The 227,471-nt window shown below is 71.2% G+C and carries 203 protein-coding genes, 1 tRNA gene and 5 pseudogenes (2 of these 209 running past the window's edge); 115 read left to right on the forward strand and 94 right to left on the reverse strand.

Going from position 1 to position 227,471, the window contains the following annotated elements; genetic code table 11:
- The 3 genes from GTY58_RS22760 to GTY58_RS22770 all read left to right on the forward strand — a co-directional run.
- Positions 1-957: the 3' portion of a DUF2252 domain-containing protein gene (locus GTY58_RS22760; RefSeq protein ID WP_010985771.1), read on the forward strand. Its footprint begins 510 nt before the window's first position; only the last 957 of its 1,467 coding nucleotides appear in the window; its start codon lies off the left edge, out of view; the stop codon is at positions 955-957.
- 295 nt (positions 958-1,252) lie between these two features.
- The gene (locus GTY58_RS22765; RefSeq protein WP_010985772.1) at positions 1,253-2,092 is read left to right on the forward strand and encodes a hypothetical protein; all 840 of its coding nucleotides are present in this window, start codon (positions 1,253-1,255) and stop codon (positions 2,090-2,092) included.
- 62 nt (positions 2,093-2,154) lie between these two features.
- On the forward strand, positions 2,155-2,484 hold the full coding sequence (locus GTY58_RS22770; protein ID WP_010985773.1) for a rhodanese-like domain-containing protein: 330 nt from the start codon (positions 2,155-2,157) through the stop codon (positions 2,482-2,484).
- Positions 2,485-2,662: 178 nt separating this feature from the next.
- On the opposite strand, the gene GTY58_RS22775 is transcribed toward GTY58_RS22770, so the two are convergent.
- From GTY58_RS22775 to paaA, 6 genes are all read right to left on the reverse strand, one after another.
- A complete protein-coding gene (locus tag GTY58_RS22775; RefSeq protein WP_010985774.1) occupies positions 2,663-3,802 on the reverse strand; it encodes an acyl-CoA dehydrogenase family protein in 1,140 nt (379 codons plus the stop codon).
- A gap of 175 nt (positions 3,803-3,977) precedes the next feature.
- Entirely contained in the window at positions 3,978-5,042 is a 1,065-nt protein-coding gene (locus GTY58_RS22780; RefSeq protein ID WP_010985775.1) for a 2Fe-2S iron-sulfur cluster-binding protein, read from the reverse strand.
- The gene (paaD, locus tag GTY58_RS22785) at positions 5,042-5,605 is read right to left on the reverse strand and encodes a 1,2-phenylacetyl-CoA epoxidase subunit PaaD (protein ID WP_037647747.1); all 564 of its coding nucleotides are present in this window, start codon (positions 5,603-5,605) and stop codon (positions 5,042-5,044) included. The genes GTY58_RS22780 and paaD overlap by 1 nt, the downstream gene beginning before the upstream one ends.
- Positions 5,599-6,318 (reverse strand): 1,2-phenylacetyl-CoA epoxidase subunit PaaC, encoded by a 720-nt coding sequence (paaC, locus tag GTY58_RS22790; RefSeq protein ID WP_010985777.1) that lies wholly within the window; start codon positions 6,316-6,318, stop codon positions 5,599-5,601. Before paaC ends, paaD begins: the two co-directional genes overlap by 7 nt.
- Positions 6,315-6,602, reverse strand: coding sequence for a 1,2-phenylacetyl-CoA epoxidase subunit PaaB (gene paaB / locus GTY58_RS22795; RefSeq protein ID WP_010985778.1), 288 nt, complete (start codon positions 6,600-6,602; stop codon positions 6,315-6,317). Before paaB ends, paaC begins: the two co-directional genes overlap by 4 nt.
- 1 nt (position 6,603) lies before the next feature.
- Positions 6,604-7,623, reverse strand: a complete 1,020-nt coding sequence (gene paaA / locus GTY58_RS22800) for a 1,2-phenylacetyl-CoA epoxidase subunit PaaA (protein ID WP_010985779.1) — start codon at positions 7,621-7,623, stop codon at positions 6,604-6,606.
- A 310-nt stretch (positions 7,624-7,933) separates the two neighbouring features.
- Here paaA and GTY58_RS22805 point away from each other — a divergent pair, with 310 nt between their 5' ends.
- The 3 genes from GTY58_RS22805 to GTY58_RS22815 are packed head-to-tail and all read left to right on the forward strand — an operon-like array spanning position 7,934 to position 10,820.
- Positions 7,934-8,845, forward strand: coding sequence for a DUF5819 family protein (locus tag GTY58_RS22805; RefSeq protein WP_037647748.1), 912 nt, complete (start codon positions 7,934-7,936; stop codon positions 8,843-8,845).
- Complete coding sequence (locus GTY58_RS22810; protein WP_010985781.1) at positions 8,845-10,074, forward strand: HTTM domain-containing protein; 1,230 nt, start codon at positions 8,845-8,847, stop codon at positions 10,072-10,074. The genes GTY58_RS22805 and GTY58_RS22810 overlap by 1 nt, the downstream gene beginning before the upstream one ends.
- Complete coding sequence (locus tag GTY58_RS22815) at positions 10,071-10,820, forward strand: TrmH family RNA methyltransferase (RefSeq protein ID WP_010985782.1); 750 nt, start codon at positions 10,071-10,073, stop codon at positions 10,818-10,820. The genes GTY58_RS22810 and GTY58_RS22815 overlap by 4 nt, the downstream gene beginning before the upstream one ends.
- 15 nt (positions 10,821-10,835) lie before the next feature.
- Here GTY58_RS22815 and paaN read toward each other — a convergent pair whose 3' ends face one another.
- Positions 10,836-12,527: a phenylacetic acid degradation protein PaaN gene (paaN, locus tag GTY58_RS22820; RefSeq protein WP_010985783.1), complete on the reverse strand. Its 1,692-nt coding sequence runs from the start codon at positions 12,525-12,527 to the stop codon at positions 10,836-10,838.
- Between the two features lie 148 nt (positions 12,528-12,675).
- Here paaN and GTY58_RS22825 point away from each other — a divergent pair, with 148 nt between their 5' ends.
- Positions 12,676-14,190, forward strand: coding sequence for a 3-hydroxyacyl-CoA dehydrogenase (locus GTY58_RS22825; protein WP_010985784.1), 1,515 nt, complete (start codon positions 12,676-12,678; stop codon positions 14,188-14,190).
- Complete coding sequence (locus GTY58_RS22830) at positions 14,187-14,777, forward strand: TetR/AcrR family transcriptional regulator (RefSeq protein ID WP_010985785.1); 591 nt, start codon at positions 14,187-14,189, stop codon at positions 14,775-14,777. The genes GTY58_RS22825 and GTY58_RS22830 overlap by 4 nt, the downstream gene beginning before the upstream one ends.
- Positions 14,778-14,779: 2 nt before the next feature.
- Here the strand turns inward: GTY58_RS22830 and GTY58_RS22835 are convergent, their stop codons facing one another.
- Positions 14,780-15,280, reverse strand: coding sequence for an Lrp/AsnC family transcriptional regulator (locus GTY58_RS22835; protein WP_237528869.1), 501 nt, complete (start codon positions 15,278-15,280; stop codon positions 14,780-14,782).
- 174 nt (positions 15,281-15,454) lie between these two features.
- Here GTY58_RS22835 and pdhA (GTY58_RS22840) point away from each other — a divergent pair, with 174 nt between their 5' ends.
- The 7 genes from pdhA (GTY58_RS22840) (at position 15,455) to GTY58_RS22870 (ending at position 23,624) form a co-directional block, all read left to right on the forward strand.
- On the forward strand, positions 15,455-16,600 hold the full coding sequence (gene pdhA, locus GTY58_RS22840; RefSeq protein WP_010985787.1) for a pyruvate dehydrogenase (acetyl-transferring) E1 component subunit alpha: 1,146 nt from the start codon (positions 15,455-15,457) through the stop codon (positions 16,598-16,600).
- 73 nt (positions 16,601-16,673) lie between these two features.
- Positions 16,674-17,678 carry an alpha-ketoacid dehydrogenase subunit beta gene (locus GTY58_RS22845; protein ID WP_010985788.1) on the forward strand — a complete coding sequence of 335 codons (1,005 nt, stop codon included), beginning with the start codon at positions 16,674-16,676 and terminating at the stop codon, positions 17,676-17,678.
- A complete protein-coding gene (locus tag GTY58_RS22850) occupies positions 17,678-19,045 on the forward strand; it encodes a dihydrolipoamide acetyltransferase family protein (protein WP_010985789.1) in 1,368 nt (455 codons plus the stop codon). Before GTY58_RS22845 ends, GTY58_RS22850 begins: the two co-directional genes overlap by 1 nt.
- 75 nt (positions 19,046-19,120) lie before the next feature.
- Complete coding sequence (locus GTY58_RS22855) at positions 19,121-20,008, forward strand: NTP transferase domain-containing protein (protein ID WP_010985790.1); 888 nt, start codon at positions 19,121-19,123, stop codon at positions 20,006-20,008.
- Complete coding sequence (locus GTY58_RS22860; protein WP_037647753.1) at positions 20,005-21,465, forward strand: molybdopterin molybdotransferase MoeA; 1,461 nt, start codon at positions 20,005-20,007, stop codon at positions 21,463-21,465. Before GTY58_RS22855 ends, GTY58_RS22860 begins: the two co-directional genes overlap by 4 nt.
- Positions 21,462-22,559, forward strand: coding sequence for a potassium channel family protein (locus GTY58_RS22865; protein ID WP_037647755.1), 1,098 nt, complete (start codon positions 21,462-21,464; stop codon positions 22,557-22,559). Before GTY58_RS22860 ends, GTY58_RS22865 begins: the two co-directional genes overlap by 4 nt.
- Before the next feature lie 84 nt (positions 22,560-22,643).
- Positions 22,644-23,624: an NAD(P)H-quinone oxidoreductase gene (locus GTY58_RS22870; RefSeq protein WP_010985793.1), complete on the forward strand. Its 981-nt coding sequence runs from the start codon at positions 22,644-22,646 to the stop codon at positions 23,622-23,624.
- 28 nt (positions 23,625-23,652) lie between these two features.
- On the opposite strand, the gene GTY58_RS39755 is transcribed toward GTY58_RS22870, so the two are convergent.
- Positions 23,653-24,468 (reverse strand): hypothetical protein, encoded by an 816-nt coding sequence (locus GTY58_RS39755; RefSeq protein ID WP_137951695.1) that lies wholly within the window; start codon positions 24,466-24,468, stop codon positions 23,653-23,655.
- Between the two features lie 210 nt (positions 24,469-24,678).
- On the opposite strand from GTY58_RS39755, the gene GTY58_RS22875 reads away from it, so the two are divergent.
- On the forward strand, positions 24,679-25,224 hold the full coding sequence (locus GTY58_RS22875; RefSeq protein WP_010985795.1) for a bacterial proteasome activator family protein: 546 nt from the start codon (positions 24,679-24,681) through the stop codon (positions 25,222-25,224).
- Between the two features lie 171 nt (positions 25,225-25,395).
- On the opposite strand, the gene GTY58_RS22880 is transcribed toward GTY58_RS22875, so the two are convergent.
- Complete coding sequence (locus tag GTY58_RS22880; protein WP_010985796.1) at positions 25,396-27,048, reverse strand: protein kinase; 1,653 nt, start codon at positions 27,046-27,048, stop codon at positions 25,396-25,398.
- A gap of 318 nt (positions 27,049-27,366) precedes the next feature.
- On the opposite strand from GTY58_RS22880, the gene GTY58_RS22885 reads away from it, so the two are divergent.
- Positions 27,367-28,923, forward strand: a complete 1,557-nt coding sequence (locus GTY58_RS22885) for a protein kinase (protein WP_037647758.1) — start codon at positions 27,367-27,369, stop codon at positions 28,921-28,923.
- Positions 28,924-29,127: 204 nt separating this feature from the next.
- Here GTY58_RS22885 and GTY58_RS22890 read toward each other — a convergent pair whose 3' ends face one another.
- The 3 genes from GTY58_RS22890 to GTY58_RS22900 form a co-directional block, all read right to left on the reverse strand.
- Positions 29,128-30,132 (reverse strand): phosphotransferase, encoded by a 1,005-nt coding sequence (locus GTY58_RS22890; protein ID WP_171033167.1) that lies wholly within the window; start codon positions 30,130-30,132, stop codon positions 29,128-29,130.
- 133 nt (positions 30,133-30,265) lie between these two features.
- Positions 30,266-30,760: a pyridoxamine 5'-phosphate oxidase family protein gene (locus GTY58_RS22895; RefSeq protein ID WP_010985799.1), complete on the reverse strand. Its 495-nt coding sequence runs from the start codon at positions 30,758-30,760 to the stop codon at positions 30,266-30,268.
- A 162-nt stretch (positions 30,761-30,922) separates the two neighbouring features.
- A complete protein-coding gene (locus GTY58_RS22900; RefSeq protein WP_010985800.1) occupies positions 30,923-31,582 on the reverse strand; it encodes a response regulator in 660 nt (219 codons plus the stop codon).
- Between the two features lie 414 nt (positions 31,583-31,996).
- On the opposite strand from GTY58_RS22900, the gene pdhA (GTY58_RS22905) reads away from it, so the two are divergent.
- Genes pdhA (GTY58_RS22905) through GTY58_RS22915 form a run of 3 tightly spaced genes read left to right on the forward strand, consistent with a single transcriptional unit; the run spans position 31,997 to position 35,604 of the window.
- Complete coding sequence (pdhA, locus tag GTY58_RS22905) at positions 31,997-33,217, forward strand: pyruvate dehydrogenase (acetyl-transferring) E1 component subunit alpha (RefSeq protein ID WP_010985801.1); 1,221 nt, start codon at positions 31,997-31,999, stop codon at positions 33,215-33,217.
- A gap of 1 nt (position 33,218) precedes the next feature.
- Positions 33,219-34,196: an alpha-ketoacid dehydrogenase subunit beta gene (locus GTY58_RS22910; protein WP_010985802.1), complete on the forward strand. Its 978-nt coding sequence runs from the start codon at positions 33,219-33,221 to the stop codon at positions 34,194-34,196.
- A gap of 10 nt (positions 34,197-34,206) precedes the next feature.
- Positions 34,207-35,604, forward strand: a complete 1,398-nt coding sequence (locus tag GTY58_RS22915; RefSeq protein ID WP_037647761.1) for a dihydrolipoamide acetyltransferase family protein — start codon at positions 34,207-34,209, stop codon at positions 35,602-35,604.
- Positions 35,605-35,680: 76 nt separating this feature from the next.
- Here GTY58_RS22915 and GTY58_RS22920 read toward each other — a convergent pair whose 3' ends face one another.
- A complete protein-coding gene (locus GTY58_RS22920) occupies positions 35,681-36,577 on the reverse strand; it encodes a D-alanyl-D-alanine carboxypeptidase (RefSeq protein ID WP_042493425.1) in 897 nt (298 codons plus the stop codon).
- Between the two features lie 197 nt (positions 36,578-36,774).
- Here GTY58_RS22920 and GTY58_RS22925 point away from each other — a divergent pair, with 197 nt between their 5' ends.
- Positions 36,775-37,458 (forward strand): GntR family transcriptional regulator, encoded by a 684-nt coding sequence (locus GTY58_RS22925; protein WP_010985805.1) that lies wholly within the window; start codon positions 36,775-36,777, stop codon positions 37,456-37,458.
- A 38-nt stretch (positions 37,459-37,496) separates the two neighbouring features.
- Positions 37,497-38,801 carry an MFS transporter gene (locus GTY58_RS22930; protein WP_037647763.1) on the forward strand — a complete coding sequence of 435 codons (1,305 nt, stop codon included), beginning with the start codon at positions 37,497-37,499 and terminating at the stop codon, positions 38,799-38,801.
- 155 nt (positions 38,802-38,956) lie between these two features.
- Here GTY58_RS22930 and GTY58_RS22935 read toward each other — a convergent pair whose 3' ends face one another.
- Positions 38,957-39,781 (reverse strand): maleylpyruvate isomerase family mycothiol-dependent enzyme, encoded by an 825-nt coding sequence (locus GTY58_RS22935; protein ID WP_010985807.1) that lies wholly within the window; start codon positions 39,779-39,781, stop codon positions 38,957-38,959.
- Between the two features lie 155 nt (positions 39,782-39,936).
- Here GTY58_RS22935 and GTY58_RS22940 point away from each other — a divergent pair, with 155 nt between their 5' ends.
- Entirely contained in the window at positions 39,937-40,743 is an 807-nt protein-coding gene (locus tag GTY58_RS22940; protein ID WP_010985808.1) for a carbon-nitrogen family hydrolase, read from the forward strand.
- Between the two features lie 67 nt (positions 40,744-40,810).
- Here the strand turns inward: GTY58_RS22940 and GTY58_RS22945 are convergent, their stop codons facing one another.
- Both GTY58_RS22945 and GTY58_RS22950 read right to left on the reverse strand, forming a co-directional pair.
- Positions 40,811-41,305, reverse strand: a complete 495-nt coding sequence (locus GTY58_RS22945) for an LURP-one-related family protein (protein WP_010985809.1) — start codon at positions 41,303-41,305, stop codon at positions 40,811-40,813.
- Positions 41,306-41,508: 203 nt separating this feature from the next.
- Positions 41,509-41,742, reverse strand: coding sequence for a hypothetical protein (locus tag GTY58_RS22950; RefSeq protein ID WP_010985810.1), 234 nt, complete (start codon positions 41,740-41,742; stop codon positions 41,509-41,511).
- A gap of 151 nt (positions 41,743-41,893) precedes the next feature.
- Between GTY58_RS22950 and GTY58_RS22955 the strand changes: the two are divergent.
- Positions 41,894-43,712: pseudogene (locus GTY58_RS22955) on the forward strand (thioredoxin-like domain-containing protein).
- 48 nt (positions 43,713-43,760) lie between these two features.
- Here GTY58_RS22955 and GTY58_RS22960 read toward each other — a convergent pair.
- The 3 genes from GTY58_RS22960 to GTY58_RS22970 form a co-directional block, all read right to left on the reverse strand.
- Positions 43,761-44,009, reverse strand: coding sequence for a hypothetical protein (locus GTY58_RS22960; protein WP_010985813.1), 249 nt, complete (start codon positions 44,007-44,009; stop codon positions 43,761-43,763).
- A 123-nt stretch (positions 44,010-44,132) separates the two neighbouring features.
- The gene (locus GTY58_RS22965; protein ID WP_010985814.1) at positions 44,133-45,431 is read right to left on the reverse strand and encodes a M18 family aminopeptidase; all 1,299 of its coding nucleotides are present in this window, start codon (positions 45,429-45,431) and stop codon (positions 44,133-44,135) included.
- A gap of 155 nt (positions 45,432-45,586) precedes the next feature.
- Positions 45,587-47,413: an acyl-CoA dehydrogenase gene (locus tag GTY58_RS22970; RefSeq protein ID WP_010985815.1), complete on the reverse strand. Its 1,827-nt coding sequence runs from the start codon at positions 47,411-47,413 to the stop codon at positions 45,587-45,589.
- 142 nt (positions 47,414-47,555) lie between these two features.
- Between GTY58_RS22970 and GTY58_RS22975 the strand changes: the two genes are divergently transcribed.
- From GTY58_RS22975 to GTY58_RS22985, 3 genes are all read left to right on the forward strand, one after another.
- On the forward strand, positions 47,556-48,020 hold the full coding sequence (locus GTY58_RS22975) for an SseB family protein (protein ID WP_010985816.1): 465 nt from the start codon (positions 47,556-47,558) through the stop codon (positions 48,018-48,020).
- Positions 48,021-48,195: 175 nt separating this feature from the next.
- Positions 48,196-49,167: a pirin family protein gene (locus tag GTY58_RS22980; protein WP_010985817.1), complete on the forward strand. Its 972-nt coding sequence runs from the start codon at positions 48,196-48,198 to the stop codon at positions 49,165-49,167.
- Between the two features lie 189 nt (positions 49,168-49,356).
- Positions 49,357-50,400, forward strand: a complete 1,044-nt coding sequence (locus GTY58_RS22985) for an AI-2E family transporter (RefSeq protein WP_010985818.1) — start codon at positions 49,357-49,359, stop codon at positions 50,398-50,400.
- A 16-nt stretch (positions 50,401-50,416) separates the two neighbouring features.
- Here GTY58_RS22985 and GTY58_RS22990 read toward each other — a convergent pair whose 3' ends face one another.
- Entirely contained in the window at positions 50,417-52,561 is a 2,145-nt protein-coding gene (locus GTY58_RS22990; RefSeq protein WP_010985819.1) for a SpoIIE family protein phosphatase, read from the reverse strand.
- Between the two features lie 154 nt (positions 52,562-52,715).
- Here GTY58_RS22990 and aspS point away from each other — a divergent pair, with 154 nt between their 5' ends.
- Both aspS and GTY58_RS23000 read left to right on the forward strand, forming a co-directional pair.
- Positions 52,716-54,479: an aspartate--tRNA ligase gene (gene aspS / locus GTY58_RS22995; protein ID WP_010985820.1), complete on the forward strand. Its 1,764-nt coding sequence runs from the start codon at positions 52,716-52,718 to the stop codon at positions 54,477-54,479.
- A 126-nt stretch (positions 54,480-54,605) separates the two neighbouring features.
- On the forward strand, positions 54,606-55,541 hold the full coding sequence (locus GTY58_RS23000) for an intradiol ring-cleavage dioxygenase (protein WP_042493429.1): 936 nt from the start codon (positions 54,606-54,608) through the stop codon (positions 55,539-55,541).
- Between the two features lie 167 nt (positions 55,542-55,708).
- Here GTY58_RS23000 and GTY58_RS23005 read toward each other — a convergent pair whose 3' ends face one another.
- A complete protein-coding gene (locus tag GTY58_RS23005) occupies positions 55,709-56,035 on the reverse strand; it encodes a hypothetical protein (protein ID WP_062804697.1) in 327 nt (108 codons plus the stop codon).
- Between the two features lie 80 nt (positions 56,036-56,115).
- On the reverse strand, positions 56,116-56,559 hold the full coding sequence (locus GTY58_RS23010) for an ATP-binding protein (RefSeq protein WP_010985823.1): 444 nt from the start codon (positions 56,557-56,559) through the stop codon (positions 56,116-56,118).
- Between the two features lie 243 nt (positions 56,560-56,802).
- Here GTY58_RS23010 and GTY58_RS23015 point away from each other — a divergent pair, with 243 nt between their 5' ends.
- From GTY58_RS23015 to GTY58_RS23025, 3 genes are read left to right on the forward strand one after another with little or no spacing between them, the layout of a single operon-like run.
- Complete coding sequence (locus GTY58_RS23015) at positions 56,803-57,651, forward strand: helix-turn-helix transcriptional regulator (protein ID WP_010985824.1); 849 nt, start codon at positions 56,803-56,805, stop codon at positions 57,649-57,651.
- A 3-nt stretch (positions 57,652-57,654) separates the two neighbouring features.
- On the forward strand, positions 57,655-57,834 hold the full coding sequence (locus tag GTY58_RS23020) for a DUF397 domain-containing protein (protein WP_037647769.1): 180 nt from the start codon (positions 57,655-57,657) through the stop codon (positions 57,832-57,834).
- Positions 57,831-58,256 (forward strand): hypothetical protein, encoded by a 426-nt coding sequence (locus GTY58_RS23025; protein WP_010985825.1) that lies wholly within the window; start codon positions 57,831-57,833, stop codon positions 58,254-58,256. Before GTY58_RS23020 ends, GTY58_RS23025 begins: the two co-directional genes overlap by 4 nt.
- Here the strand turns inward: GTY58_RS23025 and GTY58_RS23030 are convergent.
- From GTY58_RS23030 to GTY58_RS23045, 4 genes are all read right to left on the reverse strand, one after another.
- On the reverse strand, positions 58,237-58,770 hold the full coding sequence (locus GTY58_RS23030; protein WP_010985826.1) for a GNAT family N-acetyltransferase: 534 nt from the start codon (positions 58,768-58,770) through the stop codon (positions 58,237-58,239). The genes GTY58_RS23025 and GTY58_RS23030 overlap by 20 nt on opposite strands.
- A gap of 70 nt (positions 58,771-58,840) precedes the next feature.
- Entirely contained in the window at positions 58,841-59,326 is a 486-nt protein-coding gene (locus tag GTY58_RS23035; protein WP_010985827.1) for a hypothetical protein, read from the reverse strand.
- Positions 59,327-59,490: 164 nt separating this feature from the next.
- Positions 59,491-61,215, reverse strand: coding sequence for a methionine--tRNA ligase (metG, locus tag GTY58_RS23040; RefSeq protein WP_010985828.1), 1,725 nt, complete (start codon positions 61,213-61,215; stop codon positions 59,491-59,493).
- A gap of 206 nt (positions 61,216-61,421) precedes the next feature.
- Positions 61,422-63,170, reverse strand: a complete 1,749-nt coding sequence (locus GTY58_RS23045; protein WP_010985829.1) for a VWA domain-containing protein — start codon at positions 63,168-63,170, stop codon at positions 61,422-61,424.
- Between the two features lie 300 nt (positions 63,171-63,470).
- Between GTY58_RS23045 and GTY58_RS23050 the strand changes: the two genes are divergently transcribed.
- On the forward strand, positions 63,471-65,573 hold the full coding sequence (locus GTY58_RS23050) for a PhoX family protein (protein ID WP_010985830.1): 2,103 nt from the start codon (positions 63,471-63,473) through the stop codon (positions 65,571-65,573).
- A gap of 57 nt (positions 65,574-65,630) precedes the next feature.
- On the opposite strand, the gene GTY58_RS23055 is transcribed toward GTY58_RS23050, so the two are convergent.
- On the reverse strand, positions 65,631-66,581 hold the full coding sequence (locus GTY58_RS23055; RefSeq protein ID WP_010985831.1) for a LysR family transcriptional regulator: 951 nt from the start codon (positions 66,579-66,581) through the stop codon (positions 65,631-65,633).
- Positions 66,582-66,788: 207 nt separating this feature from the next.
- On the opposite strand from GTY58_RS23055, the gene snpA reads away from it, so the two are divergent.
- Positions 66,789-67,472, forward strand: a complete 684-nt coding sequence (snpA, locus tag GTY58_RS23060; protein WP_010985832.1) for a snapalysin — start codon at positions 66,789-66,791, stop codon at positions 67,470-67,472.
- 137 nt (positions 67,473-67,609) lie between these two features.
- Here snpA and GTY58_RS23065 read toward each other — a convergent pair whose 3' ends face one another.
- From GTY58_RS23065 to GTY58_RS23075, 3 genes are all read right to left on the reverse strand, one after another.
- Positions 67,610-69,550 (reverse strand): FUSC family protein, encoded by a 1,941-nt coding sequence (locus GTY58_RS23065; RefSeq protein ID WP_010985833.1) that lies wholly within the window; start codon positions 69,548-69,550, stop codon positions 67,610-67,612.
- A gap of 62 nt (positions 69,551-69,612) precedes the next feature.
- A complete protein-coding gene (locus tag GTY58_RS23070) occupies positions 69,613-70,626 on the reverse strand; it encodes an endonuclease/exonuclease/phosphatase family protein (protein ID WP_010985834.1) in 1,014 nt (337 codons plus the stop codon).
- 208 nt (positions 70,627-70,834) lie between these two features.
- Positions 70,835-71,620: an alpha/beta hydrolase gene (locus GTY58_RS23075; RefSeq protein WP_010985835.1), complete on the reverse strand. Its 786-nt coding sequence runs from the start codon at positions 71,618-71,620 to the stop codon at positions 70,835-70,837.
- Positions 71,621-71,701: 81 nt separating this feature from the next.
- On the opposite strand from GTY58_RS23075, the pseudogene GTY58_RS23080 reads away from it, so the two are divergent.
- A pseudogene (locus tag GTY58_RS23080) lies at positions 71,702-73,055 on the forward strand (PLP-dependent aminotransferase family protein).
- Here the strand turns inward: GTY58_RS23080 and GTY58_RS23085 are convergent.
- A complete protein-coding gene (locus GTY58_RS23085) occupies positions 72,970-73,869 on the reverse strand; it encodes a hypothetical protein (protein WP_010985838.1) in 900 nt (299 codons plus the stop codon). The pseudogene GTY58_RS23080 and the gene GTY58_RS23085 overlap by 86 nt on opposite strands.
- A gap of 391 nt (positions 73,870-74,260) precedes the next feature.
- Positions 74,261-74,791, reverse strand: a complete 531-nt coding sequence (locus GTY58_RS23090; RefSeq protein WP_237528872.1) for a hypothetical protein — start codon at positions 74,789-74,791, stop codon at positions 74,261-74,263.
- 104 nt (positions 74,792-74,895) lie between these two features.
- On the opposite strand from GTY58_RS23090, the gene GTY58_RS23095 reads away from it, so the two are divergent.
- The 4 genes from GTY58_RS23095 (at position 74,896) to GTY58_RS23110 (ending at position 79,332) form a co-directional block, all read left to right on the forward strand.
- A complete protein-coding gene (locus GTY58_RS23095; protein ID WP_010985840.1) occupies positions 74,896-76,155 on the forward strand; it encodes a PP2C family protein-serine/threonine phosphatase in 1,260 nt (419 codons plus the stop codon).
- Positions 76,156-76,230: 75 nt separating this feature from the next.
- Entirely contained in the window at positions 76,231-76,980 is a 750-nt protein-coding gene (locus tag GTY58_RS23100) for a response regulator transcription factor (protein ID WP_010985841.1), read from the forward strand.
- A 2-nt stretch (positions 76,981-76,982) separates the two neighbouring features.
- Positions 76,983-78,107: a HAMP domain-containing sensor histidine kinase gene (locus tag GTY58_RS23105; RefSeq protein WP_010985842.1), complete on the forward strand. Its 1,125-nt coding sequence runs from the start codon at positions 76,983-76,985 to the stop codon at positions 78,105-78,107.
- 82 nt (positions 78,108-78,189) lie between these two features.
- Positions 78,190-79,332 carry a hypothetical protein gene (locus tag GTY58_RS23110; RefSeq protein ID WP_010985843.1) on the forward strand — a complete coding sequence of 381 codons (1,143 nt, stop codon included), beginning with the start codon at positions 78,190-78,192 and terminating at the stop codon, positions 79,330-79,332.
- A 39-nt stretch (positions 79,333-79,371) separates the two neighbouring features.
- Here the strand turns inward: GTY58_RS23110 and GTY58_RS23115 are convergent, their stop codons facing one another.
- Both GTY58_RS23115 and GTY58_RS39760 read right to left on the reverse strand, forming a co-directional pair.
- A complete protein-coding gene (locus tag GTY58_RS23115; RefSeq protein ID WP_037647840.1) occupies positions 79,372-81,372 on the reverse strand; it encodes an Ig-like domain-containing protein in 2,001 nt (666 codons plus the stop codon).
- Positions 81,373-81,545: 173 nt separating this feature from the next.
- Complete coding sequence (locus GTY58_RS39760) at positions 81,546-81,701, reverse strand: hypothetical protein (RefSeq protein WP_010985845.1); 156 nt, start codon at positions 81,699-81,701, stop codon at positions 81,546-81,548.
- A 154-nt stretch (positions 81,702-81,855) separates the two neighbouring features.
- Between GTY58_RS39760 and GTY58_RS23120 the strand changes: the two genes are divergently transcribed.
- Positions 81,856-83,199 carry a helix-turn-helix transcriptional regulator gene (locus GTY58_RS23120; protein WP_010985846.1) on the forward strand — a complete coding sequence of 448 codons (1,344 nt, stop codon included), beginning with the start codon at positions 81,856-81,858 and terminating at the stop codon, positions 83,197-83,199.
- Between the two features lie 314 nt (positions 83,200-83,513).
- Here GTY58_RS23120 and GTY58_RS23125 read toward each other — a convergent pair whose 3' ends face one another.
- From GTY58_RS23125 to GTY58_RS23145, 5 genes are all read right to left on the reverse strand, one after another.
- Positions 83,514-83,735, reverse strand: coding sequence for a hypothetical protein (locus tag GTY58_RS23125; protein WP_010985847.1), 222 nt, complete (start codon positions 83,733-83,735; stop codon positions 83,514-83,516).
- A 70-nt stretch (positions 83,736-83,805) separates the two neighbouring features.
- Positions 83,806-85,428: a transglycosylase domain-containing protein gene (locus GTY58_RS23130; protein ID WP_010985848.1), complete on the reverse strand. Its 1,623-nt coding sequence runs from the start codon at positions 85,426-85,428 to the stop codon at positions 83,806-83,808.
- Entirely contained in the window at positions 85,425-86,099 is a 675-nt protein-coding gene (locus GTY58_RS23135; protein WP_010985849.1) for a hypothetical protein, read from the reverse strand. The genes GTY58_RS23130 and GTY58_RS23135 overlap by 4 nt, the downstream gene beginning before the upstream one ends.
- Positions 86,096-86,533 carry a sigma factor-like helix-turn-helix DNA-binding protein gene (locus GTY58_RS23140; protein ID WP_010985850.1) on the reverse strand — a complete coding sequence of 146 codons (438 nt, stop codon included), beginning with the start codon at positions 86,531-86,533 and terminating at the stop codon, positions 86,096-86,098. Before GTY58_RS23140 ends, GTY58_RS23135 begins: the two co-directional genes overlap by 4 nt.
- Entirely contained in the window at positions 86,530-87,354 is an 825-nt protein-coding gene (locus tag GTY58_RS23145; RefSeq protein WP_063774016.1) for a L,D-transpeptidase, read from the reverse strand. Before GTY58_RS23145 ends, GTY58_RS23140 begins: the two co-directional genes overlap by 4 nt.
- A 151-nt stretch (positions 87,355-87,505) precedes the next feature.
- Between GTY58_RS23145 and GTY58_RS23150 the strand changes: the two genes are divergently transcribed.
- From GTY58_RS23150 to GTY58_RS23160, 3 genes are read left to right on the forward strand one after another with little or no spacing between them, the layout of a single operon-like run.
- Positions 87,506-88,009, forward strand: coding sequence for a SigE family RNA polymerase sigma factor (locus GTY58_RS23150; RefSeq protein ID WP_037647843.1), 504 nt, complete (start codon positions 87,506-87,508; stop codon positions 88,007-88,009).
- Entirely contained in the window at positions 87,999-88,784 is a 786-nt protein-coding gene (locus GTY58_RS23155; RefSeq protein ID WP_048894374.1) for a L,D-transpeptidase, read from the forward strand. The genes GTY58_RS23150 and GTY58_RS23155 overlap by 11 nt, the downstream gene beginning before the upstream one ends.
- Positions 88,785-88,820: 36 nt before the next feature.
- Positions 88,821-89,099 carry a ribosomal protein L7/L12 gene (locus GTY58_RS23160; protein WP_037647783.1) on the forward strand — a complete coding sequence of 93 codons (279 nt, stop codon included), beginning with the start codon at positions 88,821-88,823 and terminating at the stop codon, positions 89,097-89,099.
- 249 nt (positions 89,100-89,348) lie between these two features.
- Here GTY58_RS23160 and GTY58_RS23165 read toward each other — a convergent pair whose 3' ends face one another.
- The 4 genes from GTY58_RS23165 to GTY58_RS23180 form a co-directional block, all read right to left on the reverse strand.
- The gene (locus tag GTY58_RS23165) at positions 89,349-89,732 is read right to left on the reverse strand and encodes a hypothetical protein (protein WP_010985855.1); all 384 of its coding nucleotides are present in this window, start codon (positions 89,730-89,732) and stop codon (positions 89,349-89,351) included.
- 700 nt (positions 89,733-90,432) lie between these two features.
- Positions 90,433-91,125 carry an RES domain-containing protein gene (locus GTY58_RS23170; protein WP_010985856.1) on the reverse strand — a complete coding sequence of 231 codons (693 nt, stop codon included), beginning with the start codon at positions 91,123-91,125 and terminating at the stop codon, positions 90,433-90,435.
- A 300-nt stretch (positions 91,126-91,425) separates the two neighbouring features.
- Complete coding sequence (locus GTY58_RS23175) at positions 91,426-93,744, reverse strand: benzoate transporter (protein WP_010985857.1); 2,319 nt, start codon at positions 93,742-93,744, stop codon at positions 91,426-91,428.
- Positions 93,741-96,011: an ATP-binding protein gene (locus GTY58_RS23180; protein ID WP_010985858.1), complete on the reverse strand. Its 2,271-nt coding sequence runs from the start codon at positions 96,009-96,011 to the stop codon at positions 93,741-93,743. The genes GTY58_RS23175 and GTY58_RS23180 overlap by 4 nt, the downstream gene beginning before the upstream one ends.
- A 19-nt stretch (positions 96,012-96,030) precedes the next feature.
- On the opposite strand from GTY58_RS23180, the gene GTY58_RS23185 reads away from it, so the two are divergent.
- Both GTY58_RS23185 and GTY58_RS23190 read left to right on the forward strand, forming a co-directional pair.
- Positions 96,031-97,521: a hypothetical protein gene (locus GTY58_RS23185; protein ID WP_107083099.1), complete on the forward strand. Its 1,491-nt coding sequence runs from the start codon at positions 96,031-96,033 to the stop codon at positions 97,519-97,521.
- A 271-nt stretch (positions 97,522-97,792) separates the two neighbouring features.
- Positions 97,793-98,710, forward strand: a complete 918-nt coding sequence (locus GTY58_RS23190; protein WP_037647785.1) for an LAETG motif-containing sortase-dependent surface protein — start codon at positions 97,793-97,795, stop codon at positions 98,708-98,710.
- A gap of 131 nt (positions 98,711-98,841) precedes the next feature.
- Here GTY58_RS23190 and GTY58_RS23195 read toward each other — a convergent pair whose 3' ends face one another.
- Positions 98,842-99,579, reverse strand: coding sequence for a DUF4142 domain-containing protein (locus tag GTY58_RS23195; RefSeq protein WP_010985861.1), 738 nt, complete (start codon positions 99,577-99,579; stop codon positions 98,842-98,844).
- Between the two features lie 319 nt (positions 99,580-99,898).
- Here GTY58_RS23195 and GTY58_RS23200 point away from each other — a divergent pair, with 319 nt between their 5' ends.
- From GTY58_RS23200 to GTY58_RS23215, 4 genes are all read left to right on the forward strand, one after another.
- The gene (locus GTY58_RS23200) at positions 99,899-100,384 is read left to right on the forward strand and encodes a universal stress protein (RefSeq protein ID WP_037647788.1); all 486 of its coding nucleotides are present in this window, start codon (positions 99,899-99,901) and stop codon (positions 100,382-100,384) included.
- A gap of 242 nt (positions 100,385-100,626) precedes the next feature.
- Positions 100,627-101,364 carry a DUF4232 domain-containing protein gene (locus GTY58_RS23205; protein ID WP_037647791.1) on the forward strand — a complete coding sequence of 246 codons (738 nt, stop codon included), beginning with the start codon at positions 100,627-100,629 and terminating at the stop codon, positions 101,362-101,364.
- 134 nt (positions 101,365-101,498) lie between these two features.
- Positions 101,499-102,572 (forward strand): permease, encoded by a 1,074-nt coding sequence (locus GTY58_RS23210; protein WP_037647794.1) that lies wholly within the window; start codon positions 101,499-101,501, stop codon positions 102,570-102,572.
- Positions 102,569-103,363, forward strand: a complete 795-nt coding sequence (locus GTY58_RS23215; protein WP_037647797.1) for a TIGR03943 family protein — start codon at positions 102,569-102,571, stop codon at positions 103,361-103,363. The genes GTY58_RS23210 and GTY58_RS23215 overlap by 4 nt, the downstream gene beginning before the upstream one ends.
- A 67-nt stretch (positions 103,364-103,430) precedes the next feature.
- Here GTY58_RS23215 and GTY58_RS23220 read toward each other — a convergent pair whose 3' ends face one another.
- The gene (locus GTY58_RS23220; protein ID WP_037647800.1) at positions 103,431-104,102 is read right to left on the reverse strand and encodes a DUF6445 family protein; all 672 of its coding nucleotides are present in this window, start codon (positions 104,100-104,102) and stop codon (positions 103,431-103,433) included.
- Positions 104,103-104,282: 180 nt separating this feature from the next.
- Between GTY58_RS23220 and GTY58_RS23225 the strand changes: the two genes are divergently transcribed.
- Positions 104,283-104,855 carry a hypothetical protein gene (locus tag GTY58_RS23225; RefSeq protein ID WP_063774017.1) on the forward strand — a complete coding sequence of 191 codons (573 nt, stop codon included), beginning with the start codon at positions 104,283-104,285 and terminating at the stop codon, positions 104,853-104,855.
- Between the two features lie 16 nt (positions 104,856-104,871).
- Here GTY58_RS23225 and GTY58_RS23230 read toward each other — a convergent pair.
- Positions 104,872-105,958, reverse strand: a pseudogene (locus GTY58_RS23230) (IS630 family transposase).
- 244 nt (positions 105,959-106,202) lie between these two features.
- Here GTY58_RS23230 and GTY58_RS23235 point away from each other — a divergent pair.
- Positions 106,203-107,072 carry a Cof-type HAD-IIB family hydrolase gene (locus GTY58_RS23235; protein ID WP_037649074.1) on the forward strand — a complete coding sequence of 290 codons (870 nt, stop codon included), beginning with the start codon at positions 106,203-106,205 and terminating at the stop codon, positions 107,070-107,072.
- 81 nt (positions 107,073-107,153) lie between these two features.
- Here GTY58_RS23235 and GTY58_RS23240 read toward each other — a convergent pair whose 3' ends face one another.
- The 5 genes from GTY58_RS23240 to GTY58_RS23260 form a co-directional block, all read right to left on the reverse strand.
- Positions 107,154-107,531: a hypothetical protein gene (locus GTY58_RS23240; protein WP_010985870.1), complete on the reverse strand. Its 378-nt coding sequence runs from the start codon at positions 107,529-107,531 to the stop codon at positions 107,154-107,156.
- Between the two features lie 76 nt (positions 107,532-107,607).
- Positions 107,608-109,140: a DEAD/DEAH box helicase gene (locus tag GTY58_RS23245; protein WP_010985871.1), complete on the reverse strand. Its 1,533-nt coding sequence runs from the start codon at positions 109,138-109,140 to the stop codon at positions 107,608-107,610.
- A gap of 391 nt (positions 109,141-109,531) precedes the next feature.
- A complete protein-coding gene (locus tag GTY58_RS23250) occupies positions 109,532-109,735 on the reverse strand; it encodes a cold-shock protein (RefSeq protein ID WP_010985872.1) in 204 nt (67 codons plus the stop codon).
- 360 nt (positions 109,736-110,095) lie between these two features.
- Positions 110,096-110,440, reverse strand: a complete 345-nt coding sequence (locus GTY58_RS23255; RefSeq protein ID WP_010985873.1) for a MerR family transcriptional regulator — start codon at positions 110,438-110,440, stop codon at positions 110,096-110,098.
- 451 nt (positions 110,441-110,891) lie between these two features.
- Complete coding sequence (locus GTY58_RS23260) at positions 110,892-111,074, reverse strand: hypothetical protein (protein WP_010985874.1); 183 nt, start codon at positions 111,072-111,074, stop codon at positions 110,892-110,894.
- 177 nt (positions 111,075-111,251) lie between these two features.
- Here GTY58_RS23260 and GTY58_RS41700 point away from each other — a divergent pair, with 177 nt between their 5' ends.
- The 7 genes from GTY58_RS41700 (at position 111,252) to GTY58_RS23295 (ending at position 116,651) form a co-directional block, all read left to right on the forward strand.
- The gene (locus GTY58_RS41700; RefSeq protein ID WP_306292864.1) at positions 111,252-111,647 is read left to right on the forward strand and encodes a hypothetical protein; all 396 of its coding nucleotides are present in this window, start codon (positions 111,252-111,254) and stop codon (positions 111,645-111,647) included.
- A gap of 80 nt (positions 111,648-111,727) precedes the next feature.
- A complete protein-coding gene (locus tag GTY58_RS23270) occupies positions 111,728-112,153 on the forward strand; it encodes a DUF5994 family protein (protein ID WP_010985876.1) in 426 nt (141 codons plus the stop codon).
- A 63-nt stretch (positions 112,154-112,216) separates the two neighbouring features.
- Positions 112,217-113,182: a class A beta-lactamase gene (bla, locus tag GTY58_RS23275; protein WP_010985877.1), complete on the forward strand. Its 966-nt coding sequence runs from the start codon at positions 112,217-112,219 to the stop codon at positions 113,180-113,182.
- Between the two features lie 56 nt (positions 113,183-113,238).
- Positions 113,239-114,366, forward strand: a complete 1,128-nt coding sequence (locus tag GTY58_RS23280; RefSeq protein ID WP_037649076.1) for a histidine kinase — start codon at positions 113,239-113,241, stop codon at positions 114,364-114,366.
- Positions 114,363-115,013, forward strand: a complete 651-nt coding sequence (locus tag GTY58_RS23285) for a response regulator transcription factor (RefSeq protein WP_010985879.1) — start codon at positions 114,363-114,365, stop codon at positions 115,011-115,013. Before GTY58_RS23280 ends, GTY58_RS23285 begins: the two co-directional genes overlap by 4 nt.
- Positions 115,014-115,126: 113 nt before the next feature.
- Positions 115,127-116,293: a serine hydrolase domain-containing protein gene (locus GTY58_RS23290; protein WP_010985880.1), complete on the forward strand. Its 1,167-nt coding sequence runs from the start codon at positions 115,127-115,129 to the stop codon at positions 116,291-116,293.
- A gap of 55 nt (positions 116,294-116,348) precedes the next feature.
- Positions 116,349-116,651, forward strand: coding sequence for a hypothetical protein (locus GTY58_RS23295; RefSeq protein ID WP_037649170.1), 303 nt, complete (start codon positions 116,349-116,351; stop codon positions 116,649-116,651).
- Positions 116,652-116,662: 11 nt separating this feature from the next.
- Here GTY58_RS23295 and GTY58_RS23300 read toward each other — a convergent pair whose 3' ends face one another.
- On the reverse strand, positions 116,663-117,772 hold the full coding sequence (locus tag GTY58_RS23300; RefSeq protein WP_010985882.1) for a DUF1152 domain-containing protein: 1,110 nt from the start codon (positions 117,770-117,772) through the stop codon (positions 116,663-116,665).
- A gap of 538 nt (positions 117,773-118,310) precedes the next feature.
- Here GTY58_RS23300 and GTY58_RS23305 point away from each other — a divergent pair.
- The 4 genes from GTY58_RS23305 to GTY58_RS23320 all read left to right on the forward strand — a co-directional run bounded on the left by GTY58_RS23305 (position 118,311) and on the right by GTY58_RS23320 (position 122,387).
- Positions 118,311-118,640: a hypothetical protein gene (locus tag GTY58_RS23305; protein ID WP_010985883.1), complete on the forward strand. Its 330-nt coding sequence runs from the start codon at positions 118,311-118,313 to the stop codon at positions 118,638-118,640.
- Positions 118,641-118,945: 305 nt separating this feature from the next.
- The gene (locus tag GTY58_RS23310) at positions 118,946-120,613 is read left to right on the forward strand and encodes a lysyl oxidase family protein (RefSeq protein ID WP_237528878.1); all 1,668 of its coding nucleotides are present in this window, start codon (positions 118,946-118,948) and stop codon (positions 120,611-120,613) included.
- A 261-nt stretch (positions 120,614-120,874) separates the two neighbouring features.
- The gene (locus GTY58_RS23315) at positions 120,875-121,072 is read left to right on the forward strand and encodes a hypothetical protein (RefSeq protein ID WP_037649079.1); all 198 of its coding nucleotides are present in this window, start codon (positions 120,875-120,877) and stop codon (positions 121,070-121,072) included.
- Between the two features lie 127 nt (positions 121,073-121,199).
- Positions 121,200-122,387: a tachylectin-related carbohydrate-binding protein gene (locus tag GTY58_RS23320; protein WP_010985885.1), complete on the forward strand. Its 1,188-nt coding sequence runs from the start codon at positions 121,200-121,202 to the stop codon at positions 122,385-122,387.
- 364 nt (positions 122,388-122,751) lie between these two features.
- Here the strand turns inward: GTY58_RS23320 and GTY58_RS23325 are convergent, their stop codons facing one another.
- On the reverse strand, positions 122,752-124,017 hold the full coding sequence (locus tag GTY58_RS23325; protein WP_042493444.1) for a CHAP domain-containing protein: 1,266 nt from the start codon (positions 124,015-124,017) through the stop codon (positions 122,752-122,754).
- Between the two features lie 1,148 nt (positions 124,018-125,165).
- On the opposite strand from GTY58_RS23325, the gene GTY58_RS23330 reads away from it, so the two are divergent.
- Genes GTY58_RS23330 through GTY58_RS23345 form a run of 4 tightly spaced genes read left to right on the forward strand, consistent with a single transcriptional unit; the run spans position 125,166 to position 128,120 of the window.
- Positions 125,166-126,425, forward strand: a complete 1,260-nt coding sequence (locus GTY58_RS23330; RefSeq protein WP_010985887.1) for a nucleotide sugar dehydrogenase — start codon at positions 125,166-125,168, stop codon at positions 126,423-126,425.
- 26 nt (positions 126,426-126,451) lie between these two features.
- A complete protein-coding gene (locus GTY58_RS23335) occupies positions 126,452-126,610 on the forward strand; it encodes a hypothetical protein (RefSeq protein WP_154696731.1) in 159 nt (52 codons plus the stop codon).
- A 20-nt stretch (positions 126,611-126,630) separates the two neighbouring features.
- A complete protein-coding gene (locus GTY58_RS23340; RefSeq protein ID WP_107082983.1) occupies positions 126,631-126,804 on the forward strand; it encodes a peptidase in 174 nt (57 codons plus the stop codon).
- Positions 126,805-126,833: 29 nt separating this feature from the next.
- A complete protein-coding gene (locus tag GTY58_RS23345) occupies positions 126,834-128,120 on the forward strand; it encodes a glycosyltransferase (protein ID WP_249374390.1) in 1,287 nt (428 codons plus the stop codon).
- 340 nt (positions 128,121-128,460) lie between these two features.
- Here the strand turns inward: GTY58_RS23345 and GTY58_RS23350 are convergent.
- Positions 128,461-128,534: transfer RNA gene (locus GTY58_RS23350), tRNA-Gly, on the reverse strand.
- Between the two features lie 269 nt (positions 128,535-128,803).
- On the opposite strand from GTY58_RS23350, the gene GTY58_RS39765 reads away from it, so the two are divergent.
- From GTY58_RS39765 to GTY58_RS41380, 4 genes are all read left to right on the forward strand, one after another.
- Positions 128,804-128,971: a hypothetical protein gene (locus GTY58_RS39765; protein WP_154696732.1), complete on the forward strand. Its 168-nt coding sequence runs from the start codon at positions 128,804-128,806 to the stop codon at positions 128,969-128,971.
- Between the two features lie 74 nt (positions 128,972-129,045).
- A complete protein-coding gene (dcd, locus tag GTY58_RS23355; protein WP_010985889.1) occupies positions 129,046-129,621 on the forward strand; it encodes a dCTP deaminase in 576 nt (191 codons plus the stop codon).
- A gap of 20 nt (positions 129,622-129,641) precedes the next feature.
- Entirely contained in the window at positions 129,642-130,151 is a 510-nt protein-coding gene (locus tag GTY58_RS23360) for a phosphoribosyltransferase (RefSeq protein WP_010985890.1), read from the forward strand.
- A 158-nt stretch (positions 130,152-130,309) separates the two neighbouring features.
- Positions 130,310-130,441 (forward strand): hypothetical protein, encoded by a 132-nt coding sequence (locus GTY58_RS41380; RefSeq protein ID WP_255253744.1) that lies wholly within the window; start codon positions 130,310-130,312, stop codon positions 130,439-130,441.
- Positions 130,442-131,194: 753 nt separating this feature from the next.
- Here the strand turns inward: GTY58_RS41380 and GTY58_RS23365 are convergent.
- From GTY58_RS23365 to GTY58_RS23385, 5 genes and pseudogenes are all read right to left on the reverse strand, one after another.
- Positions 131,195-132,093, reverse strand: a pseudogene (locus GTY58_RS23365) (IS5 family transposase).
- 14 nt (positions 132,094-132,107) lie between these two features.
- Positions 132,108-132,959, reverse strand: coding sequence for a methyltransferase domain-containing protein (locus GTY58_RS23370; RefSeq protein ID WP_010985892.1), 852 nt, complete (start codon positions 132,957-132,959; stop codon positions 132,108-132,110).
- 400 nt (positions 132,960-133,359) lie between these two features.
- Positions 133,360-134,793, reverse strand: coding sequence for a recombinase family protein (locus tag GTY58_RS23375; protein WP_010985893.1), 1,434 nt, complete (start codon positions 134,791-134,793; stop codon positions 133,360-133,362).
- Between the two features lie 204 nt (positions 134,794-134,997).
- On the reverse strand, positions 134,998-136,011 hold the full coding sequence (locus tag GTY58_RS23380) for a Yip1 family protein (RefSeq protein WP_010985894.1): 1,014 nt from the start codon (positions 136,009-136,011) through the stop codon (positions 134,998-135,000).
- A 73-nt stretch (positions 136,012-136,084) separates the two neighbouring features.
- On the reverse strand, positions 136,085-136,471 hold the full coding sequence (locus GTY58_RS23385; RefSeq protein ID WP_037649085.1) for an ATP-binding protein: 387 nt from the start codon (positions 136,469-136,471) through the stop codon (positions 136,085-136,087).
- Between the two features lie 143 nt (positions 136,472-136,614).
- On the opposite strand from GTY58_RS23385, the gene GTY58_RS23390 reads away from it, so the two are divergent.
- Positions 136,615-137,523, forward strand: coding sequence for a helix-turn-helix transcriptional regulator (locus tag GTY58_RS23390; RefSeq protein WP_306292863.1), 909 nt, complete (start codon positions 136,615-136,617; stop codon positions 137,521-137,523).
- Positions 137,524-137,534: 11 nt separating this feature from the next.
- Positions 137,535-137,720: a DUF397 domain-containing protein gene (locus tag GTY58_RS23395; protein WP_010985897.1), complete on the forward strand. Its 186-nt coding sequence runs from the start codon at positions 137,535-137,537 to the stop codon at positions 137,718-137,720.
- Between the two features lie 40 nt (positions 137,721-137,760).
- Here the strand turns inward: GTY58_RS23395 and GTY58_RS23400 are convergent, their stop codons facing one another.
- The 7 genes from GTY58_RS23400 to GTY58_RS23430 all read right to left on the reverse strand — a co-directional run bounded on the left by GTY58_RS23400 (position 137,761) and on the right by GTY58_RS23430 (position 148,646).
- Positions 137,761-139,197 carry an FG-GAP and VCBS repeat-containing protein gene (locus GTY58_RS23400; protein ID WP_010985898.1) on the reverse strand — a complete coding sequence of 479 codons (1,437 nt, stop codon included), beginning with the start codon at positions 139,195-139,197 and terminating at the stop codon, positions 137,761-137,763.
- A 19-nt stretch (positions 139,198-139,216) separates the two neighbouring features.
- Complete coding sequence (locus tag GTY58_RS23405; protein WP_010985899.1) at positions 139,217-140,662, reverse strand: FG-GAP and VCBS repeat-containing protein; 1,446 nt, start codon at positions 140,660-140,662, stop codon at positions 139,217-139,219.
- Between the two features lie 78 nt (positions 140,663-140,740).
- Entirely contained in the window at positions 140,741-142,114 is a 1,374-nt protein-coding gene (locus tag GTY58_RS23410; protein ID WP_010985900.1) for an FG-GAP-like repeat-containing protein, read from the reverse strand.
- A gap of 48 nt (positions 142,115-142,162) precedes the next feature.
- Entirely contained in the window at positions 142,163-143,608 is a 1,446-nt protein-coding gene (locus tag GTY58_RS23415; RefSeq protein ID WP_010985901.1) for an FG-GAP-like repeat-containing protein, read from the reverse strand.
- 225 nt (positions 143,609-143,833) lie between these two features.
- Complete coding sequence (locus GTY58_RS23420; RefSeq protein WP_010985902.1) at positions 143,834-145,315, reverse strand: FG-GAP and VCBS repeat-containing protein; 1,482 nt, start codon at positions 145,313-145,315, stop codon at positions 143,834-143,836.
- 325 nt (positions 145,316-145,640) lie between these two features.
- A complete protein-coding gene (locus GTY58_RS23425) occupies positions 145,641-147,086 on the reverse strand; it encodes an FG-GAP-like repeat-containing protein (RefSeq protein ID WP_010985903.1) in 1,446 nt (481 codons plus the stop codon).
- A gap of 93 nt (positions 147,087-147,179) precedes the next feature.
- On the reverse strand, positions 147,180-148,646 hold the full coding sequence (locus GTY58_RS23430) for an FG-GAP and VCBS repeat-containing protein (RefSeq protein WP_010985904.1): 1,467 nt from the start codon (positions 148,644-148,646) through the stop codon (positions 147,180-147,182).
- Positions 148,647-148,907: 261 nt separating this feature from the next.
- Here GTY58_RS23430 and GTY58_RS23435 point away from each other — a divergent pair, with 261 nt between their 5' ends.
- A complete protein-coding gene (locus GTY58_RS23435; RefSeq protein ID WP_052082356.1) occupies positions 148,908-149,309 on the forward strand; it encodes a DUF6281 family protein in 402 nt (133 codons plus the stop codon).
- Positions 149,310-149,408: 99 nt separating this feature from the next.
- Here the strand turns inward: GTY58_RS23435 and GTY58_RS23440 are convergent, their stop codons facing one another.
- Positions 149,409-150,830, reverse strand: a complete 1,422-nt coding sequence (locus tag GTY58_RS23440) for a hypothetical protein (RefSeq protein WP_052082358.1) — start codon at positions 150,828-150,830, stop codon at positions 149,409-149,411.
- A gap of 254 nt (positions 150,831-151,084) precedes the next feature.
- Positions 151,085-153,352, reverse strand: coding sequence for a (Fe-S)-binding protein (locus GTY58_RS23445; RefSeq protein ID WP_010985907.1), 2,268 nt, complete (start codon positions 153,350-153,352; stop codon positions 151,085-151,087).
- A 245-nt stretch (positions 153,353-153,597) separates the two neighbouring features.
- Here GTY58_RS23445 and GTY58_RS23450 point away from each other — a divergent pair, with 245 nt between their 5' ends.
- The 6 genes from GTY58_RS23450 to GTY58_RS23475 all read left to right on the forward strand — a co-directional run bounded on the left by GTY58_RS23450 (position 153,598) and on the right by GTY58_RS23475 (position 160,574).
- A complete protein-coding gene (locus GTY58_RS23450) occupies positions 153,598-154,650 on the forward strand; it encodes a glycosyl transferase (RefSeq protein WP_010985908.1) in 1,053 nt (350 codons plus the stop codon).
- Positions 154,651-154,745: 95 nt separating this feature from the next.
- Complete coding sequence (dnaK, locus tag GTY58_RS23455) at positions 154,746-156,614, forward strand: molecular chaperone DnaK (protein ID WP_010985909.1); 1,869 nt, start codon at positions 154,746-154,748, stop codon at positions 156,612-156,614.
- Complete coding sequence (grpE, locus tag GTY58_RS23460; RefSeq protein WP_010985910.1) at positions 156,611-157,276, forward strand: nucleotide exchange factor GrpE; 666 nt, start codon at positions 156,611-156,613, stop codon at positions 157,274-157,276. The genes dnaK and grpE overlap by 4 nt, the downstream gene beginning before the upstream one ends.
- Positions 157,277-157,312: 36 nt before the next feature.
- Positions 157,313-158,503, forward strand: coding sequence for a molecular chaperone DnaJ (gene dnaJ / locus GTY58_RS23465; protein WP_010985911.1), 1,191 nt, complete (start codon positions 157,313-157,315; stop codon positions 158,501-158,503).
- A 4-nt stretch (positions 158,504-158,507) separates the two neighbouring features.
- Complete coding sequence (locus GTY58_RS23470; RefSeq protein WP_010985912.1) at positions 158,508-158,957, forward strand: helix-turn-helix domain-containing protein; 450 nt, start codon at positions 158,508-158,510, stop codon at positions 158,955-158,957.
- A 501-nt stretch (positions 158,958-159,458) separates the two neighbouring features.
- Positions 159,459-160,574 carry a substrate-binding domain-containing protein gene (locus GTY58_RS23475; protein WP_037649088.1) on the forward strand — a complete coding sequence of 372 codons (1,116 nt, stop codon included), beginning with the start codon at positions 159,459-159,461 and terminating at the stop codon, positions 160,572-160,574.
- 203 nt (positions 160,575-160,777) lie between these two features.
- Here GTY58_RS23475 and GTY58_RS23480 read toward each other — a convergent pair whose 3' ends face one another.
- From GTY58_RS23480 to GTY58_RS23540, 13 genes are all read right to left on the reverse strand, one after another.
- Positions 160,778-161,056, reverse strand: a complete 279-nt coding sequence (locus tag GTY58_RS23480; RefSeq protein ID WP_037649090.1) for a hypothetical protein — start codon at positions 161,054-161,056, stop codon at positions 160,778-160,780.
- A gap of 95 nt (positions 161,057-161,151) precedes the next feature.
- Positions 161,152-162,693, reverse strand: a complete 1,542-nt coding sequence (locus tag GTY58_RS23485) for a WhiB family transcriptional regulator (protein ID WP_237528880.1) — start codon at positions 162,691-162,693, stop codon at positions 161,152-161,154.
- A gap of 160 nt (positions 162,694-162,853) precedes the next feature.
- Positions 162,854-163,474 (reverse strand): hypothetical protein, encoded by a 621-nt coding sequence (locus GTY58_RS23490; RefSeq protein ID WP_042493454.1) that lies wholly within the window; start codon positions 163,472-163,474, stop codon positions 162,854-162,856.
- A gap of 11 nt (positions 163,475-163,485) precedes the next feature.
- Entirely contained in the window at positions 163,486-164,718 is a 1,233-nt protein-coding gene (locus GTY58_RS23495) for a hypothetical protein (protein WP_010985917.1), read from the reverse strand.
- Complete coding sequence (locus GTY58_RS23500) at positions 164,715-165,323, reverse strand: hypothetical protein (protein WP_037649092.1); 609 nt, start codon at positions 165,321-165,323, stop codon at positions 164,715-164,717. Before GTY58_RS23500 ends, GTY58_RS23495 begins: the two co-directional genes overlap by 4 nt.
- A gap of 37 nt (positions 165,324-165,360) precedes the next feature.
- Complete coding sequence (locus tag GTY58_RS23505; protein WP_010985919.1) at positions 165,361-165,990, reverse strand: hypothetical protein; 630 nt, start codon at positions 165,988-165,990, stop codon at positions 165,361-165,363.
- Positions 165,991-166,203: 213 nt separating this feature from the next.
- Entirely contained in the window at positions 166,204-168,474 is a 2,271-nt protein-coding gene (locus GTY58_RS23510) for a hypothetical protein (RefSeq protein ID WP_010985920.1), read from the reverse strand.
- Between the two features lie 40 nt (positions 168,475-168,514).
- Positions 168,515-169,033 (reverse strand): hypothetical protein, encoded by a 519-nt coding sequence (locus GTY58_RS23515; RefSeq protein ID WP_010985921.1) that lies wholly within the window; start codon positions 169,031-169,033, stop codon positions 168,515-168,517.
- 10 nt (positions 169,034-169,043) lie between these two features.
- Positions 169,044-169,655 (reverse strand): hypothetical protein, encoded by a 612-nt coding sequence (locus GTY58_RS23520; RefSeq protein WP_010985922.1) that lies wholly within the window; start codon positions 169,653-169,655, stop codon positions 169,044-169,046.
- 35 nt (positions 169,656-169,690) lie between these two features.
- Positions 169,691-172,675 (reverse strand): ATP-binding protein, encoded by a 2,985-nt coding sequence (locus tag GTY58_RS23525; protein WP_010985923.1) that lies wholly within the window; start codon positions 172,673-172,675, stop codon positions 169,691-169,693.
- A gap of 52 nt (positions 172,676-172,727) precedes the next feature.
- Positions 172,728-173,225: a hypothetical protein gene (locus GTY58_RS23530; RefSeq protein WP_010985924.1), complete on the reverse strand. Its 498-nt coding sequence runs from the start codon at positions 173,223-173,225 to the stop codon at positions 172,728-172,730.
- A 41-nt stretch (positions 173,226-173,266) separates the two neighbouring features.
- Entirely contained in the window at positions 173,267-173,533 is a 267-nt protein-coding gene (locus tag GTY58_RS23535) for a hypothetical protein (RefSeq protein ID WP_010985925.1), read from the reverse strand.
- A 75-nt stretch (positions 173,534-173,608) separates the two neighbouring features.
- Positions 173,609-174,664 carry a conjugal transfer protein gene (locus GTY58_RS23540; RefSeq protein WP_010985926.1) on the reverse strand — a complete coding sequence of 352 codons (1,056 nt, stop codon included), beginning with the start codon at positions 174,662-174,664 and terminating at the stop codon, positions 173,609-173,611.
- A gap of 1,078 nt (positions 174,665-175,742) precedes the next feature.
- Between GTY58_RS23540 and GTY58_RS23545 the strand changes: the two genes are divergently transcribed.
- The 9 genes from GTY58_RS23545 (at position 175,743) to GTY58_RS23585 (ending at position 186,879) form a co-directional block, all read left to right on the forward strand.
- Positions 175,743-176,237 carry a hypothetical protein gene (locus GTY58_RS23545; protein WP_037649094.1) on the forward strand — a complete coding sequence of 165 codons (495 nt, stop codon included), beginning with the start codon at positions 175,743-175,745 and terminating at the stop codon, positions 176,235-176,237.
- Positions 176,238-176,267: 30 nt separating this feature from the next.
- Positions 176,268-176,897 carry a hypothetical protein gene (locus GTY58_RS23550; RefSeq protein ID WP_010985928.1) on the forward strand — a complete coding sequence of 210 codons (630 nt, stop codon included), beginning with the start codon at positions 176,268-176,270 and terminating at the stop codon, positions 176,895-176,897.
- On the forward strand, positions 176,894-177,919 hold the full coding sequence (locus tag GTY58_RS23555) for a hypothetical protein (protein WP_010985929.1): 1,026 nt from the start codon (positions 176,894-176,896) through the stop codon (positions 177,917-177,919). The genes GTY58_RS23550 and GTY58_RS23555 overlap by 4 nt, the downstream gene beginning before the upstream one ends.
- Complete coding sequence (locus GTY58_RS23560) at positions 177,916-178,296, forward strand: DUF4913 domain-containing protein (RefSeq protein WP_010985930.1); 381 nt, start codon at positions 177,916-177,918, stop codon at positions 178,294-178,296. Before GTY58_RS23555 ends, GTY58_RS23560 begins: the two co-directional genes overlap by 4 nt.
- Positions 178,297-178,513: 217 nt before the next feature.
- Positions 178,514-179,197 (forward strand): hypothetical protein, encoded by a 684-nt coding sequence (locus GTY58_RS23565; protein WP_010985931.1) that lies wholly within the window; start codon positions 178,514-178,516, stop codon positions 179,195-179,197.
- Between the two features lie 7 nt (positions 179,198-179,204).
- Positions 179,205-181,310, forward strand: coding sequence for a peptidoglycan DD-metalloendopeptidase family protein (locus GTY58_RS23570; protein ID WP_010985932.1), 2,106 nt, complete (start codon positions 179,205-179,207; stop codon positions 181,308-181,310).
- A 1-nt stretch (position 181,311) separates the two neighbouring features.
- Positions 181,312-182,757, forward strand: coding sequence for a PQQ-binding-like beta-propeller repeat protein (locus GTY58_RS23575; protein WP_010985933.1), 1,446 nt, complete (start codon positions 181,312-181,314; stop codon positions 182,755-182,757).
- A 36-nt stretch (positions 182,758-182,793) separates the two neighbouring features.
- Positions 182,794-184,524, forward strand: coding sequence for a TraM recognition domain-containing protein (locus GTY58_RS23580; RefSeq protein WP_010985934.1), 1,731 nt, complete (start codon positions 182,794-182,796; stop codon positions 184,522-184,524).
- A 1,248-nt stretch (positions 184,525-185,772) separates the two neighbouring features.
- Positions 185,773-186,879: a helix-turn-helix transcriptional regulator gene (locus GTY58_RS23585; protein WP_037649099.1), complete on the forward strand. Its 1,107-nt coding sequence runs from the start codon at positions 185,773-185,775 to the stop codon at positions 186,877-186,879.
- Between the two features lie 44 nt (positions 186,880-186,923).
- Here the strand turns inward: GTY58_RS23585 and GTY58_RS23590 are convergent, their stop codons facing one another.
- Positions 186,924-187,772 carry a hypothetical protein gene (locus GTY58_RS23590; protein WP_037649101.1) on the reverse strand — a complete coding sequence of 283 codons (849 nt, stop codon included), beginning with the start codon at positions 187,770-187,772 and terminating at the stop codon, positions 186,924-186,926.
- A 449-nt stretch (positions 187,773-188,221) separates the two neighbouring features.
- Here GTY58_RS23590 and GTY58_RS23595 point away from each other — a divergent pair, with 449 nt between their 5' ends.
- Positions 188,222-188,557 carry a hypothetical protein gene (locus GTY58_RS23595; RefSeq protein WP_010985937.1) on the forward strand — a complete coding sequence of 112 codons (336 nt, stop codon included), beginning with the start codon at positions 188,222-188,224 and terminating at the stop codon, positions 188,555-188,557.
- 182 nt (positions 188,558-188,739) lie between these two features.
- Here GTY58_RS23595 and GTY58_RS23600 read toward each other — a convergent pair whose 3' ends face one another.
- Entirely contained in the window at positions 188,740-189,156 is a 417-nt protein-coding gene (locus GTY58_RS23600) for a TIGR03618 family F420-dependent PPOX class oxidoreductase (protein ID WP_010985938.1), read from the reverse strand.
- Positions 189,157-189,325: 169 nt separating this feature from the next.
- Here GTY58_RS23600 and clpB point away from each other — a divergent pair, with 169 nt between their 5' ends.
- Together clpB and GTY58_RS23610 are read left to right on the forward strand one after the other, a co-directional pair.
- Positions 189,326-191,938 (forward strand): ATP-dependent chaperone ClpB, encoded by a 2,613-nt coding sequence (clpB, locus tag GTY58_RS23605; RefSeq protein ID WP_010985939.1) that lies wholly within the window; start codon positions 189,326-189,328, stop codon positions 191,936-191,938.
- A 272-nt stretch (positions 191,939-192,210) separates the two neighbouring features.
- Positions 192,211-192,738, forward strand: coding sequence for a YbjN domain-containing protein (locus tag GTY58_RS23610; RefSeq protein ID WP_010985940.1), 528 nt, complete (start codon positions 192,211-192,213; stop codon positions 192,736-192,738).
- A gap of 21 nt (positions 192,739-192,759) precedes the next feature.
- Here GTY58_RS23610 and GTY58_RS23615 read toward each other — a convergent pair whose 3' ends face one another.
- Positions 192,760-193,878: a mannosyltransferase family protein gene (locus GTY58_RS23615; protein WP_037649188.1), complete on the reverse strand. Its 1,119-nt coding sequence runs from the start codon at positions 193,876-193,878 to the stop codon at positions 192,760-192,762.
- A 279-nt stretch (positions 193,879-194,157) separates the two neighbouring features.
- Positions 194,158-195,354 (reverse strand): pyridoxal phosphate-dependent aminotransferase, encoded by a 1,197-nt coding sequence (locus GTY58_RS23620; RefSeq protein ID WP_010985942.1) that lies wholly within the window; start codon positions 195,352-195,354, stop codon positions 194,158-194,160.
- A gap of 224 nt (positions 195,355-195,578) precedes the next feature.
- Here GTY58_RS23620 and GTY58_RS23625 point away from each other — a divergent pair, with 224 nt between their 5' ends.
- The 11 genes from GTY58_RS23625 to kynU all read left to right on the forward strand — a co-directional run bounded on the left by GTY58_RS23625 (position 195,579) and on the right by kynU (position 206,766).
- Entirely contained in the window at positions 195,579-195,884 is a 306-nt protein-coding gene (locus tag GTY58_RS23625; RefSeq protein WP_037649104.1) for a hypothetical protein, read from the forward strand.
- A gap of 414 nt (positions 195,885-196,298) precedes the next feature.
- Positions 196,299-196,817: a DUF2617 family protein gene (locus GTY58_RS23630; protein ID WP_010985943.1), complete on the forward strand. Its 519-nt coding sequence runs from the start codon at positions 196,299-196,301 to the stop codon at positions 196,815-196,817.
- A gap of 109 nt (positions 196,818-196,926) precedes the next feature.
- A complete protein-coding gene (locus tag GTY58_RS23635) occupies positions 196,927-198,573 on the forward strand; it encodes a polyamine aminopropyltransferase (protein WP_010985944.1) in 1,647 nt (548 codons plus the stop codon).
- A gap of 151 nt (positions 198,574-198,724) precedes the next feature.
- The gene (locus GTY58_RS23640; RefSeq protein WP_078234378.1) at positions 198,725-199,621 is read left to right on the forward strand and encodes an SRPBCC domain-containing protein; all 897 of its coding nucleotides are present in this window, start codon (positions 198,725-198,727) and stop codon (positions 199,619-199,621) included.
- 123 nt (positions 199,622-199,744) lie between these two features.
- The gene (locus GTY58_RS23645; RefSeq protein ID WP_010985946.1) at positions 199,745-200,533 is read left to right on the forward strand and encodes an aldose 1-epimerase; all 789 of its coding nucleotides are present in this window, start codon (positions 199,745-199,747) and stop codon (positions 200,531-200,533) included.
- A gap of 33 nt (positions 200,534-200,566) precedes the next feature.
- Positions 200,567-201,115, forward strand: a complete 549-nt coding sequence (pyrE, locus tag GTY58_RS23650) for an orotate phosphoribosyltransferase (protein ID WP_010985947.1) — start codon at positions 200,567-200,569, stop codon at positions 201,113-201,115.
- Between the two features lie 166 nt (positions 201,116-201,281).
- Positions 201,282-202,304: a class II fructose-bisphosphate aldolase gene (fbaA, locus tag GTY58_RS23655; RefSeq protein WP_010985948.1), complete on the forward strand. Its 1,023-nt coding sequence runs from the start codon at positions 201,282-201,284 to the stop codon at positions 202,302-202,304.
- An 89-nt stretch (positions 202,305-202,393) separates the two neighbouring features.
- Complete coding sequence (locus tag GTY58_RS23660) at positions 202,394-203,983, forward strand: MFS transporter (protein WP_010985949.1); 1,590 nt, start codon at positions 202,394-202,396, stop codon at positions 203,981-203,983.
- A 141-nt stretch (positions 203,984-204,124) separates the two neighbouring features.
- Positions 204,125-204,538 (forward strand): DUF3151 domain-containing protein, encoded by a 414-nt coding sequence (locus GTY58_RS23665; RefSeq protein ID WP_010985950.1) that lies wholly within the window; start codon positions 204,125-204,127, stop codon positions 204,536-204,538.
- Between the two features lie 205 nt (positions 204,539-204,743).
- Positions 204,744-205,589 carry a tryptophan 2,3-dioxygenase family protein gene (locus GTY58_RS23670; RefSeq protein ID WP_010985951.1) on the forward strand — a complete coding sequence of 282 codons (846 nt, stop codon included), beginning with the start codon at positions 204,744-204,746 and terminating at the stop codon, positions 205,587-205,589.
- Entirely contained in the window at positions 205,582-206,766 is a 1,185-nt protein-coding gene (gene kynU / locus GTY58_RS23675; RefSeq protein ID WP_010985952.1) for a kynureninase, read from the forward strand. Before GTY58_RS23670 ends, kynU begins: the two co-directional genes overlap by 8 nt.
- Positions 206,767-206,781: 15 nt before the next feature.
- On the opposite strand, the gene GTY58_RS23680 is transcribed toward kynU, so the two are convergent.
- The 3 genes from GTY58_RS23680 to GTY58_RS23690 form a co-directional block, all read right to left on the reverse strand.
- Positions 206,782-207,135 (reverse strand): hypothetical protein, encoded by a 354-nt coding sequence (locus GTY58_RS23680; RefSeq protein ID WP_010985953.1) that lies wholly within the window; start codon positions 207,133-207,135, stop codon positions 206,782-206,784.
- A gap of 129 nt (positions 207,136-207,264) precedes the next feature.
- Positions 207,265-209,226: an FHA domain-containing protein gene (locus GTY58_RS23685; protein ID WP_010985954.1), complete on the reverse strand. Its 1,962-nt coding sequence runs from the start codon at positions 209,224-209,226 to the stop codon at positions 207,265-207,267.
- Positions 209,227-209,373: 147 nt separating this feature from the next.
- Positions 209,374-209,979 (reverse strand): TetR/AcrR family transcriptional regulator, encoded by a 606-nt coding sequence (locus tag GTY58_RS23690; RefSeq protein WP_010985955.1) that lies wholly within the window; start codon positions 209,977-209,979, stop codon positions 209,374-209,376.
- 186 nt (positions 209,980-210,165) lie between these two features.
- Between GTY58_RS23690 and GTY58_RS23695 the strand changes: the two genes are divergently transcribed.
- The 7 genes from GTY58_RS23695 (at position 210,166) to GTY58_RS23725 (ending at position 218,324) form a co-directional block, all read left to right on the forward strand.
- Positions 210,166-211,185, forward strand: a complete 1,020-nt coding sequence (locus tag GTY58_RS23695; RefSeq protein WP_010985956.1) for an alpha/beta hydrolase-fold protein — start codon at positions 210,166-210,168, stop codon at positions 211,183-211,185.
- Positions 211,186-211,537: 352 nt separating this feature from the next.
- Complete coding sequence (locus GTY58_RS23700) at positions 211,538-212,551, forward strand: alpha/beta hydrolase (RefSeq protein ID WP_042493462.1); 1,014 nt, start codon at positions 211,538-211,540, stop codon at positions 212,549-212,551.
- A gap of 55 nt (positions 212,552-212,606) precedes the next feature.
- A complete protein-coding gene (locus GTY58_RS23705) occupies positions 212,607-213,839 on the forward strand; it encodes an acyltransferase (RefSeq protein ID WP_042493463.1) in 1,233 nt (410 codons plus the stop codon).
- Between the two features lie 130 nt (positions 213,840-213,969).
- Positions 213,970-215,304, forward strand: coding sequence for a sensor histidine kinase (locus GTY58_RS23710; RefSeq protein ID WP_042494490.1), 1,335 nt, complete (start codon positions 213,970-213,972; stop codon positions 215,302-215,304).
- Positions 215,305-215,418: 114 nt separating this feature from the next.
- Entirely contained in the window at positions 215,419-216,093 is a 675-nt protein-coding gene (locus GTY58_RS23715) for a response regulator transcription factor (protein ID WP_010985960.1), read from the forward strand.
- 219 nt (positions 216,094-216,312) lie between these two features.
- Positions 216,313-217,653, forward strand: coding sequence for a histidine kinase (locus GTY58_RS23720; RefSeq protein WP_242432118.1), 1,341 nt, complete (start codon positions 216,313-216,315; stop codon positions 217,651-217,653).
- Positions 217,650-218,324, forward strand: coding sequence for a response regulator transcription factor (locus GTY58_RS23725; RefSeq protein WP_010985962.1), 675 nt, complete (start codon positions 217,650-217,652; stop codon positions 218,322-218,324). Before GTY58_RS23720 ends, GTY58_RS23725 begins: the two co-directional genes overlap by 4 nt.
- A 30-nt stretch (positions 218,325-218,354) precedes the next feature.
- Here GTY58_RS23725 and GTY58_RS23730 read toward each other — a convergent pair whose 3' ends face one another.
- The gene (locus GTY58_RS23730; RefSeq protein WP_306292876.1) at positions 218,355-218,492 is read right to left on the reverse strand and encodes a hypothetical protein; all 138 of its coding nucleotides are present in this window, start codon (positions 218,490-218,492) and stop codon (positions 218,355-218,357) included.
- Positions 218,493-218,546: 54 nt separating this feature from the next.
- Between GTY58_RS23730 and GTY58_RS23735 the strand changes: the two are divergent.
- The 3 genes and pseudogenes from GTY58_RS23735 to GTY58_RS23745 all read left to right on the forward strand — a co-directional run.
- Positions 218,547-218,759 (forward strand): annotated as a pseudogene (locus GTY58_RS23735) (transcriptional regulator); the annotation flags it as partial.
- The gene (locus tag GTY58_RS23740) at positions 218,759-218,944 is read left to right on the forward strand and encodes a DUF397 domain-containing protein (protein WP_010985963.1); all 186 of its coding nucleotides are present in this window, start codon (positions 218,759-218,761) and stop codon (positions 218,942-218,944) included. The pseudogene GTY58_RS23735 and the gene GTY58_RS23740, both read left to right, overlap by 1 nt.
- Positions 218,945-219,067: 123 nt before the next feature.
- A complete protein-coding gene (locus GTY58_RS23745) occupies positions 219,068-220,285 on the forward strand; it encodes a cytochrome P450 (protein ID WP_010985964.1) in 1,218 nt (405 codons plus the stop codon).
- On the opposite strand, the gene GTY58_RS23750 is transcribed toward GTY58_RS23745, so the two are convergent.
- The 3 genes from GTY58_RS23750 to GTY58_RS23760 are packed head-to-tail and all read right to left on the reverse strand — an operon-like array spanning position 220,269 to position 223,055.
- On the reverse strand, positions 220,269-220,493 hold the full coding sequence (locus GTY58_RS23750; protein WP_037649204.1) for a hypothetical protein: 225 nt from the start codon (positions 220,491-220,493) through the stop codon (positions 220,269-220,271). The genes GTY58_RS23745 and GTY58_RS23750 overlap by 17 nt on opposite strands.
- Before the next feature lie 46 nt (positions 220,494-220,539).
- Positions 220,540-222,144, reverse strand: coding sequence for an ABC transporter permease (locus tag GTY58_RS23755; RefSeq protein ID WP_010985965.1), 1,605 nt, complete (start codon positions 222,142-222,144; stop codon positions 220,540-220,542).
- On the reverse strand, positions 222,141-223,055 hold the full coding sequence (locus GTY58_RS23760; RefSeq protein ID WP_010985966.1) for an ABC transporter ATP-binding protein: 915 nt from the start codon (positions 223,053-223,055) through the stop codon (positions 222,141-222,143). The genes GTY58_RS23755 and GTY58_RS23760 overlap by 4 nt, the downstream gene beginning before the upstream one ends.
- Positions 223,056-223,156: 101 nt before the next feature.
- Here GTY58_RS23760 and GTY58_RS23765 point away from each other — a divergent pair, with 101 nt between their 5' ends.
- The gene (locus tag GTY58_RS23765; RefSeq protein ID WP_037649112.1) at positions 223,157-223,654 is read left to right on the forward strand and encodes a MarR family transcriptional regulator; all 498 of its coding nucleotides are present in this window, start codon (positions 223,157-223,159) and stop codon (positions 223,652-223,654) included.
- Positions 223,655-223,779: 125 nt separating this feature from the next.
- On the opposite strand, the gene GTY58_RS23770 is transcribed toward GTY58_RS23765, so the two are convergent.
- Positions 223,780-225,300 carry an APC family permease gene (locus GTY58_RS23770; RefSeq protein ID WP_037649114.1) on the reverse strand — a complete coding sequence of 507 codons (1,521 nt, stop codon included), beginning with the start codon at positions 225,298-225,300 and terminating at the stop codon, positions 223,780-223,782.
- A 236-nt stretch (positions 225,301-225,536) separates the two neighbouring features.
- Here GTY58_RS23770 and GTY58_RS23775 point away from each other — a divergent pair, with 236 nt between their 5' ends.
- Positions 225,537-226,931 carry an ethanolamine ammonia-lyase subunit EutB gene (locus GTY58_RS23775; protein WP_010985969.1) on the forward strand — a complete coding sequence of 465 codons (1,395 nt, stop codon included), beginning with the start codon at positions 225,537-225,539 and terminating at the stop codon, positions 226,929-226,931.
- Positions 226,928-227,471, forward strand: partial view of an ethanolamine ammonia-lyase subunit EutC gene (gene eutC, locus GTY58_RS23780; RefSeq protein WP_010985970.1) — the 5' portion only. 245 nt of this gene lie beyond the right edge of the window; the window shows 544 of its 789 coding nt (coding positions 1-544); its start codon is at positions 226,928-226,930; its stop codon lies off the right edge, out of view. The genes GTY58_RS23775 and eutC overlap by 4 nt, the downstream gene beginning before the upstream one ends.

Consider the following 227,471-nt stretch of genomic DNA (forward strand, 5'->3'; position numbering starts at 1 on the left):
ACCTCGCTGGTGCTCGCCGGGCGCGCGGCGGGGGCGGACGAGGACAGCTGCCGGAAGGCGGCGCACGACACGGCGGGCGCGTACCGCCGCACCATGCGCCTGCTCGCCAAGCTGCCGGTCCTGGAGGCGTGGAACGCCATCGCGGACGAGGAGCTCGTCTCGCACGCGGACGCGCACGATCTGCTCGGCACGCTGGAGCGGGTCTCGGAGAAGGCGCGGGCGAACACCAGCGGACGGTTCGCGGCGAAGTCGACCGAGCCGGTCGAGGGCGGCGGCCGCCGCTTCGTGGACGCGTCACCGGTGCTGCGTCGCGTTCCGGACGCCGAGGCGGCGGCGGTGGCGACCGCGCTGGAGGAGTACCTGACGACGGTGTCGGAGGACCGCCTGCCGCTCCTCGCGCGCTACGCGGTGCACGACGTCGCGTTCCGCGTGGTGGGCACGGGCAGCGTGGGGACCCGCTCGTACGTGGTGCTGTTGCTGGACCACCGCGGCGAACCCCTCGTCCTCCAGGTCAAGGAGGCCCGCCCCTCCGCCCTGGTCCCCCACCTGTCGACGGCGGGCCACGCCGTGGCCGATGTCGCCCACGAGGGCCGACGCGTGGTCCTCGGCCAGAAGCGCATGCAGGTGGTCAGCGACATCCTGCTGGGCTGGACGACGGTCGACGGCCGCCACTTCCAGGTACGGCAGTTCCGCAACCGAAAGGGGAGCGTCGACCCCGGCGCCCTCGCCGCCGACCAGATCGACGACTACGGCCGCATGACCGGCGCCCTCCTGGCCCGCGCCCACGCCCACAGCGCCGACCCCCGCCTCATCGCCGGCTACTGCGGCAAGAACGAGGAACTGGACGAGGCGATGGCGGCATTCGCCGTGGCGTACGCGGACTGCACGGAGAAGGACCACGCGAAGCTGGTGGAGGCCGTGCGGGGTGGCCGGATCGCGGCGGAGATGGGGGTCTGAGGGGGAGGCGCGGGCAGATGTTGGTGCGGCTGGTGCTGGCGATGGCAGATGCGGGCGCGGCTGGTGCGGGCGGAAGCGGCAGGCGCACCGTACGGGCGCGCTCGGCGGGGTCCGGCGGGTCGTGTCTTAGGCTGGGCGGGTGACGACGCCCGAAGCCGAGCAGACCGAGTCCGATGCCGCCGCCGAGGAGCCGCAGGAGCGGTCCGGCGAGAGGGACGGCCAGGCGCAGGAACCGTCGGGCGGTGACGCCGTGACCGGGGATGCTGTGACCGGTGACGCCGTGGCTGGTGATGCCGTGGCCGGTGACGGGGCGGGCGAAGGTGCCCCGGGCGGGGCGGCCCAGGGTGAGCCGAGGCCCGAGGAGCGGCTCGAGCGGGCCGTGCGGGTGGCCGAGCAGGCACTGATCGAGTTCGAGATCGCGGTGGAGACCTTCCGCGTCGAGGTCGAGAACTTCTCGCGGCTGCACCACCAGAAGCTCGGCCCGATGTACGCGCGCCTCGACGAACTGGACGCGCAGATCGCCGAGGCGCGGGCTGCCCGCACCGGCGATCCCGAAGACATACGCAAGGCCGACGAGGCCCGTGCCCGGGTGATGCCGATGCCGGGCGTCGAGGAGCTGTTCCACGGCTGGATGGACTCCGACGGGCTGTTCCCCGAGGCGGCGGCGATGCTCACCGAGCAGCCCGTACGGCCGCCGCAGCGCGTCCGCCCCAGCGAGGAGGCCCGCAAGCTCTACCGCGAACTCGTCCGCAAGGCCCACCCCGACCTCGCACAGGACGACGCCGAGCGCGAGCGGCGCGACGAGTTCATCTCCCGGGTCAACGCCGCGTACGGCCGGGGCGACGAGGCACTGCTGCGTGAACTGTCCGACGAGTGGGCCGCGGGCCCCGTCCCCGCGGAGTGGAAGCCGAGTCGCAGCGAGGAGCTCTACGCCCGCCTCGAATGGCTCGCCCAGCGCAAGGAAATGCTCACCTTCGTCGCCCGGGAGCTCGAGGAGAGCGCGATCGGCGCGATGCTCAAGATCGCCCCTGACGACCCCGACCGCCTCCTCGAGGAAATCGCCGAGCAGCTCCTGGCACAGGTCGCCGCACGGGAGACCGAGCTGGCGGAGCTGGCTGAGCTGGAGGAGGGCTGACGGGCTCGGGCCGTCCAGGTGCCGCCGTCAGGTAGCGTCGGGGTATGAGTTTCGGAGCTGCTGTGCCCACGGTCGGGGTCGCGGACCTCGCGGACGGAGACTTTCTGCTGGACGTCCGGGAGGACGACGAGTGGGAGGCCGGTCATGCCGAGGGGGCGCTGCACATCCCCATCAGCGATTTCGTGGCGCGCTACGGCGAGCTGACCGAGGCCGCGCCGCAGGACGGCCGGGTCCACGTGATCTGCCGCTCCGGCGGACGTTCGGCCCAGGTCACGATGTACCTGGCCCAGCAGGGCATCGACGCGGTGAACGTCGACGGCGGCATGCAGGTCTGGGCAGCAGCGGGCCGCCCGGTCGTGGACGACAAGGGACAGCCGGGCTTCGTGCTCTAGCCGGAGCCGAGGCCCGAGCCGGGTCTTGAGCCGAGGCCCGAGCCGGGGAGCCGGGCAGCGCGGAGTTTCCCAAGTCCGAGCTGCTCGCGCGCGTCCATGCCGTGCCCTTCTGTCCTGCCTCGCCGTGCGTCCGTCGTGCGCCAGACCTCACCCAGGCTTCCGCCCCGGCTCCCGGCCCTCACCCCAGTGGATGCGCCGCCAGCAGATCACCGAGCGCCTCCTCGTGCGCGGGCGCAGGGCCGAGCGACAGTTCGAGATGTTTGGCCCAGGCGTGATACCGGTGCAGCGGATAGTCCGTGTCGGCGCCGAAGCCCCCGTGCAGATGCTGCGCGGTCTGTACGACCCGCCGTACCCCTTCCGACGCCCAGATCTTGGCCACGGCCACATCCCCGGCCGCCGGCAGCGCACCCCCGGCTCCCGTGCTGATCCGCCATGCCGCCTGCCACAGTGTGGCCTCCATCGCGCGCAGGTCGATGTACCGGTCGGCGGCCTGCACGGCGACGGCCTGGAACGTGGCGACCGGGAACCCGAACTGCTCCCGCTTGCTCGTATACGCGCTGGTCATCCCGAGCACCCCCTCCCCGAGCCCGAGCGCCAGCGCACATGTGCCGGTGGCGAGCAGCTCGCGCAACCACTCCCACGCCCCGTCGGCGCCGAGAACGTACCGCTCGGAGACCCTTACCGACTCCAGCCGCAGCTCACCCAGCCGCTCCCCGGTGGTGGAGATCTGCTCGGCCAGGACGACCCCCTCGTGCACGCGGGGTACGAGCGCGAGTACGGCACGGCCCGTGTCGTGGGTGTGCGCCGGTACGACGACGAAGTCGGCGTTGTGCGCCCAGGGCACCGCGGTCTGTACCCCGTCCAGGACCCACGACGCGGCACCGTCCTGCCGTGCGGTCACGGCGAGTTCGGCCGGGTCGTGCCCGGTGCGGCCGTTCGCGGCGACCGTCAGCACCAGCTCTCCCCGGCCCGCCTGCGCCAGCAGCTGCCCCTTCAACTCCGGGCTCCCGTAGCTCTGTACGGCCATCGCCGCAGCGGTGCTCTCCAACAACGGAACCCGGGCCAGCACCTTCGCCGACTCCCGCAGCACGAGGCAGAGGGCAATGGCGTCGAGGCCGACGCCGCCGTACTCCGCGTCGAGCGGCAGGCTCAGCAGATCCGCGTCTGCCAGCCGCGCCCACAGCGCCCGGTCGAAGTCGTCGGCGACGGAGCCCGCGGTCAGTGACGGACTCGGCACTCCGTCCGGCGCGACCCCGGCGAACACGGCCTTCGCCGCCTCGACCGCCGCCTGCTGCTCCTCGCTGAAGGTGAAGTCCACGGTCCCGCCCCTCTCCACGCCCACCGGTCACTGGTCGCCGTCACTGGTCACCGGTCCACCGGTCCATCGGGCCGGCGACCAGGCCGCAGGCCCGATCGGACGACCTGATCTGACGGAGCGTCAAGATAGAACAGGTTCTACAAGAAGGGAACGGCAGGGAGGCACCGAGCGGACCTCACCGGTCGAAGTCCAACTCCACCTTCTCCGTGGCCGGATGCGACTGGCAGGCCAGTACGTACCCCGCCTCCGTCTCCTCCGGCTCCAGCGCGAAGTTGCGGTCCATCCGGATCTCGCCCGAGACCAGGAAGGCCCGGCAGGTCCCGCACACTCCGCCCTTGCAGGCGTAGGGCGCGTCCGGCCGGTTGCGCAGCACCGCCTCCAGGAGCGACTCGCCGTCCTGGACGGGCCACGTCCCGCCTCGTCCGTCGAGCCGCGCGGTCACCGTGCTGTGCGTGGGGGCCGGCCCCGCGGGCACCGTCGCCGCCCCGCCGTCCACGTGGAATATCTCCTCGTGGACACGGGAGCGCGCCACACCCAGTCCGCGCAGCGCCCGCTCCGCCCCCTGCACCAGTCCGAACGGCCCGCACAGGAACCATCCCGCCACCCGGTTTACGGGCAACAGCGCCGGAAGCAGCTCGGTGAGCCGCTCCTGGTCGAGCCGCCCCGACGGCAGCCCCGCCTGCTGCTCCTCCCGGGAGAGCACCGTCACCAGCTGGAACCGCTCGGGGAAACGGTCCTTGAGGTCGGCGACCTCCTCGAGGAACATCGTGGAGGCGGACGTCCGGTCGCTGCGTATGAGACAGAACCGCGCGCCCGGCTCCCGGGCGAGCAGTGTCGTCACGATCGACAGCACCGGTGTGATCCCGCTGCCGCCCACCACCGCGGCGTACAGCCCGGGCGCGGGCTCCAGCGTGAAGCGTCCGGCCGGCGTCATCACCTCGACCTCGTCGCCCGCGGCGATCTCCTTGAGCGCGTACGTCGAGAAGGACCCGCCCTCGACCAGGCGCACCCCGACCCGCAGCGTCCGGGGTCCCTCGTCGGCGGCCGCCGGTGCCGGGGAGCAGATCGAGTAGGTGCGCCGTATCTCCGTGCCATCGGCCGTGCGGCGCAGCGCCAGGTGCTGGCCGGCCGCGTGCCGGTATTCCTCGCGCAGCGCCGGCGGCACGGCGAAGGTCAGGGCCACGGAGTCGTCGGTGAGCCGGTCGACCGCGGCCACCGGGAGCGGGTGGAAGCGGGCCATCACAACTCCTTGAAGTGGTCGAACGGTTCGCGGCAGGCCAGACAGCGGCGCAGCGCCTTGCACGCGGTGGACGAGAAGCGGCTGAGCAGCTCGGTGTCGGCCGATCCGCAGTGCGGGCAGCACACGGGGTCGGGCACCGGCGCGAGCTCGGGGGGGCCGGCGACCGGACGGGACGTACGCGTCGGGCCCAGCTCCACCGCCACCGGCTCCTTCGGCCCGGACGCCTGCCGTACGCGCGGCGGCGCTATCCCGAACTCCCGCAGCTTGCGACGGCCTTCGGCGGAGATGTCGTCCGTCGACCAGGCCGGGCTGAGCACCGTGTGCACGGACACCTTCCGCATGCCGTGCTCGCGCAGCACGCGCTCGATGTCCGTGGACATCGCCTCTATGGCCGGGCAGCCGGTGTACGTCGGGGTCAGCTCGACCTCGACCGAGTCCGTGCCGCGTACGTGGACCGCCCGCAGTACGCCCAGCTCCTCCAGGGTGATCACGGGCAGCTCGGGGTCGGGCACGGACCCCGCGAGCCTGCGCAGTTCCTGTTCGAGGGCGGTGTCCGTCACCATGACGCCCCCGGGTGGCTGCGGTGCAGATGCTGCATCTCGGCGAGCATCCGCCCGAAGGGTTCGGTGTGCAGTCCTTGGCGTCCCGCGCCCGCCGTCCACGCCCCGTACTGCGGCCCCTCGGGGAGCTCCAGGGTGGCGCGGCGCAGCACGTCGCCGACGGACTCCAGCCAGGCGGACTTCATCCCGTCCCAGTCGACGTCCACCCCCTCGACGGGCTGGAGCATCTCACCCGTGAACCGCCACAGCGCCCCGCACGCCTGCCGCATCCGCTCATGACTGACCTCGGTGCCGTCGCCGAGCCGCAGCGTCCACTGCTCGGCGTGGTCCTGGTGGTAGGCGACCTCCTTGACCGCCTTGGCCGCGAGACCGGCGAACTCGCCGCTTCCGGCCGCCAGTTGTCCGTACAGCAGCCGCTGGTACGTGGAGAAGTACAGCTGGCGGGCGATCGTGTGCGCGAAGTCGCCGTTCGGCTGCTCCACCAGCTGGAGGTTGCGGAAGGCGCGCTCCTCACGGAGGTAGGCCAGCTCGTCCTCGTCGCCGGCCATCGACAGCAGCACGCGGGCCTGGCCCAGCAGGTCCAGCGCGATGTTGGCGAGGGCGACCTCCTCTTCGAGCACGGGTGCGTGCCCCGCCCACTCCCCCAGTCGGTGGGAGAGCACCAGGGCGTCGTCGCCGAGGGCCAGGGCGGCCGCGGTGTGCACGGTGACGGTCACAGGTGCTTCACCCCTTCCGGGATCTCGTAGAACGTCGGGTGCCGGTACGGCTTGTCCGCGGAGGGCTCGAAGAACGGGTCCTTCTCGTCCGGCGAGGACGCGGTGACCGCGGTGGACGGCACAACCCAGATCGACACGCCCTCGCCGCGCCGGGTGTACAGATCGCGCGCGTTGCGCAGGGCCAGCTCGGCGTCCGGTGCGTGCAGGCTGCCGGCGTGGGTGTGTGACAGGCCCCGGCGCGAGCGCACGAAGACCTCCCACAGGGGCCATTCGTTGGTCGTCATCTCACGCCTTCCCTGCCGTGGTGTGCTTGCCGGCGTATGCGGCCGCCGCGTCCCGTACCCAGGCGCCCTCGTCGTGCGCCCGCTTGCGCTGGGTTATCCGCTGCTCGTTGCACGGGCCGTTGCCCTTGAGGACCTCGCGGAACTCCGTCCAGTCGATCGGGCCGAAGTCGTGGTGCTCCCGCTCCTCGTTCCACCTCGGCTCCGGGTCGGGGAGCGTCAGGCCGAGCGACTGGGCCTGGGGCACGCAGATGTCCACGAAGCGCTGGCGCAGCTCGTCGTTCGAATGGCGCTTGATCTTCCAGGCCATCGACTGCGCGGAGTGCGCGGACTCGTCGTCGGGCGGGCCGAACATCATCAGGGACGGCCACCACCAGCGGTCCACCGCGTCCTGCGCCATCGCGTGCTGCTCGGCCGTCCCCCGGCTGAGGGCCAGCAGCAGCTCGTACCCCTGGCGCTGGTGGAAGGACTCCTCCTTGCAGACGCGGACCATCGCGCGTGCGTACGGCCCGTACGAGCAGCGGCACAGGGGGACCTGGTTGGTGATCGCGGCGCCGTCCACCAGCCAGCCGATCGCGCCGACGTCCGCCCAGGTGAGCGTCGGGTAGTTGAAGATCGAGGAGTACTTCTGGCGGCCCGAGTGCAGCTTGTCGAGCAGCTCGTCCCGGCCGGTGCCGAGGGTCTCCGCCGCGCTGTACAGATACAGCCCGTGACCCGCCTCGTCCTGGACCTTCGCCATCAGGATCGCTTTGCGGCGCAGGGAGGGCGCGCGCGTGATCCAGTTCGCCTCCGGCTGCATGCCGATGATCTCGGAGTGCGCGTGCTGCGCGATCTGCCGGACCAGCGTGGAGCGGTAGGCGTCGGGCATCCAGTCGCGTGGCTCGATGCGCTCGTCGGCCGCCACGGCGGCGTCGAAGGCGGCCTCGTACGCCGTCGCGCGCGCGGACTCCTCCAAAGGCGCGCCCGCGCCTGCCGTCCCGTCCGCCTGTGCGCGGGCCGTCTGGTGCGCTGCTGCTGTCGCCATGCGGTCCCCCTCGACCTCTCATCCCGACCGACCGACCGATCGTTCGGTTCGCTCGATTCAATGGTGGGACGAGGCGCCGTAAGGTGTCAACCGCTGTGGATAACCTCGTGGCCGCTGTTGTGGCCGCTGTGTCCATGGGGCTGTGCCGGGCGGGCGGGGCTGAGTAGCGTTCCGGTGCGAACGCCGCGGTGTGCTCCGTGTGGGTGATGTGCCGCCGCGCGGCCGACGGCGGAAACGGGAAGCGGGCCGGGGTCCGAGGCCATCGGCATCGGACGTCACCGGGATCGGGAAGTTGGGGAGACGGGGCGGAATGGACGTGTACGACGAGGGCTCGGACCCTCGGCAGGAGTCGGGAGGCCCCGACGGACCGGTGCCCGACCGGCCCGACGGCTCCGCACAGAACGCACCCGACGACCCGTCCCCGAGCGGACCGAGCGGACCGGGCGGCCGGGAACCCGCATCCGCAGACCGCGGAGCGCCAGTCATGCCGGCCACGTCGGTCGCGCCAGTCACGCCGGCCGGCGAGCCCGGCCCCCACCAGGTCACCGCCCTTCCGGACGCGTACGCCGTGCCCCGCACCGGCATCGCCGCGCTCTCTCTCCGCTACCAGATCGCCGCCGCCCTCGCCCTCGCGGTCGTCGCGGTCGCGGGCTGTGTGCACGTCGCCATGGTGTTCCTGCACGTCGCGCCCTCGAACACCGTCACCAAGCAGCACGGGCGGGCGATCGACGACTGGATATATCCCGAGTTCGAGCAGAACTGGAAGCTCTTCGCCCCCAACCCGCTGCAACAGAACATCGCCGTCCAGGTCCGCGCGGAGGTGCGCACCGAGGACGGAAGCCACCGCACCACCGGCTGGTACGACCTGTCCGCGCTCGACGGCGCGGCCATCGACGGCAATCTGCTGCCGAGTCACACCCAGCAGAACGAACTGCGCCGCGCCTGGGACTTCTACCTGGCCACGCACGACAACGAGAACCGCCCCGCGGGCATGCGCGGCGACCTCTCCCAGCGCTATCTGCGCAGCATCGTGGGGCTGCGCCTCGAACGCGAGCACGCGGCAGGCCGGGGCGAAGCCGTCGAGCGTGTCCAGGTCCGGTCCAGCACCACGAACGTGCAGCCTCCCCGGTGGAGCAACGAGAAGGTCTCCGACAAGCCCATGTACCGCGTGCTCCCCTGGTGGCCGGTCCCGACGGATTCCGGGACGGGGGCGAACGCCTGATGAACCGCTTCGCCCTGTTGATCTCGCGCGGCATCACCCGCGTCACCGAAGCCGCCCTCGGCCCCTATCAGAGCGCGGTCATCCGGATCGGCTTCGCCGCCACCTGGCTGTTGTTCCTGCTGCGCGAGTTCCCGCACCGCCAGGAGATGTACGGGCCCGACGCCCCGTGGGCCTGGGGCCTCGCCCAGCAGCTCATCGCGAACAACCACGCCTTCACGGCCCTGATGTGGTCCGACAGCCAGGTGTGGTTCGAGATCGTCTACGCGCTGGCCGTCGTGTCGAGCGCCCTGCTGCTGCTGGGCTGGCGCACCCGCGCGATGTCCGTGCTCTTCATGATCGGCGTGCTGTCGCTGCAGAACCGCAGCATCTTCATGGGGGACGGCGGCGACAACGTCATCCACCTGATGTCGATCTACCTGGTGTTCACGCGCTGCGGCCAGGTGTGGTCCCTGGACGCGCGGCGGGCCCGGCGTACGGATGACGCACGCGCGCGTGGCGAGCTTCCCAGGGCGACCGGCGCGGACCGGGTCGGTCCCGTGCTGTGGGCCGTGCTCGGCCTCGCCCTGGCCGTGGCGACGGGCGCGGGCCGGCTCAGCGGCGGCTGGCTGGCGGTCTTCTGGGGGCTGTGGGCGGTTCAGGGCCTGTGGTGGCTCGTGGGCCGCCGCGCGCGCAGCGCCGAGCCGCGGATCCTGCTGGACATCGTCGCCAACACCGTCCACAACGCGGCCATGTTCGTGATCATGGCCGAGGCGTGTCTGATCTACTCGACGGCCGGCTGGTACAAGATCCAGGGCTCGCGCTGGCAGGACGGCACCGCCGTCTACTACCCGCTCCACCTGGACTACTTCTCGCCCTGGCCCGCGCTGTCCGACCTGCTGGCCTCGCACGGCATCATGGTGATGCTCGTGACGTACGGGACGGTCATGGCGCAGGTCGCCTTCCCCTTCACCCTCTTCAACCGGCGCGTGAAGAACGTTCTGCTCGGGGTCATGATGGTCGAGCACGCCGCCATCGCCGTGATCCTCGGACTGCCGTTCTTCTCGCTGGCGATGATCGCCGCCGACGCGGTGTTCCTGCCCACGCCCTTCCTGCGTCGTCTGGGCGGCTGGGCGGCACGGGCGCGTAGGGAGCTGTCGTCGCGCCGCGGCGGTACGCTGCCGGGCCCGCGCAAGCAGGAGCCGCGCACCGAGGAGACGACCGAGCACACGCACGTAGGCTTCACGGCATGAACGATCCGGTACGCGCCTGGCATCGGCTCGCCGACGGCTCCGTGCTGCTCGACGGCTTCCACGCACTCAAGCACGCGGTGCGCTTCCAGGCGCGTGTCCCGGTGGCCGTCACCACCGACCGGCGGGCCGCGCTCGCCCTCGCCGACGAACTCGCCCCCGACGTACGCGAGACGCTCGACGCCCTCCTGGCCGAGGTGCCGGAGGAGACCCTGAAGGCCCTCGTGCCGCGCCCGCACCCCACGGCGGTGGCCGCCCTGGCCGTACGCCCGTCCCGTGCGGCCAATCTGGAGGCTCTCGCGCGCACCCCCCGCAGCGCGCCGGTCGTCGTCCTCGACAACCCGCGCAATCTTGGCAACGCCGGGGCGGTGATCCGGCTCGCGGCCGGTTTCGGCGCGACCGGCGTGGTCACGACGGGCACGCTCGACCCCTGGCATCCCACGGTCGTACGCGGCGGCGCGGGTCTGCATTTCGCGACCGCCGTGGAGCGGCTCACGGTGGACGAACTGCCGCCGGGCCCCGTGTTCGCCCTCGACCCGGAGGGTGACGACATCCGGGGCCTGAAGCTCCCTGACGACGCCGTGCTCGCCTTCGGCTCCGAGCGGACCGGTCTGTCGGCCGAACTCCGTGCGCGCACCGACCACCTGGTGGCCCTGCCGATGCGTCCCCAGGTCTCCAGCTACAACCTCGCGACCAGTGTGGCCATGACGCTGTTCCACTGGAGTGCCACCGGGGGCGCACCGGCCTGAGCCGCTGCCCGGGGGCTACGCCTCCCGGCGCACCTCCACCACCCGGAACCGGTTCGCCACGAACGCCCCGTCGCACAGCGCCGCGTTCGCCGCCGGGTTGCCGCCCGACCCGTGGAAGTCGGAGAAGGCCGCCGTCTGGTTGACGTACACCCCGCCGGTCAGGTTGAGCGACAGCTGGGCGCACTCCTCCAGACAGGTCTCCTGGACGGCCTCCGTCACCTCGTCCGAGGTGGTGTACGCGCCGACGGTCATCGCGCCCTTGTCCCTGATGGTGCGCCGCAGCAGCTCCACCGCGTCCGCCGCCGAGTCGACCGCGACCGCGAAGGAGACGGGGCCGAAGCACTCGCTCATGTAGGCGGCCTCGTCGTCGGGCTTGGCGCCGTCCAGCTTCACGATCACGGGCGTCCGGACGGTCGCGTCCGGGAATTCCGGGTTGACGATCTCCCGTGAGGCAAGGGCGACCTCCCCGAGCCCCGCCGCCGCTTCCAGACGCGCCTTCACGTCCGGGTTCACCACGGCGCCGAGCAGCGCGTTGGCCCTGGCGTCGTCCCCGAGGAGTCCGCCGACCGACCTGGCGAGGTCCGCGACCACCTCGTCGTACGACTTGGGGCCCTCCTCCGTGCGGATGCCGTCGCGCGGGATCAGCAGGTTCTGCGGGGTGGTGCACATCTGGCCGCTGTAGAGGGACAGCGAGAAGGCCAGGTTGGAAAGCATCCCCTTGTAGTTGTCGGTCGACTCCACGATCACCGTGTTGACGCCGGCCTTCTCCGTGTAGACCTGTGCCTGGCGGGCGTTGGTCTCCAGCCAGTCGCCGAACGCCGTCGAGCCCGTGTAGTCGATGATCCGGATCTCCGGGCGCACGGCCAGCGCCTTGGCGATGCCCTCGTCAGGCCGCTCGGCGGCCAGTGCCACCAGGTTCGGGTCGAAGCCCGCCTCGGCGAGCACCTCGCGCGCGACCCGCACGGTCAGCGCGAGCGGCAGTACCGCGCGCGGGTGGGGCTTCACCAGCACCGCGTTGCCGGTGGCCAGGGAGGCGAACAGGCCCGGGTAGCCGTTCCACGTCGGGAACGTGTTGCAGCCGATGACCAGCGCGATGCCTCGCGGCACCGGCGTGAACTGCTTGGTCAGCGCGAGCGGGTCGCGCTTGCCCTGGGGCTTGGTCCACTCCGCGGCGTCAGGGGTGCGGACCTGCTCCACGTACGCGTACGCCACCGCCTCCAGACCTCGGTCCTGCGCATGCGGGCCGCCCGCCTGGAACGCCATCATGAAGGCCTGGCCGCTGGTGTGCATGACCGCGTGCGCGAACTCGTGCGTACGGTCGCTGATCCGCTTCAGGATCTCCAGACAGACCATCGCGCGGATCTCCGCGCCCGCGTCCCGCCACGCACGCTGTCCCGCGCGCATGGCGGGCAGCAGCACGTCGATGTCCGCATGCGGGTAGGTGACACCCAAATCGATCCCGTACGGCGACACCTCGGCGCCCACCCAGTCGTCCGTGCCGGGCTGTCCGAGGTCGAGGCGGGTGCCCAGGAGGGCGTCGAAGGCGGCCTTGCCCTCCGCCGCGCCCAGGCTGCCGCTCTCGCCGTACGCCTTGGGGTGTTCGGGGTGCGGGGACCAGTACGCGCGTGTGCGGATCGCTTCCAGCGCCTGGTCGAGGGTGGGCCGGTGCTGGGCGATCAGCTCGTGCGCGGTCAGTTCGGCGGCCATGAGGGACCAACTCCTCCTCGGACCGACTCTTCTTCGAGTCGGTGAGCTGGGCAGGAACAGGCGGACAGAGTTAGAGTAACCGAACGATCGGTCGGGACAAGGGGGTCCGCCGCATCTGTGGAAAACCCCGTGCGGGAGGATCGCGCACATGACAGCACTCGACCTCAGCAGCCCGGTGGCCGTCGTCGGCACCGGCACCATGGGCCAGGGCATTGCCCAGGTCGCGCTGGTCGCGGGCCACCCCGTGCGGCTGTACGACGCCGTTCCCGGCCGCGCTCAGGAAGCGGCCGACGCGATCGGTGCCCGCCTCGACCGGCTCGTCGAGAAGGACCGCCTAGCCGCGGCCGACCGGGACGCGGCACGGGCCCGCCTGCGGCCCGCCGCCGACCTCGCCGACCTCGCGGACTGCTTCCTCGTCGTCGAGGCCGTCCTGGAGCGGCTCGACGTGAAACAGCAGCTGCTGCGCGAGCTGGAGGACGTCGTCGAGGACGACTGCCTGCTCGCCACCAACACCTCGTCCCTGTCCGTCACGGCCATCGGCGGCGCCCTGCGCAACCCCGGCCGCTTCGTGGGCCTGCACTTCTTCAACCCCGCGCCGCTGCTGCCCCTCGTCGAGGTCGTCTCCGGGTTCGCCACCGACGTCACCTCGGCCACGCGCGCGTACGAGACGGCACGGGCCTGGGGCAAGACCCCGGTCGCCTGCGCCGACACCCCCGGCTTCATCGTCAACCGCATCGCGCGGCCCTTCTACGCCGAGGCCTTCGCGGTGTACGAGGCCCAGGCCGCCGACCCCGCCACCATCGACGCGATCCTGCGCGAGTCGGGCGGCTTCCGGATGGGCGCCTTCGAACTGACCGACCTCATCGGCCAGGACGTCAACGAGTCCGTCACGCACTCCGTGTGGCAGGCCTTCTTCCAGGACGTCCGCTTCACGCCCTCGCTCGCGCAACGGCGGCTCGTCGAGTCGGGCCGGCACGGCCGCAAGACGGGGCAGGGCTGGTACGACTACGGGGAGGCCGCCGAGCGCCCCGAACCGCACACCGCGGAGAAGGCGCAGGCGCCCGCGTACGTCGTCGTCGAGGGCGACCTGGGCCCGGCTTCCGAACTGCTCGCGCTGATCCGCGAGGCGGGTATCCAGATCCGCGAGGACGAGGAGGACCACGGCACGCGGCTGGTACTGCCGAGCGGCGGCCAGCTGGTCCTCGCCGACGGCCAGACCTCCGTCGAGTTCCGGGACGTCGTCTACTTCGACCTGGCGCTCGACTACCGCAGGGCGACCCGCATCGCCCTGTCCGCCTCCCAGGACACCGCCCCGGCGACCGTCGCCGAGGCGACCGGGCTGTTCCAGGCGCTCGGCAAGGACGTCAGCGTCATCGGGGACGTGCCCGGCATGATCGTCGCCCGCACCGTGGCCCGCATCGTCGACCTGGCGCACGACGCCGTCGCCAAGGGAGTGGCCACCGAGGAGGACATCGACACGGCGATGCGCCTGGGCGTCAACTACCCCCTGGGGCCCTTCGAATGGTGCCGCAGGCTGGGCAGGGTCTGGGCGCACGACCTCCTGGAGGAGCTGAGCCTGCGCGAACCCTCCGGTCGCTATGCGCCCTCTCTCGCGCTGTACCGCCACGGGCATGCCGCCGACAAGCGGGAGGGCACCTCATGACCACCGCCAAGCGCGACACGTACACCCCGGAGACGCTGCTCTCCGTCGCCGTCCAGGTCTTCATCGAGCGGGGCTACGACGGCACCTCCATGGAGCACCTCTCCAAGGCGGCGGGCATCTCCAAGTCGTCGATATACCACCACGTCGCGGGCAAGGAGGAGCTGTTGAGCCGCGCCGTCAGCCGGGCGCTCGACGGCCTCTTCGGGATTCTCGGCGAGGAGCACGCGCGCGTGGGGCGTGCCGTGGAGCGCCTGGAGTACGTCGTACGGCGCATGGTCGAGGTGCTCACCGCCGAACTGCCGTACGTGACGCTGCTGCTGCGGGTGCGCGGCAACACGGACACCGAGCGCTGGGCCCTGGAGCGGCGACGCGACTTCGACCACCGGGTCGCCGAGCTGCTGAAGGCCGCCGCCGACGACGGGGACGTACGCGGCGATGTGGAGGTCCGGCTCGCGACCAGGCTCGTCTTCGGCATGATCAACTCGATCGTCGAGTGGTACCGGCCGGACGGCCGGGGCATGGGCGAGCGGGAAGTGGCCGACGCGGTCGTGCGGTTGGTCTTCTCAGGGCTCCGCAGCGAGGCCTGAGGTCACCCCTCCGGCTCCAGGTCCTCCTCCTCGAACACCAGCAGCGTGCGCGTGCTGAGCACCTCCGGGATGGCCTGCAACCGGGTCAGGACCAGCTCGCGCAGCGCCTTGTTGTCCGGCGTGTGCACGAGGAGCAGGACATCGAAATCGCCCCCCACGAGGGCGATGTGGGAGGCGCCGGGGAGCAGCCTCAGCTGCTCGCGGACCGTGCGCCAGGAGTTCTGCACGATCTTGAGGGTGATGTACGCGGAGGTGCCCTGGCCCGCGCGTTCGTGGTCGACGCGGGCTCCGAAACCGCGGATCACGCCGTCGTCGATGAGCCGGTTGATTCGCGCGTAGGCATTGGCACGCGACACGTGGGCGCGCTCGGCCACGGACCGTATCGAGGCGCGGCCGTCCGCCTGGAGCATCTGGAGGATGTCCTGATCGATGGCGTCCAGCGGGCGGGCGGGCGGCAGGGGTACCCCGGGCTCCGCTCCCTCGGCCATTTGTTCAGGTGCCATGTCCTCCGGCCTCCTTACCATGGACGTAGTGCGTTCATTCCAGGCTGTGGAGAACCGTTTGTCCACAGCCTGACGGTGCCTGTAGCCAAAATGTGCCGACGACCGAACAATCGGTAGGTGAGGCGCCTCACACCCGTGGCGCGCCCAAAGCCGCTCCCACGAGGAGGTGCCGTCATGACGGTCATGGAGCAGCGGGGCGCTTACCGGCCCACACCGCCGCCCGCCTGGCAGCCCCGCACCGACCCCGCGCCACTGCTGCCCGACGCGCTGCCCCACCGCGTCCTGGGCACCGAGGCGGCCGCGGAGGCCGACCCGCTACTGCTGCGCCGCCTGTACGCGGAGCTGGTGCGCGGCCGCCGCTACAACACGCAGGCCACGGCTCTCACCAAGCAGGGCCGGCTCGCCGTCTACCCGTCGAGCACGGGCCAGGAGGCCTGCGAGGTCGCCGCCGCGCTCGTGCTGGAGGAGCGCGACTGGCTCTTCCCCAGCTACCGGGACACCCTCGCCGCCGTCGCCCGCGGCCTCGATCCCGTCCAGGCGCTCACCCTCCTGCGCGGCGACTGGCACACCGGGTACGACCCCCGTGAGCACCGCATCGCGCCCCTGTGCACCCCTCTCGCGACCCAGCTCCCGCACGCCGTCGGCCTCGCGCACGCCGCCCGCCTCAAGGGCGACGACGTGGTCGCGCTCGCCCTGGTCGGCGACGGCGGCACCAGCGAGGGCGACTTCCACGAGGCACTGAACTTCGCCGCCGTCTGGCAGGCGCCGGTCGTCTTCCTCGTGCAGAACAACGGCTTCGCCATCTCCGTCCCGCTCGCCAAGCAGACCGCCGCCCCGTCGCTGGCCCACAAGGCCGTCGGCTACGGGATGCCGGGCCGCCTGGTCGACGGCAACGACGCGGCGGCCGTGCACGAGGTCCTCAGCGACGCCGTGGCCCACGCGCGCGCGGGAGGGGGGCCGACGCTCGTGGAGGCGGTGACCTACCGCATCGACGCCCACACCAACGCCGACGACGCGACGCGCTACCGGGGGGACTCCGAGGTGGAGGCCTGGCGCGCGCACGACCCGATCGCGCTCCTGGAGCACGAGTTGACCGAACGCGGGCTGCTCGACGAGGACGGCATCCGGGCCGCCCGCGAGGACGCCGAGGCGATGGCCGCGGACCTGCGCGCACGCATGAACCAGGATCCGGCCCTGGACCCCATGGACCTGTTCGCCCATGTGTATGCCGAGCCCACCCCCCAGCTGCGGGAGCAGGAAGCCCAGTTGCGGGCCGAGCTGGCAGCGGAGGCCGACGGGCCCCAAGGAGTCGGCCGATGAAGAGAGTTGACCATCGGGCCCCGAGAAGCGGGCCGATGACCTCCGTTGGCCTTTGGCCGGAAGGAGCCGGGCGATGACCACCGTTGCCCTCAAGCCGGCCACCATGGCGCAGGCACTCACACGCGCGTTGCGTGACGCCATGGCCGCCGACCCCGCCGTCCACGTGATGGGCGAGGACGTCGGCACGCTCGGCGGGGTCTTCCGGGTCACCGACGGGCTCGCCAAGGAGTTCGGCGAGGACCGCTGCACGGACACGCCGCTCGCCGAGGCAGGCATCCTCGGCACGGCCGTCGGCATGGCGATGTACGGGCTGCGGCCGGTCGTCGAGATGCAGTTCGACGCGTTCGCGTACCCGGCGTTCGAGCAGCTCATCAGCCATGTCGCGCGGATGCGCAACCGCACCCGCGGGGCGATGCCGCTGCCGATCACCATCCGTGTCCCCTACGGCGGCGGAATCGGCGGAGTCGAACACCACAGCGACTCCTCCGAGGCGTACTACATGGCGACTCCGGGGCTCCATGTCGTCACGCCCGCCACGGTCGCCGACGCGTACGGGCTGCTGCGCGCCGCCATCGCCTCCGACGACCCGGTCGTCTTCCTGGAGCCCAAGCGGCTGTACTGGTCGAAGGACTCCTGGAACCCGGACGAGCCGGGGACCGTTGAACCGATAGGCCGCGCGGTGGTGCGGCGCTCGGGCCGGAGCGCCACGCTCATCACGTACGGGCCTTCCCTGCCCGTCTGCCTGGAGGCGGCCGAGGCGGCCCGGGCCGAGGGCTGGGACCTCGAAGTCGTCGATCTGCGCTCCCTGGTGCCCTTCGACGACGAGACGGTGTGCGCGTCGGTGCGCCGGACCGGACGCGCCGTCGTCGTGCACGAGTCGGGTGGTTACGGCGGCCCGGGCGGGGAGATCGCCGCGCGGATCACCGAGCGCTGCTTCCACCATCTGGAGGCGCCGGTGCTGCGCGTCGCCGGGTTCGACATCCCGTATCCGCCGCCGATGCTGGAGCGCCATCATCTGCCCGGTGTCGACCGGATCCTGGACGCGGTGGGGCGGCTTCAGTGGGAGGCGGGGAGCTGATGGCCCAGGTGCTCGAGTTCAAGCTCCCCGACCTCGGGGAGGGCCTGACCGAGGCCGAGATCGTCCGCTGGCTGGTGCAGGTCGGCGACGTCGTGGCGATCGACCAGCCGGTCGTCGAGGTGGAGACGGCCAAGGCGATGGTCGAGGTGCCGTGCCCCTACGGGGGCGTGGTCACCGCCCGCTTCGGCGAGGAGGGCACGGAACTGCCCGTGGGCTCACCGCTGTTGACGGTGGCTGTCGGAGCTCCGTCCTCGGTGCCCGCGGCGTCCTCGCTGTCCGGGGCGACATCGGCGTCCTCCGCGTCCTCGGTGTCATCGGACGACGGCGAGTCGTCCGGCAACGTCCTGGTCGGATACGGCACGTCGGCCGCGCCCGCGCGCCGGCGGAGGGTGCGGCCGGGCCAGGCGGCACCCGTGGTGACGGCAACTGCCGCCGCGGCCGCCACGCGCGTGGCGGCTCCCGAGCGGAGCGACGGCCCCGTGCCCGTGATCTCCCCGCTGGTCCGCAGGCTCGCCCGGGAGAACGGCCTGGATCTGCGGGCGCTGGCGGGCTCCGGGCCCGACGGGCTGATCCTGAGGTCGGACGTCGAGCAGGCGCTGCGCGCCGCGCCCACTCCTGCCCCCACCCCGACCATGCCTCCGGCTCCCACTCCTGCCCCCACCCCCGCCGCGGCACCCCGCGGCACCCGCATCCCCCTCCGAGGGGTCCGCGGTGCCGTCGCCGACAAACTCTCCCGCAGCCGGCGTGAGATCCCCGACGCGACCTGCTGGGTGGACGCCGACGCCACGGCACTCATGCACGCGCGCGTGGCGATGAACGCGACCGGCGGCCCGAAGATCTCCCTCATCGCGCTGCTCGCCAGGATCTGCACCGCCGCACTGGCCCGCTTCCCCGAGCTCAACTCCACCGTCGACATGGACGCCCGCGAGGTCGTACGGCTCGACCAGGTGCACCTGGGCTTCGCCGCGCAGACCGAACGGGGGCTCGTCGTCCCGGTCGTGCGGGACGCGCACGCGCGGGACGCCGAGTCGCTCAGCGCCGAGTTCGCGCGGCTGACCGAGGCCGCCCGGACCGGCACCCTCACACCCGGGGAACTGACCGGCGGCACCTTCACGTTGAACAACTACGGGGTGTTCGGCGTCGACGGTTCCACGCCGATCATCAACCACCCCGAGGCGGCCATGCTGGGCGTCGGCCGCATCATCCCCAAGCCGTGGGTGCACGAGGGCGAGCTGGCGGTGCGGCAGGTCGTCCAGCTCTCGCTCACCTTCGACCACCGGGTGTGCGACGGCGGCACGGCAGGCGGTTTCCTGCGCTACGTGGCGGACTGCGTGGAACAGCCGGCGGTGCTGCTGCGCACCCTGTAGCCGCCGAGTGGCCATCCCCGTCCACATGCTGTGCGCGGGGGTGGCAATGATCCTTCGGGCGCCCATACTCGGGGGATGACCGAGTACGAGCGGCCGCAGACGCCCGGCGTCGTCACCCACGACGCCGTCGTACTCGCCGGCGGCGCCGCCCGACGGCTCGGCGGGGCCGACAAACCCGGCGTACGCGTCGGCGGCCGGGCGCTGCTCGACCGGGTGCTGGCGGCCTGCGCCGGTGCGGCCACCACGGTGGTGGTGGCCGACCCCAGAGCGACCGCACGGCCCGTGGTGTGGGCGCGCGAGGAGCCGCCCGGCGCCGGACCGGTCGCCGCACTCGACGCCGGACTGCGGCGGACCACGGCGGCGTACGTCGTGGTGCTCTCCGCCGATCTGCCGTTCCTGGACGAGGAGACGGTTCGGCGGCTGCTGAGCACACTTCAGGCGAGCGGCACCGAAGGCGTGTTGCTCACCGACCCCGGCGGGCGGGACCAGCCGCTCGTCGCCGCCTACCGCAGTGCGGCGCTGCGCCGGGAGCTCGCGGAACTCGCAGCCGGGCACGGCACGCTCGCCGGACTGCCGCTGCGGGTGCTGGTCGCCGCGCTCGACCTCACCCGCGTCTCCGACCCCGTCGCGTCCTTCGACTGCGACACCTGGGACGACATCGCCGCCGCTCGGTCACGGATCAGGGAGCATGGGAACGTGTTGGATGAATGGATTTCCGCAGTCAAGGACGAACTCGGCATCGACCTCGCCGTCGACACCGGCATCCTGCTCGACCTCGCCCGGGACGCCGCACACGGTGTGGCCCGGCCCGCCGCGCCGCTGACCACGTTCCTCGTCGGATATGCGGCCGCGCAGGCCGGGGGAGGTCCGGAGGCCGTGGCCGAGGCCGCCCGCAAGGCGGCGGCGCTGGCCCTGCGCTGGGCGGACGAGGCCGCCGCCGAGGCCGGGCCGGACGCCGGATGAGCGCGCGTGGCATGCCCGGTCCCACGGACACCGAGGAACTCGACGTGGAGGAGGCCCTGGCCGTGGTCAACGACAGCGGCGACCGGGGCCGTCCGCGCGAGGCCCGCCCGGCCGGACGGCATCAGGAGGAGCACGACCTCGACGTCGAAGAGGCCCTCGCGCTGGTGCGGGAACCCGGCTCCCGCGAGCCGGAGCCCGCCCGGGACACCCCGTCCGCCCCCGCGCCCTCCCCCCGGACCACGTCCCACGCCCAGCACCAGGCCACCCCCTGGCCGGAGGCCCGCGTCACCGCCGAGCGGGCCGCCCGCTCCGTGCCCCGGCGCGCACCCGTCTCCGTACCCCTCGACGCCGCCCTCGGCCTTGTTCTCGCCGCGCCCCTCACCGCACTCACGGACCTCCCCTCCTTCGACACGTCGGCCATGGACGGCTGGGCCGTCGCGGGGCCCGGCCCCTGGGACGTACGCGACGAAGGGGTGCTCGCGGGCCACGCGGGGCCCAGGTCCCTCGGCGACGGCGAGGCGGTCCGCATCGCGACCGGCGCGCGCGTCCCGCAGGACACGACGGCCGTACTGCGCAGCGAGCACGGCACCACGGACGACAAGGAACGGCTGCACGCCACCCGCGAGGTCGTCCACGGACAGGACATCAGGCCGCGCGGCCAGGAGTGCCGCAGTGGTGACCAGCTGCTCCCGGCCGGCGCACTGGCGACCCCCGCCGTGCTCGGGCTCGCCGCCGCCGCCGGTTACGACACCCTCTCCGCGATGCCCCGCCCGCGTGTCGAAATCCTCGTCCTGGGCGATGAGTTGCTGACCGCCGGCCTGCCCGAGGACGGCCTGATCCGGGACGCGCTCGGCCCGATGCTGCCGCCGTGGCTGCGCGCGCTCGGCACCGAGGTCGTGGCCGTGCGCAGGCTGGGCGACGACGCCGAGGCCCTGTACCAGGCCGTGAAGGGCTCGGACGCCGAGCTGATCGTCACGACCGGCGGTACGGCCGCGGGCCCCGTCGACCATGTGCATCCCGTCCTCCGCCGCCTCGGCGCCGAACTCCTCGTCGACGGCGTCAAGGTGCGCCCGGGCCACCCCATGCTGCTGGCCCGCACCAGGGAGAACCAGCACCTCGTCGGCCTGCCCGGCAACCCCCTCGCGGCCGTGTCCGGCCTGCTCACCCTCGCCGAGCCGCTGCTGCGCGTCCTCGCGGGCCGTGCGGCCCCGGAGCCGTACACGCTGCCCCTCAGGGACACGGTCCACGGCCATCCGTACGACACCCGGCTCGTTCCCGTCGTCGTACGAGCCGACCGTGCCGTGCCGCTGCACTACAACGGTCCCGCCATGCTGCGCGGTATCGCGGCGGCCGACGCGCTCGTGGTCGTCCCGCCCGGCGGTGCCCACCCCGGACAGGAGCTGGAACTCCTCGACCTGCCGTGGGCCTGGGCGGGAATCGGGGAGTGTTTCACGTGAAACTTCCGGGCCGTGACGCGATCGCCCGCCAGCCGGACGAACATCTCGTCATCCATCAGGTGAACCTCCCGAGGAAGGTCGTCGACCGCCCGATCCGCCAGGTCGGCAAACGGCTGGCGATGGCCCTGCTGGTGCTTGCGGCGACCGCGTTCATCGTCTGGATCGACCGCGACGGCTACAACGACAACGCGGGCGACGGGGTCGATCTGCTCGACTCCTTCTACTACGCGACCGTCACTCTCTCCACCACCGGCTACGGCGACATCACACCGGTCAGCGACGGCGCCCGGCTCACCAACATCTTCGTCATCACGCCCCTGCGCGTGCTGTTCCTGATCATCCTGGTCGGCACCACGCTGGAAGTCCTCACGGAACGCACCCGGGAGGAATGGCGCCTGAACCGCTGGAGGGCGGCCTTGCGAGACCACACTGTCGTCGTCGGCTTCGGGACCAAGGGGCGTTCGGCGATTCAGACCGTCTGCGCGACGGGGCTGAAGAAGGAGCAGGTCGTGGTCGTCGACCCCAGCTCCAGGGTAGTCGACGCGGCCACGGCCGAGGGGTACGCCGGAGTCGTCGGGGACGCCACGCGCAGCGATGTGCTGCTACGGGCCGAGGTGCAGCGGGCGCGCCAGATCATCATCGCGACGCAGCGGGACGACACGGCCGTCCTCGTCACCCTGACCGCCCGTCAGCTCAACCGCGGGGCGAAGATCGTGGCCGCCGTGCGCGAGGAGGAGAACGCGCCGCTGCTGCGGCAGTCCGGCGCCGACGCCGTCATCACCAGCGCCAGCGCGGCCGGGCGACTGCTCGGGCTCTCCGTGCTCAGCCCCAGCGCCGGCATGGTCATGGAGGACCTCATCCAGCAGGGCAGCGGGCTCGACATGGTCGAAAGGCCCGTCATAAAGGCCGAGGTGGGCAAGGGCGTGCGCGAGACGGGCGACCTGGTGGTGAGCGTCGTACGCGGTCACCGGGTGCTCGGATACGACGATCCGGCGATCGGCACCTTGCAGTTGACGGACCGGCTGATCACGATCGTGCGGGCCTCGCCCGCCACAAAGGCCACGCCCGACACCCGACCGCTGCCGCGGGACTAGCGGACGGGAAGGGGCACGGCGGGCCGGCCGTGCGTGTGTCCACCCGAGCAGTGCCGAGAAGCACCGAGGAGTAGCGTCCCCCTCATGTACGCGATCACGATTCCCGAACCCGGTGGGCCAGAGGCGCTGGTGTGGACCGAGGTCCCCGATCCCGAGCCCGGCGAGGGTGAAGTCCTGGTCGAGGTGGTGGCCAGCGCCGTCAACCGCGCCGATCTGCTGCAACGGCAGGGCTTCTACGCCCCGCCGCCCGGTGCGTCCCCCTATCCCGGACTCGAGTGCTCGGGGCGCATCGCCGCGCTCGGGCCGGGTGTCTCGGGGTGGGCCGTCGGCGACGAGGTGTGCGCGCTGCTCGCGGGCGGCGGCTACGCCGAGAAGGTCGCCGTTCCGGCCGGACAACTGCTGCCCGTGCCCGAAGGCATCGGCCTGCGGCAGGCGGCCGCGCTGCCCGAGGTGACCTGCACCGTCTGGTCGAACGTCTTCATGGTGGCCCATCTGCGCCCCGGCGAGACGCTGCTCGTACACGGTGGCTCCAGCGGTATCGGCACGATGGCGATCCAGCTGGCGAAGGCGGTCGGCGCGAAGGTCGCGGTGACGGCGGGCACCAAGGAGAAGCTGGACTTCTGTGCCGAGCTGGGCGCGGACGTCCTCGTCAACTACCGCGAGCAGGACTTCGTCGAGGAGGTCCGCCGGGCCACCGACGGGGCGGGTGCGGACGTCATCCTCGACAACATGGGTGCCAAGTATCTCGGCCGGAACGTGGACGCCCTCGCCGTCAACGGACGGCTGGCGATCATCGGCATGCAGGGCGGGGCGAAGGGCGAGCTGAACATCGGCGCCCTGCTCCACAAGCGGGGCGCGGTCACCGCCACATCGCTGCGGGCCCGCCCGTTGGGCGAGAAGGCGGCGATCGTGGCGGCCGCCCGGGAACACGTCTGGCCGCTGATCGCCTCCGGCCGGGTCCGCCCGATCGTCGACCGCGAACTTCCGATGAGCGACGCGGCGACGGCCCACCGGGTGCTGGAGGAGAGCGGGCACATCGGGAAGGTGCTGCTGGTGGTCCCGTAACCCCGGGGCACCGCTCGAGCGACTGGTCTCAGCCGCGTCGTACGCGCAGGGCCAGGAAGGCGAGTCCCAGGCCGAGGCCCATGAGGATCAGACCGCTGCCGAGGGGCAGAACCTCGAGCACGGGCTTCGGGGTGCGCTCGCCCGGGCGTACGACGCTCTGGGGCGGGGTGGCCGCGGCGTGCTGTGAGGGTTGCGGGGCGTCGGTGACCTCCGGCCGCACGGACGCGCCGGGGTCGACGCCCGATTCCTCGGCGTCGCCGTCGGCGGGGTCCCGGTCCGTGTACGTGGGCTCCGCGTCCTCGCTCTCCGACCCGTCGTCCGCCCGCCCGGGCCGCATCCGCCCCTCCCCGGCCTGGCTCCCTGCACGAGAGGGGTCGGGGGTGGGGCGACCGGGGGCACCGACGGCCCCCCGGGAGGGCGTGGCGGCGTCCCGGGAGGGAACAGGCCGTGTTGCGGCCGCGGCGGGATCGGCCGGCTCGGCGGGATCGGCTTGGTCTGCCTGCTCGGCGGGCGCGAGACGAGAGGGCGCCGCGGCGGTGGGGGCCGCGGGGGGTGAGGAAGCCGTGGCGACCGCGAGGGAGGACGGCGGCAGGGGGGACGGAGCGGCCGCGGTCGACGGCTGCGCCGGAGCGTACGGGACCGCCGCGGCTGACGGGTGCGCCGGGGCGTACCGGACCGCCGCGGGGGACGCGGGAGTGAGCGCGTACCGGACCGCCGCGGCGTAGGCTGGCGGAGTGACGTACGCGGTGGTGGTGGCGTACACGGCGAGGGCCGCGCCCGTCGACAGAAGCAGCGGGCGTACGGCCGTGCGGAGTGTGCGCGTCGTGCGCGTCCTCGGAGTCACGTGCGTGACCCCCTCCCGTACTCGGGCACCAAGATCAACGCCCCCAGGGTCACACGGGCCGCCGCCTCCGGCATCTCGGCGATCCGGCCGCCGCCCCGGATGACCGGGCCGTGTCCGGCGTCTGACGCGCGCCGCCTCTCCGTGCACGGGGATCCCCCATTACCGGGGGCACCAGGGTGAGGAGGTGCATGGATGGGAGAGAATGGCGGCATGGAGATGCCGAGGAACGAAAGGTCGCCGGAGAACCCCCAGATCCTGGTCGTGGGCCAGGACGGAATGGCTCTCGGTGGCGCCGGGGACGAGGGCTCCCGCGAGGTCCCGGTGACAGAGATGGTCGAACAACCTGCCAAGGTCATGCGCATCGGAAGCATGATCAAGCAACTGTTGGAGGAAGTGCGCGCGGCTCCTCTGGACGAGGCCAGCCGGCAGCGCCTCAAGGAGATCCACTCCAGCTCGGTCAAGGAGCTGGAGGACGGGCTCGCCCCCGAGCTCGTCGAGGAGCTGGAGCGGCTTTCCCTGCCCTTCACGGACGAAGCGACCCCCAGCGACGCGGAACTCCGCATCGCGCAGGCGCAGTTGGTGGGCTGGCTGGAGGGACTGTTCCACGGGATCCAGACGACCCTGTTCGCCCAGCAGATGGCGGCCCGGGCTCAGTTGGAGCAGATGCGACGCGCCCTTCCGCCGGGCGTCGGTGGCCCCGAGGGCGACGGCGACGACCTGAGGGCGGGCGGCCGTTCGGGCGGGCCCTACCTGTAACCCGCGGGCCCGCACGACGGGCCCGCACCCGACGGGACATGCGAAAGGGCCCGGCACACCAGTGCCGGGCCCTTTCGCATGACCAGGGACACGCTGCTCACGAGCGCTGCTCAGGAACGGCGTTCCGAGCGGCGTTCCGAGCGGAGTTCGGAGGGGCTGCTTAGCAACGGCTCACGCCGGGTCGCCCGTCGAGATCTTCAGGACGATGTCGGGCATGTCCTTGGGGTCGACATCGTCGCCGGCCGCGGGGTACTGCTCCATGACCGTCCCCTCGCCGAAGGTGTTCTCGTCGACCTTCTTGGGGTCGTAGGGCCAGCCGGCCGCCTGGAGGCACTTCTTCACCGAGTCGATGTTCTTGAACGTGAAGTCCGGGATCTTGATCTTGTCCGGGTCGTTGTACGACTCGTCCGGCTCCGTGCACTCGGTCGTTTCCATCGTCTTGGTCGTGTCCGGGTCCTTGTGCCCCTCGACCACGGTCGGTGACGCCGATGAGCCGGCGTCACCGCCGCCCTTGTCGTCGTCGCCGTTCAGCGTCAGCGCCGTGGTCAGGCCGCCGATCGCGAGCAGCGCGACCACGATCGAGCCGATGATCACCGCCTTGTTGCTCTTTCCGCCGCCCGAACCGCCCGAGGCGGATGCCGTCGAGTGCGGCGAGAGGTTGTACGGCGGCGGAGTCGACGTGCCCTGCTGCGCCGAGTAGGCCGTGGACTGCTGGGGCGCGTACGCCGAGGTCTGCGGAGGTGTCTGGTAGCCGCCCTGCTGCGGGTAGCCGTAGGACGGTGCGGGGGCGGGCGTCGCCGGACCGTACGGACCCGGCTGGTACGGCGTCTGCACCGGGCCCGTCGGGGCGGGCGTCGACTGGTCGATCGGCGGGAACACCGCGGAGCCGACACCGGCGCCGCTCGGCGTCTGCGCGCCGGGGACGATGCTGGGCGCGGCGGCCTGGAACGACTGGGCCACGCGCAGGCACTCGTCGCGCATGATCTCGGCGCTGGGGAAACGCTCGTTCGGGTTCTTCTTCAGCGCGCGGGCGACCAGGGCGTCGACGGCCGGCGGCAGTGAGCGGTTGACCGACGAAGGAGCCACGGGCTCCTCCTGCACATGCGCGTACGCGATGGCCAGCGGCGAGTCCGCCTCGAACGGCAGCCGCCCGGTGACCAGCTGGAACAGCATGATGCCCACGGAGTACAGGTCGCTGCGGGCGTCCACACCCCGGCCCAGCGCCTGCTCCGGCGACAGGTACTGCGGGGTGCCGACCACCATGCCGGTCTGCGTCATCGATGTGACACCGGACTGCATGGCGCGGGCGATGCCGAAGTCCATCACCTTGACGACGTTCCGCTTCGTCATCATCACGTTGCCCGGCTTGATGTCCCGGTGGACCAGGCCCATCTCGTGGCTGATCTCCAGGGCGGCCAGCACGTCCGCGGTGATCTTCAGCGCCTTGTCGGCCGGCATCGCGCCGTGCTGCTGGATGTCCGCGTCGAGGACCGAGCCGAGCGGCTTGCCCTCGATGTACTCCATGACGATGTACGGGGTCGTCAGTCCGTCGAGGCTGTCCTCGCCGGTGTCGAAGACCGAGACGATGTTCGTGTGCGTGAGCTTCGCCACCGACTGGGCCTCGCGCCGGAATCGCTCCCGGAAGGCCTGCTCGCGTCCCAGCTCGGTGTGCAGTGTCTTGATCGCGACCTGGCGGTCGAGCACCGAGTCGTATGCGAGATGCACCGAGGCCATGCCGCCCTCGCCGAGCAAGTCGCGCAGCTGGTAGCGGCCGCCGGCGACCGCTCGGCCCGCGTACCGGCCCTGTGCGCCGTCCTGGCTCATGTTCTGCGTCCCCCATCGGCGCGACGATCAGCATTCGGTGATCGATTGGCTTATTCCCGCCAAGTCTGCCCGAGGCCACTGACACGTCAAGCTCGGTGCCCGTTCCGTGACCGTACGCGAAAGAAGCGTCGCGGAAGAGTTACAGGGGCTGTACGGGCGGTACACAGGATTTGCACCCCGGGACCCGCGAAGGGTTTGATGACCGGTCCATCTCGATTCCATCTCGGGCCGGAGCCTTGCGCGGAGCCTGTAGCGTGGCCCGACGGAGACCGTAACAACCACCGCGCAGACCGCGGGCAGAAACGACGGCGAGGACTGATGGCACAGACGCAGCGCGCCCAGGGCCCGTCCGACCCCGAGGCGACTGGCGGCGGTATGTCAGATGCGCCGGAGATGTGGGGCAACGGCGGACTGGTCGGGGACGGCCGGTACCGGCTGACGGGCAGACTCGGCCGGGGCGGCATGGCCGAGGTGTTCGCGGCTGAGGACGTGCGCCTCGGGCGCACCGTCGCGGTCAAGCTCCTGCGCTCCGACCTGGCCGAGGACCCGGTCTCCAAGGCCCGCTTCACGCGCGAGGCCCAGTCGGTGGCCGGGCTCAACCACCATGCGGTCGTCGCCGTGTACGACTCCGGCGAGGACGTCGTCGGGCACTCCACCGTCCCGTACATCGTGATGGAGCTGGTCGAGGGCCGCACCATCCGCGACCTGCTGCTCAACGCCGAGGCCCCGGGGCCCGAGCAGGCGTTGATCATCGTCTCCGGGGTGCTGGAGGCGCTGGCCTACTCGCACCAGCACGGCATCGTGCACCGCGACATCAAGCCGGCCAACGTCATCATCACGCACAACGGTGCCGTGAAGGTCATGGACTTCGGCATCGCGCGCGCCCTGCACGGCGCGCAGTCGACGATGACGCAGACCGGCATGGTCATGGGCACGCCGCAGTACCTGTCGCCCGAGCAGGCGCTCGGAAAGGCGGTCGACCACCGCAGCGACCTGTACGCGACCGGTTGCCTGCTCTACGAACTCCTCGCGCTGCGGCCCCCGTTCACCGGTGAGACCCCGCTGTCCGTGGTCTACCAGCACGTGCAGGACATCCCGGTGCCCCCGTCCGAGGTCGCGGAAGGGGCGCCGCCGGAGCTCGACGGACTCGTGATGCGCTCGCTCGCGAAGGATCCCGACGACCGGTTCCAGACCGCCGAGGAGATGCGCGGGCTGGTCCAGTACGGCCTGCAGATGCTGTACGACCAGGGCGGCCACACCGGGACCTGGAACACCGGCCCGGTGGCCGTGCACGAGGGGCGGCACACTCCGGCGGCCGGCTTCGCCAACACGACCGTGCTGCCGCACCCCAGCGACTCCGGCACCTCGCAGATCCCGCAGCCGATCCTGCCCGCGTACGGCGGCGGGGACGACGGCGGCTTCGAGGGGCACGGCAACAGGGGCACCGGCCGTGGCAAGTTGTGGATCCTCGCGGTGCTCGCGGTGATCGCTGTCGCGGCGGGCGTCGCGCTGGCACTGAACAACACCGGCGGCAGCGGCACCGGGACCGATACGACGAAGTCGCCGACCGCCTCGCATTCCAGCAAGGACAAGGAGTCCAGCAAGGCGCCCAGCGACGAGGCGAGCGACGACTCCACGGACGACAACACCGGCACGGGATCCGACCCGGACTACCCAACGCCGTCGTACGAGCAGTCGCATAGCTACAGCAGCCAGCCGTCCGACGAGCCGACGGAGCCGTCCAACGAGCCGACGGACACGACGCCGACGAAGCCGACGCCGTCGACCGATCCGGTGACGCCGTCCGGCGACGCGTCCGACCCGGCCGAGACGGACGGCGGGGGCGACGGCGAGGGCGACACGGCGGGCCCCTGACGGTTCGTCAGACCGGTCTGCCCGGTCGGGACCTTCGACCGGCCTGCCCGGATGGGACCTTCGACCGGCCTGCCCGGACGGGCCGCCGACAGCGGCCCTCCCGACAAGAACACCCTTCACGCGCGCGTGCGCCCCGAAAACGGGCGCCACGCGCGCGTGGCGTTTCCGCCCCTCTCACCGCCCCGGCCCGGTACCGCGCGCCGTTCAGCCGCTGAAGGCCTCGCACACCGCGTCGTACTCCCGCGTCCACCACACCGCCAGCGCCGAGGCGGCCGGGAACTGGGAGTCGGCCCGGGTGTCGCCGCGTTCGTAGTGCCAGCGCAGCATCCAGAAGTCGTTGAGGCGCTCCCACCACACGCGGTGCACGGCGGCCGCGAGCTCGGAGGGCTTGGCGTCCGCGGTACGGCGGTACGCGCGCGCGTAGGCCCGTGCCTTGGGGAGGTCGAGCGTGCCGACGGGACGTACGAAGAAGATCACCGCGGCCCGTACCGCCTCCTCCGCGCGGGGCTGTACGCCGAGCCGGTCCCAGTCCACGATGGCGGCCGGCGCGTCCCCCTTGTAGAGCAGGTTGAACGGGTGGAAGTCGCCGTGCACCCACCCCACCGAGCCGCCCCGCGGCGGCCGTCGGTCCGCGTGCTGCTCCAGCAGCGCGCGCCGTTCGAGAAGCCGGTGCCGGGCCAGTTCGTCGAAGGCGTCCGAGGGCCGGTGGCGGCGTACGCGGCCGAGGAGATCGTCGATGAGTGTGAAGGTGTCGGCGGGGTCGGCGCTCTCGGCCGGCTCGGCGGGTGCCCGGCCCTGCGCCGGCATCACCCGTTCCAGGCTCGCGTGCACCACGCCCAGCAGCGCCCCCAGCCGCCCGCACTGCTCGGCCGTGAGCTGGCCGCCGTGCCGGTGCCGTCCGTCGATCCACGGGTGCAGGGCGTACGCGTGGCCGCCGACGACCGCGACCGTGCGCCCGTCGTTGCCGGCCAGTGGCGGTGCCACTGGTACGCCGAGGTCCGCCAGGCGCTGGGTGGCCCGGTGCTGACGGGCGATCGCGGCCGGGTCGGCGGTCTCGGGGTCGAAGTGGTGCTTGAGGAAGTAGCGGCCACGGGTCGTGGCGACCCGGTAGCCGCGGTTGAGCAGCCCCTGATCCACGGGGACGCAGGTGAGCGCGGACCCGGCGGCGTACTGGCGGAGGAGGGTGCCCAGAGGGGGTGCGTGGGACACAGGGGGCGCGTGAAGCACAGGCAGTGGTACAGATGGGCGCGGCACGCGCCAGATGCTAGGGCACCGGACAGGCCCTTGAGCTGGGCCTTGTCACAGGCAGTCATTTTCGATCACCGGAAGTGCGTGGACTCGATCACGGTCGGCTCCGAAGCGGCGTTCCGGCCACCGGCACGGGGCGATCGTCCATGGAGAGTCCCTCCACGGAGTGATCGTTCATGGAGCGATCGTCCATGGTGTGATCGTCCATGAAGTGCACCGTGCCGAGCTGCGGCTCGATGCGCAGATACACGGGGTCGAAGGGCTCGCCGTCCACGCGGCCCGGCGCCGGGCCGAAGAGCGCGATCTGTGCGGCGGTCGGCTCGATCGCCTCACACCGGCCCACGATCTGCGCGGACCACAGGTTCCCGCCCGGCCCGGGGCGCCCGAGGTTGTCGGAGCCGTAGGCCACCACACTGCCCACGCAGGCCCGGTGGTACCCCCAGCCCCTGTGCAGGCGCAGCAGTACGCGTCCGGCCAGCACGATGTGGCGGACGCACACGAGGAAGGGCAGCGCGCGCATGCTCGTGGCCACCCGGCCGTGGTCGGCGCGGCCGATCAGTTCGACGGCGAGGTGTTCGTTGGTGGGCATGCCTCAAATCTGTGGCACCGAGGGGCCGTGGAAAAGGGGAACCCGCCCCCATTGGCCGGGACGTAAGTCCCGAATCGCCTGACTGATCCGCCGGCCGAGCCCTGACTGGTCTTCCCCGCCGGACAAGCCCTGACCGGCTCTTTTCCGCCGGACAAGCCCTGATCAGCTCTTTTCCGCCTGTATGCGCGCCACATAGGCGGCCGCCTGCGAACGTCTCTGCATCCCCAGTTTGGAAAGCAGACTCGATACATAATTCTTGATCGTCTTCTCGGCGAGGTGCAGCCGCTCACCGATCTCGCGGTTGGTGAGCCCCTCGCCGATGAGGTCGAGGATCCTGCGCTCCTGATCGGTCAGGTGCGCGAGCCGGTCGTCCTCCTTGGGGCCGCCACCCTCGCGCAGCCGCTCCAGGACGCGGGCGGTGGCCACGGGGTCGAGCAGGGACTTCCCGGCCGCGACGTCGCGTACCGCGGCCAGCAGTTCACTGCCGCGGATGTCCTTCAGGACGTACCCGGAGGCGCCCGCCATGATGGCGTCGAAGAGGGCCTCGTCGTCGGCGTAGGAGGTCAGCATCAGGCACTTGACGGCGTCGTTCTGCGAGCGGATCTCACGGCACACCTCCACACCGCTGCCGTCCGGGAGCCGTACGTCCAGCACGGCCACGTCCGGGTGGGTGGCCGGAATCCGTGCCAAGGCGTCGGCGGCCGTCCCCGCCTCGCCGACGACCTCGATGTCGTCCTCCCCCGAGAGCAGGTCGTGCACTCCTCGGCGGACCACCTCGTGGTCGTCCAAGAGGAATACAGTTATTTTTCCGGATTCGCTCACTGGGTAAGTCTCACACAGGACCCCTATGTCCGCCCGGAGTGGACTCTTCCCGCGCCCGGGGTCTCCGGGATAACGTGCCGGTGTTCCGGCCCCCTGCAAGGCTGTAACCAATGGCGTGACCAGCGGCTGTTTCCCGATTGACGCGATTTACTCGGACGTCCTACCGAAAAGTACTTGGAAATCCAAGCAAAATCGCAGGTCAGTAGGGGTTTCACAGAAATGTGGGGCACTGGGTAACGTGCATGGTGCAGGGCGCTCGCCGGGGCACCTGTCACGCCTGTTCCTGGCCGAGTGGCACCCACCCCGTGCACGGGTACTGGAGCAGGCGAGTCGCTTCCCCAAGCTCAAAAAGCGAGCAGGGGGAACCCCCAGCCACCCGGCAACCCCGGGGGCCGGACCGACGGAGGAGCACACGTGACCGTGGAGAGCACTGCCGCGCGAAAGCCGCGACGCAGCGCCGGTACGAAGAGCGCCGCAGCCAAGCGCACCAGCCCCGGCGCCAAGAAGTCACCGAGCACGACCGGCGCCGAGCACGAGCTGATTCAGCTGCTCACGCCCGACGGCCGGCGGGTGAAGAACCCCGAGTACGACGCGTACGTCGCGGACATCACCCCCGAAGAGCTGCGCGGTCTGTACCGGGACATGGTGCTGAGCCGCCGCTTCGACGCAGAGGCCACCTCCCTGCAACGCCAGGGCGAGCTGGGCCTGTGGGCCTCGATGCTCGGGCAGGAGGCCGCCCAGATCGGCTCGGGCCGGGCCACCCGTGACGACGACTACGTCTTCCCGACCTACCGCGAGCACGGCGTCGCCTGGTGCCGCGGGGTCGACCCCACCAACCTGCTCGGCATGTTCCGCGGCGTGAACAACGGCGGCTGGGATCCCAACAGCAACAACTTCCACCTCTACACGATCGTCATCGGCTCGCAGACGCTGCACGCCACCGGCTACGCCATGGGTATCGCCAAGGACGGCGCCGACTCGGCCGTGATCGCGTACTTCGGTGACGGCGCCTCCAGCCAGGGTGACGTCGCCGAATCGTTCACCTTCTCCGCGGTCTACAACGCCCCTGTCGTCTTCTTCTGCCAGAACAACCAGTGGGCGATCTCCGAGCCCACCGAGAAGCAGACCCGCGTCCCGCTCTACCAGCGCGCGCAGGGCTACGGCTTCCCGGGCGTCCGCGTCGACGGCAACGACGTACTGGCCTGCCTCGCCGTCACCAAGTGGGCCCTCGAGCGGGCCCGCCGGGGCGAGGGGCCCACGTTGGTCGAGGCGTTCACGTACCGCATGGGCGCGCACACCACCTCCGACGACCCGACCAAGTACCGGGCCGACGAGGAGCGCGAGGCGTGGGAGGCGAAGGACCCGATCCTGCGTCTGCGCACGTATCTCGAGGCCTCAAACCACGCGGACGAGGGATTCTTCGCGGAACTCGAGGTGGAGAGCGAGGCGTTGGGAAGGCGAGTGCGCGAAGTGGTGCGTGCCATGCCGGACCCGGACCACTTCGCCATCTTCGAGAACGTGTACGCGGACGGGCATGCGCTCGTCGACGAGGAGCGGGCGCAGTTCGCCGCCTACCAGGCGTCGTTCACGACGGAGCCTGACGGCGGCTCCGCCGCGGGACAGGGGGGTAACTGACATGGCCGAGAAGATGGCGATCGCCAAGGCGATCAACGAGTCGCTGCGCAAGGCCCTGGAGTCCGACCCCAAGGTTCTGATCATGGGTGAGGACGTCGGCAAGCTCGGTGGCGTCTTCCGCGTCACCGACGGCCTGCAGAAGGACTTCGGCGAGGAGCGGGTCATCGACACCCCGCTCGCCGAGTCGGGCATCGTCGGCACGGCGATCGGTCTCGCCCTGCGCGGCTACCGCCCGGTGGTGGAGATCCAGTTCGACGGCTTCGTCTTCCCGGCGTACGACCAGATCGTCACGCAGCTCGCGAAGATGCACGCGCGGGCGCTCGGCAAGATCAAGCTCCCCGTTGTCGTCCGCATCCCGTACGGCGGCGGCATCGGCGCCGTCGAGCACCACTCCGAGTCCCCCGAGGCGCTCTTCGCGCACGTGGCGGGCCTCAAGGTGGTCTCCCCGTCCAACGCGTCGGACGCGTACTGGATGATGCAGCAGGCCATCCAGAGCGACGACCCGGTGATCTTCTTCGAGCCGAAGCGGCGCTACTGGGACAAGGGCGAGGTCAACGTCGAGGCGATCCCCGACCCGCTGCACAAGGCCCGTGTGGTGCGTGAGGGCACCGACCTGACGCTCGCCGCGTACGGCCCGATGGTGAAGGTCTGCCAGGAGGCCGCGGCCGCCGCCGAGGAGGAGGGCAAGTCCCTGGAGGTCGTCGACCTGCGCTCCATGTCGCCGATCGACTTCGACGCCGTCCAGGCCTCCGTCGAGAAGACCCGCCGTCTGGTCGTGGTGCACGAGGCGCCGGTGTTCCTGGGCACGGGCGCGGAGATCGCCGCCCGCATCACGGAGCGCTGCTTCTACCACCTGGAGGCACCCGTGCTGAGGGTCGGCGGCTACCACGCCCCGTATCCGCCGGCGCGTCTGGAAGAGGAGTACCTTCCGGGCCTTGACCGGGTGCTCGATGCCGTCGACCGCTCGCTGGCGTACTGAGGAGAGGGTCGTGACGACGATGACTGAGGCGTCCGTGCGTGAGTTCAAGATGCCCGATGTGGGTGAGGGACTCACCGAGGCCGAGATCCTCAAGTGGTACGTCCAGCCCGGCGACACCGTCACCGACGGCCAGGTCGTCTGCGAGGTCGAGACCGCGAAGGCGGCCGTGGAACTCCCCATTCCGTACGACGGTGTCGTACGCGAACTCCGTTTCCCCGAGGGGACGACGGTGGACGTGGGACAGGTGATCATCGCGGTGGACGTGGCCGGCGACGCACCGGTGGCGGAGATCCCCGTGCCCGCGCAGGAGGCTCCGGTCCAGGAGGAGCCCAAGCCCGAGGGCCGCAAGCCCGTCCTCGTGGGCTACGGGGTGGCCGAGTCCTCCACCAAGCGCCGTCCGCGCAAGAGCGCGCCGGCGAGCGAGCCCGCTGCGGAGGGCACGTACTTCGCAGCGACCGTTCTCCAGGGCATCCAGGGCGAGCTGAACGGACACGGCGCGGTGAAGCAGCGTCCGCTGGCGAAGCCGCCGGTGCGCAAGCTGGCCAAGGACCTGGGCGTCGACCTCGCGACGATCACGCCGTCGGGCCCCGACGGCGTCATCACGCGCGAGGACGTGCACGCGGCGGTGGCGCCACCGCCGCCGGCACCCCAGCCCGTGCAGACGCCCGCTGCCCCGGCCCCGGCGCCGGTGGCCGCGTACGACACGGCTCGTGAGACCCGTGTCCCCGTCAAGGGCGTCCGCAAGGCGACGGCGGCGGCGATGGTCGGCTCGGCGTTCACGGCGCCGCACGTCACGGAGTTCGTGACGGTGGACGTGACGCGCACGATGAAGCTGGTCGAGGAGCTGAAGCAGGACAAGGAGTTCACCGGCCTGCGGGTGAACCCGCTGCTCCTCATCGCCAAGGCGCTCCTGGTCGCGATCAAGCGGAACCCGGACATCAACGCGTCCTGGGACGAGGCGAACCAGGAGATCGTCCTCAAGCACTATGTGAACCTGGGCATCGCGGCGGCCACCCCGCGCGGTCTGATCGTCCCGAACATCAAGGACGCCCACGCCAAGACGCTGCCGCAACTGGCCGAGTCACTGGGTGAGTTGGTGTCGACGGCCCGCGAGGGCAAGACGTCCCCGACGGCCATGCAGGGCGGCACGGTCACGATCACGAACGTCGGCGTCTTCGGCGTCGACACGGGCACGCCGATCCTCAACCCCGGCGAGTCCGCGATCCTCGCGGTCGGCGCGATCAAGCTCCAGCCGTGGGTCCACAAGGGCAAGGTCAAGCCCCGACAGGTCACCACGCTGGCGCTCAGCTTCGACCATCGCCTGGTCGACGGCGAGCTGGGCTCCAAGGTGCTGGCCGACGTGGCGGCGATCCTGGAGCAGCCGAAGCGGCTGATCACCTGGGCCTAGCGCCCACCGGCCACGACAAAGGGGACCGACCGCGGACGAGCGGCCGGTCCCCTTCGTCGTGGTGAGTGGGTGCGGATCAGACCGCGAAGCCGTAGTTCAGCAGCTTCTTCGCGTCCGCCGTGCGGTTGGCGACCGACGTCGAGGCGAGGACCGTCCCGATGACCGTCTTGCCGTTGCGGGTGGCGGCGAAGACCAGGCAGAACTTGGCCTCGGGGCCCGAGCCCGTCTTCACACCGATCGTGCCGGTGTAGGTGCCGAGCAGCGGGTTGGTGTTGTCCCAGTTGTAGTAGCGGTAGCCGCCGCTCTTGGTCGTCGCCTTCTGCTTCGTCGACTTCGTCTTCACGACCGTGCGGAAGGTGGAGCTCTTCATCGCGCTGCTGGCGAGCTTCGTCAGGTCGCGCGGCGTCGAGTAGTTGCTGCCGTGACCGATGCCGTCGAACGAGTCGAAGTGGGTGTTCGTCATGCCCAGGCTCTTGGCCGTGGAGTTCATCTTGGAGAGGAACGACTTCACCCGCGCGGCCCGGGTCGAGCCGCTGCCGAACTTGTCGGCGAGCGCGTACGCGGCGTCGCAGCCCGACGGCAGCATCAGCCCGTACAGCAGCTGACGGACGGTGACCTTGTCGCCGACGATCAGGTGCGCCGAGGAGGCGTAGTTGTTGTCGACGATGTAGTCGCTGTACGCCTTCTGGACCGTGACCTTGGCGTCCAGGTTCAGGTTCGACTGCGACAGCACCACCTTGGCAGTCATGATCTTGGTGGTGGAGCCGGTGGAGAGCTTGGTGTCGGCCGCCTTGGTGTACAGGCTCTTTCCGGTGCCGTTGTTCATCACGTAACCGCCCTTGGCGGTGATCGTGGGCTTGGTGACGGCCTGCGCGGGTGCCGCGGTGAGGGCGCCGGTGGAGAGCACGGCGCCGGCAGTGATCACTGCGGCGGCAGCCCTGCGGATCCGCCCGCCCTTAATGCCGGTAATCAAGTTGAACGCTCCGATTGCGTCTCTAAAGCACTGAAATGCCCCTGAAAAGCGGCCAGATGAAGGTGCCGCTTTCTCGTGAGACTCGTGAGTAGCACAAAAGGATGTGCACTTGCTGGAGAGTTTGTTGTGACGGATGCGTTCGGTCCACATCGTGGAACGGCCCCTTCATGCGTACGTGTTGTATCTAAGATGTGTGCATGTCTTCAGCCCCGTCCGCGGCCCCCGCGCCCGAGCAGCCGACCCTCAAGCGGCCGCCCGCCGCCGACCGGGTGTACGCGCACGTCAAGCAGGGCGTTCTGGAACGCCGTTACGAAGGCGGGACGCTGCTCACCGAGGGCGAACTGGCCGAGGAGGTCGGGGTCTCACGGACTCCCGTGCGGGAGGCGCTGCTGAGGCTGGAGGTCGAAGGGCTGATCAGGCTCTACCCGAAAAAGGGAGCTCTCGTCCTGCCGGTCTCCGCCCAGGAGATCGCGGACGTGGTCGAGACCCGTCAGCTCGTCGAGGAGCACTCCGCGCGGAAGGCGGTCCCCGCCTCGCCGCAGCTGATCGCCCGTCTCGAAGAGCTGCTCGCCAAGCAGAAGGAGCAGGCCGCGGCCGGGGACCTGGCCGGCGCCGCCGTCACCGACCGCTGCTTCCACGCCGAGATCGTGCGCAGCGGGGGCAACGAGATCCTCTCCCGGCTCTACGACCAGCTCCGCGACCGGCAGTTGAGGATGGGCGTCGCCGTGATGCACGCCCACCCCGACCGGATCACCAAGACGCTCACCGAGCACGAGGCGATTCTCGAAGCGCTGCGCTCCGGTGACGCGGAGGCCGTCGTCGGCATCATCCACCAGCACGTCAGCTGGTTCTCCAACCTGGCCCGGGGCGAGGTCCGATGAGCGCGGGGCGCGGACCGACGGGCGGGGGGCGCGGACCGATGAGCTCCGGCGGCGCCGTCTCGCTCCCCGGGGACCCGCCCGGCGGGCGCCGCGCCGTTGCCGTCTGGGGCATCGGTGTCTCCGTCTACTTCGTCGCGGTCATCTTCCGTACGTCGCTGGGGGTGGCCGGGCTCGACGCCGCGGACCGCTTCCACGTCAACGCCTCGGCCCTGTCCACCTTCTCGATCCTCCAGCTCCTCGTGTACGCGGGCATGCAGATACCGGTCGGGCTGCTGGTCGACCGGCTCGGCACCAAGAAGGTGCTGGCCATCGGTGTGGTGCTGTTCACGGCGGGGCAGTTGGGCTTCGCGTTCTCCTCCTCGTACGGCATGGCGCTCGCCTCACGCGCGCTGCTGGGCTGTGGTGACGCGATGACCTTCATCAGCGTGCTGCGGCTCGGCACACGCTGGTTCCCGGCCCGCCGCAGTCCGCTGGTCGCCCAGCTCGCGGGTCTGGTCGGCATGGCGGGCAACCTGGTCTCGACGCTCGTCCTCGCCCGGCTGCTGCACGGGGTGGGCTGGACGGCGGCGTTCGCGGGCAGCGCGGCCGCGGGGGTCGTGGTCCTCGTACTCCTGCTGCTGTTCCTGAAGGACCACCCCGAGGGGCACGAGCCGGAGCCGTTCCCGCACCACGGATCGGCGTACGTACGACGGCAGATCGCGGCGTCCTGGCGCGAGCCCGGCACGCGCCTGGGGATGTGGGTGCACTTCACGACGCAGTTCCCGGCGATGGTGTTCCTGCTGCTGTGGGGGCTGCCGTTCCTGGTGCAGGCGCAGGGGCTGTCCCGGGCGACGGCGGGGGAGCTGCTCACCCTGGTGGTGCTCTCCAACATGGTGGTGGGACTGGTGTACGGCCAGGTCGTCGCCCGGCATCACGCGGCGCGGCTGCCGCTGGCGCTCGGCACGGTGGCGTCGACGGCGGTGGTGTGGGCACTCACGCTGGCCTACCCGGCCGACCGGGCCCCGATGTGGATGCTGATCGTGCTGTGCACGGTGCTGGGAGCCTGTGGGCCGGCGTCGATGATCGGCTTCGACTTCGCGCGCCCCGCGAATCCGCCGGAGCGGCAGGGGACGGCGTCCGGGATCACCAACATGGGTGGTTTCGTCGCCTCGATGACGACGCTGTTCGCGATCGGGGTCCTGCTCGACGCGACCGGTGACGACTACGGCGTGGCGTTCTCCGCGGTGTTCGTCCTCCAGGCCGTCGGCATCAGCCAGATCCTGCGACTGCGGAAGCAGGCCGCCCGGCGGGAGCGGGAGCGGCTGGTGGCCAGCCGGGTGGAGACGGTGCACGTGCCTGCCTAGGCACGCGGTCGGCGGGCCGGAGCGGAGGCAGGGGACGAGGCCGGCGGGGACGCCAGCCGACGCCGAGGTTCGCCCGGGCCGGCCCCCGCACCAGCTGAAACCGCGCGCGTGAAGGGTGAGGCGTGAGGTGGGGGACCCGAGCCCCCGCCCCCCGGTTACGGCGTGACCGCGAACGACAGCAGGATCGCCGCGGTCAGCTCCGGGTCGCCCTCCGCCTTGATGCGGTCCTTCACGACGTCCGCCGTCACCCGGCCGCAGGCCAGGCGGTAGTACGTCTCCCAGTCGAGCGTCAGGGTCACCGCCGGGCCGAGCGAGGGGGTGCCGTCTATCGAACCGCGGCCCTCCGCGTCGACGCGTACCGTCCGCAGGAACTCGACCGGACCGTGGACGTCGAAGACGACCGCCGAGCCCGCGGGGGCACCCGCGTTCTTGGCGACGACCTTCGGGAGGGCGGCGAGCAGTTCGTCGCGGGTGATGTACGCACCCGGCGAGTCCAGGTTCCCCGGCCGGCCAAGGGCGGCGCGGAGGTCCTGCTCGTGCACCCACACGTCGAACGCCCGGTTGCGCATGGCCTCTTCGAGGGTCGGCTCGGAGCCCAGCGGCCCGCGCACCTTCGTCTCTGGGGCCCGCGACTCGTTCCGCAGCTGCCGGTTGCGCCGGATCACCGTGTACTCCAGCTCGGACGTCATCTCCGGCGCCGTGTGATGACGGCGGACGTCGACCTGCATCTCCATGTACCGCTGGTGCTCGTTCGTGACGTGGAACAGGTCGCGGGGGAGGGTGTGGATCGGACGGGGGTCGCCGAGCATCTCGCAGTCGAGGCCGATGACATGCGAGACGAGGTCCCTCACCGACCAGCCGGGGCAGGGCGTACGCCGGTTCCACTCACCCTCCACGAGCGGCGTCACCAGCTCGGATATCGCTTCGATCGAGTGGGTCCAGGCGTCGGCGTAGGGCTGAAGAGTGGGATGCAGACTCACGGAACGGGACCCCTCGGGCGGTTGGAACGCGGGCAGTGCGCGGGCGGTGGGTGCCTCGGAACGCTAAGTTACGCTGCTGTGAGGCACCCCGGCAGTGCTTTCGTGTGACGATCGTAGGCCCGTATGGACGGCTCGAATGCCAGGACGGTGGTAGTGTGCGCGCCTCTCTCCTCCAGATCCGTGTAGACGAGGGCGAATCGGTTGATTCGCGTCGGCGGCGTGTGACGTCTCTCGTACGAGAACAAGCCGGTGTCGATCTCGTGGTGCTGCCCGAGCTGTGGACGACGGGTGCGTTCGCCTACGAGTCGTTCGACGCGGAGGCCGAGTCGCTCGAGGGACCGACGTCCGACGCCATGGCGAACGCGGCGAGCGAGGCGGGCGTGTGGCTGCACGCCGGCTCGATCCCCGAGCGCGCGCCGGACGGCACCCTGTACAACACCTCCCTCGTCTTCACCCCCGGGGGTGAACTCGCCGCCACGTACCGCAAGATCCACCGCTTCGGTTTCGACAAGGGCGAGGCCGTGCTGATGGGGGCGGGGAGCGAGCTGGTGACGGTGCGGCTGCCGGAGACGACCGTGGGCGTGGCCACCTGCTACGACCTTCGCTTTCCCGAGCTCTTCCGCGGGCTCGTCGACGCGGGCGCCGAGACGCTCGTGATCCCGGCGGGCTGGCCGGAGCGCCGACGCTCCCACTGGACGCTGCTGGCTCAGGCGCGGGCCGTCGAGAACCAGGCGTTCGTGCTCGCGTGTGGAACGGCCGGTACGCATGCGGGAGTTCCCCAGGCGGGTCACTCGATCGTGGTCGATCCGTGGGGTGAGGTGCTGGCCGAGGCCGGGACGGACGAGGAGATCCTGACGGTCGAGTTCGACCCGGCGAAGGTGGCCGTGACGCGGGAACAGTTCCCGGCGCTGAAGGACCGGGTGCTGGGGTCGACGTCCACCGCCCGCAGGCAAGCGCCGTAGCCCTCCGGCCCTCCAGCGGTCCTCCGGTCCAGTCCTCCGGCCCTCCAGTCCCCCAGCCCTCCAGCCCTCAGTCCTCTCCGCGTTCCTTCTCCGCCAGGTGGATCACACACACCGCCACCGCGATCAGCAGCGCCGGGTCCGCGTCGTCCCTGACGACGTCGACGCCGTACGTCTCCCGGACGTGCAGCCAGCGCCGGGAGATCTGGGCCAGGAGTTCGTCCTCGTAGTCGATGGCGAACTCGCGGTCCAGGATCTTGCCGCTGACGTCGAGTTCCGTGCCGTCGACCAGGGTGACGCGATAGTGGTTGCGCAGCAGGGACAGGCGTTTGCGCTTGATCGTCGCCAGCGGTTCGCCGTCCCGCTCGATCACCATCGTGTCCCGCAGGGCGAACATCTTCTGGTGGATGTCGATCAGCACACGTCCCTGCGTGTCCTTCAGCTCGAAGGTGTCCCGCAGCCGCATCGCCTTGCCGTCGACCAGGAACACCTTGTTGCCGTGCTGGTCCTCGATCCAGTAGTCGTCACCGAAGCCGAGGAGCCGGTCGCGTACGAGGAATCTCATACGGTGAGGGCTTCCCCCGTGGCGGGTCCGAAACGCCGCCGATAGGCCGACGGGCCGAGTCCCGTCCGCCGACCACCCGACTACTTGACCACCCGACTGCTTGACCACCCGACCGTCCGAACCGGACGCGCAGGAACCGGACCCGCCAAAGTCCCCCGCGGCAACCCGCCCGCGGGGGACTCGTCGTGGACCGTGGCTTCCGACTACCGGTAGCCCTCGCCCCGCTTGTTCTCCTCGCCGAGGAGCTCCTCCTCGTCCCGCATCCGCTCCCGCCCCTGCTCGCGGTCGCGCATGTCGTCCTCGCGCCGGGAGCCGCGCGACGGAGGCATCCCCTCGCGGTCGACTATCTCGCCCTCGCCCCGCATCCGGTCGCGCTGCGGGCCGCGGTTGCGGGTGTCGTCGTCGCGCATGTTCGAGTCCTTGGTGTTCCGTGGCATGGAACTGCTCCTTTACAGTGACCCCCCTCCGTGTGCGTCGAGCATCTCTCCGTTACGACCCGAACGCATCCCGGACGGAATCGAGCACGCTGAGTGACCGAGTTATCCACAGGCTCAGTGGCCCCGTTCACCCGGATGGCACCCTTGACGCATGAACGACTCCGCACCCCGCCGCGTCCGTGTGCGCGCCCCCGAGCTGATCGGCAAGGGCGGCTGGCTGAACACGGGAGACAAGCAGTACACCCTCGCTGACCTGCGAGGACGCATCGTCGTCCTGGATTTCTGGACATTTTGCTGCATCAACTGTCTGCATGTCCTGGACGAGCTGCGGGAGCTGGAGGAGAAGCACCGGGACACGGTGGTGATCATCGGTGTGCACTCGCCGAAGTTCGTTCACGAGGCGGAACATCAGGCGGTGGTGGACGCGGTCGAGCGGTACGGCGTGGAGCACCCGGTCCTCGACGACCCCGAGCTGGCGACCTGGAAGCAGTACGCCGTCCGCGCCTGGCCGACGCTCGTCGTGATCGACCCCGAGGGGTACGTCGTCGCCCAGCACGCGGGCGAGGGGCACGCCCACGCCATCGCCGCGCTCGTCGCGGAGTTGGAGGCGGAGCACGAGGCCAAGGGCACCCTGCGCCGCGGCGACGGGCCGTACGTGGCGCCGGAGCCCGAGCCCACGGTGCTGCGCTTCCCCGGCAAGGCCCTCCTGCTGCCCTCGGGGAACTTCCTGGTCAGCGACACCACCCGGCATCAGCTGGTGGAGCTGGCGGCGGACGGCGAGTCGGTGGTTCGGCGGATCGGGTCGGGCATCCGGGGATTCGCCGACGGCCCGGCCGACGCGGCGAGCTTCAGTGAGCCCCAGGGCATGACGCTGCTCGACGAGGACGTAGTGGTCGTCGCCGACACGGTGAACCACGCGCTGCGCCGCCTGGACCTCGCGACCGGCGAGGTCACGACGCTCGCGGGCACCGGCCGGCAGTGGTGGCAGGGCTCGCCGGCCTCCGGTCCGGCCCGCGAGGTCGACCTGTCGTCGCCGTGGGACGTGGCGGTCTTCGGCGGCCGGGTGTGGATCGCGATGGCGGGGGGTGCACCAGCTGTGGACGTACGACCCGGCGGCGGGGACGGTCGAGGTCGGGGCGGGCACGACGAACGAGGGGCTGGTCGACGGACCGGGTGAGGAGGCGTGGTTCGCCCAGCCGTCGGGACTCGCGGCGACCGCGGACCGCCTGTGGCTGGCGGACTCCGAGACGTCCGCCCTGCGCTGGGTGGACCTGGACGGAGCGGTCCACACGGCCGTCGGCACCGGCCTGTTCGACTTCGGGCATCGGGACGGGGACGCCGAACAGGCGCTGCTCCAGCACCCGTTGGGGGTGACGGCGCTGCCCGACGGCTCGGTCGCGGTGAGCGACACGTACAACCACGCGCTGCGGCGCTACGACCCGGCGACGGGCGAAGTGACCACGCTGGCCACGGACTTGCGGGAGCCCAGCGACGCGGTGCTCGTGGGCGACGACATCGTGGTCGTCGAGTCGGCCCGGCATCGGCTGACCCGGCTGCGGCTGCCGGAGGAGGCGGTACGAGTGGCCTCGGTCGCCCATCGCACCCAGCGCGCGGCGACCGAAGTGGCGCCCGGCAGGCTCCAGTTGGATGTGATCTTCCAGGCGCCCGCGGGGCAGAAGCTCGACACCCGTTACGGCCCGTCGACCCGCCTGCTGGTCTCCTCCACCCCGCCCGAGCTGCTGCTGAACGGGGAGGGGGCGGACCCGGACCTGTCCCGCACGCTGGAGCTGAACCCCGCGATACCGGAGGGTGTGCTGCACGTCTCCGCGATGGCGGCGTCCTGCGACGACGACCCCGCGAACGAGTACCCGGCCTGCCATGTCCACCAGCAGGACTGGGGCGTGCCGGTCCGCCTCACGGAAGGCGGCGCGGACCGGCTCCCGCTGGTGCTGGCGGGCATGGACGCCTGACGGACGGGGCCCGGCAGCGTCCGCTGCCGGGCGGGGGGCAACCAGCTGCTACACGCCGTACCCGTCGCTGTAGCCGTCACGGTGGTGGTGCCGCTCCTCCTCGATCACCGGGGCGCTGGGCGGCATCACCACCCGCCTCCGGCGGGCGATGCTGCTGAAGGTCGCGACCCCGATCAGGCCGACGATCATGAAGATGACACCGACCAGAGGGAGGTTGATCCCCTCCATGTGCCAGTCGGTGGCGAACGTGAGGATGGCCCCCACGGCGATCAGAATGATGCATCCACCCAGGCCCATGAGTCCTGCCCTCCCTGTCCCAGCCGGTAGTTCCGGCTGGGACCCGGGTACCCGGGACTCGTACACCCATGCGGAGCCGGTCGCTCCCGACGGCGGGGACCGGCCTGATCCGCCGGACAGGCCCTAGCCCTCCAGGAACGCCACCAGCGAGTTCGCCAGCAGGAACGGGTCGTCGGTGGCGCACAGTTCGCGGGCGCTGTGCATCGACAGGATCGCCGCGCCGATGTCGACGGTGCGGATGCCGTGGCGGGCCGCGGTGATCGGGCCGATGGTGGTGCCGCAGGGCATGGAGTTGTTGGAGACGAAGGTCTGGAAGGGGACGTTCGCCTTCTCGCAGGCGGCGGCGAAGATCGCGCGACCCGAACCGTCCGTGGCGTAGCGGTTGTTGACGTTCACCTTCAGGATCGGGCCGCCGCCCGCGCGCGGGTGGTGCGTCGGGTCGTGCCGCTCCGCGTAGTTGGGGTGGACGGCGTGGCCCGTGTCGGAGGAGAGACAGACCGAGCCGGCGAAGGCGCGTGCCCGGTCCTCGTACGAGCCCGACCGCGCGAACACCGAGCGCTCCAGCACCGATCCGAGCAGCGGTCCGTCGGCGCCCGTGTCCGACTGCGAGCCGTTCTCCTCGTGGTCGAACGCCGCGAGCACCGGGATGTACGCGAGCGAGGCGTCGGCGGCGGCCACCGCGGTCAGCGCCGCCGTGCCCGCGTGCACCGACAGCAGGTTGTCCATGCGCGGGCCGGCCAGCAGCTCGTTGTCGCGGCCGAGGTAGGAGGGGGCCTCGACGGAATGGGTCATGAGGTCCCAACCGGTCACCTCGCCCGCGGACAGCCCCAGCTCCGCTTCCAGGAACGCGATCAGGTCGCCGTCCCGGACGTCGCCGCCCAGACCCCAGATGGGCTGAAGATGACGCTGCTTGTCGAGCTTCAGGCCGTCGGTGGAGACGGAACGGTCGAGGTGAATGGCGAGCTGGGGCACGCGCAGCAGCGGGCGGTCGATGTTCACCAGGCGCGTGGAGCCGTCGCGCAGCGACAGCCGGCCCGCCAGGCCCAGATCGCGGTCGAGCCAGGAATTGAGCAGCGGTCCGCCGTAGATCTCCACGGCGATCTGCCGCCAGCCGTGCGCCCCGCTGTCCGGCCGGGGCTTCACCCGGAGATTGGGGGAGTCGGTGTGAGCGCCCACGATCCGGAACGGCGTGTGGGGGTCGGCGCCCTCGGGGACGTACCAGGCGATGAGCGCGCCGCCACGCACCACGTACTTCCCGCCACTGGTCGAGTCCCACGCGTCCGTCTCGGCGACCTGCCGGAAGCCGGCCTTCTCCAGCCGCTCCGCGGCGTTCGTCACGGCGTGGTACGGCGACGGGCTCGCCGCCAGGAAGGACATGAGGTCGTCGGTGTGGCCGCGGTCGAAGCGGACTGGGTTGCTCATACGTTCACCTTAACGACGAGCGAGGGCCCGCTCCCCGGGATGGGGAGCGGGCCCTCGTAAGGGGGATGTGAAGGGCGGACACCCGATCGGAAGGACGGGTGCGGCTTCGTCGCCCGCCCCGGTGGGGGGAGGGTGGCGCTTTGCCCCTGGTCGGGCTAGAACGCGGCCTCGTCCAGCTCCATCAGGTCCAGGTCGACGCCCTCGGCCAGCTTGCGGGCGCCGGTGACGCCGGGCAGGACGTTGGCCGCGAAGAACTTCGCCGCCGCTATCTTGCCCGTGTAGAACGGCTTGTCCTTCGCCGAGGCCGTCTCCAGCTTCTCGGCGGCCACCGCGGCACCGCGCAGCAGCAGGTAGCCGACGACCACGTCGCCCGAGGCCAGCAGCAGGCGGGTGGTGTTCAGGCCCACCTTGTAGATGTTCTTGACGTCCTGCTCGGTCGCCGCGAGGTCCGTGAGCATCAGGCCGACGATGGCCTCCAGCTCGACGGCCGCCTTGGCGAGCTGCTCGCGGGCCGGGGCCAGCTCCTCGCCGCCGGTGCCGATCGCCAGGAACTTCTTGATGTCCTCGGCCAGCGAGTTCAGCGCCGTGCCCTGGTTGCGGACGATCTTCCGGAAGAAGAAGTCCTGGCCCTGGATCGCGGTCGTGCCCTCGTACAGGGTGTCGATCTTGGCGTCGCGGATGTACTGCTCGATCGGGTATTCCTGGAGGAAGCCGGAGCCGCCGAAGGTCTGCAGGGACTGGGCGAGCTGCTCGTAGCCTTTCTCGGAGCCGTAGCCCTTGACGATCGGCAGGAGCAGGTCGTTGAGGGCCTCGAGGGCGGTGGTGTCCTCGCCGGCGGACTCCTTGACCTGGATGTCGTCCTGGATCGCGGCGGTGTGCAGCACCAGGGCGCGCATGCCCTCCGCGTACGCCTTCTGCGTCATCAGCGAGCGGCGCACGTCCGGGTGGTGCGTGATGGTGACCTTGGGCGCGGTCTTGTCCATGAAGTTCGCGAGGTCCGGACCCTGGACGCGCTCCGTGGCGTACTCCAGGGCGTTCAGGTAGCCGGTCGACAGGGTCGAGATCGCCTTCGTGCCGACCATCATGCGGGCGAACTCGATGATGCGGAACATCTGGCGGATGCCGTCGTGCTTGTCGCCGATCAGCCAGCCCTTGGCGGGGTGGCGGTCGCCGAAGGTCATCTCGCAGGTGTTGGACGCCTTGAGGCCCATCTTGTGCTCGACGTTCGTCGCGTACGCGCCGTTGCGCTCGCCCAGCTCGCCGGTCTCGAAGTCGAACTCGTACTTCGGTACGAGGAAGAGGGACAGGCCCTTGGTGCCGGGGCCCGCGCCCTCGGGACGGGCGAGCACGTAGTGGAGGATGTTCTCCGACATGTCGTGCTCACCGGACGTGATGAACCGCTTCACGCCCTCGATGTGCCAGGAGCCGTCCTCCTGCTGGACCGCCTTGGTGCGGCCCGCGCCCACGTCCGAGCCGGCGTCCGGCTCGGTGAGCACCATGGTGGAGCCCCACTGCTTCTCGACCGCGATCTTCGCGATGTGCTTCTGGACCTCGTTGCCCTCTTCGAAGAGGATGCCCGCGAAGGCCGGGCCGGAGGAGTACATCCAGACCGCCGGGTTGGCGCCGAGCACCAGCTCCGCGTACGCCCAGATCAGGGAGCGGGGGGAGGTGGTGCCGCCGATCTCCTCGGGCAGGCCGAGGCGCCAGTACTCGGAGTCCATGAAGGCCTGGTAGCTCTTCTTGAAGGACGCCGGGACGGGCGCGGTGTTCGTCTCGGGGTCGAAGACCGGCGGGTTGCGGTCGGCGTCCGCGAAGGACTCCGCCAGCTCGTTCTCCGAAAGGCGGGTCAGCTCCTCGAGGATGCTCTTGGCGGTGTCGGTGTCCATTTCCGCGAACGGGCCGGTGCCGTACAGCTTGTCGCGCCCGAGCACCTCGAAGAGGTTGAACTCGATGTCGCGGAGATTCGACTTGTAGTGCCCCATGGCGACGGCTCCGTAAGGGATCGGGGAGGCCGGCGATCTAGCAGCCTCGTACACGTACCAGCAAGTAGCTAAGATGATGCTACCCGTCGGTAATAAGAAGCAAGCCCTCACGGCTCATATGTGGCCCACTAGTCTTTGACGCATGTACGGCTACGAGCAGAGCGCGGGTGCCCAGCAGGGCTACATCCCGCCGCAGCAGCAGATGCCCGGCGGTTACGGGCAGCAGGCGCCGCTGTACCCCGAGCCGTCGCCGCCGTCGCTCGCGGACGCGGTCCGCGCCTTCACCACGGGCTCCATGTCCGCCGAGGACTTCCAGCAGGTCTTCTCGGCCTCGAAGGTGTACTGCCCGCGCGGCGACAACCCCGGCTTCCTCGCGCTGCACAACACCCAGCAGCCCGTGATCCCGATGTTCACCTCGCTCAAGGAGCTGCGCCGGTACGCGGGCAAGGAGTCCAAGTACTTCGTGATCACCGGTGCCGAGGTGATCGACCTGCTGCCGACCGGGTACGGGTTCGTGCTCGACATGGAGGGCGAGCACCGGATGGTGTTCGACGCCAAGGCGGTCGAGCAGATGGTCGACTTCGCCATGCGCCGTATGTACGGCTAGATGTACGGCTAGATCTACGGCTAGGGCTTGCTTCAGCCACCTTCAGCCACCTTCAGTTATCTTCAGACACCTTCAGTCACCGGACGCCCGGAGGGAATTCCCTCCGGGCGTCCGTCGTTGTGGGTGGCAGAAAGTTCAACAGTCAACTAAACTCGAAGCACAAGGAGGTACCGACATGCCTGCAGTGACCGTCGAGAACCCGCTGACCCTGCCCCGCGTGGTCGCGTCGGCCGACGCCGTGGCTCGTCCCGTACTCGCCGTGACGACCGCGCCGAGCGGCTTCGAGGGCGAGGGGTTCCCGGTTCGCCGTGCGTTCGCCGGGATCAACTACCGCCACCTCGACCCGTTCATCATGATGGACCAGATGGGCGAGGTGGAGTACGCGCCGGGCGAGCCCAAGGGCACCCCCTGGCACCCGCACCGCGGCTTCGAGACCGTGACCTACATCCTCGACGGCATCTTCGACCACCAGGACTCCAACGGTGGCGGTGGCACCATCACCAACGGTGACACCCAGTGGATGACCGCCGGCTCGGGCCTTTTGCACATCGAGGCGCCGCCGGAGTCCCTCGTCATGTCGGGCGGCCTCTTCCACGGCATCCAGCTCTGGGTCAACCTGCCCGCCAAGGACAAGATGATGGCCCCGCGCTACCAGGACATCCGTGGTGGTCAGGTCCAGCTGCTGAGCACCCCCGACGGCGGCGCGCTGCTGCGCGTCATCGCCGGTGAGCTCGACGGTCACCAGGGCCCCGGCATCACGCACACGCCGATCTCCCTGGTGCACGCCACGGTGGCGCCCGGCGCGGAGGTCACCCTCCCGTGGCGCGAGGACTTCAACGGTCTGGCGTACGTCCTCGCCGGGCGCGGCAGCGTCGGTACGGACCGCCGTCCGGTGCACACCGGTCAGACGGCCGTCTTCGGCGCGGGCTCGTCGATCACGGTCCGCGCGGACGAGAAGCAGGACGCGAACACGCCGGACCTCGAGGTCGTCCTCCTGGGCGGTCAGCCGATCCGCGAGCCGATGGCGCACTACGGGCCGTTCGTCATGAACACCCGCGAGGAGCTCCAGCAGGCCGTGGAGGACTTCCAGAAGGGCCGCCTCGGCACGATCCCGGCGGTGCACGGGATGGCCGAGGGCGGGCTGTAAGGGCTGTAAGGGCGATAAGAGCTTGTAAGAGCTTGTAGAACCCTGAGGGCCTTGAGGGCCGTAAGGGCCTTGAGAGGGGAGCCGGGGCGGCCAGTGCCCCGGCTCCCCTCTCGGCTGTGGCTGACGCCTCGTCACCCGGGTGGGCCGTTCCGGCAGGACGGCGCGCCCCGGGGGTGATGGGGTGCAGGTGTGCAGCTACTCCCCGAAGGCGCCCGGCGGCTGGCGGCCTGGTGTGCCGTCATCCTGCTCGTCGCCGGGGTCGGGTGGGTCGGGGTCCAGCTGTGCGGGGAGTTGCGCACCGCCGTCGTACCCGTGCTGCTCGCGCTGCTGGGGACCGCGCTCCTCGGGCCCCTCCACCGCAGGCTCGTCAGGGTCGGCGTGAACCGGTCGCTGGCCGCCGGCATCACCTGTGTCGCGGTCGTGGCCGTCGTCGGCGGCGCCGTGTACATCGTCGTCGCCGCGCTCCTCGACACCGGCGACGAGATCGTCGCCTCGCTCAAGCGGGCGGCGCAGTCCGTCGCCGCCCACTTCGGGGCCGCCGGGACCTCGCTGGACGACCTGGCCTCCAACGCGAAGGAACTTCTCACCAAGTTCGGCGGGACGGCCGCCTCCAACGTCATCAGCGGCGTCAGTGTCGTCGGCGAGAGCATCGCCATGGCCGTACTGGCCCTGCTGCTCGTGTTCTTCTTCCTGCGCGACTCCCACCGGGCCGCCGGGCTGCTGCGGTCGCTCGCCCCGGGCGGCACCGCCGACACCGTCGAGGCGATGGCCCGGCGGGCCTTCGAGGCCGTCGAGGGCTTTATGCGCGGCACGACGCTCATCGCGTTCATCGACGCCGTGTGCATCACCGTCGGGCTGCTGATCCTCGGCGTGCCGGGCGCGGTCGGCCTCGGCGCGCTGGTCTTCGTCGGCGCGTACATCCCCTACCTCGGCGCCTTCATCTCCGGCGCGCTGGCGGTGCTGGTGGCCCTCGCCGACCGGGGGTTCGTCATCGCGCTGTGGGCGCTCGGGGTGGTCGCCGCGGTGCAGGTTCTGGAAGGGCATGTGCTCCAGCCGGCGATCCAGAGCCGGACCGTGCAGATGCATCCGGCGGTGGTGATGCTCACCATCACGGGAGGGGCCTCGGTCGCCGGGATCCTCGGCATGCTGCTCGCCGTACCCCTGACGGCGGCCGCGTTCGCGGTCGTGCACGAACTTCGTGCGCGGTACGCGGCGGACACCCCCCAGCCATAGATCCGGGCGTCCAGCCCTAGGTCGCGTAGGTCTCGTAGGACTCGGCGGGCGGTTCGTGCAGTTCGAACCAGATGCTCTTGCCTTCGCCCCGCGGGTCCACGCCCCAGGTGTCCGCGAGCAGTTCCACGAGCATCAGCCCCCGCCCGGAGGAGGCCAGCTCGCCGGGCTGCCGTCGGTGCGGGAGGTCGTCGCTCGCGTCGGTGACCTCCACGCGTATCCGCCGTTCCTTCTTCTCGCCGGTCACCTCGGCCGTCAGGAGCGCTTCGGCGTCCGTGTGCACGAGCACGTTCGTGAGCATCTCGGAGACCAGCAGCACCGCCGAGTCGACCTGGTCCTCGGAGGCCCAGTCGTGCAGGAGCTCGCGCAGCTGCTGCCGGGCGCTCGCGACCCGCTCGGGCTCGGCCTGGGCGACGGTCAGCATGGTGCGGCGCACGCTCGGCAGCAGGGTGTCCGGCTGGCCGAGGCCGAGCCGGTCCCCCGCCCGGCACAGCAGCAGTACGGCGATGTCGTCCTCGCGCCGGTCCGTCAGCGGCCCGGTGGCGTGGTGCGAGGAGGGCCCGTGCACGGCCTGGACCAGCGCGTCGGCCAGCTCCTCCATGTCGCCGTCGTGCTCCTCGAGGATCCGCCGGATCCGCCGCCAGCCGGTCTCCAGGTCGTGCCCGCCGGTCTCGATCAGCCCGTCCGTGCAGATCAGCATCGTCTCGCCGGGCTCCAGGACGAGCCGCGTCGTCGGATAGTCCGCGTCCGGGTCGATGCCCAGCGGCAGCCCGCCCGCGGTGGAGCGGGTGAGCACCGTCCCGTCGGACATGCGGATCGCGGGGTCCGGGTGCCCGGCGCGGGCGATCTCGAGGGCGCCGGTCGCCGGGTCCACCTCGACGTACAGACAGGTCGCGAAGCGCATGTCGGCGCCCGCGTCGCCGTCATCGGCATACGTCATCCCGTACAGGAACCGCGAGGCGCGCGAGAGGACCGCGTCCGGGCGGTGGCCCTCGGAGGCGTACGCGCGCAGGGCTATGCGGAGCTGGCCCATGAGGCCCGCCGCGCGTACGTCGTGTCCCTGGACGTCGCCGATGACCAGCGCGAAGCGGCTGCCGCCGGGCAGCGGGATCATGTCGTACCAGTCGCCGCCGACCTGGAGTCCGCCGCCGGTCGGTACATAGCGCGCGGCGACCGCCATCCCGGGTATCTCCGGGCCCAGCGTCGGCAGCATCGACCGCTGGAGCCCGTCCGTAAGCTCCCGCTCCGACTCGGCGGCGCCCGCCCGCGACAGGGCCTGCGCGAGCATCCGGGCCACGGTGGTGAGGACGGAACGCTCGTCCGGTGTGAAGGTGACGGGGTAGGCGAACGCCGCCATCCACGCGCCCAGCGTGCGCCCCGCGACCGTGAGGGGCAGGAACGCCCACGACTGCCGGTCGAAGTGCTGGGCGAGCGGCCAGGACGCCGGGTAGCGGGCCTTGTAGTCGGCCTGGGAGGAGAGGTAGACGGCGCGTCCGGTGCGCACGACCTCCGCGGCCGGGTAGTCCGTGTCCAGCGGCATGTTCAGAAACGGGTTCTCGTCACCCGGCGCCTGCCCGTGGTGGCCTATGACGGTGAGCCGGTCGCCCTCCGCGCCGAAGACCGCGAGCCCGTCCGGTGAGAACCCCGGCATCGACAGGCCCGCCGCGACCCGCAGCACCTCCGCCGTGGACCGCGCCTCGGCCAGCGCCCGCCCCGCATCCAGCAGGAACGCCTCGCGCGAGCGCCGCCAGTCGCCGGTGACCGGGGTGCGCGCGGCGGTGCCCGGCGGGGGCTCGGTGACCTCCTGAAGGGTGCCGACCAGCTCGTACGCCCCGGTCGTGGGGTCGGTCGACGGCTTGGAGCGGCTGCGTACGGTACGGATCACCCGGCCGTGCTCGTCCATGATCCGCATCCGCACCTCGGCGAGGGTGCCCTCGGCGACGGCGAGCTGGACGACGCCGTCGACCTCGTTCCAGTCGACGGGGTGGAAACGGGCGCGGACGCCGGCCTGGGTGAGCGTCGTCGGCTCGGGGGGCAGACCGAGGAGCCGAGCGGCCTCGGCGTCCACGGTGACCAGTCCGGCGGCGTCGTCCCAACGCCACAGTCCGGTCGCGAGGGCGGTCAGCACGTCCCCCACGGCGGGCAGGGGCTCACCAGTGCGCATGGCCCCACTGTATGGAGAGGGGATCGGGAGCTGCCACCGAAGCGGACAGGCCCGCACGGCACAAATGGCGGGGAGGCGATCCTGCGTGGCCGGTACCCTGGGGTGAAGTTTCACGTGAAACAGCCCCCGATCCGCGAAGACTGGATGAACGACGATGCATCGGTACAGGTCCCACACCTGCGGCGAGCTCCGCGCCTCTGACGTCGGCAGCGACGTCCGGCTGAGCGGCTGGCTGCACAATCGCCGAGACCTGGGTGGCATCCTCTTCATCGATCTGCGCGACCACTACGGCATCACGCAGCTCGTCGCCCGCCCCGGCACCCCCGCCTACGAGGCCCTCGACAAGGTCTCCAAGGAGTCGACGGTCCGCGTCGACGGCAAGGTCGTCTCGCGCGGCACGGAGAACGTGAACCCGGACCTGCCGACCGGCGAGATCGAGGTCGAGGTGAGCGAGGTCGAGCTGCTCGGCGCGGCCGCCCCGCTCCCGTTCACGATCAACGCCGAGGACGGGGTCAACGAGGAGCGGCGCCTGGAGTACCGCTTCCTCGACCTGCGCCGCGAGCGTATGCACCGCAACATCCTGCTGCGTACGGCCGTGATCTCCGCGATCCGTCACAAGATGACGGCGCTGGGCTTCAACGAGATGGCGACCCCGATCCTCAGCGCCACCTCCCCCGAGGGCGCGCGCGACTTCGTGGTGCCCTCCCGGCTGCACCCGGGCAAGTTCTACGCCCTGCCGCAGGCCCCGCAGCAGTTCAAGCAGCTGCTGATGATCTCCGGCTTCGACCGCTACTTCCAGATCGCGCCCTGTTTCCGCGACGAGGACGCGCGCGCGGACCGGTCGCCGGGCGAGTTCTACCAGCTCGACGTGGAGATGTCCTTCGTCGAGCAGGAGGACGTCTTCCAGCCGATCGAGAAGCTGATGACGGAGCTGTTCGAGGAGTTCGGTGGTGGCCGTCACGTCACCTCTCCCTTCCCGCGCATCCCGTTCCGCGAGGCGATGCTGAAGTACGGCTCGGACAAGCCGGACCTGCGGGCCCAGCTGGAGCTCGTCGACATCACCGACATCTTCGAGGGCTCGGAGTTCAAGGCGTTCGCCGGCAAGCACGTACGCGCGCTGCCGGTGCCGGACGTGTCCGGTCAGACGCGGAAGTTCTTCGACGGTCTCGGTGACTACGCGGTCGAGCAGGGCGCGAAGGGCCTGGCCTGGGTGCGCGTCGGCGAGGACGGTTCGCTGACCGGCCCGATCGCCAAGTTCCTCACCGAGGAGAACGTCGCCGAGCTGACCAAGCGCCTCTCCCTGGCCCCCGGCCACGCCGTCTTCTTCGGCGCGGGCGAGTTCGACGAGGTCTCGAAGATCATGGGCGCGGTGCGGGTCGAGGCCGCGAAGCGCTCGGGCAACTTCGAGGAGAACGTCTTCCGGTTCTGCTGGATCGTCGACTTCCCGATGTACGAGAAGGACGAGGACACCGGGAAGATCGACTTCTCGCACAACCCGTTCTCGATGCCGCAGGGCGGTCTGGAGGCCCTGGAGACCCAGGACCCGCTGGACATCCTCGGCTGGCAGTACGACATCGTCTGCAACGGTGTCGAGCTGTCCTCCGGCGCGATCCGGAACCACGAGCCCGAGATCATGCTCAAGGCCTTCGAGATCGCGGGCTACGACCGGGACACCGTCGAGGAGCAGTTCGCGGGCATGCTCCGCGCGTTCCGCTTCGGCGCCCCGCCGCACGGCGGCATCGCCCCGGGCGTGGACCGCATCGTCATGCTGCTGGCCGACGAGCCGAACATCCGCGAGACGATCGCCTTCCCGCTCAACGGCAACGCCCAGGACCTGATGATGGGCGCGCCGACGGAGCTGGACGAGACCCGCCTGCGCGAGCTGCACCTTTCGGTACGGAAGCCGCAGCCGAAGTAGTCCTGAAGTCCGTCCTGTGAGGGTGGCTCGGAACCGACGCCGGTTTCGAGCCACTTTTGCGTGTACATGTGAAATCACAGGTCTTACTTACGTCGCTGACAGGTGACCTTCGTAGCCTCCCCCCTCATGACTGAGACCCCCGAAGGACAGGTAAACAAACGGGATCTGACGCGACGTAAGGTCGTCGTGACCGGTGGCGCGGCCATCGCGGCCGTGGGCGTGGGCGGCGGACTGGCCGTCAACGCCTTCGCGGACGAGGCGACCTCCGACGTCTCCTCTTCGTCGGGCTCCGAGACGTGTTACACCCTCACCTCGGAGACCACCGAGGGCCCTTACTACATCGACGCCGACAAGATCCGCCAGGACGTCACCGAGGACGAGGAGGGCATTCCGCTGACCCTCACCCTCAAGGTGATCGACGCGGACACCTGCAAGCCGCTGCGGAACGCGGCCGTGGACATCTGGCACTGCAGCGCGTTGGGCGTCTACTCGGGCTACGAGTCGAGCGGCAACGGCGGTGGCGGCGGTGGAAACCCGCCGCCGACGGGAGCCCCCACCGGCACCCCGACCGGCGAGCCCCCGACCGGCGGCCCGGGCGGCGGCGGTGGCGGTCACGCCGAGCCGACGGACGACGAGCGCTACCTCCGGGGCACCTGGAAGACGGACAAGCATGGCTATGTCACGTTCAGGACGGTCTTCCCGGGCTGGTACCAGGGCCGTTGCGTGCACATCCACGTGAAGGTGCACGTCGACGGCACCTGGACGGACGCGGGTTACGAGGGCGGGCACACCTGCCACACGGGCCAGCTGTTCTTCGACGAGAAGTCGGTGCTGGCGTCGGCGGAAGTGGCTCCGTACTCCACGAACGCGGCCACCCGCACGACCCTCGACGAGGACACCATCTACCCGGACAACGGGCACGCGGGCGGCTTGCTGTACCTCAAGTACAACAAGAGGCACATCGCGAAGGGCGTCCGCGCCCACCTGACGCTGGGCGTGGCCCCGGACGAGACGCACGACAGCACGGACACGCCGCCGAGCGCGTCGGCGTCCGCCGGCTGAGGTACTTGGGTGGTGAAGGGCCCGGAACTCCAGGAGGCCGGAGTTCCGGGCCCTTCGGGCTGCCGTACCGGGTCAGGCAGGGGCGGCCGGCTCCGCCGCGAACAGGTCGTCTGCCGTGCCGGCGGTGACGGCTCGGCCGAGCCGGTGGCCGAGGGTGTCGAGGTCGGTCAGGCCTGGTCCGGGACGTCCTTCGGATCCTCGGCGAACAGGTCTTCCGCGTCGCTGACCGTGACGGCCTGGTCGAGCCAGCGGTCCAGCGTGTCGGGGTCGGCGCAGTCGGAAACACGCTGACGGACTTCGTCCGGGACCGGGATGCCGCGCCTCTTCAGCACACGCAGGACGCCTTCGGCCTTGCCTTCAGCTTTGCCGTCGGCCTTGCCCCCCAGGTACGTCTCCTCGATGGAAGTTCCCCGGCCCGGGAAGTTGGTGATGACCGCCATCAGCTCTCTCCACTTCTTCCTGGCCGGAGCGTTCTCCAGGCCGACTTCCAGCACTGTGGCGGAACCTAGGGGGATCTTGGACCGGAGGTCCGGGCGACGGGATGGGATCACCCTTTCGGGTGGGGAAGGAACGTTCACGCCGCGGTGGTCAGTTCGCACCAGATGAACTTGCCTGTGCCACCCGGGACGTGGGACCTGCCCAGGTGGTACCAGCCCCAGCCGTTCGCACATCCCTGTACGAGAGCCAGGCCGCGGCCGGACTCTGCGAGTGCTGTTGCCGGAGTCGGAGCCGGGGTCGGTGGGGTGGGGTCCGCGTCCCATACGCCGATGCGCAGGACGCGGTTCGCCCAGCGGAGCCGTATGGCCGCCGGCCCCTTGGTGTGCTGGACGGCGTTGGCGACGAGCTCGGTGGCCACGAGTTCGGCGGACTCCGTGAGATGGGGCAGACCGTGGAGGGCGAGGATCAGGCGGAGGGTGCGGCGGCAGATCGTGACGGCGCGAGGATCGTTGGGGATGGAGAGGGTGTACTCCCACGGTGCGTCGGCCGGGGCGTCGGCCGGTTCGCCGTTTTCGGGCATGCGGACTCCTGGTCAGGGAGGGGAGTGAAGGAGAGCGGCGGTTGGCGGGCGGTGGCAGTGTCGCGCCCGTCATGGCATGACGGTGCGGTGCGCTTCCGGGTCCCCGGGTTCCGCAGCGTGTGCGTCGCGTCACCGACGGTAGGGCTAAATGTTTCGCCCCTGCAAGTCGTTCGCGTAATCTGACACCCGATCGGGGTGACCAACCCTGTGTGGGGACAGTGTTGTTCGGGAAGGGGAGGCGGAGTGCCCGCGAGGATTCAACCGACTGCTCGCCAAGTCCGCCTAGGTGCTGAGCTGCGCAAATTGCGGGATGCTGCGGGTCTGACCTCCCGGCAGGCGGCAGCGCTGCTGGGGACGAACCCGGCGCAGATGAGCCAGATCGAAGCGGGCAACGCCGGAGTCAGCGGGGAACGCGTACGCAAGCTCGGGGTGCAGTACGCCTCTGCCGACATGGAGTTGGTCGACGCCCTGGTGGAGATGGCGACGGACCGTACGCGCGGGTGGTGGGAGGAGTACCGGGACGTGCTGCCACCCGTCTTCCAGGATCTGGCGGAGCTGGAGCACCATGCCACCTTCATGCGGGTGGTCGGCACTGTGCATGTGCCTGGCCTGCTTCAGACCCAGGAGTACGCACGCGCGGTCTTCGCCTATGTCGTCCCGGAACTCCCTGTGGACGAACTGGATTTGCGTGTGAGGCACCGTATGCGCCGCAAGCTGGTTCTCTCGGAGAGGACCGTCCCCTACGAGGCGGTGATACACGAGTCCGTACTACGTACGCGAGTCGCCGACCGCCGAGTGGCCGTCGCTCAACTCGATGAGCTGCTCAGCCAGTCGGAGCGCCCCAACGTCAGCTTGCGGGTGATCCCCTTCGGTGTCGACGGCTTCGCCGGGGCGGGCGCGATGATGCTCTACGCGGGCGGTCGGGTGCCGGCGCTGGACACCGTGCAGCGCGACGCCCCGTATGGCTCCGTGTTTCTGGACGCCTCCGCGCAACTGCTGGCCATGCGAACTCTCTTCCGTAGGGTGGAGTCGGCAGCCCTGCCGCCCGCCAAGTCGCGGGACTACATTCACCGATTGACGAAGGAACTGTGAGACGTGATTCAGTGGCAGAAGTCTTCGTTCTCCGGTGGCGGGGACGGCAACGAGTGTGTGGAACTCGCCCTGAGTAATGACACGGTGTTGCTGCGCGAGAGCGATGCCCCTGCTCGGCAGATAGCTGTCACCCGCGACAGCCTGGCCGCCCTGCTCCGTCGGATACAGGCGGAGCGGCCTTGATCGGTGAGGAGTTCGCCGGGGCTCTCTCCGTGGTGCTCCGGGATCTTCGGGCGCAGTGCTCCGTGCAGCCGGAGGTGCGTGAGGACGAGGAGTATCCCGGCGTCATCCTCTACGCCCCCGACGGCTCCGGACAGGGCGTGTACGGGGAGCCGGACGGCAGGCCCGCGGCCGCGCTGCTCGTCGCCGTCGCCGACCAGGTGCAGGACTGGGCCGTGGAGGCGCTGTGGGGCCAGGGCGAGCCGGCCGTGTGGCCGCACTGTCCGGCGCATCCGGGCGGTCACCCCCTCACGGCGACCGTCGTGGGCGGCGCGGCGGTGTGGGTCTGCCCGGCAAGCGGTAGGCCCGTGGGGCATATCGGCGGGCTGCCCCCCGCGGACGTCGCGGACGTCGCGGACCTCGCGCCTACGCCTCGTACTCGGTGAGGTCGATGGCGTGCACGGTCAGGGGGAAGCCGTGTTCGGGGTGCGTGATCTCGCGTTCCGCGGGCATGCCGAGCTTGCGCAGTACGTTCTCGGAGGCCTCGTCGCCCGGCCGGACGGCGGCGACGACGCGTTCGAGGCCACGGTCCTGGAGGGCGAACTCCAGCGTCGCCTGGGCGGCCTCGGAGGCGTACCCCTGACCCCAGAACTGCCGGCCGAGCCGCCAGCCGATCTGCACGTCGGGCAGCGCGTCGGGCAGGAACTCGGACCAGGACAGGCCGGTGAACCCGGCCAGCTCGCCGGAGGCCAGCAGTTCGACGGCGAAGAGGCCGAGACCTTCCTCGTCCCACTCCTCCTCCCACCGCTCGATGTCCTGGGCCGTGAGCTCCAGATCGCGCACCGAACCGTCCCCGACCCAGCGCATGACCTCCGGGTCCGCGTTGATCTCCGCCATGGGGGCGAGGTCGTCGTCGGTCCAGCGGCGGAGGAGGAGGCGAGGGGTGTGGATCTCGGTCATGACCCCATCTTGTCGAAGGCGGCGGCGCAGGGGTAATCGGGGGCGAGGCCGGTGTGACGTCGGCTGTGGGTCAGGTGTCGTAGCGGCCGTCCCACGGCTCGCCGAAGCCGAGGCGGTCCGGGTAGAGCTCCGCCCAGTGCTCCCCCTCGTCCTCCCCCGTCAGCAGGCCGAAGAGGACGCCGTCGACCGTGAGCCGGAAGGGGCGTATCGCGATGTCGGTGTAGGCGCGCCGGGGGAGGCTGCGCAGGAGTTTGGCCAGGTGGGCGCGGGCTCGGGCGAGGACCGGGTTCTCGCCGTTCTCACCGGCCGGGGTGCGCTGCTGCTCGGCCCAGGTGCCGGCACACCAGATCTCCGAGTCGCGGTAGCGGCCTTCGGCGTCGAAGGTGTGGAGCACCGTGTAGAGACGCTTGTGCTCCTCCCAGCCGTCGGCCGGCCGGAAGCCCTCGGGGAACGCGTACGTGACCGACGCCAGGAACTGGCCGTCCGCGTAGCGACCGATGCTGTCCGTGCGGTGCTTCGGCTGGTAGGCGATCGGGATGACGTGGGGTACTGCCATGGCGAAACCATACGGGCGGACGCGGGCATGTCAGCACGGGGGTCAGGTTCAGGCCAGTGGACGGTGAGGGACGGTGCGGGACAGTACAGAGGGAACCGGCATCATCCGACGCGGAAGGGCCCGGCACCCCACGGTGCCGGGCCCTTCCGCGGCTGCGCCGGGACTTACTCCGGTGCGCCGCCGAAGCGCTCCTTGTACGACTCCAGGTCCTCGTCAGTGATCTTGGCGAAGAGGACCGGGGGGACGGTGAACGGCGTGCCCGCCGGGACCGAGTCCAGGGACTTCGCCTCGTCCTGCGTCACCCACGTCGCCGTGTCCTCGCTCAGCGCGAACGCCGAGCGCATGGCCTTGGAGGAGGCGGGGATGAAGGGCTCCGAGACCACCGAGTAGAGGTGGATCAGGTTCATCGCCGTACGCAGGGTCAGCGCCGCGCCCTCGGGGTTGGTCTTGATCTCCAGCCAGGGAGCCTTCTCCTCCAGGTAGGAGTTGCCCGCCGACCACAGGGCGCGCAGGGCGGCGGCCGCCTTGCGGAACTGGAGCGTCTCCATGTGCGACTCGTACTCCGCGAGCAGGGCCGCGATCTCCTCGCCCAGCTTCGTCTCCGACTCGCCGGCCGGGGCACCCGCGGGGACCTCCTCGCCGAAGCGCTTCTTCGAGAAGGACAGGACGCGGTTCACGAAGTTGCCCAGCGTGTCCGCCAGGTCCTTGTTGACCGTCGCCGTGAAGTGCTCCCACGTGAACGACGAGTCGTCCGACTCCGGCGCGTTGGCGATCAGGAAGTAGCGCCAGTAGTCCGCGGGGAGGATCTCCAGCGCGTGGTCCGTGAAGACGCCGCGCTTCTGGGACGTGGAGAACTTTCCGCCGTAGTACGTCAGCCAGTTGAACGCCTTGACGTAGTCGACCTTCTTCCACGGCTCGCGCACGCCGAGTTCCGTGGCCGGGAACATGACGGTGTGGAAGGGGACGTTGTCCTTCGCCATGAACTCCGTGTAGCGGACCGGGTTCTCGCCGGAGTCGGCGTCGTACCACCACGACTTCCAGTCACGGTTCTCCGGGTCCAGGTCCGACCACTCCTTCGTCGCCCCGATGTACTCGATCGGTGCGTCGAACCAGACGTAGAAGACCTTGCCCTCGGCGGCCAGCTCCGGCCAGGTGTCGGCCGGGACCGGGACACCCCAGTCCAGGTCACGGGTGATCGCGCGGTCGTGCAGCCCCTCGTTCAGCCACTTGCGGGCGATGGAGGACGCCAGCTGCGGCCACTCCTCCTCGTGGCGGGCGACCCACTCCTCGACCTCGTGCTGGAGCTTCGACTGGAGGAGGAAGAGGTGCTTCGTCTCCCGGACCTCCAGGTCCGTCGAGCCGGAGATCGCCGAGCGGGGGTTGATGAGGTCGGTCGGGTCCAGGACGCGCGTGCAGTTCTCGCACTGGTCGCCGCGGGCCTTGTCGTAACCGCAGTGGGGGCAGGTGCCCTCCACGTAGCGGTCGGGCAGGAAGCGGCCGTCCGCCGGGGAGTACACCTGGCGGATCGCGCGCTCCTCGATGAAGCCGTTCTCGTTCAGGCGGCGGGCGAAGTGCTGGGTGATCTCGCGGTTCTGCTCGCTGGAGCTGCGGCCGAAGTAGTCGAAGGCCAGCTCGAAGCCGTCGTACACCGCCTTCTGCGCGTCGTGCGCCTGCGCGCAGAACTCGTCGACCGGGAGGCCCCGCTCCTTCGCCGCCAGCTCGGCCGGCGTGCCGTGCTCGTCCGTCGCGCAGATGTACAGGACGTCGTGGCCGCGCTGGCGGAGGTACCGGGAGTACACGTCCGCCGGGAGCATGGACCCCACCATGTTGCCCAGGTGCTTGATCCCGTTGATGTACGGAAGGGCGCTGGTGATGAGGTGTCGAGCCATCGCGGGCTGCTCCCAAGTCGCTACGCGGGGTGACGATCTCGTGGTTTTCGGGTCGTCTGGAACCTTGAAATCGTAGCCGACATGGGTACGCCGCCCGCTCCCCGTTTTACGGGGTGGGAAGCGGGCGGCGTTTCGGCCGCGTACGGCCGGGGGGTTGGGGGCGGGGCGTTGCGCGCTTACGCGCTTACGCGCTTACGCGCGGAGGGTTACGGGCGCCAGGCTGCCAGTACGCCCTCGTAGAGCTCGGCGTCCGTGAGTTCGCGCGGGGTCGGGCCCGCGTGGAAGAAGGCCGTGTTGCCGGTCTTCAGCTTGCGGAGGTAGTCGAAGGCCTTGTTGTCGTGCTCTCCGAAGGCGACGAAGGAGAAGAAGACGGTGGGGTGGTTCTTGGCCGCGTCCGTGAGGGCCTGGGTGGCCGGGGTCTTGGCGTCCGGGGCGCCGTCCGTCTGGAAGACGACCAGGGCGGGGGCCTTGGGGTCCGCCGACTTCTCGTGGTGGGCGAGCACGGCCTCGACGGCCGCGTGGTAGCTGGTACGGCCCATGCGGCCGAGGGCCGTGTGGAGCTCGTCGATCTTGTTCTCGTGCTCGGTGAGGGTGAGCTCGCCGGTGCCGTCCAGTTCCGTCGAGAAGAAGACGACGTGGACCGTGGCCTCGGGGTCGAGGTGGGCGGCGAGGGCGAGGGTCTGCTCGCCGAGGGCCTGGGCGGAGCCGTCCTTGTAGTACGGGCGCATGGAGGCGGAGCGGTCGAGGACGAGGTAGACCTTGGCCCGGGTGCCGGTGAGGTCGTTCTTCTCGAGGGTGGTGGCGGCGGCCTTGTAGGCGGTGAGCAGGCCGGGGGCGTCGGACTTCACGCGGGTGGCGGGGCCCTGTGGGGCCTGGTCGCCGTCGGCGGCTGACGGTTCCGGGGTGGGCTGCTCGGCCACCGGCTCCGGCTCTGGCTCCGCGGTCTTTTCGGCGACCGTCGGCTCGGGCTCGGGCTCGGGGGTGGTTTCGGCCACCGGTTCGGGCTCGGGGGTGGCTTCGACCGTCGGCTCGGGCTCGGGGGTCGCCTCAGCCACGGGCTCGGGCTGCGGTTCGGGGGTCACCTCGGCTACCGGCTCGGGGGCCGGCTCGACCGCCGGTTCGGGCTCGGAGGTCGCCTCTGCCGCAGGCTCGGGCTCGGGTGCCGCTTCGGCCACCGGCTCCGGTTCGACCGCCGGCTCCGGCTCGGGCTGCGGCTCGGGGGCCACCTCGGCTACCGGCTCGGGGGCCGCTTCGGCCACCGGTTCGGGGTCGGGCTCCGGCTCGACCGCCGGTTCGGGCTCAGGGGCCGTCTCGGCCACCGGCTCCGACTCCGGCTCGACGACCGGTTCGGGCTCCGCGGTCTTTTCGGCGACCGCCGGCTCCGGCTCGGGCTCGGGCTCAGGGGTGGTCTCGGCCACCGGCTCCGGCTCGGGTGCCACCTCGGCCTCCGGCTCGGGCTTCGGCTCGGGCTCGGGTGCCACCTCGGCCACCGGCTCAGGCTCGGGGGTGGTCTCGGCCACCGGCTCGGGCTCCGGCTCGGGCTCAGGGGTGGTCTCGGCCACCGGCTCCGGCTCGACCGTCGGCTCCGGTGCAACCTCCGGTGCCTCGGCCTCCGGTGCCTCGGCCTCTGTGACCTCCGGCTCCTCGGCCTCCTCGGCCTTCGTTTCCTTGGCCTCCGTGGCCTCCGTGGCCTTTTCGGTTGCCTCCGTAGCCCTCGGCTTCGGGACCGCCACGTTGTCGAACGCTGCCGACACCAGTTCGTCCACCACGGACGCCTGGGCCGGTACCTCCGCCGGGGCCTCGGTGGGCCGGTCCGGCTCCGCGGTAGCCTCCCGCTCGCCCGCCGGGGCCGGAACGGTCGGCTCCGACGTGGTCTCCCGCGAGGGCTCCCCGTCGGCGGCACGACCCTTGCGTGAGCGGCCGAACGCGTTCCTCAGGAGAGTAAGAATGCCCATGTGCGCAACCCTTCGCGTGAGTTGAAGCCCGTCAATCCCTGGCCAGGACGGACACGTAAGGTTAGCGGTCACAGCTGGTGATCTTGGGGTGGGTCCGACGGGCGAGAACCGGCCACGACGGGACCCACGTCGACCCGCACGGCAATCCCCTGCCGATCCGACGTCCATCCCGCGTCCACCCCGCGCCAACCCCCGTACGGATCCCGCGGGTTCACCCTCCGTTCAGCCGCACGCCCTCCTCCCGCACACGCGTCCCCATAGCGTCACGCCGAGATCAAGGGAACGTATGGGGAGAGTAAAGTGCGCAGACTGCTGCCGTTGATCGGAACGCCCGCCTCGCATCCCGGTGGCCGGTCCGCCCTGACCTGTCGCTTCCGGTGCGGTGACGCCTGCTTCCAAGAGGTGCCCAACACCAGCGCCAACCAATATGTCGGCGATGTCATCGCGGGCGCGCTCAGCCGGCGCTCGATGATGCGGGCCGCCGCCGTCGTCACGGTCGCCGCCGGCGCGGGTACCGCCGCGGTCGCCCGGGCCCCGCAGGCGCAGGCGCAGGCCGCGACCGGGACCCCGTACGCGGCGCAGCCCACCGCGCAGCCCACCGCGCAGTCCACCTCGTCCCGGCGCGGCGCGCGCGGGCTTCGGTTCACGCCCGTCGCCCCCAACACCACCGACGCCGTCGTGACCCCCGACGGCTACCGGCAGAACGTCGTCATCCGCTGGGGCGAGCCCATCCTGCGCGGTGCCCCGGCCTTCGACCCGGAGAACCAGACCGCCGAGGCCCAGGCCGGCCAGTTCGGGTACAACAACGACTTCCTCGCCCTCCTGCCCCTGCCCGGCGAGCGGGGGCGGCAGCTGCTCGTCGCCAACCACGAGTACACCGACGAGATCCTGATGTTCCGCGGGTACGACGCCGCCAGCCCGACCCGCCGGCAGGTCGAGGTCGCCTGGGCCGCCCACGGTCTGTCCGCCGTCGTGGTGGAGGAGGACCGCGGGACGGGGAGGCTCACCGCCGTCACCCGGCACCACCTCAACCGGCGCGTCACCGCCACCACCGAGTTCCGGCTCACCGGGCCCGCCGCCGGCTCCGCCCTCCTCAGGACGTCCGCCGACCCGACCGGCCGCAAGGTCCTCGGCACCCTCAACAACTGCTCCGGCGGTACGACCCCCTGGGGCACGACCCTCCACGGCGAGGAGAACTTCAACCAGTACTTCGCGAACGGCTCCCGCCCCACCGACACGCGGTACGGCATCGGCACCGGCGCCACCGAGCGCAAGTGGGAGCGGTTCGACCGGCGGTTCGACATCGCCCAGGAGCCCAACGAGGTGCACCGTTTCGGATACGTCGTCGAGTTCGACCCGTACGACCCCGCCTCCACGCCCCGCAAGCACACCGCGCTCGGCCGCTTCAAGCACGAGGCCGCGACCGTGCGGCTCACGGACGACGGGCGCCCGGTCGTCTACACCGGCGACGACGAGCGTTTCGACTACTTCTACAAGTTCGTCGGCAGCAAGCGGATGCGCCACGGCACCTCCCGCTCCGCGCGTGAGCACAACCTCTCGCTCCTCGACGAGGGCACGCTGTACGTCGCCAAGCTGACCGGTGACTCCCCGGCCACCGACATCGACGGCAGCGGGAAGCTGCCGGGCGACGGGGAGTTCGACGGCGGCGGCAGCTGGATCCCGCTCGCCACCGCCACCGCCGGCGGGGCCGTGTCCCACGTCGAGGGGATGACGGCCGAGGAGGTCTTCGTCTTCACCCGGCTCGCCGGCGACAAGGTGGGCGCCACCAAGATGGACCGCCCGGAGGACATCCAGCCCTCGCCGCACACCGGCAAGGTGTACGTCGCGCTGACCAACAACTCCAACCGCGGCAAGACCGGCTACGCGCCCGCCGACGAGGCCAACCCGCGCAACGCCAACAAGCACGGGCACATCCTGGAACTCACGGAACGCCACAGCCGGCCCGAAAGCCTCACCTTCGGCTGGTCGCTCTTCCTCGTCGCGGGCGACCCGGCCGACTCGTCCACCTACTTCGCGGGCTTCCCCAAGGACCGGGTCAGCCCGATCTCCTGCCCGGACAACGTGGCCTTCGACCCGCACGGCAACCTGTGGATCTCCACCGACGGCAACCAGCTCGGTTCCCACGACGGACTGTTCGGCGTCGCGACCAGGGGGGACCGGCGCGGTGAGCTGAAGCAGTTCCTGACCGTGCCGACCGGCGCCGAGACCTGTGGGCCGATCGTCCAGGACCGGCGCGTGCTGGTCGCCGTCCAGCACCCGGGCGAGGTCGACGGCGCGTCCGTCGAGAAGCCCGCGAGCACCTGGCCCGACGGCCCCGGGAAGATCGTCCGCCCGGCCGTGGTCGCGGTGTGGCGCGCGGACGGCTGCGACATCGGGATCTAGTGGACGGCCGCGGCATCGGGGTCTACGGGGTCTAGCGGACGGCCGCGACATCGGGGTCTAGCAGACGGCCACGGCATCGGGGCCCAGTGGCTGGGACGCGACGCGTTCCAGCCACTCGCGGTATGCCGGTGCCTGGCGCGCCGTCTCCCAGTACGCCTCCGCCAGTTCCGGGAAGACGCCGTCCAGTTCCGCCTCCGTGCGGGCCGCCACCAGCAGCCGTACGCCGAGGGGGTCGCCGTGCAGCCGGCGGACCGCCATCTCGGGGCGGGACGGGGAGGTCGGCTGGCAGACCGTGACGACCTCGCCGGTGGCCACCAGGGTCGCGGCCGTGTGGTAATCGCCGTGCAGGATGCGCGGGTTGAGCCCGGCCGCGCGCAGCATCCGGTGCACGGCGTCCCACTCGCCGTCGACGGTCGGGTCCACCATCCAGCGGTCCGCGGCCAGGTCGGAGAGGTGGACGACGGGGCGGCCGGCGGCCGGATGGTCGTGGGGGAGGGAGACGAACTGGGGCTCCCGCTCCACCAGGACGCGCAGCCGCAGCCCGTCCGGGACGCGCAGCGGGCAGCCCTCCACCTCGTGCACGAAGGCGACGTCGAGGCGGCCCTCGGCGACCAGGTTGAGCAGCGCGTTCGCGGAGACGTCCATCTGGAGAAGGGGTTCGCCGCGACGGACGCGCAGGCGGCGCAGCCAGCCCGCGAGGGCGCGGCTCGCGGTGGAGCCGATGCGCAGCTGGGGCTCGTCCGCGGCGGCGGCCCGCGCCTCGGCGACCAGGGTGCGCATTTCGGCCAGCAGCGGGCGGGCCCGGCCCAGGACGGTCCGGCCGAGCGGGGTGGGGCGGCAGCCGGTGCGCTCGCGGGTGAACAGCTCGCCGCCCAGCTCCTGTTCGATGCGGCGCAACTGCGTGCTCAACGAGGGCTGTGCCACGCCGAGTTGGCGGGCGGCACGGTGCAGGCTGCCGGTGTCCGCTATGGCGCACAGCGCGCGGAGGTGCCTGACCTCAAGCTCCATGCCTGCGGAGCCTAAGCCGGAACTTAAAGATTCACCAGACTCACAAACCCCATGCAACACAGGCGAGTCGGCGCACCTCAGGCCCCCACCTCGGACCCGGTGGCCGGGATACGTCCGTCCTATCACCACTTGCCATCATCACAGCCGCCGCACAGGCATCAACACTCACCGATGACGACTTCACCCCCCACCCACAAGGAGTCATCGATGCGCATGTCCACGTCCGCCCTCGCGGCGGCTGCGGTCGGTCTGAGTCTCGCGACCGCCTCGCTGAGCATGGCCGTACCGGCCACGGCCGCGCCCGTCGCACCGGCCGCCGCCACGGCGTACTCGGGCTACACCGGCTCGGCCGCGGAGGCCAAGGCCAACCAGGCGTTCTTCGAGGCCGTCATCAAGTCCGTCGCCGAGAAGCGCGCCGCCCAGCCGAGAAGCGCCGCGGCCGTCACCGTCGTGTACGACGCCTCCCGCGCGCCCTCGTTCAGCTCCGTGATAGCCCGCAGCACCCAGATATGGAACGGCTCGGTGTCGAACGTGAAGCTCCAGTCGGGCTCCGCGTCGAATGCCGACTTCAGCTACCGCGAGGGCAACGACTCCCGTGGCTCGTACGCCTCCACGGACGGTCACGGCAGCGGCTATGTCTTCCTCGACTACGCGCAGAACCGGCAGTACGACTCCACCCGCGTGACCGCCCACGAGACCGGGCACGTGCTCGGTCTTCCCGACCACTACACCGGGCCGTGCAGTGAGCTGATGTCGGGCGGCGGCCCCGGCACGTCCTGCACCAACGCCTACCCGAACTCGGCCGAGCGCTCCCGCGTGAACCAGCTGTGGGTCAACGGCTTCGCGAAGGCCCTCGACAAGGCCCTCCAGAAGGCCGGCCGCCAGGGCTGAGCCCCTCGCGCGGCCGCGCGGACCGCGGCCGCGCGACGCGTCACCGCGCACCTTCACTTGTCCCACCCCCCACGGGTGCGGGCCGTCTCCCTGCACGGGGCGGCCCGCATCGGCGTTGTGCGGGCCTGCTGTCCCCGTCAGCGGGGCGAGGTGATCGCCCGCGCCGCCGCCACCTCCTGCCGCAGCGGCTCCAGCACACTGTCCGCGGGCCCGGTGAGGTCCGTACGCACCCCCACGAGCACGTTCGTCTCGCGCAGCCCGTCCGACAACTCCCGCAGCTGCAGGGTCACCTGGGCGATCTCGGCGGCGGTCGGGGCCGGGGCGCCCTGTTTCACCCGCACCCGCGCCGCCGTCGTCGCGTCCACGATCCGTTCGGTGGCCACGACCAGCGGCCACCAGGCGGCCGCCCGCCGTCCCATGGGCGGCGGTTCGGTCAGCGCCCGCTGGAACTCCGTACGGATGGCGGACAGATCGCGGTAGAGGCGGCGCCGCATCCGGGGGCGGGCGGCGGGGTCGACGCCCGCGCCGAACGCGTTCTCCACGTAGGACGCGGTGTCGGCGACCGCGTTCGCGAGATGCTGCCCGACCCGCGTGTGCCAGCTCTCCGGCCACAGCAGATATCCGGCGACGAGCGCGATCGCGCAGCCCGCCAGTGAGTCGACCAGGCGCGGCACGAGCAGGCCCGTGCCCTGGTGGTTGAGGGTGTCGGAGAGGAGGAGGATCACCGGGGTGATGGCGGCGGTCTGGTAGCCGTAGCCGCGCGGGGTGAGCGCCGGGATGAGCGGGCCGAGGAGCATCATCACCAGCACGTCCCACCAGCCGCGCGGAACGAGGGTGAGCACCCCGGCCGCGACCGCGAGCCCCGCCACCGTCCCCAGCGCGCGCAGCAGCGCCCGGGAGAAGACCGAGCCGAAGTCGGGCTTCAGGACGAAGGTGACGGTGAGGGCCACCCAGTACGAGCGCGGGACCACGACGAGCGACACCAGGGCCTGGGCGATGCCGATGCACAGGGCGAGGCGCAGTCCGTAGCGCCAGGAGGCGGCGGACAGTACGACGTTGCGGGCGGCCCGCGCGGCTCGCACGGGCAGGGCGGCGGGCCGGCCCAGGTCGTCGACGGTGTGCGGGGTGCCCTTCTCGGTGGGCTGGTCGGTGACGACGTCGGCGGTGTGCCGCAGGGCGTGGTCGACGGCGCGGGCGGTCTCCCCCTCCGGCTCGGGCAGGCTGAGCCTGAGGGGGCCGGTGGAGTCGCTCTCCAGGGCGTCGGCGAGGTGGCGTACGGCGGTGGGGATCGCGTCCGGGAGCCGCTTTCCGGCCTGGTGGGCGGCCGGGGCGGCCTCGACGAGCGGGGTGGCGGCGTTCAACTGGGCGAGCAGCCGGACGAGGTCGGGGCTGCGGCCGTGGTGGTGGGCGCGCCGGGCGAGCACGAGGTCGTACGACTGGTTGAGGGAGGCGGTCATGGCGTACCGGGCGTCGTCGTACGCGTCCGTCGCGCAGGCGGCCAGCAGGTCGGCGACCCTTCGGTACGTTTCCGCGACCGCGGCCCGTTCCGGGACGCCCGAGCGCAGGGGCCAGGTGAGCAGGGCGAGAGCGAGGACGAGCAGTCCGCCGCCGGACATCAGCAGGGGTGCCAGCCACCAGGCGCCGGGCAACGTCAGCCCGGCGCCGATCACGCAGTTGAGGAGCAGCAGCAGACCGGAGACGGAGGCGACCGCGCCGATCGACGAGATCATCCCGGACACCAGCGCGACCGCGGTGACGGCGGCGACGGTGACCCAGCCCTGCCCGAACGCCAGTGCGCCGATCGTGACGCCGAGCGCGCCGAAGAGCTGCGGGATCGCGATGTTGAGTATCCGCATGCGGTACGCGTCCGCGGTGTCGCTGATGACCCCGGACAGGGCGCCCATGGAGGCCAGCGCGCCGTACGCGGGTCGGCCGGCAGCGAGCCCGAGCGCCAGCGGCAGGGCCAGGGCCACGGAGGCGCGCACGACGGCGGAGCGGTTGACGGGTGCCTGCTGCGGTTGGAGGTTCCTGACCAGCCAGTCGGGAGGGGTGAGGCTGACGGGGAACGCACGGGACATGGCCCCATTACACACCCGCGGGTACACACCCGCGGGTGGGGCTCATCCGTGCCGTACGGGGCTTATCCGTGCTGGTGGAGGGTGAGATCGACGAGCAGCGCGCGGTGGTCGGTGCCGTCGATGCCGAGGAAGTCGGCGGAGTTCGCCGAGAAGTCCGGGGAGACCAGGACGTGGTCGATCTGGGCGCCCAGGCGCAGACGGCCGCCGGCGGTCCTCGCGGGCCAGCTGGGCGTGCGGTCGGCTCCGGCGAGGCGGGCGCCGTCGCGCAGTCCGGTGTCCAGGATGCGGCGGAAGGCTGCGTGGTCCTGGGAGGCGTTGAAGTCACCGGCGAGGATCGTGGGGTCGTCACCGGCGACGGCGTAGTCCCGGATCCTGCCCAGTTCGCGGCGCCATACGTCGAGCTGCCCGGGCAGCGGGGGCATGGGATGTGCCAGTTGCAGCCGTACGTCGTGGCCGCGCACGTCGGCGACGGCGCCCGGCATGCCCATGGTGCCGGGCACGCCCGCGGCGGCCCTGAGCGGGAACCGGCTGAGGATCACGGACCCGTCGGACCCGGCGCCCTCGACGGCCCGCCGGTAGGGATAGGTGCCGTCGCTCCCGCCGAAGGCCCGCTCCAGGGTCGCCGAGCAGCGGTACTCGCACTCCTCCACGAACACGATGTCGGGCCGTGCGCGGCGGACGGCGGCGACGAGGGAGTCGGTGCCGCGTCCGAACTGCACGTTGGAGGTCAGGACGCGCAGCTCGGCGAGCGGGGTGCCGGTGGGTTCGCCGGTCTTCCCGTACGGCTCGATGAACCAGGCGAGGGCGCCGAGCACGAGGACGCCCCAGACCAGGCCGGTGCGCCGGCGGGCGAGCAGAAAGAGCAGCAGGGCGAGGCCGGTGGGGGCGAGCAGCCAGGGCAGGAAGGCGAGCAGCTGCGGAACGGGGGTGATGCCGTCGCGGCCGGTGGCCCGGCAGCCCATGACGACGCTCACGCCGGTGAGCAGCAGCGTGGCGAGCCAGGCGGCGAGGGTCCGGGCCGGAGACCGTCGGCGGACCTCGGCCGGGCCGGTCCGCTCCGCGGTCGCAGTCTCCACGTGCCGGCCTTTCGCTCGTGGGTCGGGTACCCCGTACCCCAGGGAGTGCCCGAATCCTCCCTCAAAGACGGGGTGCGTGGGGGAAAGGTTGCGAGGTGCCCCCGGCGGTAGGACCGGGTTCGCCCCCGCCGCCCCTACCCGTCCCCTCCCGTCCCTGGGGGCTGCCGCCCCCGGACCCCCCCCGCCTTCGGCCAGGACGGCCTCGTCCTCACACGCCGGACAGGCTGAAGAGGAACTCCCCCAGGGCCGCGTTGAACTCCTCCGGGCGCTCCAGGTTCGGCAGGTGTGCCGCGCCGTCGATCACCCGGAGCGTGGCGCCCGGGAGCGCCGCGTGCATCGCCGCCGCGTCCGCGACCGGCGTGAACGTGTCGTCGGCGCCCACCACGACCAGGGCCGGGACGGAGACACGGGTGAGCAGGTCGCGGTAGTCCGGGCGCTGGGCCCGCCCCCGCAGGGCCGCCGCGGCGCCCTCGGGGTCCGTGCCCGTCATCATCCGGTGGACGTGCGCCTGGACGTCGGCGTCCGCGTACGGCGCGACCATCCGGTGCAGCACCTCGTCCGCGTACCCCCGCATCCCCTCGCGCAGCAGCCGGTCCGCCATGGCGCCCCGGGCCCGCTTCCCGGCCTCGGTCTCCGCGGTCGGGAAGGTGTCCGCGAGGACCAGCCCCGCGATCCGCTCCGGGAAGAGCCGGTAGCACTCCATGGCGATCTGGCCGCCCATCGACAGACCGGCCAGGACGAAGCGGTCCGCCTTCAGCTCGTCCAGCAGGGCGGCGATGTCCTCGGCGAAGACGGAGAGCGGGGTGATGCCGGGGACGACCGGGGACGCGCCGTAGCCGCGCAGGTCCGGGGCGATCACGCGACGGGACGGCGCGAACGCGGCGAGCTGGGGGGCCCACATCGTGCGGTCGAAGGGGTGGCCGTGGACCAGGACAAGCGGCAGCGAGGTGTCACGCTGGGTGCCTTTGTCCTCGTATGCGAGGAAGGGTGCCATGGCCATGACCCTAGGCTCGCCCAACTCCTCGGTGCAATAAGATCTTTGCCCTCGGTGCAATCCGGCGAAGGGGGACCCGGCATGGCGGAGGACTACCGGCGGATCGCCGACCGGATCGCCGCGGACATCGCGTCCGGACGGCTCGAGCCCGGCAGGCGGCTGCCCCCGCAGCGGGTGTTCGCGCGCCGCCGCGGCATCGCCGGGTCGACCGCCGGACGCGTGTACGGCGAACTCGTACGCCGTGGCCTGGTCGTGGGGGAGGTCGGACGCGGCACGTTCGTACGGGCGTCCCCGCTGCCCTCGGGCCGTGCGCTCGCCGAGCCGGCGACCACCGCGCCGGTCAACCTGGAGCTCAACTACCCTTCCGCGCCCGGTCAGTCGGAGCTGCTGGCGGCCGGTCTCGCCCCGCTGCTGCGCCCCGACGTCCTCGCCGAGGCGACCCGCACGGCGTCCGCCGCGGGCACCCGGGCCGCCCGCGAGGCCGCGGCCGGACTCCTCGCCACGGAGGGCTGGCGACCGGCCCCGGACCGGCTGCTGTTCGCGGGCAACGCCCGCCAGGCCATCGCGGGCGCCCTCGCGTCGCTGGTTCCGCCGGGCGGCCGACTCGGCGTCGAGTCGCTCACGTATCCGCTGGTCCGGGAGATCACGGCGCGGCTGGGCGTCGAGCCGGTCCCGCTGCCCATGGACGAGCAGGGCCTTTGTGCCCGACGCGCTGGCCGCCGCCCACCGTTCGGCGCCGCTCGCGGCCGTGTACGTCCAGCCGACGCTCCACAATCCGACATCGGTGACCATGCGGGCGGACCGGCTGCGCGAACTGGCCGACACCGTGAGGGACTTGGGGCTGCCGGTCGTCGAGGACCGCATCTGGTCGTTCCTCCAGGAGGACGGCGACCCGCTGGCCGCGTACGCCCCCGAGCGCACGTACGTCGTCGACGGACTGTCCAAGCGGGTCGCGCCGGGGCTCACGGTCGGGTTCCTCGTGGTGCCGGAGGACCCGGAAGGGCCGGAGGAGGGGGCGGGGCGGGACGAGGCCGCGGCCGCCGGGGCGCTGCGGTCGGGCGGGTGGACGGCGGGGCGGTTCGCGCTGGAGGCGGCGGTGCGGTGGAGCGGGGACGGGACGGTCGCCCGGCTGGTCGCCGCGAAGCGGGCGGACGCGGCCGAGCGGCAGCGGCTGGTCGGCGAGCACCTTGCCGGGTTCACCGTTCGGGCCGATCCGCGGGCGTACTACGCCTGGTGGGAGCTGCCCGAGCCGTGGCGGGCGGACACGTTCGCGGCGGCGGCGGCACGGCGGGGGATCGCGGTGACACCGGGGCCCGCCTTCGGGGCCGGCCAGGGTGCGGCGGACGCCGTCAGGCTCGGGCTCGCGTCGGTTCCGCCGCCCGAACTGGCGCGGGCGCTGCGGACGCTCGCCGGCGTCGCGTGTACACGCCCGTGAGCCAGGCGGCCAGGGCGACCGTCAGGCCGAGGGCCAGCAGCAGCCAGCAGACCGTGCGCAGCGTCTCGGTCAGGGCGTCGTAGATCGCGCCCGCGGCCGGGCGGGAGGCGCCGGGCGGCAGATCCGCGAGGGTCAGCCGGCGGCCCACGGCGACCGCGCCGGCGAGCGACGCTGCGCCGAGGGCCGTACCCAGGCCGGTCGCCAGCACCGCGCGGCGCCGGCACACCGCCGCGAGGATGCCCGTGAGGGCGAACACGACCGTGGCGACAGGCAGCCAGAATCCGGCGATCTCGAGCACGTGGAACCCCTTCCGGAGCGTGGCCAGGTCCCGGGTCCCGAGCAGGGTGATCTCGGTGTGTTCGACCGGGATGCGGTCCGCGAACGGCACCTGGTCCTCGACGAGCTGACGCTTCATCCGCTCCGTGGCGGGCGCGAGGTCGATGGTGACCGGGCGGTCGCCGTCGCTGCGCAGGGCGCGCATCACGGCGTCGTACGCGGCGAGGTTGGCGGTTCCCCAGGCGGTGCGGAAGGCCTCGGTGCCGGTGAACGAGCGCACCGCGTCGTGCACGAAGGAGCGCACCGGCTCCTGGAGCGGCGAACCCACGTGCACCTCCCGCATGATGCCGTCGGTGACGGCCGCGGCGACCGCCTCCCGCACCTCGGCGTCGGCGGCGAGCGGCGCGGTCGTCGCCTCGTACCGGGCGCTGTCCTCGATGCCGTACGTCGCCCAGGCCGCGAGCGCGCCGAGCGGCGCGAGCAGGCAGGCGAGGCCGATGAACACGGCCGACAGGGCGCTCCGTACGCGTAGAGACACCCTTCCAGCGAAGCCCGCGCGGCCCGTCGCGGCGACCGGTTCGACTGCAAATGGGTGCGTATGACAAGCCGAACGGGGGGCAGGCCGGGGTGGCAGGACGCCACCGGGGTCCGCAGGTGCCCGCGGCCCCGTCGATTCCGGGCTCCGGTGGAGGGCTCACCCGAACGGGTGTTTCCTGGAGGTGGGGAACGGAGGGCGATCAGCTCCCGGGACCTGGTCCCGGGTGGTGGGTGAGTGAGGGAGACACGCGGGGCTCCGGCACAGTCGTGCCGGGGCCCCGCGCGCCAGGTCCGGGCCGTCGGGTTCGGGGCCGGGTTCGCGCCGTCGGGTCCGGGCCGTCGTCCGGCACGCGCCGGGTTCGCGTCGTCGGGTCCGCGCCGGGTCCGGGCCGTCACGTCGCCGGGTGGCCCTCCGTGCTCACCGGGGTGCTCACCGGGCGGCCCTGCGCGTTCACCCGGTGGCCCTGCGCGTCCTCGTGCGTGTAGAAGCGGTAGAACGCCACCGCGAACACGCCCGCCGCGACCGCCAGCGACATGAACACGGACCGCAGGACGGACGCGCCGGTCTGGCTGTAGATGAAACCGAACGCGCAGCCCGCGAACGCCGTCCACAGCAGCGCGTGCACTTCGCGCCGCAGATGCGAGGCCGTCTTCGCCACGCCCATCCAGGCCGCCGCGAACACGAAGGCGCACACGAAGCCGAACAGGATGTTCCAGCCCGTGATCGGTCCGGTGTCGCGGTTGATGGCCGCGGCCCAGAAGCCGTAGACGAGCCCGAGCACGACGGGCACCGCCCATCTCGCGGTCGCGTGGACGCGCTCGTCGAAGATGTCGGGCGTGCCCGGTGCCCCGGAGATGGCTGTGCGTGGTGTCCCCGACAGGGGTGTGCGTGGTGTCCCTGACGCGGGTGCCGCATGAGCCATGGGAGCACTCCTCTCTCCTCGCCCCCGCACTCCAGGGCACACCCCGCGGTGACGGCTGGCAAGTCGGGATGCGGCACGGACCGGCCCGTGTTTCGCTGGGCCCCATGAACAGGCGGTCCGGCGCAGGTCAGCAGCGCCGTGCCCGGCGTTCTTCGCTCGATCCGCGGCCCCCCGGCGCCGGGGGGCCGGACGCCGTTCAGCGGCAGAAGCTGCTGCGCGTGCGCGGCCGCAGCGTCGCCTGGATCCCACCGGTGGCCCTGCTCGCCGCGATCGCCGCGTTCGACTGGAACACCACGGGCGAGTTCCGGGTCATCTCCTGGGTCGTGCTCGTGCCCGGTATCGCCGCCGCGATCTGCGGCGTGTGGGGCACGCTGGTGATCGCCGCGCTCGCGCTCGGCACGTTCGTGCTCGAGGACAACTCCTGGCCGCACCAGTACCAGACCGGACTGCCCGACTTCATCCTCGTCGTCGCGGGCGGGGCGCTGGCCGTCCTCGCCTGCGTGGTGCGCGTCCGCGGCGAGCAGCGGATGCTGCACATGCGGGACATCGCCGAGACCACCCGCAGCACCGTGCTGCGCCCGCTGCCGCCCGGCTGGGGCGACCTCGAACACGCCGCCGTCTATCTCGCCGCCGACAGCGAGGCCCGCGTCGGCGGCGACTTCTACGACATCCAGCCCGGCCCGCAGGGCACGCGGCTCCTCCTCGGCGACGTCCAGGGCAAGGGGCTCGGCGCGGTGGCCGCGGCGGCGGCACTCCTCGGCACCTTCCGCGAGTCGGCGTACCACGAGCCCGACCTCGGCACGGTCGCCGCCCACCTGGAGGTACGGATGGCGCGGCACGTCCGGTACTGCGCGGCGGTCGGCCGGGACAATGACGCCGACGCCGACCGTTTCGCCACGGTGGTGCTGGTCGGCTTCCCGGAGACGGACCCCTCGTACGTGGAGGTCGTCAACTTCGGGCACGAGCCGCCGTTGGTGGTCACCCCCGAAGGGGTACGGTCCCTGCCGGCCGGCGAAGGCCTCCCCGCGGGCTTCGGCGAGCTGGCCCACGGGGCGACACCGCCCACGCTCCGGGTGCCGCTCACTCCCGGTGAGACGCTGCTGCTGGTCACGGACGGGGTGACGGAGGCGCGCGACGCGGCCGGGGAGTTCTACCCGCTGCGGGAACGGGTGGCCGGCGCGGTCGCCGCCGACCGGCGCGTCGCCGAGCCCGCGCGCCTGGTGCGCTACGTCCGTGACGGCACGCTGCGCCACTGCGGCGGCCGCCTCGACGACGACACGACGATCTTCGCGGTACGCCGGCACCGCCGCGAGGAACGTTCCGCACGCAGCCCCTTCACGTCCGTTCCGCCCGGCGCCCCCTGAAGCGCAGTCCTTACGAAACGCGGACGTCGGGCCGCGCGGACCGCACCGCCCCGGACCCGGTGCGACGCTGGACGTATGCAGCAGCCGTACGAATTCCGGGGGGCCGAGGCGGTGGAGCGGGGCGCCGGAGCCGGAGCCCGCGTGCTCGTCGTCGACGACGACCCCACCGTCGCCGAGGTCGTCTCCGGCTACCTCGACCGCGCCGGGTACGTCGTGGACCGGGCCGAGGACGGCCCCACCGCGCTCGCCCGCGCCGCGGCGCACTGGCCCGACCTGGTGGTGCTGGACCTGATGCTGCCCGGGATGGACGGCCTGGAGGTGTGCCGGCGGATGCGCGGCCGCGGGCCCGTGCCGGTCATCATGCTCACCGCCCGCGGCGACGAGGACGACCGCATCCTCGGGCTCGAGGTGGGCGCCGACGACTACGTCACCAAGCCCTTCAGCCCGCGGGAGCTGGTCCTGCGGGTGGAGTCCGTCCTGCGCCGCACCCGGCCCGTCACCGCCCCGCGCCCCCTGCACGCGTCCGGTCTCGCCCTCGACCCCGCGGCCCGCCGCGCCACCAAGGACGGCGAGGAACTCGCCCTGACCATCCGTGAGTTCGACCTCCTCGCCTTCTTTCTCCGCCATCCCGGCCGGGCGTTCAGCCGCGAGGACCTGATGCGCGAGGTGTGGGGCTGGGACTTCGGCGACCTGTCGACGGTCACCGTCCACGTACGCCGGCTCCGGGGCAAGGTCGAGGACGACCCGGCGAGACCCCGTCTGATCCAGACGGTGTGGGGCGTCGGATACCGCTTCGGCACCACGCCCCGCCAGGAGGCGGTCTGACCATGCACGACATGCTGCTGATCGCCCTTTTCGCCTTCCTCGGCGCCGCGGCGGCCGGGCTGTGCGGGGCGGGGGTGCTCGTGCTGATCCGGCGGCGGTCGCTCACCGTGTCCCTCGCCGTGGTCTCCGCCGTCGCCGTGACCGCGATGCTCGCCGGGACGCTGGCCGTGGCGTGGGCGATGTTCCTCTCGGCGCACGACCTGACCGTCGTCACGACCGTCGTCGCGATGGCCGCCGTCGTCTCCCTCGCCACCGCCCTGCTCCTCGGCCGCTGGGTCGTCGCCCGCAGCCGTGAACTCGCGCTCGCCGCCCGCTCGTTCGGCGACGGCGGCGACTTCGCCGCCCCCGACGGCCCGGCGACCGCCGAACTCGACGCCCTCGCCCGCGAGCTGGCGGCCACCAGCGCGAGGCTCGCCGAGTCCCGCGACCGCGAGCGCGCCCTGGAGTCCTCCCGGCGCGAACTCGTCGCCTGGATCTCCCACGACCTGCGCACCCCGCTCGCGGGCCTGCGCGCGATGTCGGAGGCGCTGGAGGACGGGGTGGCCGCCGACCCCGACCGCTACCTCCGCCAGATCCGCACGGAGGTCGAGCGCCTCAACGACATGGTGGGCGACCTCTTCGAGCTCTCCCGCATCCACGCCGGCACCCTCGCCCTCTCCCCCTCCCGCATCTCCCTGTACGACCTCGTCGGCGACGCCCTCGCGGGGGCCGACCCGCTCGCCCGCGAACTCGGCGTACGCCTGGTCGGCGACCGCGTCGAACCCGTACCGGTCGAGGTGGACGGCAAGGAGATGAGCCGGGTCCTGGGGAACCTGCTGATCAACGCGATCCGCCGGACACCCGCCGACGGCACGGTCGCGATCGCCGCCGAGCGCTCGCCGGGCGGTGTCGTCCTGTCCGTCACCGACGGCTGCGGCGGCATCCCCGAGGAGGACCTGCCGCGCGTCTTCGACACCGGCTGGCGCGGCACCCACGCGCGTACACCCCCCGCGGGGGCCGGGCTCGGGCTCGCCATCGTCCGCGGCATCGTGGAGGCCCACCAGGGGCAGGCCGCCGTACGCAACATCCCCGGCGGCTGCCGCTTCGAGGTGACACTCCCGACGGCGCGGGCACAACCCCAGCCATAGCCGGGCGTTTGCTCGCTCTCCGTCGCCCCTTCGCAGGCGCAGCGGTTACCGTGCAGACGTACGTGATCGATGGGGAGGAACGATGCCCGGAACCGTGCTGCTGCTCGCGGCCTCGCCGGCGGGCAAGGGGTGCCTGGTGGACGCGGCCTCCGTGCTCCCGGTGCTCGCGGCCGTCGCCCCGTCGGTCCTGTCCGGCACGGACACGGCGAACGTGGTGGAGCTGGCGGACCCGCTGGAGCCACAGGCGGTCCTCACCCGGCTGCGCGCCGCGGCGACCGCCCCCGGCCCGCTCACCGTCTTCCTCGCCGGTCAGCTCCAGCTCGACCGCCGCCAGCATCTGCCGCATCTGGCCCTGGCCCGTACGACGCCGTCCACGGTCCGCTACACGGGTTTCCCCTGGCACTGGATCCGCGAGGAACTGCGACTGCGCCCGCCGGGCACGACGACGCTGTTCGTGGACCTGCACGCGGACGCGGAGACCTGGCAGCACCTGCGCACCGGTCCGCTCGACGCGGGCCGGGCCGCCGCGCTCTACGGACGCGTCGCCCCGCCCCCGCCGCGCCGCACGGTGGCGCCGCCGGCGTACATGAAGGCGGTCGCGACGATCCTGCGCAGCGGTCACCGTCCCGAGCCGGGGGTCCTGCACGAGCAGGCGCTGGGCCGCGTCGCCCACGAGGGTGGTCACGCGGACATCGTGCTGACGCCACCCGGCGGGGGCGCGGCCCTTCCCGGCGGCTTCGTCCCCGGGCCCGCGTACCCGCCCGAACAGCCTCGCCCGCGCACTCCGGACGGGCCGGCCGCGGCGGACGTCCACGCCACGATCGCCGCCGCCGTGCGGGCCGGGCGGCACGGTGAGGCCGACGCGCTCGCCGCGCAGTGGGAGCAGACGGCCGCGAGCACGCACGGCGCCGCCTCCGAAGAGGCACTGCACTGGCGGGAAGTACGCGCGGATCTCGCGATGTTCGCGGGCGACGCGGCCCGCAGCTGCCGCGCCTGGCTGACCGTCGCCGGCACCCGGCTGGCCGCCGGACAGGCCCCCGCGGACCCCGCCGTCGAGGCGGCCGTCGACCGGGCACACCACCAGTGGGGCCGGATCGACGACCCGGCGCGGGCCCGTGAACTCGGGCCCGCGCTGGCCGACCTGCGGCTGCGCGTACCGGGCCGCCGCGAGGGCGCCCTGGACCATGTCCAGCAGCATCTGCGGCAGCTCCAGACGCAGGGCTGAATCAGCGGGTGTGACCCGACGTGATTCAGCGGGTGTGACTCAGCTGGTGAAGATGAGGTACTTCCAGCTGCCGTACGTCGTCGAGTTCACGTTGTCGCCCGACGAGTTGTTGATGTACGCGGACCGGAGCCGGAAGCGGATGCCCGTCGACGGGGTGCCCTCCAGGGTGACCGAGGACTTGCCCGAGGCGCTCAGCGCGAAGTACTCCGACGCCGTCTCGTGCCAGGCGCCGTTGTAGTACGCCTGGACCGTCAGCTTCTGCTTGCGGTTCGGGTACGCCGTCATCGTGGTGTTGACGACGGGGTCCTTGGACTTGTGGAAGTAGGAGTACGTGTGGCCCCAGGCCGACTTGGTCTTGTAGAAGCCGCTGAGCGACGTGGAGACCTTGACCTTGGCGCCCGCCGTGCTGGCCGCCGTCTTCGGCGCGTAGCGCGCGTCGCCCGCGAACTTGGCCGTGACCTTGGTGTCACGGGTCAGGTCGAGGGTGACGGACAGGTTGCCGTCGGCGTTGACCGTGCCGGACTTCACCAGCTTGCCCGGCTTGTCGGAGCCGTACGGGTCGGCCCAGAGCTCGACCGCGCGGTTCTTGTAGGTGGTCCCCAGGTGCGCCGTGAACTTCACGTCGCTGCCGTACGCGTACACCTTGCCGTCGTTGTTCAGCGTCAGCGTGGGCGTGCTGCGCGAGACCTCCACCGAGCCCGTGGCCGTGGCGCCCGAGTGACTCGCGTCGCCCGCGTACGTGGCGGTGTAGGTGACCTTGCCGCCGGCCGGCGGGGTGTCGCCGAACGTGTACGAGCCGTCGGCCGCGACCGTCGCCGTGCCGACGGGCTTGCCGCTCGGCGACTCCATGTCGGTGCGGGTGACGGACACCGTCGCGCCGGCCGGCAGCGCCTCGGCGGACGTCAGGGTGCCGCTGACGGACAGGGCCTTGCCGCGGGTGGCCTTGACCGGCGCGACCATGGTCAGGCTGGTGGCCGCCTTGGTCGGGTCGTCGAAGACGCGCAGCGAGTAGACGTCCTTGTCGTTGTACGACACCGCGAACAGGCGGCTGCCGTCCGGCGACCAGGCGAGTCCCGAGCCCGCGAGCGTGTCGGCGCCGCTGCTGGTGCCGGTGTTGGGGAGGTCGTACTGCCGTACGGGCGTCGAGACACCCGGCTTGAAGACGTGGACGTCGGGGTCGTACCAGGAGAAGGTGCCCGCCGCGACCGTGCCGTCCGGGGCGATGTCCACCGCGTTCGGGTAGGTGTTCGTCTGGTACCTGCCGTCCGCCGACAGGTCCGAGATCTTGTACACGGCCTGGTAGTACGGGGCGCCGCTGGCCGTGACGACGTCCTTGCCGTCCGGGGTGACCGCGAGGTCGGACAGGTTGCCGCCGCCGGTGTTGCCCGGGTCGAAGGCGTGCGCGGTGAGCGTGGCCGTGCCCGACGAGACGTCGTACACGCCGAGCACCACCGGGCTCTGGCCCGGCGCGCCCGCGACGAGTGTGCCCGGGGCGCCCGCGGAGGAGCCCAGGATCGGCGCGTCGTACCAGGTGCGGTTGGTGTCCTGCTTGAGCGTGACCACGGGGTCGGCGCCGGACAGGTCGAGCGAGCCGATGTTGCCCTCGCCCGAACCGCCGTAGCCGAACCAGAGCTTGTCGCCCGCGAGGGCCGGGTACTCCGGGCCGGTGCCGGCGCCCGTCGGGTACCTCTCGGCCTCGGTGGCCGTCGCGGTGTCGATGGCGACGATCGCGTCGGCGCCCGGCACCGCCGCGTAGAGCGTGCCCGAGTCGGCGGACAGTTCGAGGCCGCGCGCGCCGGGCAGCGAGTCGACGGTCCCGAGGACCGTGCCCGCGTAGTCCGTCGCGACGACCTTGCCGCCGGCCGGGTCGCTGATGAAGACGCGCTGGTGGACCCCGTCCACCACGACGTCACCGGTCGAGCGGACCGGGAGGAGCGTGCTGCTGTCGGCCAGCGCGGGCGCGGCCGATCCGACCGCGAGCGCGGCCGAGCTGAAGAGGACCGCGAGCGCCGTCGCGGTCGGCAGGGTGCGGATACGCACGATGATTTCGAACCCCCAGGCACGAAATAGATAAGGAGGCCCGTCCGCGCGCGTCGTGTGCAGGTCGTCGTGCCCCCGCATGAGGTCGTCCTTCACTCCATGCGAAACCTGTGAGCCGCGTGTGACGGGTGAGCGAAGACTAAGTCATGCCACTGACAACCTGGTACGCGAGGTCAGGGGGTGGGGGCGAGCCGGGAGTGCGACGCCTCGTGGGCGGGCGGGGTGGCGGCCCGCGCGGGGCCCGCGTTCGCGGCCGCCACGAGCGCGGCCACGGCGATGACGGCCGCGGCGGCACTCCGGGAGTAGCGGGCGGCTGTTCGTCTGAACACGGCGACCTCGCCTCGCATCAGCAGCGCATTAAGCAGGTTTAATGTGCGGCTTAACGTAGGGGCTGTGGGAGCCGAACGGCAAGGGGGACAAGGGGAGTTGGAATAAAAGTCAAAGTCGGGCAGGTGTAACTCCACTTAATGGCATGCTTGATCCATGGCGGACCGCGACGAGCCGGAGATCATCGGCCGCAGAGTGCAGCGGCTGCGTGCCGAGCGCGGGCTGACCCAACGGCAGTTGGCCGAGCCGGCCTACACGCCCGCGTACATCTCCACCCTGGAGGCCGGCCGCGTCCGCGCCTCCGAGCCCGCGCTGCGGCACATCGCCGACCGGCTCGGCGTCGCCTACGAGGAGCTGGCCACCGGCCGCCCCGCCCACCTCGCCACCGCGCTGCGGCTGCGGCTGACCGACGCCCAGCGGACGCTGGCGACGGGTGAGGCCGAGGCCGCGGCGGAGCAGTACGCGGCGCTGCTCGCCGAGGCCGTGGAGCACGGGCTCGCGGCCGAGGAGGCGGCCGCGCTGCTGGGTCTCGGCGAATGCGCGACGGAGGCCGGTGACCTGGTGACCGGGCGGCGGCGGTTCGAGGAGGCGGAGCAGCGCCTGGGCGACGCCCCGCTGCCGCTGCGCGTCCCCGCCATCCGCGGCCGGGCGGTCTCCCACTACCTGGCGGGCGAACTCCGCTACGCCGTCTACCTGCTGGAGTCCACGCTCGACGAGCTGAACCGGACGGGACTGCACGACCCGGACGCGCTGCTGCTGCTCTACGCCAGCGTCATCGGCCCGTACATGGACATGGGCGCCCACGCGCGGGCCGCGCAGGCGGCCGAGTTCGCGCTCGCGCTGGCGCCGCAGGTCGGCGACCCGGCGCTGGTCGCGCGGATGCACCGGTCGGTGGCCCGGACGATGCTCGCCGAGGGGCGCGCCGCCGAGGCCGACGCGTCCCTGGTCAAGGCGGCCGAGCTCTACCGGCAGCTACAGATCCGTACGGAGCTGGCCAACTGCCACTGGATGCGCGGCTACCTCCACGCCCAGAACGGCGAGCTGGAGCGCGCCGAGGGCGAGCTGCGGCAGGCGCACAGCATGCTCGCCGCCCAGCGGGCCGCGCTCTACAGCAGCCAGGCGGCCGTGGAGCTGGCGGACGTGCTGCACCGGCGCGGCAAGTCGGACGAGGCGGCGGCCCTCCTGCACGAGGTGCTCGGCGACCTCAGCCCCGAGCGGGGCGCGGTCCACTCGGCCGGCGCGCACCGCCTCCTCGGCATCATCGCGGAGGACGCCCACGACACGGAGGCGGCGGAGGAGCACTACGTACGCGCACTGAGCCTGCTGGAGCGGGCGGGCGCGGCGGGCGACCTGGCCGACCTGTGCCGGATGCTGGGCGACCTGCTGCGGCGCTCGGGACGGGTGGAGGCGGCCCTGGACGCGTACCGCACGGGCCTCGGCCACCGCACGGCCCCGGGCACGACGACCCTGGGCCCGGCCCCGGCACAGCCGCCGCTGTGACATCCCGCTCACGGGCGACGCACGACTGCGACCGAGGTCACGACCACGGGCACGGCGTCACGACCAAGGTCACGACCTCGACCATGGGCACGGACCACGGGGTACGGGCACACCACCGGCCCCCGCAACGCGATCCAAGCCGACGAGAAGTCACTGATGGGCAGGCAGCCGTCGGGCGCCTGTGCGGCCGTCGGACCCCTGTGAAGAACGCTGAGAGGCGTCGGGGCACGCCAGGGCGCGCGTGGACGTGCCCTTCGCGAAGGCGCCCGAGTTGTTCGGGCGCCCGCGGGTGTTCCGTGGCCGGTCGGAGCCGGTCAGAGGCTGTGCATACGGGTGTAGGGGGTGAGGATGCGGGCCTGGCTGGAGCCGAAGTCGACGAGCATGGCGATGCCCTCCTCGACACCGACGATCGTCCCCAGACCGAACTGGTCGTGCGACACCCGGTCTCCGAGACCGAAGTGCTTGGCCTCGGGGGCGACCGGGGCAGCGAAGGGGCTGGTAGGCAGGTGGCGCCGGGGCGCGGAAGGCTTCGTCATCGTGACTCCAGTATGGGCCCTCGGCGGACATACGCCAGAGTCGGCGGCCGTCCGTTATCACCTCGTGTACTCACGGGAGCCCGGCGGGGGGTACTTCGAGGGTCTTGGACGAGACGCTCTCGGTGAGTCCGGCGGCCAGGTACGGGGCGGTGTCGGGGAGGTGCGCCGGGCGGGCCGGGCGCTTTCCCGCGGCCGGATATTCCGCGAAAAGGGCCACCGTGACGCTCAGGCGGCCGCCGGAGGTGGTCTGCCAGAGGGTCCGCGCGCCGGGGCCCGAGCCCGCGCCGCCGGAGAAGTGGCCCACGGCGCCGGCGGCGCCGGTGTACTTCGTCAGCATCTGTGCCTGCACCGACGCCACGACCCGCCGCGTGTCCGGGCGCGCCGTGTAGCTCGTCCGGCCGCCACGCGTGATCTTCGCGACCGTGTACGGCTTCGCGTAGGTGCCGCCCGCCACCGTCGCCGCGTACGCGGAGGCCAGCCGGAGCGGGGACGGCGCGGCCGTACGGGAGAGGGCGGCGAGGGGGCCGGTGAACCGGACGGCCCTGAACGGGTCGAGGGCCGTACCCGCCTCCACCGCTCCGTTCACGGCGTCGTTGAACGGCTGACGGGCGTAGTCCGCGCCCCCGTACAGCACCCGCACCGCGCCGTCCCCCGGGACCAGCGCCACGACGGCCGTGTGCAGCCGGGTGCCCTTGCGGGCCGCCGGGGCGCCGCGCACCTGCTCCGCCGTCGCCTGCTGCGCCGCCAGGTCGAACGTCGTGCGGACCGTGTAGCCGCCGCGGGCCAGCTGGTCCGCGGTGATGCCGAGCCGGTCGGCGGCCTCCGTCGCGGCCGCGTCGATCAGATACTGGCGCTGGCCGTCCGTGTTCCCCGGCGGATAGAACCGGAAGGCCGGGAACGCGGCGGCGAGACGCTCCTTCGCCGTGATCGTGCCCGACGTCCGCATGCCGTCCAGGACCCACGACCAGCGCTTCTCCAGCGTCGCCGTCACCTTCGCGTCCGCGCCGGCGCGCTCGTAGTACGACGGCAGGTTGATGATCGCCGCGAGCGCCGCGCCCTGGGCGAGCGTCAGGTCCTTGGCGTCCACCCCGAAGTAGTTGCGCGCCGCCGACTCGATGCCTGCCGCGCCCCGGCCGAAGTACACGGTGTTGAGGTAGCCCTCCAGGATCGAGTCCTTGGAGCGGGTGCGGTCCAGTTTGACCGCGATCAGCGCCTCGCGGGCCTTGCGGGAGAGCGACTGCTCCGGGCTGAGCAGGGCGTTCTTCACATACTGCTGGGTGATCGTCGAGCCGCCCTGGCGCGCGCCGCCGCTCAGCGTGGACACCGCCGCGCGCACGACGGCGCTGGGTGAGATCCCCGAGTCGGTGCGAAAGGAGCGGTTCTCCGCGGCGATCACCGCGTCCTGGACATGGCGGGGGACCTCGGAGAGCGGGACGTCCTGGCGGTCCACCGGGCCGCGCCGGCCCAGGTACTCGCCGTCCGCGTCCAGGAAGACCGTGCTCTGGCTGACCGTCTCGGGGTGCGGCTCGGGGACGCCCGTCAGCAGGTACGCCACCACGACCGCACCGCACAGCAGCATGATCAGCGCGAGCACCGCCGCGAGTGCGCGGCGGATCCAGCGCTCCCGGCGGCGACGGGTGCGGACGCGGCGGGGGATCCGACGCCGTCGGCCCTGCTCCTCGGGGGCGCTCATGATCCGTCTCCGCTCCGCGCGAGAACGGCGCCTCGCGCGTCGTACATCGTGACCCGTACCGTCGCGAACAGCCGCTTCCCGGCGGACTTCGGCTCCGGCGCGATCGCGTACCAGACGCTCCAGCCGGGACTGCCCGCCAGTGTGAGCAGCGTGCCCGCCGTCGTGCCGGACGGTGTCTCCACCTCGGCGCGGGCCGCCTGTCCCGTGCCCCGGTAGGTACCGGAGAGGAGGAAGCGGTCGTGCACCTCCTCCAGCCGGAGGGTGACGGCGGGGCCGCCCGCTCCGCGGCTCTCCTCGGGCAGGGACACCCCGGAGCCCGCCGGCGTCGACCAGTGCTCCCCGTCCTTCGCCAGCCACAACTCCGCCCCGGGCAGCGGCTGTACGCGCTCGCCGGCCGCGACCACCCGCACGGCCTTGCCCGATACGGAGGCGGAGGGCGCCGTCGCGCCGTCGGGCGCGGTCGGGGTCAGGCGCCAGGAGACGTAGGCGAGCGGGGCGAGCACCAGCAGACAGCCGGTCACCAGCGCCGTCGTACGGCGTCTGCGCCGCCGGGCCCGGCCCTCCCGCTCGATCTCCGCCAGCGGGACGGGGGACGGCATGACGTCGTCCGCCATGCGGGCGAACGCCTCGCGCAGCTCGGCGTGGTGCGGGGGCGGGACCGTACGGCTCATCGGGGAACTCCGGAGAGGGGAAGGGCGCTGAGGGCCGCGAGGCCGCGCCGGGCGTACGACTTGACCGTGCCGACCGAGCAGCCCAGCGTCTCGGCGATCTCCGCCTCGGCCAGGCCCTCCCCGTGGCGCAGCACCAGCACCACCCGCTGCCGGGCGGGCAGCGCGGCCAGCGCCCGGGCGAGCGGGGCCGGTGCGGGCGCGGGGCGTCTGCGCCTCAGATGGGCGCGCACCAGCGTCCGCCGTACGTGGAAGTCGGCGTCGTCGCGCGGGATGCGCCGGCGGCGTGCGTACGCGTCGGCCAGCGCGGTCCGCGCCAGGTCCGCCGCCTCGTGCGGGTCGCCGGTGAGGAGGTGGGCGGTGCGGACCAGACGCGGCCAGGCGTGGGCGGCGTACGCGGCGAAGTCCTCGCGTGGGGAGGGGGGTTGCGGGGTCACGTCAGTGCGCTGCCTGCCCGCCAGTCGTCCCAGTCCACGTTCCGGTCGCCGTAGCCGTTGCCCGGCGCGACCGTGTCCTTGGAACCGACGACCTTCACCACGTCACCGGGGATCACCTCGTCGTAGAAGCGCTTCGCCGTGCCGTCCGTGGCGAGGCCGACACAGCCGTGGGTGACGTTCTGGCGGCCCGCGTACGTATGGGCCTTGGGATTCTGGTGGAGGTACGTGCCCGAGGCGGTGAGGTGGACGGCGTAGGAGTAGTAGTCCGCGTACGCGTCGCCGTAGCCGACGGTCCGCGCGTCCATGAAGACGCTGGTCGCCTTGTCGGAGACGACCATCGTGCCGTTCCAGGTGTCCATGCCGGGGGCGCCCGCGCTGATCGGGACCGTGCGGGTCGCCCCGTCCTTCACGACCTTCATGGTGTGGGTGCGCACGTCTACCGTGGCGACGAGCGAGCGGCCGACGGTGAAGTGCCGGGTGATGCCCGCGCCGGCCCGGACGGTGACCGTCAACTGCCGTTCGGTACGGGCGCGTTCGGCCGCCGCTACCGGGTGGTCGAAGGTCACGGATACCGGCATGCCGACGCCCACGGTCCGGCCGTCGGCGATGTTGATGCGCGCGCCGCTCAGCCTCTCCAGAGCCTTGGGGGCGGTCTTGTGCGTGACCGCGGAGGCCGGCCGCCGGGCCGTGTCCGCCCGGGTGTCCGCACTCTGCGCCTGCGCGCCCGGCGAGCAGCCCGCGAGCCCGAGCGCGCACACGGCGGCGGCCCCCGGGGCGGGCGCGAGACGGCCGGTCCTGCTTCTGTCGGCTCTGGTGGTCATCGTTGTTCCCCCCGCGGTGTGTTTCGATGTGCGGCGTACGGGACCTGTACGCACGGCGAAGTCGGCCGGGTTGCAGGGGAATGCGGAAAACTCGTGGCGGGGGCCTGACGGAGGGCGTGGCAGGGGCATGACGGAGGGCCGGGCGGGGGGCATGACCGAGGAAGAGTTCGACGCGTTCTACGCCACCGCGTTCCCTCGCCTGACCGGCCAGCTCTACGCCTTCACCGGGGACCACGGCGAGGCGCAGGACGTCGTGCAGGAGGCGTTCGTCCGGGCCTGGGACCGGCGCCGGGAGTTCCTCGCGGACGGGGCGCCCGAGGCGTGGATACGGACCGTGGCGATGCGGCTCGCGGTGAGCCGCTGGCGCCGGGCGCGACGCTGGCTGGAACTGGTGCGCCGTAATCCGCCGCCGGAGCACACACCCGGGCCGGGCCCCGAGCGCGCCCAACTGGTGGCGGCGCTGCGCAAACTGCCCGAGGTGCAGCGGATGGCGGTGGTGCTGCACCATCTGTGCGACCTGAGTGTCGAGCAGGTAGCCTCCGAAACCGGTGCTCCCGTGGGCACGGTCAAGGCCCGGTTGTCCCGGGGCCGGGCCGCACTGGCGCGGGAACTGGCCACCGGCGACGGGGAGAGGGAGGACGACCGTGTCCGATGACCTCACCACGGAGCTGCGCGAGCTGGCCGAGTCCGGCGAGGCCCTGCCGGTCGTGCCGGGGGCGGAGATCCGCCGCCGGGCCGGAGCGCGCAGGCGCCGCCGTCGTACGAGTGCCGCGGTGGGCGGCGCGGCGGCCGCGCTGACGCTGGGGCTGGCGCTGGTCCTGAACCTCGGTGGTCCGGGGGCCGAGCGGAAGCCGTCGCCCGCCGGGCGCCCGACGAGTACGCCCAGCACCCAGGAGGCCCCCGTCGCGACCGTCCGGCTCGCCAGCCGGATCCTCAGCGTCGACGGCCGCACGCTGTTCGTCTCGCCCGGCACCGCCCGGAGGGACACGCCGACCGGGCGGCTGACCGTCGCGGCCAAGTACGAGGTCAAGCTGGTGTCCGGCGAGGACATCGGCTTCAAGGGAACGTACTCCTACAAGGTTCCCTGGATGGTCGAACTGCGGGCGGACGACGGTACGTCGGTGTACCTCGGAGGCCTGTCGTCCGATGAGAAGGCACCCGGCAACTACGACACCACCCGCGGCTGGATCGGCCTGCGCGTCGTCGACGCGAAGTGGCTGTACGGGCGGCTGGCCGTCGGTGACGCCGTGAACATCGACGGCACCGCCTCCCCGGCGGACTCGGCCACGCCGGACCCGGCCGGGGTGGACACGGCCACGACGGAAACGGCCACGGGGGGCCCGGCCGCGGCGGGGTCGGCCCCGGAGGCATCCGTCCGTATCTCGCCGACCACGGTGACCCCCTCCCCGACGGCACGTAACGGCACGTAGGGGAACCTGTCGGTGCGGATGAGCGTCTCGCCAGCCATGGAAATACTTGGTTTCTTCGTCGTCTTCGCGCTTGTGCTGGCCGGTTTCGCCGGAGTGGAGAGCAAGATCGGCCGAGCCGACCGCAGAGTCGCCCGCGTGGAGAAGAAGCTCGACCTGATCCTCGACCACCTGGGGATCGACCATGTGGACCCGCGCATGGAGCGGGTCGACGCCCTCCTGCGCGACGGCAGGAAGGTCGAGGCGATCAAGACCTACCGCGAACTCACGGGCGCGGGCCTGAAGGAGGCGAAGGAAGCGGTCGAGCGGATGGGGTAGGAGGGGGCGCGCGGTAGCCATCGTCCCGGCCCCCACGCGGGCAGTCTCCGTCCCGACGACACCACGGTCGACCTGCGCGGCGTCGAGTCGAGTCATGTCGTGCCGACGACCCGCTCCGGCGATCACAGCCGCCTCGTGGATCCCTTCCGCAAGTCCGCCGGGGCCCTCGCCCAGGCCACCGGGGCACCCGCAACCACCTGAGAGAACACCTGGTCACAGCCACCCCGCCGACCTGAGTCCGCCGCTCGGCTAAAGGTCGCCCTTGATATACGAGCGAGCCGCCGCCATGACGTCCTTGTGGCGGTCCTCGGCGATGGCCTGGACCGGTGAGTCGTCCTCGAGCTGCGGGTTCATGCCGATCATCCAGGCGCGTGCCGTGTGCGGATTCTCGGCGAGCGCGATCATTCGGAACACCTGGTATGCCGCCCGTAGTCGCAGTTCGGAGTCGATGCGCGGGCTGTTCTGGCCACTGCACCACTTGCCGACCTGCTTGGGGTCCTCGATGCCTGCGACGAACGCGGCCAGCCGCTGGCCGAAGTTCTCCTGCAAGAAGCGCGCGATGTCGGCGACGTTCTTCTGCACGGTGTCGGCGTGGGCGGTGGACTCGGTTCCGGTCTCTCGCAGGGTTTCCATGGTCTCCTCGTTTCCCCGTCGCCGTCCGGCGCTTCTGGCGCCTCGGCCGAGGGTGGTGGGCGGCGCTGCCGTCGGGCCTGACTCAAGGAGATGAGTTTCAGGGATGCCGTGGCCGTCTCGCCGACACGATCGATCCCCGTGTCATCGATCCGGTGTCGGGGCGGGCACTCACGGCTTTCGGGCAGGCCGTACGTGATGGGTGGTCACGGATGCGCGGGCTACGGCGCTGCGAGTGGTCCGTGGGATTCCATGCCCATGAGGCGACGGCTGGGCACGCTGCTGCGCCAGAGGAGTTGATGGCGCGTCAGTATCTGTGGGGCGGGAACGAGTGTGATGACGGCCGGCAGCGGTGGGCCGACGGGTAACCGGTGAATGCTCAACATTGCTTCTCCTCAGTCGTGTTGAAGAAAGCCTACCCCTCGGAGGGTTGGTCACTCCACCGTTTTCCCCCCTTGAATCCCCCGTCAAATCCCCCCCGAATGGCGTGATGTGAAGCGTGAACAGGGGTTTTTCCGTGTCGGGTCGGCGATTCTGTGACGCATCCCGGGCAGACGTGTGACAGAGCTCCGCCCGATCGGGCGACGGTGGTACCGCCGATCGCCGCGTCCGAGGCGGTTGCGGAGCGGTCAGGAGGAGCCGGGAGGGGTCCGGGGGGAGTCCGGGAGGCGTCCAGGAGGCGTCCGGAGGGGCCGACGGAGGCTCAGAAGAGCTTCAGCCCGAACTCCGCCGCGACCTTGCGCAGGGCGGTGTCCTCCAGCCGGATGGGGCGCTGTTCGGCCGTTTCGAGGTCGACGTCGCTCAGCACGGCCCAGCAGCGGTGTCCGCCGTATCCGGAGCGGTACGCGATGCCCTGGGCCAGGCGGTGGCCGGCCCGGTTGCGCTGGGCGACCGTCCAGGCCGCGATCTGGCGGGCGATCCGGCGGTCGCGTCCGTGGATGTGGTCGTCGGTGAGGGGGCTCGCCACACCCCACGCCTCGAACTCGTTGTGGAGTTCCTTCGAGAGGACCGCGCGGGTGGCCTCGGAGTCGACGTCGAGGAACCACGCGTCCTTGGCGGGCACGAGCCTGATCAGGATGTGGTCGTCCCGCCAGCCCGAGCCCAGCCGGCCGAGCCCCATGTTGCCGGACTGGTTGTCCCAGTGGTTCCCGATGAGTCTGCGCATCTTCGGCTGGACTCTGAAGCGGGTCAGGGCCTCGGCGTAGCAGCCTGCCGGGTCGGAGGCGCAGTAGAGCATCCCGTAGGTGGCGAGGCTGAAGCGGCCGGCGCTGGAACCCTGACTGGTCTCGGGTTCCAGCCGGTTGTACTCCACGGGGTGGCCCTTCTTGCCCAGGCGCCACACGCCGCGCTCCGGCGCGGGGACGAGGGTGACGGGGGACTCGTCGGACGAGTGCATCAGGCCCTCACCTCCGATGTGATCACGGGTGCGGGCGTTGAGCCTCGTACGGTGTGGAGCGGTAAGTGGGCGGTGGTCACCGCCGACGGGGCGCGGTTCATACGTCCTCGCTGCTGAGCTGGTGGGTGCGATCGGTTCGCACGGTCAGGGGCCCGGAGTGCCGGGCGGTCGAAACGCTGCGCATGTTCCTCCGGAACATGCGGGCGATCATTCTTTCGCAGTGGGCGGACGCGGGTGTCCACTTCGGCGGGCCGGCGGGGGCGCGAGAGGGGGGCGCCGAGGCATTTGGGCGGCGCACACTCACCTCAATCGCTCCAGGCGTACGTCGAACATGCATACGCCCGCGGTCCCGGCGGCCAGGAGAACGGGGTGCTCCGTGAACGGTTCGCCCGTCTGCCGGGCGGCCAGGGTGCTCAGCGGATTGCCGGTCACGATGCGCAGCAGATGGGTCCGGGCGGCGACGTCCCACAGGTGGATGGTGCCGCTGGGGCCCGCCGCGGCCAGGCAGGGCCGGCCGGCCGGGGTGTGGAAGGACGCGAGCGCGGTCACGGCTCCGTCGCGGGCGTCGAGCGGGTCGCCGACGGGCTGCCGCGTGGTGGGATCCCAGAGGCGTACGGTGCCGTCCTCGCCGCCGGACGCGATCAGCGCGGCCTCGTCCGGATGCGGTGCGACCGTCGTCACGGCGTGCACGACCTGCTGGCCGCAGTGGACCGGCCCCCCTGACGCCCGCCGGGTGCCGGGATCCCAGAGCCGTACGGTCCCGTCGGAGCCGGCCGACACGATCAGCGCGTCCTCCCCGGTGCCGAGCAGCGTGACGTCACGGACGCTCAGCGCGTGGTCGTCCCAGTGGGCCAGCTCCAGCCGGTCGCCGAGGTGCCAGAGGCGTACCGAGCCGTCGGCGCCGCCGGTGGCCAGCAGGGTCGCCCCGGCGTGCGGGAAGGCGGTCATGGCCTGAACGGGCAGGCTGTGGTTGAGGAGTGTGCCGCGCAGGCTCGGGGTCACGGCGTTGCCCGCGTACAGGGACCAGAGCCGCACGGCGGCGTCGCTGTGGGCCGTGAGCAGGACCGGGTCGCCGTGCACGGTGGCCCAGGCGAAGGCCGTCACCGGGGGCTCGCCGGCCGGAAGGGACACATGGCGGCCCGTGCGTACGTTCCACAGCGCGGTCCCCGCCCCGTCGGCGACGGCTGCCAGCAGGGCGGGGACGACGGTCGGACCGGGCAGCGCGGCCGCGGTCACCGGCCGGCGCACGGGACGCCGGGGGCGGGTGCCGTGGCCGGCGAGCTTCCAGCGGCGCAGGGTGTGGTCCGCGGCGGCCGAGACCACCAGCTCCTGCCCCTCGCCCGGCAGCGTGGTCAGGGCGACCGGGGGATCCGTGTGTCCTTCGAGGGCGCCGCCGACCGGCCGGCCGGTGTCGGCGTCCCACACCCGCAGCGTGTGGTCGAGGCCCGCGGAGACGACGGTTTGCCGCCCGTCCACGGCCAGGGTGGTGAGGGCGATGACCGGTCCGTCGTGCGCCGGCCCCGCCGCGACCGTCTCGTGGCCCGTCGACACGTCCCAGAACCCGAGGTACCCCGAGTCGTCGCAGACGGCGTACCGGCCCCCGGACGGCAGGGCCACGACGGCCCGCACCTCGCCCTGGTGCTCCGAGATGTGGACGACGCCCCGCCCCGGCCGCCAGACGACGACCCGCCGCCCCTGAGCGATGACCAGCGCCGTGCCGTCGGCCGTGGCGAGGGGCGTCAGGATCGCCGGTGCCGGGTCGAGGGCCGGCAGCGGAGTGTCGGCCGGCTCGAAGGTGACGGGGTCCAGGGCGGTGAGGTGGCCGTCGCTGTGGGCCACGAGGAGGAACCGCGCGCCGTCCGCCGGTTCGAACAGGGCGAGGGCGCTGACCCAGGTGTGCGGGCGGCGTACGGGCTCGACGAGCTGCTGCCCGCGGGTGCTGTGCCAGACGCGTACGGCCCCGTCGGTGCCGCCGGACACCAGCAGGTCGTGCTGGAGCGGCAGCAGGTGCTGGATGGCGCCGCCGTGGGTGTGCAGCGGAGCTCCGGCCGGTGTGCCGTTCGCCTCCCACATGCGGATCGTGCCGTGGCTGTCCCCGCTGATCAGCAGGGTCCGGCCGGGGGCCGTCGTGGTGTGGGCCAGCGACTCGACGAGGGTGTCCGAGACGGCCAGGACGTTGTCCGGTGCCGTCCAGTCGCTCCACAGGGGGGTGATGCGCGAGCCGGCCAGCCGCCGCTCGGACACCGGCCGCGCGGTGAGCGAGAGACGGCGGCAGGTGGCGGTGTGGTGGGCCAGGTGAAGGCTCGTCAGACGGGAGTCCGGGTCGGCGTCGCGGACGAACGGCTCGATGCCCGCCCAGGCCTCCAGCCAGTCCTGCTGCTGGGTGGCGCCCGTCTGCCGCAGCAGGATGCGGACGTTCCTGCTCGACTCCCAGGGAAGTATGGCCAGGGGCACATGGGTGTCGTCGAGCACGCGGCCCCGGGCGGCGTGCTGGGCGAGATGACGGCTGAGGTAGGGATGCGGCGGAATGGTCGGATCCTCGGCGACCAGCTCGGCCAGCGCCTTCGCGATCAGCCGGTGCGCGTCGTCCGGGGAGTCCCAGGCCCTGGCGTCGCTCATACGGCGTCCCCCGACAGGTCGGTCAGCAGGTCCTGCCGGGGGTCCCGGAGGATCTCGGCCAGTGCTTCGTGGACCGGCCGGTACACGAACCGCTCGTCCTCGTGGTCGTGGGCCAGATATCCGGAGAGCCGGCGCAGCAGGCTGTCGATCATCCGGTCCGGTTCCTCGATCGGCCGCCCGAGGAGGGCGCCCGCCATCGCCGGCCACACGTTCGACCAGGGGATGCCGGCGCCCAGCGCGAAGGCGCTGGCCCGCAGCAGTGCCAGCGCCACGTCCGCCGGAAGCCCCTCGTCGGCCGCCAGCCGCAGGTCGCGTCGCAGCAGGCCGATGGTGCCCGCCTGCAACAGGTCGAGCCACCGCGGGTCGGCGGCCAGGACCGCCGGATCGGTGGTCTCCCTCAGCTGCTCGCCCGCCAGCCGGGCGTCCAGGAACGAGGGCCACACCCGGTCGGCGACGGCTTCGGCGGCCCGGCGCGTGCTCTCGCTCCCGCAGTCCTTCGGGCCGATGAGCGCCTCGACGTAGGCGGCGATGTCGTCCCGGCTGCCGGTGTCGTCCGTGCGCAGGACCGACGCCGTGGGGAAGATCTCGCACAGCGCGGCGAGCAGGCCGGGTTCCTGGGTGACGGGCGGCCGGGTGAGGGCGGTGCGCGGGGCGGATCCCCGGGGGGCCGCCAGATGCGCGGGGGGCCGGCTGCTGCGTACCCCGATGAGCAGCCGGAGGTTGCGCCGCTGCCCTTCGGGTTCCGCGGGCTGCCGCGCCGGGCCGCGCTGGCCGGGCAGGGGAGCCGAGGGAGCGCAGTGGGCGTTCAGCGGGGCCAGCACGTCGCGGACGATCCGGAAGGGCTCGTACGCCTCGTCGAGGCCGTCGACGACCAGGGTGAGCGTCTCGCCGGGCTCCGCCAGGTGGGTGTCCAGCTGGGTGCCCCAGAGGTCGACGGGATCGTCCGTGGGCCCCAGGGGGCGCGGTGCGACGCCGAGGCCGAGCAGGAGGTCGCGCAGGACGTCCGCGGCGGAGCGGTGCCGGGCCAGTACGGCGACGGACACCGAGTTCTCGGGTGGAACGGTCCGCGGCGAGGCCGACCTGACGGCGTCGGCGTAGTCGGCGTTCTCGCGGAACAGCGGATCGCTGAGGGTCACGGCCCGGCCGAGCACGGCCGACTTGCCGCTGCCGGCGGTTCCGGTCAGCAGGAGCACTCCCTCCGGGCGGGTGAGGAAGACGGCGAGTTCGCGGTTGAGGCGTTCGCGGCCGCTGAAGTACCAGCCGGGGTCGGCCTCCTGCGGGCGGCCGCTGGCCCGGTCGAGCCAGATGTCGATGTCCTCGGCGGGCGTGGCGACCTGGCGGCGCGCGGGCCCCACCAGCTGCCGTCTGGGCCGGTAGCCGGGATTGGGCAGGCAGGGGGTCAGCACGGTCTGGCCGCCGCCGTCGATGATGCGCCGCAGCCGGTGCCTGCGCCGCTCGGTGTCGCCCCGTAACTCGCTCTCGAATTCCGTCATCAGATCGCCGACGCTCAGCCAGGGCGTGGTGATCTGGGCGTTGGTCCGCAGCCGTCGCAGGACCTGGCGCATCACGGACGGGAAGCGCCCCACCTGGACCAGCTGGTCCTGGGCGCAGGTGGCGATGACGTCCAGGCTGCCCTGTTCGCGCCTGCTCTGCCGGATCTCCTTGTGCAGCTCGCTCAGTTCGCCGGCGATGGCCTCCGCGTAGCAGGTGTTGACGATGACCAGGACGTGCTCGGCCCGGGAGTCGAGGGCGGCGGCGACGATCTCGCTGGTGCGGATGGCCGTGGCCAGCTGACGCCGCAGCTCGGTCTTCGGCAGTTGCAGGAAGTGCGTACCGGAGGCGCCCAGCTTTCCGTGTCCGGTGACGAACAGGACCAACGCCTGGCCGCCCGTCTCGCGTACCCGGGCCTCGTGCAGGAACCTCTCCACGTCGTAGCGCTCGTGAAGCTCCGGCTGGACCACCCGGTGGAACGGCTCGTCGGCCTCGGGGTCGCACCACCAGTCGGTGACGACGGAGAGCTGTTCGTCAATACCGGCCGTGAAGTCCTCGTCCCCGTCCGGGTATTCACGGACGGCGACGGTCAACAGGGTGCGCTGCGGGGGTGGTTCGTCCCCCGTCCGCGCCCCGGGGTCCCCCGTCCGCGGCTCCGTGGCCCCCGTCCGCGAACCCGTGTTCCCGGCCTGCGTACTGGTGTTCCCCGCCGCCCGCCGTTCGTCCTCCGCCGGTGTCCCGTCGATCCTGACAAGCCCGCCCGCCCGCCGTCGCATGCTCCCTATTCTTCCCGTCATGAACGAGCCGTCGCAGTCATATCCCGCGGGCCGCCTCGCCGTTGAACGGGCCGGTGGTCCGCCGGGCCTGTCCCCGAACACGACCCAGGACGCCGTCGTCGTGGTGCCCGGCATCATGGGCAGCGAGTTGTACGACACGGAGAAGGACGCCGTGATCTGGGGCCTGTCCCCCGGTCTGCTGCTGAAGGCGTGGACGACGCCCGCCGGACTGGGCGCGCTGCACCTCACCCCCGACGAACGGGAGGGGCGGCTGGGCCGGGTACGGCCGTCGCGGCTGCTGAGAACCGCCGGCTGGGCCCCCGTCCTCAAGGGCCAGGAGCCGTACACCGAGCTGGTCAGGACCGTCACCAGGAGCGTGGCCGCCCCGGAGGCGGTCCTCGAGTTCCCGTACGACTGGCGGCTGTCGGTGGCCACGAACGCCCGCTTCCTCGCGCAGGCCGCGCGCGAGCACCTGGAGCGGTGGCGCCGGCACCCCGCGCACACCGCGGCCCGCAGGCACCGGGTGGACGAGCGGGAGGGCCGGCTCGTCTTCGTCGCGCACTCCATGGGCGGGCTGCTGACCCTCGCCGCGCTGAGCACCGGGCCCGACGGCGACCTCGCGGGGGACACCCGTGGGGTGCTCACGCTCGGCACGCCGTTCCAGGGTGCGGTCGCCGCGGCCGTCATCCTCAACACCGGCCGGGGCGCGCCGGTTCCGCTTCCGCGCGGCAGGCTCAGGAGTCTCGCGGTGACCATGCCGGGACTGCACGATCTGCTGCCGACGTACCCCTGTGTGGCCGAGGGCGCGGACATCCGGGCGCTCAGCCCGGTGGACGTCGCGGACCTGGGCGGCGACAAGGATCTCGCCGTCCGGTCGGAGGCGTTCCACGAGGGTCTGCGCGGCCGTACGCTGCCCGGCCACCGTGCCGTCGTCGGGATCAGCCAGCCGACGATGCAGTCCCTGACGCTGCGGCAGGGCGTCGTCACCGCCTACGAGCACTGCTACCGGTACCACCGTGACGGCACGTTGCTGACGGACGGCGGCACCCCGCGCCGCTTCGACGTCGCGGGTGACGGAACGGTGCACAAGGAGTCGGCCTCCCTGACCCGGGGCGCCGTCCCGTTCGCCCTCCAGCACGGCACGCTGGCCAAGGGGGAGGCCGCGATGGAGGCGGTCACCTCGTTCCTGGCGGAGGACGAGCACCTGGGGCCCACGCAGGCGGCCGCGGGGATGGGACTGACGGTGCCGGACTTCGTCACCCCCGGCGCCGACTGGACGCTCCGCGTGCACGGTGCGGACAGTCCGGCGGGCCTGGAGTGCACGGTCGAGGAGGTGGGCACGGGGTCCGCCGTCCCGGTGCGCGCGGCCCTGTACGCCGACGAGGACGAGCTCGCGGCGCGGGTCTCGGTGCCCGCGAGCGGCCTCTACCGCGTGACCCTGGACTCGGGCGACCGCACGCCCCTCACCCAGCTCGTCCTCGCGGGCCCGGACGATCTCGTCGCCGACTGATCAGGGTCGAGGGCCGCCAGGAACGTACCGGCGGCCCTCGACGGAGCAGATGATTCCCCATGTGGTCGAAATGTGATGGCCCGTGAAGTCCTCCTGTATTCAACGAGGTTGACAGTCCCCGCGGGGTGATCGAATATGTGCTCACGCTGTGACTCATGTGACCAGTGAGTCCGGTGTTTCTCTTCGACCACTCATCCCCGGTACGGCCCCCGGTGGCTTCGCGCTGCCCGCCGCCGTCGACCGGGACCCGGCACATGAAGATGGGGTCTGCATGTCCATTGCGAGACGGGTCACCGTAAGCCGCCTGCTGGGGACAGGCGCCGCGGCGCTCACCCTCACCGCCGTCGCGTGCGGCTCGGCCTGGGCCACGGATACGCCCGGCGGCGACGGCTGGGACAACTCCCACCGCGGCTACACGTCCGGGCAGGGCCCCGGCACGGTGACCGAGACCGACCGCTGCCAGTTCTCCCTGGACGGCACCGTCTTCACCGACTCGGTGCGGGTCGACGACCAGAACCTGAAGCCGACCGAGGACGGCAAGGTCCACATCAAGGTGCGGGCGGCCGAGGACGCGACGAGCTGCACGGCCTCGCTGGCCGCGTACCGGGCCCACGGCGCGACCTTCGCGACCTCCGGCGTCCAGGTCTTCCACGACTTCGACTCGGTGACGGTGAAGCGGGGCGAGACCGACTCGCTGGACATCTCGGTGCCGGACGCGGGCTGCTTCGCGCAGATAGACCTGTACCGGGGCAAGGTCAAGTTCGACGGCGAGCTGGATGCCAAGGACGGCTTCGAGCACGGTGACGTGCCCAAGGGTCCGGACCGTCCGGTCATCAAGGACAAGCTGATCGCGGCGTGGAACGGCGGCGCGAAGGACTGCACCGCCCAGCCGCCGAGCACCCCGGAGTCGAAGCCGCCGGCCACGACGCCCCCGGCGTCCACGCCGTCCGCCTCGACCCCGCCGAAGGCGTCGACTCCCAAGCCCTCGACGACGCCCCCGTCCGACGAGAAGTCCAGCACCCCGCCGGCGGCCACCCCGAACGGCGGCTCGTCCACCCCGCCCGGTGACCTCGCCGAGACGGGTGGCGGCAACACCCTGCCGCTCGCGGCCGGTGCCGCGGCCCTCCTGGCGGTAGGCGCGGGAATCGTCGTGGCCGGCCGCCGCCGTACGGCGAAGTCCCGCTCCTGACCGACCCCGTCCCCATGCAGGGCCCGGCGCTCTTCCCCTGTGTATGAGAGCGCCGGGCCCGTTCTTCATGTCCGGTGCCGGGCCGCTTCGCCGTCATGTGCCGGCTCTGTGCCCGGGGAACGCGGTGCTGGTCACCCCACCGTCGGAGACGGGGTCGTGGCGGGCGGGGGCGTGAAGCCCGCGGGCGGGGAGAGGACGACCGTCGGTTCTCCCGGCTGGGGAGCGGGCGGGGTGTGGTTGCTCTTGGCGTCCTTCGGCGGGGTCGTCTCCTGGAAGAGGACCGAGTCGAAGTCGACCAGGCCGGTCTGCTCCATGACCGTGATGTGGTCGAGGACCGTGTCGTTGGCCTGGTCGGCCAGCTGGCGGACCAGCGTGTTCTTGGTGGTGGCCCGGATGTTCGCGATGGCCGGGAAGATCTGGCCGTGGGTCACCCGAAGGATGTTGGCGAGGTCGGAGTCGAACTGCTTGCCGCTGTCCGAGGTCAGCGTCGCCACAAAGCCCTGTTGCTGCGGAGACGCCTGATTGGGCAGGGTGATGTTCAGCTGCTGGGCGATCTTCAGGCAGCTCTTGTCCAGATTGACGTGCCCGTTGATGAGGTGCTGCCCGGCGGTGCGGACGGACGCGATGGTGCCCTTCTTCACGGCCAGTTCACCGGCGGGGAACTCCCACAGCCCCGCCGCGCGCACCTTGACCACGAAGTCGCGGTCGGCCTCGGTCAGCGGCCCGGACTCGGTGTTGGCGATCACGCGCGACGGGGAGCTGGACGTGTTCTGAATCCCGAGCATGCTGGGGTAGGCGAGCGCCGACAGTGTCAGCATCAGGGCGCCACCGACGAAGAGGGTTCCCGCCGCGTTCCGTGAAATGCCCATGGCACCTCCTGGTAGGGGCCACCCGCTCGGGAGCGGGATGCCGTGTCTGACTGCGTGGTGGATCCGCACGGAGCGGTCCGACGTCCGGAGGTACGGCCGGGACGCGGGTGAAGAATCTTTGGAGCAGGCAAAATCCGTGCCGCGGGAAGTGTCCTGGGTCACATGGAGCGGCACGCGGCACGCGGTACGCGGTACGCAGCACGAGGCCCGTCGGCCCGCCACATGCGGGCCACATGCCCGCCACTGGTTGCCCCGCGCCCGGCGGAACGGCACCGTGGAGTGCGCTGTTGGTACCGGGACACTTCGGAGGCCGTCGCCCATGAGCGTGATCGCCTGGATCGTCGAGGGAACCTGGCCCGCCTGCGTGGACGCGGCCCGGCGGTACGCGCCCGAACCGGCCGGCCTCGATCTGCTGTACGTCGGCGGCGGCGACGTACCCGGCATCGCGCACGGCGCCTTCGCCGGACTGCTCGGCCGCGGCCACCCCGAGCGCGACCCCGGCACCCGGCTCGAGGACCTCGGCGCCGCCTCGGCCGCCCGGCTCCTGGACGCGGCCGAGGAACGGCTCGGGCGCCCGTGCGGGCGGATGGAGCGGTACGGGCGCGTCGAGCGGGAGGTCGTGGCCGCCGCCGAGGGCGCGGAGCTGCTGATCGTGGCCCGTGACGGTGACCGTGCCCGGCTCGGCCCGCACAGCCTCGGCCCGGCGAGCCGGTTCGTCGTCGACCATGCCCCGTGCCCGGTGCTTCTGGTCTGGCCGGCCCCGGCGCCCGGCCTGGGGACGATCCCGCCACCGCCGCATCCCTGACGCGCTTTCCCGACGCGCTTCCCTGACACGCTTCCCCCGTCCCGGAGGCCGGCCGGCGTCCCGGAACGGCATTCCAGGGAAGGGGTGTTCCCGCAGGTCAAACGCATTTTTTCCGTTCGAGCGTCCCGTGTCCTCCGAAGATCGTTGCGCGGGTTGCGGCGGGCTCCGCAAGCTGTGACCTGTCAGCGGATCCGGGTCGGCCGGATCTCGTGGAACAGACCTGTGAACGGGGAAGAACACCCATGCGCAAGCACCGCATCCGCACCGTCACCCTGGCCGCCGCCGCACTCGTGGCCGCCCTGTCGCTCACCGCCTGCAACGGCTCCGACGACGCCTCCGGGGCCTCCTCGGCGGGCTCCTCCACCGGCGCCCCGGCGAAGGGCACCGACACGAACGGCACGGCGACCGGCGGTACCGGCGGTACCGGCAGCACGGGGAACAAGGGGACGGGGAACGGCGGTTCGTCGTCGGGCTCCGCCGACTCCGACGACTCCAAGTCCTCTTCGTCCTCTTCGTCGTCGTCCTCTTCGTCCTCGTCCTCCGGCGGCAGCGGCGACAAGAGCGGCTACGGGCAGAGTTGCGGGACCAACGACCTCACCTGGAGCTCCCGTTCGGAGTCGCAGGCCGGCGGTTACATCCTGGTCATGGCGAAAGCCAAGGCGGGCATCACCTGCGTCCTCTCCGGCGATCTGCCGGTCGTGGCGTTCGGCTCCGACGGCACCGAGGCGAGCAACGCCGAGCAGGTGGCCGGCGATCCGGTGACGCTGAGCGGATCCACGGTCGCGTACGCCGGTGTGAACCCGAAGACCACGAACAACGACTACGGCAAGGAACTGACCAGCATCATCGTCAGTGCCAGCAACGACGACCCGAACCCCGTCTCCCTGAAGACCGGCGCCATCATCGTCGACAGGCCGATCGTCACGAACTGGCACACCTCCGCCGCGGACGCCGTCCCCGGCGACGGCACCGACGGCTGACGCCCCGCCCCGCGCCCCCCCGCACCCGTACCCGGGCCGACAGGGGGCTCCTGCGGCGCGTGCGCGTGGCGGTGCCGGGGGTGGCGTACCGGTCCCCGTATGTTCGATCCGAACATCCGACAATCGGAGCGAGCATGCAGAAAACGGATGAAATGGCCGAGGTGGTGGAAGTGTCGGCCGTGACCGTGCCGGCGCCCGGCGGAGCACCGGGGCGGCCCGCGACCCGCCGTCCGCGCACCGCCCGGTTCACGGCGATCGGCCTCTCGCTGGCCGCACTCGCCGTGGCCGCCGCCCTCACCGGCATCGGCCCACGGTGGCTCGACGCCCCGGCCGTCGGGGCCTGGCGCACCGTCTGCCTCGCCATCACCATCCAGGCGCTGCCCTTCCTGCTGCTCGGCACGGTGCTGTCCGGTGCGATCAACGCGTTCGTACCGGCGCAGGTGTTCACCAGGGTGCTGCCCAAGCGACCCGTGCTCGCCGTCCCCGTCGCCAGTGCCGCGGGTGTCGTCCTGCCGGGCTGCGAGTGCGCGTCGGTGCCGGTCGCGAACAGCCTGATCGGCCGGGGCGTCACCCCGGCCGCCGCCTTCGCGTTCCTCCTCTCCGCCCCCGCGGTCAATCCCGTGGTCCTGACCGCCACGGCCGTCGCGTTTCCCGGCAGCCCGGCGATGGTGCTGGCCCGGCTGCTCGCCTCGCTCGTCACCGCCGCGGTGATGGGCTGGCTGTGGCTCTGGCTGGGGCGCGAGGAGTGGCTGCGCGCCGCCGTCCGGCACACCGGACACCGGCCGGGGCACAGTCGCCGGACCGAGTTCCGCCTCGGTTTCCAGCACGACTTCCTGCACGCGGGCGGCTTCCTCGTCCTGGGAGCCATGGCCGCGGCCACCTTCAACGTCGCGGTGCCGCGCTCGGTCCTGGACACGTTCTCCGGCTCGCCCTGGCTCTCCGTGCTCTTCCTGGCCGGGCTGGCCGTCGTCCTCGCGGTCTGCTCCGAGGCCGACGCGTTCGTCGCCGCCTCGCTCACCGGGTTCTCGCCCACCGCGCGGCTCACGTTCATGGTGGTCGGCCCGATGGTCGACCTGAAGCTGATCGCCCTTCAGGCGGGCACCTTCGGACGGGCCTTCGCCGTCCGCTTCAGCGCCGCCACCACCGTCGTGGCGGTCGGGTGCAGCGTGCTGGTCGGCGGCGCGCTGGTCGGGGGTGGTCTGCTGTGAAGCGCCCCGCACAGGTGCTGCTGCTGGTCCTCAGCGGCCTCGGTCTGCTGCACGCCTCGCTCTTCAGCGACCTCTGCCTGCGCTACGTCAAGGAGGGCGTACGCCCCCTGCTGATCGCCTCCGGCGCGCTGCTCCTCGTCCTGGGCCTGGCGGCAGCGGCGTTCGACGGCAGACGCGCCGACGGCCGACACGCCCGCGACCAGGCACACGAGGGCCTCGAGCGCGAGCACGAGGGCCACGGGCACGAGTACGGGGGCCACGGGCACGACCACTCCGCCGCGCCCCGCATCGCCTGGCTGCTGTTCCTGCCCGCGCTGAGCCTGCTCTTCTTCGCGCCGCCCGCCCTCGGCGCGTACACCGCGTCGCGCGCGGGCGACCAGAGCGCGGTGGTGCAGGAGCAGAAGCGCTTCGACCCGCTGCCCGCGACCTCGCCCCTGCCGATGACCCTCACGGACTTCACCGCCCGGGTGCGGCAGGACCGCGAGCGGAGCATCAAGGGGCGGGACGTCCGTATGACCGGGTTCGTCACGCCCGGCAGACAGGGCGGCGGCTGGTACCTGACCCGGATCATCTTCACCTGCTGCGCCGCGGACTCGCAGTCCGTCAAGGTCCGCATGTACGGCACCGCCGCGCTGCCGGCCAACACCTGGGTGTCCGTCACCGGCACCTGGCACCCCCGGGGAGCGCTGGGCACGAGGTCCGCCGAGGCGGCCCTGGACGTCCGGCGGACGACCAGGATCTCCCCGCCGGTCAACGCGTACACGGACGATCTTCCGCTCACACCGTCCTGACCGGCGTCCGGGGCCCGGCGTCCCGCGTCCGGGGCCCGGCCGGCATCCGGCACGGGAGCCGTGAGGCTCAGGCCATCCAGAAGAAGACGGCCGTCATGCGCTTCTCCTCCAGGTCGACGCCCCAGTAACCGGTGGCGCTGTGCATCATGTTGGCCGTGTAGAGCAGCAGCCGGTTGTAGCGCTGCGGCACGCGTACGTCCTCGACGAAGGCGTCGGGCGAGACGTACCGCGTGCCCAGCGCTTCGACCAGATTGGTGTGCGGCGCCGTCACCATGTTCCCGCCGAGGACACCCCCCGGCAGGCTCTGCCGGTAGAAGCTCGTGCCGCAGTCCTTGGGGACGTTCGGGCTGAGATACAGCACCGCGGCATATCGGCACAGCGCCCGCGAATCCGTGTGCGGGCGTACCTCGCCCTCGTCCCTGCCGACGACCTGAACGCAGTTGTGGTTGAGGGTGCCGCCGCCGGGGGCCGCTTCCTGCCAGAGTCTCCGAGCGCCGGTCGCCTTCTTCACCAGCCGCTCCACGCGGGCGAGTTCGCCCGGTTCGAGGCCGGGCATCGTCCGCAGGCCCGGCCAGCTCTCGGGCTTGTAGGGATGGCCTTCGGTCCATTCGTCCTTGGCGAGACAACGGGCCCGCACAGCGTCCACGTCCGGCAGGACGTCGTCGATGATCCAGTAGTCGCGCCCCCGGGTGGGTTTGCGATAGGGGAGAACCGGCAGTTGTGGGGGGCGAGACGGCATGCCGCCGAACTTACGACCGCATGGGCAAGCGATTTCCCCGCGCCTGGTCAATGTTCTGCCTGGTTGGTCAACCGGAGCTCAAAACCGGGCACCGCGGCGGTCCCGGCCGGTGGCTGGGGCCGGTCGGGGAGGGAGACTGGAGGCACACCGGCCGGGCCGAAGGCTTTCACGGAGGCTTTGATGCGCGTCACCGCACTGCCGTACGTCGATGAGCACACGATGGTCGTGGCGGCGGAGGCCGAGGACGTCTGGCGGGGTCTTGGCGCCACTTTGGACCGGTCCTTCTCGGGTCCCGGCGCGGCCGGCTACGCGCGGCTCGTCGGATGCGCCGACCGTACGGCGGGCGGGCCGCGGCCGCTCGCGGAGGGCTCGACGCTTCCCGGGTTCCGGGTGGCCGCCGCCGCTCCGGGGCGGGAGCTGGTACTGATGGGACGGCACCGTTTCTCGTCGTACGCCCTGATCTTCCGTCTCGAAGCGGCCGGTCCCGGCCGGACGCGGGTGCGTGCCGAGAGCCGGGCCGCGTTTCCCGGCCCGGCGGGCGCCCTCTACCGGTGGCTCGTCATCGCGACGGGCGGACACGTGGCCGGGATGCGGCGCCTGCTGTCGGGGGTGCGCCGCCGGTCCGAGCAGGGCGACGGGAGCCTTGGCGGCACCGAAGAGGCAGCCCGCTCCCGAAGGCGGGGCGCGGCCCGCCGCACCATGGGCACCCATGGGCGGCCGACGCCCATCCGCCCGGAGATCACGGAGCACTGATGCCGTGCCCGGCCACCTAGTGAGCTGGTTCGGAGATGCGTGAGCAGTAACGGCAGATCCGGTCGAGGATCTGGTCGGCGGTCTTGGTCCACTTGAACGGCCGGGCCTCCTCGTTCCAGACCTTGATCCATTCCTCAAGCGCGGCCTTGAGGCTGTCCAGCGAGCAGAACACTCCGCGCTCCAGGCAGCGCCGCTCTAATTCGGCGAACCACCGCTCGACCTGATTGATCCACGACGAGTACGTGGGGGTGAAATGCAGGCGGAACCGGGGATGCGCGAGCAGCCACTTGTGCACCACCGGTGCCTTGTGGGCGGAGAGGTTGTCGCAGATCACGTGGACCGCCAGGCCGGGCTCGGTCTGGCGGTCGATCTCGTCGAGGAAGTCCCGGAAGTCCACGGCCCGGTGCTGCGCGGACAGCTTCGTGATCACCCTGCCCGTCGCGGTGTTCAGGGCGGCGAACAGATCGACCGTGCCATGCCGGACGTAGTCGAAGCTGCGCCGCTCGGGCACTCCGGGCAGCATCGGCAGCACCGGTGCCGTCCGTTCCAGAGCCTGGATCTGCGGCTTCTCGTCCACCGCGAACACCGCAGCGTTGGCCGGCGGGGCGAGGTAGAGGCCGACGACATCACGGATCTTGTCGATCAGAAGCGGGTCCGGAGAGATCTTGAAGGTCTCGGTCCGCCATGGCTGCAAGCCGAAGGCGTGCCAGATCCGCAGCACGCTCGCCGGGGAGATCCCCACGGCCCTGGCCAGCTCCCGCTTCGACCAGTGCGTCGCGCCCTTGGGGGTTTCCTCCAGCGCGCGCACCACCACCTCCTCCACCTGGGCATCGGTGATGGTGCGCGGCACCCCCGGGCGCGGCTCGTCGGCCAGCCCGTCCAACCGGTCGCGCAGGAATCTCGCCCGCCACTTGGTCACCGTGCCCCGGTTGACGCCCATCCGCGCGGCCAACCGCGGTGTTACTGCCGCCGTCCGCGCAGGCCAGCACAATCCGTGCCCGTAACGCCAGGCCCTGAGCAGTCGTCCGGCGCCGGGCCCATCCCTGCAACATCCGCCGCTCGGCATCGGATAACACCAGCGGCGCAAGCCTGCTGTCGCCCATCCCCACAGCAGACCGCAAACCACCAGCCCCGTCACCGACCAAGCCCCGATCCGAAACGGAACACGACTCAAGTGGCGACGGCAGAACTCAAAACCAGCTCACTAGACTGAGCCGCTCAGACGCGGGGAAGCCCGCCGGCCTCGTACGGTCCCGCCGTGGGGGCCGCCGCCAGGTGCACTACGTCGACGCCTACGAACAGCCGACCGCACCCAGCGCTCCCGCAGGCCCCGCACAGGAACGGAACATGTCCACTTCTCCCTCCGCCCCCGCCGCACCGCACCCCCACCCGGGCGCGCCCGACATCAGGCTCATAGTCACCGACATGGACGGCACGCTGCTGGACGGCGCCGGCCGGCTCCCCGCCGCCCTGTGGTCCGTACTGGCCGAACTGCGCAGCCGTGGCGTGCTGTTCAGCCCCGCGAGCGGCCGCCAGTACGCCACGCTGGCACGGCAGTTCGCGGACGCGGGTCAGGGCATGGTGTTCATCGCGGAGAACGGCACGTACGTCGTGCGCGACGGCGTGGAGCTCAGTTCCGATCCGCTGGACAGCGCCGTCGCCGCCCGGGTCGTGGGGGCGACGCGGCAGCTCGTGGCGGACGGCGCGGACGTGGGTGCCGTGGTCTGCGGGAAGAAGTCGGCGTACGTCGAGCGGACCGATGCGGCGTTCCTCGCCGAGGCGCGCAAGTACTACGCCCTGCTCCGTACCGTCCCGGACGTGACCGCCGTCGAGGACGAGATCATCAAGGTGGCGGTCTTCGACTTCGGGCCGGCGGAGCGTACGACCGCGCCCGCCCTGAAGCCGTTCGCGGCGACCCACCAGGTCGTCGTCTCCGGTGAGCACTGGGTCGACATCATGAACCTCACGGCCGACAAGGGCGCGGCGATCCGCCGCCTCCAGCAGGACCTGGGCATCACACCCGCCCAGACGATGGTGTTCGGCGACTACCTCAACGACCTCGGGATGCTCGACACCGCCGAGTGGTCCTTCGCCATGGCCAACGCCCATCCGGACGTCCTGCGCCGGGCCCGCCACATGGCCCCGTCCCACACGGAGAACGGCGTCCTGCGCACGATCACCGACCTGCTGCGCCTGCCGCCGCTCGACGGCCGCTGATGTGACGAGCGCGGCCCTGCCCCACCGGGGCAGGGCCGCGCTTCGTTTCCTTCTGTCCGCCACCGGTCCGGCGGCGCGGGCTCACTGGTCCGAGTAGCCGATGTCCCCGATGGTCCAGGCGCTCACGTCCGCCAGGGCGACGCGGTACATGCCGCCGGTGTCGGGGATGCCGAAGCTCCCCTGGAGGATCCGTGCGACGTGGAAGTGGAGGTGCGTGGGCCGGGCACCGCTCCGCGGCGGTTCACCGCCTCTGCCGGACGCGGTGAACACGGCGGAGAAGAACCCGAGCTTCTCGGAGTCCCGCAGCACTTCCGCCACGCGCTCTTTCCACATGGTCTCGGGGGCCAGCCGTCCGGTGATGACGGCTCCGGGGACCACCACGGTGAGGGACATCTGACTGCTTTGCTCCGACTCGACCAGGGCGGCGATGTCGACGAGCAGATCATCAGGGTGCGACATGGATCAGGAGCCTACCGCCAGCGGCGTGGCGGTGGGCATCCGGAACCTCCCGTGGCGGGTCCGGGCGTGACGTCGTTCAGCGGCTGCTTCGCCCCTTGGCGGAGGAGGAAGAGGGGGCGGAGGAGCGGCGGCGGGCCTGGGCGGGGCGGCCACGGCGTCCACGGCTGGAGGATCCCGAGCGCTCGGGGCGTTCGGCGGGCGGGGGCGTCAGGGTGACGGGCACGCCCGAGGGCGCCTGGGCCCCGGTGATGCGGCTCAGCTCGGCCTCGCCCGAGCGGACCTGGGTGGTCTGCGGGGTGATGCCGGCGTCGGCCATCAGGCGGGTCATCTCGCGGCGCTGGTGGGGCAGGACCAGGGTGACGACGGTGCCGGACTCGCCGGCGCGGGCGGTACGGCCGCCGCGGTGCAGGTAGTCCTTGTGGTCGCTCGGCGGGTCGACGTTGACGACGAGGTCGAGGTTGTCGACGTGGATGCCGCGGGCGGCGACGTTGGTGGCCACCAGGACCGTGACGTGGCCGTCCTTGAACTGGGCGAGGGTCCGGGTGCGCTGCGACTGGGACTTGCCGCCGTGCAGGGCCGAGGCGCGGACACCGACGGACAGCAGGTTCTTGGTCAGCCGGTCCACCGCGTGCTTGGTGTCCAGGAACATGATCACTCGTCCGTCGCGGGCGGCGATCTCCGTGGTGGTGGCGTGCTTGTCGGTGTCGTGCACGTGCAGCAGGTGGTGCTCCATCGTGGTGACGGCGCCCGCGGACGGGTCGACCGAGTGGACCACGGGGTCGTGCAGGTAGCGGCGGACCAGGAGGTCGACGTTGCGGTCCAGGGTGGCCGAGAACAGCATCCGCTGGCCGTCGGGGCGCACCTGGTCGAGCAGGGCGGTCACCTGCGGCATGAAGCCCATGTCGGCCATCTGGTCGGCTTCGTCCAGGACGGTGATGGCGACGCGGTCCAGCCGGCAGTCGTCCCGGTCGATGAGGTCCTTGAGCCGTCCGGGTGTCGCGACGACGACCTCGGCCCCACCGCGCAGGGCGCTCGCCTGGCGGCCGATCGACAGCCCGCCGACCACCGTGGTGAGCCGCAGGCGCAGCGCGCGGGCGTAGGGGGTGAGCGCGTCGGTGACCTGCTGGGCCAGTTCGCGGGTGGGTACGAGGACGAGTCCCAGCGGCTGCCGGGGCTCGGCCCGCTGTCCGTCCAGGCGGGCGAGCAGGGCGAGCCCGAAGGCGAGGGTCTTGCCCGAGCCCGTGCGCCCGCGGCCCAGGACGTCCCGGCCGGCCAGCGAGTTCGGCAGCGTCGCGGCCTGGATCGGGAACGGCTCGGTCACGCCTTCGGCGCCGAGCGCGGTCAGCAGGCGCTCGGGCATGTCGAGAGCGGCGAACGCCTCGACCGCCGGCAGGGCCGGGGTGAGGGTGACCGGCAGTGCGAATTCCCCGCCGGTCGCGGCGGGACGGCCTCCGCGGCCGTTCCGTCCGGACTTGGCCGAGCGGGAGGGGGCGCCTTGGCGGCCACCCGTTCCCTGCGAGCGGAAGCGGTTGCCCCGGGCGGAGCCGCCGGAGCCCGCGTCCGTACGGGAGCGGCCGGAGCCATTGTTCGTGCGAGCTGTGCGGTTCATGCGGAACCTTCCTCGATGCGGCACGTATCGAGGAATTCCGTCCAGCGGCGAAAGGCCGCATGAGGATTCGCAAGACTGAGCCGAAGTAAAAAAGCGAAACTGATCCGGGCCGGGAGTGGTGGTCCGGTTCGCCATGACAGGAGCGCCGCGCTGCGCGTTGATCAAAGAGCGGCGGGCGGTTGTTCGGGCGCGAGGGGCGGGGCGGGATTCCGTCCGGCCGGGGATGTGGTGCGGTCCGGCCGTCGGACGAGCAGTCGAGCTTGTCGTTCGCTCACTGCCCGCGCAGCCGGCCCGGACTCACTCGGGGTGAGTCGACGGCGCGCGGAAAAAGCAATGAGCCGGGGCTCGCACCCCAAGAGTGCGGGCCCCGGCCATGTAGTACGCGTCAGCGTCAGGCGGGAACGATGTTCTCGGCCTGCGGGCCCTTCTGGCCCTGCGTGACGTCGAAGTTCACCTTCTGGCCCTCCTGAAGCTCGCGGAAGCCGGAGGTGGCGATGTTCGAGTAGTGGGCGAACACGTCAGCGCCGCCACCGTCCTGCTCGATGAAGCCAAAACCCTTTTCCGCGTTGAACCACTTCACGGTGCCAGATGCCATATTGAATCTCCCTTAGGGGCAGTGCCCGGAGTCCGCACCTTGCAGACCCGGAGTCGCCGCGATGATTACGCCCGGAAAGCTTCCGGAAAGATCCGGAAACAAAAAGAGTGCCCGTCGACGAAGGTCGGAGAGCACTCAAAGTCTCTGGTAACCAAAACTGCAACTGTTATCACGGTAGCACAGGTCGAGGTGGCGGCTCCGGGTGTCTGTGGGGTGTCTGGGTGCTCCGATCCGCCCGGTGCCTGGAATCTCACGGCGCACCGCATGCATTTCTTCAGTAGCCGCACTAGATATCTGGCCCCGGCGGGCGCACGCCATCCCAGGCGCGGGTGGGTGCGATCGCCGCTCGTGCCGTGTCGTTCAGGAGCTTTCGTCCGCGGTGGGCTGGTCGCTGCTTCGGCGCATTTCCTCGTTCAGGCGCAGGGCGTCTTCGAGCTGGTCCTCGAGGATGATGATGCGGCAGGCGGCCTCGACCGGGGTGCCCTGGTCGACGAGTTCGCGGGCGCGGGCGGCGATGCGCAGCTGGTAGCGGGAGTAGCGGCGGTGGCCGCCTTCCGAACGCAGCGGAGTGATGAGCCTGGCATCGCCGAGGGCGCGGAGGAAGGCGGGGGTGGTGCCGAGGATGGCGGCGGCCCGCCCCATGGTGTAGGCGGGGTAGTCGTCGTCGTCGAGGCTGTCGACGACGGGAGAGTTCTCAGCGGGCATAGCACCTTCGTTTCGGGGACGCATCGAGGGGCCCGGGTACGCTTTGGCACCCGGGCCCCGAAGGGTTCAACACCATCTACCGGCCTGTCACAGCGCCGGCCTTCTGTTTCCGCAACGACGCCCGAAGGGGCGGGGATGCGGGGATCGCGAATGCGTGACCGGGGACCACCTTCCGTTCTGGGGCCTGCGGTACCCGGGTGGACACTGCCTCACCCGGGCGATCCTGATGGCGTTCGCTCCTATCTTCCGGGGCAATCTGGCGTTCTGTGCGCGGCCGCCGGGGCCGCGTTCTGCTGGACCTGCACGCGGGGCAGTTCGTGTCTGCCCCGCCCACTCGATGTCTGGCTACAGCAGAAACCCTAACGCCATCGAGATCCAATGTCTACTCTCGCCATGGCAGATTTTGCGCAGGCCTGGAAGGAGGAATCCTCCACGGCCTGACCTCGTCCGCTCAGCGTTCGTTGTGCGTGGTGCGGCTCCGGCGACGGCGCGCCGGGAAGCGGCCGCGGCCTCCGTCGCGATGGTCGTGCCGCTCGCCGGCGCCCGCCGTCCCGGGCTGGTCCTGCCGTGCGGCCGCTGGGGCCGTGCCGTGACCGTCCCGGCGGTCGGGCAGGAGGCTGCTGTAGGTGCGCACGGCGATCCTTTCGGCGTGCTGGGCGTTGAGTCGGTCGATCGCGCCGGAACGGCTGTTACGGGCGCAGGAGTACGGTGAGGGCTACCGAGGGCATGTCGTATGCCGGCTTCCGCGCCGGTCTCGTCCTCAGTCGCGCAGCAGACACGGGCCGCTCCGGTCCGGGGCAGGTTCCGCCCTATGACATCCGAAGCCACGTACCGCCCGGACCGTGCCGAGGCCGACGACCGCCCCGAAGCCCACGACCGTCCCGAGGCCGAAGACCGTTCCCGGACCGAAGACCGTCCCCACGCTGTGGACCGTCCCCAGGGTGTGGACGGGCAGCCGGACAAGCAGGGCAGGGTGGAGGTCCGGCTCGTCTCCGAGGACCCCGCAGCGGCCCGGCGCGTCGCGGACGCGCTCCGGCTGCTCTTCTCCGGGGGCGAGCAGCGGAGTTATCCCGCGGGCGTCACGGGGACGGGTGCGCGGCTGCATCTCACGCTCGACGCCTCGCGGGCCGCGGGGCCGCTCCGCTCCTGGCTCGACAGCAGCAGGCCGCCCGCCGACCGGACGCACCAGGGCGAGACCGCCTCCTGACCGTCCCCGCACCTGATCCAGGTCGCAGCCCCTGACCCTGGCCGCACTGTTCTCCACCTCACCACGGCTCAGGAGTTCTGATGACACTGGCCCCGCCGTCGCCCGGCCCCTCCCCGACCGCTGTGCCCGGCACCTGCCCGACCGCTGTCCGCGTGCGGCTCGCGGTGCAGCCTCCGCATGGCCGGCAGGCCCGGCGCATCGACGGCGCCTGGTGGCCCCGCTCGTACGACCTGATGTCCGAACTCCCCGTGCTGCTCGGCGGATTGCCGCAGGTCTGGGGCCAGATCAGTAGCGTCGTCGTGAACGGCGGGGAGTGGTCCGCGCCGCCCGGCCGGATGCTCGTCGCCGACCACGTCGTACGTGTGCGCCGGACGGACTTGCCGCAGGCCCCGCCCACCGCCTGCCTGCTCGCGCCGGGCCGCGGCCGGTGGGACCTGCTGGTGGTGCCGCCCGGCGCGTCGGAGGCGCAGGCGCGGCAGCTCATGGCCGACGCTTCCGGATTCTGATGTTGGACGGAGGCGACGGACGCCTGTTCTCCTGAGGCCATGACCGACGACATGACCGACGACATGGCTGGCGACACGGCTGGCGACACGACGTGGACCGCGCCGGGACCCGGCCGTCGCGCGGTACTGACCCTCGGCGCGGGGACGATGCTCGCCGCCGCCCTGTCCCGGGGCGGGAGGGCCTACGCCGCGACCCCCGGTGGAGGGGCGTCCGGGGCGCGGTCCGAACGGTTGTACGGGCGGCTGAGGGAACTCGAACGGGAGCATTCCGCCCGTCTGGGCGTGTTCGCCCGCGACATGGCCACGGGCAGAACCCTGCTGTACCGCGCGGACGAACGGTTCCCGGTCTGCTCCGTCTTCAAGACCCTGGCGGCCGCGGCCGTGCTGCGGGACCTCGATCACGACGGCGAGTTCCTCGCCCGGCGCATCCGGTACACGGAGCAGTACGTCAAGGACTCCGGCTACGGCCCGGTCACCGGCAGGGCCGAGAACCTCGCGGCCGGTATGACCGTCGCGGAACTGTGCGCCGCCGCCGTCAGCGACAGTGACAACGCGGCGGGCAACCTTCTCCTGCGCGAACTCGGCGGCCCCACGGCCATCACCGGCTTCTGCCGTTCGATCGGCGACGGGAGGACCCGGCTCGACCGGTGGGAACCCGACCTGAACTCGGCGGAGCCGTGGCGTGACACCGACACCACCAGCCCCCGCGCCATCGGAAAGACGTACGCGCGCCTCATCCTCGGTGACGTCCTCCCGCCCCAGGACCGGACCCGGCTGACGAACTGGCTGATCGCCAACACCACCAACACCGCGCGTTTCCGGGCCGGCCTTCCGGCGGACTGGATCCTGGCGGACAAGACGGGCGGCGGGAACAGTTACGGGGTCGCCAACGACGTGGGTGTCGTATGGCCTCCAAACCGGTCACCGATCGTCATGACCGTCCTGACGACCAAACACGCGGCTGCCGGACCCAGCGACAGCCCGCTGGTGGCGAGGACCGCCGAGCTGCTGGCGGCGGAACTCACCTGACCCGTGACCACCCTGGCGACGGACGTGGCCCGGTGCGCCTGACAGGGTGTCGGGCCATGGAACACCTCTTACGGCGGCTGAAGACCGCCAGCCCCTGGGTCGTGGACGCGGGGATCACGCTGCTGGTACAGATCGCGGTGACGATGCCGTTCGTCATCCCGCGCGGCCCCGAGCTGCCCGCGGCCACCTGGCCGGCGTACGGGCTCACCGCGCTGGGTGTGCTGCCCCTGCTGTGGCGCCGCCGGGCTCCGGTCGCGGTGCTCACCGCGATCTCCGGCGTCCAGATGCTGTACATAGCGACGCTGGACGGGCCGGGCCAGCCCCTGCCGTACGCGGCCCTGATCGCCGTGTACACGATCGCCGTCCTCTCCCCCCGGCGGCGGCGCCTGGCCGTCCTCACGGTGTCCGGCCCGCTGATCTTCATCGGCGTGCGGATGAACACCGGGGACGTACGTGAGCTGCTCTTCTCGCTCTTCTGCTTCTGCGGCGCCTACGCGCTCGGCCGCAGCCAGTTGCGCGCCACACGGGTCGAGGCCGACCAGGCCGCCGCCCGCGAACGGGCCCGCATCGCGCGGGAGATGCACGACGTGCTGTCGCACTCGGTGGCCCTGATGGTCGTCCAGGCCGAGGCCGGCCCCGTGTCGGTGCGTACGGCGCCCGAGCGGGCGGAGGCCGCGTTCGACGCCATCGCCGGGACCGGCAGGGACGCCATGACGCAGCTGCGCCGGATGCTCGGCGTGCTGCGTGAGGACGGCTCCGGCCCGCGCCGGCCGCAGCCGGTCCTCGCGGAACTGGCCGCGCTGGTGCGGCGCGTGTCGGACAGCGGTGTCCCCGTCGCGTACGCCACCACGGGCGAGGTACGTCCGCTGCCGCCGGACATCGAGACCACGGCCTTCCGGGTGGTCCAGGAGGCGCTGACCAACGCGGTCAAGCACGCCGCCCCCAGCCGGATCACCGCCCGTCTGGACTACGGCCCGCGCTCCCTGACCATCACCGTGACGGACGACGGCCGCGGACCGGCGACCGGGGGCGGCGGCACCCCGGGACACGGCCTGATCGGTGTGCGCGAGCGCGCCGCGGCCCACGGCGGCACGGCCCGCACCGGCCCGGGGCCGGGCGGCCGGGGCTTCGAGGTCGAGGTCGCGCTTCCTCTCGTAGGATCTGCCCCGGGGGTGGCACAGTGACGATCAGTGTGGTGATCGCCGACGACCAGGAACTGGTGCGCAGCGGCTTCGCGATGATCCTGGACGCCCAGCCCGACATCGAGGTCGTCGGCGAGGCGGGCGACGGCGCGGCCGCCGTGGCGGCCGTCCGCCGGACCTCCCCCGACGTCGCTCTGCTCGACATCCGCATGCCGGGCACGGACGGGATCGAGGCCTGCCGCCAGATGTGCTCCTCGTCCGGGGTGCGCGCCATCATGCTCACCACCTTCGACGCCGACGAGTACGTGTACGAGGCGCTGCACGCCGGGGCGAGCGGTTTCCTGCTCAAGGACGTGCGCCGCGACGACCTGGTGCACGCCGTGCGGGTGGTGGCGGCCGGCGAGTCGCTGGTCGCCCCCTCGGTGGCCCGGCGGCTGATCGCCGACTACACCCGTCGCGGGCGCAGGACCGCACCCGTCTCCGGCAGGCTGGACGTGCTGACCGCCCGGGAGCGGGAGACCTTGCTGCATCTGGCGCACGGACTGTCCAACGCCGAGATCGCGGCCGCGATGGTGGTCAGCGAGCACACCGTCAAGACGCATGTCGGCAACGTGCTGTCGAAGCTCGCCCTGCGGGACCGCGTCCAGGCGGTCATCTGCGCCTACGAGACGGGGCTGGTCAGCATCTGACTCCCCCGTAGGAGGGATGCCGGAGTTCGCTCCTTCCGGCGATCCGCCGCGCGCCCCCGGACCACAGGATGGGAGTCGTCGCAGCAACCAACTCCCCTTCTGGAGCAGCAGAGATGAACTCCTCCACCCGTATCGCCCTGTGCGCCGCACTGGCCTTCGCGGTCGTCACCGGGCCCGCCGCGTCAGCCTTCGCCGACGCCGGATCACCAGCGGCGGGCACCTCCGCCCGCGCCACCCAGGGTGCCGGGTCCCTGAACAGCACCGCCCTGCGGCAGGCCCTCGCCGGCCTTCCGGACGACGACGCGACAGCCGCCGTCGTCCGGGTGGCCGGCCAGGACGGCACCTGGCGCGGCGTCGGCGGCGTCCACGACACGGAGACCGGCCGCGAGGCGATCGCCGACGGGCGGTTCCGCGCGGGCAGCGTGACCAAGGTCTTCACGGCCGCTGTCGTCCTCCAGCTGGTGGCCGAGCACCGGGTCGGCCTGGACCGGCCGGTCCAGGACTACCTGAAGGGCCTGTTCCCGGCGGACCGGCCGCCGATCACCGTCGCCCAGCTCCTCAACCACACCAGCGGCATCCAGCCCGCCGACGGCGCCGGGGACTCCTTCGCCGACCAGTACGCGCACCGCTTCGACAGCACCACTCCGCGGCAGCTGGTCGCCTCCGCCCTCTCCAAGCCACTGGAGTTCACCCCGGGCACGCAGCAGGACTACCTCAACATCAACTACACCGTCCTCGGCCTGCTCATCGAGAAGGTGACCGGTACCAGCTACGAGCACCAGGTGCAGCGCCGCATCCTCGACCCGCTGCACCTGCGCGACACGTATTTCCCCGGCGACGACATCCGCATCCGCGGCGCCCACAACCACGGCTACCAGGCCACCGCCGACGGGCTCGTCGACGTGACGGAGTGGAACGCCTCGGCCGGGTGGGCCGCCGGGAACATCATCTCCAGCACCGCCGACCTGGAACGCTTCACCACCGCCCTGTTCGGCGGCAAGATCGTGCCGAGGGCTCAGTTCCGGCACATGCTGGAGGTTCCCGCGGGGATCCCGGGCGCCGTCCAGACCATGGGCATGAGCCGTATGGTGCTGCCCGACGGCACCGTGACGTACGGCAAGACCGGGGAGCGCTACGGCTACGCGACCGGCATCGGGGCGATCCTCGACGACCACGGGCGCATCCGGCGCACCCTCGTCTACTCGGTCAACTCCACCGACGCCAAGTCCAAGAACGGCAACGCCCGTGTTCTGCCGATCGTGCAGGCCTGGATGTCCTGAACCGGCCCTCGCCCCCAGGTCGTGGACCTCGCGAGTGCCCTGCTTGGATCAGGCCATGACTTCTGTGGGCTCACCGGACGGGACGCGAGACGCGGCGGAACTCGCGGTCTGGTTCGGCGGGGTGTCCGTGGCGTGCTGGTTCTGCTGCCCGTTCTGGACGCTCGTCTGCTTTCTCGCGCTGCCGACGGGACTGGCCGGTCTCGTGCGGGCCCGCGTCGAGTACCGGGCGTCCACGCAGGGCCGGGCGAGCAGGCCGCGAGCCGTGGCGGGAGGGGTGCTGTCCCTGCTGGGGTCAGTGGCGGCGGTCGCCTACCTGATCTTCCTCGGCACCCACCCGGACCTGCCCGCCCAGGGGTAGCGGTCCGTAGGTCACGCCGCGGTCGTTCGGGCTTCGGCTGTGATGCGCCACAGCGGTGCCTCGTACTGTTCCGGGCGGCTGTTGATCAGCAGGTGACGGAGGCCGTCGCGTTGTGAGCCGTCGAGGCCGAGGGTCTCGGTGATGTGGCGGAACGTCGTGTGGGTGGCTCCGCGGCTTCGGGCCGCGGCCTCGAACCGGCCCAGCTCGGCCAGGACCGCCTCGGGGGCCGGCTTCGCCGACGGCCGTTCGCCGAGCCGTGCCGCCTGGTCGCGCTCGTGGTCGATCTCCGAGCAGCCGCGGATTTCGCGGCTGTGCGCCTCGACCTCGTCGAGGCTCTCGGTCTCCATGATGGCGCGGGCCAGCCGGTTGCGGCCGACGGCCTCGTCCACGTCGACCTCATGGAGAGTCGGGCCTTCGTCCGTGAGCGGTACCGGCGGTCCGGCGTCGCGTACTTCGCAGGCGCCCCGTACCCCGCGGGCCGTGGCCGCGAGCATTCCGGCGGCGTCGGACGGGTGCCACTCCAGGACCGAGCCGATCGGCTCGACGTCCTTTGCCGTGAGCGTGCGGACCAGGGGGCCGAGGAGGCCACGCAGGTCGTCGAGCGGAAGTTCGCCGTCCAGTCCCGGGCCCGCGACCAGGAGTCGGACGGGTGCGTTCACCTGGCAGCACGCGGCGAGTGTCAGGGCGTCCGCGAGGGGGCTCCGCAGTGTCGGCTCGTCGCCTCGGGCGAGGATGTCGCCGCCCACGTCCAGGAGATCGATCGACTCCGGTGCGAAGTGGCTCACCAGCTCCTCGAGTTGGCGGGTGATGCCCTCGGCGCCGTGGTGCGGGTCGATCAGCGCGAAGGTGTGCGGGAGCTGCGCCGCCAGGCGCGGGAGGGTGGAGCCCGCCGGTGCGATCGGGCGGGCGCCGGCCGGCACCGCCCGGACCGCCGGGGTGATCGCTTCGAGGCCGGTGAACTGGTCCGGGCCTCGCGGGCCCGGAACCGGGTCGATCGGCAGGCGGTCCCACGCGTACGTGAGGATCACCGCCCGGTCCCCGTCGCCGTAGAGGGCGGCGTCGACCGTTGCGGCCGCGACCGCGTCGCCCCCTCCCCCTGCTGCGACGATCAACCTCGTCATGCAATCAGCCTACGGCGTCCGGGGCTGACCAGCGAGGGTTGCCCCCGGTCCGCCGACCGCGTCCCCGGTGACATGATCCCCAGGTCACGTACGGACCTGCTGATCACGCGCGGCCCAGGTCAGCGCGAGGACGACAACTCCCCGTGCGCTGATCGCGAGTTCAGCGGATCACGCGTCGACCGACCCGGAACAGCCATGTCACTCCTCATGGTGGGGGGAAGAGCCGACGCCATCGAAGCCCACGATCCTGACAACACCCGGTCAGAAGGCTGACAGAAGACCGATGTGGCCGGAACACGACGATCCGGTCCATGAGATGCCAGGGGACAAACCGGACGATACGATAAAAGCAGCCGCGTCACATCTCACGGGAAACGCCCCGGCGAAAAACGGGACGTACGGCCCATGTGGGGTGATGTGCGCACCGCGTGACGGCGCGAGGCTTTCCCGTATCGGTGTCCTGTGCGGCCGATGCCGCAGGTGACGGCGTCGTCACGCCTCACCGGCCGCACCGGTAGCGCCCAAGGAAGGTAGAACGATGAACCGGACACGTCGTCTCGCAGCACTCACGTTCCTGGTCGTCCCCGCGCTCGGGCTGGGCCCCGCGGCTGCCGCGTACGCGTCGACCACCACCGCACCCGGTGCCGCGTCCCGCGCGACGTGCCACGTCGAAAGGGAGTCGAACGGCAAGTACCACCTCTGGGGTGTGGGATTCACCGGCGGCCAGAAGGTGACCTACTCGGGGTCCGCCTCGGGCACTGTCTCTACGGACAAGTCGGGAAGGTTCGACATCGGCGGTCTCAGCGGGAGCAAGTGGGTCGTCAAGACAGGGAAGACGACACTCACCTGCGCCAAGGTCAAGCACTGAGCATTCGTCGCAGATCCGGCCACATCCCGGAAACAACGCACCCCCAGGTCATCGACCTGGGGGTTTCGCATGTGCTCGTCCGCTCTTTGTCCGCTCTCAAGGGGACCCCTGTGGGCACGACGCCCCCACAAGCGGTGCGGGAACGAATTTCTTCCTCAACAGGCAACCCGGACAACAGGTTTGTCGGTCTCACAGATTGCTCACAGAACCGGCCTCGGCGCGTGGGGGCGCGTCCGTAACGTCGGCCGGTCGTGGGCTGTCCAGTCCGATGCCACTTGACCATGGCACTCGCAGACGAGGAACCGATGACCAGTCAGAAACACCGCAGCCGCCCGAGACGTGTGGCGCTCGCCGCCGGAGCCGCGCTCACCGTCGCCGTCGCCGGGGCCGGGGCCGCTCCCGGAGCCGGGGCGGCGAGCACGGCCGCGAAGCCGAAGCTCAAGCTGATCGCCGCGTCGAACTCCGTGACGCTCGAGCGCTGGGAGGGGGAGCCCGGGGTCTATCTGGACCTCGGGACGTATGTCACGGTCGACGGCGCGCCGCTGGAGTTCAAGGTGACGCGGAAGTCGTACAAGGACCCTGTCGTCGCCCAGCAGATCATCCGCAACGGAACGAGCACGCAGAAGAAGGCACTGCCCGCCGGACTGGTGAAGGACTTCTCCGGTCTGCCCGGCTTTCTCGAGGTGTCGGTCAAGAACGCGGCCGGTGCGGTGGTGTCGAAGAGCAAGGGGACCTTCTGCCCCAACAACGCCTCCGGGCGCCTGCGTCCGGACGCCCCGGCGACCTCGCACTATCCGGAGAGCTGCGCCACCAATCCGTTCACGCTGGGCTCGGTGTGGGGCGTCGAGAAGGGATGGGCGTCCAACTCCAGCACCGTCGACTACGACACGCCGGTGGACCTGCCGACGGGCGAGTACACGGCCAAGGTGTCGGTGGCCAAGAAGTACCGCGACCTGTTCGGCATCCCCAATGACCAGCCGACCATCAAGGTGACGGTACGGGAGCAGAGTGACGGGGGCGGAGAGGGGATGACCTCCTCGCGGTCCTCCGCCCACCACGGTGGCGCGCACTCCGGGCACTCCGCGCACTCCGCCCACCACTACGGTCCCCGTGGCGCCGACGACCCCACGCCGCCCGCGCTCTCCCACGCGCTGGAGGACCGCGGCACGGCACACCACCTGGGCGACGGCCGCGGGCACACCGACGGCTCGCGCATCGCGCCCGCGCTGAAGCCGGCCGCCAAGCGGCCCACCGGCCGTGCGGGCGTCCCGGCGAACGTGCCGAAGCCGGACCTGCGTTCGCTGCCGGCCTGGGGCATCGCCATCACCGACGGCGAGGACGGGGACGTACCCGGCAAGGACTACCTCGCCTTCAGCGCGAACGTCTGGAACGCGGGCCCCGCCCCGCTCGTCGTGGACGGCTTCCGCAGCCCCGGCAAGGACCTGATGGACGCGTACCAGTACTTCTACGACGCGAAGGGCAAGCAGGTCGGGTACACGCCCACCGGCACCATGCAGTGGGACCCGCGGGAGGGCCACGAGCACTGGCACTTCACGGACTTCGCGAGCTACCGGCTGCTGAGCGCGGACCAGACCAAGCAGGTGCGCAGCGGCAAGGAGGCGTTCTGCCTGGCCAACACCGACGCCATCGACTACACGGTGAAGAACGCCAACTGGCACCCGAACAACACCGATCTGTCGACCGCCTGCGGCGAGCAGAACTCGATCTCCGTCCGTGAGGTCCTCGACGTCGGCTCCGGCGACACGTACACCCAGTACCGTCCCGGCCAGTCCTTCGACATCACCGGCCTGCCGAACGGCACGTACTACATCCAGGTGATCGCCAACCCCGAGAAGCGGCTCCAGGAGACCAACCTGAACAACAACGTCGCGTTGCGCAAGGTCGTCCTGGGCGGTACGCCGGGCGCCCGTACCGTGACCGTGCCGCCGCACGACCTGATCAACGCCCCGTAGGGGACCGCGGCGCCCCCAGGGGCACGCACCAGGCCCAGGTCGATGACCTGGGCCTTCGTCATGGGGCGGGGGACGAGCATCCCTTCCGGTGCGGCGCGGCCGGTGGACTCATCAGTCCAAGGCCCTTTCCGTCCATCCGTGAACCCTTTTCACGGGCCTGAGCCGCGACGAACCTATGGGGCACCGGCCAGGCCGAGCGTCACCGCGGGGCGCGACGGCAGACCGGACACCGCAGCTCACCCCGGAAGGACGGAAACAGTCATGCCTCGCACCCGAATCGCCCAGGCCGCCGCGGTCGCCTCCCTCGTCGTCGTGGCGTCTCTCGCCGCCCCGGCTCTCGCGTTCCCGTCCGAGGCGGACGCGGTTCCGGCCTCCTCCGTTCTCGCCGACGCCGGCTGGCAGATCGCCCCGGCGGACGCCGGCCGGCAGCTCGCCCCGGCGGAGGCCGGCCGGCAGTGAGCCGCCCGTTGCGCAGCGGCCGCCCACAGGTGATCGGCCGCGCCTTCGCCATGCCTTCGGGTCACGCCGGCGACCCACCGTTCGACGCCCGCTTGCCTGACCGTAACCACCCCAGGGGGAACGAAAAGTGAAGAACATCCGGAAGACCGGCCGTGGAATCGCGGGCCTGCTGACCGCCGGCGCACTGAGCGCCGGGCTGCTCACGGCGACCGCCACCACGGCCGAGGCGGCCACCACCTGCTCGGGCGGCGTGAACATCTACGGCGTGCTCGACGACGGCAGACTGACGTTCAGCACCATCAACCCGGCCACCGGAAACCTCGCCAAGGTGCTCGTCGGACCGGATCTCGGCTTCGAGCCGAAGGCCATGGCGACCCTCAACTTCAACACCATTCTGGTGACCTCGACCTCCGGCGCCCTCTACCGCGTCGACGTCAAGACCAACAGCAGCAACCTCGCCCTGCTGAACGCGCCGGTGAAGATAGCCGACAGCGGCTGGACCCACGACAAGCTCACCTACGACGGTCACGGCCACCTCTACGGCACCACCGCCGCCGGTCTGCTGCTGCGCTACAACGTGACCGAGGACAAGCCCGCCGGCTCCCAGCACATCGGCGCGCGCACCGAGATCGACACCGGGTTCGTGCTGAAGACCCTCACCGCCACCGGCGACGACCGGCTCAGCGCCACCACCGAGGACGGCAGGCTGCTCGACTACACGATCGCCGGCGCGGGTTCCTGGAAGAGCAACGCCCTGAAGACCTCCGGCTGGTCCGGCTTCAACCAGCTCGTCTCGCCCGGCGGCGGCCTCTACTACGGCCGTCTGGCCACCGGTGCCATGTACTGGTACAAGGACGCCAACCCGACCGACGGCTCCGGCGCCGACATCTCGTACCACCTCGACGACCCGGTCAACACCAGCGGCTGGACGCAGAAGCTGCTGTCCGCGCAGCCGGGCACCTATACCTGCACCACCACCGCGGACACGGTCGACCGCGACAACATCACCGAGGTCAAGGCCGCCGGCCGGCAGCTGATGAACGACAAGGACTCCGCCTGGGCCACCTCCGCGCAGTGGAACTGCTTGGAGACGCTCTGGAACCACGAGAGCAACTGGCGCTGGAACGCGACCAACCCGTCCTCGGGCGCCTACGGCATCCCGCAGTCCCTGCCCGCCTCCAAGATGGACGTCGCGGGCGACGACTGGAAAGAGAACCCGCTCACCCAGATCAAGTGGGGCCTGAGCTACATCGACGGCCGCTACGGCTCCCCGTGCGACGCGTGGGCCTTCTGGCAGGCCAACAACTGGTACTAGAACCAGGACACCGCACAAGGGTGACGCCCCCTCCACGAGGGGGCGTCACCCTTTTTTGCGGGGAGTTGCCGGAGTTGACCACGCCGTCGAGGGTGACCTGTACGCCGTAGGGCTGCTGTGCGCTCCGCCGCGCGTTCCGCCATAGGCCCGCCGGTGCGTGCCGCCGTACGCCCCGCCACAGGCCGCGACCGCGAGGCTGTACGTCGAGCAGCTCGCCTCCGCGGCGAAGTCGGAGGTGACGGCGCCCGCCCGAAACGGTCACCGTCGACGCGGGATTCCGGCGGTCCTCCGCACGGTCGGAACACGAGAGGGCCCCGCCGTAACCGGCGGGGCCCTCAGGGGCGGGAGCGGGGGAGAGAGGGGATCAGTCGACGGGGGAGGTGAAGCCCGCGATGTCGCCCGCGTTCAGCGGGTTGTTGTTGGTCTTCCAGTTGTAGGTGGTCTTCTTCACCATGTCGCTCTCGTTGCCGCCGACCGTGGTGACGTAGTCGCCGTCGACCGCGACGACCAGGTTGACGTGGTTGGCGTTGCCGCCGCCGCTGTAGCCGTAGACAACGGCGTCGCCGACCTTCGGGGTGCTGTGCAGGGTGCCGTTGTTCTGCCCGTAGGTGTAGAGGCTGCCGGCCTCCGGGGTCACGCCGCTGGTCTTGGCCCCCACGTTGGCCCACACGTAACGGACGAACTCGGCGCACCAGGCACCCGGGTAGTGGAAGTCGAAGTCGTTGAAGTCCTTGCCGACCTGGGCGTTGGCGACCTTGGCTATCTTCTCGCCGGTGGTGGCGGAGGGCGCCGGGGGCACGTAGGCGCAGTTGTTCGCGTAGGCCGACAGCAGGCTCTGGGTCCAGCCGGAGGCGTCCACCGGGTCGCTGGAGTGGTACGCGATGTCGGAGCCGTCACCGTCGGTCGGGTCGACGTCGTGGTACCAGTACATGCCACCGTTGGTACGGCCGTAGTACAGGCCACCGCCGGGGGAGGTGAGCGAGTCGACCGCGGACCAGCCGTCGCTCTTGAGCGTGGCGCGCGTCCAGTCGCCCACACCGTCGATCTTGTAGCTGTACAGCTGGCCGCCCGAGGTCGAGGCGATGATGCGGTCGTCGCCGGCCGCGGCGAGGGTCTTGAGGACGAAACCGGTGTCGATCACCACGTGCTGGCCGATGTGCGCCGAACCCGAAGGCTTGGCCTGGGACACGACGTACTGGTGGAGCTGGCCCTCGACCGTGCCGTAGAGGTGGCCTGCGCCGTCGTACACCATCTTGTCGAACGTCCAGCCGCCGTCCCAGATCTTCACGACGCCGGCCACGGTCAGCGAGGTGTTGTTCGTCTGCACGTCGACGCGGTAGAGGTCGCCGGTGGTCGAGGTGACCAGGACCGTGTTGAAGTTGAGGGTCGCCATGGCCTTCGGTGTGAAGCCGAGGGCCGGGCCGATGAGCGTCTTGGTGCGGTCGCCGGTGTTCGGCTCGATCTGCGTGTACGTCAGCCGGCCGTCCGACAGCGTGCCGTAGATCGACACGTCACCGGTGCACGAGGCGGCGGCCTGCGCGGCCCCGCCGGTGACCGTGACCAGTCCGAGGGACATCGCGCCGACGGCGAGGGCGGCGGAGGTACGGCGGACGGCGTTGCTCAGCTTCATGGGATCTCCTGCGGCATGGAAGTCGAGCGGGCGAAGGCACATCCCTGGCCCAGACAGCTGCCCTGCAGGTACAGCTGTGAAGGTTGTCGCGGGTGTGACGCCCGGTGGCAGGAGCTACTTTCGCCGCAGTGGGCGGGGGTGGAAAGAGAGACCGCGTGGACGCAAGCGGCCCTGGCCCGTTGCGTCCTGACGAGGTGTGGGCGCGCCCTGGCCGGCCTGCCGCCGAGGCACGACACAGGGCGCAAGAGCGCGCCCGCTTCGTCGAACGAGCCCTCGCGCTCCCGCGCGCCTCTGACCAGCGCTCACGGAATGTCTGCCACCGGCTGAAACTTGGACGACTTGTGGAGGCGCTGACCGGCGCGGTCATGAGTCGAGACCACGCAGACCGAGGTGATCACCCAGGTCGAGCTGCGCATGCGGGCCACGGGCCCAGGAACCCGGCGACCCGTCTTCTACTGGGACGAGGGCGGCACCTTCACCTACGACCGCACGCTGTCGTACGCGTGGATCGCGGATCCCGGAAGCGAATGCTCTTCGCGAGTGCATCGGCCTTGATGTCGCGATCTGGAAACGTCCCTCCCGCTTGGCGGGCAAATCCTTGAAGCCCTGACCATCAGGGAAACGGAGCAAGTTGTGAAGATCTTTCCAGGCGCGTCGGGGCGTCAGCGGCTGGCGGCCGGAAGCGATTGACCTTCGCTGAAGATGCCCTGAGATGCCCCGGCTTCGCGAGCGAGGCCGGGGCGTGGGCACCGTGATGTGCCCTGGTTGGCAGCGGCTTGACGGCGTGACACCCCGCCGTCGGACGGACTCGGAGGCGATCCGCAGGTTTCGAATTGGTAAAGAGGGGTTCCGCCTAGCGAATCTTTGTTGAATTCTTAAGATCCACAAATGAGGGGAGTTTGTGAAGATCGCTGGCCGTCGTACGTGCACGTTCAGGCAGGGGTCTGGACAAGGCCGGTGACGCGGTGATGGTTCGACGTAGGCGTTTGCTGCAACCCGACGGGGGTTCAGCGCGACGCTCCCACACCGCTCTATGCAGTACCCGACGCCGCGAGCTGCCTGCTTCAGGAACAGGCAGCTCGCATTTCAGGGGCGCCGTTTTCCAGTTCGCGCTTGTTCGCGGACTGGCTGAAGGGGAGGAAACCACCATGCACGTTTGCGTGCTCGGGCAGGGCTATGTCGGCCTGCCCCTGGCCCTGAGGGCCGCCGAGGCCGGACACACCGTGACCGGCTACGAACCGGACCGGAAGCGTTGCGAGCAGCTGGCCGCCGGATCGTCCTACATCGAGGACATCGAATCCACGCGGCTCCAGCGAGTGCTGCGTTCGGGCGCCTACACCGCCAGCTCGGATCCGAAGGACCTCAAGGGCTTCGACGTTGCGGTCATCACCGTGCCGACCCCGCTGACCGACCGTGCCCCGGATCTCAGCTGCGTACGAGAAGCCGGCGGCGTACTGGCCGAGTGGCTGGAGCCGGGCGCCACCGTGGTGCTTGAGTCGACTACGCATCCGGGCACCACCCGTGACTTGCTCATCCCCCTGCTGGAGGAGGGCTCGGGCCTGGTCGCCGGGCAGGACTTCCATGTCGGCTTCAGCCCCGAGCGCATCGATCCCGGCAACGCCGACTGGCGGCTGGAGAACACGCCCAAGATCGTCGCCGGGCTCACGGATGCCTGCCTGCGGCAGGTGAAGGCCTTCTACGACTCGGTCACCGAAGTCACCGTCCCGGCCTCGGGGCTGGAAGAGGCCGAGCTGGCCAAGGTGTTCGAGAACACCTACCGGCACGTCAACATCGCGCTTGTCAATGAACTCTCGCGGATGGCTCACACACTTGGCGTGGACGTGTGGCACACCCTGGAGTTGGCCGCGACCAAGCCGTTCGGGTTCACCAAGTTCCTGCCTGGACCGGGCGTCGGCGGACACTGCCTGCCCATCGACCCTGTCTACCTCAGCCACCACGTCAAGGCACGGCACGGGCAGACCTTCCGGCTCATCGAGCTGGCTCAGGACATCAACGAAAGTCAGCCCGACTATGTGGTGCGTCGCTTGCAGGACTCGCTCAGCCGTCGCTTTCGCCGCAGCGTCCACGGTGCTCGCATTCTCGCCCTGGGTGCCGCATACAAGCCGGGAACCGCGGACGCCCGCCAGTCGCCGGCCGTCCAGGTCATCGACCGGCTGCGCACCATGGGCGCGGACGTCACCGTCGTAGACCCCTACTTGTCGGACGGCGGCTCCAGGGAGATCCCCTTCGCCGCTGTGGAGGACGGCACGAGCGTCGCCGACTTCGATGCGGTGGTCCTGCTCACCCCGCATGGCGAGTTCGACCTCACTCAGCTCGCCGCCGAGGCCGCATACGTGCTCGACACCCGTGGCGTCATGGCGACAGCCCCGCACGTCGAGCGGCTGTAGAGCACAGAGGGACCAACGCCGTGGGGATGAGGGAGCGAGATCCCGTCCCGGCCGAGATCCAGGGCGCCGTGGGGCCGCTGACGGCCCACGACGTGTACGACGTCACGGAGGTCGCCGACGAGGCGGCCCATGTGCCGGTCATACGCGGTGCCATGCCGGCCCGCGACGACATCGGGCGTCTTTGACGCTCGGGAAAGAGGTAAACATGTACGGACAGAATGGTGTGGGTGCCGCGATCGGTACGGCCACCGGGGGAGCGGCGTTGGCCGCCACGGGCGGCACGGCTCTGGGCTGGATCGTGCTGGGGGCCATGCTCCTTGTGGTCAGCGGCGTGGCGGTCTTCCGCCTGGCGACCCGCGGTAAGCGAGTGATCGCTTGAGCACTTCATCACGGGCCCGATTCACCGTGGTGACCGCTGTGGTGGTGGCGGCTCTGGCCGCTGCCACCGTGGTGGTGCACCTCCAGTCGAAGAGCCCGATCCTGACGTTCTACTGGTGGCTGGGCACGATGGTGATCGTGCTCTGCCTGGTCTCTTTCCTGAAGGGCCGGTCCTTCACGCACCTGCCCGTGGCCCCCGGTCGAACGGTGGCCATCATCCCCGCCTTCGAGGAGCCCACGGACAACCTGCACCGAACGGTGTGGTCGCTGCTGGCCCAGACGCATCCGATCGACGAGATCCACGTGATCGACGACGGCTCGAAGCAACACCCCGTGGAGCCCTTCGAACACCCCCGGGTCTTCTGGCACCGGCAGGAGAACAAGGGCAAGCGCGGAGCGCAGGTCACGGTGCTCCGCCACCTTCAGGCGGAGGGCAAGCACTTCGACTTCGTTCTCACCATCGACTCGGACGGCGAGCCTTTCCCGGATGCACTGGAGCAGCAGCTCCGGGCCATGAGCAATCCGAAGATCCAGGCCACCACGGGGATGATCTACATCCGCAACTTCGAGGAGACCTGGGTCTCCAGGGCTGCGGACATCGACATCGGTACCTCGTGCGTGATGATGCGGTCCTCGCGCTCCATGCTCGGAGCGCTGGAGACCACGTCGGGCGCACTCGCTCTCTACCGGGCCGAGCTGCTCTACGACCACCTGGATGCCTACGAGGTGGAGTGCGGAACGGGCGACGACCGTTGGCTGGCGCTGCGGGCCCTCATGCGCGGTGAGGTCGTGGCCGTCAACGAGGCCGGCGTGATCACTGACATGCCGACCACGCTGAAGAAGACCTACCGGCAGCGCCTGCGCTGGGCCCGGTCATGGTGGTGGATGCTGCCGTTCGTCTACTCCCGGCTGTCCCTGAAGCAACTCATCTCGCCGACCTTCGGTCTGCTCCAGCTCGTCATCACCCCTGTGATGCTGGCCTGGACACTCGTGATGACGCTGATGACCCTGGGCGGCCGGTACCACAACCCCGGCGTGGCCCTGGTCTACCTCGGGGTCTACCTCGTGGTCCGGTACGGCCAGTCGGGTCTGTACGTACTCATGCGGCCGGACATGACCACGCGCCAGCGGTGGCGCTCGTGGCTCGTCGGAACCCCGACGGCCGTGTTCATGAACATCGTGCTCCTGTGCCCCACCCGCTACTGGGCTCTGTTCAAGCTCCGCGACAACGCGTGGCAGTCCCGAGGACTGACGGCCAAGACGGCCCTGCCGAAGGGCCGCCACTACGCCGAGGCGAAGGATCTGACGAACGCGTGAGTGCCGACAAGGTGATCACGAGCGAGCCGCCGAGGCCCTTCACCGCCGCCTGACACAAGGCCCAGCCGAGTCGACCGGGCCGACGGCCGCACCCGCTCGGCGTCTGTTTGCCGACGGGCGGGTGCTGGTCCCCATGCCGTCGCGACGGACAAAGCCTGCCTTGGACCCCGGCGCCTCGCAAAGGCGATCCAGGCCGCACGGAGGACGAGGGCACGTACGCGCACGGCAACCGGGTTCCTGGTGACGTCCGGCGACTGGTCCTCCCGCATTCGTCCGGCACGCGACGAGTGATCACAGCGGACAGCAAAAAGGCCCGGGTCTGCGACCTGGGCCTTCGTTGTGGAGCGGGTGACGAGAATCGAACTCGCGCTCTGAGCTTGGGAAGCTCATGTTCTACCATTAAACTACACCCGCGTAAGACGCCGGTTGAGCCGGTGTCTGAATGCTCGCTCACTGTACCTCATGCCCGGCCCCTGGCGCTGAAGCCATGGGGTCGGTGCGCGTTCCGGGTGGTGGACGCGGCTGCGGGGGGCCGGAGTTGGGGCGTACGGTGGAGGTGCTGAAGAGGGCTTGGGCGGGGGCGGAGTGCCGCTTGGAGAGCCATCCTTTTGATCCCGTAATGTGGCTTTCGTCGTCAGTCACGTCAGTGAGACGAAGGCTCTTGGGGAAGGGACTCTGAGGACTTGATGGAGCGCACCGTCGTCCGTTGTGCCGAGGGGCACGTGTTCAGCACCGCTTCGTTCCCGATGCAGAAGGCCGACAGGCTCGGCCCCGGCCGGCTCATCCGGTGTCCGCGCTGCGCGCGGATGCGGCACGCCGTGCCGGTCGCCCTGGAGAGGCAGCAGCGGTAGCAGCGGCAGAGAGAACAGGGCGCGCGGGTCGTCACGATTGTGGCCGGTCCGCGCGCCTTGCGTATCCTCGGGACGTGCTTCTCTCAGACAAGGACATCCGGGCCGAGATCGACGCCGGACGGGTCCGTATCGACCCGTACGACGAATCCATGGTGCAGCCCTCGAGCATCGATGTGCGGCTCGACCGCTACTTCCGGGTGTTCGAGAATCACCGCTATCCGCATATCGACCCTTCCGTCGAGCAGGCCGATCTGACGCGTCTCGTCGAGCCCGAGGGCGACGAGCCGTTCATCCTTCATCCCGGGGAGTTCGTCCTCGCCAGTACCTACGAGGTCATCTCCCTCCCCGACGACCTCGCGTCCCGGCTGGAGGGGAAGAGTTCCCTCGGGCGGCTCGGGCTGGTCACCCACTCCACCGCCGGGTTCATCGATCCCGGGTTCTCCGGGCACGTCACGCTCGAGCTCTCCAACCTCGCCACCCTTCCGATCAAGCTCTGGCCGGGCATGAAGATCGGGCAGCTGTGCATGTTCCGGCTCAGCTCGCCCGCCGAGTTCCCCTACGGCAGTGACCGCTACGGTTCCCGCTACCAGGGGCAGCGCGGACCCACCGCCTCCCGGTCCTTCCTCAACTTCCATCGGACCCAGGTGTGAGCGGGAGCGTCGAGAACGCCATGAGTGACGTACGCGAGAACCTCACCTACGAGCGGTTCGGCACCGCTGTCCGTGAGCTGGCCCAGGCCATCGCCGACGACGGGTACGAGCCCGACATAGTGCTCAGCATCGCCCGGGGCGGGGTGTTCGTCGCCGGCGGGCTCGCCTACGCCCTGGACTGCAAGAACATCCACCTGGTGAACGTGGAGTTCTACACGGGGGTGGGGACGACGCTGGAGATGCCGGTGATGCTCGCTCCCGTCCCCAACGCCATCGACTTCTCCGACAAGAAGGTGCTGATCACGGACGACGTGGCCGACACCGGGAAGACGCTGAAGCTCGTGCGCGACTTCTGCGTCGACGCCGTCGCCGAGGTCCGCAGCGCCGTGATCTATGAGAAGTCCCACTCCCTCGTGAAGTGCGAGTACGTGTGGAAGCGCACGGATGAGTGGATCAACTTCCCGTGGAGTGTCTTGCCCGTAGTACGGAAGTCTGGCGAGCCCGTGACGCCTTCTAAGGAGGCCATCTAGGTTCGATCGTGCGTTCGGCACTGCATGTGGTGACCCCACGAGTGTCAGTGCCAACCGATATGCTTCTGCCGTCCACTTCCGGTCCATCCCGAGCTTCGGACCTAAGAGCCGAAGGCCCCTCTAGCCAGGGGTTCGCACGACCGGACTGGAAGTGTGACATGGCAGATCTGCGAAAGCCGGAAGAGCCGGACCGTGATCCTGGACGGGGCCCCACCAAGGCCGAGATCTTGATCGCGATCCTCACGGCAATCTCGGCGCTCGCAGGCTGTGTGGAGCAGCTCGCGCGGTAGTGCCGCGCAGCGAGGTGGTGCCGGAAGACAGGGCCCAAGCGAAACGGGCCCGACCGTCTGATACTCGGCCGGACCCGCTTCGATAACTCCATGCACGGGCCCGGGCCTGGTCTAGCCACCAGGGCCGGGCCTCCGTGCTGGAGGGCTTGGAGTCTGGGTTATTTGACCAAACTCATTTGGTCAAACGCGCTTGGCCAACCCAGTTTGCTTGGCCACTATATCTACCCTAGCCCCGGCTAGCTCTAGTCGGCCCTAGCGGTTCCTAGCCGTTCCTGGCGGTATTCAGGCACTGGTAGCGGCTACCCGCCCGATGTTTCCGCTGGTCAGAGACCCTGAGATGACGCTACGGGGGCCTCAGTGCCCGGTAGCGATAAGTGCCTATCTCTGCACTCTTAGTTACCGCGGGTCGAATATCACTCCCGTCCCACCACTTGCCCCGTCCCACCACTTGCCCCGTCCACCGTCGCCCCAGGCAGTCTGTACGCGCACCCCCTGCTGCCTGCCATGCGACGGCGCTCTATCAGATGCGGTCTGGCATGTGGGACGGGTGTGGAATCAGGTTCGGTCCGGTGCATCGGCCCTGGTGCCCAGTGCCTGAATCGGCGATCACCTTGGGGCATGTGGTGGCGCGGGGCCGGGGCCGGGGCGGCGCGGGCCGAAGGCAGGAGCGAAGCCCCGAGTCCCGAGCCCGGCGCCGGCCCACTGTGCGGGCTGGTGGTGTGCATCTCGGGTGCGGCGGCTGGGCCGTGTCTCTCAACTTCGTAGCCAGGTGATGACGGCCGCCAGTACGGCTGCAGAGCGATAGACGATCACGAGTGTCATATCGGGTGGCCAGGCCCCGCCACTGCTTGAGCAGGTTGAAAGATCGTTCCACGAGGTTCCTACGCTTGTAGGTCTCGGTGTCCATAGCGCGGGAGGCGTCCGCCGCTGCAGCCCTTTCTCTTGCGGTTGGCCTGCTGATCGGCGCGTTCAGGGATCACGGTGCGGATGCCACGGGCCGCGAGGTCCGCGCGGACCTGCTTCGAGGAGTACGCCTTGTCTGCGAGCAGGGCGTCCGGTGTAGTGCGCGGCCTGCCGCGGCCGAGTCGCGGAACCCGGATGTCGCCCAGCAGAAGGGGCAGGACCTGCGCGTCGTGGACCTGGCCCGGAGTGACTACGACGGCCAGCGGGCGGCCGTTGCCGTCCACGGCGTGATGGATTTTGGTCGTCAGGCCCCCGCGGGACCGGCCTATGGCGTGGCCCGCCGGCTCACTCCTGGTGGCAGGAACTTCGGTCTTGCTGCGGCAGGTGGCGGCGCCGGTGTCCTTCTCCGGCCGGACCGTGTTCGTGGCGTGCTGGTGGGCCCGGTTGATCGTCGAGTCGACCGAGACCGTCCAGTCGACTCTGTGGATCGAGTCCGCCTGGGCGGTCAGCTGCGCCAGAACCGTGTCCCAGGTGCCGTCCGCTGCCCACCTGCGAGGGCGCTTCGACACCGTCTGCCATGGACCGAACGCTTCGCGGGGCAGATCTCTCCAGGGGATTGCGGTGCGGTACCGGTAGATGATCCCTTCGACGATGCGCCGGTGATCGGCGAACGGACACCCTGCCTTCCCCGTGTTGTGGGGAAGGCAGGGCACCAGGCGAGCCCACTGTTCGTCAGTCAGCAGGCGCATGCGCCCGCTCGTGGTCACCGAGGCTGGTAGGCGGTGGCCAGCACGGAGACGGTGACCTGGTCGGACAGGAAGCCGTCATCGTCGAGGTCTGCACGGCTCACATGGCGGGCGCTCGGCGTCATCGCCACCAGGTCCAGGGCATCCTGCCTGGACAAGGTCGCGGGGTATTCCACCTCTTCGGTGACGGCGGCCTCGAAGAAGGGGTCCAGCGCCTGGTGCAGGCGCTGTTCCTTGGCCGGGTCGATCGTGACCATCGCAGGCAGCCGGTCGCGCAGCTCGGCCAGGTGCCGTCCGGTGGGACGGACCACGATCAACCGGCCGGTCGGGCGCAGCACGCGGTGGAACTCGGCCGGGTTGCGCGGGGCGAACACGTCCAGCACGACATCGGCCACCCCGTCGGCCAGCGGGAAGGGACGGAAGACGTCCCAGGCCACCGCGGCGCCTCGGTCGTGGGCACGGGCTGCCGAGCGCAGCGCGCGCACCGATGTGTCCAGACCCAGACCACGGGCGCCGGGCAGCCGGTCGAGTACGCCGGCCAGGTAGTAGCCCGTGCCGCATCCCACGTCCACAATCGTGGCCTGCTCAGGCGCGGTATCGATCGCCAGGCGGGCCCCGACGTTGCGGATGGGCGCGTAGGTGCCGGTGGACAGGAACCGGCTCCGGGCCTGGACCATGGCTGTGTCATCGCCGCTGGTGGCGCGTGTGCCCGTCAGCAGGCCGGCGTAGCCGTGGCGGGCGATGTCGAAGGTGTGGCCGACCGGACAGCGCAGTGCGCCGCGGAGGAGGTACAGATGGCGCGTGCGGCACGTCGGGCAACACAGCAGGTCGAGGGACAGTGCGAGGGCAGGGGGAAGCGACACGGGCACGAGGCACTCCTGGCAAGGGCGAAGGGAAGAGACCGTGCCTGCACGCGCGCTCAGAGCGTCACTGCCTCAGGAAGGAACGAGCAGTGTCGGGAACGTGATTCACGCAGCAGGCACACCAAGGAGGGCGACGCCGTCCGGCATCGCCCTCAGCGCCTTCCTGTCACAGGAAGCAGCAGTGCGGGGTGCTCATGAATGCCACGTCATGAGTTTACGAGCATCGGCGAAGCCCCTGACGCCCCCACGGAGTTGGGAGACACGACCGAGGCCGAAATCCCCGAAGGATGGGGACAAGAAGGGGATGACCACGGACGAGTGGATCAAGATGCATCTTCGCCGTGCACCTGAGCGTGACGAGGAATGGGTGCGCCGTGCGCTCGTCTTGCAAGGGCGTGCGTGATCGTCAGCGCCACACAGGCTCGATGAGGCTGGGGTCGAACCTTCGCCGGCCTTTGCCTGCTGGGTGGATGATCACGGCTGACAGTCTGTGCAGCACAATCTCCTGCTGCCGTTCGATCGGCAGACCGAAGAACTCGTCCAGAGTCAGGTTCGCAGCGTCGCCCTTGGCCTCGGACTGCTTCAGTTCCTTGTAGAACCGGGCGCGCTCCAACTTCAGTTCATCGCGCTGTCGCTCCTTTCCGGGAAGGAGCTGCAAGAGCGTGGTCACAGTGATCTGCTTCGACCGCTCGGCGTTCACTAGCTGGGTGATGTCGTCGTTGACCTGCTCCAATTCGGCATTCCGTGACCACCGTTGGTCAATCGGAACGGTTGTGGCCGCTGCTCTCGCCCGCTGCTCTTCGAGTGCGAGTTCGGCTATCAGCCTGTCTACTGGTTCCCCGACGCGTCCCACCTTCCCGCAGCCGCCATTGACGACTGAGCACTGATAGGTGAACTTCGTCGCTTTGGAACCTGGCTGCCAACGTTGGTTGATCTGGCCTCGGATCTTCGTCTTGCACAGGCCGCAGCGCGCGATACCCGACAGCATGTACTTCCGGGCGAGCGACCTGCCGGGCTGCTTCTGCTTTCGCTCGGCAACTGCGGCGCACACCGCTTCCCATTCTTCGAGCGTGTTGATCGCTTCCCACTCGCCCATGACGGGTCGGCCGTCCTCGTCGTTCAGGACCTCGCCGTGATAGGTCCGGTATCCGACCAGTCGTGGGCTCGTGAGGATGTGCTCGACGTGGTGGTGAGCCATCCGCTTGGTACCTGCGCGGGGGTTGCCCAGGCCCTGCTCCTGCCAGCGCGTACGGATCGTGCCGATGCGAACGCCGGCAAGGATTTCGCGCTGGGCCTCCCGGATGGCTGCGGCTGCTTTCGGGTCGACCTTGCTTCGGTCTTCCTTGAGCCATCCGTAGGGTGCCGGTCCGCCGCTGTCCTTGCCTTGCTGGGCCAACTCCAGATGCTTGCGCTTGATGCGGCGCGAGGCATCGTGCGACGACTTGTTGGCGAAGGCGACCATGATGCGCGACATGGTGCGGCCGTCCGGCGTTCCGAGGTTGACGTCGTTGGTGACCGTCGCGAACTCCAGCCGTGGGCGCTCATCGAAGATCTCGATCAGCCGCTCGAGGTCTCGCGGCTGCCGCGCGAGCCTGTCTAGGTCGTACGCCACGATGCCGTCGATGAGGCCGGCGCCTAGGTCGCTCAGCATCAGTTCGAACTGCTCGCGTACGACGTGGCGCTTGTAGGCCGATACGTCGTTGTCCTCATAGACCTTCACGGCCTGCCAGGAACGGAGATCTGCAAGTCGCTCGCAGTCTCGGTGCTGGCGGGCTACACCCAGCGCATCGCCCTCGTCGTCCCGCGAGATGCGGGTGTAGATCCCCACTCGGCGTGCCACGTCCAGGCCTCCCCAGCCTCAAGAGCGGGGATCAGACTACTACTGTCATCAAGTCAAGTCGGCCTAGAGTGTCGAGCCGCCCGTGATCAGAGCCCCGGGCAGGTTCTCGACGCCTGAGGCGGCAAGCGAGAAGAGGGGCTCCCGGCGTCGCGCCGGGAGCCCCTCTCTCGTACCTGGTAGCTCGTACGTAGTAGCTCGGACGTACTAGAACGTGCCGAGCTTGATGATCGACAGGATCGCGATCAGCTGGATCGCCGACGCGCCGAGCGCCTTCGGCCACGGGAGGTCGTGGGAGCGGCTGACCATCAGCGTCAGCAGGGCGCCCGCCGCCACCCATGTCGCCCAGCCCAGGATCTGGACGAACGACGCGTCGCCGCCGAAGAACATCGCGACGACCAGGCGCGGGGCGTCCGTGAGCGACATGATCAGCATGGAGAGGCCGACCGTGGGCTGCCAGGCGCCGTCGCCGCCGAGCTGGCGGGCGAGGGTGTGGGTCACCACGCCCAGGATGAAGGTGCTCAGCACCATGGCCACGGCCGTGATCAGGACGATCGGCACCGCGTTCGAGAGCGTCGCGTTGATCGCGTCCGCGCGGGCCCCGTCGAAGCCGAAGACGGCGAGCAGGCCGTAGAGGAACGTCACGATGAGCGCCGGGCCCCACATCGTGTAGTCCCGCATCTGGAGGAAGGTCTGGTTGGGCGCGAGCACGATGCCGCGCAGCAGGTCCTTCCAGTGCAGACGGGGTCCGACGGGCGGGGCGGAGGCCTGTCCGGCGCGGTAGGTCTCGCCCTGGCCGTACGGGTCCTCGCCGACCGTGAACGCCTGGGTGTGCCCCGGACTGTTCGCCGCGTACGGATCGGGGCTCTGCGGGTGCCCCTGGCCGTAGCCCTGCTGTCCGCCGCCGTCGCCGAAGTACTCCGGCTCGCCGTGCCCGCCGCCGCCCGGCTGCGGCCAGCCCTGCTGGCCGCCGTACGGCTGTGCACCGCCGTACTGCTGCTGCGGCGGCGCGGCGGGGTAGCCGTACGACGGGCCCTGCGGGGCCTGCTGTCCGTACGGCTGCTGCTGCGGGTGTTGTTGCGGTCGCCCTTGCGGGGCCCGGTTGTCCCGGTCGCCGCGTCCGATCCTGAATCCAGCCACGTAATCGAACGTACCTGGTCCCGAAGAGTCACGTGCCGGGCCCGGGGCAACGGGCCCGGCTTTGCTGCCGACCTGTGACATCCCCTAAGGGGACGGCGGGCCCGGATTCAGTGACTGCTCAGGGTCGCGCCGTACCCATTAATCGCACAGGTGTTCAGAAGGGAACGGCTTTCAGCTCGCACCAGACGTATTTGCCCGCCGTGCCGTTGACCTGGAACCAGCCCCAGTCGTCGGCGTACGCGTCGACGAGGTGCAGGCCGCGGCCCGTTTCACCGTGCGGCTGGGTGGTCGTCGGGGGCGTGGGGTCCGTGTCCCACGCGCCGAGGCGGAACGAGGGGCCCGACTGTCTGAGCTTGAGCGCGGCGGGGCCGTCCGTGTGGCGGATGGCGTTGCCCAGGAGCTCGGAGGCCAGGAGTTCGGCCGGTTCGATGAGGGCGGGGAGGTGGTGGACGGTGAGGATGTCGCGGAGCGCGCGGCGGCAGATGCCTACGGCTCGGGGGTCGTGGGGGATGTAGAGGGTGTACTCCCAGGGGGCGGGCATACGGGTCTCCCGGTGGGGGCGTGAGGGGTGGGCGGCCTGCGGGCGGTGGCTGTGTCGCGACCGTCGTGGCGTGACGGGGCGGTGCGCTTCCGGGTCCCCGGAGGTTTCGCAGTGTGTGCGTCGCGTCACTTACAGTAGGGGTGATGTTTCACCCCGGTCAAGCTGAACTGGGATACTCGTGCTCCCAACTACTGGGAAGGAAGGGCGATATGCCGGCACGGAGCATCGTCACCGCGCGCCAGCAACGGCTTGGCGCGGAGCTGCGAAAGCTCCGGGAGCGGGCGGGGCTGACCGCCAGGGAGGCCGCCCAGGCGGCGGGCATTGCCGAGAGCAAGATCTCCATGACGGAGGCGGGGCGCGTCGGGGTGAGCGAGGAGCGGGTGCGGTACCTCGCGAGCCAGTACGCGTGTGACGACACCGAGTACGTCGATGCTCTGGTAGCCATGGCGAACGAGCGTGTACGCGGGTGGTGGGCCGAGTGCCGCGGTCAACTTCCGCCGAGCTTCCTCGATTTGGCCGAACTGGAGCATCACGCAGCGCGCTTGAGGTCGTTCGAGAGCGTGCACATCCCGGGGCTGTTGCAAACCGAGGAGCAGGTACGGGCGATGTACGCCGCGTCCGTCTCGGGGTTCTCCGAGGAGCAGGTGGACGCACGAACCGAGTTCCGGCTGCGTCGGCAAGGGGTGCTGGACAAGGTCCGCTATGAAGTGGTCATCCATGAGGCGGCGTTGCGCGTCAGGGTCGCCGATCGCAAGGTTGCCCGCAGACAGCTGTTGCACATCGTGGAGCAGTCCGAGCGCGCGCAAGTCACGCTCAGGGTCGTGCCGTTCGACTTGGACGGCTTCACCAGGATCGGTAACGCGATGCTCATCGCGGGTGGTCCTGTGGAGCAGTTGGACACCGTCCTTCTCGACAGCGCGCACGGAGGGACATTCCTGGATGCGGAGGCGCAGCTCAGCCGGTACCGGAGGGTCATCGACGACGTGGAGCGGGCCGCTCTGGGAGTCGTAGAGTCGAGGGACTTCGTACACCGGCTGGCTCAGCACACCTGAAAGGCCCTCACATGGCGGCGGTAAGCGTGTGGCAGAAGTCGTCGTTCTCCAGCGACGAGGACGCGCCCAACTGCCTTGAGGTCGCCGCCACCCAAGGAGCCCTGCGGCTCCGCGAAAGCGAAGAGCCCGGCACGGTGGTGACCACCACCGCGACCGGGCTCGCCGCCCTCATACGTCACATACGCTCGCGTCGCTGATCCTGTCGTGTCGGGCGTTTCCAGGAGCTGACGGGAACGGTCAAGAGGACTGCACGGAGGACCAGTTGGTGTAGTGCTCCTTGGGGAGCCCCACCGCGTTGCCCATGACGCTGTACGAGTTCCTCAGGGACGGGCCGGTCGTGGTTCCCTTGAACACCCAGATGCCGCCGGTGGAGTTGTCCTCGCCGGGTGCGCCGACCACCAGGTCGGGTTTGCCGTCCTTGGTGAGATCGGTGAGGCGGACGGTCGAGCCGAAGGTGTCGCCCCTCTCGGCGGTGCCCGGTACGGCGGTGGAGTTCTGGGTGATCGTGGTGGAGCCGGCGCCTGTGGGGCCACCCGCCCGACCCGGGACGAGAATCACGGACCCGGCACTACGGGCCGAGCCGAGGCGCTCACCGGGCACGCCCACCGCGATGTCGCCATAGCCGTCGCCGTTGACGTCCGCGACGCTCACGTCGGCGCCGAAGGAGTCGTAGGACTCGGCGGAACCCGGCACGCCCGGAGTGTCCTGGTGGATCAGGATCGGCTCGGCGGTGGCGTCGATGCCGTGTGCCCCGCCCGGCCAGATCGCGATCTGGCCGCCCTTGTGGCCGGTGCCCTCCTGTGGAGTCCCGTCGATGACCGTGTCACCGGGGTCGCCGACGACCAGGTCGCCGTAGCCGTCGCCGTTGACGTCACCCAAGGCCACGTTGTCACCGTCGGTGGAGAGCGGGGAGGCGGACGAGGCCGGGGGGTTGACGTACACGCCCCCGGAAGGGTGGTCGGACAGGCCCACGCTGATGTCGACGGACTCGGGGCGTCCGTTGCCGTCGAGGTCGCCCAGGGCCGCGTCGTCGAGCGACGGGGTGGCCGTTCTCAGGCTGGTGCGGGCCGGCTTGCCGGCCCGGGTGAACGGGCCGGTCAGGCGCAGACCGGCGCACCAGCCCGCCACGGAGACCTCGGCGGCGCCCGGCGCGGCCTTCGGATTGACCGCCGCTACTCCGGTGCCGTACGAGCAGCCCTTGGTGTCGCCGTCCGAGAAGGGGCTCGGGGCCGGCAGGACGGCGCTGCCCTTCAGGCCCTGCGCGCCGCCCCACAGCACGGTGACGCTGCCCCGGGTCTTCGCACCGGTCACGTCCTCGTAGGGCGCTCCGACGAGCAGGTCGGCGTAACCGTCGGCATCCAGGTCGGCGGAGGCCACGGAGGAGCCGAAGCCGTCGCCCGCCTCGGCCGCGCCCTCGACTCCCGTGGCGTTCTGCGAGATCAGCAGCTTCTTGGTTGTGCCGGGGCCGGACGCCGAGCCGTAGAGGACGACGACGGCGCCCGCCGACTCCTTGCCCGAGACGGTGGCATCGGGGGCGCCGACGACGAGGTCGCGGTACCCGTCCCCGTTGAAGTCGTCCGCGTACGTCGCGGGGGCCGCCGAGGCCGGGGTCGGCAGGGACAGTGGGGTTAAGGCCGTGGTCAGGAGGGCCGCGAGTGCCGTTGTGCTGCGCATGCGTGTGGGGTCCTTTGGGTCAGCCCGCGAGGTCCGAGCCGAAGGCTCCGGCCTGGGCGGTGGAGAGGCCGAGGTGGGTCGGGCCGAAGGTCGTCGCGGTGGTGGTGGAGTAGAGGGAGCCGGTCGCGCCGGGCAGGTGCCACGCGGCGCCCGCCGGGTCGTTCTCCTGCGCGGCGATCGCGGTCAGGTCGGCGTGGCCGTCGCCGTTGACGTCCGAGGCGAGCAGCTGGGAGCCGAAGCTGTCGACGGACTCCACGGCGCCCGGGACGCCGGGGCTGTCCTGGGTGAGGAACACCGCGCCGGTGGTCGTGAGACCCGAGGCCGAGCCCCGCAGCAGGGTGATCGCACCCGCGCTGGAGACGTAGTGCGCGTCGTCGCCGAAGGCTTCGCCGGGCGCGCCGATCGCCAGGTCCGCCCGGCCGTCCTTGTCGAGGTCCCCGACCGCCACCGCCTCGCCGAAGTCGTCGCCGTACTCGGGCGAGTCCGGCACTCCCGCGCTGCTCTGCGTCAGCGTCGTACGACGGCTGCCGCTGGGGCCCGTCGACGTGCCGTAGACGACGCTGATCTCGCCGCCCTTGGAGCCCGAGGGCTCGTTGTGGGGCTCGTCGGGGTTGCCGAGGACGATGTCCCCGTACCCGTCGCCGTCGAGATCACCGATCGCCGCCGTCGTACCGGCGCGCAGGGCGGCGCCCTTGGTCAGGCCGTTCGACGTGCCCTTGTAGAAGGCGGCGGCGGCGAGGTGTTCGCTGTTGGTCTTCCGGCCGGTGACGACGAGGTCCGCCTTGGCGTTCTTGTCGACCTTGCCCGCGGTCAGTCGCGGCTTGTCGACCCCGGGGGAGTACGAGGAGACACGGCCCGTCGAGCCGGACTTGGTGAACGGGCCGCGGATCAGACGGATCTTGTAACGGCTTCCGGTGGAACTCTGCGTGGAGACGGCGAGGTCGGGCTTTCCGTCGCCGGTGAAGTCGGCCGCCGCGATGCTCAGCCCGAAGGAACTCCCGTACTGCGGCTCGGGGTTCTTGACCGTCGTACCGCCGGAGAGTCCGGACGCGGAACCCCAGACGATGACGACCGTGCCGGCCGACTCCAGGCTGCCCGAGTCCTCCTCGGGGGTGCCGATCACCAGGTCCGCGTAGCCGTCGCGGTTCAGGTCGGCCGTCGCGACCTGGGAGCCGAAACCGTCGTCGGCCTCGGCCGAATCCGGGATGCCCGCGGTGTTCTGGCTGATGACCGTCCGCTTGTCCGGGTTCAGGCCGCTCGCCGTGCCGTAGACGACGGCGACCTGCCCGGCCCACGCCTTGCCGCCGGCCTTGGCGGCGGGGGCGGCGATCGCGACGTCGCGGTACCCGTCCCCGTTGAAGTCGCCCGACCGGCCCGAGGGGGCGGCGGAGGCGGGGGTGGTGGGGAGGGTGGTGAGGAGGCCGGTGGTGAGGGTGGCGGCCAGGAGGAGGGTGCGGCTGCGCATGAGGTGTCCCTTCGAGCGGTGGTCAGCCGGGGAGGGGGGAGGGGGGCGCCCGGCCGGGCGCCCCCGAGGGTGCGGGTGTCAGCCCGCCAGGTACATGCCGAGCTGGGGGTAGTACGCCGTGGACATTCCGAAGGCGCTCGGGCTGTAGTTCGTGGCGCCGGCGGTGGTGACGCCGTCGGCGGTGCCCTTCAGGAAGGTGAGCAGGCCGTTGCCGTCGTTCTCGGTGTCCGAGCCGACGACGAGGTCCGCGTGGCCGTCGCCCGTGACGTCGGTGAGCAGGGTGGCCGTGCCGAAGAAGTTGTTGGTCTCGGCGGTGCCGGGGATGCCCGCGGTGTCCTGGGTGAGCGTCACGACGGAACCGGGCCCGTCCGCGGTGCCCCGGTGGACGACGACCGCGCCCGCGTAGTCGGCCGCGGCGCCGCTCGCCGGGGCGCCCACGGCCAGCTCCGGGAAGCCGTCGCCGTCGATGTCGCCGATCGACGGGCGGCCGTACGCGCCGTCCGACAGCTCCACGGCCGGCTTCACGCCGGTGGCGGTGCCGTACGAGAGCGCGCTCCGGCCCGTCGAGCCCAGGTCGCCCTCGGTCGCGCTCTCCGTCTCGCCGATGACGATGTCGCCGTAGCCGTCCTGGTCGAGGTCGCCGATGGCGGTGCTCTTGCCGTAGGGAAGCTCCAGCTGCCGGGCGGGGGCCGACGTGGTGCCGTAGTAGAGGAAGTTGCGGTCCAGATAGCGCTCGGAGCCGAGCTTCTTCCCGGCGCCGACGACCAGGTCGGCCTTGCCGTCGCCGTTGACCTTTCCGGCGGTCAGGTTCACAAGGCGCGCGGCGGCGAAGGGGAGCGTGTACGTGAGCTTCGCGCCGGTCGCACCCGCCTTGGTGAAGCCGCCCTTGATGATCCACTGGGTGGTGCCGGAGGCACCGACGGCGAGGTCGGCCTTGCCGTCGCCGGTGAAGTCGGCGACGGCGAGGCTCGCGCCCCAGTAGTCGTGCTGGGAGACGGCCGGGTCCTTGACCGTGGTGGCCCCCGACAGACCGCTCGCCGAGCCCCAGACGATCACCACGGCGCCGCCGTTGGTGTCGTCGCCGACCTTCTCGTACGGGGCTCCGACGGCGAGGTCGCTGTACCCGTCGCCGTTGAGGTCGCCGACCGCGGTCGACCGGCCGAAGCCGTCCTCCTCCTCGGCCGAACCCGGGACGCCGGAGGTGCCCTGGTCGATGGACTTCCTGGTGCCGAGGCCGGTGGCCGATCCGTATCCGACGGCCACCGAACCGGCGTCGAACTTGCCGCCCGCCGTGGCGAAGGGGGCGCCCGCAGCGACGTCCTGGAAGCCGTCGCCGTTGAAGTCACCCACCAGGCCGGAGGGGGCGGCCGAGGCGGAACCCGTGGTGGCGAGGAGCGCGCCGGTGAGGGCGGCGGCCGTCAGTGCCGCGAGTGCGGCGGGGCGTATGCGCATGGCGGTTGCTGTTTCCTCGAGTGCGTGGAGAAGGTCAGGGGCGGGGTGTCAGCCGATGAGGTTCGCGCCGAACGCGCCGTACGTGGCCGGGCGGTCGAAGGCGGTGGGGCCGAAGCCGCGGTCGCCGTCGGGGGAGATGCCGGTGCCGTCGGAGAGCATCGCGGTGACCGCGCCGACGCCCTCGCCCTCGAAGGTCGCGGAGACCGTGTAGTCCGCCTTGCCGTCGCCCGTGACGTCCTTCAGCAGGACGTCGGAGCCGAAGTAGTCCATCGCCTCGGCGGTGCCGGGGACGCCGGAGGAGGCCTGCGAGAGGGTGCGGGCACCGGTGGGTGAGACGCCGGCGGCCGAGCCCTTCAGGAGGACCGTGGAGCCGGTGTCCTCGATGCCGTCGATGTCCTCGAAGATGACGCCGACGGCCAGTTCGCCGTAGCCGTCGCCGTCGATGTCGCCGATGGAGACGGCGCTGCCGAAGCCGTCGCCCGCTTCGTCGGCGCCGGGTACGCCGGGGGAGTCCTGGGTGAGTTCGGCCATGGGCGCGTCGCCGTTGACCGGGCCGCCCTCGGAACCGCGGATGACGGTGACCTTGCCGCCGAGGCTGCCCGTGTGGTCGTCCTCCGTGCTGAAGACGTTGCCGAGGGCGATCTCGCCGTAGCCGTCGCCGTCGATGTCGCCGATCGCGATGGTGGTGCCGCCGTTCAGGCCGCGCGGTACGGAGGTCTCCAGGCCCCCGGACGTGCCCAGGTAGGCGACGCCCTTGGACCAGTCGCCGGAACCGTCCTCGTTCAGGGCGGTGCGGTAGGTGAGGACGAGGTCGGCCTTCTTGTCGCCGTTGGTGTCCCCCGCCTTGATGGCGTCGATGCCGTACTTCGCCGTCTGGGGCAGGCCGATCCGCTGCGCGCTGCCGGTCGTGCCGGACCGGGTGAAGCCGCCCCTGACGACATACGCGTGCGAGGCGGTCGTGCCGGACGCCAGGTCCGCCGCGCCGTCGCCGTCGAAGTCGCCCGCCGTCAGGACACGGCCCCACTCGTCGTGCGCGGACGCCGCCGGGTCCTTGACCGTCGTACCGCCCGCGAGGCCGCTCGCACCGCCCCACAGGATCGCGACCGTACCGCCGTCGATGTCGCTGTCGACGTCCTCGCCCGAGGCGCCGACCGCGAGGTCCGCGTAGCCGTCGCCGTCGAAGTCGGCGATCGCGAGCGCGGAGCCGAAGGTGTCCTCCGCCTCGGGGGTGCCGGGCACGCCGGCCGAACTCTGGTCGATCACCGTGCGGTTGGCGGGGTCGAGGCCGGTCGCGCTGCCGTAGACGACGGCCACATAGCCGGCCATGCCCTGGTCGCCGACCTTGGCGTACGGCGCGGCGAAGGCGATGTCGCCGAACCCGTCCCCGTTGAAGTCGCCGGTCAGGCCGGAGGGGGCCGCAAAGGCGGAGCCGGGGAGGGCGCTGAGGAGGCCGGTGGTGAGCGTGGCGGCCAGGAGAAGGGTGCGCTTGCGCAAAAGGGACTCCGGGGTGGGAGGAAGAGACTCCGGGGCGGGAGAGGGCCCGCACCCGGTGGGTGCGGGCCCTGACCGGGCGGGACGGGCTGATCAGGTCGGGCCGCCGCGGTCCGCCAGCGCCCCGAAGGGGCGCGGGGAACGGCGCGACCGGCCACGGTGGTGCAGCGGACGACCGACGGCACAGCGGACGACCGACGGCACATCGCGGCACCTCCAGCGGAGCGCCTAGTCGGCGAAGAGGGCGCCGAACTGCGGCGTGCCCGTCGTCGAGACGCCCGAGGTGCTCGGGGAAAGGGTGCGGGAGCCGGTCGTGGTGATCTTCGTGCCGCTGGAGGGCAGGTAGGTGACCGCGCCGTTGGCGCTGTTCTCGTACGAGCCCACGAGCAGGTCGGCCCTGCCGTCGCCGTTCACGTCGTCGAGCTTCACGTCCGCGCCGAAGAGGTCGCCCTTCTCGTCGCTGCCGGGGACGCCCGCGGTGCTCTGGGCGAAGGCCTGCGTGCCGGAGGCGGTGTTGATGCCGCTCGCCGAGCCGTACAGGACGGTGACGATGCCCGTGTTGGTGACGCCGCCGATGTCCTCGTTCGGGGCGCTGACGACCACGTCCTGGTAGGTGTCACCGTTGACGTCGCCCAGGTCCAGGTCCCAGCCGAAGCCGTCGCCCTTCTCCGAGGTGCCGGGCACGCTGCCGGTGTTCTGGGTGACTCCCGCGGTCGAGGCGGGGCCGGACGCGGAGCCGTAGGTGATGTTCACCTTGCCGCCGTCGGCGGAGTCCGGGACGGTCGTGCCGTCGGTGGTGGTGTGGTCCCAGCCGGCGCCGCTGACGATGTCGCCGAAGCCGTCGCCGTTGATGTCGCCGATGCCCGTGACGATGCCCGGCTTGAGGGCCTGGGCGGACGCCACGTTCAGACCGCTCGCGGTGCCGGGCACGAAGTAGTTCGTGTTCCAGCCGTAGTCGGTCTGGGTCTCGTAGCCGTCGACGATCAGGTCCGTGCGGTGGTCGCCGTTCACGTCGCCGGCGGTGAGGCTCATCGGACCGTACGGGTCGGTGCCGCTGCCCGACACGATCGGCGGCTTGATCGTGGTGCGGCCGCCCGGCGTACCGGTGGAGCTGAAGCCGCCCTTGTAGACGTAGATCGTGCTGGCCGAGCTGCCGACGGCCAGGTCGGCCTTGCCGTCGCCGTCGAAGTCACCGGCCGCCAGGTCCTTGCCCCAGTAGTCGTGCGAGGAGACGGCCGGGTCCGGGACGTCGACTCCCTTGCCGGTGAGGCCGCTCGCCGAGCCCCAGAGGATGCTGAGGGCACCGCCGTTGGTGTCGGTGCCGACCTTCTCCCACGGGGTGGCCACGGCGAGGTCGTCGTACCCGTCGTCGTTGAAGTCGGCGTACGCCGTCTCGCCGCCGAAGCCGTCCCCGGCCTCGGCGGTGCCCGGGACACCGGTGGTGTTCTGGCTGATCGTGGTGCGCTTGGCGGACGACACGCCGGTGGCGCTGCCGTAGAGGGCGACGATCTGGCCGGCGCCCTGGCGTCCGTTCACATAGGCGCCGTGCGCCGAGACGACGACGTCGCCGATGCCGTCGTTGTTGAAGTCGGCCTGCGGGACCGTGGTGGAGTCCGCGGCCGTCGCCGTGACGGCCGTGAACGTGAGCAGACCGCTCGTCAGCGTGGCCGCGGCGGCCGTCGCGAGAGCGAGTCGCAGGTGCTTGTGCATGCGGGATTCTCCTGGGCATGCGGGGACGCCTGGCAGGCGTCCACAGTCAATGGGGTGCCGTACCGCCCGAATTTGCCTGGAGTTGTCCTGGGCATGGCGAGCTGTTCGGCGATCAGGAGACCGATCGTGATCGGTAAGGGTTGTACGTGAAACAGGAAAATTTTTGAGGGACGAGGCAACCTGTAAGGCGAGTTGGGCCTGTGAGGTGTTCCAGGCGCGTGAGGTGTTCCAGGCCTGTGAGGCCAGTGAGGTGTGTGAGGCGAGTGGGGTGCCGCCCGGGGAGGGCCGTGCCGCACCCCACTCGCCGGTCCTGGGCGGCCGGCCCTCAGGGAGCCAGCGCCGAGCCGAACCCCTTCGCGCCGGACAGGCCGAGCGCCTTCGGGGTCAGGGCGCGGGCGCCGGCCGGGCGGGCGTCGTCCGTCGTCGGTACGTACCAGACGCCGCCCTTCGCCGCGTTCTCGCCGGGAGCGCCGATCGCCAGGTCCGGCCGCCCGCCCGGGTGGTACGGGCCCGCCGTCAGCGTCGCGCCGAAACGGTCCGCCGTCTCCGCCGTGCCGGGGATGCCCGGCGTGTTCTGGGTGTACGTGACGCCGCCGGACAACGGGCCCTCGCCCGTGCCGTCGAGGACGGTGACCGAGCCCGCGCTCTTGAGCGAGCCGACGCCTTCGCCGGGCGCGCCCACGACCAGTTCGGGCGCCCCGTCGCCGTCGAGGTCGGCCGCCGCCACGGACGCGCCCCACGCGTCGCCCGGTTCGGCGGTGCCGGGGACGCCCTCGGACGACTGCGAGAGGCAGGTCTTCCGGCCGGACTCCCCGCTCGCCCCGCCCGCGCCGTCTGCCCCGCCGAAGCGGATCAGCACCGCTCCGCTCGACTCGTCGGGGCACGGCGAGGGCTCGTCGGCCTCGGGGTTGTCGTGCTTCTGGCCGAGGACGAGGTCGTCCGCGCCGTCGCCGTCCAGGTCGGCCGCCGCGAGCGACACCGCGTAGTCGCCGGTGCGCCGGGACTCGGCCGCGCTGCCGCCCGACCAGGACCAGACGCTCGTGCCGTACAGCTCCATGCCGGACCAGGTGACCGCGACGTCGTCCGTGCCGTTGCCGTCGAAGTCGCCGGTGGCCAGGGCGCCCGGGCCGCCGAAGTCATAGCCGTCGAGGAGGGTGGTGGCGGCCGGGGACGCCAGCGGGCCGGGGCGGAACAGGAGCGCGCCGCCCTCCTCGCCGCTGACGCCGAGCGCGAGGTCGACGTCCCCGTCGTGGTCGTAGTCGCCGGTCGTGAGGAGGCCGCCGACGCGCTCGTCGCCGTACGCGCCCTTCATGGCGAGCATCGCGTCCGTGCGGAAGCCGGACGCGGAGCCGCGTACGACGGTGATCGTGCCCTGCGCGTCGTGCGCGCTGTCGGTGAGGGACTCGCCGGGCGCGCCGACCAGCAGGTCCCCGTAGCCGTCGCCGTCGACGTCCGCCGTCGCGACCGCCTGGCCGAACAGGTCCGTGGCCTCGGCGTGGCCCGGTATCCCGGCGGTGTTCTGGCTGAGCGTGGTCGAGCCGGCGGTGCCGGGGCCCTGGGGGCCGCCCCAGAGCACGTGCACGTAACCGGCCCTGGCGTGGCCCGCGACGGTCGCGTCGGGCACGCCGACGGCGAGGTCCGCGTAGCCGTCGCCGTTGAAGTCGTCCTTGAGCGTGGACACGGCGGCCGCGGATCCGGCGAGCGGCAGGGTGAGTCCCGTCGCGGCGAGGGCGGCCACGCCCACCGCGACAGCCAGCTTCTTTGCACGCACGAGACTCTCCCAATGCCAGGGGTCAGGATTCCTGTGTGTGACTCGCGACGCGTACGAAGGGTTGTGTGCGGATGTCCACGAGGTGAACCGGTCCTACTTCAGCCGCAGCGGTACGCCGATGGCGTCGGGCGTGAAGAGCTGGACCTTCTTCGGGTCGAAGCCGTCGTCCGTGCCCCGCAGGACCAGGTACGCGCCCTTCCGCTTCTCGTAGAGCGGCCCGAAGACGACCGCGTCCGCGTGGCCGTCGTCGTCGACGTCGAGCAGCGGGGGCCGGTGGCCGAAGGCGTTCCAGTAGTACGGGTTCGGGGTGCCGGGCAGGCCGCCGGTCCGGGCGTCGACCACCTGCTCGCCGGCCAGGGACTGGGCCCCGTCCGCGCCGCCGGGCAGCAGCGTCACCTTGCCGTCGTGCCGCCGGAAGCCCGGGGTGTTCACCACGATGTCCGGCTTGCCGTCGGCGTCGACGTCGCCGACGGAGGGCGAGGAGCCGAAGTCGACGCGGCGCCGGTCGGCGGTGTCCATGCCGCCGATCACGGTCTCCTTCCGGCCGGTGTTCAGGCCGGACTTCGCCCCGTACAGGATCGTCAGGGCACCGCCCGCGCCGGGCATGTCCGCGGGGGCCACGGCCAGCTGGGTGGGCACCAGCAGATCGGTGAGCCCGTCGCCGTCCGCGTCGCCGGCGACCGGCGTGCGCAGGCCGTCGTCGGTTCCCGCCAGGGCCCCGATGCGGGCCTCCTGACGGGTGTCCCGGACCAGACCCCGCCCGCCGCCCTCGTAGTAGCCGACGCCGTGCAGGTCCGCGGGCGCGGTCTCGTCCTCCTCGGGGTCGAAGGAGTACGTGAACACCACCTCGGCCCTGCCGTCGCCGTCGAAGTCGCCGGTGGTGGCTGTGGCGGGGGTGGCGTAGCCGTGCTGGCCGAGGTCGAGCACGGCCTGCCGCTTCGGTTTTCCGGCGCGGTCGAAGGGGCCGTACAGGAGCAGGCCGTCGCTGCCCTTGCCGGTGGAGTTGGGATCACCGGAGCCGCCGTGGCCGCCGTCGAGCAGGTCCACGGAGCCGTCGCCGTCGAAGTCGGCGGCGGCCAGCGGGCGGAAGCCGTCGGGCAGGCCGAGCCGCCTGGCGGGGCCCAGTCCGTGCGCGCCGCCGAACAGCGCGAAGGGCTCGCTCACGGTCTCGTTCACGCCGCGGCCGCCGACCAGGTCCGTGAAGCCGTCGCCGTCGAGGTCGGTGCGCAGCAGCGGTGACATGAACATCGAGAACGGCCGGCTGCCCGCCGGAGTCCGCTGCGCGGTGGCGGTGTTGAGCCCTTCGCGCGAGCCGTAGACGACGACCAGCGTGGCGGCGTACTTCTCCTTGTCCTTGGACGTCGACTCCACGATGTCCGCGAAGTCGTCGAAGCCGTCGCCGTTGAAGTCACCGGAGTCGGGGTGCGCGGCGGCCTTTCCGGCGGTGGGGCGCTGGGGGCGGTCGCTGTCGGAGGGTTCGTCCGAGGCGCACGCCGCGGCGGTGAACAGCAGGGCGCAGCCCAGGACGGCGGCGGCGGTCGGTCGGCGGCGCGTGCGCATGGCGGTTCCAGACGGGGAGTTGGGGTGCGGGCCGGGGGTGCGGAGGTGCGGGGGTGCGGTCGGGGGTGGGAGTGGGGGCCGGGTCGGAGCAGGGGCTCTCGGGGGTGACTCGGGAGGCGCGCGAAAGGTTGCGCCGGCGCTTCGCGAACCCGGCCGGGTCGTTCGGCGTCGTTCTACTGCCCTGCCCGCTCTTCTCGCCTGCTTGTTCGTCTCACTCCTCTTGCTCTTCTCCTCTTGCTCTTCCACCGGAAGGACGCAGTGATGACCGGTTCAACGTCCATGAGGGCCGTACTGGCCGCGGCGGCTCTCGCCGCCCTGGCCGTCGGGTGTATGCCGTCGGACGGCGGTGGTGTCAGCGCGGGGTCCTGCGACGACGTGATGGAGTTCGATCACCGCACCTACCTGAGCGTCGGCGATGTCGAGTTCACGGTCGGGGCCGAGGCGGGCGCGGCGGGCCGGCCGCCCTGCGACGACACGGGCGGAGAGAGCGAGGAGGAGACGCGGTTCGATATGACCGCGTACGAGGTCGAGGGGCTCGACACCGGCGTCGCGATCGCGGTCGGCGACTCACCGCACGGCGCCCGGCTCTACGCGATGTACGAAGAGGACGGGGACCTGCCCGCCGAGGTGCAGAAGTTCATCGGCGGGGGCCAAAAGGACTAGTACGGCGGCAGACAACGCTAAATCGGCGGTGGGGTGAAGGTCCTCAGGACCTTCACCCCACCGCCCGTGGTGCCGTGACCGGGGCGTCGAACCGACCCCTTACTCGGCGGCTCCTGCGTCGCCGGCTCCTGCGTCGGCGCCTCCACCCTGGTCAGCGCCCGCACCCGTGTCGGTACCCGCACCCGTGTCGGCAACACCCTGGTCCGGGGCCTGCTCGGTGCCCGCGTCCGGGGCCTGCTCGGCGCCTTCCTCCGGTGCCTGCTCGGTGCCCTGGTCCGGTGCCTGCTCGGTGCCCGTGTCCGGTGCCTGCTCGGTGCCTTCCTCCGGGGCCTGCTCGGTGCCCTGGTCCGGGGCCTGCTCGGTGCCCGTGTCCGGTGCCTGCTCGGCGCCTTCCTCCGGTGCCTGCTCGGTGCCCTCGTCCGGGGCCTGCTCGGTGCCTTCCTCGGGTGCCTTGCCGGTGTTGTCGTCCGGGGCCTGCTCCGTGCCTTCCTCCGGGGCCTTGCCGGCGTTGTCGTCCGGGGCCTGCTCGGTGCCCTCGTCGGGGGCCTTGCCGGTGTCGTCCTGGGTGCCCTCGTCCGGGGCCTTGCCGGCGTCGTCGTCCGGGGCCTGCTCCGTGCCCTCGTCGGGGGCCTTGCCGGTGCCGTCGTCCGGGGCCTGCTCCGTGCCTTCGTCGGGCGCCTTGCCGGTGTCGTCCTCGGTCTTCTCGTCCGGGGCCTTGCCGGTGTCGTCCTCGGTGCCTTCCTCGTGGCCCTTGCCGGTGTCGTCCTCGGTGCCTTCCTCGTGGCCCTTGCCGGTGTCGTCCTCGGTGCCTTCCTCGTGGCCCTTGCCGGTGTCGTCCTCGGTGCCTTCCTCGTGGCCCTTGCCGGTGTCGTCCTCGGTGCCCTCCTCGTGCTCCTTGCCGTTGCCGTCCTCGGTGCCCGGCTTGGTCCCGTCCGGACCCTTTTCCGGACCCTCGTCCCCCGGCTTCTTATCCGTGTCGTGCTTCTCGACCCAGTTCTCCTCCTTCCAGTTCTTCGTGTCCTTCTCGTTCCAGTAGCACTTGTCGTCCTTGTGCTTCTCCCAGTAGTTGTACTCCTTGTACGTGTTCCAGTAGTAGTACTTGCAGTGCTTTTCCACCACGTAGTAGCAGTCGTAGTGGTAGTCCCAGTAGTACTTGTGGTTGTACTGCACTACGTAGTAGGAGTTGTAGTGGTCGTCCCAGTAGTAGTTGTGGTCGTTTTCTGTGTAGTAGTAGCAGCTGCAGTGCTCTTCGAAGTAGTACGTGCGGTTGTTGGCCTTGCAGGAATACTTCTTGCCACTCTTCTTGTGGCCCTTGCCAGGCTTCTTACCGCAAGGCTTCTTCTGCTCCTTGGCGTGGTGCCCCGGGGCCGTGGGCGGCATCTTGGGCATCGGGGCCGCCGACGCGACGGCGGCCGGCAGAATGACACCTCCGGCGACCACCGCCGCCGACGCGGCCGCCACCGCCATTCCCAGACGGTACTTGGGGCGGACTTTCTCATTGCTGCGCGTCTTGCTCATCATGGCTTTCTCCTTCTGAAGTGAAGGCACCCTTCGTGCCCGGCCGGGCCCCCATTTGCTTTCCGGTGTTTCCGGTGAGCCCGTACTTCAAGTAAGCCCGCAGCGCGCAGAAAGGTCATGTTCCGACAGTTCGGGACTTGACACAGAAGAAATCAACGAGTAGGTCGGCCCGGTGTGAGGGGATCCGGAAACGACGGCACCCCATGTCCCTGGGCTGAACCAGGGGCATGGGGTGCTCCGTGACGGGGCCGTGCCCGTTACTTCACGGGCTCGGGCTCCGGCGCGCTCTCGGCCTCGGCCTCGCCGGCCGGGTCGAGGGGCGTCCTGACGGAGTCGAGCAGCAGCTGGGCGACGTCGACGACCTGGATGGACTCCTTCGCCTTGCCGTCGTTCTTCTTGCCGTTGACCGAGTCGGTCAGCATGACGAGGCAGAACGGGCAGGCGGTCGACACGATGTCCGGGTTCAGCGAAAGAGCCTCGTCGACACGCTCGTTGTTGATGCGCTTGCCGATCCGCTCCTCCATCCACATCCGCGCACCACCGGCGCCGCAGCAGAAGCCGCGCTCCTTGTGGCGGTGCATCTCCTCGTTCCGCAGGCCCGGCACCTTGCCGATGATCTCGCGCGGAGGCGTGTAGATCTTGTTGTGGCGGCCCAGGTAGCAGGGGTCGTGGTACGTGATGATGCCCTCGACCGGCGTGACCGGGACCAGCTTGCCCTCGTCGACGAGGTGCTGGAGCAGCTGGGTGTGGTGGATGACCTCGTAGTCGCCGCCGAGCTGCGGGTACTCGTTGCCGATGGTGTTGAGGCAGTGCGGACAGGTCGCGACGATCTTCTTGGCCGACTTCGGCTTCTTCGTCGACTCGTCCTCGTCATCCTCGCCGAACGCCATGTTCAGCGCGGCGACGTTCTCCATGCCGAGCTCCTGGAAGAGCGGCTCGTTGCCCAGGCGGCGGGCGGAGTCACCGGTGCACTTCTCGTCGCCGCCCATGATCGCGAACTTGACGCCCGCGATGTGCAGCAGCTCGGCGAAGGCCTTGGTGGTCTTCTTGGCGCGGTCCTCCAGGGCTCCGGCGCAGCCGACCCAGTAGAGGTACTCGACCTCGGACAGGTCCTCGATGTCGCGGCCGACGACCGGGATCTCGAAGTCGACCTCCTTGGTCCACTCCAGGCGCTGCTTCTTGGCCAGCCCCCAGGGGTTGCCCTTCTTCTCCAGGTTCTTGAGCATCGTGCCCGCCTCGGACGGGAACGCGGACTCGATCATCACCTGGTAGCGGCGCATGTCGACGATGTGGTCGACGTGCTCGATGTCGACCGGGCACTGCTCGACGCAGGCGCCGCAGGTGGTGCAGGACCACAGGACGTCGGGGTCGATGACGCCGTTCTCTTCGAGGGTGCCGATCAGCGGACGCTCGGCCTCCGCCAGAGCGGCGGCGGGCACGTCCTTGAGCTGCTCCTCGCTCGCCTTCTCCTCGCCCTCCATGGTCTTGCCGCCGCCGGCCAGCAGGTACGGGGCCTTGGCGTGCGCGTGGTCGCGCAGCGACATGATGAGGAGCTTGGGGGAGAGGGGCTTGCCGGTGTTCCAGGCGGGGCACTGCGACTGGCAGCGGCCGCACTCGGTGCACGTGGAGAAGTCGAGGAGCCCCTTCCAGGAGAACTGCTCGACCTGGGAGACGCCGAAGACGTCGTCCTCACCGGGGTCGGTGAAGTCGATCGGCTTGCCGCCCGACGTCATCGGCTGGAGCCCGCCGAGGGCCGTCCCGCCGGTCGCGTTCCGCTTGAACCAGATGTTCGGGAAGGCGAGGAAGCGGTGCCAGGCGACACCCATGTTGGTGTTCAGGCTCACCGTGATCATCCAGATCATGGTGGTGCCCAGCTTGACCATCGCGGTGAAGTACACGAGGTTCTGGAGCGTGCCGAGGCCCAGGCCCTTGAAGGCCAGGATCAGCGGGTACGAGGCGAAGTACGCCGCCTCGAAGTGGTCCACGTGGTGCAGCGCGCCCTCGAGGCCGCGCAGTACGTAGATCGCCAGACCGATGGTGAGGATGACGTACTCGACGAAGTACGCCTGGCCCATCTTGGAGCCCGCGAACCGCGACTTGCGGCCGGGCCGCGACGGCAGGTTCAGGAGGCGGATCGCCATCAGCGTGATGATGCCGAGGGTGGTCATCGCCGCGATGAACTCGATGTACAGCTCGTACGGCAGGAAGCCGCCGATCACCGGGAGCGTCCAGTCGGCCTCGAAGAGCTGGCCGTACGCGGTGATGATGGTCGGCGGCAGCGTCAGGAAGCCGACCGCCACGAACCAGTGGGCGAAACCGACGATGCCCCACCGGTTCATCCGCGTGTGGCCGAGGAACTCCCGCACCAGCGTCACACTGCGCTGATAGGGGTTGTCGGTCCGGGTGCCGGCGGGCACGGGCTGGCCGAGCTTGAAATACCGGACGAACTGGCCGATGGCGCGTGCGAGCAGCGCCACGCCGACCACGGTCAGGACCAGCGACACGATGATCGCGGCGAGTTGCATTTGGGGGCTCCTCGGGCCTGCGAGGCGGTTCTTTGAGAGTGATTACTAAGCGGTAACTTATGCAGTCCGTCTGAGACTACCCACTTCCTGCGCCGCACTGTAGCCAGGCGGGCGGTGATCTGCGTCGCTGAGGTCAGCCTGAGTGGGGATACCGCCGCCCTCTCCGGACGAAGCCCCGGAAGGGGGCGGTAAACCCGATCGTGTTATTCACGCAAAATTGTGACATCAGGCAATAACTTGGACCCGTGCTGTACGGGATCATTGCCGCCACCTCGGCCCTCCTCCTCGCCTCCGCGCTCGCCGCGGTGCTGCGGGTGCCCGCGCTGCGGCTCGGCCTCGTCGAGCGGCGCCGGGGGCGGACGGTGTCGCGGCTCGGGGGCGCCGCGGTCGTCGTCGGGACCGTGGTCGTCGCCGGGGTGGGGGACTGGTCCGGTGTCGCCCGGCTCGGGACCGGGGTCGGGGAACTGCTCGTCGTCGGGGCCGGGGTCGGCGCGCTCGGGCTCGTCGCCGATCTGCGGCCCGTCCCCCGGGTCGTGCGGCTGGCCGGGCAGGCCGCCGCCGCCGCGGCCGTCGTCCCGTACGACGAACTCGGCGCCGGCGCGGGGCTGTTCGCGGCCGCCTGGATCGTCCTCGTGACCAGTGCCTTCGGCTCGCTCGACCAGGCCGACGGGGTCATGGGTACCGTCGGCGTCGTCACCGCCTTCGCGCTCGGCGGGTGTGCCGCCGCCGAGGTCATGGACGGACTCGCGGCGCTGCTGAGCGTGCTGGCCGCCGCGCTCACCGGGTTCCTGATGCACAACTGGGCGCCCGCGCGGACCGTGGCCGGGCGGTGCGGGGCGCTGTTCACCGGGTTCGTGCTCGCCTCGGCCGCGGTCCTCGTGCACGCCGGGCGGGAGCCGCTGGGCAGCGCCGGTGCCCTGTTCGCGCTGACCGCCGTGGCCACCGCCGATGGCGTCCTCGTGCTCGCGGGCCGGCTGCGCGGTGGCCGCCCGGGCCCTGGCGCGGGCCGGCGGGGCCTGGCGCACCGGCTGCGCGGACTCGGGCTCACCGCGCGCGGGGCGGCGGTCGTCATCGGCGCCGCCTCCTTCGCCTCGGCCCTCGTCGGGCTCCTCATCGACCTGGGGTGGGCGGGGCCGGGCGCCGCGTGCTGGGTGGCGGGTGCCGCGGGGGTCTCGGTCCTCGGGCTGCTCCGCGTTCGGGTGCCCTCCGATCGGGGGTTTCGCATGCACCCCGATCGGGGCACCCGACCGGGAGTTGTCCCGCCTCCCGGCGCTTCCTTGCGTGTAAGGAGCGGATAAGACTTGAGTCGGCTCGACTCAGGTCTGTTGACCCAGCGACTTGGGTGATGCACACTTGAGTCCGTTCCACTCAAGTCATTGCTGGAGGAATTGAAATGGCACGTGCGGTCGGCATCGACCTGGGCACGACTAACTCCGTCGTCAGCGTTCTGGAGGGCGGCGAGCCCACCGTCATCACCAACGCCGAGGGCGCCAGGACCACGCCGTCCGTCGTCGCCTTCGCCAAGAACGGTGAGGTGCTCGTCGGCGAGGTCGCCAAGCGTCAGGCGGTCACGAACGTCGACAGGACGGTTCGTTCGGTCAAGCGCCACATGGGCACTGACTGGAAGATCAACCTGGACGGCAAGGACTTCAACCCGCAGCAGATGAGCGCCTTCATCCTGCAGAAGCTGAAGCGGGACGCCGAGGCCTACCTGGGCGAGAAGGTCACGGACGCGGTCATCACCGTCCCGGCGTACTTCAACGACTCGGAGCGCCAGGCGACGAAGGAGGCCGGCGAGATCGCCGGTCTGAACGTCCTGCGCATCGTCAACGAGCCGACGGCCGCCGCCCTGGCCTACGGCCTCGACAAGGACGACCAGACCATCCTCGTCTTCGACCTCGGTGGCGGCACGTTCGACGTGTCCCTCCTGGAGATCGGCGACGGCGTCGTCGAGGTGAAGGCCACCAACGGTGACAACCACCTCGGTGGCGACGACTGGGACCAGCGTGTCGTCGACTACCTGGTGCAGCAGTTCAAGGCCGGCCACGGTGTGGACCTGGCCAAGGACAAGATGGCCCTCCAGCGCCTCCGCGAGGCCGCCGAGAAGGCCAAGATCGAGCTGTCCTCGTCCACCGAGACCTCGATCAACCTGCCCTACATCACGGCGTCCGCCGAGGGCCCGCTGCACCTGGACGAGAAGCTCACGCGCGCCCAGTTCCAGCAGCTCACCGCTGACCTTCTGGAGCGCTGCAAGACGCCGTTCCACAACGTCATCAAGGACGCGGGCATCAACCTCTCCGAGATCGACCACGTCGTTCTCGTCGGTGGCTCCACCCGTATGCCCGCCGTCGCCGAGCTCGTCAAGGAGCTGACCGGCGGCCAGGACGCCAACAAGGGCGTGAACCCGGACGAGGTCGTCGCCATCGGCGCGGCCCTCCAGGCCGGTGTCCTCAAGGGTGAGGTCAAGGACGTCCTGCTCCTCGACGTGACCCCGCTGTCCCTCGGTATCGAGACCAAGGGCGGCATCATGACCAAGCTCATCGAGCGCAACACCACGATCCCGACCAAGCGGTCCGAGATCTTCACGACGGCCGAGGACAACCAGCCGTCCGTGCAGATCCAGGTCTACCAGGGCGAGCGCGAGATCGCGGCGTACAACAAGAAGCTCGGGATGTTCGAGCTGACCGGTCTGCCGCCGGCCCCGCGCGGGGTCCCGCAGATCGAGGTCGCCTTCGACATCGACGCCAACGGCATCATGCACGTGACCGCGAAGGACCTGGGCACGGGCAAGGAGCAGAAGATGACCGTCACCGGCGGCTCCTCGCTGCCGAAGGACGAGGTCGACCGGATGCGCCAGGAGGCCGAGCAGTACGCGGACGAGGACCACCGTCGCCGCGAGGCCGCCGAGACCCGCAACCAGGGCGAGCAGCTCGTCTACCAGACGGAGAAGTTCCTCAAGGACAACGAGGACAAGGTCCCCGGCGAGGTCAAGACCGAGGTCGAGGCGTCCATCGAGGAGCTGAAGGCCGCGCTCAAGGGCGAGTCCGCCGAAGGCGACAACACCGCCGAGATCCGTACGGCCACCGAGAAGGTCGCCGCTGTCTCGCAGAAGCTGGGCCAGGCGATGTACGCCGACGCCCAGGCCGCGCAGGCGGCGGGCGGCGCCGAGGGTGCCGCCGGCGGCGAGCACGCCAAGGCCGCTGACGACGACGTCGTCGACGCCGAGATCGTCGACGAGGACCGCAAGGACGGTGCCGCGTGACGGAGGAGACCCCGGGTTTCGACGAGAAGCCTGACGTCCCCTCCGGCGCCACCCCTGAAGACGCCGAGCCGAAGGCCGCCCCCTCCGAGGGGGCGGCCCCGGCCGGGGACGCGGCAGCAGCAGCCCAGACGGCGGCCCAGACGGCCGGCCTGACGGCCCAGCTGGACCAGGTACGCACGGCGCTCGGCGAGCGCACGGCGGACCTCCAGCGACTCCAGGCCGAGTACCAGAACTACCGCCGCCGGGTCGAGCGCGACCGGATCGCGGTCAAGGAGATCGCCATCGCGAACCTCCTGACCGAGCTTCTGCCCACGCTCGACGACATCGGCCGCGCGCGGGAACACGGCGAACTGGTCGGCGGCTTCAAGTCGGTGGCCGAGTCGCTCGAGACCGTCGCGGCGAAGATGGGGCTCCAGCAGTTCGGCAAGGAGGGCGAGCCCTTCGACCCGACGATCCACGAGGCCCTGATGCACTCGTACGCGCCCGACGTCACGGAGACGACGTGCGTGGCGATTCTGCAGCCGGGGTATCGGATCGGCGAGCGGACCATCCGGCCCGCGCGGGTGGCCGTCGCCGAGCCCCAGCCGGGCGCGCAGACGGTCAAGGCCGACGAGGCGGAGGCGGCCGACGACAAGGAGAGCGGTGGCCCGGAAGAGGGCTGACGTGACAAAGGGCGTACGGAAGGAGGGACGTCGAGGATGAGTACCAAGGACTTCATCGAGAAGGACTACTACAAGGTCCTCGGCGTCCCCAAGGACGCCACCGAGGCCGAGATCAAGAAGGCGTACCGGAAGCTCGCCCGCGAGTTCCACCCGGACGCCAACAAGGGCAACGCCAAGGCGGAGGAGCGCTTCAAGGAGATCTCCGAGGCCAATGACATTCTCGGCGACACCAAGAAGCGCAAGGAGTACGACGAGGCACGCACCCTCTTCGGCAACGGCGGCTTCCGTCCCGGCCCCGGCGCTCAGGGCGGCTCCTTCAACTTCGACCTGGGCGACCTCTTCGGAGGCGGCGCGCAGCAGGGCGGCGGCGCGGGGGGCGGCTTCGGCGGCGGGATCGGTGACGTCTTCGGCGGCCTGTTCAACCGTGGCGGCGCCGGCCCCGGCACCGGCACGCGTACCCAGCCGAGGCGCGGCCAGGACATCGAGTCCGAGGTCACGCTGAGCTTCACGGAGGCGGTGGACGGTGCCACGGTGCCGCTGCGCATGTCCTCCCAGGCCCCCTGCAAGGCCTGTTCGGGCACCGGCGACGCCAACGGCACACCGCGCGTGTGCCCGACGTGCGTCGGCACCGGACAGGTGGCGCGGGGCTCGGGCGGCGGCTTCTCGCTGACCGACCCCTGCCCGGACTGCAAGGGCCGCGGCCTGATCGCCGAGAACCCCTGCGAGATCTGCAAGGGCAGCGGCCGCGCCAAGTCCTCCCGGACGATGCAGGTACGCATCCCCGCGGGGGTCAGCGACAGCCAGCGCATCAGGCTCCGCGGCAAGGGCGCCCCGGGTGAACGGGGCGGACCGGCGGGCGATCTGTACGTCGTCGTGCATGTCGACGCCCACCCGGTCTTCGGCCGCAAGGGCGACAACCTCACGGTGACCGTGCCCGTCACGTTCGCGGAGGCGGCCCTCGGCGGCGAGGTGAAGGTGCCCACCCTGGGCGGCCCCGCCGTCACCCTGAAGCTGCCGCCGGGCACGCCCAACGGTCGTACGATGCGGGCCCGCGGCAAGGGCGCGGTCCGTAAGGACGGCACCCGCGGAGACCTGCTGGTCACGGTCGAGGTCACCGTGCCCAAGGACGTGTCGGGCAAGGCTCGTGACGCCCTGGAGGCGTATCGCGAGGCGACCGCGGGCGAGGACCCGCGGGCGGAGCTGTTCCAGGCCGCGAAGGGAGCATGAGGAGATGGACGGCCGTCGTCGGAACCCCTATGAACTGACCGAGGAAACCCCGGTCTACGTCATCTCGGTGGCGGCCCAGCTCTCCGGCCTGCACCCGCAGACCCTGCGTCAGTACGACCGTCTCGGCCTGGTCTCCCCCGACCGCACCGCCGGCCGGGGCCGTCGCTACTCGGCCCGCGACATCGAACTGCTGCGCACCGTCCAGCAGTTGTCGCAGGACGAGGGCATCAACCTGGCCGGCATCAAGCGCATCATCGAGCTGGAGAACCAGGTCGCCGCGCTCCAGTCCCGCGTGGTGGAACTGGAGTCGGCCCTGGACGGCGCGGCGGCCATGATGCAGCAGCGCGAGGCCGCGGTCCACGCCTCGTACCGCCGCGACCTGGTCCCGTACCAGGAGGTCCAGCAGACGAGCGCGCTGGTCGTGTGGCGGCCGAAGCGCCAGTCCTCGGACTGACGGCTTCGCATCTGCCCGAAGGGCCCGGAGGCCGACGCCTCCGGGCCCTTCGCGTGCGGCTTTCCCGGTCGGTGCGGCATCCCGGGCCGCGTCGGCCGGCACCGAGACTGTCCAGCATGTGGACAATTCCGTGGGCGTCGAGCGGTGGCGCGGCGGCGACGAGCGGGGCGCGTGAGAGCGGCGGGAACGCCGGACACGACACGGGCGGCGGCGCGGAAAGGCGCCTCATGCACGCTCGGTGATCAGGCGAACACCCTTCCTGACCTGGGAAGTTGATGCCTCGTCAACCTCAGGATCTCCATCAGATGAAGGTGTCGAAACGGCTACCCTTCCCCACCTTGCCTTGGTCTTCACTTGACTTACACAGAAATGCTGTTGCCATCTCGTTAACCCGTACTCCTTGACGCTGGGTGCGGTGGCCGCGTTGGCTTTCAGCCACCTGGGTCGCAACGCTGCTCCCCCGCCCGGAAGGCACCTGATGTGAACACTCGTAACACCGGTATGCGCCGTACGCGTCGTACCGTCATAGCCCTGGCCACCTCCACGGCGGCCGTCTCCCTGTCCGCCTGCGGGGTGGTCGACGGGATCGGGAACGCCAGCGGCTCGGCGAGCCCGAAGAAGGGCAACGACATCACGGTGGGCCTGCTTCTCCCCGAGAAGGAGAACTCGCGCTACGAGAAGTTCGACTACCCCATCATCAAGGAGCAGGTCGCCAACCTCACCAAGGGCAAGGGCGACGTCGCGTACGCCAACGCCGACCAGGACGCCGCCAAGCAGAGCCGGCAGCTCGAGCAGATGATCACCGACAAGGTCGACGTACTGCTCGTGGACGCCGTCGACTCCAAGGCCATCGCGAGCGACATCCAGAAGGCCAAGGACGCGGGCATTCCCGTGATCGCGTACGACCGCCTCGCGCAGGGGCCGATCGACGCGTACATCTCCTTCGACAACGAGCTCGTCGGCCAGGTGCAGGGCCGCGCCCTCGTCGGCGCCCTCGGCAGCGACGCCGCGACCGACAAGGTCGTCATGATGAACGGGTCGCCCACCGACCCGAACGCCGCGCAGTTCAAGGCGGGCGCGCTCAGCGAGCTCCAGGACAAGGTGAACGTCGCGAAGTCGTACGACACCAAGGACTGGAAGCCGGCCAACGCCAAGGCCAACATGATGGAGGCGATCCAGGCCATCGGGCTGAGCAACATCGCCGGCGTCTACTCCGCCAACGACGGCATGGCCGGCGCGATCATCGACGCGCTGAAGACGGCGGGCGTCAGCAAGGTCCCGCCGGTGACCGGGCAGGACGCGGAGCTGGACGGCGTGCAGCGGATCGTGGCGGGCGACCAGTACATGAGCGTGTACAAGTCGTACCCCCAGGAGGCCACCGCCGCCGCCGAGATGGCCGTGGCCAAGGTGCAGGGCCGCTCGATCGAGTTCGACGCGCTGACCCGCGACAAGGTCGACAGCCCGACGGACAAGAAGATCCCGGCCCAGCTCGTTCCCGTGGTCGCCCTCACGAAGGACAACATCGAGGACACGGTGATCCAGGACGGGATCTACAAGATCAAGGACATCTGCACGGCGAAGTACAAGTCGGCGTGCTCGGCCATCGGGCTGAAGTAGCGGGACGGGAGCGGCCGGAGCGGCCGGCGCCGCGCCGCGTGACGGCGGTAGCGGCGAGGGCCGCGGGGGTGTGAAGGGGCGTGCGGGCCGGGGCCCGGCGCCGGAGCGCGGGGGCTGTGACGGACTTGTCGCCGGCGCCGGAGCGGTAAGGGCTGTGACGGACCCCGCCCCGGCGCCGGAGGCCCTGTGGGGCCCCGGGCCGGTCAGCCCACCTGTTCCGTCGAGCCGTCCGGATGGACGAGGAGGCGGATCTCGCCGCCGTAGCGGTCGTCCGTGATGACGGCCGGGGTCGGGGCGCCCAGCTGCTGGGCGCGCTGCTGGAGGATCGAGATGACGATGTCCTGGATGTCCCCGTAGGGCGGGGCGGTGACCGGGACGCCGTCGATCAGCCCGGCGTTGGGGGAGAAGACGCGCACCTGGGCGCCCGTCGCCTCCGCGGCGGCGGGCGCGACGGGGCTGACGGGCGGGGTCGTTTCGGTCATCGGTGGGCGTCCTTCTGGCTGGGGCGGCGGGGGAGGCGACGCGGGCTGCACGGGGGCCGGGGTCGAGGCCGGCCGGGGGCGGAGCTGGGGTCGGGTCAGGCGCTCTTCGCCCGCTCCTGACCGTCGGCCGGGCCCGGGCCGCGGTCGCGAGTGTACGTACCCCGGGAAAGCCGTTGCAGGTGACCCGACTTGACCATCGCGGACAGGACGTTGCTGATGGTCTTCGCGGGGTCGCCGTACACGCCGGCCGGCAGGGTGCGCAGGACGTCGCGGGCCGAGAAGGCGCCCGGGAAGGTCTCCGCGGCCCGCTCGACGGCGGCACGGATGCTGGGCACGGACGCGGCACGGCGGTCGTGGCCGCCCTCGCTGGGGTGCGGCGGGGGGCGTAGCGCGGCGGGCGCGGTGTGCGAACCCAGGTGCGGCAGGCGGGACGTGAGCTCGCGCAAGGCCGCGCGTACGGTCTCCAGAGGGGCGTCGTCGGCGCCGTCACCCGGCCCGGCCGTGCGGTCGGAGGTGGCCGCGAGCATGGTGGCGACCTTCTCTATGTTGGCCAGCGAGGAGAGCAGGTCGCGCAGCAGCGGCTCCAGGAAGTCGCGGCGCAGCGCGGCCACGGGGTCGCTCATGGCGAGCTCGACACTGACGGAGCCGGTGAGGGGGCGCAGGAGCGCGAGGGGGACGGTACCGCCGCCCGCGACACCGGCCGCGCCGACGGCGCCGTTCGGGCCCGCTGCATCTGCCGTGCCTGCCGTCCCTTCCGTCCCTTCCGTCCCTTCCGTCCCGCCGTGGTCGGGAGCGTCGTCCGGGAGCATCGAGGTGACCGCCGTCCGCACCTCGCGGATGTCCCGCAGCGTCTCGGGGGTGATGCCGCCCCCGGGCACGGTCAGCAGCATCGCCGCGAGCTGTTCCACGCTCACGAGCGCGGGCAGGGCGGACCGGATGAGCGGACCGAGCACGGCCTGCCGTACGGCCTGGGCGGGATCCGTGAGCGAGAAGACGATCCGCTGCCCGGCCTCGGCCGCTGCCATGGGTTCCTCGTTCCTGCTTTCCCTCGGCGTCCGCGATCTTCGCGAACCGGGGCGAATATGCGACTGCAACGATTCCGGTGCGTCCGTGTCGGATGGTCCGGCCGCCAACAGGTCCTGTCCTGAGGCCAGTTGGTCCTGGAGTGTGTCGAAGGCGTCCAGGACCCGCTCGAGTTCGGGAAGGGCGGGGTCGGCCGGGCGGAGTGCGGTGGCGTCGGATGTACGGGACCTGAGTCGCGCCAGCCGACGGGGCACCGACATGCAGCCGGGTCCGGCCGCCTCGCGGACGGGCAGGTCGCCGTTCTCGTCGCCGAGCCCGAGGGCCAGGCGCAGCCGACGGCGGTCGTCCGCCGTGGTCGCGGCCGTGTACCCGGACGGTTCGGCGTGCGCGACCGCGTCCTGGAGGCATTCCGCCCACAACGGGCAGGATGCGCACAGGTCGCGCGCGGTGCGGAGCAGGATGAGGTACTGACGACGCTGCTGCGGCGTACCGCCCCGTACCGCCTCCGCGTTCTCCAGCAACGGGTGCTGGAAGACGTCCGGACGGCGCCGGCAGGGCAGCGCGGCGTCCGGCACATAGGCCCGTACGGGCCCGCGGGCAGGTGGAGCGGGCATTGCAGGCAGCGTCGTATGGCTCGCCATACGCATTTTTGTTGTCCCCCGTGGTGATCCTTGATCGCGAGGGACTTTAAAACATTCTGTCAACCGCACGCAACGCATCTGCAAAGCCATGGGCGCTCTCACACAGTGACGGCTCACAACATTCACGCGCACATCAACTGTCCGCCCGTTCAGTGGCCTTGGCGCCCGGCTGCGCGGCACGGTCACGCCGTACGCCGGTGAGCAGGGCGCTCACCCCCCGGCGCGCCACGGCGGTGCCGCCGCCGCGGACGGCCAACACCCCCACCACGCCCAGGAATCCGGCGGCGACGCCGGCCTCCGGCACGAACATGCCTAGGACGGAGGTGATGACGAGAATCACATCGGCGAGGACGACGGTGACTCCGCGCCGTCCGGGATGTTCCCTCACCATCCAGGCACCGAGCAGCGCCATGCCGGCCAGCGCCCAGTACCCGAAGACGGCCTGACCGCTGACCGTCAGTCCCTGTCCCCAGCGGGCAGCCTCACCGGCCGCGGCGAAGTATCCGGCGAGCGCGGCGGCGACGGTCGTGGAACCGAGGGCCAGCAGCAACTGCCCGCGCCCGCGCAGCAGCCAGACGGCCAGCCCGAACAGCAGCAGGGCGCAGAGGGTGACGAAGTTCGAGCCGCTGGAGGAGGCGATGACGAAGAGGGTGCAGGCGGCGGCGAGTCCGAAGACGAGGCGGGGGAGGAGGCGGACGGCCCAGGGGTCGGTCTTGTCCTGGTGAAGGAGACGGAGGAGTCGGCTGCTGCTCATGCGGGGGCGGTTCACATTCCCATGTCTGTGTCGTGCGCCTTGGCGGCGGCCGGGGGTGCCTGCTCCGGTTCCGTGGGACGCAGCACGCCGTGCCCTGCCGGGACGACCTGCTTGGGCGTGACGGTGACGCCGGGCATGAAGGGGGTTGCTGCCGCGGCGGACACGGTGGCGGGCGCGGGGGTGGGGTGGCCCGCGGGGGTCGGCTGGGGCTCCCGCACTTCCCGCACTTCCTGCACTTCCTGTGCTTCCCGCGCTTCCTGTGCCACCTGGGTCTGCCGCGCCTCCTGGGCCTGCGGCACCTGCTGAGCCTGCTCCTTCTGCGGCTGCTGCTCTTGCTCCTCGACGCCGGGCGCGGCCGCCTCCTGCTCCGCCCGCAAGGCCAGGACTTCCTCGGTGAGCTTCTCGACGTCGGCTTCGCGTCCGTCCAGGCGGGCCACCCCCGCGCAGAGCTCGAGGACGGCGGCACGCTGGGCTTCCGGAGTGGGCAGGGAGCGCAGGACGTCCAGGTTGAGATAGCCGGCCTTGGTCAGCTCGTTGGCCTTCTCGTCGTAGGCGAAGGTGTGGAGCTGCGCGCGTACGGCGTCGCGGGAGAGCAGCTCCTGCGTCTCGGGAGGGAACCCCTCGAGCTTCGTCGACGGCGGCGGGTACATGAACCGGATGATGTCCAGCTTGCCGTCCTCGCGGAGCTGGGGCGCCTCTGTCTGGTAGGCGACGGTCCCGGGATTGAGTTCGGCCATGAAGAAGAGGGCTTCGTTCTCGGTGCGCGTGGCGTACTTCTGGGAGAGGGCGGACCAGGCGTCGCCGGCCAGTTCCCTGCCGCTGTCCTTGTCCAGCTTCAGCGCCGTACGGACCGCCGGGTCCCACAGATGCAGCTCGCCCAGGGCCTTTCCGCCCGGAGTCCCCTCCAGGTAGCGCACGGACTCCTCGGCCTCGGCATACGCGGCGGCCACGTGCATGCTGTAGAGATCTTCCCCCACGCCGATGTCCGGGTGCTCCTCCAGCTTGTAGGACCAGAAGGCGGACCTGGTGTCGGGGTGGGGCAGCTCGACGTCCTGCTCCGAGGCGATCTCCCGCAGCCGCTCGCGGAGCTTCTCCTTGTACTGTTCGGGCGGGAGTTGGGCGATGCCTTCGCGCAGTTGCCTGGCGATCTTCTTGACCTGGGCCGGTGTCAGCTCGCCGTCCCCGGCCCGCTGCCGGGCACGAGCGTCGTCGAGGATCTCGACCGGCAGTGGCTCCTGGCTCATGGGGCCTCCGGTGGGTAGCAGTTGACCTCGATCAGTACTCCCCGGCTCTCTCCCGGGACGGGAGCGAGGCCGGGGTTGACCGTGAGTACGGTGATGCGTCCTTCAGGGCCGTCCTCCGGCCACATCGCCAACCGGTAGGGATCCATGTCCTCCAGCCGGAGATCGCGGGGCATGAGCCAGTGCCGCTCGTGCGGCGGCTCGGGGAAGTCCGGGGCGTCCCAGGCTCCCGAGAAGGTGGGTTCGCCGAGCACTGTCCGCGCGGCTTCCTCGTACGCGGCCCACACCTCGGCCGCCCGCGCGAGGACCTCGTCGTTCTCGGACGGGTCGTCGGCCCAGAGATTCCAGCTCGTCCAGCCGAGCTGCTTGACGGGAGCCCATCCGCCGCTGCGCACGGGGGAGAGTTCGATGCTCTGTCCCGTGGAGCTGCGCACGCTCAGCACGCGCTCGGCCGAGGTCGGCTGCCAGCCGAACAGCGCGCACCAGTCGTCCAGCGCCTGCCCAGGGCTCGGCGGACCCGCCCAGACCGCGGGCCAGTCCACGTGCTCGAGTCCCTTCAGCTCCTCGGCCAGTTGCTCGGGTGTCCGCTCGATCCGCAGGGTCGTCATCCCATGTCGCCTTCCTCGTGCTCCTGCCGGCCCCGGGTCATCCGAGCCGCTCCCGCCGGGGACTCTCCGCGTGAGCGGGGTCGTGGCAGGCGAGGCTGATCCTCGCATTGGCCGGTGCCGGCCGGGCCTGTGAGCCCTGGTCGAGCGTCGTCCTCAGTTCGATCAGGGGCGCTCCGGGCGTACGGAAACGCCACACCGCGAGCCGGTACGGGTCCCGTTGCCGCCGGCGCCGCTCCGCACTGGGCCATGCCGCCGAACCGGGCAGTTCGGGGAAGTCCGGGGCGTCCCAGGTGCCGTTCCAGGAGGGCCAGCCCATGAAGCCGCGCAGGGCGGTCACATACGCCGCCCAGTGGGCCTCCGCCAGTTCCGCGACCACCCCGTTCTCCCCCGCGTGCCGCCCTCGCGCCGCCCACACCGTGTGTTCGACGCGGGTCACCGGGCGCTCCGGTGCCTGGGCGGCCAGGTACAGCCGGCCGCCCAGGGGTGTGCGCACCCGCAGGCCCGCCTCGAACCACAGGGGCCGCCAGCCGAAGCCCGCGCACCAGTGGGCCCGCTTGCCGGCGTCCCGGGGGACGCCCCGCCACACCGTGGGCCAGTCGACCCCGACGAGCTGCTCCAGCTCCGCGACCAGTTGATCGGGGGTGCGGTCGGTGGTCAGGGCCGGCATCGGGGTTGCTCCTCGGGGTGGTGGGGACGGTCGGGGTGGCGGGCGCGGCTAGTGCCGCAACAGGCAACGTTCGCCCCGTCGCGACGCCCGGCACGCACTCTCGCCGCACCGGCCGAAAGCCCAAGTGCGTCCAGTACGAGGGCCTTCGGCCGGCACGCCGAGAGCACGCACCGGACGCCGCTCCTTGACGGGCAAACGTTGCCTGCCGCGGCACTAGACACGGCCGCTCGGGCCGCGGGGGTCCCGCGGCGAGGCCGGGGCCGGGGCCGGGGCCGGGGCCGGGGACTGCTTGGGCGTGACGGGGGGCTTGGGGGCGGCGGTCCGGGGGCTGGGCATGGTCGGGCGGGGCTGGGGTGCGGGTGCGGGTGCGGGTGCGGACGGCATCGGGCGTGGTGCCGCCGGCTGCGGCTGAGGAGCCGCGGGGCGCTGCTCGGCCGGTGCCGACGACTGCGGAGCCGGCTGCTGCCCGCTGGAGCCGCTGACCCGGCGGCCGCGCCTGGGGGCCGGCTCGGGCGCGGACGCCGACGGCTGCTCCTTCGCCGACGGCCCGTCGCTCTCGTACGACCTGCGTGCCGTCTCCGCCGCCTGGTGGGCGGTCTGCCGCTGCTCGCGCTTCGACTGGCCGAGCCAGCCCCGCTTCTGCAGGGCGGCTCGGCCCCGGCCCTTGTTGGCGAACTTGTCCACTGCCCAGGCCGTACCGCGCACCGTGCTGCCGGCCGCGCGGCCGGTGCCCTTGGCGGCGTTACCCGCCACGCGTCCGGTGGTCCTGGCACCGGCCACAGCCAGGCCCGGGGCCATGACGGCCGCCTTGTTGAAGGTCGCGTCGGCTCCTTCGCGGATGCCCAGCGCGTCCTCGCCGCCCGCGACCTGCGGGGTGAAGTTCCCGGCGAGGAGCTTCTTCAGCATCATGACGACGGCGACGGTGACCAGGAGCAGCATCAGCAACTGCGTACCGAGGGCCACCCTGGCGGGCAGGATCATCTGGTACAGGACGAGCAGCACGGTGAGGATGACCCCGAAGCCCGCGCGCAGGACGAAGCTGTGGATGAAGGTCTCCAGCCAGCTCTTCAGCAGTTTCTGCTGGGAGGGATGGATGCCGAGCGTGGCGACCAGCGGCAGCAGCATGACCAGGATCAGGGTGACCGCGTGCCAGAGCAGGGTGAGGGCGCTGAGCACGAGGACCATCACACCGACGATGAAGGCCGCCACGACGGAGTAGAAGGCGATGCCCACCCGGTTGCTGGAGTTCTTGCCGGCCCAGTCGTTGAACGCGACGGGGTAGATGCTCTTGTCGGGTGCCTTCTCGCCGACGGCGATGTCCTTGCGGATCTCCTGCCACTCCTTGAACTTGTCGACGTGGTCGCGCTGGTCGTCGACGTTGGTCCAGGACTGGGCCGCGGCCTGGCGCACCCGCAGGTCCTCGCAGCGCGCGCCCTTGCCCCAGTAGCAGGACGTGCCGGCGCTCTGCGGGGCGCAGACGCCGTCCGCCGATATGCGCCCGCTCTTGTTCTTGAAGATGCAGGTCTTGCCCACGTCGCCGAACTGCCCGAGGGCCCACGGCCGGAAGACGAGCGTGTCGTACATGGCGCAGCTCGACAGGCGAAGACCTCGTCTTCCGTCGTCGTCCTTGCCGCCCTTCGGCAGATCGCACGGGCTCTGCATCTCGCCCGAAGCGCCGGCGAGCACGGTCGCGGTGAACGCGGAATTGGCCTGGGCGATGTAGTTGTCCGCGCTTTCGACGACCTGGTGGTAGTTGTTTCCGGTCAGGAACGCGGTGACGGCGATGACGGTGAGGGCGGTCCAGGAGATTCCCGACCACACCTCGCGCATGTCTCCCTTGCGCCACTTGGTGAAGACCCAGAGTCCGACCAGCAGAATCATGACCGCGACGGCGGGCTTGAGCACGTTCTCGCGCAGCGTGGTCACGACGTTGTCGCGGCCCGAGTAGAGGCCGGAGAACGGGCTCGGGTTGGAGGCCATTTCCTTGATGGAGATGGAGAACCGGGTGAGAACCTTGGTGCCGTTGAGAATGGTGTCCGCGATGCCGTTGTTGACATAGGCCATGACCTGGCAGGAGTCGGCGCCGCTTCCCCACGTGCCGTTGTCCTGGGAGGCGTTGCCCTTGCCCTTGAAGGTCATGGACCAGTTCAGGCCCCGCATGCCGTTCAGCTCGTACAGGGTGTAGTTCGAGGCCTTGTCGATCGGCATCTTGACGGCGCCGGTGACCATTCCCGTGTCTTCGCTCAGGTTCTGGGCGCTCTCTCCCTGCCACTGCGCGACCGCGGGAATGATGGACTCACCGTTACTGCCCGGCGAGTCCATCTGATAGCTCTCGTCACCGGTGAAGTTGCAGGAGAAATCCGCGTACGCCGAGGTCGGTACGGCCAGTGTGAGGGCCACCAGGGCCAGCACCACGAACAGGCCGGCACGGACTGCGGCGCCGAACCTGCCGATCCTGCGGCGCAGTGCATTGCGCGGGGGCATCTTGATTCCTTTTGGGCGAGAGGAGGGGCTGCGGGCGGCGTCAGTCGGTCGGGAAGTAATCGCTCAGCACGCAGCCGTCGACGAGTCCGGAGACCTTCTTGTAGCCGCTCGGCACGGTGAAGTCCGGGTCACAGGTCAGGAACATCATTTCGGACGAACTCAGCTGCTGGACCGTGGTGTCGTTCTCCGGAACCACCGCGAAGTCCCTGCCGACCGCGAACGCGGGTCGGTCGTCGTCCTTCTTGACGGCGGTCTGGAACTTCTTCATGTCCTTGAGGGTGAACAGCGTGATGTTCCCGCCGTCCTCGCCCTCGCAGGAGGCCCGCTCCTTGATTCCCCAGGCGGGGTCTCCGGCCTCCTCGACCAGGTAGTCCGTCGCGTCCGCTTCCGCGGTCAGGTCGAGGCACGAGGTGTGCTTGTTGAGGTAGTACGCGATCGACGCCATGTCCCCGGCCGAGGGCAGCCCGAGGTCGTCCATCGGGTCGTCGCTGCCGCAGCCGGCCAGGAGGCTCAGGACCACCAGAGCGGCGCTGCCGACGACTGCTCGCTGAAGTCGCATGGGTCTCTCCTCAGGAGGGGACGTAGTCGGTCAGCACGCAGCCCGCGGCGGACGCGTCCTGCTTGCGGTATCCGGTGGGCACCTTCAGATCGGGGTCGCAGTTCTCGATCAGCAGTCCCGTTTCGAGGAGTCCGCTGGTCCGAAGGGAGTTGGTGGGGTTGACCACGAAGTCCGCGCCGATGAGGAAGCGGCCCGTGCGCAGGTCGCTGTACTTGTCGCCGTACTCCTTGTCGGCTGCCAGCGCGGTCTTGCGGTAGTTCTGCTGGAACGCCTTCATGTCCTTGGGCAGGTAGACGATCCAGCCCCCGGCCTTCGCCCGGGTGTCACCGCAGAAGCCGGCCTCGCCGATCTTCCAGGCGGCCGCTTCGCGCTTCTCCTGTGGGCTGTCGTAGTCGTCGGTGGTGCCGAGGAACCCCTCCGCCGGTGTCCCGTGCGCACCCTCGTCCGTGGTCATGCTGGTGCAGGGAAGTCCGGCCTTGGCGATGAACTCCTGCGCCTCCTTCAGCGTCTTGGCGCTGGGCAGGGCCTTCGCGTCGTCCCCGGAATCCGGCCCGCACGCGCTCAGCGTCGAGAGCAGGACCAGGGAAACGGCCGCGGTGACCAGGGACGGGGTGGGGCGCATGCGGGTGCGGCCTCCTGCTTCGGGTCGAGTGAGGGTCATACGGCGGTGGTCTGCGCGGTGCTCTGCGACGAGGCCCGGGCCGGGTCCTCCTGCACCTCCTGGAGGAACGTCCACTCCCACACGCTCAGCGGCGGATTGACGCCCTGCCGGGCCGGACGCGTCGTGCCGTTGGTGTCCGTGGCCGCGAGGATCTCCTGGAAGACCAGGTCGACGGCGACCGTGCCGACGCGCTTGTCCGCGTCGCGCTGGAGACAGACACCGGTGCGCAGCTCCTGGAGGGCCGCGATGACCTTCGGGTCGTCCTCGGGGCGGCCGAGCAGCGGGGCCACCAGGGAGGCCTCCTGGGCGGACTTCTGCTTGAAGGCGAAGACCGTGTGGATCTGGTTGGCGCCGCCGGAGCGGGCCTCGGAGTCCTCGATCTGGACCAGGTCGATGGCCTGCTGGGTGATCAGTACGGTCACGGCCAGATAGGAGCGGCCCTGCTTCAGGGCACGGCGCATCAGGTCGCGCCCGGACTCGGTCGCGGTGACGACGTACGCCTCGTCCACGAAGAGCGCCTTGGGGCGCAGGCCGACCTCACCCGTGACCGGGTTCTTCTCGTAGCCGACGTCCAGCATCTGGCTGCCGAGTTCCACGACCGCCATCAGCGCGGTCGCGGCCAGGCGTTCCGCCGGGTTCCAGTGCCGCGGGTCCGAGGACGCCGGGGACTGGAAGCCGCGGAGCGTGATGACCGTACGCCGCTTGCGCATGCTGGACAGCGGTTGCGGGTGCTCGGCGAAGGAGAGCCGTGCGTAGGGGAGGGTGCGCAGCTCGGTGAGGAGCATCTGCGCGAGCTTGAGGTCCTTCATGGCCTCGCGGTCGCCGGTCGCCACGGCGTGGTCGTACGCGGCCACCACCTCGTCGACGACCTGCCACAACGTCGGCCGTGCCACGCTCTGTTCGGCCTCCCGCGCGGTCAGGCCCTGGTCGACGGCCTGGCGGATCGCGGAGTTGTAGCGGCCGATGACCGTGGCCATGCCCTCGATGACGGGCAGGCGTACGCGCTGGTAGTCCTCGTCGCCGAGGAAGCCGCGCAGCATCGACTCCGCGAGGAGACGGCCCGAGGGGACGTCCCGGGCGATCACCCACGGGTCCAGGACGCCCGCCTGGCCCTTGAGAAGGTCGACGACCTCCGTCTCCGCCCAGAAGTCGGGGTTCACCGGGTGGAACCGGCTGTGCTCGGTGCCGAGCAGGCCCTGCTCGGCGTCCGACGCGAACGACGGGTCGTTGACCTGGGCGCCGAACGCCAGGTAGTAGCACATCTGGGCGAAGTCGGTCTTGGGGTCGATGACCAGGCAGCGGACGCCCGACTCCGACTCTTCGTAGAACTTCTGCAGGGCCAGGGACGACTTGCCACCGCCCGACGCGCCCACGATCGCCAGGCCACCACCGTCGTTGCGGGCCGGGCCCACGTGCAGCGAGTAGTGCACCGGCATCTTGCCCGCCCAGCCGACCAGGTTGCCGACCCAGCCGAGACGCTTGCCGGAGCGGTGCTCCGGGTTGTCGCCCAACTCCGTGCCGGCGGTGGGGAGTCCGGCGCCCAGCTGCTCGACCTCCTGGAGCCGGAGGTAGGGCGCGACGGGCAGCTTCGGCGCGTCGCCGGGGAGCTGGGACTGCAGCAGCCGCCACTGCTGGCGGGTCGGACGCAGCAGCGTGACCTTCAGGTCCTGCTTGAACTGCATCTCCAGGACGCGGCGCCGGCGCTCCAGCTCCTTCAGGTCAGGGGCGGAGACGGTGAAGCGGATCTGCGCCTCCATGCCCGGCATCTTGTGCTCGTCGATGTCGTCGACGAGCTCCTGGGCGCGGGTGACCTGACCGGCCAGCTTGGTGTCCGGGGTGCGGCCGGAGTTGGCCATGTCGTTCATCTCGTCGACGAGGTTGCCGCGGATCTTGTCGGCGCGGTCCTTGAACCTCAGGTACGGGATGAGCGTGAACCGCATGTCGATCTCGACCGGGAAGTCCACGTGCTGGGCGGCGTAGCGCGCCCACGCCGTCGACTGGCGGAAGCGGGTCTCGGCGGGCCAGTTGGCGGCGACCAGGGTGGTGGTGTAGCTGGTCTGCTGCTCGCCGGTGACCTCGTCGTACTGGTGCAGCACGATGTGCGTCTTGCGGTTCTCGCCGGAGAAGTCGACGACCAGGTCGAACTGGTCGGGCCCCCACGCGCGCGAGCCGAGCACCGGCTCGGGCGGCACGGGCAGGTCGCCGTGGAGCGGCTTGCGGATCAGCCAGACCAGTTCCTCACGGGTGAGCGGGGTGCCCTTGAGGCCCTCCAGGCTCTCGTGGACCTCGATCGCGACCTGCGTCCACTCGGCGAGGACGGAGGGGGACAGGTACTCGTCGGCGACCCCGGTGGCGGTGGAGACCGCCTGGTCGGCGGCGCCGCGCGCCCCCGACAGCAGCCCGGGCTCGTCGAACGGCTCGGCGCCGTCGGCGAGGACGCCCGTACCGCCGTTGCGCTTGATCGAACCCAGCTTCACCAGCAGGATGTTGCGCTCCCGCTTGGCGCCGATGCGCTCCTGGTAGTCGGCCTTGCGGAGGTTGTACGCCTTGTAGTTGTCGGTGGGGTCCCAGGCGACGGCGTTCAGGTCCTCCGCCCAGGTCAGGGCGGTGATGGGCTGGTAGAGCTTGCGGTAGTGGCACTCGACGTTGCGGTCGCCGCGGGCGAGGTTGAGCAGACCTCGGGCCGGGCCCTCGGCCATCGCCTGGAGCTCGGAGGCGTTCAGGTACTCGTCGATGGCGGTGGGCAGCACCAGGCCGGTCCACACCGAGTCGCCGTGCACGAACAGCAGGTCGTCGGCGTAGCGGTAGGGCAGGCGGAGGTCCTCGCGGCGGGCGGACTGGCCGTTGCCGCTCGACGAGCGGCTCCGGTTCTGGGACCGGCCCTGGCTCTGGCCCTGCCCCTTCTTCCCGGAGCCGGCGGCCATGATCATGGCGACCACGAAGAAGGCGACCGCCGCGCCCAGAAGGATCATCATGAACATGGAGAAGTCACCCTGCGGTAGTTGATGGGGAGTGGGAGAGCGGTGGGACGGTTCAGTCCTGGGCGGCGGGGTCCTGGGCGGTGAACGGGGAACCGTGCTGGGCTGCCGCCTGCCGCGCGGTGTCGTACCGCGTCTGCCAGCGGTGGGAACCGGGGGTCCAGAGGATGACCTGCCAGTGCAGTTCCTCCGGTTCCTGGTCGGCGGAGAGCCCTTGCAGCCGCTTCGGCTGGAACCAGTAGTCGCCCCACACCACCAGCTGCTGACTGAGAGTCAGGGCGGAGGGCAGCGGGCGGCCCCAGATGAAGTACACGGCGAACGGCGGCCCGAAGTAGAGGACCGACGTCCACATCGACATCCCGAGGAAGGGGAGGAACGTGGACAGCGTGAACAGCGTGACGAGCCAGAGCAGCCCGAAACCGAACGCCGCGCCCAGCGCGGGCAGCAGCAGGCCCGGAAGCGGGATGTTGCCCCAGTTCCAGATCCGCTTCGGGCGGTTCATCAGATCGGTGTGGTCGTACGCGACCAGCGGCTCGGGCGCCTCCTGCGTCAACGCGGTGCCTCCCTCTTCTGCTTACGGTGAGTGGCGGGAGATCAGCTGCCGTTGCCGCCGCCGATCTCGCCTCCGAGGCTGATGAGGAGGCCGGCGAGGCCCGTGGCGCCGCCGATGATCAGGGCGGCGAGCGCGATCATGCCGAAGCCCTGGAAGGCCTCGCGCATACCGTCGCCGCGCTTCATCGACATGAGCATCCGGATGCCAAGGATGAGGAGGGCGATGACGGCGACCATCGTGCCCGCGTTGCGGAGGATGTCCTCGATCCTTCCGAACATCTCGCCCAGTTCGTCGGCGGCCAGGTACATGGTGGTTCCTCTCGATGTGGCTTTCAGCGTGCTCTGGTGATGGTGCTGGGATGCGGTCCGAAGTGCCGCTCGGGCTCAGGGCTTGCCCGGCCGCTTGCCCTTCGACGACTGCGTGGAGGCTGAGGGTGAGGCTGAGGCGGACGGGGAGGCGGAGTCGGTGGCCCCCGTACCGGGGTCCTCCTCGGCGGGCTGGTTGTCCTCGTCCGAGTCGGCCCGGCCGCCCTGCGCGTCGAGCACCCCGCCGCGGATGTCCTTGATGAACCAGCCCTGTGCGGTGTTCACCACGGTCATCCGGTACGCGCGGCGCACGATCCGGCTCTCTCCCTCGCTCCAGTCGACGACCACTCGCACCTGCACGGACTGACCGGCCCGGTAGGCGTAGGGCTTGGTGTCCTGGACGTTCGCGGGGACCAGTGCCTCCGCCGTGCCGACCTTCGGTCCGGTCAGCCGTCCGGCGAGGCCGGCGGTCGCGGAGAGCGTGGCGCCGGGTGCGGTGAAGCGGGCCATGGCGGTCGAGTCCGACGCGCCCCAGGCCTCGAAATAGCCCGGCAGCACCTTCTCCTGGAGCTGCTGCGACAGGGAGGTGTCCACCACCTCGTCGTCCTTGTCGAGTTCCGGGACGTTCGCCCGCCCCGGCATCGGCATCTCGCCGATGTCGCCGGCGACGCGCATGCCCTCGCCGGACGCGAGGTCCTTGACGTAGACGGGAACGGTCAGCGTGGTGAGGTCGCCCTCGTCCGTACGGACCTGGATGCCCAGGTAGCGGCCGTGATCACCGTATTCGGCGAGCTTCTCGGAGGTGCCGTCCCAGACGGCCGAGACGGCCTTGCTGGTCCCCTCACCGCTCCAGCCGCACTCGGGGTCGACGCCCGAGGACGCGTACCGGGCGAGACTGTCCCGCCGCTTGGACGCGCCGTCCGGCGAGTACGTCAGGCAGAGCATCGCGTACTGCTCCGCGAACGTCGCCGCCTGCTGCGTCGGGAACTCGGTCAGCCGGTAGCGGGCGGCGTCCGCGGCGTCGAGGCCGGCGGTTCCGGCGCCCGAGGACCTCCCGACGACCAGACCCATCACGCCGCACGAGCCGAGTGCGAAGAGACAGGTGGTGATCAGCAGGGTCGCGCGGAGGGCCACGTGCGTACGACGGCCGCCGGCGGGGATACGGCCGCCGGGCCTGGGGACGTCGAAGTCGCGGGCGGGCTTCGCGGAAGCCGGGGTGGGGCGTGCGCCGGCGGGGGTGGCGCCCGCCCGGGTCGTGGTGGCCGCGGAGCCGGTCGTGGTGGTTCCCGCGTCGACCGTGTGGGCGGGGGCGGGGGCGGTGGCGGTGGACGGGATGGTGGTAGTGGGAGCGGTGGCCGGCCGGGGCCGGGGCCGGGGTGACGGCGTGGTGAGGGGCGGCCGCCGCGACGGCCGGGGTGGCCGGAGCGGCGGTGTGGGCGGGGGCCGTGGGGGAACCGGTGACCGCCCCGCCCCTCTTGCGCTGCTCCTTCTCCGCCTTCTTCTGCTCGTACGCGGCCTTGCGCGCGGCCCGCTCCCGTTTGCGCTTCTCCTTCTTGGAGTCACTCGGCGGGCGGGTCTCACGCGGCGGCAGGCTCGGTACGGCGGCCTGGCCCGGCGCGCGACGGACCCAGGCGGCGGCGACCTGCGCGCGCGCCGCGTCGGGGGACAGGTGCTGAGGCTGCGGCTGGGGGTAGGAGGGCTGCTGGGCCACCGGCGACTGCGCCTGGGCCTGCTGCCCGTGCACCTGCTGCCCCTGTGCCTGCCAGACCTGCTGGTGCGGCTGCTGGGGCTGTTGGGGCTGCTGGGGAGGACCGAAGGACCCGGGCTGCCCGGAAGGCTGGTCTCCGCCGACCGCGCCAGCAGGGCCGTTGTGGTCTGTCATCGAGTCGGTTACTCCAGCGAGTCGGTTCCCCGTCCGCCGCCGCGCCTACGACCGCGCTGCATGACGGGCCCTGGCCCGGCCAGGTGCGCAGGCAGTGTGACAAAGACAGGTGACGGGACCGGTTGTCCTTTCCCCGCCGGGAGTACGGGCGATTCCCGGCCGCCGGGCCGGGAGGAAAGCGCTGGGAAACGGAAGGACCCCGGGCCGGGAAAGCGGGCCCGTCCCCGCGCCCCGGCCCGGGCGCACTCGGCCCACAATGCGCGGGGCACGTCCCGCCCGACGTACCCCCGCAGCACCCCATGGGCCCACGGATCCGGCGAAGGACGAGAGTTGAGCGAGCACAACGGGCAGCCGCACGAGCCCGACCCGCGTGACTGGGACACATCCCGGCAGGCACCCGAGATCCAGCAGGCCCCCGCCGTACTGGCCCCGCAGGTCTTCCAGACCGACCGCGCCTGGGTCGACGGCTACGAGCCCGGCAACCCCTGGCAGTCCCGGCTGTGCGTGGAGACCCCGTACGGCACGTTCGCGTATCCCCTCACGCCGCACACCATGCCCGAACTCCTCGAGGCGCTCGTCGTGGTGGCCCAGGAGCAGCAGGGCCTGCCGGTGGGCTTCGGCGAGGAAGCGGAGCCGGTGGCGGGCGCGGGCGAGGAGGACGAGGAACAGCAGGGCGGCGGTGCCCGGCTCCAGGGGGGCCGGGCCGCGCGGATGACGGGGTGGGCGGTCGTCCATGACCTGTGGGAACGCGAGGATCCGACGGCGCGGATCGTGATGGGCGCGGTGGTCGTGGGGCTGTTGCTGCTCGGTATCTTCCTGACGTGAGCTGCTGATCAGCTGATCGAGAGGGAAGCGATGCTGACGGAGACGACGGGCCGTACCGCGCAGGACCTGGCGGTCGAGCTGGCGGTGCTGCGGGACGCGGACTGGGCCGCTCTGTGGGCGGGACCGCCGCAGAGCGGCATCGCCTTGGAGCGCTGGTGCGGGAGGTACGGCTGGGAGCCGCTGACCTCCGACCGGCAGCTGGTGGTGCGCACCGGCAACGGGGGCGAGTTGACCTTCGATTCCGGTGGCATCTGGGGAAGCCCGGTCACCAGTGTGTCCCTCAGTGCCTGCTGGCACGTGAAGGCTTCCGCTCCGGCGGAGAACGGTACGGTTCTGACCGCTGCGGCGGAGAGGTGGCCGACGTACCTGGAGGCGGCGACCGGCGCGCTGGGGGCGCCCGTCTGGGCCGGTCCGTGGGACGCCCCGGACTTCCCCGAGCCGGAGGACCACGCGGGTGTCTGGGAGGGCCGGGAGTCCCGGCTGAAGCACCGCAGTCCGTACCAGCTGGCCTTCTGGGGTCCGCTGGGTGAGGCCCCGGTAGAGGCGCTCTTCGTCCTGAATCAGTCGGTTTCCTTCCCGACCTGGACCCCGGACATGCCGGGCGGGTCCACGATCAGGATGGCCGTGCACAGGCCCGTCGGCTTCCGGAGCCGCCGGTGAGCCTGGGATCCCCGCCTGCCAGGGACGAGATAGAGCGGGCGTTGGCTCTGCAGGACGCGTACGAGGCCGCGGCGCCGCGCGATCGTGACGAGGCACGGGTGGCCGTCGGTCGGATGTACGCGGACTGGCGGGTGGCGCACGAGCAAGGGCGGGAGTTTCCGGACCTGTTCTCCTTCGTCCGGGATGTCGCCGGAAACGGCTCCGTCACGCATCCGGACCGGGGCGAGGTACGGGCGTTCTGGTCATGGAAGTCGCAGCCCGAGGGCGCACCGCGTGAGGTGGGACATCGCTATCTCGCGCAGGCGTGCGGGAGTTCACGTGGCATGCAGGTGCTGGAGGACAGTCCGGCCGGCCGGCAGCTGGACTCGTACCACCTCTGGAACACCGAGGTGCAACGTGCCCTGGTGGACGACTTCGAGCTGGACGAAGCCGCGGTGACGGCCCTCGCCCCCGAAGTCTGGAGCACCGTCTCCCAGCGCTACGCCGAGGCCGCCGAAGGCCCGGTCGTCGCGTTCGCCGCCGACATCGGTGCCGCGTCCGTCCTCGGCAAGGACGAACTGCCCCGGCTCCTCGCGCACACGAACGTGGGCAAGGAGAACATCAAGTTCCCGCTGCCCTCGCCCCGGCATGAGCATCTCCCCCCGGAGATCGACGGATTGATCGCGGACGACGCCGTACGGGCCCAGGTGCGGATGGACGACTTCGACCCGGCCGGGTCCCCGAAGGACTTCGCGCGGAAGCTGGGCGGCGTCGACGTACCGGAGCGGCTGCGCGAGGACCACGAGGCCGCGATGTGGCGGCTGGGGCTGGCCGACACCTACGAGCAGTTGCACCCGAAGCCCCCGACGCGGCAGCGTGCGACGGCGAGCGAGTTCCTGCCCGGCGTGGACGTACGTCTCGTCGCCCGCCCCGCCGCCCCCCGCGGCCCCACCGGCCACGGCGTCATGAACCCGGCCGCGGCCCTCTCCGTGCCGCCCCCGGCCGCCGTCCCGGCCCACCAGCCCACAGGAATCGAGCGATGACCACCCCCCGGACCAGCAGCGAGACACAACAGGACGCGGCCGAGCCGGAGTTCTACTTCGCCGACGTCTACCTCTTCGTCTCCGACTACCTCTCCCCGACGGTGCGCCGCCGCATCAACGGTTCCAGTGCCACCTGGTGCCCGAAGTGGTGGGAGCACCCGGAGGCCGGTGCCCGGCTCTCCGCGCTCTGGCTGGCCTGGGAACATCTGCGTCACGACCCGGCGCTCGGCATGTCCACCTGGTGGCTCCACCACGCCGACCCGCACCTGCGTGTCCTCATGGACCCGGATCTGGGCCCGTTCGCCGCCTGTTCACCACGGGACGGACACACGGCGTACCCGTTCGACCCGCTGCCGGTGGACGAGCGCCCGGCCTGACCGGGACCGGGAGAGGGAGCAGGCCAGGAGAAGGCCTGCACAAGCTGTCCCGGACCCTCTTTTCATCTCCTCCTCCCTTCCTCTCTTTCCCGGTGGCGTCCCGCCCCGTTTTCCCGCCGGGAATCCCCGGGCCCCTCCACCGCGGCTCCCCCCTACCGTGTCCCGGTCACCTCACCCGTACCGCCGGACCGGCTCAGCACAAGGGAGGCACGGGAACATGGAGTTGCCTGCGGAGAACAAGCGTGCCGGGCTGCTGGCCCTGGCGGTGCTCGGCATTCTCCTGGTCGCCGTGCTCACCGTGTTCACCGTGTTCGACGGGGACGACGGCGGCGGCGCGGACGAGGCGGCGCCGGCCGGCCCTTCCGGGCAGTCGGACGCGGGATCGGAGCCGGGGCCGGGCGGTCAGGACGACGCGAACGCCGACGAGCCGGCCGGCGGCGCACCCACCCCGATCGTCGCGCTGTCCGAGGTGGCCAAGGCGCACACCGTCATGGCGAGGTACATGGCCGGCCTGAGCACGTACGACCACACGAGCAAGGCCCCGGCCTGGAGCGCCCCGCTGCTCCGGCTGACCACCGACGACACGCAGATGAAGCAGGCGACCACGCTGCCGACCGGCAAGGAGTGGGCGCTCTGCCGGGCCGCGAGGTGCTCGTCGAAGGGCGCGGCCGTCGTCGTGCGCGACGCGGTGATCTCGGACGACGTGGTGCGCGGCAGCGGCCGGACGATCTCCAGCGTGGTGAAGGTGACGTCGGCCCGCGAGGCCGACGGCAAGCAGTCCACCGAGTCCAACCGGTGGCTGGTGAGCGTCAAGGAGAGCGGCGACGGCCAGTGGGCCGTGTCGGGGTTCGACATCTTCGGCCTCGGAGACGTGGGCGCCTCCGACGAGTCCGGGGGCTGAGTCCGAGATGGTGGCACCCGCTGTACTCGCGGCCGCTTCCAAGGCCGCGAAGGTCGCCAAGAAGGCCAAGCAGGCAGGCCGTGCCGCCGCCGGTCCCGGTGGCGGAAAGGGCGGCGACGACGGCAAGAAGAAGAACGGCCTCAAGCTGTGGCTGATCCTCGGCAGCGGCGGAGGCCTGGCCGCCGGGGCGGCCGTCTTCCTCGTCCTGCTGCTCATCGGCAGCATGGTGGGCGGTGTGGGCAACGGCGCCGTCGCCGCCGCCTGCGGTGACTACGCCGACAACGCCGAAGCGGGCAACACGGGCGACGCCGCCGCGACGAACCCGATCATGCCGGCCGGCAAGGTCTACATGCCGAGCGAGACCGCCCGCAACGAGATACCCCCGAGGATGATCCTCGCGGCGATGCGCGGCGCCGCCCGCTACAAGGGCCTCGACTGGACGCTCATCGTCGGGCAGATGTACCAGGAGACCAAGTACGGGCAGGACAAGTCCGCGGCGCCCGGCGGCAAGAACTCCCTCGGCTACATGGGCATCCTCCAGTTCGGCCCGCCCGCCTGGCACGACTACGGCGCCGACGGCAATGCCGACGGCACCAAGGACCTCTACAACATCGACGACGCCGCCTGGGCCGCCGCCAACTTCCTGCACGCCCAGCACGCCGAGACCAAACCCTGGAAGGCGCTCCAGGTCTACTCCGGCTCCACGGCCTCCAACACGATCTACCCGCGCGTCGTGCTCACCCAGGCCGCCCGCTACCGCGGTGTGCTCACCGGCGACGAGGACCTGATCAAGCGCTGGTACGCGCATCTGAAGAAGACCATCGACAAGAACCCCGGCTTCCCCACCCTCGGGAAGCAGTCGGACATCCCCGAGCCGGTGGGCAACGACGCCCAGCCCGGCTCCGCGCTCAGCATCGCGGCCGCGTCGCCGCGCTCGTGGTCGACTCCGGCGCTGGACGGCGGCGACGACAGCGGCGTGACCACGGCGATGGCACCGGCCGCCTACACGGCGAGCACGGCCACGCTCGCCGGTCCCGCCACCGGACTCCTCGCCGCCAGGAAGCACACCGACGGCGGCAAGGACTGGCAGTGGCCGCTGAAGGAGGGCACGTACCAGCTCGGCACCCGCTACCACGAGAACGGCACCATGTGGAGCACCGGCTACCACACGGGCCTGGACCTCGTGGCTTCCACGGGCACCCCGATCTACGCCCCGGCCGACGGCAAGGTCGTCCACGCGGGCCCCGGCGGCGCGTACGGCAACGAGACCGAGATCCAGCACGCGGACGGCGTCATCACGCTCTACGCCCACCAGACCACCATCAAGGTGTCGGTGGGCCAGCAGGTCAAGCGCGGCGACCAGATCGGCACGGTCGGCGCGACCGGCAACGTCACCGGCCCGCACCTGCACTGGGAGGTCCGGCTGCCGGGTGTGGACAATCCGTTCGTCGCGGGCCAGGACCAGGGCCCCGGCATGGTGGACCCCGCGGCCTGGATGAAGGGCAAGGTCACGGCCAGCCCGGACTACGGCACCGTGCCCGGCTCCGGCGACAAGGGCAAGGACGCCCAGTACGCCGACTGCGCCGAGGAGAACGGCAGCGCCGCCGTCGCCCCGGACGGCGCGGGCGCCTCCGGCGTCATCCCGGACGCCGACGACCCGGTGATCCGGGCGGTCCTCGGCTGGGCGCAGCGCGGCATCGGCGTCCCGTACGTGTACGGCGCGCAGCGTCTCCAGGGCCAGAACCCGACCAGCTTCGACTGTTCCAGCTTCACGCAGTGGGCCTACTACATGGCCAGCGACGGGAAGATCGACATCGGGACGACGACCGGTACGCAGGAGCCCTATCTCCGCGCGCACAAGGTGTCGCTGTCCGAGGCCCAGCCCGGTGACGTGATCTTCTTCCGGCCGGAGGCCGACGGCACGTCCGGACACGTGGGCCTGGTCTGGGACGCCAAGGGCCACAAGATCATCCACGCGCCGCGGCCGGGCAAGACCGTCTCGTTCAGCACCTGGGACGTCCAGGACAAGATCACCGGCGTGTACCGCGTGCCGATCCCCAAGGGCACGGACGCGGTCGAGGGCGACGGTACAGAGAACGCAAAGGGAGCATGAGTTGACGAAGCGTCATATCTGGTACGCCGCCGGAGCCGCCGCGCTGTCACTGGGGTTCGCAGCGGGCTGCGGCACGGGCGACGACACGCAGGGGGCCGGTGCGACGAGGTCGGCGAAGCCGAGGACGTCCGCCTCCGCCACATCCACCGGGCCCGCCTACAAGGGGGCCGCGCTGCCCGCGCTGAGCAGGCGGCCCGCGTGGAGCCTGCGAGCCGACAGCTCGACAGGCTGTGCCGGTGACCCCGCCAGGGCCGCGGCGACCTCCACCGTCGGGGACGACCCGGAGACCTGTGTGCTCGGCGACGCCGTCGTCGTCACCCAGGACCTGACGAAGTACCCCGGCTCGTCCTCCTCCGGCGACGAGCCGGACGAGTACCACTTCAGGGCCCGTCTCTACGACGCGGCCACGGGCGGCGTACGCGCCTCGGTCGATGTGGAGATCCCCGACAGCTGGCCGGGCAAGCGCGAGCACAAGCCCTCCGCGTTCCTCACGGTCTCCCAGTGGACGGACGGCTCGCCCGCCCTCCTGGTCGTCGACGGTGATGTGACCGAGGCGAGTGGCCTGAAGAAGGAGTCGGTGGAGACCTCGTACACCATGTACTCCCCCTCCGGCAGGAAGCTGGGCAGTTCTTCCTTCCAGGGCGCCGGCCGCACGGACCTGACCGCCGAGGCGGGGCACGTCCTGCTGGACGAGGGCAGCAAGAGCAGCACGTACGCCCCGATAGGCGGCGGCGACACGGTGCCGGTCCACAACAGGGCGTACGGGCAGCAGCCGATCGGGAGCGGCTTCGGCTACCGGGTCGCCACGGGCAGCGACGTGTGGGACACGAGCGGCACCTGGCTGGTCGTCAGCGACCGGCTCACCGGCAAGGAACTGTGGAACACCAAGGACGACGTCGACGTGCCCGCGGACATCGCGTCGGCGAACGACGACGACGCCAAGCCCGTCCGTATCTACCCGCTGTCGGCCGACAAGGCCCTGCTCGCCTGGGAGCTGTCGGACGACGACCCGTACGACGCGCTCCTCGGCGTGGTCGACCTCAAGACCGGCCGCACTCTCGCGCAGGGCCCGAAGGTGGCCTTCGGCGACGTCGCGGGCGACGACACGGCGGACATCGCCCTGTCCCCGGACGGCACAACCGTCGTCACCCGGTTCGGCGGCGGCGCGGTCGCCTGGAACGTGAAGACCGGCGACGAACTGTGGCGGCAGGAGGACGACGAACAGGACATCACGCCCCTGGCGCTCCCGTCGGCCGACGTGCTCTACGCCTCCGTCGGCGACATGCGGCTCGCGGCCCTGAACATGCGGACCAAGAAGCTGCTGTCCCCCGACCTCGCTCCCGACGTCTCGCTCGCCGAGGACGGCGACGCCCTGCAGTTCACGACGGACGGCTACGGCGTGCTGGCGGGACAGCATCTCTTCGTCTTCGCGCCCGGATCGGCCTGACCCGGCTGCCGGCGTCACCCAGAAAGGACCCCGCAGGTGACCGCAGAACAACAGAAGAAACCCCGCGCCGAGGACGACTGGACCTTCGAGATCGTCGCCCTCGTCGCCGTGGTCCTCCTGGGAGTCGGCGGCGCCTGGCTCGCCGCGAAGCTCGGTGCGGGCTTCGCCGACGCGCCCGGGCCGCCCTCGAACCCGCTGTCGTTCCTCGTGGCCTGCGTCAAGGGCGACTACAGCTGGCCGGGCGGTGCGGCGAGCGCCGTCGCGGCCGGTGAGGCGCTGCTGCTCGGCATCCTGGGTCTGGCGGCCTACCGGGTGCGCGAGCGTTTGCGCAACCGGCCGAAGGTCGACGGCGCGGCCCAGCACCTGGCGCAGGGCGAGGAGTTGGGCAAGCTCACGATGAAGGGTGCGGCGGCCACCGCGGAGCGGCTCGGGGTGAGGTCGAAGACCCCCGGCGTCTTCATCGGACGGTCGGTGAAGGGCAGACAGCCCCTGTTCGGCTCGTACGAGGACATGCACGTCGACATCTGGGGCCCGCGCACCGGCAAGACGACCCGGCGCGCGATCCCCGCGATCCTCGACGGGCCCGGCGCCGTGCTGGTCACCTCCAACAAGCGGGACATCGTGGACGCGACGCGCGGCCCGCGTACCGCCCGCGGCCCGGTCTGGGTGTTCGACCCGCAGCAGGTCGCGCAGGAGACGCCGAGCTGGTGGTGGAACCCGCTGTCGTACGTCACCGATGTCGCCAAGGCCCGCAAGATGGCCGACCACTTCGCCTCCGGCTCGCGGGACGCGAACGCGTCCACGGACGCCTTCTTCGACCCGGCGGGCCAGGACCTGCTCGCCAACCTCCTGCTGGCCGCCGCCACCGCCAAGGCGCCGGTCACCCAGATCTACACCTGGCTGTCCAACCCGAAGGACGACACTCCCGAGCGCATCCTGCGCGGGGCCGGTCACACCATGTCCGCCGACGGCCTCAGCGGCGTCATCAGCGCGCCCGACAAGCAGCGCAGCGGTATCTACGGCGTCGCCCAGCAGATGGCGTCCTGCCTGGTCAACCCGGAGGTCAACCGCTGGGTGACCCCGCCGGCCGACCCGTCGGCTCCGGAGTTCGACCCGCACGAGTTCGTCCGCACCGGCGGCACGCTCTACTCCCTCTCCCGCGAGGGCCGCGACTCGGCGGGCCCGCTGGTGACCGCGCTGACGGTGGCGGTGGTCGAGGCGGCGGAGGAGTACGCGACGACGCAGCGCGGCGGCCGCCTCCCCCTCCCCCTCGTCGGCGTCCTCGACGAGGCCGCCAACGTCTGCCGCTGGCGCACCCTGCCCGACCTGTACTCGCACTACGGCTCGCGCGGCATCATCCTGATGACGATCCTCCAGTCCTGGGCGCAGGGCATCGAGGTGTGGGGCGAGCGCGGCATGGAGAAGCTGTGGTCGGCCGCGAACGTCCGCGTCTACGGCGGCGGTGTCTCCGACACCCGCTTCCTGGGCGACCTGAGCGAGCTGGCCGGCGAGTTCGAACTGCGCGACTACCAGACGAGCCGCTCCTCGGAGTTCGGCGGCTGGTCCGGCAACCGGACGGTCAGCGAGTCCGTACGCCGCGAACGCGTCCTCCAGGTCTCCGACCTGGGCTCCATGCCCCCCGGCCGCGCCCTCGTCCTGGCCTCCGGCACCAAGCCGGTCCTGGTCGAGACCGTGCCGTGGTGGGAGGGTCCGTACGCCCGCGAGGTCCAGACGTCCCTGAAGAAGTACGACCCCGGGGCGCGCTGACCCACCCGTCGCGCCCCCGGCCGCACCACAGCGAAAGGCACCCCACCCGGACCCGGGCTGGGTGCCTTCGGCGTGTCGCTCTCCGCGAGCGGTTCCGTCAGCGTGCCGTCGTACGTGGACGACAAGTCGCCGACCACGGACCGACGTTCGATCTCATTCGAGGGGATCGCCCATGATGCTGACGTTCTCGGCCTTGCCGCAGTCGCAGCCCGAAGGGCATGCCCGGCAGCCGCAGGTGGCGCAGCCGCAGTAACAACGCCGGTCGCACGACATGCAGGCGCTGCAGGACCCGCAGCGCATTCCATACCCGTGCTCACTTCCGCACGTGCTCATCCGTTGTCGCTCCTTGTCGCTGTTCAGGAAAGGGCACTTCCGACGGCCCTCGGGCCGGAACCCACCTTCGCTCCGGAATAAAGAGGCCGTCCTCCCTCCGGACAGTCCGGAGGACACCCCGGTCAGGTAGAGGGAAGGCCTGTCACACTATGACCCGGAGGGGGAACTGCTCCTGGGGCGAGGGGCCGAGTATCCGTACTTGCCCGGTCGAGTGACGGACCGGGGAAGTGGCAGAGGAGAACGGTGATGGCGCGAGGCCCCATCTCTGAGGACCCGGAATTTCGTACGGTCCATGCCCCGGCCCGGAAGCGTGGTTCGCCCGCCGCGAGCGGCCGCGGTGCCGCCCGCACCCCTCGCCGGCGACCCTGACCCCACCCGGCCGTCCCTACCTCTCCTTTCCGGACATCGGCCAACGCGTACGCGTCAAACGTGTCCTCCGTGGCCTGTCGGCACGGGCCGTAGGCGACGCGCCGGTCAACCGGCGATTTCGGCCAGCTCACGCGGCCGGGGCGCGGTTTCGGGGCCTCTTGGGGCGGGGGTGGGAGAGGCCCGACCCGATGGGGGTATCCGGCCAGGGCTGCTCCGGGGACCTTGCGGTACCCGGGGGAAGCGGCACCACCATGCATCCTGCGGTGGGGCGTCACCACCGTCATCTTGTTGCAGCGGACCGTGCGGAGGCCGGGAAATTCCGTGATATTCAGGTGGAATTGGCGGCGGGGCCGAGGTGGAGCCGTGTTGCGGAGGCGGGCGGGGCCGCGCATAGTTGCGCTGCGAAAGGCGTGCGTGGTCGCGCTGTGAAGGGCCTGCGTGGTCGCGCCGCGAGATCGCTGGAGAGCTGTGTCGCGGACAGACCGGAGCACCCCGCTCCGGTCGGCGGAAGACGCTGGAGCCAAGGGTTGGAGCCAGGGGTGGGAAATGGCCGGGCACGGGACGGACGCGCATCCGCACGGTGCTGACCGACTGTGCGAGGCCGGGGATCGCGTGTATTCCCGGGCCGTACGACGGGGCCGCGTGCCCCGCGAGGACGCGGAAACGGTGCCTTGTCTGGTCGACTTGGCACTGCTGCACCCGGACCCCGACGACATGGCGTGGCTGGTGCCGACGTCTCCGCAGGAGGTCATGACGCGGCTGCTGCGGAGCGTGCACGACGAGGTCGGCGCGAGCCAGGCGCGGGTCGGGGCGGCGGTCGCCGCGGTCGAGTGGTACGCCGGGCTCGGCGGGCGGGAACAGGCACCGCAGGAGGGCGTGGCGATCCGGGTCCTCGACGGACTGCCCCGGATCCGCGCCGCGATGGACGAGGCGACACAGGCGTGCACGAGCGAGGTGCTGACGGTGCAGCCGGGCGGCATCCGCCGCGAGGACGAACTGGCGGAAGGGCTGCACCGCGCCCTCGAGCTGCGCCGCCGGGGCGTGCGCATGCGCGACCTGTACACCCATGTGGCGCGGCACGGACAGGGTCTGCACACCTACATGGAGCTGATGGGCGACGCGGCGGAGGCACGGACGCTGGACGAGGTCGTGGAGCGCCTGATCCTCTTCGACCGCAAGGTCGCCTTCATCCCCGCGAGCGCGGACCGCACGATCGCGCTGGAACTGCGCCACCCCGCCCTCGTCTCCTACCTGGTGACGGTCTTCGAACGCCTGTGGCGGCTGGCGATCCCGCTGGCGGCACCGCTGCCGGAGACCGGCATCGACGGGATCACCCACCGCGAGCGCTCGATCGCGGCGCTCCTCGCGGAGGGCCACCAGGACGCGGTGGTGGCGGAACGGCTGGGCATCAGCGTCCGTACGTGCCGCGCGCACATCGCCCGTCTGTCGGAGACGCTCGGCGCGGCGAGCCGTACGCAGCTGGGGGTGCGTATCGCCCAGGCGGGGCTGGACGGGCCACCGCGGTCGCCCGAGCTGCCGCCGGCCACGCGTGCGGCGGGCTCCACGAACGCGGCGGGGCCCGCGAACCCGGCGGGCGCGGCGAGCGCCGCGGGTGCCGCGAGTGCTCCTCGAGGCTCCCGGACCGCCCGATGAGGTAGCCGAGCCGGGCGCCACGGGTGACTCCCTCCCCTCGGCGCTCAGCCGTTCTGGTTCAGGATTCCCGACTGGGCGATGAGGAAGCCGAGTTGGGCCCGGCTGCCACTGCCCAGTGCGGTGGCCAGCTTGGCGATGTGGGCGCGGCACGTGCGGACGTTCATACCGAGCCGTCGGGCGATGGCCTCGTCGACATGGCCCTCCACGAGCAGCTTCGCGATGGAGTGCTGGATGTCGGTGATGCCGTCGGCGGCGGTTTCGTACGGGGCGCCCGCGTCCAGGGGGACCGCGCGGCCCCACATGAACTCGAAGACCTTGATCAGATAGCGGACGAGGCCCGGGTGACGCAGCTCCAGGGCCACTTGCCGGTCGTCGCGGGTGGGGATGAAGGCGACGGCCTCGTCACAGATGATGAGGCGTTCGACCAGTTCGTCGATGGTCCGTATCTCCACCTTGCCGTCGGCGATCTGGTCCACGTACGCCAGCGTCTCCGGGCTGTAGCGGGCCGTGTGCTGATACAGGGTCCGGATGCGCACACCACGTTCGATCAACGGCCGGTCCCGCTCCAGCCCCTGGATCAGGCTGTGCTCGGGGCGGCGGCCGCCCGGCTGGACGGTCAGCATCTCGGTGCGGCACTGGTCCGTGGCGAGGTTGAGCGCCGCGTTGATCCGCTCGAAGCCCTCCAGCACGGTGATGGAGTGCGTGGACACCGTGGCCTGGGCGCTGACCGCCATGAACGGCTCGAAAGCATCGGCCAGTTCGATCGACAGCCGTCTGCGTTCGGTTATCTCGCGCTCGATGGGGTTGAGCCGCTGCGCCAGGGCGACGGACGGAGGTACCGGGCGGAGCCAGTTGGGATCGTCGGGATCGGGGTGGAGGAGCGCGAACTCCATCAGGCAGGGAACGCCCGCCGCGTCCTCTCTGGCGATGCGTCCCGTACGCAGAGCGTTCGCGTAGAGGAGGCCGCCTTCATCACACAGCTCCGTTACAGCGTGGGGATGTTCCGCTTGTGCCCCATTTGTTGCCAAATCTCCACCCCCCAGGGTCCTGAACGTGCAGGAACATGATGCATCGATTGTGTGGCCATGACGTGCCCGAATGAGCCATCGTCTTATTCGACGGGGGAAGAGGAGACCTTCAAGTGAGGACGAAGCCGACTATGCGCAAGAGAATGCTTCGCTCGGTGCTTGCCGCTGCTCTTTCCGCCGTCCTGGCCTTCGGCGCCGTGAGTGGCCTGACAGGTGCGAAGAGCGACGTTCGGGCAGACAGCAGCTGGAGTCTGACGGCTCCGGCCGTTGCGGAGACCCCCCTGACCGCTGACGACAGTTCTTGGGCCTGACTCATGACTACTCCGCCCGACGACCGCACCTTCCGCAGAGAAATGGCCACCGCCTACCGATCCGGCTGGCACTTCATCGACCTGGTCACCGCCATCCCCCAAGGTGGTGACTCGTTGATGGTGACGGTCTTCGGAGAGCCCGTGGTCGTCACCCGGGACGAGGACGAGGACGTGCGGGCGTACCGGTGTCTGCGGCGGCCTCGGGGGGCGCCGCAGCCTGTGCGGTGCGCCGTGCGGTACGGAATGATCTTTGTGAACCTGGACCAGCGCGACCACCAGCTGGTGGAGCCGGAAACCCCGGACGTGCGGACCATCTCAGCCACCCCCCGCAGTGCCTGACGCGATTCCCCCGTCGTTGTAGATCGCGCAGGTACTTCCCCCCGCAGCGGCGTCACCGTGACCTGAACACGGTGACGCCGCTGTAGTTTCTGCTGGGATCTCCAGGTGTCCACCCATGTCCACGGCATATCCACAGTGGCCGGAACCAGCCTCTCCCCACCCCTGAGTGCTTCCCCGCCCCCTCAGCCTCTCCCCATCGCCGAGGTCAGTTCGATCTCGATCACCACGCGTGACGGGTTCGGCGACGGCTCGCGCGTGTAGCGCTCCGCGTACCGGCGCTCCGCCTCCGCGATCCGCGCCGGCTCCGTGCGCACGCACGCCCGTCCCTCCAGCGTCGCCCACCGCCGCCCGTCCACCTGGCAGACCGCGGCCCGGGCCCCCTCGGGACCGGCGGCGGCCAGGACGTTGGCCACCTTCGTGCTCGACTTGTTGGTGATCACTCGAGCGAGTCCCGCCTCGGGGTCGTACGTAACCCCGACGGGCACCACATGCGGGGTGCCGTCGGGTCGGAGCGTCGTCAGGGTGCACAGGTGCCGCTCCCGCCAGAAGTCGAGATACGCGGGGTCGGGATCGCGCGGATTCACGGGGTACGTGGCCATGGGGCCGAACCTAGCCGGTTTCCGTTCCCGGCACCCCCGAAGCACCCCCCGATCGGCCCCCGACCGGGCCCCCCGACCGGCCTTGAGTGCAATAGACTCAACTTTGTGTACGCTTCCAATGTCAGAGACGGCTGACGCCCGAGAGCGAGCACAGGAGGAGACAGCGACCGTGGACGCCGAGCTGACCAACAGGAGCCGGGACGCCATCAACGCGGCCACCAACAGGGCCGTGTCCGAGGGGCACCCGGATCTCACCCCCGCGCATTTGCTGCTGGCGCTGCTGGGGGGCAAGGACAACGAGAACATCACGGACCTGCTGGCCGCGGTCGACGCGGACCAGGCCGCCGTGCGCGCCGGCACCGAGCGTGTCCTGGCCAAACTGCCGAGCGTGACCGGTTCCACCGTCGCGCCCCCGCAGCCCAACCGCGAGCTGCTCGCGGTCGTCGCCGACGCGTCGCAGAGGGCACAGGACCTCGGCGACGACTTCCTGTCGACCGAGCATCTGCTCATCGGGATCGCCGCGAACGGCGGCGCGGCCGGCGACGTACTCTCCCAGCAGGGCGCCAGTGCGAAAAAGCTGCTGGAGGCGTTCCAGAAGACCAGGGGAGGGCGCCGGGTGACGACCCCGGATCCCGAGGGCCAGTACAAGGCGCTCGAAAAGTTCGGTACCGACTTCACCGCCGCCGCGCGGGACGGCAAGCTCGACCCCGTCATCGGGCGGGACCAGGAGATCCGGCGGGTCGTGCAGGTGCTCAGCCGCCGCACCAAGAACAATCCCGTCCTCATCGGTGAGCCCGGCGTCGGCAAGACCGCCGTCGTCGAGGGACTCGCCCAGCGGATCGTGAAGGGCGACGTCCCGGAGTCCCTCAAGAACAAGCGGCTGGTCGCGCTCGACCTCGGCGCCATGGTGGCCGGGGCGAAGTACCGCGGTGAGTTCGAGGAGCGGCTGAAGACCGTGCTCGCCGAGATCAAGGACTCCGACGGGCAGATCATCACCTTCATCGACGAGCTGCACACCGTCGTGGGGGCCGGCGCCGGCGGTGACTCCGCGATGGACGCCGGCAACATGCTCAAGCCCATGCTCGCCCGCGGCGAGCTGCGCATGGTCGGCGCCACGACGCTCGACGAGTACCGCGAGCGGATCGAGAAGGACCCGGCGCTGGAGCGGCGCTTCCAGCAGGTGCTCGTCGCCGAGCCCTCCGTCGAGGACACCATCGCGATCCTGCGCGGGCTCAAGGGGCGCTACGAGGCCCACCACAAGGTGCAGATCGCGGACAGCGCCCTGGTGGCCGCCGCGGCGCTCTCCGACCGGTACATCACCTCCCGCTTCCTGCCCGACAAGGCCATCGACCTCGTCGACGAGGCGGCCTCCCGCCTCCGCATGGAGATCGACTCGTCCCCGGTCGAGATCGACGAACTCCAGCGTCAGGTCGACCGGCTCAAGATGGAGGAGCTGGCGATCGGCAAGGAGACCGACGCCGCCAGCAGGGAGCGTCTGGAGAAGCTGCGCCGCGACCTCGCCGACAAGGAGGAGGAGCTGCGCGGACTCACCGCCCGCTGGGAGAAGGAGAAGCAGTCCCTCAACCGCGTCGGTGAGCTGAAGGAGAAGCTCGACGAACTGCGCGGCCAGGCCGAACGCGCCCAGCGCGACGGCGACTTCGACACCGCGTCCAAGCTGCTGTACGGCGAGATCCCGGCCCTGGAAAGGGACTTGGAGGAGGCCTCCGAGGCGGAGGAGGAAGCCGCCCGGGACACCATGGTGAAGGAGGAGGTCGGCCCCGACGACATCGCGGACGTGGTCGGCTCCTGGACGGGCATCCCGGCCGGCCGGCTCCTCGAGGGCGAGACGCAGAAACTCCTGCGCATGGAGGAGGAGCTGGGGCACCGGCTCATCGGGCAGTCGGAGGCCGTGCAGGCGGTGTCCGACGCCGTACGGCGCACACGAGCCGGAATCGCCGACCCGGACCGCCCGACCGGTTCCTTCCTCTTCCTCGGCCCGACCGGTGTCGGCAAGACCGAACTCGCCAAGGCCCTCGCCGACTTCCTCTTCGACGACGAGCGGGCCATGGTCCGCATCGACATGAGCGAGTACGGCGAGAAGCACACCGTCGCCCGGCTGGTGGGCGCCCCGCCCGGCTATGTCGGGTACGAGGAGGGCGGCCAGCTCACCGAGGCCGTGCGCCGGCGTCCGTACAGCGTCGTACTCCTCGACGAGGTCGAGAAGGCGCACCCGGAGGTCTTCGACATCCTGCTCCAGGTGCTGGACGACGGACGACTGACGGACGGCCAGGGGCGGACGGTCGACTTCCGCAACACCATCCTGATCCTCACCTCGAACCTGGGCAGCCAGTTCCTGAGCGGGCACGGCCCGGCCGAGCCGCAGACCTCGGAAGAGGAGAAGAAGCGGCAGGTCCTGGAGGTCGTACGGGCCTCCTTCAAGCCGGAGTTCCTCAACCGGCTCGACGACCTGGTCGTCTTCTCGGCGCTGAACCGTCAGGAGCTGGAGCGCATTGCCAAGCTCCAGATCGACCGGCTGGCCCAGCGGCTCGCCCAGCGTCGGCTCCGCCTGGAGGTCACCGACGCGGCGCTGGCCTGGCTCGCGGAGGAGGGCAACGACCCGGCGTACGGCGCCCGCCCGCTGCGCCGCCTCGTCCAGACCGCCATCGGCGACCGCCTCGCGAAGGAGATCCTGGCGGGCGAGGTCAAGGACGGCGACACGGTACGGGTGGACGCCTTCGGTGAGGGCCTGATCGTGGGCCCGGCGACCGGCAAGACGCTGTAACGCCCGGCACCTCGCGGTGACGCTCAGTACGTACGGGCGTCGGACGAGACGAGGGCGGTGCCCCCGCGGGCCCGCCCTCGCAGCGAAAACCGGACACAGCCACCACCGGCCCCACAGCACCGTGCGCACCCGCGCCGTCCCCCGTTCGCCACCCCGTCGGCGAAGATCAGCCAGATCCTGTCAGCCCACCGGCGGACAGGACCGGCCAGGGGTTGCCACTCCCCGCCCCGGATGGGGGAGGATGGCGTAATCCGTACGAAGGGAAAAACACGGTGAGCATCGACCCGTCCTCGATTCCGAACTTCGGGGGCCAGCCCGAGCCCGAGCCGCAAGGACCGGCGGGCCCCGTGGTCCCGGATCAGGACCTCGTGAAGCAGCTCCTCGACCAGATGGAGCTCAAGCACCTCGTCGACGAAGAGGGAGACCTCGTCGCGCCGTGGGAGCAGTTCCGTACGTACTTCATGTTCCGCGGTGAGGACGACCAGGCCGTCTTCTCGGTGCGCACGTTCTACGACCGGCCGCACCAGATCGACCAGAAGGCCGCGCTGCTCGAGTCGATCGACGACTGGAACCGGCGCACCCTGTGGCCGAAGGTCTACAGCCACACCCACGACGACGGCACCGTCCGCCTGATCGGCGAGGCGCAGATGCTGATCGGCACCGGCGTCAGCCTGGAGCACTTCGTGTCGTCGACCGTCAGCTGGGTCCGGGCCGCCATCGAGTTCGACAAGTGGCTCGTCGAGCAGCTCGGCCTGGAGCAGGACGTCAACGAGGCCGAGAAGCCCGAGGACGACGAGTAGACCCGAGAGATCTCGGAGGTTCTATAGAGGCGTGCGGGCGAACGCGACCAGATACGCCCCGTAAGCGAACGAGAGCCCGGCCAGGGCGCCGACCACCAGGACGGCGTGCGACGGCCGGGCTCTCGCCGTCCGCACCAGGGCCCGCGCCAGCGGGATGAGCAGCGGGAACGCGGGCAGCAGGAAGCGCGGCTTGCACTGGAAGAAGCCCGCCCCGCCGAGCGCGACCAGCAGCAGTACGCCGCTGTGGACGAGCAGCGGCAGCGGTGTGCGGTCGGCGATCAGCAGCGCGAACAGCAGCACCGCGACCGCGACCAGCAGCAGCGAGATGGGGAACACGAACCGGCCGCCGTGCAGCAGCAGGCGCTTGACGAAGAGCAGCGAGCCGTAGCCGAGGTCGAAGCGCGAGCCCCACAGGCGCTGCACGGTGAAATAGCCGCCGAGCAGATCGCCCTGGCGGTGCCCGGCCCACCCGACGTACCCGCACCAGCCGAGCGGCGCGAGCGCGGCGCCCGTCCACAGCCTGTGGGAAACTCCCCGTCCGCGCGACCGCCAGATCTCGTACGCGGCCGTCACGAGGACCGCGGCAGCCACCGCGCAGCCGTTCGGCCGGGCCAGCCCCGCGCAGGCCGCGAGCACGCCCGCCCACACCCACCGGCCGGTCAGCACCGCGTACAGCGACCAGGCGGCGAAGGCGGTGAGTACCGGTTCCGTGTACGCCATCGACAGCACGACGGAGTGGGGTAGCAGGCCCCACAGCAGCACGAGGGCGGTGGCGATCGCGCGGCCGTACAGCCGGTTGCCGATCAGGTAGATCCCGTAGGCGGCGACCGCGGCCGCGATCCACGAGACCAGCAGGCCCGCCGTCTCCAGGCTCAGCGGGGTGACCTCGGAGACGGACCGCAGGAGTCCCGGGTACAGCGGGAAGAAGGCCGTGTCGCTGCGGACGACGGCCGGCCGGACGTACTGCGGCCCGACGTAGCCGTGGGCGGCGATCCTCAGGTACCAGACGGAGTCCCAGGAGTGCCCCAGCAGCCGCAGGGGGCTCTTGCCGCTGGCCCAGGCGACGGCGGCGAGCACGAGAAACCCGCAGAGCCTGGCGGCGGCGAACAGCCCGAGAGCGGCGGCGGCCGTCGTGGGCAGACGGCGCGCGGCACCGGTCCGGCGGGCACCGCCGCCCGGGGGACCCTCGGGGTCTTCGACGGACGGGGCCGGAATGGTGAAGGCGTGGGTCACACGGGAACTCTCTGTCCCCCCAGGGGCTTGTGCGAGCTGTGCGCGCCCGTGCGAGTACCGCTGCCCCCTGCTCGGCGCGCCGCCGACGGATCGGCCGGGCGGGCTGGTAAGGGTGCGGCTTCTCCGGCGGCCCGGCTCAGGCAGCGGAGCCGGCCCCGCAGCCGGAGCCGGCCTCGCGGCGGGGAGTCAGCCGCGCAGCGTGCCGAGGCGCTTCGCCGCCTCCTCCAGTACGTCCGTGCGCTTGCAGAACGCGAAGCGGACGAAGGGGGCGCCCGCCTCGCGGTGGTCGTAGAAGACCGCGTTCGGGATGGCGACCACGCCGGCCCGCTCGGGCAGCGCGCGGCAGAAGGCGAAACCGTCTCTCTCGCCGAGCGGCCGGATGTCGGTGGTGATGAAGTACGTGCCCGCCGGCCGGAAGACCTCGAACCCCGCCGCCGTGAGCCCGGCCGCGAGCAGGTCGCGCTTGGCCAGCATGTCCGCGCGGAACGCCTCGAAGTACGTGTCCGGCAGCGCGAGCGCCTCGGCGACGGCGTACTGGAACGGCCCGGAGGCGACATACGTCAGGAACTGCTTGGCCGAGCGGACGGCCGTGACCAGGCCCGGAGCCCCGGTCACCCAGCCGACCTTCCACCCCGTGAAGGAGAAGGTCTTGCCCGCGGAGCTGATCGAGACCGTCCGCTCCCGCATCCCCGGGAACGTGGCGAGCGGCAGGTGCTCGGCGTCGTCGAAGACCAGGTGCTCGTACACCTCGTCGGTGACGACCAGCAGATCGCGCTCGACGGCCAGCTCGGCGATCGCCGTCAGCTCCTCGCGCGTGAGCACGGTTCCCGTCGGGTTGTGCGGAGTGTTGACGAGCAGCAGCCGGGTCCGGTCGGTGACGGCGTCGCGCAGCTCGTCGAGGTCGAGGCGGAAGCGGCCGTCCTCGGGGTGCGGGCGCAGGGTGACCGGCACGCGGGTGCCGCCGGCCATCGCGATGCAGGCGGCGTAGGAGTCGTAGTACGGCTCGAAGGCGATCACCTCGTCGCCCGGTTCGAGGAGCGCGAGCAAGGTGGCCGCGATCGCCTCCGTCGCGCCCGCGGTGACCAGGACCTCGGTGTCAGGGTCGTACGTCAGCCCGTAGCGGCGCTGCTGGTGCGCGGCGATCGCGGTCCGCAGCTCGGGGACGCCGGGCCCCGGCGGGTACTGGTTGCCGCGGCCGTCGCGCAGCGCCCGCACCGCCGCCTCGCGGATCTCCTCGGGCCCGTCGGTGTCGGGGAAGCCCTGGCCGAGGTTGATGGCCCCGGTGCTCATGGCCAGGGCCGACATCTCGGCGAAGATCGTCGTCCCGAACTCGGCGAGCCGGCGGTTGAGGAGAGGGCGTGCGCTGGAGGTCATGGCCGCCATCCTGCGCCGAAGCTCTGGAGTTCCTCAACTCTGCTTTGCCACGTGAGACAGGCGGGCATGCCCCCGTCACGCAAGAACATGCAGGACGAACAGCAGAACAAACAGCAGGACGAACAGCAGCACGAAACAGCAGCATGAACAGCAAGGCGAGCAGGCAACGAGAACGCGCATGAGCGAGGCGCCCACGGGGGGTCGCTTCGGGGGAACGAAAGGAGGGTGACGCCATGATCATCGGCATCATCCTGGCGGTCGTCTGTGTCGTACTGGTGATGGTCTTCGTGGCCACCGACCGCGGCAACAAGAAGGCCGGGCTGCGGTCCGGCAGCCGGTCCGGGGGCTCGCGCCGCGGGGCGGGCGGCGACAGCGGCGGCAGCTGGTGGGCCGCCGGAGGAGCGGCCGACGGGTCCTCCGGCGGCCACCACTCGGGCGGCCACCACTCCTGCGGGGGCGGATCGTCGTGCGGCGGGGGTTCGTCCTGCGGGGGCGGCTCGTCGTGCGGGGGCGGAGGCGGATGCGGAGGGGGCAGCTGACACGGGGCAGCTGAGCTCCTCGGGGGAAACGCGCCGTCACGTGAGGAAGTGCCCGTCGGGACATCGGTTCCCGGCGGGCACTTCGACGTGCCGGGGCGCATGACCGACATATCGGGGCGTACGGCCGACATGTCGGCGCGCCAGGCGCGCGCCGTAGTTGAACAGTTGAGCTGTGGAGCCCTCGGGGGGATGGAAACCGCACGAAGTTGGGTAAAAACGCTGTGGTGGTGCCACCGTTCATGATTCCCTCTCAATCACCAACGCAGCCCCTCGGACGGCCTGCGGACATCTTTCACCGACCGGGTCTCCCGGACGTCCTGCCCGATGGGCTGACCGTGCCGATCCCCCAGTGCCGGCCGGGGGCGCGCCGGACCCACTCCCCCTTTGCCCTTTGCGTGCTAGCGGAGCCGATCCATGCTCACGACCCTGAACACCTCGTACACCGACACGTGCGCGGCCGACCTCGCCTGGACCCTGGGACGCGAGCCGCTGCCCGCCCTCGCCACCCTCGACCTCGAACTGGCGGGTGCGAAGCTCCAGATGAGGCTCCTCGGCGCCTCCCACCAGGTACTCCTGGAGGAGAAGCGGGGCAACTGTTCGGAGACTGTCGCCTGCATCTCCGGCAGCAGTACGCCGCTGCCGCTCGGCGTGGCCAAGCGGGTCGGCGACTGGGAGTACGAGTTCGCGGCCCGGGTGGAGGTGCTGTCCCCCGGCTCCTTCGCGGGCCGCGCCCAGGAATTGCTGGCCCTGGTCTCCGACCACCCCCACGGCCTGGCCGGCGTCTTCCCCGGCAGCCCGCACGCGTTCACGGCACTGCTCGCCCAGCACCACGAGGGCCAGGTGCACTGGCGTACGTGGCACGCGTATCCGCAGGACGGCCAGTTGGTGGCGACGCGGACGCGGGTGGGGGCGCGGGTGAGGGCGACCTCGTGAGCGGATGGCAGGGGATGGTCACCCAGGCACCGGGCCGGATGCGGGCGGGCGTCAGTTCCACACGTGTGGGTGACGTAGCGCGCCGCAGGCGTGACGTAGCGTTCCCATCGTGATCGAACCGCACGCGCCTGCACCGCCCGGCGCCGCGCCCCCGTGGGGCGGCCAGAGCCGGCCGTGGCTGCCCGTACGGCCCGGTGTCGGACGGTTCTTCGTCCTGGCCGGCGTTTTCGTCTGCGCGGCCTGTGGACTCGTGTACGAACTCGAACTCGTCGCGCTCGCCTCGTACTTGATCGGTGACTCGGTCACCCAGGCTTCCGTCGTGCTCTCCGTGATGGTCTTCGCGATGGGCATCGGCTCGCTCGCCGCGAAGCGGCTGCGCCCGCACGCCGCCGCCGGTTTCGGCGCGATCGAGGCGGCGCTCGCGCTGGTCGGCGGCTCCAGCGCCATGGCGCTGTACGCGGTGTTCGCCTGGACCGGCGACTGGGGCGGGGTGTGGGCGGGCGGCCCCCGCTGCCTCCTCGTCGCCTTCTCCCTCGCCATCGGCCTGCTGATCGGCGCCGAAGTCCCCCTGCTGATGGAGCTGATCCAGCGCATCCGGCGCCAGGACGCGGGCGGCGCGGTGGCGGACCTGTTCGCCGCGGACTACGTGGGCGCGCTGGTGGGCGGACTGGCGTTCCCGTTCCTTCTCCTGCCCCTGCTCGGCCAGTTGGAGGGCGTACTGCTCACCGGCACGGTCAACGCGCTGGCCGGCGGTGCACTCGTACTGGGGCTGTTCCGGCGGGACTTGACCCGGCGCGGCCGCTGGCTGCTGATCGTCGTCAACCTGGTCGTCCTCGGCCTGCTCGCCACGGCGGCGGTCCTGGTCGACGACTTCGAACGGGCGGCACGCCAGGCCGTGTACGGCAGGGACGTCCGCGTGGCCCTGCAGACGGGCGTCCAGGAGGTGGTGCTGACCGGCGGCACCCGCGGGCGCCCCCTCGACCTCTTCCTCGACGGCCGCCTGCGGGTCAGCGGCCATGACGAGCGCCGCTATCACGAGGCACTCGTCCACCCCGCGATGAGCGACGGCCGGCACGCGCGCGTGCTCGTCCTCGGCGGCGGTGACGGCCTCGCGGCCCGCGAGGTGCTGCGGTACGCGGACGTGGCGCGGGTCGACGTGGTCGAACTGGACGCGGGCGTCGTACGGCTGGCCCGCCGCGACCCGGCCCTGTCCAGCCTCAACGCACACGCGTACGACGACCCGCGGGTGCACGTCGTGACGGCGGACGCGTTCTGCCGGCTGCGGCACACCCGTTCGGCGTACGACGTGGTGATCTCGGACCTCCCGGACCCGGGCATCACGGCGAGTACGAAGCTGTACTCGCAGGAGTTCTACGGCCTGGTGAGCCGGGTGCTGGCCCCCGGCGGCCGGCTGGTGGTCCACGCGGGACCGGTCGCCTCCCGCCCCCGGGCCTACTGGACGGTCGAGGCGACCGTCCGGGCCGCGGGGCTGCGCACCGTGCCGTACCGCGTGGGCGGCCGGGACACGGGCTTCGCGGCGGGCCCCGACCGCTCGACCGACGCGTCCCGGGCACCGCGCGACTGGGGCTTCGTCCTCGCCTCCCGTACGGGCCCGGCCCTCAGCCTCGGCCCGGGCGGGCCGAGGCTGCGTACGCTCACCCGGGCGTCGCTGGCCGCGGACGCGCTGGACCCGGGCCGCGCCCGTCCGCCGGACGTGGCACCGTCGACGCTGGTGCACCCGAGGTACGCGGACTGAGCGGTCGTGGTGTTTCCCGCATCCGCATCTGCATCCGCTGCCACTCGCTGAGCGGTCGTACGCCTGCTCGCTAGGCCGACCGGGAAGCGGGCCGGGGCAATACCGCGATACGTGGGTGCGGTCCGGGCCGTGCTGGGTAGGCTCGGCTGACATGGAGCATGAGGTGTTCGTTCCGGTTCCTGCCGAGCGGCTGCGGGAGACGTTGGCCGACCCCGCCCGGGTCGCCCGGGCGGTACCCGGGCTTCAACAGGACGCGGGGACGCCGCCCGTCGCGGGGCGCCTGAAGGTGCGCGTCGGCGGCCACACGATCACCTACCGGGGTGCGCTGCGGATCGCGAGCCAGGAGGACGGTTCCTTCGCGGTCGAGGGTGACGCGACGGAGGCGCGGGGCGGCGGTTCCGTGAAGCTCGCCCTGACGCTGCGGCTGCGGCCGGCGCAGGACGGCACGACTCTCGCCTTCGACGGCACGGCGACGGCGGACGGCCGGGTGGCGGAACTCCCACCGGAGACGGTGACCTCGGCGACGACCCGCCTGCTGACCCGCTTCGCGGAGAACGTGGCGACGGCGACGGCGACGGCATCGCCGGAGGCGGAGGCGGAGGCGGAGGCGGAGGCGCCGGAACCCGCCGGTTCCGAGGTGACGTCCGATCCGGAGCCGGTGCCCGAAGCCGAGCCTGCGCCGCAAGCCGAAGCGGAGCCTGCGCCGCAAGCCGAAGCCGAGGCCCCCGCGTCCCCGCCGTCGTCCCCCGAGGAATTCGACGAGGAGGACGACCTCGTCGCCGAGGGCTTCGTGGGCGAGGGGGAGCCGCCCACCGATGGCTTCGTGGGGGAGAGCGGGCCCCCCGCCGAGGCGGCGCACGCGCGGCGCACGATGATCGGCCGCAGCGCGGAGGAGGTGGACCACGCGCCGCCCCGCGGCCGTTACGCCCCGGTCCCCGCGCCGGAGACGACCACCGCCGGAGCGACCCTCCGCTGGGCGGCCCCCGCGGCGGCGCTCGTGGTGGCGTCGGCGATCGTCGTGGGACGCGTCCTGCGCCGCCGCCGCTGACACCGGCCCCGCGAGGCCCCGCGCACCCGCAGGATGCCCCCGGCGCCCCGCAGGACGCCCCCGGCGCCCCGCAGACGCCCCGCCGACGACAGGCCCCCTCGAGCCCCCAGTAGGGTCGCCTTCGTGAGTAACGACGAGATCACGCTGACCGCGGGCGACGCGGAAGTGGCCCTGGTACCGGGAAGCGGCGGACGCGTGCGCAGCCTGCGCGTCGGCGGGGTGGAACTGCTGCGGCAGGGCGAGCGCTACGGCTGCTTCCCGATGGTTCCGTGGTGCGGCCGGATCAGGGACGGCAAGTTCCGCAACGGCGCCACCCTCCACCAGATGCCCCTCAACTCCCCGCCGCACGCCATCCACGGCACCGCCAGGGACGGCGCCTGGCGCGTCGCGCGCACCGGCAAGAACGAGGCCGTCCTCACGTACGACCTCGTCGAGCCGTGGCCCTACCCCGGCCGCGTCACCCAGATCGCCGCCCTGACCGAGGACTCCCTCACGCTCACCATGAGCGTGGAGGCGTACGACTCCTCGTTCCCGGCCCAGATCGGCTGGCACCCCTGGTTCAACCGGAACCTGGGGCAGGACGACGCACGCGTCGACTTCACCCCCGCCTGGCAGGAGGAGCGCGGCGCCGACCACCTCCCCACCGGCAACCGCGTCGCCCCCCTCCCCGGCCCTTGGGACGACTGCTTCGGCATGCCCGACGGCGTCCACGTCACCCTCAGTTGGCCCGGGCAGCTGGAGCTCACCGTCGCCTCCCGCGAGGAGTGGGTCGTCGTGTACGACGAACAGCCCGAGGCCGTCTGTGTGGAGCCGCAGACCGGCCCGCCCGACGGACTCAACACCCGTCCGCGCCTGGTCACACCCATCGAGCCGCTGGAAGCCACGACCACCTGGACGTGGCGGACGCTGTAGAGCCCGCCGCGCGGCGCCGTCTACCCTGGCCGCATGGATGACGTACGTGGCGCGCTGTTGCAGCAGATCAAGGACAAGGCCGTGGTGCACGGCAAGGTGACCCTCTCCTCGGGTCTCGAGGCCGACTACTACGTCGACCTGCGCCGCATCACCCTGGACGGGGAAGCCGCGCCGCTCGTCGGACAGGTGCTGCTCGACCTCACCGCCGACCTCGACTTCGACGCGGTCGGCGGCCTGACCATGGGCGCCGACCCGGTCGCCGCGGCCATGCTGCACGCGGCCGCCGCGCGCGGCCGGCGCCTCGACGCGTTCGTGGTCCGCAAGGCCGCCAAGGCCCACGGCTTGCAGCGCCGCGTCGAGGGCCCCGAGATCAAGGGCCGCCGCGTGCTCGTCGTCGAGGACACGTCCACCACCGGCGGCTCCCCGCTCACCGCCGTGGAGGCGGTCCGGGAGGCCGGCGCGGAGGTCGTGGGCGTCGCGACGATCGTCGACCGCGCGACCGGCGCCGCCGAGAAGATCGAAGCGGGTGCCGGAGTCCCCTACCGCTTCGCGTACGACAAGGACGAGCTGGGCCTCGACTGAGCCCGCACCCGCGGTTGTCCACAGGGGGCGCGGGGAGTTTTCCACAGGCGGGACCGTCGTGCCCGAGCATCCGGTCACGTCTGGAAGGATGGGGACGACGATGACGTCGCCCCCCTAGGTCAGGGCCGTAAGCAACACGCCACCCGCACATACAAGGAGCGGTCAGATGCCCATCGCAACCCCCGAGGTCTACAACGAGATGCTCGACCGGGCGAAGGCAGGCAAGTTCGCCTACCCGGCCATCAACGTGACCTCGACCCAGACCCTGCACGCTGCGCTGCGCGGCTTCGCGGAGGCCGAGAGCGACGGCATCGTCCAGATCTCCACCGGTGGTGCGGAGTTCCTGGGTGGTCAGTACAAGAAGGACATGGTCACCGGCGCCGTGGCGCTGGCCGAGTTCGCGCACATCGTCGCCGAGAAGTACCCGGTCACGGTCGCCCTGCACACGGACCACTGCCCGAAGGACAAGCTCGACGGGTACGTCCGTCCGCTGCTCGCGATCTCCGAGGAGCGCGTCAAGGCCGGCCGGAACCCGCTGTTCCAGTCGCACATGTGGGACGGCTCGGCGGAGACCCTCGCCGACAACCTGGCCATCGCGCAGGAGCTGCTCGAGAAGGCCCGCGCCGCGAAGATCATCCTCGAGGTGGAGATCACCCCGACCGGCGGCGAGGAAGACGGCGTCACCCACGAGATCAACGACTCGCTGTACACGACGGTCGAGGACGCGATCCGCACGGCGGAGGCGCTGGGCCTGGGCGAGAAGGGCCGCTACCTGCTGGCCGCGTCCTTCGGCAACGTGCACGGTGTGTACAAGCCGGGCAACGTCGTGCTCCGCCCGGAGCTCCTGAAGGAGCTCAACGAGGGCGTGGCCGCGAAGTTCGGCAAGGCCGACCCGTTCGACTTCGTCTTCCACGGCGGCTCCGGCTCCACGGAGGCCGAGATCCGCACGGCCCTGGAGAACGGCGTCGTCAAGATGAACATCGACACCGACACCCAGTACGCGTTCACGCGTCCGGTCGCCGACCACATGTTCCGCAACTACGACGGCGTCCTGAAGGTCGACGGCGAGGTCGGCGACAAGAAGACCTACGACCCGCGTACGTGGGGCAAGCTGGCCGAGGCGTCGATGGCCAAGCGCGTCACGGAGGCCTGCGCGAACCTGCGCTCGACGGGCACGAAGATCAAGTAACCCCGTTCTCACGCGCTGAGCCCGGCACCCGCTGAGGTGCCGGGCTCTTCCGTGTCCGCCGGGCCCCGCTCTTCCGTATCCTCCGAAGCATGGCCGCCTCCGCGCAGGACCTCCCCGCCGTCAGGATCGCCACCCCCAGCGGCAAGTGGATCCTGCTCACCACGGTCCTGGGCTCCAGCATGGCCATGCTGGACTCGACGGTCGTCAACGTCGCGCTGCCCCGCATCGGCCGCGATCTGAACGCGGACCTCGCGGCCCTCCAGTGGACCGTCAACGCGTACATGCTCACCCTCGCGGGCCTGATCCTCCTGGGCGGAGCCCTCGGTGACCGCTTCGGACGCCGGAAGATCTTCGTCCTCGGCGTGATCTGGTTCGCCACCGCCTCACTGCTCTGCGGCCTCGCCCCGAACGCCGGCGTGCTCGTCGCCGCCCGCGCTCTGCAGGGCATCGGTGGCGCCCTGCTCACCCCCGGCTCACTCGCGCTCATCCAGGCGTCGTTCCACCCCGACGACCGTGCGAGAGCCGTCGGCCTGTGGTCCGGCTTCGGCGGCATCGGGGCCGCGGTCGGCCCGTTCCTGGGCGGCTGGCTGGTGGACGGCCCGGGCTGGCGCTGGGTCTTCCTGCTGAACGTCCCGGTGGCCCTGCTGTGCGCCCCCGTCGCCCTCAGACACGTACCGGAGTCGAAGGACGACCGTATCCACGGCCGCGGCTTCGACGTCCTCGGCGCGGCCCTCGGCGCCCTCTCCCTCGCCCTGGTCACCTACGCCCTGATCGAGGCGCCCACCGGCTCCCCGGCCGTCGCCGTGACGGCGGTCGCGGGGGTGGCCGCCGGTGTCGCCTTCGTGTACGTCGAGAAGCGGCGCCCCGACCCGATGATGCCGCTGGACATCTTCGCGTCCCGCCAGTTCACCGCGGTCAACCTGGTCACCCTGTGCGTGTACGCGGCGTTCGGCGGCTTCTTCTTCCTGACCGCGCTCCAGCTCCAGGTCGTGGCCGGCTACTCGGCCCTCGGCGCCGGCACGGCCCTGCTCCCCACGACCGTCATGATGCTGTTCCTGTCCGCCCGCTCGGGCGAGCTGGGCCAGCGCATCGGCCCGCGCATCCCGCTCACCGTGGGCCCGCTGCTGTGCGCGACCGCCATGCTGCTGATGCTGCGGGTGGGACCGCACGCCTCGTACCTCACCGACGTCCTGCCCGCGCTCCTGGTGATGGGGCTGGGCATGGTCACCCTGGTCGCGCCGCTCACCGCCACCGTCCTCGCCTCCGTGGACAGCGGCCGGGCCGGTCTGGCCAGCGGCATCAACAACGCGGCGGCCCGCGCGGCCGGCCTCATCGCCGTGGCCGCGCTGCCGCTGCTCGCCGGGATGGGCCCGGAGGCGTACCGCTCGGCGGAGCAGTTCAACGACGCGTTCCGGCGGGCGATGCCGCTGTGCGCGGGTGTGCTGGTGCTGGGGGCGGTGCTGGCCTTCACGTCCGTACGCCGACCGGCACCGGACTGCCGACGCCCCGAGTGCCACACACACGGCGCGCTGACCGCCCCACCCCTGGAGCCGGGCCGCCCCCTGCCGACGGCGGCTTCCGGTGCCGGTTCGAGCGCGGGTTCCGGCGCCGGTTCGAGCCCGGGTTCCAGTGCCCCTTCCAGCCCCGGTCCAGACACCCCCAGCCCGTCCGGCGATTGAGGACGAGGCCGTTCAGGCCGAAAAAAGCGGGGTCTGGGGGCGCAGCCCCCAGGGGGACGGCACCCTCGACACCCGCCACCCGACGCCGAACGCCCACCCCACTCCCGCACAACCCCCGGAGGGTGCCGCAGACTGGAACCCATGACGATTCACGGAAACCTTCTCGGGGGCCCGCCCCCGACGCACCTCCCCGACGACCCGGAGCCGCGCGAGCTGCTCGCGAGCGGCACGGCGCCCGCCGACGTCGCGGCCAAGTACCCGACCTCCTCGCTCGCCTGGGCGCAGCTCGCCGACGAGGCGTTCGAGCGCGGCAGCGTCGTCGAGTCGTACGCGTACGCCCGTACCGGCTACCACCGCGGCCTGGACGCCCTGCGCCGCAGCGGCTGGAAGGGCCACGGCCCGGTGCCGTGGGAGCACGAGCCGAACCGCGGCTTCCTGCGCGCCCTGCACGGCCTCGCCCGCGCCGCGCAGGCGATCGGCGAGCAGGCGGAGTACGAGCGCTGCACGCAGTTCCTCCAGGACTCCTCCCCGGCGGCGGCCCAGACGCTGGGCTAGGCCCGGTCCCTGGGCCAGGACTGGCCGCTCAGCCGGGCCAGGACTGGTCGCTGGGCTGGTCAGAGGATGTGTGAGGCCCGTCTGTGATCAGGCGGGCCTTGCCTTTTCGGGGGACGATTGCGGAGGATGCCGGTGGGGACCGGGGCCCCCGTGTCGGTAACGGCAGGGGCGGACCGCTACCCGGAGTACGCATCAGGAGACAGCGATGTCCCATCAGGCTCAGCCCGCAGAGGCTTCGGAGCCCGAGACCCCGCATCTCGACTTCGCAGGGACCACCCCGTACGAGGACTATGTCCAGGCGGACGTCCTCACCCATCTCCAGCACACCCTCTCCGACGACCCCGGAGAGATGGTCTTCCTGGTGACGACCCAGGTCATGGAGCTGTGGTTCACGGTCATCGTGCACGAGTGGGAGACCGCGGCGAACGCGCTGCGCGGCGACGACATCCCGGTCGCGGTGGCCGCGCTGAAGCGGTCGGTCCGGGAGCTGGAGGCGCTGAACGCGTCCTGGCGGCCCCTCTCGCAGCTCACGCCCGCCCAGTTCAACTCGTACCGCTCGGCCCTCGGCGAGGGCTCGGGCTTCCAGTCCGCGATGTACCGGCGGATGGAGTTCCTGCTCGGCGAGAAGGCCGCGTCCATGCTGGTCCCGCACCGGGGCGCGCCGCGCGTGCACGCGGAGCTGGAGAAGGCGCTGCACGAGCCGAGCCTGTACGACGAGGTGCTGCGGCTGCTGTCGCGGCGCGGGTACGGGGTACCGCGCGCCGTGCTGGAGCGTGACGTCTCGCTGCGGTACGAGCCCTCGCCCGAGGTCGAGGCCGTGTGGACCTCGCTGTACTCGGGGAAGCCGGACGACGAACTCGCCCGGCTCGGCGAGGCGCTCACGGACGTCGCCGAGCTGGTGTGGCGATGGCGCAACGACCATCTGGTGGCCACGCGCCGGGCCATGGGCGCGAAGACCGGCACGGGTGGCTCGGCCGGGGTGGCCTGGCTGGAGAAGCGGGCGCAGAAGAACGTGTTCCCGGAGCTGTGGACGGCGAGGTCCCATGTCTGAGCTGGCCGTCAGGGCGGAGAAGTCGGACGCCGCCGACGAACTGGCCGGGCTGCGTGAGCGGTTCGTCCTCGACGAGGCCGTCTACCTGGACGGGAACTCGCTCGGCGCGCTGCCGGCGGCCGTCCCCGGGCGGCTGGACGACGTCGTACGCCGTCAGTGGGGCTCGCTGCGCATCCGTTCCTGGGACGAGAGCGGCTGGTGGACGGCGCCGGAGCGGATCGGCGACCGGATCGCGCCCCTGGTGGGCGCGGCAGCCGGGCAGATCGTGGTCGGTGACTCCACAAGTGTCAACGTGTTCAAGGCACTTGTCGGTGCGGTGCGTCTCGCGGGCGAGGGGCGGGACGAGATCCTCGTCGATGCCACGACGTTCCCGACGGACGGCTACATCGCGCAGTCGGCGGCGCGCATGACGGGGTGCGAACTGCGCCCGGTCGCGCCGGACGAGGTGGCCGACGCCCTCGGCCCGCGTACCGCCGCGGTGCTGCTGAACCACGTCGACTACCGCACGGGCCGGCTGCACGACCTGCCGTCCCTGACGGCGGCGATCCACGCCGCGGGCGCCCTGGCGGTCTGGGACCTGTGCCACAGCGCGGGCGCGCTGCCGGTCGGGCTCGACGCGCACGGGGTCGACCTGGCGGTCGGCTGCACGTACAAGTATCTGAACGGGGGCCCGGGTGCACCGGCGTACCTGTATGTACGCCGTGACCTTCAGGACCGCTTCGACTCCCCGCTGCCCGGCTGGAACTCGCACGCCGAGCCCTTCGGGATGCGTACGGCGTACGAACCGGCGGCCGGTGCCGTGCGCGGGCGCGTCGGCACGCCCGACATCCTCTCCATGCTGGCCCTGGAGGCGGCGCTGGAGGTGTGGGACGGCGTGTCGGTCGAGGCCGTGCGCGCCAAGTCCCTCGCCCTGACGGACTTCTTCCTGGAGTGCGTCGGGGCGTACGTGCCCGAGGGCGTGGTCGAGTCCCTGACTCCGGCCGCGCACGCGGAGCGGGGCAGTCAGGTGGCGCTGCGCTGCCGGGACGCCGGTGCGGTGATGAAGCGGCTGGTCGAGCGGGGCGTGGTCGGGGACTTCCGTTCCCCGGACATCCTGCGGTTCGGCTTCACTCCGCTGTACGTGGGGTTCGCGGATGTGGAGCGGGCGGCGCGGGTGCTCGCCGAGACCGTGGGCTGACGCGCGCCGCCCGGCTCACAGGAACCGGGAGACGAACTGGGAGAGCCCGTTGACGGCGGTGAGTACGGCGGTGACGCCACCGGCTCCCGCCGTCAGCGAGTCGAGCAGACTGCGTACGACGGTCCTGCTCGGCTGCGGGTCCTGAAGCTGGTTGCCCAGCTCCCGCGCCACGTCGCGCAGCCGCCGCGCGTCGGGCAGGGCGGCGGCGTGCTGGGCGAGCAGACCCTGCAACTCCTCCAGGCGGCGCAGGAGTTCGCGGGCGTCGTCGGCGGCCCGGGGGTCGGCGTTGTGGGTGACGCTTCCGTTGTGGGCGTACAGGGTGCCCCGGTTGTCGTTGGCGTAGACCCGGTTGTCGTCGCCGTGTGCCATGTCCTGTCTCCTTCGGTGTCTCGCCGTGTCTCGCCGTGTTTCGCCGTGTGAGCTGTGTCGGTCGTGCCGGTCGTCCGGGTCGTGCCGGTCGTGTCGGTCGTGTGAGCCGTGTGAGCCGTGTGAGCCGTGTCAGCCGCGCTGGGCGGACGGCCCGGGCGCCTGGCCTTTGCCGCCCTGCGGATGCCGGACCCTCTTGTTGTGGGCGTACATGGTGCCGCGGTTGTTGTTGGCGTAGACCCGGTTGTCGTCGCCGAAGTTCTGCACCACGTTCTGCTGGAACCGCTGGAAGTCGTCCGAGTCGATGCCCTTGGCCTCCAGGAAGTCGCCGATCGTGTTCAGCAGGTGCTGCTGGGTCGTGTTGAGGACCCGGCTCAGGTCGCGGCCGAGGAAGTAGTGGCCCTCGTCCAGACCGCGCGCGAACTCGCGGATGCTGAGCTGGGCGCCGTAGTCGAACCGGTAGCCGCCGCCGATCGTGCGCCGCTGCCGGCGCCGCCCCGCCGCCGCGGCCCGGGAGGCGGCCGCACGCCGGGCGAGCGCTCCCGGCGATCCCAGCAGCGCGCGTGGCGTCCACGGAAGCGCCGCGGCCAGCGCACGGACGGCCGCTCCCGCCGCCGTCCGGTGGGGCAGATTGTCGACGGCGTAGTACTCGGGACGCATCGGCAACAGGGCGTACGCCGAGAACTCCAGGTAGAGCGTCCCCTGGACCTGGACCGCGCGCAGGAACATCGTCAGCACCAACTGACCGCTCCAGGCCGGGACTTCGATGCTCACATACGAGCGCCGGGCCGCGCCGAGCCCGTCCGGCATGCCGCGGATGAGGTGCGGCGGGATGCGGGTCAGGGGCGGCTGGAACCGGTCGGGCAGCAGCCGGGGGTCGCGGGCGACGTCGTTGCCGCCCACGAAGAGACGTTCCTCCACACGCAGGTTGGCCAGGCCGAGCCGACAGGCCGCGGCGATGAGCACCTCGTACAGCTCGTCCTTGGTGAAGGGCTGTGGCCTGCGCCGGCCGCCGTCCTCGCGGGGTGAGCCCTTGCGGATGTCGACGGGCCGGTCCCACTCCTCGATCTGGTCGCCGCTGCCCGCGAAGGGCCAGTAGTCGGAGCAGACGACCAGGTTCCCCGCGGGCCGCTCGGCCACGGTGGCGAGCCGGTCGCGGACCCGCCCGCTCAAGGCGTCCGGCGCCTGCGCGGGATCGTAGTGCTGAGGGGCGAGCCGCCGGCGCAGGACGAGGTACTCGGTGACCCAGACGTCCACGCCCAGGACCAGCCAGGCGAGGGCGAGCAGCAGCAGCGCGCCGGCGGCGTACGGGCGCCACCAGCCGCCGAGGTCGGCCGCCTTGATCGCGTCGACGTTGCCGCGCGCCCCGAGCCCGAGCAGCGCGACGAGGCAGCACAGCAGCGCGCACAGCGCGGCGTCGCGGGTCAGCCGGCGCCGGCGCGCGGACAGGGCCCAGCGGGTGACGGTGCCGAGGTCGGCTCCGAAGACCGGGGCGAGGGCGCGGTAGGGCTCGTCGACGACCTGGTGGACCACCAGGTCCGCGAACCACGGGTCGAACTGGGTCGCGGCCGCCAGATGCCGGGTGGTCATGCTCCGGGCGTCGTCCTCGACGGGCGGGGGCGGGGCGTGGCGCGGGGGAGGGGGCGGCAGGTCGGGGTCGGGTCCGTGCCGGCCCGCGAAGCGGCGCCGACGGGCGTCGCCCAGGTCGGTGACGGTTGAGGTGTCGTGCTCGCGGTCGTGGCCGTGTGGCGTCCGGCCGGCGGCGCCGGGAGCCTGCGGGGCGTTGCTGCGGAACACCAACTGCACCGAACCGAAGTGGAGGTGGTCGCCCTCGCTCAGTCTGACCGGTCGGCCGGGGTCGAGTCGCCGCCCGTTGTGCAGGACGCCGTTGCGGGAGCCCAGGTCGCTGAGCCAGACTCCGTCGCTGCCCAGACGCAGCTCGGCGTGGCGCTTGCTCACGTCCGAAGGCGCCAGCCGGATGTCACCGAGCCGCCCGACGATATGCGAGGCGCGCGTCAACTCCCATGTGGTACCCGCGAGTTGCGGCGGAACAGCCGCTACCAGATAGGGCGGACCGCCCCCGTTCCCCACCACAATGCATCACTCCCCCGTTCTGCACCGCCATGCACGGCCATGGTCCGTGTGCGCCGGTGTGCCCCGCAATACGCAAAATTGGGGGTGGGCGAAGGGGAGGAAACGGAGTACTCCGGAGTACTACCCGTGGGGTTGTACTCCGGAGTACTACCCCACGACGTACGCCTCTGCCCTCGCCGCGGCGAGGGCGGCGTCGGCGGCCCGGTCGGCGTCGGCGGGCTCCGGGGCGGTTCCGGTGGTGAGCAGCGCGTAGTAGAGCGGCGCCGACACGGCCCGTACGACCGTCGCCGCATCGGTACCCACCGGCAGCTCCCCGCGTTCCACCCCCCGTTCCACGCAGGGCGCCCACTCCGCGACGCGCACCTCGTAGAACCGCCGCAGTGACTCGGCCGTACGGGCGTCGCACGTCGCGGCGGCGATGACCGCCCGGAACAGCGCGCCCTGGCGGGCGTCCGCCAGCGTCCGCTGCACCAGGTGCGCGTTGGCCCGCAGATCCTCCCGTACGGACCCGGTCTCCGCGCGGGGCAGCGACTGTTCGGCCATGTCGTCCAGCAGGTCGGCGACCAGGCCCGTCACCGACCCCCACCGCCGGTACACCGTGGTCTTGCCGACCTCCGCCCGCCGGGCCACGTCCGCCAGATCGAGATGCGCGAACCCCTGCTCGGCCAGCACGTCTCCGGCCGCCCGCAGCACGGCGGCCCGCACGCGCGCGGTCCGGCCTCCGGGGCGTACGGTGCCGGGTTCGGCGGACATGAGGCCTCCTGCGGTGAGTCGGACGGGGTGGGGACAGCGTAACGAAACGGCAGAACCATTTAACCCTCACCGAGCGTGACATCCCCGTGTTGGCGCACGTCACCGGCCTGATACCGTCCCCGCCAACGGTCGATTAGCCCCGGCCGAGCTGTTCCCAATTCCGTTTTGCCGCTGAGAGGTTGGAGCATGCCGGACGACGCCGCACCCCGCGATGCCGCAGAACCGCGCGATGGGGCGGAACGTGAGGTGGCGAAACGTGCCGCCGCGGAAGAGGCGTCCGTCTTTTCGCACCCGCCCGTCGAGCCCGACTCCACGGCCTCGTACGGCGCTCACCCCGATCAGGTGATCGACTTCTACGCTCCGCGCGGGGTCGAGCCGGAGGCGCCGGAGGTACCGGGAGCGGCGGCGGGTTCCGGGGTGCCGGGGGCTCTCGCTCCCCTCGTGGTCGTTCTGCACGGGGGCGCCTGGCGGGCTCCGTACGACCGGCGCCACGTCACTCCCTTCGCCGGCTTCCTGGCCCGCCGTGGCTTCGCCGTGGCCAACGTCGAGTACCGCAGGGGCGCCGACCCCGTCCCGGCGCGGGGCGGTGCGGATGTCCCGACGGAGGGCGGTGCGGCGGCCGCTCAGGGCGGTGCGGGCCCGGTCGCGGGTCGCTGGCCCGACACCTTCGACGACGTGGCGGCCGCGCTGGACGCGCTCCCCGCCCTCGTACGCGAGGCGCTTCCCCAGGCCGACCTGCGCCGTACGGTGATCACCGGCCACTCGGCGGGCGGCCACCTGGCCCTGTGGGCGGCGGCCCGCCATGTCCTGCCGGCCGGCTCCCCGTGGCGCACCGAGAGCCCGGCCCCGCTGCGCGGCGTCGTGGCGCTCGCCCCGATCGCGGACTTCGGTGTCGCGCGGAAGCTGGACGTGTGCGGCGGCGCGGCCACCCAACTCCTCGGTGGCGAGGCCGCGTTCACCGACCGTCGGCCGCACGCGGACCCGGCGCTCCTGCTGCCCACCGGTATCGCCACGACCCTGGTCCAGGGACGCACCGACATCGTGGTTCCGCACGCGGTCGCCGAGGCGTACGCGGACGCGGCGGCGAAGGCGGGGGAAGTCGTCGGCCTCACGCTCCTCGAGGGGGTCGGGCACTTTCCGCTGATCGATCCGGCGGCGGACGCGTGCGCGGTCGTGGCCGAGGAGATCGCGCAACTGGGCTGGTGACAGCCGGTTGGCAGCCGGTTGGCAACCGGGTTGACAGCAGGCTTGGCAGCCGGTTCGCGTCCTCCCTGTCATACCCGTAATACCTGAGAGCTACGTCCCAGGTGAGCTCCCCAGCATGACGCGGGCGACGTGTCACGCTCCGTAATTTCCCTTCCATGGACGCCCGTTGAGTCAGCGGGCCTGCTGGGAGGGGAAGCGCATCATGGGGTTCCGGGCCAGGAGGTCGGCGGCAGAGGAGACGGCTCCGCCCGCGGACGGCACCGAGCGCGCAGGCGTGCGCGACGGAGGTCGTGGAGGCATACGCGTACGCGACCGGGGTCGTGGCGGTGTGCGTGACCGGGGTCGTCGCGGCGTGCGTGACCGGGGTCGTGGCCGATCGAGCGGACGCGGGTTCGGCCGACTGCGCCGCACTCTGCTCGCGGTGCTGATCGCGGGCGCGGTCGTCGTCCCCGTGTCCGCCGCGGCAGCGCACCCCGAGATCCCCGCTCCGGCACCGGCGACGCTCGCCCCCGTGACAGCGGCGACGCTGGAGGCGACGTACGCGGCCAACCGCGCCAACGCCGCGGAGGCGTCCCGCATGGCCGGGGCCCACGGCGACCACGCCCGCGCCGCGGCCGACCGCTCCATGGCCGCCCCGTCCCGGGACTTCCTCACCTTCGACGGACGGGGCAGGGGCCGGGCGGTCGAGGTCTTCGGCGACCTGGCGACGGCCGACCGCGTCGCCGTCCTGGTCCCGGGCTCCGACACGACGCTGGACACGTACGGCCGTTTCCGCGCGGGCGCCCTCGCCCTGCACCAGAGGACGGGCCCGCGCACGGCGGTCATCGCCTGGCTCGGCTACGAGACACCCCGCACCATCAGCACCATCGCCCTCACCGCCACCCGGGCCAAGGAAGCGGCCCCCCAACTGCGGGGCCTTATCAGCGAACTTCGCGACCTCCACGAGCTCTCCGAGAATCGTGGACTCAACCCCTCCTCGCACCCCGCCCCGCACATCTCCCTGCTCTGCCACTCGTACGGCACGGTGGTCTGCGCCCGCGCCGCCGGTGACCTGGACGTCGACGACATAGCCCTGCTCGGCAGCCCCGGCACCGGCGCGGACTCCGCCGCCGCCCTGCACACGCCCGCCCGCGTCTGGGCGTCCCGCGGCGCCGACGACTGGGTCGAGGACGTCCCGCACACCCACGCCGACCTCTTCGGCACCACCGTCGGCTTCGGCACCGACCCGGTCTCCCCGTCCTTCGGCGCCCATGTCTTCGCCGCGGGTGACGGCGGCCACAGCGACTACTTCAGGCCGGGCTCGGTGTCCCTGGACAACCTCGCCCGCATCGTCCTCGGCGACACCTCGGAGGTGACCCGTGCATAGGCCGACCCTGCGACAGGACGTACGGACGGACGTACGGACGGACGGACGCGTCGACATGAAGGACGGCGCACGCACAGCCGCACGAACAGCGGTACGCGCCATAGCCACCGGCATACGGGACGGTGCCCGCCGGGTGGACACCGCGACGCCCGCGCACCGGGACCGCGCGGTCGACACCCTGCGTGCGTTCGCGATCCTCGGGGTCGTCCTGGGCCACTGGCTGGTGACCGCGCTCGTCGCGGACGGCGGGACGCTGCACACGGCGAGCCCGTTGCAGCACATGCCGTGGCTGGCCCCGATCTCCTGGGTCTTCCAGACGCTCGCCGTGTTCTTCCTGGTGGGCGGTCATGTGGCGACGAAGGGGTACGCCTCGGCACGCGCGCGTGGCACGACGTACGGGCGGTGGCTGCGATCCCGGCTGGCCCGTCTGTTCAAACCCGTGGCGGCGGTACTGACGCTGTGGACGCTCGCCGTGGGCGGTCTGCTCGCGGCGGGCGCGGACTTCGGCACCGTACACACCCTGGTGAAGCTGGCACTGTCCCCGCTGTGGTTCCTGCTGGTCTTCGCGGGGCTGACGGCGGCGACACCACTGCTGACGCGCCTCAACCCGCTGTGGCCGCTGGCCGTCGTTCTCCATGTGGACCTCATTCGCTTCGGACTCGGCGGGCCCTCCTGGCTCGGCTGGGTGAATGTGGCCGCGGGCTGGCTGGTGCCGTACACGCTGGGCGCGGCCTGGACGCGCGGTGAGCTGGACCGCCGTCGCGCGGGCTGGGTGCTGCTGGCCGGCGGCGCGGCGGCGACGGCGGGGCTGGTCGCGTGGGCGGGCTACCCGGCGTCGATGGTGGGCGTCCCCGGCGCCGCGGTGTCGAACCTCGATCCGCCGACTACGGCCGCCGTCACCTTCGGCCTGGCCCAGTGCGGCCTCGCGCTGCTGCTGCGCGCCCCGCTGCGCCGGATCACGCGCCGCCCCCTGGCCTGGGCGGCGGTGGCACTGGTGAACCTCTCCGCGATGACGATCTTCCTCTGGCACCAGACGGCCATGATGGCGACCACCGCCACCGGCCTTCTCGCGGGCCGGCTCCCCGGACTGCACACCACCCCGGCCGGGTTGAGCTGGGTCGCCGCCCGTCTGCTCTGGCTCCCCGCCTTCGTCCTCGTCCTCGCGGTGTGCTGGGCGGCCTTTCGCGTCTACGAACAGGGCGGCCGTCGCAGTGGAGGCCGCCGCTCCCAAGTGGTCCTTGTCCACAACTCGGGCCGAACGCAAGCGCAGGCGACCGACCGTGCCTAGGGTTGACCGGGTGGACGAGGCACGGCAGGCGGACCCCGGCAGTGGACCCCCGCCCCCTTCCGCTTCTCCACTCTCCGCCTCGACGGCCCTCCGCCGCCCCCACGACTACTTCCGTGCCCTCCGCGCCGACCTGTGGACGGTCGCGGCCGACCCGCTGCCACCCCTGTCGCGCCCGCGCAGGCTGCGGTGGTTGCCGCACGTCCTGGTGTGCGTCGTCGCCCTGACCCTGGCACTCGCGGGCACGGAAGAGATCAGAACCGGCTACCACCTGGCCTCCGGGCTCAGTAGGGTGCTCGGGTTTCTGCAGGGCGGAGCCGTCGTTCTCGCCCTGCGGCGTCCGGTTCCCGCCTGGTGGCTGTCGCTGGCGGTCACCGCCGTGTCCGCGGAAGCCGCGCGGATCGCCCAGGACGGCGTCGCGTACGGCGTCTCGGTACTGCCCTCGCCCTCGCCCGTGTCCTCGATCAGGCCATCGTGGCCCTGGACGTCGCAAGGGATCATGGCGTGCGCCTTCGTGCTGTTCCTGCTCGCCCTGCGGGTTCCCGTCCGTGCCTCCATCGGGGTACTGGCCCTGACCACCCTGGTGACGTACTTCCTCCAGGGCATCCAGGGTGCGACGGCGTACTCTCCGACGGGCCTGTTGGCGGTGCTCGTCTTTGCCACCGTCGTCCTCGTCGGCGCCGCGCTGAGGGGCCGCCGCGAGGCCCGTACACAACTGGTCGAGCAGGCCTCGCTGACCGCGGAGGAGCGTGCCCGCCGGACCGTTCTGGAGGAGCGCAGCCGCATCGCGCGCGAGCTGCACGACGTGGTCGCGCACCACATGTCGGTGATCTCCATCCAGGCCCAGGTCGCGCCCCACCTCGTGGAGAACCCGTCCGAGGAACTGAGGGAGAACCTGGCGGGCATCCGGCAGAACGCGCTGGAGGCCCTGACCGAGCTGCGCCGCGTCCTGGGCGTCCTGCGCTCCGAGGACCCGCAGGACCCGTACGGGATCGGCAGCGGCACCGGCGACGCCCCCGACTCCCCGCAGCCGACCCTCGCCCGGCTGGACGCCCTCGTGGAGAACACCCGGGCCGCCGGCCTGACGGTGCTGACCGAGATCAGCGGCGACGCGCGTCCGCTGCCGCCCGGCGTGGAGCTGTCCGCGTACCGGATCATCCAGGAGGCCCTCAGCAACGCGCTGCGGCACGCGCCCGGTTCCACGGTCCGTGTCGAACTCACCCACTTTCCGCGGGGTGTGCAGGTGCGGGTCATCAACTCCCGGCCCCAGCGGCCAGTTCCGCCCTCGCCGGGCGCGGGTCACGGGCTGCTGGGCATGCGGGAGCGCGCGGCGATGCTGGGCGGCACCCTGGTCACGTCCGAGACCTCGTGCGGCGGCTACGCGGTCGCGGCCTTTCTGCCCCGTTCCCGGGACCAGGGCCCGGCGACCGGCGACGACCTGCCGCACCCGCCAGGTCCGAGAGACTGAGCAGCCCGACGACCCGACCGGGTCACGAGGCCCACAGGACCGACAGGACCGACAGGACCGACCGACCCGACCGACCCGACGGGGCTCAACGGGCCCGACAGGAGAAGAGGAACCATGACGAGCAGTGCCATCCGCGTACTGATCGCCGACGACCAGATGATGGTCCGGCAGGGCTTCACGGTGCTGCTCAACACCCAGCCCGACATCGAGGTGGTCGGTCAGGCGGTCGACGGCCTGGACGCGATCGCCAAGGTCGCCGAACTCGCCCCGGACGTCGTGCTGATGGACATCCGCATGCCCGAACTCGGCGGCATCCAGGCCACCGGCCGTATCGCCGTCGACTTTCCGCAGGTCAAGGTCTTGGTGCTCACCACCTTCGACCTCGACGAGCACGTGTACGACGCCCTGCGCGCCGGCGCCTCCGGCTTCCTGCTCAAGGACGCCTCCGCCGACCAGCTCGCCGAGGCGGTCCGGGTGGTGGCGGCGGGCGACGCGCTGCTCGCTCCCGGGATCACCCGTCGGCTCATCGCGGAGTTCTCCCGCCTCGACACCACACCCCGCGCCCCGCTCAAGGTGCGCGTGGGCGAGCTGACCGAGCGCGAGACGGAGGTCCTCGCCCTCATCGCCCAGGGCATGTCCAACGCGGAGATCGCGGACCGCCTGGTGGTGGCCGAGCAGACGGTGAAGACCCATGTCGGCCGCATCCTCGTCAAGCTGAGCCTGCGGGACCGTACGCAGGCGGCGGTCTTCGCGTACGAGTCGGGGCTGGTACGGCCGGCCGGATACTGAGCCGTCTTCCGGAGGCCGCCGGGCCGGTTGCCGAGCCGCCTTCCGGAAGCTGCCGGGCTGGTAGTCGAGCCGTCTTCCAGAGGCCGCCGGGCCGGTAGTCGGGCTGCCACGGAGCCCGCCGGAGCGGCCCCGGGGCCACCCGTAGTACCTGAGACGGATCCTGAAGGACCCCTCTCACTGGTGACGACCACGACCCCGGGTTCGGCCTACCTTTTCCATGTGACCGAGACGACACAGATGCAGATGACGCCACCGGGGGGCGGGGCCACGCAGCGCAGCCCGGAATTCCGGCTGGCCGTGGATGCCCTGCGCGGCCTGCGGCAGGACCTGATCCACGACGCCTTCGCCTACCGCCCGCTCCCGCGCATACGAGTGGACGGACCGCGGATCCGCCGCCTGCCGGAGGGGATCCGGGAATACGCGAGCTGGACCCCGCACGGGATGGTGGCGGCAGCCGGTCTGTTGTCGATGGCGATCGGCGTCAGCTCCGCCGAAGGCTCGGGCACTTCGCTCCTGTTCGGTCTCCTCGCGCTGCTCCCGGTCCTGCTCACCCTGGTCCGGCCGCTCGGTGCCTTCTGGTTCTCCATGGCGGCGACAGCTGTCGTCGGCGTGTTCGCCGACATGTGGGACGACTGGCCGTGGCTGCCCAGCAGCTTCGCGGCCCACCTGACCGTCCTGACGGTCGTGGCACTGCGCACAAGGCCGCGCATCGCCGCGTGGATGTGGTTTCTGACCGCGGTGTACGGGATCTTCGCCGAGACGTTGTTCGGCTCGGGTCACTACGGGACGAACACCCTGCCGCTGCTGTTCGTCTCCGCGCTCGCCCTCCTGGCCATCACCGTGCTGCACACACGCCGCGCGGCCAAGCAGGAGGTGACCGCCCAGCAGTCGGAGACGGCGCACGAGCGTTCCAAGCGCACTCTCCTGGAGGAGCGCACCACGATCGCCCGTGAGCTGCACGACGTGGTCGCCCACCACATGTCCGTGGTCGCCATCCAGGCGGAGGCCGCGCCCTACCGCGTGGAGAACCCGCCGGAGGAACTGGAGAAGGCCTTCGCCACGATCCGGGAGAACGCGGTGGCGGCGCTGACCGAGCTGCGCCGCGTCCTCGGCGTGGTCCGCGCGGAGGACTACGAGGCGCCGGACGCCCCCCAGCCCACCCTCGCGGACCTCGACGCCCTCCTGGCGAACGTGCGGGAGGCGGGCCTGACCGTGGACAAGGCGGTGACGGGCGCGGTCCGCGAACTCCCGCAGGGCGTCGAGCTGTCGGCGTACCGGATAGTCCAGGAGGCCCTCAGCAACACCCTGCGGCACGCGCCCGGCGCGACGGCCCGGGTGGAGATCGGCTACGTCCTGGGCGGCCTCGGCCTGCGCATAGTCAACGGCCGCGCGCCGGGCCTCACCCTGGTGAAGTCCACGCACGGCGCCGGGCACGGCATCACGGGGATGCGCGAGCGGGTCTCGATGCTGAACGGTGAGATGACGGCGGACGAGACGGAAGACGGGGGCTACGAGGTGACGGTGTTCCTGCCGGTGTCCATGCTGGAGGACTCCCCGTGACGAGTGACGCGATCCGTGTACTGATCGCCGACGACCAGATGATGGTCCGGGAGGGCTTCTCGGTGCTGCTCGGGGCGATGCCGGACATCGAGGTCGTCGGGGAGGCGGTCAACGGCCGGGAGGCGGTGGAGCGGGTCCGTGAGCTGGCGCCGGACATCGTTCTGATGGACATCCGTATGCCGGAGATGAACGGCATCGAGGCCACGCGGGAGATCGTCGCCGCGGGCGGGGCGGCGAAGGTGCTGGTGCTGACGACGTTCGACCTGGACGAGTACGTGTACCAGGCGCTGCGGGCGGGGGCGTCCGGTTTCCTCCTCAAGGACGCCTCGGCGCGCCAGCTGGCCGACGGGGTGCGGGTGGTGGCGGCGGGCGAGGCCCTGCTGGCGCCCTCGGTGACGAAGCGGCTGATCACGGAGTTCTCCCGGCTCGCGGAGACACCCCGCCTGTCGGCCTCGGTGCACGCGGCCTACGGGGAACTGACGGAGCGTGAGACGGAGGTGCTGGTACTGATCGCCCAGGGTCTGTCGAACGCGGAGATCGCCGGGCGCCTGGTGGTCGCCGAGTCGACGATCAAGACCCATGTGAGCCGGATCCTGGTCAAGCTGGGCCTGCGGGACCGGACGCAGGCGGCGGTGTTCGCCTACGAGGCACGGCTGGTGACGCCGGGGTAGGGCGTGCGGCGTCCTTTTCCATACGCTCGGTCAGGTCGTCGCCAGCTCGCACCACACGTACTTGCCCCGGTTGCCGAATCTGGACAGGCGCTGCCGGCCCCGGAGGCTGGAGCAGGCGCTGACGAGGGCGAGGCCGCGGCCGTCCTCGGCGTCGGTCAGGTCTTTCAACTCGCCTGGGAAATAAGGTGGTTCGGGATTCGCGTCCCACGCGCCGATCCGTACGGTTTCGGAGGCACCGGTGCCTCGATGATGTACCTGGGAGGTCCGGTGCCCAAGTTGGACACGGGACTGCGTGATTCGCCCACCGGCACCGCGTTCCTCGATGCGGAACCCCAGCTGGAGCACCTCCGCACGTTGCTTCGTAGGGTGGAGAAGGCGTCACTGGATCCGGTGGCATCGCGGGACTTCATCCACCGATTGGCCAAGGAACTGTAATGAACTGGCGGAAGTCGACGTACTCCGGCGGAGGCCAGGGCGACACCTGCGTCGAGATCGCGGCGCTGCACCCCCGAATAGCCATCCGTGACTCCAAGGCCCCCACCCGCGCCACCCTCTCCTTCCCCACCGCCTCCTTCACCGCCCTCATCGAGCACCTCAAGGAACGTAAACCCGCACCCTGAGCGTGCCCAGTGGCTCGGTGCGGACTCAAAGCCCACTCGTGGACCGCGTCCGTGGACGTGACCCTCCGGCCACCGAGCAGACACCCCTGGTCAGGCAGAGGGTCGCCGGGCTAGCGTCCGTTCATGGCAGCTGCTTTTGACCTCGCCTTCGACCCCTGGGACCCGGCGTTCCTCGCCGACCCGTACCCCGCCTACGCCGATCTGCGCGCCAAGGGCCGCGTGCACTACTACGAGCCCACGAACCAGTGGCTCGTACCGCACCACGCGGACGTCTCGGCGCTGCTGCGCGACCGGCGCCTGGGGCGGGCGTACCAGCACCGGTACACGCATGAGGACTTCGGCCGCACCGCACCCCCGGCGGAGCACGAGCCGTTCCACACCCTCAACGACCATGGGATGCTCGACCTGGAGCCGCCGGACCACACCCGGATCAGGCGCCTGGTGTCGAAGGCGTTCACGCCGCGGACCGTGGAGCAGCTCAAGCCGTACGTGGCCAAGCTCGCCGGCGAGCTGGTGGACCGGCTCGTCGCGGCGGGCGGCGGGGATCTGCTCGCGGATGTCGCCGAGCCCCTCCCCGTGGCCGTCATCGCCGAGATGCTGGGCATCCCGGAGTCCGACCGTGCCCCGCTCCGTCCCTGGTCGGCGGACATCTGCGGGATGTACGAGCTGAACCCGCCGAAGGACGTGGCGGCGAAGGCGGTGCGGGCGTCGGTGGAGTTCTCCGACTACCTGCGCGAGCTGATCGCCGAGCGCCGCAAGGAGCCCGGCGACGATCTCATCTCGGGGCTCATCGCCGCCCATGACGAAGGCGACCGCCTCACCGAGCAGGAGATGATCTCCACCTGCGTCCTGCTGCTCAACGCGGGCCACGAGGCCACCGTCAACGCCACGGTCAACGGCTGGTACGCCTTGTTCCGCAACCCCGACCAGCTGGCCGCCCTGCGCGCCGACCACTCGCTCGTGCCCGCCGCCGTGGAGGAGTTGATGCGCTACGACACGCCCCTCCAGCTCTTCGAGCGCTGGGTCCTGGACGAGATCGAGATCGACGGCACGACGGTCCCGAGGGGCGCGGAGATCGCCATGCTTTTTGGCTCCGCCAACCACGACCCCGAGGTCTTCCGGAATCCCGAGAAACTCGACCTCACCCGCGAGGACAACCCCCACATTTCCTTCAGCGCGGGCATCCACTACTGCATCGGGGCACCGCTGGCACGGATCGAGCTGGCGGCTTCGATGACGGCCCTCCTGGAGAAGGCCCCGACACTGGGCCTGGTGGCGGAGCCGAAGCGGAAGCCGAACTTCGTGATCCGGGGGCTGGAGGGGCTCAGCGTCGCGGTCTGAGCCGCCGGAGCAGGGCCCACGCGCCCAGAGAGGCGGCGATTCCGCCGAGGACCGCCAGCGGCAGTTCGGCGTAGAGCACGCTCCAGTCCGGGGCCGCTTCGAATCGCCAGAGCCGCTCCCGGACGTCGACGGCCCATACCGCGAGTCCCGCGCCCGCGCCGACGGCCGCGGTCAGACATCCCGCGGCGGCCTGCGTACGTTGTCCCATGCCCGGCATGGACGTACGCAGGCCGCTTCGGGGTTCCCGCCGCCGGTCAGGTCGTGAGGTCGCGGCGCCGCAGGCCGGTCAGGCCCGCGGCCACTAGGACCGCGGAAAGACCGAGCAGGATCAGTACCGGCGGCCAGTTCATCGCGCCGCCCGGCAGTTTCGGCAGATGACCGAACGGCGACACGTCCAGCACCGCCTGTGGAGCGTCCAGCGCAGGCCCGACCCACCCGATCAACAGCACCGCGCCCGCGACTCCCCAAGCCGCCCCCGCAGCCCGAGGCAGCACCCCGAACAGCAGCACCGCGGCCCCGCCGATCACCCACACCCCGGCCACCTGTACCAGGCAGGCGCCCAGAATCGGCCCGGCCTCCTTGCCGTAGCCGACGGCGAAGCCCAGCCCGGCGAGCAGCATGATCAGCACCGAACCGCCGAAGGCGATCGTCAGGTGCCCGGCGGCCCATCGCAGCCGCCCCACCGCGTTCGCCAGCACCGGTTCCGCCCGCCCCGACGTCTCCTCACCGTTCAGCCGGAGCACCGACGCGACCACGTACAGCGCGGCCACCAGCCCGAGCATCCCGACCATCGAGGCGAGGAAGGCGTCCGTGATCCCGGACTGCCCGCCCATGCGCTCGAAGATCTCGCGGGCGTTCTCGTTGTCGCCGACCAGATCCGCCGCACCGTCCGTCATCCCGCCGTACGCGACCCCGGCGAGGAAGAAGCCGACGCTCCAGCCGAACACGCTGCCCCGCTGCAGCCGCCAGGCCAGGGCGCCCGCGGTCCCGAGGCGTCCTACCGCCGGTCCGGGCCGCGTCGGCAGGAAGCTCATGCCGATGTCGCGGCGGCCGGCGAGTTCGTAGGCGACCGCGCCCTGGATCAGGGACGCCGCGACGAACAACGCCAGTACCCACCACCGTTCGTCGGCATACGGCCGCAGATTCTCCAGCCAGCCGATCGGCGACAGCCAGGTCAGCACCGAGGAACCGTCGTCCGTCGCCGAGTCGCCGGCCGCGCGCAGCACGAAGGCGGCGCCCAGAACGCCCGCCGTCAGGCCGCGGGCCAGCCGTGCGCTCTCCGTCAGCTGGGCGACGATCGCCGCCATCGTGGCGAAGACCATGCCGACGCCCGCGATCCCGAGCCCGAAGGCCACGGCGCCAAAGACTCCGTGACCGGCCAGGCCGGCCGCAACCAGCAGTGCCAGTACGGCATGTGCGACCGCCGCCGTCAGCAGCGCGGCCGTCAGCGAGGCCCGGCGGCCCACCATCCCGGACGCCACCAGCTCCTGGCGGCCGCTCTCCTCCTCGTCCCTGGTGTGCCGTACGACGACGAGGAGGCTCGTCACGGCGGCCAGGGCACCGGCGTAGACGCCGACGCGCCAGGCCGTCAGCGCGCCCAGTGAGTCGTCGAAGACCGGGCCGACCAAGGCGCGCAGGGAGGAGTTGGTCGCCATCTGGTGCATGAGGTCGTCGCGTTGGGCCTGGGTGCCGTACAGGTTCTTCAGGGTGTTCGGCATGGAGAGCACCATGAGCGCGTTGATCCCGATCCAGATCGGGATCGTCGCGCGGTCGCGGCGCAAGTCGAAGCGCAACAGCGTTGCGGTGCCGGCCAGTTGGTGCGTGCCTTTGGACCGTACGGCGGAGGTCGTGGCGGTCATCGGGCCGCCACCTCCGGCTGTTCCTCCTGGTAGTGCCGCAGGAACAGCTCCTCCAGGGTCGGCGGAGTCGACGTCAGGGACCGTACGCCCGACTCGCTCAGCGAGCGCAGTACGGCGTCCAGCTTGTCGGTGTCGACCTGGAGGCGGATCCGGTGGCCCTGTACGTCGAGGTCGTGGACGCCGGGCAGGTGCGCCAGCCCGTTGGGCGGACCCGCGAGTTCGGCGGTGACGCTGGTGCGGGTCAGATGGCGCAGCTCGGCGAGCGAACCACTCTCGACCGTCCGGCCCTGGCGGATGATGCTCACCCGGTCGCACAGCTCCTCGACCTCGCTCAGGATGTGCGAGGACAGCAGGACGGTCCGGCCCCGGTCGCGCTCCTCCTCGACACACCGCTGGAAGACCTCCTCCATCAGCGGGTCGAGGCCCGACGTCGGTTCGTCCAGGATCAGCAGATCGACGTCCGAGGCGAAGGCGGCGACCAGCGCGACCTTCTGCCGGTTGCCCTTGGAGTACGTGCGCCCCTTCTTGGTGGGGTCCAGCTCGAACCGCTCGGTCAGCTCCGCCCGCCGCGCCCGGTCGAGGCCCCCGCGCAGACGCCCGTACAGATCGATGACCTCGCCGCCGGAGAGGTTGCGCCAGAGCGTGACGTCTCCGGGGACGTAGGCGATCCGGCGGTGCAGTTCCACCGCGTCCGTCCACGGGTCACGGCCCAGTAGCCGCACCGTGCCGGAGTCGGCGCGCAGCAGGCCCAGCAGGACGCGGATGGTGGTGGACTTGCCGGCGCCGTTGGGGCCGAGGAAGCCGTGCACCTCACCGCTCTCGACCTCCAGGTCGAGCCCGTCCAGGGCGTGCGTCCTGCCGAACGACTTGTGCAGTCCGGATACCCCGATGGCGGGGTGTGCCTTCGTCATGCTTCAGAACGTACGCTTCTTTCAGAAATTTGTGAAGTTAAGGAATCGTATAAACTTGGGGCCGACGCGGCGGGCGGGGAAGCAGGGGAGATGATCGGGGAATGACGGAAACGAGCGGGGCCGGACGGGACGCGGAAGCGGTCTCGAAGTTCGTCGAGAGCTTCGCCGCGCAGCTCGTCGAGGCAGGCATGCAGCGGATGCCGGCCCGTGTCTTCGCGGCGCTGCTCGCCTCCGACTCCGGCACCCTGACCTCCGCCGAGCTGGGCGAGCAGCTCCAGGTCAGCCCCGCCGCGGTCTCCGGGGCGGTGCGCTACCTCGCGCAGCAGCACATGGTCTCCCGCGAGCGTGAACCCGGTTCGCGGCGGGAGCGCTACCGCGTGCACAGCGACCAGTGGTACGAGCTGCTGACCAACCGGGAGGCGGTGCTCAAGCGGTGGGAGCACGCCCTGCGCGAGGGCGTCGACAGCCTCGGTGCCGGGAGCCCGGCCGGCCGCCGGCTCTCCGAGACCCTCGCGTTCTTCGAGTTCCTGGACGGCGAGATCGCGTCGATGATGGACCGCTGGCGCCTCCACCGCGAAGAGCGCTTCGGCCAGGGCTGAACCCCGCCGAAGCGCTGAACCCCGCGGCCCCGGGGCTGAGGTGCTGGGCCCTGCGGCCCCGGGCTGAAACGCTCAACCCCGCGCCCCCGGGGGCCGAAGCGCTCAACCCCGCGGTCCCCGCCGGGCTACCGCTCCTTCGTCTCCTCCAGCACCGTCCGGCCCAGCAGCGCATACCGTTCCGGCGCGCGCCGCTTCAGGTACTGCGCGTATCCGACGCCGCCCACCGCGATCAGGGCGACGATCCAGGGCGTGGCCCTGAGGATCAGCGCGCCCGACTCGGGGCCGGCCGCGACGCCCATGTTGGACACCAGCAGCACCACGACCGCGAGCATCGCGAGGCCGCCGATGAGCGGAGCGGTGAACGTCCGGAACCAGTGGCGGCTCTCGGGGTGGTTCTTGCGGAAGTAGGCGAGCACCGCGAACGAGCACACCGCCTGGACCACCAGGATCGCCATCGTGCCGAGGATCGCGAGCAGGACGTACGTACCGCTGTACGGGTCCTTGCCGACGGCCCAGAACGCGCCGAGCAGGACCGCGCTGACCACCGTCTGCACCAGCCCCGCGATGTGCGGGGAGCCGTGCTCGGGGTGCGTGCGCCCGACGGTGCGCTGAAGCGAGGGCAGGACGCCCTCGCGGCCGAGCGCGTACATGTAGCGGGCGGCGCAGTTGTGGAAGGCCATGCCGCAGGCGAGCGAGCCGGTGATCATCAGCCACTGCATGACGACCACCGCCCAGTGGCCGACGTAGTGCTCGGTGGGGTTGAAGAACAGGGCGAGCGGGTTGGCGGAGGAGGCGGCCCGGACGGCCTCCGTCTCGCCGTTGCCCGTGATGGCCATCCAGGAGACGAAGACGTAGAAGACGCCGACGCCCAGGACGGAGATCATCGTCGCCTTGGGGATGATCTTCTTCGGGTCGCGCGACTCCTCGCCGTACATCGCCGTCGACTCGAAGCCGACCCACGACCAGAAGGCGAAGAAGAGGCCGAGTCCGGCGCTGGTGCCCTTGAAGGCGTTGACCGGGTTGACCGGGCCGAAGGTGAAGCCGTGCGGGCCGCCGCCGTGCACGGCGACCGAGACGGCCATCGCCGCGAGGACGGTGACCTCGGTGGCCAGCAGCACCACGAGCAGCTTCTCGGCGACGGACACCCCGAACCAGGTACCGGTCGCGTTGACGGCGAGCATCAGGAGCGCGAAGAGCCACCACGGGATGTCGAGGCCCGTCTGGTCCTTCAGCGTGGTGGTCGCGAAGGACGAGAAGATCCCGATCAGGGCCGGCTCGAAGACGACGTACGCGAAGGTCGCGAGCAGCCCGGAGGCGAGACCCGCGGTGCGGCCGAGGCCGTAGGAGATGAAGCCGTAGAAGGCGCCGGTCGAGGTGATGTGCTTCGCCATCGAGGTGAAGCCGACCGCAAAGATTGCCAGTACGACCATTGCGACGAGGTAGCTCGCGGGGGCGCCGATGCCGTTGCCCGACGACACCATGAAGGGCACGTTGCCGGTCATGGCGGTGATCGGCGCGGCGGTGGCGACGGCCATGAAGACCACGCCGAGCAGGCCGATGGCGTTGGGCTTGAGCCGGTGAACGGCCCCTCCGGGTTCGGCGCTTGCGCCCGCCGCCTCGGGGGCCACGCCCTCTTGTACTGCCATCGGGTGGCCCCTTCCCTCGTTCACTCGGTGTGTCCCGCGCGTCGGAACTCTGCCCGGACTCTGCACGGAATATGAGTCGTGTCACCGGTCGCGACGTTAAATGTTTGTCAACCAGACCTTTAGAGCGGCGAGGGAACGAACGTCTGCGTTAACTCTGCGGCGGGGCATGGACCCGCCGCCCGGCCCCTTCGTACGGTCGCGGGCATGAGCACTCACTTCGTACGGCGGTCGCGGGCATGAGCACGTACACCGCCCGCCTCGGCGGCCGCACCCACTCCTTCCCCTCCCTCGCGGCGCTGCTCGCCGCCGCGAGCCCCGAGCGGTCCGGGGACCGGCTGGCCGGGCTCGCCGCCGACTCCGCCGAGGCGCGGGTCGCCGCGCGGTGGGCGCTGGCGGAGGTGCCGCTCGCGCGGTTCCTCGCCGAGCCGGTGATCCCGTACGAGGACGACGACGTGACCCGGCTGATCGTGGACACCCACGACGCGCGGGCGTTCGCGCCGGTGGCCGGTCTTTGCGTCGGCGAGTTCAGGGAGTGGCTGCTGTCGGACGCGGCGGACGCCGGGTCGCTGGCCGCGCTCGCCCCCGGGCTCACGCCCGAGATGGTGGCGGCGGTCTCCAAGCTGATGGGCAACGCGGACCTGGTCGCGGTCGCGCGCAAGGCGCGGGTGGTGACGGCGTTCCGCTCGACCATCGGCCTGCCGGGGCGGCTGGCGACCCGGTTGCAGCCCAATCACCCCACGGACGACCCGGCCGGTGTCGCCGCCGCCCTGCTGGACGGACTGCTCCTCGGCTCCGGTGACGCGGTGATCGGCATCAACCCGGCGACGGACAGCCCGAAGGCGGTACGGGACCTGCTGGAGCTGCTGGACGGAGTGATCCGGCGCTACGCCATCCCCACCCAGTCGTGCGTCCTGTGCCATGTCACGACGAGCATCGACCTGATGGAGCGCGGCGCCCCCGTCGACCTGGTCTTCCAGTCCATCGCGGGCACGCAGGCGGCGAACGCGTCCTTCGGGGTCACGCTGGGTCTGCTCGACGAGGCGTACGACGCGGCGCGTGGGCTCGGCCGGGGGACGGCCGGGCAGAACGCGCTGTACTTCGAGACGGGCCAGGGCAGCGCCCTGTCGGCGAACGCGCACCACGGGGTGGACCAGCAGACGGTCGAGGCACGGGCGTACGCGGTGGCCCGCCGCTACGACCCGCTCCTCGTCAACACGGTCGTCGGCTTCATCGGCCCGGAGTACCTGTACGACGGCCGGCAGATCCTGCGGGCCGCGCTGGAGGACCACTTCTGCGGCAAGCTGCTCGGCCTGCCGATGGGCCTGGACATCTGCTACACGAACCACGCCGACGCGGACGACGACGACATCGCGACGATGCTGACGATGCTCGGTGTCGCCGGGGCGTCGTTCGTGATCTGCACACCGGGCGGCGACGACATCATGCTGAACTACCAGTCGGCCTCGTACCACGACGCGCTGTATCTGCGGGAGGTGCTGGGGCTGCGCCCGGCACCGGAGTTCGAGGACTGGCTGTCGCGCATCGGCCTGCTGGACGATGCCGGGGCGATCCGGGACGTGACGGGCACGGCGCATCCGCTGACGGCGATCGGGCGGGAGCTGGCCGCATGACGAACCGTCCTCCTGCCGCGTACGAAGGTGAATCCGACCGGGCGATGTGGGCGGCTCTGCGCCGCCACACCCAGGCCCGGATCGGCCTCGGCCGCGCCGGCAGCGCGCTGCCCACCCGGCACCGGCTCGAACTCCAGGCCGCGCACGCGGCGGCGCGGGACGCGGTGCACACGCCCTTCGCACCGGACGTCGTCGCGGCGGCCCTGACCGGATTCCCGACGATCCGCGTGCGCAGCGCCGCCCCCGACCGGCTCGGCTACCTCCAGCGCCCCGACCTGGGCCGCCGGCTGGACGCCGCCGACCGGGCCCACCTGCCGCGCGACGACTGGGACGTGGTCTTCGTGGTCGCCGACGGTTTGTCGAGCCGGGCGGTCCACGAGCACGCGGCGGCGATGGTCCACGCGACGACGGCGCTGCTCCCCGCGGACCTGCGGGTGGCGCCGGTGGTCCTCGCGGAGCAGGCCCGCGTCGCCCTCGGCGACGACATCGCGCACGCCATGGGCGCCCGGATGACGGTGGTCCTGGTGGGGGAACGTCCGG

Origin of the sequence: Streptomyces sp. SID5469, from assembly GCF_009862865.1 — a bacterium.
Lineage (GTDB): Bacteria > Actinomycetota > Actinomycetes > Streptomycetales > Streptomycetaceae > Streptomyces > Streptomyces avermitilis.

Excerpts from the sequence above, each read along its gene's own strand:
- GTY58_RS23760 (WP_010985966.1), bottom strand. The coding sequence starts at position 223,055 with ATGACGAAGGCACACCCCGCCATCGGGGTATCCGGACTGCACAAGTCG.
- GTY58_RS22910 (WP_010985802.1), top strand. The coding sequence starts at position 33,219 with ATGGCCGAGAAGATGGCGATCGCCAAGGCGATCAACGAGTCGCTGCGC.
- GTY58_RS23515 (WP_010985921.1), bottom strand. The coding sequence starts at position 169,033 with ATGCGACTTCAGCGAGCAGTCGTCGGCAGCGCCGCTCTGGTGGTCCTG.
- GTY58_RS23055 (WP_010985831.1), bottom strand. The coding sequence starts at position 66,581 with ATGGAGCTTGAGGTCAGGCACCTCCGCGCGCTGTGCGCCATAGCGGAC.
- GTY58_RS23170 (WP_010985856.1), bottom strand. The coding sequence starts at position 91,125 with ATGCACTCGTCCGACGAGTCCCCCGTCACCCTCGTCCCCGCGCCGGAG.
- GTY58_RS23620 (WP_010985942.1), bottom strand. The coding sequence starts at position 195,354 with ATGGCGGCCATGACCTCCAGCGCACGCCCTCTCCTCAACCGCCGGCTC.
- GTY58_RS23475 (WP_037649088.1), top strand. The coding sequence starts at position 159,459 with ATGCGCCGTACGCGTCGTACCGTCATAGCCCTGGCCACCTCCACGGCG.
- GTY58_RS22780 (WP_010985775.1), bottom strand. The coding sequence starts at position 5,042 with ATGGCCCGCTTCCACCCGCTCCCGGTGGCCGCGGTCGACCGGCTCACC.
- snpA (WP_010985832.1), top strand. The coding sequence starts at position 66,789 with ATGCGCATGTCCACGTCCGCCCTCGCGGCGGCTGCGGTCGGTCTGAGT.
- GTY58_RS23525 (WP_010985923.1), bottom strand. The coding sequence starts at position 172,675 with ATGTTCATGATGATCCTTCTGGGCGCGGCGGTCGCCTTCTTCGTGGTC.
- GTY58_RS23120 (WP_010985846.1), top strand. The coding sequence starts at position 81,856 with ATGGCGGACCGCGACGAGCCGGAGATCATCGGCCGCAGAGTGCAGCGG.
- GTY58_RS23510 (WP_010985920.1), bottom strand. The coding sequence starts at position 168,474 with ATGCCCCCGCGCAATGCACTGCGCCGCAGGATCGGCAGGTTCGGCGCC.
- GTY58_RS23225 (WP_063774017.1), top strand. The coding sequence starts at position 104,283 with ATGCGCGTCACCGCACTGCCGTACGTCGATGAGCACACGATGGTCGTG.
- GTY58_RS23100 (WP_010985841.1), top strand. The coding sequence starts at position 76,231 with ATGCAGCAGCCGTACGAATTCCGGGGGGCCGAGGCGGTGGAGCGGGGC.
- GTY58_RS23205 (WP_037647791.1), top strand. The coding sequence starts at position 100,627 with ATGCGCAAGCACCGCATCCGCACCGTCACCCTGGCCGCCGCCGCACTC.
- GTY58_RS22895 (WP_010985799.1), bottom strand. The coding sequence starts at position 30,760 with ATGCCCACCAACGAACACCTCGCCGTCGAACTGATCGGCCGCGCCGAC.
- GTY58_RS23300 (WP_010985882.1), bottom strand. The coding sequence starts at position 117,772 with ATGACGAGGTTGATCGTCGCAGCAGGGGGAGGGGGCGACGCGGTCGCG.
- GTY58_RS23250 (WP_010985872.1), bottom strand. The coding sequence starts at position 109,735 with ATGGCATCTGGCACCGTGAAGTGGTTCAACGCGGAAAAGGGTTTTGGC.
- GTY58_RS23295 (WP_037649170.1), top strand. The coding sequence starts at position 116,349 with ATGACTTCTGTGGGCTCACCGGACGGGACGCGAGACGCGGCGGAACTC.
- GTY58_RS23315 (WP_037649079.1), top strand. The coding sequence starts at position 120,875 with ATGCCTCGCACCCGAATCGCCCAGGCCGCCGCGGTCGCCTCCCTCGTC.
- metG (WP_010985828.1), bottom strand. The coding sequence starts at position 61,215 with ATGGCTCGACACCTCATCACCAGCGCCCTTCCGTACATCAACGGGATC.
- GTY58_RS23360 (WP_010985890.1), top strand. The coding sequence starts at position 129,642 with ATGAGTGACGTACGCGAGAACCTCACCTACGAGCGGTTCGGCACCGCT.
- GTY58_RS23495 (WP_010985917.1), bottom strand. The coding sequence starts at position 164,718 with ATGAGCCAGGAGCCACTGCCGGTCGAGATCCTCGACGACGCTCGTGCC.
- GTY58_RS23105 (WP_010985842.1), top strand. The coding sequence starts at position 76,983 with ATGCACGACATGCTGCTGATCGCCCTTTTCGCCTTCCTCGGCGCCGCG.
- GTY58_RS23335 (WP_154696731.1), top strand. The coding sequence starts at position 126,452 with ATGAGGGAGCGAGATCCCGTCCCGGCCGAGATCCAGGGCGCCGTGGGG.
- GTY58_RS23405 (WP_010985899.1), bottom strand. The coding sequence starts at position 140,662 with ATGCGCAGCCGCACCCTCCTCCTGGCCGCCACCCTCACCACCGGCCTC.
- GTY58_RS22845 (WP_010985788.1), top strand. The coding sequence starts at position 16,674 with ATGACCACCGTTGCCCTCAAGCCGGCCACCATGGCGCAGGCACTCACA.
- GTY58_RS23245 (WP_010985871.1), bottom strand. The coding sequence starts at position 109,140 with ATGAACCGCACAGCTCGCACGAACAATGGCTCCGGCCGCTCCCGTACG.
- paaD (WP_037647747.1), bottom strand. The coding sequence starts at position 5,605 with ATGGTGACGGACACCGCCCTCGAACAGGAACTGCGCAGGCTCGCGGGG.
- GTY58_RS23235 (WP_037649074.1), top strand. The coding sequence starts at position 106,203 with ATGTCCACTTCTCCCTCCGCCCCCGCCGCACCGCACCCCCACCCGGGC.
- GTY58_RS23030 (WP_010985826.1), bottom strand. The coding sequence starts at position 58,770 with ATGACCGAGATCCACACCCCTCGCCTCCTCCTCCGCCGCTGGACCGAC.
- GTY58_RS23305 (WP_010985883.1), top strand. The coding sequence starts at position 118,311 with ATGAACCGGACACGTCGTCTCGCAGCACTCACGTTCCTGGTCGTCCCC.
- GTY58_RS22850 (WP_010985789.1), top strand. The coding sequence starts at position 17,678 with ATGGCCCAGGTGCTCGAGTTCAAGCTCCCCGACCTCGGGGAGGGCCTG.
- GTY58_RS23435 (WP_052082356.1), top strand. The coding sequence starts at position 148,908 with ATGACCGGTTCAACGTCCATGAGGGCCGTACTGGCCGCGGCGGCTCTC.
- GTY58_RS22950 (WP_010985810.1), bottom strand. The coding sequence starts at position 41,742 with ATGCCACGGAACACCAAGGACTCGAACATGCGCGACGACGACACCCGC.
- GTY58_RS23740 (WP_010985963.1), top strand. The coding sequence starts at position 218,759 with ATGAACTGGCGGAAGTCGACGTACTCCGGCGGAGGCCAGGGCGACACC.
- GTY58_RS23290 (WP_010985880.1), top strand. The coding sequence starts at position 115,127 with ATGAACTCCTCCACCCGTATCGCCCTGTGCGCCGCACTGGCCTTCGCG.
- GTY58_RS23095 (WP_010985840.1), top strand. The coding sequence starts at position 74,896 with ATGAACAGGCGGTCCGGCGCAGGTCAGCAGCGCCGTGCCCGGCGTTCT.
- GTY58_RS22815 (WP_010985782.1), top strand. The coding sequence starts at position 10,071 with ATGAACGATCCGGTACGCGCCTGGCATCGGCTCGCCGACGGCTCCGTG.
- GTY58_RS22855 (WP_010985790.1), top strand. The coding sequence starts at position 19,121 with ATGACCGAGTACGAGCGGCCGCAGACGCCCGGCGTCGTCACCCACGAC.
- GTY58_RS41700 (WP_306292864.1), top strand. The coding sequence starts at position 111,252 with ATGACATCCGAAGCCACGTACCGCCCGGACCGTGCCGAGGCCGACGAC.
- GTY58_RS23210 (WP_037647794.1), top strand. The coding sequence starts at position 101,499 with ATGCAGAAAACGGATGAAATGGCCGAGGTGGTGGAAGTGTCGGCCGTG.
- GTY58_RS23400 (WP_010985898.1), bottom strand. The coding sequence starts at position 139,197 with ATGCGCAGCACAACGGCACTCGCGGCCCTCCTGACCACGGCCTTAACC.
- GTY58_RS23590 (WP_037649101.1), bottom strand. The coding sequence starts at position 187,772 with ATGGAGTTCGCGCTCCTCCACCCCGATCCCGACGATCCCAACTGGCTC.
- GTY58_RS23340 (WP_107082983.1), top strand. The coding sequence starts at position 126,631 with ATGTACGGACAGAATGGTGTGGGTGCCGCGATCGGTACGGCCACCGGG.
- GTY58_RS23680 (WP_010985953.1), bottom strand. The coding sequence starts at position 207,135 with ATGGCACACGGCGACGACAACCGGGTCTACGCCAACGACAACCGGGGC.
- GTY58_RS23595 (WP_010985937.1), top strand. The coding sequence starts at position 188,222 with ATGACTACTCCGCCCGACGACCGCACCTTCCGCAGAGAAATGGCCACC.
- GTY58_RS23135 (WP_010985849.1), bottom strand. The coding sequence starts at position 86,099 with ATGAGCCGTACGGTCCCGCCCCCGCACCACGCCGAGCTGCGCGAGGCG.
- GTY58_RS23280 (WP_037649076.1), top strand. The coding sequence starts at position 113,239 with ATGGAACACCTCTTACGGCGGCTGAAGACCGCCAGCCCCTGGGTCGTG.
- GTY58_RS23380 (WP_010985894.1), bottom strand. The coding sequence starts at position 136,011 with ATGTCACAGGTCGGCAGCAAAGCCGGGCCCGTTGCCCCGGGCCCGGCA.
- GTY58_RS41380 (WP_255253744.1), top strand. The coding sequence starts at position 130,310 with ATGGCAGATCTGCGAAAGCCGGAAGAGCCGGACCGTGATCCTGGACGG.
- GTY58_RS23705 (WP_042493463.1), top strand. The coding sequence starts at position 212,607 with ATGAAGGACGGCGCACGCACAGCCGCACGAACAGCGGTACGCGCCATA.
- GTY58_RS23585 (WP_037649099.1), top strand. The coding sequence starts at position 185,773 with ATGGCCGGGCACGGGACGGACGCGCATCCGCACGGTGCTGACCGACTG.
- GTY58_RS23270 (WP_010985876.1), top strand. The coding sequence starts at position 111,728 with ATGACACTGGCCCCGCCGTCGCCCGGCCCCTCCCCGACCGCTGTGCCC.
- GTY58_RS23505 (WP_010985919.1), bottom strand. The coding sequence starts at position 165,990 with ATGCCGGCCCTGACCACCGACCGCACCCCCGATCAACTGGTCGCGGAG.
- GTY58_RS23500 (WP_037649092.1), bottom strand. The coding sequence starts at position 165,323 with ATGACGACCCTGCGGATCGAGCGGACACCCGAGCAACTGGCCGAGGAG.
- GTY58_RS23395 (WP_010985897.1), top strand. The coding sequence starts at position 137,535 with ATGGCGGCGGTAAGCGTGTGGCAGAAGTCGTCGTTCTCCAGCGACGAG.
- GTY58_RS23535 (WP_010985925.1), bottom strand. The coding sequence starts at position 173,533 with ATGTACCTGGCCGCCGACGAACTGGGCGAGATGTTCGGAAGGATCGAG.
- GTY58_RS22925 (WP_010985805.1), top strand. The coding sequence starts at position 36,775 with ATGTCTTCAGCCCCGTCCGCGGCCCCCGCGCCCGAGCAGCCGACCCTC.
- GTY58_RS23310 (WP_237528878.1), top strand. The coding sequence starts at position 118,946 with ATGACCAGTCAGAAACACCGCAGCCGCCCGAGACGTGTGGCGCTCGCC.
- GTY58_RS23445 (WP_010985907.1), bottom strand. The coding sequence starts at position 153,352 with ATGCAACTCGCCGCGATCATCGTGTCGCTGGTCCTGACCGTGGTCGGC.
- GTY58_RS22870 (WP_010985793.1), top strand. The coding sequence starts at position 22,644 with ATGTACGCGATCACGATTCCCGAACCCGGTGGGCCAGAGGCGCTGGTG.
- GTY58_RS23750 (WP_037649204.1), bottom strand. The coding sequence starts at position 220,493 with ATGGGACAACGTACGCAGGCCGCCGCGGGATGTCTGACCGCGGCCGTC.
- GTY58_RS23195 (WP_010985861.1), bottom strand. The coding sequence starts at position 99,579 with ATGGGCATTTCACGGAACGCGGCGGGAACCCTCTTCGTCGGTGGCGCC.
- GTY58_RS23745 (WP_010985964.1), top strand. The coding sequence starts at position 219,068 with ATGGCAGCTGCTTTTGACCTCGCCTTCGACCCCTGGGACCCGGCGTTC.
- GTY58_RS22990 (WP_010985819.1), bottom strand. The coding sequence starts at position 52,561 with ATGCGCACTGGTGAGCCCCTGCCCGCCGTGGGGGACGTGCTGACCGCC.
- GTY58_RS23625 (WP_037649104.1), top strand. The coding sequence starts at position 195,579 with ATGATCATCGGCATCATCCTGGCGGTCGTCTGTGTCGTACTGGTGATG.
- paaN (WP_010985783.1), bottom strand. The coding sequence starts at position 12,527 with ATGGCCGCCGAACTGACCGCGCACGAGCTGATCGCCCAGCACCGGCCC.
- GTY58_RS23410 (WP_010985900.1), bottom strand. The coding sequence starts at position 142,114 with ATGCGCATACGCCCCGCCGCACTCGCGGCACTGACGGCCGCCGCCCTC.
- GTY58_RS23570 (WP_010985932.1), top strand. The coding sequence starts at position 179,205 with ATGGTGGCACCCGCTGTACTCGCGGCCGCTTCCAAGGCCGCGAAGGTC.
- GTY58_RS22975 (WP_010985816.1), top strand. The coding sequence starts at position 47,556 with ATGTACGGCTACGAGCAGAGCGCGGGTGCCCAGCAGGGCTACATCCCG.
- GTY58_RS23480 (WP_037649090.1), bottom strand. The coding sequence starts at position 161,056 with ATGACCGAAACGACCCCGCCCGTCAGCCCCGTCGCGCCCGCCGCCGCG.
- GTY58_RS22825 (WP_010985784.1), top strand. The coding sequence starts at position 12,676 with ATGACAGCACTCGACCTCAGCAGCCCGGTGGCCGTCGTCGGCACCGGC.
- GTY58_RS23255 (WP_010985873.1), bottom strand. The coding sequence starts at position 110,440 with ATGCCCGCTGAGAACTCTCCCGTCGTCGACAGCCTCGACGACGACGAC.
- GTY58_RS22930 (WP_037647763.1), top strand. The coding sequence starts at position 37,497 with ATGAGCTCCGGCGGCGCCGTCTCGCTCCCCGGGGACCCGCCCGGCGGG.
- GTY58_RS23010 (WP_010985823.1), bottom strand. The coding sequence starts at position 56,559 with ATGCCCGAAAACGGCGAACCGGCCGACGCCCCGGCCGACGCACCGTGG.
- GTY58_RS23035 (WP_010985827.1), bottom strand. The coding sequence starts at position 59,326 with ATGGCAGTACCCCACGTCATCCCGATCGCCTACCAGCCGAAGCACCGC.
- paaA (WP_010985779.1), bottom strand. The coding sequence starts at position 7,623 with ATGGCGACAGCAGCAGCGCACCAGACGGCCCGCGCACAGGCGGACGGG.
- GTY58_RS23000 (WP_042493429.1), top strand. The coding sequence starts at position 54,606 with ATGACTGAGACCCCCGAAGGACAGGTAAACAAACGGGATCTGACGCGA.
- GTY58_RS23190 (WP_037647785.1), top strand. The coding sequence starts at position 97,793 with ATGTCCATTGCGAGACGGGTCACCGTAAGCCGCCTGCTGGGGACAGGC.
- GTY58_RS23325 (WP_042493444.1), bottom strand. The coding sequence starts at position 124,017 with ATGAAGCTGAGCAACGCCGTCCGCCGTACCTCCGCCGCCCTCGCCGTC.
- GTY58_RS23220 (WP_037647800.1), bottom strand. The coding sequence starts at position 104,102 with ATGCCGTCTCGCCCCCCACAACTGCCGGTTCTCCCCTATCGCAAACCC.
- GTY58_RS22970 (WP_010985815.1), bottom strand. The coding sequence starts at position 47,413 with ATGGGGCACTACAAGTCGAATCTCCGCGACATCGAGTTCAACCTCTTC.
- GTY58_RS23110 (WP_010985843.1), top strand. The coding sequence starts at position 78,190 with ATGCCCGGAACCGTGCTGCTGCTCGCGGCCTCGCCGGCGGGCAAGGGG.
- GTY58_RS23695 (WP_010985956.1), top strand. The coding sequence starts at position 210,166 with ATGCCGGACGACGCCGCACCCCGCGATGCCGCAGAACCGCGCGATGGG.
- GTY58_RS23390 (WP_306292863.1), top strand. The coding sequence starts at position 136,615 with ATGTTTCACCCCGGTCAAGCTGAACTGGGATACTCGTGCTCCCAACTA.
- GTY58_RS23670 (WP_010985951.1), top strand. The coding sequence starts at position 204,744 with ATGTCCCATCAGGCTCAGCCCGCAGAGGCTTCGGAGCCCGAGACCCCG.
- GTY58_RS23185 (WP_107083099.1), top strand. The coding sequence starts at position 96,031 with ATGAACGAGCCGTCGCAGTCATATCCCGCGGGCCGCCTCGCCGTTGAA.
- GTY58_RS23775 (WP_010985969.1), top strand. The coding sequence starts at position 225,537 with ATGAGCACGTACACCGCCCGCCTCGGCGGCCGCACCCACTCCTTCCCC.
- GTY58_RS22875 (WP_010985795.1), top strand. The coding sequence starts at position 24,679 with ATGGAGATGCCGAGGAACGAAAGGTCGCCGGAGAACCCCCAGATCCTG.
- GTY58_RS22945 (WP_010985809.1), bottom strand. The coding sequence starts at position 41,305 with ATGAGATTCCTCGTACGCGACCGGCTCCTCGGCTTCGGTGACGACTAC.
- GTY58_RS23560 (WP_010985930.1), top strand. The coding sequence starts at position 177,916 with ATGACCACCCCCCGGACCAGCAGCGAGACACAACAGGACGCGGCCGAG.
- GTY58_RS23240 (WP_010985870.1), bottom strand. The coding sequence starts at position 107,531 with ATGTCGCACCCTGATGATCTGCTCGTCGACATCGCCGCCCTGGTCGAG.
- dnaK (WP_010985909.1), top strand. The coding sequence starts at position 154,746 with ATGGCACGTGCGGTCGGCATCGACCTGGGCACGACTAACTCCGTCGTC.
- GTY58_RS23640 (WP_078234378.1), top strand. The coding sequence starts at position 198,725 with ATGGAGCATGAGGTGTTCGTTCCGGTTCCTGCCGAGCGGCTGCGGGAG.
- GTY58_RS23520 (WP_010985922.1), bottom strand. The coding sequence starts at position 169,655 with ATGCGCCCCACCCCGTCCCTGGTCACCGCGGCCGTTTCCCTGGTCCTG.
- GTY58_RS22885 (WP_037647758.1), top strand. The coding sequence starts at position 27,367 with ATGGCACAGACGCAGCGCGCCCAGGGCCCGTCCGACCCCGAGGCGACT.
- GTY58_RS23550 (WP_010985928.1), top strand. The coding sequence starts at position 176,268 with ATGCTGACGGAGACGACGGGCCGTACCGCGCAGGACCTGGCGGTCGAG.
- GTY58_RS23485 (WP_237528880.1), bottom strand. The coding sequence starts at position 162,693 with ATGCCCGCTCCACCTGCCCGCGGGCCCGTACGGGCCTATGTGCCGGAC.
- GTY58_RS23690 (WP_010985955.1), bottom strand. The coding sequence starts at position 209,979 with ATGTCCGCCGAACCCGGCACCGTACGCCCCGGAGGCCGGACCGCGCGC.
- GTY58_RS22965 (WP_010985814.1), bottom strand. The coding sequence starts at position 45,431 with ATGAGCAACCCAGTCCGCTTCGACCGCGGCCACACCGACGACCTCATG.
- GTY58_RS23565 (WP_010985931.1), top strand. The coding sequence starts at position 178,514 with ATGGAGTTGCCTGCGGAGAACAAGCGTGCCGGGCTGCTGGCCCTGGCG.
- GTY58_RS23420 (WP_010985902.1), bottom strand. The coding sequence starts at position 145,315 with ATGCACAAGCACCTGCGACTCGCTCTCGCGACGGCCGCCGCGGCCACG.
- bla (WP_010985877.1), top strand. The coding sequence starts at position 112,217 with ATGGCTGGCGACACGGCTGGCGACACGACGTGGACCGCGCCGGGACCC.
- GTY58_RS23630 (WP_010985943.1), top strand. The coding sequence starts at position 196,299 with ATGCTCACGACCCTGAACACCTCGTACACCGACACGTGCGCGGCCGAC.
- GTY58_RS23160 (WP_037647783.1), top strand. The coding sequence starts at position 88,821 with ATGGAAATACTTGGTTTCTTCGTCGTCTTCGCGCTTGTGCTGGCCGGT.
- paaB (WP_010985778.1), bottom strand. The coding sequence starts at position 6,602 with ATGACGACCAACGAATGGCCCCTGTGGGAGGTCTTCGTGCGCTCGCGC.
- GTY58_RS22830 (WP_010985785.1), top strand. The coding sequence starts at position 14,187 with ATGACCACCGCCAAGCGCGACACGTACACCCCGGAGACGCTGCTCTCC.
- GTY58_RS23090 (WP_237528872.1), bottom strand. The coding sequence starts at position 74,791 with ATGGCTCATGCGGCACCCGCGTCAGGGACACCACGCACACCCCTGTCG.
- GTY58_RS23470 (WP_010985912.1), top strand. The coding sequence starts at position 158,508 with ATGGACGGCCGTCGTCGGAACCCCTATGAACTGACCGAGGAAACCCCG.
- GTY58_RS23175 (WP_010985857.1), bottom strand. The coding sequence starts at position 93,744 with ATGAGCGACGCCAGGGCCTGGGACTCCCCGGACGACGCGCACCGGCTG.
- GTY58_RS22960 (WP_010985813.1), bottom strand. The coding sequence starts at position 44,009 with ATGGGCCTGGGTGGATGCATCATTCTGATCGCCGTGGGGGCCATCCTC.
- GTY58_RS23045 (WP_010985829.1), bottom strand. The coding sequence starts at position 63,170 with ATGGGCATTCTTACTCTCCTGAGGAACGCGTTCGGCCGCTCACGCAAG.
- GTY58_RS23200 (WP_037647788.1), top strand. The coding sequence starts at position 99,899 with ATGAGCGTGATCGCCTGGATCGTCGAGGGAACCTGGCCCGCCTGCGTG.
- GTY58_RS23385 (WP_037649085.1), bottom strand. The coding sequence starts at position 136,471 with ATGCCCGCCCCCTGGGAGTACACCCTCTACATCCCCCACGACCCCCGA.
- GTY58_RS23715 (WP_010985960.1), top strand. The coding sequence starts at position 215,419 with ATGACGAGCAGTGCCATCCGCGTACTGATCGCCGACGACCAGATGATG.
- pyrE (WP_010985947.1), top strand. The coding sequence starts at position 200,567 with ATGGATGACGTACGTGGCGCGCTGTTGCAGCAGATCAAGGACAAGGCC.
- GTY58_RS23770 (WP_037649114.1), bottom strand. The coding sequence starts at position 225,300 with ATGGCAGTACAAGAGGGCGTGGCCCCCGAGGCGGCGGGCGCAAGCGCC.
- GTY58_RS22835 (WP_237528869.1), bottom strand. The coding sequence starts at position 15,280 with ATGGCACCTGAACAAATGGCCGAGGGAGCGGAGCCCGGGGTACCCCTG.
- GTY58_RS23660 (WP_010985949.1), top strand. The coding sequence starts at position 202,394 with ATGGCCGCCTCCGCGCAGGACCTCCCCGCCGTCAGGATCGCCACCCCC.
- GTY58_RS23600 (WP_010985938.1), bottom strand. The coding sequence starts at position 189,156 with ATGGCCACGTACCCCGTGAATCCGCGCGATCCCGACCCCGCGTATCTC.
- pdhA (WP_010985787.1), top strand. The coding sequence starts at position 15,455 with ATGACGGTCATGGAGCAGCGGGGCGCTTACCGGCCCACACCGCCGCCC.
- GTY58_RS22860 (WP_037647753.1), top strand. The coding sequence starts at position 20,005 with ATGAGCGCGCGTGGCATGCCCGGTCCCACGGACACCGAGGAACTCGAC.
- GTY58_RS23180 (WP_010985858.1), bottom strand. The coding sequence starts at position 96,011 with ATGCGACGGCGGGCGGGCGGGCTTGTCAGGATCGACGGGACACCGGCG.
- GTY58_RS23440 (WP_052082358.1), bottom strand. The coding sequence starts at position 150,830 with ATGATGAGCAAGACGCGCAGCAATGAGAAAGTCCGCCCCAAGTACCGT.
- GTY58_RS22880 (WP_010985796.1), bottom strand. The coding sequence starts at position 27,048 with ATGAGCCAGGACGGCGCACAGGGCCGGTACGCGGGCCGAGCGGTCGCC.
- aspS (WP_010985820.1), top strand. The coding sequence starts at position 52,716 with ATGCATCGGTACAGGTCCCACACCTGCGGCGAGCTCCGCGCCTCTGAC.
- GTY58_RS23145 (WP_063774016.1), bottom strand. The coding sequence starts at position 87,354 with ATGACCACCAGAGCCGACAGAAGCAGGACCGGCCGTCTCGCGCCCGCC.
- GTY58_RS23665 (WP_010985950.1), top strand. The coding sequence starts at position 204,125 with ATGACGATTCACGGAAACCTTCTCGGGGGCCCGCCCCCGACGCACCTC.
- GTY58_RS23065 (WP_010985833.1), bottom strand. The coding sequence starts at position 69,550 with ATGTCCCGTGCGTTCCCCGTCAGCCTCACCCCTCCCGACTGGCTGGTC.
- GTY58_RS23765 (WP_037649112.1), top strand. The coding sequence starts at position 223,157 with ATGACGGAAACGAGCGGGGCCGGACGGGACGCGGAAGCGGTCTCGAAG.
- GTY58_RS23755 (WP_010985965.1), bottom strand. The coding sequence starts at position 222,144 with ATGACCGCCACGACCTCCGCCGTACGGTCCAAAGGCACGCACCAACTG.
- GTY58_RS22980 (WP_010985817.1), top strand. The coding sequence starts at position 48,196 with ATGCCTGCAGTGACCGTCGAGAACCCGCTGACCCTGCCCCGCGTGGTC.
- GTY58_RS23130 (WP_010985848.1), bottom strand. The coding sequence starts at position 85,428 with ATGAGCGCCCCCGAGGAGCAGGGCCGACGGCGTCGGATCCCCCGCCGC.
- GTY58_RS22805 (WP_037647748.1), top strand. The coding sequence starts at position 7,934 with ATGGACGTGTACGACGAGGGCTCGGACCCTCGGCAGGAGTCGGGAGGC.
- GTY58_RS23075 (WP_010985835.1), bottom strand. The coding sequence starts at position 71,620 with ATGGCACCCTTCCTCGCATACGAGGACAAAGGCACCCAGCGTGACACC.
- GTY58_RS23125 (WP_010985847.1), bottom strand. The coding sequence starts at position 83,735 with ATGACGAAGCCTTCCGCGCCCCGGCGCCACCTGCCTACCAGCCCCTTC.
- GTY58_RS23430 (WP_010985904.1), bottom strand. The coding sequence starts at position 148,646 with ATGCGCACGCGCCGCCGACCGACCGCCGCCGCCGTCCTGGGCTGCGCC.
- kynU (WP_010985952.1), top strand. The coding sequence starts at position 205,582 with ATGTCTGAGCTGGCCGTCAGGGCGGAGAAGTCGGACGCCGCCGACGAA.
- GTY58_RS23330 (WP_010985887.1), top strand. The coding sequence starts at position 125,166 with ATGCACGTTTGCGTGCTCGGGCAGGGCTATGTCGGCCTGCCCCTGGCC.
- GTY58_RS22810 (WP_010985781.1), top strand. The coding sequence starts at position 8,845 with ATGAACCGCTTCGCCCTGTTGATCTCGCGCGGCATCACCCGCGTCACC.
- GTY58_RS23150 (WP_037647843.1), top strand. The coding sequence starts at position 87,506 with ATGACCGAGGAAGAGTTCGACGCGTTCTACGCCACCGCGTTCCCTCGC.
- GTY58_RS23165 (WP_010985855.1), bottom strand. The coding sequence starts at position 89,732 with ATGGAAACCCTGCGAGAGACCGGAACCGAGTCCACCGCCCACGCCGAC.
- dnaJ (WP_010985911.1), top strand. The coding sequence starts at position 157,313 with ATGAGTACCAAGGACTTCATCGAGAAGGACTACTACAAGGTCCTCGGC.
- fbaA (WP_010985948.1), top strand. The coding sequence starts at position 201,282 with ATGCCCATCGCAACCCCCGAGGTCTACAACGAGATGCTCGACCGGGCG.
- GTY58_RS23490 (WP_042493454.1), bottom strand. The coding sequence starts at position 163,474 with ATGAGCAGCAGCCGACTCCTCCGTCTCCTTCACCAGGACAAGACCGAC.